Consider the following 230686-nt stretch of genomic DNA (forward strand, 5'->3'; position numbering starts at 1 on the left):
GTACCTTGACAACTACATGAAAACGTAAGAAAGACCTCTGAAAGAAAGAGAAAAACCTTAGAAGGAAAGTTAAGAAAGAAAGGGCGTACGGCGGATGCCTAGGCCATATCAGCCGAAGAAGGACGCGATAAGCTGCGAAAAGCTGCGGTAAGGTGCAAGTAACCGGAGAGCCGCAGATATCCGAATGGGGCAACCCGGCAGTAGAAGTACTGTCACCTCCGGTAATGGAGGGGGGCACCCGGTGAACTGAAACATCTAAGTAGCCGGAGGAAGAAGAATCAACAGAGATGCCCGTAGTAGCGGCGAGCGAAGAGGGCGGAGCCCAAACCGAAGCGGGAAACCGAGACGGGGTAGAGGACTACTAAGACATGAGCGGAGGAAGCCGAAGCAGGTGGGAACCTGAGCCGAAGACGGTGAGAGCCCGGTAGGCGCAACGAAGCGAGTGGGGTAGAATCCGGAGTACCACGGGGCACGAGGAACCTTGTGGGAAGCAGGGGGGACCACCCTCCAAGGCGAAATACTGATATGGACCGATAGCGAAGAGTACCGAGAGGGAACGGTGAAAAGAACCCCGGGAGGGGAATGAAAGAGAACCTGAAACCGTATGCCTACAAGCAGTCGGAGCACGATAAGGGTGTGACGGCGTGCCTATTGAAGAATGAACCGGCGAGTTAGTATATGCGGCGAGGTTAAGCGGAAGACGCGGAGCCGAAGCGAAAGCGAGTCTGAAGAGGGCGATAAGTCGGATATAGTAGACCCGAAACCACAGTGATCTATCCATGCCCAGGTTGAAGCACAGGTAACAATGTGTGGAGGACCGAACCAGTGAGCGTTGAAAAGCTTTTGGATGAGGTGTGGATAGGGGTGAAATGCCAATCGAACGTGGAGATAGCTGGTTCTCCCCGAAATAGCTTTAGGGCTAGCCTCATGGAGAGAGTAGTGGCGGTAGAGCACTGAACAGGGAAGGGGCCAGAAGGTTACCGAACCTAATCAAACTACGAATGGCAGTACTTATACATGGGAGTCAGACTGCGAGTGATAAGACCCGCAGTCAAGAGGGAAACAGCCCGGACCAACCGCTAAGGTCCCCAATGCCGTGCTAAGTGGAAAAGGAGGTGACGTTTCGAAAACAACCGGGATGTTGGCTCAGAAGCAGCCATCATTAAAAGAGTGCGTAATAGCTCACCGGTCGAGAGACGTCGCGCCGAAGATGACCGGGGCTCAAGCACGGAACCGAAGCGATGGCATGTATGGGAGACATACATGGGTAGGGGAGCGTTCCTATGGGGGAGAAGCCTGACCGGAAGGACAGGTGGACCGATAGGAAGTGAGAATGCCGGTATGAGTAGCGAAAAGAAAGGTGAGAATCCTTTCCACCGAAAGCCGAAGGGTTCCCGGGCAACGATCGTCGACCCGGGGTAAGTCGGGACCTAATCCGAGGCGAAGAAGCATAGGAGATGGAGAGCAGGTTGAAATTCCTGCACCGGCGCAGACCGATAGAGCGAGGGAGTGACACAAGAAGGAACGTTCGCATGCGAATGGAAGAGCATGTCCAAGCAGGTAGGGAGTGTGGTAGGCAAATCCGGCACACAAAAAGCCCGAGATGTGATGGGGAGGCTGTAGAGATACAGGCGAAGGAACGGGGACTCGATTGTCAAGAAAAGCTTCTAGCGAGGGCTGCGGCGCCCGTACCAAAACCGACACAGGTAGGCGGGAAGAGAATTCTAAGGTGCGCGGGAAAACCCTCGTTAAGGAACTCGGCAAAATGTATCCGTAACTTCGGGAAAAGGATAACCCCGAGTAGGTGAGGACCGGAAGCGGTAGGAGCTGAAAGGGGTGGCACAAGAGAGGCCCAAGCGACTGTTTAGCACAAACACAGGCGTCTGCAAAAGCGAAAGCTGACGTATAGATGCTGACACCTGCCCGGTGCCGGAAGGTTAAGAGGACGTGTAAGCCGAAAGGCGAAGCAGAGAATTGAAGCCCCGGTAAACGGCGGCCGTAACTATAACGGTCCTAAGGTAGCGAAATTCCTTGTCGGGTAAGTTCCGACCCGCACGAAAGGTGTAACGATTTGGGCACTGTCTCAACGAGGGACCCGGTGAAATTGAAGTACCTGTGAAGATGCAGGTTACCCGCGACTGGACAGAAAGACCCCATGGAGCTTTACTGTAACCTGAGATGGAGTTTCGGTAGAAGACGTACAGGATAGTTGGGAGACGTAGAGGCGTGAACGCCAGTTTGCGCGGAGTCGGCGGTGGGATACCAACCTTGTTTTATTGAAATTCTAACGAGAGCCGTAACGAGGCTTCGGACAGTCTCAGGCGGGCAGTTTGACTGGGGCGGTCGCCTCCGAAAGAGCAACGGAGGCGCCCAAAGGTTCCCTCAGCGCGGACGGAAACCGCGCGCAGAGTGCAAAGGCAGAAGGGAGCTTGACTGCGAGACGGACAGGTCGAGCAGGGACGAAAGTCGGGCTTAGTGATCCGGTGGTAGAGAGTGGAATTGCCATCGCACAACGGATAAAAGCTACCCTGGGGATAACAGGCTTATCTCTCCCAAGAGTCCATATCGACGGGGAGGTTTGGCACCTCGATGTCGGCTCATCACATCCTGGGGCTGAAGTAGGTCCCAAGGGTTGGGCTGTTCGCCCAATAAAGTGGTACGCGAGCTGGGTTCAGAACGTCGTGAGACAGTTCGGTCCCTATCCATCGCGGGCGTAAGAAACTTGAAAGGGGCTGCTCCCAGTACGAGAGGACCGGAGTGGACCGACCGATGGTGTACCGGTCATGGCGCCAGCCGTGCAGCCGGGTAGCTACGTCGGGGAGGGATAAACGCTGAAAGCATCTAAGCGTGAAACCGGCCTAAAGATGAGGTTTCTGAGTACGAAAGTAAGTAAGGCCCCATGGAGACGAGATGGTAGATAGGCCGGGAGTGGAAGTGCAGCGATGCATGGAGCGGACCGGTACTAATAGGCCGAGAGCTTAACTTACGAAGAGGGGAGGCTTACGTTTTCTGTAGTTGTGAGGGTACGGGGGAAGCGATTCAGTGGTGACAGCTGCAGGGATCCACCTGTTCCCATACCGAACACAGCCGTTAAGCCTGCATACGCCGACAGTACTTGGGCGGAGACGCCCCGGGAGCATAGGAAGCCGCTGATTACACGAAGAAGAGGGACGCATTCCGTTGCGTCCCTCTTTTGTGTGTTTAAGCAGGTTATTCTTTTGCTATATAACCGATGCCGCGAACAGTTGAAATATATTTTTGCGGCGTGTGCCGGCCAAGTTTGCCGCGGATATAGCGAATATAGACGTCAATTATATTGGTCGTACCGATAAAATCATAGCCCCATACTTTGTCTAAAATCTGCTCTCGCGACACGACGATATTTTTGTTGCGAATGAGATAGGTGAGGAGCGTAAATTCTTTTTTAGTCAGCTCGACCTGCTTGTTGTTTACAAATACTTCATGACTGTCCAAGTCGACAGTGATGTCCTTGAGATTTAAGGAACGGTGAAAATTATTCTTTACAGGTCTGCCGTTATATAAGAGCGCTCTGACGCGTACAAATAACTCCTTAACATTGAGAGGCTTGGTCATATAATCATTGGCACCGTAATCAAAGGCTTTTACTTTCGTAATAATATCGTCCAACTCGGAAATGATCATAATGGGGACGGATGACATATGGCGAATTTCTTTACAAAGCAGGAGTCCATTTATGTCGAGGAGTAAAATATCCAATATGATTAAATCGAATTGTTGTTCGCCTAAACGGTTCAACGCGGAGAACCCTAAGTGATCAAGCGTACAGGCGTAGGATTCCCGTTCAAGATGTTCCCGAATATACGTGCCGACATGGGAATTTGCTTCAACGACTAAAATCTGTTTGTCCATTTGCAGTATAACGCCTCCTGAAATCAAAATTTCCGGATCCGGCTGCTAAAACTATTGTACAGCACAATGTAAATAAAATAAAATAATAAGTTCTTATTAAATGATAAAATGAGATAATGAAAATTCAGAAAACACAATATTAAAGATGCTTATATTTTTTCTCATTAAAGCAGTATCCCATTTTGCCCTTTTGTAGCAGAATGAAATGACCTATGATATAATCGTAGTGGATTCACAGCGTAAGTCCTGCCTGTTGTCTTATTAGGGATACATAAGGAGATTGGATACGGATGGCATTTCACTTGAAGCCTAAAGAAGAAAAGTTCTTCACTTTGTTGGATCGGCATGCCGCACTCAGCTATGCGGCGGCGGATATTTTGAAAGAAGCTGTTAATGAAGAAATCTCCAAAGCTGAAGCAATGCGGAAAATTAACGGTCTGGAAGAAGAAGCGAATAAGCTTGTCCTGGAGACGATGAAGCGCTTGCAGAAGACTTTTATTACACCCATGGATCGGGAGGATATTCAGGAACTCATCGACAAGTTGGATAAAGCCCTCGACAACGTAACGGAAATTATGGATAAGATGTGCATTTATCAGGTCGGCGAAGCGACGGAAGGCACAAAGAGGATGGCCACGATCATGGCCAAGTCGATGAAAGAAATCCGGCGTTCCATCGAATACTTGCGCAATGTAAAAAAAGAATACTTAAAGCTCGAAGCGAGAACCAAGAAAATCATGAAGCTCGAGCAGGAATGTGACGACTTATATCACGAAGAAATGGGCAAGTTGTTTGCCGAATGCAGGGATCCTATCGAACTTATTAAATGGAAGGAAATTCTTCAGTCCATTGAAGACGTAACGGACGGTTGCGAATCCCTGGCGACCTTATTCAGAAGGATTGTGTTGAAATATGCCTGAGCATTGGTTGATTTGGACAGTCGTTTTTCTGGCTGTGCTCTTTGATTACATCAACGGCTTTCACGATACGGCAAATGCTATTGCCACGAGCGTGTCGACACGGGCTATATCTCCGAGCCGTGCGATTTTGATGGCTGCAGGCCTGAACTTTCTCGGGGCCATGGTCAGCACCGGTGTTGCCAAGACGATTGGCGGTGACCTGGTCATGGATCCGGCACAAGTCAGTTTGGAAGTAATTATAGCGGCGCTCATCGGTTCCATTATTTGGAATGTCCTGACTTGGTATTACCGCATTCCCAGCAGCTCATCCCATTCGCTCATCGGCGGCGTTATCGGTGCCGTTTCTGTCAGCGTCGGGCCTGCCGCCTTGTCGGGTGAAGGGATAGGCAAGATTATTCTGTCTCTCGTCATGTCGCCTGTTGTAGCTCTGGTTACGGGTTATTTCGTTATGATCGGCATCTTGTGGGTCGTGCGCAATTATTCGCCCGTTTCTCTGAACCGTCAGTTTCGCCGGATGCAAATCGCTTCCGCCAGTTTAATGGCCTTTTCTCACGGTTCCAATGATGCACAAAAAGCTATGGGTATCATCGCCTTGGCTCTTCTCAGCGGCGGTTACATTGAGACCATGGAAATCCCCGTTTGGGTTAAGCTGGCCTGCGCCACATCCATGGCCTTGGGGACGTCCGCCGGCGGCTGGCGTATCATTTCGACGATGGGCACGAAGATTTTCAAACTCGAAGCGATTAACGGTTTTGCGGCGGACCTCAACTCGTCCGTCGTTATCTTTACGGCCACGCTGCTGCATCTGCCTGTCAGCACGACCCATGTCGTGTCCGGCTCCATCATGGGTATAGGCTCGGCTAAACGCGTTCGCGCCGTACACTGGGATGTAGCACGCAGCATGCTTGTCGCTTGGGTAGTGACGATTCCTTTGAGTGCGGGCCTTTCGGCTCTTATCTTTTTTATCATCGATTTTATTGCGAAATTATAGAAATTTGTACAGTACAGTATAGGCAAGATATACTGTACTGTTTTTTTAAAATAAAACTACACTTTTTTGGTTATCTATTGTATAATGATGAGTATAAAGCAAGGAGGGAATGATATATGCGATTAAATCAGGCAACGGACTATGCATTCCGCATGGTTCTATACTTGGCCATATGCCCGGAAGGGACGAAAATAACGGGCGCCGCTTTAGCGGCGAAACAGAATATACCGGAACGTTTTTTGCTTAAGATTATGCGCAGTCTGACGGCAGCGGGTATTATGAAGTCCTATCGCGGCGTCGAAGGCGGATTTGCACTGCAGCGGGAACCGAAGGACATTACGCTCTACGACGTCATCAATGCAGTCGAAGGACAGACGGAATTGCAGCGCTGTCTTTCCGACACGGATGCATGTACGCGCGGCTGCGGCGGCATGTGCTCTCTCTATGAGGCCTTTGAAGGTGTACAGCGCGATTTGGTTACGCGCCTTCAGTCCATTAACTTTGCCGATTTGGCCGTACAGGAAAAGAAATTCACCGAAGAAAAATCAAAAATCGCTCAAAATGCGTAAAAAGAATAAGACCGCTTGCGAAGCAATTTCTCGTAAGCGGTCTTTTGTGTTCATGGAGGCGTGATTATTTTCAGCTTTAGAGAAAAATTTCCGGTTCGGCCCGGCGTGAATATACTTCTTCCAAGTCGCGTTTATGAAAGAGATAGCCTGCATCGTCGTAGTAGCGGGCCTGCCGCGGACAGCCCTTAATACAGGCACCGCATTTAATGCATATATTTATATAGTGCTCCGGGTCCGCCGCATCGAGGGATCCCATGGGACAGAGAGCGGCACAAATGCCGCAATATGTACAGGCGTCCGTGATTTTGGAAGTTACCTTGCGAATGTCGATGGGCGTGCCGTCTTTCAGGCGCGGCGTATAATACGGCCTGTAGGGGCTTTCGCCGCGGACGTGTATCGGATTTGGCGTATTGCCGCTGCGTATTTTTTCGGCAATAGAGGCTGCGAAACAGGCGGCCCTTGCCAAATCTTCTTTGTCCGGCCGGCCTTTAGCCAGGCTGCGTGAAAAGGAGTGCTCACCGATAAAGGCTGCCGCGGCGATAGTGTGCATGCCGCCGCCTTCCAGGGCATCGCGCAGTTCAATGAGGGCGTCGTCGTAGTTGCGGTTGCCGTAGAGGACGACGGGAACGGCAAGCGCTCCGGGACCGGAGACGGTGCGAATATACTTGATGATGACATTCGGTACCCGGCCGGCGTAGACGGGCGTGCCGAAGACGATTAATTCTTCAGGCGAGAAGACGAGCGGTGCCGTTCGCTTTTCGGGCAAGGTAAAATCACACGTTTCTATGGGAAGTGACAATTCTTTTGAGAGAGTAGCGGCGATTTTCGTTACGGTCTTTTGTGTTGTTCCCGTCGGGCTGAACCAGACGGCTTTGATTATCTTTACGGGCCACATGAATGTCCTCTCCTTTCTGTCGGAAAACGCCTCTTTTCAGTTTCAGTATAGCCGCATACGGGAGAAAGGTAAAGCAATTTCATTTTCGATATTGACGTAATGTCAGAACAATTATATAATACGATTTGCAATACGAAATGAATAGTTGCATGGAGAAGGAGAAAATTATGGAATTACAGAATATTACATCACCGGCCGATATAAAAGGTCTTTCTATTAACGAATTAAAGGACTTGACCGTACAGGCACGTAAGGCCTTACTGAGCAAGATGGCTGCCCATGGCGGTCACGTAGGGCCGCCGCTCGGTGCGGTAGAACTTATTACAGCTTTACATTATGTTTTTAATTCACCTGCAGATAAAATTGTTTATGACGTATCGCATCAAAGCTATATGCATAAAATACTTACAGGGCGTGTGCAGGCTTTTATTGATCCGGCCCATTACGATGATGTGACGGGATATACGGATCCTGCTGAAAGCGAACATGATTTTTTTAACATCGGTCATACATCCACGTCGGTAAGTTTAGCTTCCGGTCTTGCAAAAGGCCGCGATTTATGCGGCGGTACGGAAAATATTATTGCCCTTATCGGCGACGGCTCCCTGTCCGGCGGTGAAGCGTATGAAGGCTTGGATTATGCGGCGACCTTGGGCAGCAATATGATCATTGTCCTTAATGATAACGACCAGTCCATTGCCGAAACACACGGCGGTTTGTATACGGGGCTGCGGCAGCTGCGGGAAACGAACGGTCAAAGCCCGAATAACATATTCAAAGCCATGGGATTTGATTATCGGTTTCTTGCGGACGGCAATGATTTAGCCTCCCTTATTGACCTTTTCCGTTCTGTTAAGGATATTGACCATCCTGTTGTCCTTCATGCAGTTACGCAGAAGGGAAAGGGATTTGCCTTGGCGGAGAACGATAAGGAACGGTGGCATTATTCCCTTCCTTTTAATCAGGAGACGGGTGAATTGAAGGAGGCTTTTGGCGGGGCTTCATATGAAAGCATTACTGCCGATTATTTGATGAAACGGATTAAAGAAGACCCGACCGTCGTCGCTGTTAATGCGGCAACGCCTGCAGGCTTCGGCTTTACGCCCGAATGGCGCAGGGAGGCGGGCGCACAGTATATTGACGTAGGTATTGCGGAGGAACATGCCGTCGCCATGGCCTCCGGCATTGCCAAACGGGGCGGTAAACCTGTATTTAACGTATACAGTACATTTTTACAACGCACATACGATCAGGTTATACAGGACCTTTGTGTGAACGGCAACAGTGCGGTTATATTGGTATATATGGCGTCCGTCTACGGTATGAGCGATATTACGCATTTAGGGTATTTTGATATTCCCATGCTCGGAAATATTCCCGATCTCGTATATCTGGCGCCGACGGCAAAAGAAGAACATTTGGCCATGTTGGACTGGGCCGTAAATCAACAGGAACGGCCTGTGGCCATTCGCGTTCCCGTCGGTCCTCTCATTGCATCCGGAAAGCCGGATACGACCGATTATAGCCGGCTGAATCGATTTGACGTAACAGAAAAGGGCGAACGCGTTGCGCTCATCGGCCTCGGGAATTTCTACAGCCTTGCGGCCGAAGCGGCGGAAAAATTGCTGCAACAGGGCATTCACGCGACTCTAATCAATCCGAAATTTGCAAGCGGCATCGATACAAAAGTGCTGACGGATCTGCAGAAAAATCATTCTCTTGTGTTGACAATGGAAGACGGTGTTATTGAAGGCGGGTTCGGGCAAAAAATCGCCTCCTTCTACGGACCGACAGCAATGAAGGTGAAAAATTACGGTATTGCCAAGGCCTTCCACGATCGCTATGATGTGGCGGAATTGTTGAAAGAAAACGGAGTGACCGCAGACGACATCGTAGCCGATACGAAAGCTTTGTTGAAAAAATAATTACAAACAGGTAAGTTACCGAGGGCGGCCGTCACAGCGGTTGCCCTCTTTTATGCAGATGCGACTTTTGGCGGGGCGCCTTCATTTATCAATAAAATATGATATAATAGGCATGCATTATAAATTACGACCTTATACTAGCAGTTGGTTTTATATAAAATATATCGGAGGTATACATGGCCAGAGTAAAGATTACGGAAACGGTCCTGCGTGACGGTCACCAGTCCATTGCGGCAACGCGCATGCGTATAAATCAGATGATTCCCGTCTTGGAAGCAATGGACGAAGTAGGCTACCATGCCGTTGAATGTTGGGGCGGTGCGACTTTTGACTCGTGCATGCGGTTCTTGGACGAAGATCCGTGGGAGCGGCTGCGTACGTTGAAGCGGTATGTAAAGAAGACGCCCCTGCAGATGCTTTTTCGTGGTCAGAATATTCTGGGATACCGTCACTATGCGGACGACATGGTCTACGAATTTGTCAATCGTGCCGTCGACAACGGCATCGACATTATCCGTGTTTTTGACGCGCTCAACGATTCGCGCAACCTCGAATCGGCCGTTAAAGCGGCGAAGGAGACGAAATCCGTTCACATTCAGGGGGCCATGGTCTATACAATCAGTCCCATTCATACATTGGAGAGCTTTACGAAAGGGGCCGTCGAATTACAGGAGATGGGCGTCGATTCGCTGTGCATCAAAGACATGTCCGGCCTTCTGGCGCCGTACGATGCATATAATCTTATCCGCATGCTGAAAAAGCACCTGACCGTTCCCATTGAACTGCATACACACTGTACGTGCGGTTTCGGTGAAATGACCTATTTGAAAGCCGTTGAGGCGGGCGTCGACATCATCGACACGGCTTTATCGCCTTTCGGTTCCGTTACGAGCCAGCCGGCGACGGAAACAATGGTCATGGCTCTGCAGGGCAGTATTTATGATACGGACATCGATACGGAAAAGTTGTGGCCCATTGTCAATCATTTTAAAGACGTGCGCCGCCAAATAGCGAGCGAGTTCAATCTTACCTTGCCGAGCCAAATCAATCCGGCTGTGCGGAAGTATCAAATTCCCGGCGGTATGCTGACGAATCTGTACAATCAGCTTAAAAGCCAGGGAGCGGAAGACCGCTTTGACGAAGTCCTTGCGGAAATGCCCAATGTACGCCGCGATTTGGGCTATCCGCCCCTCGTAACACCGACGAGCCAAATTACGGGTTCCGCCGCCGCCCTGAACGTCCTCTTCGGCCGCTATAAGATGATTACGAACGAAGTGCGCGACATTGTGCGCGGTAAGTACGGCCGCGTGCCCGGTGAAATTACGGATGAATTCCGCAAGCTCTGCATCGGCGATGAACCGGTCATCGATCATCGGCCGGCAGACGACTTGGAACCTGAAGTGGAGAAGGCAAAGGCCGAACTGGCCGCTGCCGGATATCCCGACGCACCCATGGAAGATGTGCTCAGTTACGCCCTTTTTCCGGAAGTGGCTCTGCCGTTCTTTGCCAAACGAAATGAACGTCGAAAACAAGAGGTGACAGCCTGAACGTGGCATAAAAAAACAAGACATTGCTGCAGCAATGTCTTGTTTTTGTCTGGTCGGAACGGCGAGATTTGAACTCGCGACCTCTTCCACCCCAAGGAAGCGCGCTACCAAGCTGCGCCACGTCCCGTTAACAGTCATATTCTACAAGAATTGGCGGCACTTGTCAAATTTTAAAAGTTACGGGGAGCGGGAAATCATCGGGACGGTTCTATTTTATTTTTGAGAATTGAGAAATCAAAAAAAGATGAAATCACGGGTGAATGTGTCTTCTTAATGATAATGATTGCTTTGGGTTATTAGACGAAAACTGTAAAAATGAATGGGCTCATACAAAAAGACGGCTTCAGTTGTCGTGTAGAGAAACGCAAAATAAGCCATGACATAAAAATACGAAATAAATCACGATTTATGCTTATAAAAGCCCCTTTCTTGAAATGAATTATCAAGAAAGGAATATAGTAATAATGCCGTATACAGCTGATTTTGAGATTGACAAAAGTGCGCGGACGTGTAATAATTATGACAACGAGAGAAAAAAGTGGTCTCGTGTATTATTGTTGCGGAGGTGAAAATCATGCATGTAGTTTCCGATGAATGCGTAAAATGCGGTGCTTGCGCAGATACGTGCCCGACGAGCGCTATTACAGAAGGCGATACGAAATACATTGTAGGCGATGCTTGCATCGATTGCGGAGCTTGTGAATCCGTTTGTCCTACAGGCGCTATTGCAGCTGAATAAAGCAATTTCAGGAGAAACCGTCGTGCAAATGGCATGGCGGTTTTTTGCGCGTTCAGATTGTTTTTTCGGATGTTCTGTGGTAGGATAAAACCGTTCAAACTCAGCATAAGAGCCGGTTGCGGGAGGAACGGTTGTGACGGTTTTTTTGGCGGCAGTTGCCGTAATACTGACAGATCAGGCAAGCAAATATGTGATTGCGCAGCATATGGCGCTGCATGAATCCGTTCCGGTCATACCGGGATTTTTTCATATCACTTATATTCTGAATAAAGGCGCGGCCTTCGGCTTTTTGGAAAATAAACAATGGCTGTTTATTGCCGTGGCGGCAGCGCTTTTTTTGTTATACTTTATTTTTCGAAAGCACATACCGAAAAAGCGGATTGTCCGTTGCGGCATGGGTTTTCTCTTGGGCGGTGCCCTGGGAAACGCGGTGGACCGGTTTCTTTTCGGCGCCGTTACGGATTTCTTTGATTTTCGCGTTTGGCCCGTCTTTAACGTTGCCGACATAGGCATTGTCATCGGCGTCGGCCTCTTGGTTTTATATTGTTGGACTCACGATTCGGAGTAAGGCGGCTGTAAATGGAAGAGACTGCTGTACTGACTGCGGCGGAAGCGGATGCGGGACTGCGCGTAGACGTGTACATGAGCAAACAATTGGATATGTCCCGGTCCTTTGCGGGTTCCTTGGTAAAGGGCCGCAACGTGCAGGTAAACGGTGTCGTTGTCAAGGCAAACTACCGTATGAACGTCGGCGATACGACGAAAGTATTGCTGAGCGCGGCTGAAGAAGTTTCCGTCGGGCCCGAGGATATTCCTCTCGATATCGTCTATGAAGACGCCGATATTATTGTCATCAACAAACGACGCGGCATGGTTGTCCACCCGGCGGCGGGCAATCCGTCGGGGACACTCGTCAACGCACTCTTATACCACTGCCGCGGCGAGTTGTCCGGCATTAACGGCCTCATTCGCCCGGGTATCGTTCACCGCCTCGATAAGGATACGTCGGGCCTTATGGTGGCCGCCAAGACGGATGCGGCCCACCGGGGTTTGGCGGAACAGATAAAGAGTCACTCTGCGTGCCGCGTTTATACGGCCCTTGTACACGGCAATATTGTCGAATCGAAGGGGTGTGTCGACGCGCCCGTCGGCAGACATCCGAAGGACCGCATTAAGATGGCCGTCAATTTGAAAAACGGCAAGGAAGCGGTCACGCACTTTACTGTTCTTGAGCGCTACGGCGAGTATACACTTATAGAGTGCCGCCTGGAGACGGGGCGGACACATCAGATTCGCGTGCACATGGCTTATATTTCGCACCCCGTCGTAAACGATCCGCTCTACGGCTACAAGCGCGATGCCTTTCCCATCAGCGGTCAGACACTGCACTCGCGGGCCCTTGACCTCGTACATCCTCTTACAGGTCAAAGCATGCATTTTGAAGCACCGCTGCCGGATGATTTCGCCGCCGTCGTGGCTGCAGTGAAAAAAAGGGGGAGCCATGCTGAAATATAAGACCCTTTTACTTGATGAAAAAGCGATAGAACGGGCAATCAGGCGGATTGCACATGAAATTATAGAGCGCAACAAGGGCTTGGATGATACACTTCTCGTCGGTATCCGCACGCGCGGCGTTCCTTTGGCCCAACGCCTTGCGGCAGAGCTTGCGGCCATTGAAGATATTGCCGTTCCCGTATACAGTCTCGATATTTCCGCCTACCGCGATGACCACAAGCGGAAGAGTATCTGTGAAATCGGGCCGGCGGAAAATAAGCTTGCCGCCGATAATAAGACCATCGTCCTCGTCGACGACGTGCTCTTTACGGGGCGGACTGTCCGGTCCGCTTTGAACGCCGTCATGGAATTGGGGCGGCCGAAGTATATTGAGCTTGCCGTACTCATCGATCGGGGCCATCGGGAACTTCCCATACGGGCCGACTATGTCGGCAAAAACGTGCCCACTTCATTGCGGGAAACCGTATCGGTCCGGCTTTGCGAAACGGATGAAAAAAATCAAGTTGTCTTATGTGAGGAAGTGCGTACCTGAGGGGCGTGCTTCTTCTGTCTGTAAAGGAGAACCATGAAGAAACTGCGAAATTTGCTTTTGCTCCTCGCGGTTATTGCCGTTGTCTTCGGGTGTTATGTCGGTAATGTGGCGTATAACAAGTTCATGCACGCGCCGTGGGATCAAATTTTGGGCATTGAAAATCATAAAGGACGTGTCGCAACTGTCAGGGCACGTGAAAAAAATGAAAATTGGGAAGCCGTCAATATAAGCGGCAGAGACGGACTCAAGCTGCGGGGGACATATATTGCCAATCCCGACGGAACCGGGAAAAGCGTCATTCTCCTGCACGGCTTATATCAGAATCGCGCCATGTCCATTCCCTTTGTCGACATGTATTTGGCAGAGGGCCGTAATGTTCTTCTCATCGACCAACGCGGCCACGGTGAAAGTGAAGGCGAAGGTACGACGTGGGGACTGCGCGAGACCGATGATATAGACGGCTGGGTCCGGTGGCTGAGAAATCAAAAGAACCAGAGGAGTGTCGGCCTGCACGGCGTTTCCCTGGGGGCGGCCATGGCACTTCTCTATGCAGGAAACGAACGGAACGGGGATATTGCCTTTGTCATCGCCGACAGCTCGTACGGCAATATCATTGATTTGGGCAAAGAGAAAATAACCGCCTGGTCGGATAATCGCGATTTCCTCACGGGATATACCGTTTTGCTGCCCTTTTTTCGTGCCGCCATGTTCCTCCATACGCGCAAGACGATGGGGCAAATCGAACCGGCCCGGGCCGTGCAGTCCCTCACGGTGCCCGTCCTTTTTCTGCACGGAGCGAACGATGCGCTGATTCCCGTGCAGACTGCGGAAGCCCTTTATGAAGCCTGCGCAAGCCGGCAGAAATATATACATATCTTTGCCGATTCGGCCCATGCCGTCGGCATTGAAACGAACTATAACGAATACAGGCGAACGGTGGACAATTTTCTGCACCGCGTGGAGATACCTGCGGACTAGAGGCTTCGTACGTATTTTATTGGCCCGACCGTGCCGTTTCATGGTATAATAACTAAGTTATAATAAAGGAGGCGTCGCTTATGAGAGCAATGGGCATCGACCCGGGAACGGCCATTTGCGGTTTCGGCATTGTCGATTCCGACGGCAGCCGCCTGAAGCCGGTCACGTACGGAACGGTACAAACGACGGCGGACCGCAGCGATGCCGACCGGTTGGAGACGATTTACACGAGTCTTCACGAGCTGTATAGGAAATATACTCCCGATATAATCGGTGTGGAACAGCTCTTTTTCAACCGCAATGTAACGACGGCCATTACGGTCGGTCAGGCGCGCGGTATCATCCTGCTCACGGCGAAGCAGGCGGGCATTTCGCTCGTCGAGTTCAATCCGCTTCAAGTCAAGCAGGGTGTTACGGGCTACGGCAGAGCAACGAAGGAACAGGTTACGCAAATGACCATGCAGCTCTTGGGGATTCGTGAGAAAATAAAGCCCGACGACGCCGCCGATGCCCTGGCTATGGCCATATACACCGTGTATGCCGCTCATTCACGGCGGCTGCACAGAGAGGTGCAATTATGATCGGCTATGTAAAGGGAAAGGTAACACATATATTTTCGGGCTCCGCCTTCGTAGATGTCCACGGCGTGGGTTACCGCGTCTATGTGCCCGTATCGACACTTTCCCGATTAACACTCGGCGAAGAGGCGCTCCTTTTTACATATATGAATGTGCGCGAAGACGCCGTCGTGCTTTACGGTTTTTTGACGCAGGACGAATATGAGCTTTTTATGCTCCTCATAGGTGTCAACGGTGTGGGACCGAAGGTGGCAAACGGTATTTTGAGTGCCTCCGGGACGGATGCCTTCCGCCTGGCCGTGGCCAATAAGGACAGTCATATATTGACAAAGCTGCCCGGTATCGGTAAAAAGACGGCAGAACGCATTATTCTGGAATTGCAGGATAAAATCGGCGCCTCCGATGCGGCCGCCGGAGACACTGCAGCCGTGACTGCCGCAGGTACGGGAGCGACCGTAGAAGACGAGGTGACGGCGGCTCTCGTCGGCCTCGGCTACTCCGTTCACGAAACGGTACCGGTCGTTGAACGGCTGCGCGGTTCTCATGCAACGGTGGAAGATTTGCTGAAAGCCTGTTTGCGTGACTTGGGCACGGGGAGGTAGGACGTGGAGGAAAATCGTATTGTGGAAATGGACGATTTGCCCGGTGATTCGTGGCAATACAGTCTGCGGCCCCATTACTTAAAAGAATATATCGGTCAGGAAAAGGCCAAGAAAAACCTGGAGGTCTTCATTGCGGCCGCGAAGATGCGCCGTGAAGCACTGGATCACGTTCTCCTGTACGGGCCGCCGGGACTGGGCAAGACGACCTTGGCGGGCATTATTGCCAATGAACTGGGCGTGGGCTTTCGCATTACGTCCGGTCCGGCTATTGAACGGGCCGGTGATTTGGCGGCCCTCTTAACGAATCTGCAAGAGCGGGACGTCCTGTTTATCGACGAGATTCACCGCCTTTCGCACAGTGTGGAAGAAGTTCTCTATGCGGCTATGGAAGACTATGCCCTCGACATCGTCATCGGCAAAGGCCCCAGCGCCCGCTCCGTGCGCATCGACCTGCCGCCTTTTACACTTGTCGGTGCGACTACGCAGGTCGGACGCTTGGCTTCTCCTTTGCGCGACCGCTTCGGCGTCATCAGCCGCCTCGAGTTTTACGGCCCACGGGAGCTGGTTCTTATCATCAAGCGGACGGCGGAAATACTTGATATCCGTATTGATGATGAAGGCGCCCTGGAAATAGCCGGCCGCTCCCGCGGTACGCCGCGTATTGCCAACCGCCTCCTGAAGCGGGTACGCGATTTCGCGCAGGTTGCCGATGCGGCGAAGATTACGCGCGAACTGGCGTCCGCCGCTTTGGACCGACTGGAAGTGGATGCCTGCGGCCTCGACCGGACGGACCGCCGCGTCCTCCATGTCATCATTGAGAAATTTAACGGCGGCCCCGTCGGCCTCGACACGATTGCCGCAGCCATCAGTGAATCCGTCGACGCCGTTGAAGACGTGTACGAGCCTTTTTTGATGCAGCTCGGCTTTTTAAACCGCACGCCTCGCGGCCGGGTCGTTACGATCGCGGCATATCGCCATTTAGGTATAGCCGTGCCGGAAGAAGACACCGGAGGCGGTCAATCGCTTTTTTAACGAACCGGTACTTTATCTATAACGGGGAGGGATTATTGTGCCTTTATATAAAAGAATGTTTGCCGCATTGATGACGACGTTTTTTCTGTTTGCTTTATCCGGAGCGGCGTTTGCCGCGGCCGGCGGAGATATCGTCCGTATCGGTATTCGTGAAGGGCAGCGCAATGTTTCCGTAGCCGGCCCTTTCGGTGTCGGCGTGTATCGAAACGGCTCGTTATGGAAAAAATACCCCGCCAATCGAAACGTGAATTTGACGTACGGCAATAACGGCGTAACCGTTGACGGGACGGCTGCAGGAACAGGCGTTCTCCTGCGCTCCCTCAATCCTAAGGGTGCCCTTAAAATCAGCGACGGCTATTCCTACCGCGGCGATCTGGAAGTCATCAAGTCACCGCAGGCACAGGGCCTTACAATCGTCAATGTCGTGCCCGTGGAGAAATATCTCTACGGTGTCGTAGGCAAGGAAATGTCGCCGTCGTGGAGTATGGAGGCCTTGAAGGCCCAGGCCGTGGCGGCACGGACATATGCCTTTTCCCATAAGGGTTATTTCAAGAGCCGCGGCTTCGATATGACCGACGACACGAACAGCCAGACCTATGCCGGCGTAAACGGTGAGTCCCCATCCGTCTATAAGGCCGTCAAAGCGACGCACGGAGAAATTCTGACCTACGGCGGCAAGCCTATTGATGCCTTTTTCAGCGCCACTGCCGGCGGCTGGACGGAAAACAGTGAAAACGTATGGGGCAACAAGGTTCCTTACTTGCGCGGCGTTTCGGACAAAAGCGACAAAATGCCGGAGTACAGGTGGTCCGTTACGATAACTCCCGAACGGTTGGCGGCGAATTTGGCCGCAGCCGGAAAGAACGTGGGAAAAATACGCTCCATTACCTTGTCTCCTTTGGGTAAGCGGCCTATGGCCGTCTCCGACCGCGGTGTGTCGGGCCGCGTCCTCTCCATGGTCGTGAACGGTACGGCCGGGCAGGCGCAGGTGACGGGCAATGCCTTTCAGTCCATATTGGGGCTTAAGAGTACGCTCTTTGATTTCTATCAGGGAAACGGCAATCCGCCCGATCCCGATACGGGCAAGCCCCGGCGGGGCAATACGTTTACGGTGAAAGAAAAGGCTCCCCTCGTCGTTTACGGCTTCGGCTGGGGCCACGGTCTCGGTATGAGCCAGTACGGTGCCTATCAGATGGCGAAGGAACACGGTGAGGACAGTACGTTTTACCGCAAAATACTGGCCCATTACTATACGGGTACGCAATTGTCCAAACTATATTAAGGAGTATGAGCGGTGTTGAAGTTGTCCGATTTTTCATATGAGTTGCCTCAGGAGCTGATTGCCCAACATCCTGCCGAGCCGCGTGACGCGGCACGCCTCATGGTGTACGATCGTCGAAGCGGCGCCGTGGCACATGAACATTTCTATGACCTCGCCGATCACATACGGGCAGGAGACGTCCTCGTTTTTAACGACTCCAAGGTCATTCCCGCAAGATTGCGGGGAAACCGCGTGCCCACAGGAGGCAAGGTGGAAATTCTCCTCCTCACGCCTGTCGGTACGGACACGTGGGAGGTTCTCGTCAAACCGGGAAAAAAAGCGCTGCCCGGAACGGTTTTGCAGTTTTCGGAAGATCTCGGCGGCACTGTCTTGGCGCACACCGATTTCGGCGGCAGGGTTATCAAATTTTCTTACAAGGGTGTCTTTGACGACATTATCGACCGTATCGGTGAGATGCCCTTGCCGCCGTACATTCATGAGAAAATGAATGACCCGAATGAGTATCAGACCGTGTATGCCCGTGAAAAAGGCTCGGCCGCGGCACCGACGGCGGGGCTGCACTTTACGGATAAACTCTTGGCGAAAATACGGGAAAAAGGTGCGGAAACGGTGTTCGTTACCTTGCATGTCGGCTTGGGGACCTTTCGCCCCGTTACGGAAGAAAATATCGAGGCCCATAAGATGCACAGTGAGCTTTTCAGTATTACGCCTGCGGCGGCGGCTGCCGTAAACCGGGCTAAGGACGAAGGGCGGCGCGTCATTGCCGTCGGGACGACGTCCGTACGCACCTTGGAGAGCGCCGGCGCAGGCGGGCGCGTCAAAGCGGGCGCCGGACGGACGGATATTTTTATTTATCCGGGCTATACCTTTCGCATTGTCGACGCGTTGGTGACGAACTTCCATCTGCCCGAGTCGACGCTGCTCATGCTGATCAGCGCCATGTCGGAGCGGAAAAAAATATTACGGGCTTATGAAATTGCCGTAGAAGAGAAGTACCGCTTTTTCAGCTTCGGCGACGCCATGTTCATACATTAGGAGGATTACGTGGTTATCGAATACGAAGTGCAGGCCGAATGCGACGGCGCCAGGGCGGGACTTTTGCGTACGCCGCACGGCACGTTCAGGACGCCCATGTTCATGCCTGTCGGCACGCAGGCGACGGTAAAGACGCTGACGCCTGAAGAATTGTACGATATGGGCGCTCAGGTCATTTTGAGCAACACGTACCACCTCTTCCTGCGCCCCGGCGAAGACCTCATCAAAAAGGCGGGCGGGCTGCATCGGTTTATGAATTGGAAACAGGCCGTTCTTACGGACAGCGGCGGTTTTCAAGTATTCAGCCTCGGCGATATGCGCAGGATTACGGAAGAAGGCGTTACCTTCCGTTCACATATCGACGGTTCCGAAAAATTCCTTTCTCCCGAGGTATCCATGGATATTCAAACGGCTTTGAATTCGGATATTGCCATGGCCTTTGACGAATGCATACCCTATCCGTCCGATTATGAGTACACGCGGCTTTCCACGGAGCGGACGAGCCGGTGGGCACGGCGCTGTCTGGATCATCATCACAGTGAAACGCAGGGGCTCTTCGGCATCGTTCAGGGCGGCATGTACGGGGAATTACGGCGCCGGAGCTGTGCGGAACTGACGGACATGGACTTCGACGGCTACGGCATCGGCGGCTTGAGTGTTGGCGAATCGAAGGATATCATGTATGATATATTGGAAGGGACCGTGCCCTGTTTACCCGTAAACAAAGCGCGCTATCTTATGGGTGTCGGTACGCCGGACTGCCTCGTCGAGGCGGTTGCCCGCGGCGTCGATATGTTCGACTGCGTATTTCCGACGCGGGTCGCCCGCAACGGCATGGCCATGACCGGTACGGGCAGGCTGAATGTGCGCAATGCCCGCTATGCCGAAGACTTTACACCTCTTGAAGAAGGGTGCTCCTGCTATACGTGCCGTAACTTTACACGTGCCTATGTACGCCATTTGTTCAAGGCTGAAGAGCTTCTGGCATATCGGCTTGTAAGTATTCACAATCTGTATTTTCTTTTGCACTTTATGCGGCGTATGCGCGAATCTATAATAGACGGCACATTCCGCGAGTTTCGGCGCGATTTTTGGCATCGATATCGGGGCGGACAGCCCGCGGTATAGATATAAATACTTGCTTCGGGAGGTGAAAAAATGGACATGATGGAACAGTTGAACGCGTTTTGGCCGATTATACTGATGGTTGTTATTTTTTATTTCATGCTGTGGCGGCCTCAGAAAAAGCAGCAGAAACGTCGTCAGGAAATGCTTGAAAGTCTGAAAGCCGGTACCAAAGTCATTACGATGGGCGGCATTTACGGCACTATCGTTTCGCTGCATGACGATCACGCCGTTTTGCGCATTGCCGAAAAGACGGAAATCAAAGTGACCCGTCAGGCGATCAATCAGGTTTTGGGCAAGAAGGAAGAGGCGTAAAGGCGGACATGAAGGCGAAACAAGTTCTTCGTAAACAAATGACTGGCCTTTTACATACGTTGCCTGCCGCCGAACTGGCGGCAGGCAGTTCCGTTATTTGCAGGAATTTATTGAAAACGGTACAATACAAGACGGCACAACGTATTATGGCTTTTTTGAATATGGCTGATGAAGTATGTCTGGATCCGTTTATTGAGGCCGCCTTGGCGGCAGGCAAAGAAATATATGTGCCCCGTTGTCTGGAAAACAGACGGATGGCGGCAGTCCGGCTCTGCAATATAAAGGATACGGTCCCGGATATCTGCGGTATCCGCACGGCCCGTCCCGGTGCGCCCGTGTGTGCGCCGCAGGACTTGGATCTGATCATCGTCTCGGGCCTCGCCTTTGACCGTGCCGGGCATCGCCTCGGCAGGGGCGCCGGCTTTTATGACCGTTTTTTGACGGACCTCGGGAATGCGGCAATTATGGCCGTCGCTTTTTCCGGGCAAGTCCTGCCGCAGGTGCCTGCAGAAGGCCATGATATCGGCATACCCGTTATTTTGACGGAAAAAGAATATATTGAGTGTACGTAATTCGCGGAGAGGAGGAGCATTGTTGCGACTCAAAAATATGATTAAATTTTTCGGTGCCGTCATTTTTATAATCGGCTTTTTCCTTACTTTCATTCGGCCCCTTGCCGAATCGATTAAACAAGGTCTCGATTTGCAGGGCGGTACGCACATCGTCCTGGAAGCGGAGGACACGCCGGACGCACCCGTGACGGACGACTCCGTAAATCGGGCCGTAACCATTGTGGAACGGCGTATTAACGAAATGGGCCTGACCGAGCCGATCGTGCAGAAAGAAGGGGCCCGCCGCATTATTGTCGAACTGCCGGGTGAAAAAAATCCGGAAAAGGCCATTGAGACCATCGGCAAGACGGCGGTTATGGAATTTAAGGATGAAAGCGGCACGACCCGCATGACGGGCAGCGACTTGAAAAACGCGAAGGAACAGATCGACAACGGCAAGAAAAACGTCGTCGCCATAGATTTCACCGATGAAGGGGCGCAGAAATTTGCGGACCTTACGGCCGCCAATATCGGCCACCGCATTTCCATTACCCTCGACGGTGAAGTATTGACGTCGCCTGTCGTCAATGAAGCCATTACGGGCGGCAAGGCCGTCATTACGGGCAGTCAGTCCCTGGAAGAAGCGAAGAATCTCGCAATTCTCCTGCGCTCCGGCGCCCTGCCGGTCAAGCTGAAGGTCTTGGAAGTCCGCACTATCGGGCCGAGCCTCGGTCAGGACTCGAAGGAAAAAAGTGAACGGGCCTTTGCCATCGGCATCATATTGATCATGATTTTCCTCGTCGTCATTTACCGCATGTCCGGGATTGTCGCCAACGTGGCTCTTCTCGTGTACGTATTGATTTTATTGTCTGTTTTAAAATATCTCGACGCGACGCTGACCTTGCCCGGTATTGCCGGGATCATTCTCTCCATGGGCTTTGCCGTCGATGCGAACATCCTCATCTTTGAACGCTTTAAGGAAGAGGTCCTCGTCGGCAAAAGCCTGCGCACGTCCATGCAGGCCGGGTTTAAGCGGGCTTTCAACACCATTTTGGATGCGAATGTGTCCGTTATGATTGCCGCCGTCGTCCTCATTGTCATGGGTGCCGGCACGGTACGGGGCTTTGCCGTCAACTTGGCCCTCGGTATTGTCGTCAGCATGTTTACGGCCATCCTCGTCAGCCGTTCACTGCTCACGTGGTTCATCAATACGGGATTTTTGACCAATCCCTGGTTCTACGGCCTGAACGGGAAGATAGAAAAAAATGGTGATAAAAAGGGGGGATTGGCATGAGATTCAATATTGTAAAACATCGCAAATGGTGGTTTACGCTCTCGTCCGTTCTCGTCGCGGCGAGCTTGATTTCCATTTTTATGTACGGCTTTAATTTCGGCATCGACTATACGGGCGGCACGATTTTGGATTTACGCTTTTCCCGTCCCGTAACGGTTGCGGAAGTGCGTGACGTCGTCGATTCGTCGCAAATGAATTTGGAAAGCAGCGTCATTCAGCTGTCCGGCGTAACCGATCAGGAATCGTCGCAGGACGTCATGATTCGCATGCGCAATCTCTCCAGCGATGAAAGCGGCGCTCTCGCGGCGGCGTTGAATCAAAAACTGGGCGGTGCCGAAGTGAAGCGGACCGAATCGGTCGGTGCCGTCATCGGCGCGGAAGTGACGAAAAATGCCGTCATGAGCTTGGCCGTCGCCTTTCTCGCCTTGGCTGCATACATTTCCTTTCGGTTCGAGTATAAAATCGCCATTTCGGCCCTTGTGTCGATACTTCACGATTTGATCATGGTCCTCGGTGTATTTTCTTTCTTTCAGTTGGAAATCGACTCGTCCTTTTTGGCGGCCGTTTTGACGGTTGTCGGGTATTCCATGAACGAAGCCGTCGTCATCTTCGACAGGGTCCGTGAAAACACGCGCACCCACAGGCGAACCGATACGTACGAGCAGCTGGCCGCCGACAGCATTGCCCAGAGCATCCACCGCAGCCTGTACACGCTGACGACGGTCCTGCTCGCCTGCGGTTCCCTTCATTTCTTCGGCGGCGAGTCGACGAAGAACTTTTCCCTCGTCATGCTGATCGGCTTTATCAGCGGCGCCTATTCGTCCATTTGCGTGGACACGTCCTTATGGGTTGTTTGGAAAAATCATGCCGGTCGTGAGCGCGGTTCGCAAACACCGCAGGAAGCGACGGAAACGTAAAAGATATTATATTGCGTACAGCGACAAAAAGACGTCCCGCAGTTGTTGCGGGACTTTTTTTGTGCCCGGAGACGCTCCGGAGCGATTCGGTTCAGTCATAGATACATGTAATTTTATGCAAAACAGATATATAAATTTTATTGTTTTTGTCCGAACGGATTATTTTCGGTCCGAATGGAGTGGAAGAAGACAGGCTTATTCCGTATTATAAAAATAATAACATTTATAATCAATATTGAATATAAACAGTATGATCGGAATTATGTGTATGTATATTGATAATAGGAGGCGAACGGAAGTATGAAGTATCACGTCAACAGGAAAACGAAGTACCTTATTCTGAATTGTGCCGTCCTGACCTGGCTGGCTCTGCCCGTTTGTGCGGCAGACAGTCCACAGGGGGGGGACATCACATTGCGACGGGGGATATCGTAGTCGCCGCCGACGCGGCTAAGGAAGAAGCCAAGTACGAATCCCAGAGCACGACGATTATCACGAAGGAGGACATCGCCGCCAAGCAGGCGAAATCCGTCGAGGACATTATCTTCAATGAAACCGGCGTGACCCGGACGGTCGATGCCATGGGCCGTGTAGGCGTATCCATTCGCGGTGCCGAGCCGCGGCATACGCTGATTCTCATCGACGGCCAGCCCGTCATGGGGGATTTTGCCAAGTATACCGGCGCCGGTGACGAGCTGCAGCGCTTGGGAACGGAAAACGTGGAGCGCATCGAGATCATCCGCGGCGCGGCGTCCGCCAAATACGGAGCCGACGCCATCGGCGGCGTCGTCAACGTTATTACCCGCAAAGCCGCCAAGAATCCGGGCCTGCAGCTCAATGCCGAAGGGCGGCGCATCAAGGGGAACGGCGACATCTTCCCGTATTCCAACTTTTTCCTGCGGGCCGATTCGGGGCGAATCGGCAATTTCCGCTTTGCCCTCTACGGCAGTAAGCGGGATATCCCGCCGATCTACGGCATCAAGGGCTTTGCCGGCATCATTCCCGGCGGCGGTATTGACGACGGTTCTCTCGTGCACAACTCCCTCCGCTATTACGGGGACATCAAGAACATCGGCTTCTCCGCCGCCTATGACCTGGGCGCCCGGCAGCGGATCGAATTCAATGCGGACCGTACGAAGGAGGATATGGAGCGGTATGTGAAGCATTCGAATTCGGGTAGCGAACCGCACATTTTAAACGCGACTTGGCGCGCAACACGTACCGCCTGTCCTACACGGGCAATAACGGCGGCAGTACGGACTGGAAGATCGACGTGGATTACGCGAAGATGAACGAAGACGACATTACGCTGACGTCTTATTACGGAAAATCGCCGTATGAGGGGAAGAACACACTCGCCTACCTGGACGACGTCATCCACAAGCAGCTGGATATCAAGGCGTCGGCCAATACGCAGATCAATGACCGCCATTTGCTGACCTACGGGCTCGGCTATACGAGAGAGACGGGCAAAGGCAGCCGTCTGAAAAGTGCGCCGCAGACCTATACCCGGTATATCAACCCCTGGGATTATGATAAAAACCTGTACAGCAAGGGCGGGAAAGGAGAACCGGCCTCCAGGATCCACGATTATCTGCTGTTTACCAACAGCAAGGGGATCCCGTACTATGACGAAGCGTACGAGCTGTACGGGATACGCGACGAAGCGGGAAATTCCCTTAAGCCTCCTTACACGTGGGAAGACTATCTGGAATACGGCCCTTACGCTCAAGGCAGTAACGTTCCGGCCGAGGCCATGGCGCGGTGGAAGGAATTTACGCGGCTCCTGCGCGAGGAAAATACGCATGACGGAGGCGAGCGGACCCGTGTTCTTCATTATTACACGCAGAGCAGCATTTATACCAAGGAGCCGATCACCTATAAAGGGCACAGCTTTAAGGAAGAATACGCCAAGCGGAAAAACAGGCAGACTATCGGTGAAGCCGAAATAAAAAAGGAGCATTTCTTCGTACAGGATACGTGGCAGCTCAATCAAAACACGACGCTGACGCCCATACTGCGCCTCGATCACAGCAGCCTGTTCGGCACGACGCTGACCTTCAACCTGGGCATGACCCATATGCTGCGGGGGAAGCCGAGCTGGCGGCTCAAGGCCAATGTCGGCACGGGCTATGCGGAACCGGGCATGGGCGAGCTCTACTACAACTGGGAGATGTACGCCGGCATGCCCGTCGGCTTTGATTTGGGCAAGCTGGGCTATTACTGGGCCGGCAATCCGCGGCTGCGGCCGGAAAAATCCCTTAACCTTGATATAGGCGTAGAGCGGGAAACGGCTGCGACGATGACGCGGCTGAACCTTTTTCACAACCGCATCAGGGACTATATGACGACCTATTTCACAGGCTATCTGATGGATTTCAATCCCAGCATAAGCGATGAGTGGAAGTGGGTGGTTCCGCCCGATATGATCTACAGCTTCAAGAATATCGGCAAAGCCGAGATCACGGGGCTGGAGGCGCAGGTGGAGCATCGCTTCAATGATCATTGGTCCGGTAAGCTGGGCTATACGTATCTCCATGCCGTCAACAAGAGCGACCCCGATATGCCGCGGCAGCTGCTGGACAAGCCGCAGCATAAGGTGGACGTCGGCATTACGTATGAGAATAAAAAAGGCGGCTGGCGCGCTTCGTTATGGGGAAACTATTATATCCGCATGCTCGACAGCCGGACCGTTGCCAATAACGGCAATTACATCGACTATGACGGAACGAAGGCGGGATATCATTTTGCCGAAGGGGGAAAACAGACGTATGAAAAGAAGACCTTCGGTTTATGGAACATCCTGGTGCAAAAGGACCTGTCGAAGGACGCAATGGTGTATTTCGGCATTGACAACCTGTTCAATCATCACGACGACGACCGGGCGCTCCAGGAACGGGTATATAAGCTCGGCGTGAATATGAAGTTCGGCGGCGCCGAGGACGGCCGTAGCGGTGCGGCTCACGCAGGAACGAAGCACTCCGCCGCAGCGGAAGAACGCAGCCCGGCCGGCTGGTTCATTACGCCGCCCTTTGAGGAGCAGAAAGAACGGGGAATCCGCCTGCTCGGCTCGTACCGTGGCCGCTGGAACAGCCACGGCGGTGCCGACCGTGCGGCGGCCCGTGTAACTAGTGTTGCGGCCGTCGGCACGGCGGAAAAGAATATGTTCGACCGGCCGGCACACGGATTCGAGCAGCGGCTGCAGCTGGGGATCGACGCCCGCCTCGACGACCGTACGAACGTCACCGTCCTGGGCAGCGCGTCGGGAATGACAGGCGTCGATACGAGGCACGATATTTCCGATTCCAAGGGCCTGAATCATCAGGGTCTGGACAAGGCGGACATAACGCGGCATGTGAAGAAGTGGGACTTCTCCGTCGGCCGCCTGACGGAGCCTCTGGGTGTAACGGGCTACTGGTTCGGCAAGGAATACGACGGCGGCCGCGCCGTCTGGACGAGCGGAAAGAACCAGGTGCGCGTCGGCTACGGCGGTTTCGGCCGCAGCACGGGCATCAGCGACTCGGCTTACACCCACGCGACGCGGCAGCTCTTTTATCGGGCGCCGACCAAGGATGAATGGCTGTGGGATACTAACGTGGACGAATATATCAGTTTAAAGGAAAAAATGGATCAGGCCGGATCCCTGGAAGAACAATTGCAATTGGGCCGCCAGTATTTGGAGGTCATTAAGGCGCAGGATCGAAAGACCTATGAAAAACTGATTTCAACGGGAGGATGGAATCAGATCTTTCCGTGGGCGCCCGATGCCTGGTATCGGGCGCGGGTATTCGATGAAAAAACCGGCGCTTTCGTCGGCGAATATATTGTAAAACACAACACTATGTATTCGTATTTCGAAGCTCATAATTGGGACGAACTGTTCAATACGGACTTCCTTCGCCGGAACGGCGAGATCATGTGGAATCAGCTGTACCCATTTGCTGAAGGCCATCTCACGGACGGCTTTTCCCGTTCCGATGTCAGCGGCAGAGTGGAGCTGGATTTTCTCTTTTACGGCGAATACACAGGCAGTCAGGAGCCGGGCGGGTACTACGGCTCGTATCAAATCGGGTTCAGACCGGATCAATTGGATCTGACCCGTGACTTTACGCGGTTTACGCGGGAAGAAGAAGGCCGCCGTTCCCTTGATGCCCTCGTAAAATATTGGATGAAGGAAGGTTCTGAACAATTTTTAAGGTATCTATCTCAATGGCAGCCGGAAGATAACAATTCCATGCCTCTGCAGGAAATCCTGGGTAAGGCGCCGGTAGCCCTGGGCGGCGGCATTGTCATTCCCGTCCTCGGCACGGTCCTCGTGCAGGACTGTGTTCCCGCCATCGACCGGGCCGGCTTCATCCAGTTCAAGCACCAATTCGGCGACCGCTTCGGCGTCCAGGCCTGGTACCTGCGTTCCCTGGGTGATGACAGGGCGCATCTCGCCTATGCGCACGGCAACAACAACGATATCTATACGTACGACAAGCTGGCCAATGTCATCGGCCTCGGTGCGGCCTGGCGCATAGGCGACAAGCTGCGCGTCTCCTTCGACTGGGGACAGAATCGAACGGACTTCGGCCGTATGCTGAACGGGCACACGCTCTATACGAATAAGATCGGTACGTCGGACTTTACCATTGACGGCAGGGCGGCAGGCGGTACGCCCCGATTCTGGGTACTGCGCTTCGATGTCGGCCGTGTCGATACGGAGGTGCCGGGCAGCTGGAACGCCTTTGCGGACTACAAGTACTTCCAGCACGGCTCTTTCTTCGGCGGCAACGGCACGGAGGGTGTGCCGGACCGGTATCTGGACGGCATCAAGTCCTTCACCGTCGGTGCGGGCTACGTGCCGGCCAGGGATTTCCTCATCGAGGCCTTCTACACCTTCGACGCCAAGGGCATCGGCAAGCGCGACACGCTCTACGGCTCGGAAAGCTTCAAGCTCGGCGACTACACGCGCATTCAGGCGACGTATAAATTCTAAAACTCTTACTTGTATATAGGACAGCGCCTCCCCCATATAACGCTGTTAAAGCGAACAGGCACGCCATACCGGAAACGGCAGGCGTGCCTGTTCGCGCGGTTCGGCTTATTCGTGTACGCGCAGGTCGGAAATGTCCGGGTGAAAATTTATATTGCAGAAATACCGACTGCCTATGCCGAGTCCGCACCGGTTTGTGTTATAATAAGTAAAATCATAAAGGAGGATATATTGTGAGCGAATATGTGCCGTCTTTTCCTTCCCATGCCGTGACGGGCGAAACGGAAAGGGAGCGATACGATTACAGCCGCGAAGTGTCCCTGTATTTTGCAGGTCTTTTTCCCGAACGGGCGAGCCGCGTCTTCAAAGCGGATCGGCTTCAGCCTGTAGGCGTGGACGTGACCGTCCTGTATCCGACGGAAGAAGAACCCTTTTACTTTCTCTACACGACGGGCATGAGCGGTCTTTCCATGGCCGAATACCTGGGCGGAGCCGCAGATGATGCCTGCTTGGCGGAGCTTTACATGATGCTGCCGGGTGACTGGCCCTTTTCTGCGGCCCGGGACGTGTCGGCGGACACGGCTGATTATCCTTGGCCCGTGCGCTTTCTGGCCGATGTGGGGCGCTTTCCCCATGAAAACGGGATGTGGCTGTCCTACGGCTTTGTCCTGCCGACGAGCGAGCGGTACGTCGCCTTTTCCGATGCGGTTCTCCTGCAATTTGACGGTGAACTGGGCGCCGTAAGGACGGATGACGGTAAGGTCATACAGCTTTTTATGCCCATGCCGCTCTACGCGGAAGAAGCCGATTTGTACGGTAAAATCGGCCCCGATGAATTGACGGAACGGGTACTGCAGTGTAACAAAGGGTCTTTTTTCGTCAATCCGCAGCGGCCTAATGCGGCAAAGGCGTAACACATACAAAAAGATATAAACTGTGAGAGATGACGATAAGGAGGCTGAATATGGCGGAAGATAAACGGTGGCTGCGCTTTTTGCAGCCCGGAATTACGGCGATTGTCGGCGCCGGCGGCAAGACGACCGTCTTGGAACGATTGGTGACGTACGGACACGGAGCAAATTTGCCCATCGTCGTGACCAGTACGGTGACCGCCGATACGGAACGCCTGGGAAATGCGGAACAAATAGATATTATACGCACGGACGACAGGAACGAGTTGGAAGCCTTTTGCGCCGAAAAGATAGAAGCCCGGCGTGTTCCCGCCTGGATTCCGGGCGATGCGGGCCTGCCGGAAAGGAAGGCGTTTTTGGCGGAAACGCTTGACTATTTGCGCGGCCGTCATCCGGCCTGGTACAATCTTGCCGAAGCGGATGTGGCCCATCACAAGTGGCTGAAGGCGCCTCTTGCCGATGATATTCCCCTGCCGCAGCACTGTAATATGATCATCGGCGTCGTCAATCTGCAAATGCTCGGTTCACCGCTGACCGAAGAGCGGGTAGCAGGGGCGGAACAGGCGGCGCTTATCATGAACCGGCCTATGGGGGCCGTCGTTACACCGGCCCTGTTGGCCAAGCTTATTCGCCATCCGCGCGGTCTCTTTCGCAGTGAAACGGAGCGGCGCGTCCTCTTCTGCAGCGGTTATAATGCCGTGCAGCATCGCATGACCGAAGCTCTCCTCGACGACTTGGAGGATTTGGAGCTCGATGCCATCGTTCTGGCCGACGGCTATAGGGAAACCTGTACCATTCGCCAATATATCAGCCGCGGTACGGGATAAGACACATAAAGGCGCCCCTGCGAATCAGCGCAGGGGCGCCTTTATGTGTCTTTGTGCGTCTTAGTGCAAGGTCTGAAGAATCTTTTGCAGCATCGTTACTTCGATTTGGCCCGGTGCCGACGCCTGCTTGGCGGAGCCGAAGGTCAGGGCGGAGCCGAAAATTTCACCGCTGATGCGGCTGACCGCACCGAGCTTGCCCATGGACATGGTAATAAGCGGTTCATCCGGATACTGAGACTTTACGTTTTCCGTAGCGCTCAGCAGAGTGAGTACGTCCTTTGCCGATTGGGGCATGCAGGCGAGCTTGGCCACATGGGCGCCGAGCTTTTTCATGCCGATAAGGCGGGAGCAAATTTCGTCGAATGCCGGCGTCTTGTCGAAATCGTGGTTGCTCATGACGACGGTTACACCGGCCTCCTCGGCAGCCGCAACGGCTTCCCTGACGGAATCGTGATTGCGAAAATATTCCAGGTCCGCGGCATCGATCTTACCGCTCTTGACGGCGTATTGAATGAGCTCGAAGTAGTACGCTTCCGGAATTTCCGTTTCTCCCCCTTCTTCCTTCGTGCGGAATGTGAAGAGGAGCGCGCTCTGCGGCAATTCCCGGCGAACCGCGTCGAGGGCCGCGCCGACGGCGTCGAGAGACTTTACGTCCCTGAGAAAGTCGATACGCAGTTCGACGACGTCGTAAATCTTGTCCTGCAGGTACTTGCATTCCTGGACGAGCTCGTCTATGGTGCGGCCGACGATGGGCACGCAAATTTTGGGAATGCCGTTGTCCAAGGGGACCGTTCCGATTTTAATCATAGTCTGATATCCTCCTGAGTGTAATTATGCTGTGCGTCTTTCTTTCATGACGCTGTTATAGCGGACATAGATGATGCAGGCAATGACGAAGCCCGCCAGGGCGATAGCCGCGTCGAGGCCCATGATCGTGTTGATGCCGCTGTCGGCCATGTAGCCCGTAACGACGGGAATCGTAAAGGAAGCGATGGAGCCGGTCGTATAAAAAATACCGGTCATCGTGCCCTTACCTTTGGGGAACATTTCCGTCATCATGACGAGGCCGAGCTGCATAACGCCGCCTGCTGCGGAGAAGCCTACAACCGCCGAGAGAACCGGTGCGAGCGCTGCGGACGGATAGTAGTACAGACCGCCGATGGCCAAGGTGGAAATGAGAGTATACGCCACGAGGAGCGTAATGGGGCGAACGCCCTTCTTCGTAACGGCTGCCGTAAAGAAAACGCAGGCCAAGGAGCCGATGGAGTAGTAGCTCATGAGGGAACGCGCCGCCATATCGCCCATCTGCGCGACTGCGACGCCGTATTTGGTGAGCCACTGGCTGATCAGATAGAACGTGGCCTGGGAAATGTAGCCGTAAAGAACAAAGCAGATGCCTTCAATATACCATTTGGACTTCGGTGCTTCCTGCACGGCGCCTTCTTCCGTACCGGTGTCTTTCTTGACGGGATTCATGGACGGATAGGACATTTTCAGCATGATGAGGAAGTTCAAGGCCAAAATAACGGCGGCGGCGATGAAGGACCAGCCGTACCATGCGTTCATGACGACGAGCATGCCGATGAAAAGGGGCAGGAGGAACTGGCCGGCCGAGATGAAGGCCTTGAGGAGAACCGTAACGGTGCTGGCGCTTTCCGGATATGATTCAATCAGCGCCGGATAGGTGCCGGCGTCGAGGAAGGAGTTGGCAATACCGGCGAGAATGCCGAAAATGTACGCAACCGTCGTAGTCGGGCTGACGAGAATGCCGAGGAAAAAGGCGATGTACGTCACCATGCCGAGGAGTACGAAGGGCTTGCGGCCGTATTTATCGGATAATTTACCCGATACGAAGAGCACGATAAGGCGGCCGATGCCGAGCATGCCGATGACGCTCATGACATCTGCCAGACTGCCCCAACGGGCTGCGAGGGCATCCATATTTTGTGCGAGAATGAGTACGCCGATGCCGTGTACGAAGTAGTTCAGATACAGGCTGAGGCACAAGGGGCGGTACGAATGTGTTTGCTCCATTAGAATAATCTCCTTTTGTATCTGCATTAATTAGAATAATACGTCTTTAATGAAGTCGACGGGCATATCCTTGCCGGTCCAAAGCTTGAAGGCCGCAGCACCCTGATAGAGCATCATGCCGAGACCGTTAAACGTATGGCAGCCCGTTTCCCGGGCCCATTTCATGAGCTTCGTTTCGCGCGGCGCATATACCGTATCCATGACGACCAGCTCCTTGTGGAGGTACGACTTGTCGGGAATGGCGACGACGTCTTCCAACGGTTTCATGCCGCATGACGTGCCGTCAATGTAAATGTCGCTGCTGTCCAGTTCGCGCTTGAGGGCGGCGCGGTCCGCCAAATCATACAACGTAACCTTGCATTCTGTACGGCTCCGCAGTTCGCCGATGACACGTTCCGCCTTGGGGAAGAATTCGTCTTTCCGGTTGAAGACCGCGATTTCACGAACGCCGTCGAGGGCCGCCTGGACGAGGATGGCCGTAGCCGCGCCGCCGGCACCGACGATGGTCATTTTCCTGCCTTTGTATTCCACGCCTTCTTCAATGAGGGACTGCATTGCGCCCGTGCCGTCCGTAATCGTACCCGTGAGTACGCCGTTGTCGTTGACGACGGTGTTGCAGGCGCCGACGATCTGTGAAGCGGGAGAGAGCTTGTCAAGGTACTGCGTAATGGGTCCCTTGTTCGGCATGGAAACGTTCCAGCCGCGTACCTTCATGGCGCGCAGGCCTTTGACCGTATCTTCGAGTGTCGAGTTATCCACTTCAAAGCAAACATATACGTAGTCGAGGCCCAATTTTTTGAAGGCTTCGTTGTGCATGGTCGGCGACATGCTGTGGCGAATAGGATAAGCGATTAAGCCGATTAATTCCGTATGACCCGTAACTCGTTCAGTAACTGCGATTTTACCCATGATACTTCCTCCTAAATAAAAATACTGTATGTGTGTGAAATTTCACTTTAAACGACATGATGTATGCCGCACAAGCTATTTATCAAAGCCGCCGACGGAGTCGATGGTCTGAAGAATGTCGCGGCCCAATTCCGTGCCGTGCATGATTTGACCGGTCTTGCGGCTGTTGCCGAAGTTGCAGAAGGGGATACCTTTTTCGTCGGCATACGTTTCAAAGGGATTGTCCGACGGAATGTCCGGGACGAGGCCCATACAGATGAAGCCGTAGTCGAAGGGGTAGTCCGCCGCGACGCCGTCTTTTGCGGCGACGAATTTATCGGGGCAGGCTTTTTGCAGGGCCGTACCGAGATGCATGTCGACGGGATGGGTTTTCAGGAGCTCCTTAAACGTCGATTTCGAAACGACGTCCAAATCCTTGCCAAAGGACGGCATCATTTCGATGACCGTTACATGCGCCTTGCGCAGAGCGAAGAATTCCATGACATCCAGGCCGACGGCGCCGGCGCCGATGATGACGATTTTTTTGCCTTCCGCGTTTGCTTCGTAGTAGGGAATATTCGCCATGAAGCCTTCAATGGAACGGATGTTGGAGCCTTCCGCATCGGTCAGCTCGCGCAGCCCTTCAATGGGCGGCAGCATGGGAACGGAGCCCGTTGCGGCGTAGAGGATGTCCGGCTGCAGCTCTTCGAGGAGTTCCTTCGTCGCCGTCGTGTTCAGGCGGATTTCCAGATTCGGCAGAGCGGCGGCGCGTTTTTCCAGGTATGCCGGGCAGTCTTCAATGCGGCGTTTTTCCGGGAAGCGGGCAATACGGCGGGCCATGCCGCCCACTTCCCGGCGTTTTTCGATAACCGTTACGCGGCAGCCTACTTCCGCCGCCGTACAGGCCGCTTCCAAACCGCCCGTGCCGGCACCGATGACGACGACGTGGAGGGGGCGCGTAATGTGCAGGCGCTTGTATGCTTCGCCTTCAATAACCGCCGGGTTGACCGTGCAGCGAACGGGTTTGGATTTGGCAATACGGTGATCCGCACAGCCGATGTTGCAGCTGATGCACTTGCGGATACAGTCCGCCCGGCCGCGCCGTGATTTATTGACCCAGTCCGGATCGGCAATGAGACCGCGGCCGATGGCGAGAAAATCCGTCTTGCCGGCACCTAAAATGTCATCGGCAATCTTCGGGTCGCGAATGTTGCCGGACAGGATGACGGGCTTGCCGAATTTTTTCCTGACCGCTTCGGAGAGGTACGCTCTCCAGCCGTCAGGCAGGTCGCATTTATCAATCTGATATTGAATGGAATCGTTTACGGCTGCCGATACGTTGATGATATCCACTTCGGGAACGATATATTCGAGGAGTGCCAATGTATCTTCAATCGTATTGCCGCCTTCAATAAATTCATCAGCCGAAATACGGAAAGAAACGGGAACCCATTTGCCGACCTTGGCACGTACCGCTTCCGTGACGAGACGGGCGAAACGGGCTCTGTTTTCGTAGGAGCCGCCGAATTCGTCGGTTCGTTTATTGTAAAGAGGCGACAAGAACTGATCCAGGAGGTACGAGTGGCCGCCGTGGATTTCGACCATGTCGAAGCCGGCGCCGACAGCGCGTTCCGCCGCTTCGGCGTATTTGTCGACAATGTTGAGAATCTCCCGCTTCGTCAAGGGGCGCGGAGCCGGATTGCCTTCCTTGGACGGAACGGAAGAAGACGAAACGGACTGGAGGCCGCCGAGGCGTTCCGGATAAGCCGAGGCGCCGGCATGGTTTAACTGAATGGACGCAAGGGCGCCGTATTTATGGATCCGTTCGGTCAGCTCAAACAACCCCGGCATGAACTGCTTGCTGTCGATGCGCAGTTGCTTTGTTCCGTTTGTCGCCAAAGGATAGTCGATACAGGCGTTTTCTACGGTAATGAGCGCCGTGCCGCCGCGGGCGCGCAGGCCGTAATAGTCTTTCATTTCTTCCGAAACTTCACCGGAGAAGGTGGCATAGTTCGTCCCCATAGGCGGCATAATGACGCGGTTACGGAAAGTCGTGCGCTTTACCGTGAAGGGCTCGAAAATATGCGGAAATTGCGTGGTCATGAGAAAATCCTCCCTGCTGGTCGTACAAGAAATACAAGTGAAAAACAGAACTAATCGTTCTTTTCGTGACTATTATACGTTGTCCTTTCCGGGAGAACAATTTTTAGTTTTGCCCGTATCAGTTTAAAAAAGCTATTAAATATGATAAGCTTGGAGCATATTGGCGTGCCTGTTCAGCGTAAAACGGCGAAAATCTCATATACACTTCTCTTACATAAGTGCGGAAAACGACGGGGAAACAAGTGTTTAAGCCGTATTGAAGGAGCGCCGCCGTTACAAAAATTAATAGAGAAATGAACTGAAGATATTGCACATACTCTATTAATTGCTGCTGTATGCGTCTTTTGTATCAGGGGGGATCGGCCGTGAATTTGAAACAGCTCGAGTATTTTGTAACCTTGGCGGAAACGGAGCACTATCGCAAGGCGGCGGAAAGCTTATATATTACGGAGCCCAGCTTGAACCGGGCCGTACGGGACTTGGAAAAAGAAATGGGCGTCCCCCTTTTTGAAAAAAGGGGTCGCAACATTTTTCTCACGCAGTACGGGAAAATGTTTTACCCGTATGTCACCAAATCTCTTGAAGAACTGCGCCGCGGCCTGCAGATCATGAAGGCCTATACGCGGCCCGACCGCGGACTCATTAACCTGGGATTTGTCTATACCATGGGTTATACGGCGGTACCGAATATGATTACACAGTTTCACAACATCGAGGGGAATGAGGCAATCGAATTTGATTTCATTCAGGGAACGACACGGGAACTCATTAAGAAGCTGAAAGAAGAGACGGTGGATCTCGTCTTTTGTTCCGCCGTCGCCGATGAGCCGGACATTCTCTTTTATCCTGTCATTGAAGAGCGGCTCGTCCTCGTAGTGCCCAAAGGCCATCCCCTGGCCAATCGGGCGTCCGTCTCACTCAAAGAAATTGAGCCGTATCCCTTTATTGCCTTTCATAAGAGCAGCGGCATGCATTCCATGGTGGAAGATCTGCTGCAGCGGGCGGACTCTCATCCCGACGTGGTCTGTCATATCGAGGAGGATAACGCCATGGCCGGTTTTGTCGCTGCAGGCTACGGTATTGCCGTCATGCCGGACTTTTATTTATTGCGCCATTATGAGGTGGAACGCGTTCCCATTGCGGACAAGGCCGATCGGCGCTATCTTTTTATGGCTGTCCACAAGCGGCACAACATGCTTCCCGTAGTGGAGCGGTTCCGCAACTTCGTTCTTGCCGGCGGACCGCATACGTCCGTGTAGATAAAAATGCCCCTTACTGCGTACTGTTTCGGCGCAGTAAGGGGCGTCCGTATGAGCGGTGACCGAAGGGATATTAATCGAGGTTATTCCGGTCTATATTGTTGATGGTGCCGATAAAGCTGTTGTAGTCGCTGACAAGGGAATTAAAATCGTTGTGTGAACGGTTTGACGACAAATAGGTACGCATATCGCCGACCAGTTCGTTTGTTTCCTGTTTGAGATTGTTTATATCGGCGGCTTTCTCACCCTTCGCTTCCAACTTGTCGGCAGCCGCTTTTATTTGAGTCAGGCGCTGTTCCACTGCCGCCGCATCCACTTGCGCCGGATCGTCTTTCTGAAGCTCATCCATGGAGAGACGGAAATCACGGGTGATTTCCAGCATTGCCGCCGCGTTGGGGCGGCCTTTCTGTTTGAGTTCATCAATTTGCGCATCCTGGAGTTCCGCGTTATGGTCGGAAATAAGTTTATCCATTTGGTTGTATGCGTTTTCAAACTGAGCGTATAAGGATAAATATTTTGCCGTCAATTCACGGCCTTTTTGATGATTGTCCTTCATGAATTCTTTGGAATCGTAATAATTTTTCATTTCCATCGAGAGCGGTACGAGTTCATCCAGATTCTTCAGAACCGCCGCCGCGCTTGTGTCGATATCGTCAAAGCCGCTGCTTTCGACAGATACTTTCTTTAAATTATTCCGTAATCCGTCGAAATCGGGCAGGCTGACGGAATCGAGGTCTTCACCGGCCCGCATTGCCTGCAGCGACGGTGCGTGAGCAAAGTCGAAGGTGACATTGTTGGCGTTGAATCTGTTCGTTATCTCAACATACGGGCTCAACCCGGCAAGGGCGGAATTGTTCTTTTCCGTACCGGGAATGCTTGCCGTACTCGAGAAGCATCCTGTCAACACGAAAAGGGCCGCCAGTGCCGTAAAGGTGAAAATAATAAGCTTTCTAAAAAGATTCGGTTTTTTTGTCATAAAAAATTCATCCTAATATGAATTCCGTTTCATTATACTATAAGACATGACTTTCAGCTATATGTGTACAAGTTTTACATATAATTTCTTAATTCAGCCCGCCGCGGCCGGCAAAACGGCCCGACGGCACGCATAGAATGGCGAACCGTGGAGAATATGGAATACATGTTGACAGACAGGGCTTTTTTGGCTATAATTGGTTATGTTCTGTGAGAGGCCGACATAGCTCAGCTGGTAGAGCAACTGACTTGTAATCAGTAGGTCGTAGGTTCAAATCCTATTGTCGGCTCCAAACATGCGGTGGGATTCCCGAGTGGCTAAAGGGAGCAGACTGTAAATCTGCCGGCGGACGCCTTCGAAGGTTCGAATCCTTCTCCCACCACCATTAGCGTCGCGGGGTGGAGCAGTTGGTAGCTCGTCGGGCTCATAACCCGAAGGTCGTAGGTTCAAGTCCTGCCCCCGCTACCAAATTTTTTTTGTCCTGACGGACAACCAATTGCATAGCTTTGAACGGTATTTAAGCTGTTGTAGCTCAGTCGGTAGAGCGTATCCTTGGTAAGGATAAGGTCACCGGTTCAATCCCGGTCAATAGCTCCATACTTGGCGGCTTAGCTCAGTTGGCTAGAGCATGCGGTTCATACCCGCAGTGTCCAGAGTTCGAATCTCCGAGCCGCCACCATAAAATAACCTCGTTTAACGGGGTTATTTCTGTATGCGTAATGTCTTATTCCTAAAAAGGGGGACGCGTAAGATGGCAAAAGAAAAATATGAAAGAACCAAACCGCATGTCAATATCGGAACGATCGGTCACGTCGACCACGGTAAAACAACACTGACCGCGGCAATCACGAAAGTCTTGTCGGAAAAAGGCTATGCCGAATTCTCCGACTATGCCAATATCGATAAGGCGCCGGAAGAACGGGAACGCGGAATTACGATTAATACGGCACACGTGGAATATGAAACGGATAAGCGCCACTATGCACACGTAGACTGCCCGGGCCATGCGGACTATGTAAAGAACATGATCACCGGTGCCGCACAGATGGACGGAGCCATCCTGGTGGTAAGCGCAGCCGACGGCCCCATGCCGCAGACGCGTGAACATATCCTGCTGGCCCGTCAGGTAGGCGTACCGGCAATGGTCGTATACCTGAACAAGGCGGACCAGGTAGATGATCCGGAACTGATCGAACTGGTGGAAATGGAAGTACGGGAATTGTTGAGCTCCTATGATTTCCCGGGAGATGAAATCCCCATCATCGTAGGGTCGGCGTTGAAAGCGTTGGAAGGCGACGAAGAAGCGAAGAAGAGCATTCTGGATCTGATGGATGCCATAGACGACTACATTCCGACGCCGGACCGGCCGACGGACAAACCGTTCCTGATGCCGATAGAAGACGTCTTCACCATAACGGGGCGCGGCACGGTAGCGACGGGGCGCGTAGAACGGGGCACGGTGAAGGTCGGCGACACGGTAGAAATCGTGGGCATGTCGGAAGAAGCGAAGACGACGGTAGTAACGGGCGTAGAAATGTTCCGTAAGCTCCTTGACCTAGCAGAAGCGGGGGACAACATCGGTGCCCTGCTGCGGGGGATAGACCGCAAGGAAATCGAACGGGGACAGGTATTGGCAAAGCCGGGGTCGATACATCCGCATACGAAATTCAAGGCGCAGGTATATGTATTGACGAAGGATGAAGGGGGACGGCATACGCCGTTCTTCACGAACTACCGGCCGCAGTTCTACTTCAGAACGACGGACGTGACGGGAGTGATTCAGCTGCCGGAAGGGGTAGAGATGTGCATGCCCGGGGACAACGTAAAGATGGACGTGGAACTGATTACGCCGATTGCGGTGGAAGTGGGATTGCGGTTTGCAATACGCGAAGGCGGCAGAACGGTGGGAGCCGGCGTGGTATCGGAAATCGAAGCGTAAGGGATAACATATAGGGATAGTGAGAGGAGTCTCGCATTGTTTCGGCAGTGCGGGGCTCTTTGCATTTGCGGGAAGATGAATTTTTTCTTCTTCAGTGTTACAATAAAACACAACCGATATTGCAGTCATCTGTCTTGAGGAGACGTTATGAAATCGTTTGTTCATTTACATAATCATACGCAGTACAGTTTGTTTGACGGCCTGTCTCGTATTCCCGCTATGGTGCAGAAGGCTAAAGAACTGGGAATGCCGGCCGTGGCTATTACGGATCACGGCAATATGTACGGCGTTATCCACCTGTATAAGGCGGCGAAAGCGGCGGGCATCAAGCCTATTTTGGGCTGTGAAATATATATGACGCGGGGCAGCCGCTTTGAGCGGAAGACGAAGGAGCGCCTTTGTCATCTCGTCCTTCTCGCCAAAGATCTGAAGGGCTACCACAATCTCGTGAAGATCGTCTCCAAGGGCTTTGTAGACGGCGAAAATAATTATCATCGCCCGCGCGTGGACTTTGATCTGCTCGAACAATATCATGAAGGCCTCATCGCCTTGTCGGCCTGCATTGAAGGACAGATTCAGCAGGATATTCTCAATCATGACGAAGCCGGGGCGCGCCGTACGTTGGAAGCGTTTATCCGTATTTTCGGAAAAGACGATTTTTATTTGGAAGTGCAGAATCACGGCATGACCGAAGAACAGGAAGTACGCCGCGTCTTTAAGGAATGGGCGCCCGAGTACGGCCTGAAGCTCGCGGCGACGAACGATTTTCACTATCTTAATAAGGAAGATGCGCCGGCACAGGAAGTGAAGCTGTGCATTTCCACGGCAGGGACGCTCGACGACCCTGCGCATTTCAGCTTTTCCAACAGCGAGTTTTACATGAAGTCGCGCGAAGAAATGGAACGCCTCTTTCCGGACATGCCTGAGGCCCTCGATACGACGCTGGAAATAGCCGCCAAGTGCGACGTGGAAATCAGCTTTGACGAGCGGCATTTGCCGCAGTTTCCCGTGCCGGCAGGTGAGACGGACGCGACGTATCTGCGCAAAATTTGTGAGGCCGCCCTGCCAGGCCGGTACAATCCCGTAACCGATGAAGTGCGGCAGCGGCTGGATTACGAGCTGGGCGTCATTGAAGACATGGGCTTTCCGTCGTACTTTCTTATCGTTTGGGACTATGTCAAATACGCGCGGGATCATCGCATTCCCGTCGGTCCCGGCCGCGGTTCCGCAGCCGGCTCGGTCGTTGCCTATCTTCTCGGCATAACCGGCTTGGACCCGCTCAAGTACGATCTTCTCTTTGAACGGTTCTTAAACCCCGCCCGCATTACCATGCCCGATATAGATATGGATTTTTGCTATGAAAACCGCGGCAGGATCATCGACTACGTGACGCGAAAATACGGCAAGGATCATGTGGCGCAGATCATCACCTTCGGTACGCTGGCGGCGCGTGCCGTTCTGCGTGACGTTGGGCGCGTCTTGAGCATGCCGCTGAGTGAAGTGAACCGCATTATGAAGACCGTGCCCAACGAGCTGGGCATTACTCTTGATAAAGCGCTGCAAATCAGCAGGGATTTTAAAAAGGAATACGAAACCAAGGCGGAAGTACGGCGTCTTGTCGACTTCGGCAAGGCACTGGAAGGGCTTGTGCGCCATTCGTCGACACATGCCGCCGGCGTCGTCATATCGGCCGCTTCCGTCGATGACTACGTACCCATGCAGTATTCTAAGGAAGGGTATTTGACGACGCAGTACGACAAAGATTTGGTCGAAGAACTGGGCCTGCTCAAAATGGACTTTCTCGGCCTGCGTACACTTACGGTCATCGGGGATGCGGTCAAGATGATCAACCGCAACTACGGTATCGATCTCGATATCGAAGCGGTGCCCCTGGACGACGAAGCTACGTGCAAACTCCTGACGGACGGCGATACGGCAGGCATTTTCCAGATGGAATCGACGGGCATTACAAACCTTGTCAGAGAGCTGGCGCCGAAACATTTCGAAGACATGATCCCCCTCGTCGCCCTTTACCGGCCGGGCCCTCTCGGCAGCGGTATGGTGGAAGATTTTATTAAGGGCAGCCACGGCGAGAAAGAGGTTACGTATCTTCATCCCCTCCTGGAGCCCATTCTCAAGGACACGTACGGCGTCATTCTTTATCAGGAACAGGTTATGCAGATCGCCTCGGCCATGGGCGGCTTCAGCCTCGGTGAGGCCGACCTTTTGCGCCGCGCCATGGGCAAGAAAAAAGAATCCGTTCTGCTCGCACAGCGGGCCCACTTCCTGGAAGGGACTCGGAAAAAGGGCATTGACGACGAGATTGCCGAAAAGGTTTTCGACCTCATGGTTTACTTTGCCGGCTACGGTTTCAACAAATCCCACTCCGCCGCTTATGCGTACGTCGCCTGGCAAACGGCATATCTCAAGGCGCATTACTGCGCCGAATTTATGGCCGCCACCATGACGAGCATGATGAATGATGTCAGTAAAATCAGCTATTACGCAGCCGAATGCAAGCGCCGCAACGTGTCCGTCCTCTCGCCGGACGTGAACGAAAGTATGTCCGTCTTTTCCGTACAGAACGGCAATATTCGTTTCGGCCTGGCCGGTATTAAGAGCGTCGGTGAAAATGCCATCAATGCCATTCTGGAAGCGCGCGAGAAAGACGGGCCCTTTACATCTCTCAGCGATTTCTGCGGCCGTGTCGATTCGCGCGTCGTTAACCGTCGTGCCTTGGAAAGCCTTATTCACTGCGGCGCCATGGATTCGTTCGGCAAGAAACGCGCCCAGCTCATTGCGGTTCTCGACCGGGCCGTCTCTATGGGAGCCCTGCGTCAGCAGGACCGTGCGTCCGGGCAGATGGGACTCTTTGATATGGAAGACGATGCGAATGTGACCGAGCTGACCTACCCGGACGTACCGGAATTTCCCTTGGAGGCGCGCCTGGCTATGGAAAAGGAATACGACGGCTTCTACTTCAGCGGCCATCCTCTGGACGCTTACGAGGAGGCCATGAAGGGGCTCACGCCTCTGGCCGTTCTCTATGATGACGAGGCTGCACAATATGACGGCAAAGTCCTGCGCGCAGGCGGCCTTATTACGGCGTGCCGCCAGGTGATGACGAAGCGCAGCGACATGATGGCCATTTTGACTGTAGAAGATTTTACGCACACCGTCACGGTCGTCGTCTTTCCCAAGACCTTTGCCAAATGCCGTTCCCTCATGGCCGTCGATACGGTCGTCACCGTCAGGGGGCGGGCCGACATAACGGACGAGGAAGTACAGATCATAGCTGACGAAGTCTTGCCTTTGGACGAAGCGGCAGCGGCGGAATCGGAAAAGAGAAATTCCGTGTATATTGCACCCCGAGACCTGTGGCGGGCCGGGCAGGGCGAAAAACTCTTCATCAAGATTCCCGCCCGCTTCGAACACTCGTCCCTCGCTGCCGACGTCGCGGCCGTTTTGAAAAAATACCCCGGCCCGACAAAGGTCTACTTTCATTTGGCGGGCAGTCAAAAGACCTTTCTTGCGGAACGGCAGTACTGGATTACGGCAGGCCCCGAACTGCAGCAGGACCTGGCGGAACTTTTGGAAGCAGGTACGTTTATATTGCAATAAAGGCGCCTTTATGCTATAATCCTCAAGTATGGGTTTAGTATGCTTGGAGAAGAGGTGTGAATGGTGAAGGAAGGTATCCATCCGAATTATGGTAAGGCCGTAGTAACGTGTGCATGCGGCAATACTTTTGAAACAGGTTCCACAGTGCCGGAACTGCGTGTTGAAATTTGCTCTAAATGCCACCCGTTCTTTACAGGCCAGCAGCGTGCTCAGGCAGCCCGCGGCCGTATTGAGCAGTTTAATAAACGTTACGGTAAAAAAAGCTAAACAGCTGAATAACAGCAGCACAAGCGGTAGGCAGAGCAGGAATGCTCTGCTCTATTTGTTTGTATGGAAAAGGGAGGTTCTCTTGGATAAACCTGTATATGTCGGCGGCCAGGCGGTCATTGAAGGCGTCATGATGCGCGGCCCCGAGTATATTGCTACTGCCGTACGGACGCCGTCCGGCGATATAACCGTAAAAAAAGAAAAGGTTCATTCTTTGACGGAGCGCTTTCCTGTTTTGAAGAAGCCCTTCATTCGCGGCACAATTGCCTTGGGAGAGTCACTCGTATACGGCATGAAAAGCCTGTCCTATTCGGCCATGGCGGCAGGTGAAGAGGAGGAGCAAATGACGAATCGCCAAATCGCCGGGACAATGATCTTTTCCGTCGTTATGGCAATTATATTTTTCGTCGCCATCCCGACCTTTGCGGCCAAGTTTTTATTGGGCGCCGTTACGGATCCGGTTCTCCTCAATATTGCCGAAGGCGTATTGCGGCTCTGCATTTTTCTCCTCTACATTTGGGGTATTTCCCTGACGGCCGATATTCGCCGCGTTTTTGAATACCACGGCGCCGAGCACAAGACGATTTGGGCCTATGAAAAGGGACTGTCCCTGACGGTGGAAAATGTGCGCGCCCAAGTGCGGCTGCACCCGCGGTGCGGTACGAATTTTCTCTTGATCGTCATGGTCGTGGCCATCTTCGTCTTCGCTTTTTTAGGTTGGCCCGATTTGCTCATGCGCATACTGTCGCGTATCGTTTTAATGCCTGTCGTGGCGGGTATCAGTTATGAATTGATCCGCCTTGCGGGCAGGACGAAAAATCCCGTTGTCAGGGCATTGTTCAAACCGGGTTTGTGGCTTCAGTACTTGACGACACGTGAACCCCATGACGATCAGATTGAAGTCGCCATCAAAGCCCTTGACGCGGCGCGCCCTCATACGGAAGCGGAAATCGCGGCGGCCCGTGCCAAAGGGGATACACAGTAATCGAGGGAAAGAGAGGAATCAGCGTGTTTATAGATAAGGTACAAGCCGTGGAGAATAAGTTTATCGACTTGGAGCAGCGCATCAGCGATCCGTCCGTCATTGCCAGACAGGAAGAGTGGCAGAAATTGACGAAGGAACATGCCGCTCTTTCTCCGCTTATTGAAGTATTTCGAAAGTATAAGGACGTGACCGCCGCCATCAGGGACGATAAGGAAATCGTCGATGACGGCTCCGACGCGGAGCTTACGGCCATGGCCAGGGAAGAACTGGCGGAACTGGTCAAGGAACAGGCGGCTCTTGAAGAAGAGCTGCACATCCTCATGCTGCCGAAGGATCCGTATGACGATAAAAACGTGATTATGGAAATCCGCGGCGGTGCCGGCGGTGACGAGGCGGCTCTCTTTGCCGGCGACCTGTTTCGCATGTATATGAAGTATATTGAAAAGCAAAAGGGCTGGAAGGCGAGCATCATCAGCGCCAACGCGCCCGAATTGGGCGGCTATAAGGAAGTTATATTTTCCGTTGAAGGAAGCGGCGTCTACGGCAAGCTCAAGTATGAGTCCGGTGTGCACCGCGTGCAGCGCGTGCCCGTAACGGAAGCGGGCGGCCGTATTCATACCTCGACGGCAACGGTTGCCGTCCTGCCCGAAGCGGAAGACGTGGAAATAAATCTCAACATGGAAGACGTACGTGTCGACTACTACCGCGCCTCCGGTGCCGGCGGTCAGCACGTCAACAAGACGTCGTCGGCCGTACGTATGACTCACATTCCCTCGGGTATCGTCGTCGAATGCCAGGATGAACGGTCGCAGCTGGAAAACAGAGCCAAGGCCGTGCGTGTCCTGAAAGCACGCCTTCTGGCACAGGCCCAGGAAGAAGCGGAAGCGGAAGTGACCGAAGCGCGGCGCAGTCAGGTCGGCACGGGCGACCGGAGTGAACGTATCCGCACATACAACTATCCCCAAGGGCGCGTGACGGATCACCGCATCAACCTGACTCTGTACAAACTGGAAAGCGTCTTAAACGGCGACATTGACGAATTTATTCAGGCCCTTGCCGAAGCGCGGCGCGCCGAGCTCATGAAGGAAGCCGAAGAGAATAATGACTGATACGTGGACTATCGGCTCGCTTCTGCAGTGGACGGAGAAGTTTTTCGCCGGTAAGGGCATCGACACGCCCCGCTTGGATGCGGAAATCCTCCTGGCCTTTGTTCTCGGCAAGGAGCGAATTTACTTATATGCCCATTACGACGAGCCTCTTATGGCGGCGGAGCTTGCGGCGTATAAAGAAAAAATAAAATTGCGCGCCGAACGCTGTTCGGTGGCGCACATATTGGGCGTAAAACCCTTTATGGGCCATGATTTTATCGTTTCCGGCGACGTTCTCATACCGCGTCCCGAAACGGAGCTCCTCGTGGAGACGGTCATTGCAGCGGCACCGCAGGATGCGCCGCTGCACGTTCTCGACATGGGGACGGGCAGCGGCGCTGTCATTCTCAGTGTCCTGGCGTATTTTACTCATGCCGCCGGCACGGGTGTCGACATATCACCGGCCGCTTTGGCGGTAGCCCGGCAAAACGGCGAGAACTTGGGTATCGATCGCGTTACGTGGTGTGAGAGCGACGTTTATGAAAATTTGACCGTCGGGGAACACTACGACTGGATTCTTTCCAATCCGCCCTATCTGACGGCTGACGACATGAATCATTTGGAACCGGAAGTGCGCCGTGACCCGCAGACCGCCCTTTTCGGCGGCGATGACGGACTGGACATATACAGACGTATTGCCGCCGGTGCGGCCTTGTATCTGAAAACGGGGGGGAAGTGCGCTCTTGAGGTCGGCGCCGGGCAGGCCCCGGATGTAGCGGATATATTTACGAATACAGGCGAGTTCGGTCTCGCCGCCGTTCGCAGGGACTACGGCGGTATTGAGCGGGTTGTTCTCCTTGAAAAGAAGGGATGAGCCATGAAAGAGACAAAAATACGTTCTATAGACGGAACGGAAAAGGATATTCCCGTCTTGAAAGAAGCGGGACGGATTATCCGCGCCGGCGGCCTCGTCGTCTTTCCGACGGAAACGGTCTACGGCATCGGTGCCAACGGACTGGATGCCGACGCATGCCGCAGCATTTATACGGCCAAGGGGCGGCCGAGCGACAACCCCCTCATTCTGACCGTACCGGGCAAGGAAGAAGCCAAGGCCGCAGCGTCTTACGTGCCGGCCTTGGCGGAAAAACTGATGGATATCTTTTGGCCGGGGCCCTTGACACTCGTCCTGCCGCGCAAGGCCGTTGTGCCCGATGCGGCCACGGGCGGCCTTGATACGGTTGCCCTGCGCTGTCCGGCACATGCCGGCTGCCGTGCCTTTCTGCGTGCTGCCGCCGTGCCCGTCGCCGGACCGAGCGCCAACCTGTCCGGCAGGCCGAGTCCGACGACGGCGGCTGAAGCGGCCCGCGATATGGGAGGCCGCGTCGATATGATTCTTGACGGCGGCGCCTGTGACGTCGGCGTCGAATCGACCATTGTCGAAGTGCTGGAAGATGAAGTCGTCATCCTGCGTCCCGGTGCGGTAACCGAAGAAATGCTCGCCGCCGTGACGCCGCGCGTAACCGTAGATAAAACGCTTATTACGGGCACGGGCGTTCCCAAGGCGCCGGGCATGAAGTATCGTCACTATGCGCCGAACGCGCCCATGCAGGTCTTTGTGGGCCGGACGGAAGCCGTCGCCGCCGCCATAGAACGGGAAACGCTGCGGCTGCGAAAAGACGGCGGGCGCGTCGGTTATCTGGTGAGTACCGAAACGGCGAACCTGCTTCGGACGGTTGACGCGCCGACCTTTGTTTGGGGGCGTCACGGCGACAAAAAAGAATTGGCCAGAAATCTCTACACGGGCCTCCTGTTTTTTGACACGGCTCCTGCAGATTACATTCTTGCCGAAGGCGTTGCAGCCGGTGATATTGGCACGGCCGTCATGAACCGTATGAAAAAAGCGGCCGCCGGAGCGGTTGTCGATGTGTAAGCTTGGATGTATAATAAGGGACAAATACACGAAGCGGAGGAGGCGAGCCGGATGAAAATCGTATTGGGCAGCGATCACGGCGGATTCAGGTTAAAAGAAGAGATAAAGCAGTATCTCATAGAAAAGGGAATGAACGTTACGGACTACGGTTCGTTTACGCCGGAGCGGGTCGACTATCCCGTCGTGGCGGCCAAAGCGGCACATGCCGTGGCGGACGGTATCTTTGACCGGGGTATCCTCGTCTGCGGCACAGGTATCGGCATCGGTATTGCGGCCAACAAGGTACGCGGCATTCGCGCAGCCCTCTGTCATGATCCGTATTCGGCGGAGTTCAGCCGCCGCCACAACGACGCCAATATCCTCACCATGGGCGAACGCATTATCGGATCCGGCCTGGCCAAGGCCGTCGTCGACACCTTCCTGCAGACGGATTTCGACGGATCCTACCATACGGCACGCGTCGACATGATTAAAGAAATGGAAAAATAAACTACCCGAAAAGGAGCCGATTATGCACGTACAAGTAATGGATCATCCCCTCATTCAGCATAAAGTGACCTTAATGCGCATGAAAGAGACGGGATCGAAGGATTTTCGTGAATTATTGGAAGAAATAACCATGCTCATGGGCTATGAAATTACGCGCGATCTTTCCCTGGAAGACGTGGAAGTGGAAACGCCCGTTGCGAAGATGACGGGTAAACGCATCAGCGGCAAGAAGCTGGGCATCGTTCCCGTTCTGCGCGCCGGCCTCGGCATGGTGCAGGGTATGCTGAATCTCATCCCGACGGCAAAAGTAGGCCATATCGGTCTGTACAGGGATCCGCAGACCTTGGAGCCGGTCGAATATTACTGTAAACTGCCCGACGTGGACGATCGCGATTTTATCATCGTCGACCCCATGCTCGCCACGGGCGGCAGTGCGTCGGCGGCCATCGCGCTTCTCAAGGAACGGGGCATTCAGCACATTAAGCTCATGTGTCTCGTTGCCGCACCGGTCGGTGTACAGCGCATTAACAGCGACCATCCGGATGTAAAAATCTACGTAGCCGCCTTGGACGATGCCTTGAACGAGCACGGCTATATCGTGCCGGGTCTGGGTGATGCGGGAGACCGTATTTTCGGTACGAAATAAGACGAAAATTCAATATAAAGCAAAAAGGGAGAGAGACGGAGCAAGTCCGTTTCTCTCCCTTTTTGTGTATGCTGTGCGGAAATAAATATAAAGCATAGTACGTAATTAGATTATATAAATTAAGAATAACCATCAACTTTTTGTCCGATTGGATTATTTTCGGTCCGAATGGAGTAGAAAGGACAACAATCCTTAGATATTATAAAATAGTGATATTTATACTCAATATAAAATATAGAGAACCTATATCCGAAACAAAAAAACTGTGCCAAAAACATGAGGGAGGCGAACGAAAGTATGAAGTATCACGTCAACAGAAAGACGAAGTATCTTCTCCTGCAGTGTGCCGTCCTGACCTGGCTGGCCCTGCCCGTCTGTGCGGCGGACAGTCCTGTAGGGGGGACACCCACGTTACGACAGGGGACATAGTCGTAGCGGCCGATGCGGCTAAGGAAGCGGCAAAGTATGAGTCCCAGAGCACGACGATCATCACCAAGGAGGACATTGCCGCCAAGCAGGCAAAATCCGTCGAAGACATTATCTTCAACGAAACCGGCGTGACCCGGGCAGTTGACGCCATGGGGCGCGTAGGCGTATCCATTCGCGGGTCGGAGCCGCGGCACACGCTTATACTCGTAGACGGCCAGCCCGTCATGGGGGACTTTGCCAAGTATTACGGCGCTGCCGACGAATTACAACGCTTGGGGACGGAAAATGTGGAGCGCATCGAGATCATCCGCGGTGCGGCGTCCGCCAAATACGGAGCCGACGCCATCGGCGGTGTCATCAACGTCGTGACCCGGCAGCCGTCGAAGCGGGTAGGTCTGCAGGTCAATGCCGAAGGGCGGCGGGAAAAAGGAAACGGCGATCTTTTCCCGTATTCCAATTTCTTCCTGCGGGCCGATTCGGGGCAAATGGGAAAATTCCGTATCAGCGCCTACGGCACCAAACGGGATATCATGCCGATTTATGCATCTGAAGGAGTAAAGCATTCCATTGCCGGCGAAATATTTGACTGGCAGGGGATGGAAGGATCCAAAAACTCCCTCCGGTATTACGGCAATACGGCAGATACGGGCCTTCTGGCCGGCTATGATATTAATGATCATAATATGATAAATATAAGCGCGAACCGGTATACTGAAAAACTCGAGCGCTATATTAAGCATACCGATTCTCCCATGGAGCCGATACAGCATTTTAAGCGGAATGCCGATCGCAATAATTATAATCTTTCCTGGCAGGGGAACAACCGGGGCAGTACGGATTGGGATGTGGAAGTATATTATTCGCGGCTGCGTGAAGATGACATTACTCTGACCAGTGAGTATACAAAATCCGTATATGAAGGAAAAAATAAGCTGAATTATGTGGATGATATCGATCATCGCCAATACGGACTCAAGGCATCGGCCAACACGCAGGTCAATGACCGGCACCTGTTGACCTACGGTGTCGGCTATACCTATGAAAAAGGAAGCGGCAGCCGACTGAAAAGTGCGCCGCATACGTATACGCGGACCATCGATCCCTGGGACTATGACAAGAGCTTGGGAATTGATAAAAAGACGGGTCGTCCCGATTCTTCCGTTCATAATCATAAGTGGAGAACCAATGCCGACGGCGTATTGGAATGGAATTACAATTACGAAAAATACGGCTATGATGAAGAGAATGCGGCGACACATATGCCGAAATTCACCTATGAAGATTATTTGCAGGTCAGAGATGCGGCAAGCGGCGCGATTGACCTGAGCGCTTTGATGTCCAGACCGGATTTGCTGGACAAGTTCATGGAATTTGGCGATCAGCTGCAGCAGGAAGCAAAGAACAGCGATAACCCGGACATTGCGAATCCCTTCGCCGTGATCACGGCATATTATCGGGATAAAAATGTCTATCTCAATGGCAAAACATACGAAGAGGAATATGCGGCTCGCACGAATCAGCAGGTCGTCGGCGAAGCGAGCTTTCATAAGGAATATGTGTTCCTTCAGGATACATGGCAGGTCAATAAAAATACGATCCTTTCACCGATCGTACGCTTCGATCACAACAGTCTCTTCGGTTCTCATGTAACGGCCAATCTGGGCATGACGCATAATGTAAAGGGCAACGCCCACCGCCGCTTTAAAGCCAATATCGGTACGGGCTATACGGAGCCGGGCATGGGCGAACTGTACTATAACTGGGAGATGTACGGCAGCAATCCCATGGGATTTGATTATAAACAGGACAAGAACGGCAATCCTCTCGACAAGGACGGCAATATCATCAGCCCGTCGGATCCCGATTTTGCGAAGAAACTTGTCGGCGGCGGCAAAGCACGTATGGGCTGGTATTGGATGGGCAATCCCGACCTCAAGCCGGAAAAATCTCTCAATATTGATATTTCCATTGAAGGAGAAAATAAAAATACATATGCTAAAGCCGGGTTATTTTATAATCACATCCGTGATTATATGACGACCTATTTTACCGGTTCTTTTATGGATTTTTCTCCGCATATCAATGAATCTACTCCGGAGGGGCAATTTAAATGGCTGTCGGCACCCGATATGGTTTACAGCTTTAAAAATATCGGCCGTGTGGATATCGGCGGCGTAGAGCTGGATGTAGAACAAAAGCTGGGCCGCCATTGGAAAGCGAAACTGGGATATACGTATCTCCACGCAATCAACAGGAGCGATCCTGATATGCCGCGGCAGCTCCTCGACAAACCGCAGCATAAAATCGATATCGGCTTGACATATACGAATGAAAAGAGCGGTTGGAGCGCCTCTTTCTGGGGGGGATTACTATATTCGTATGCTGGACAGCAACAGCCTGGCAGGCGGCGGTAATTATGTATATTCGCGGCCCCATCCGACCGATCCCGGCAAGTCCGTTATCCACTATGCCTTTGCCGATAAGAAGAAGATAACCTATGAAAGGAAAACCTTTGCTCTTTGGAACTTTCTGTTGCAGAAAAGGGTGAATAAAGATTTTCTGGTCTATTTCGGTATCGACAATATCTTTAATCATCGCGATGACGACCGGGCTTTCGGCGGGCGCGTCTACCGCTTCGGCGTGAATATGAAATTCGGCTATCAGCCGCCGAAGGAAGGAGAACCGCAAAGCACCGTATCACCGTCAGCGGCAGGGACGGAAAAAACGACGGAGCCGCTCCGCAAAGACGGCAGCGGGCAGAAGCCTATGGCAGATACGGTGGCAAAGCAGGATGATTTCTTCATTACCAAACCCTTTGATACTGCTAAAAAACGGGGTGTCGAAGTGATCGGCGATTACCGGGCGCGCTGGAACAGTCACGGCGGTACGAACCGTCCGGCAGCGACGGCCTCGGCGACGACGGATATCAGTGATGCCGCAAAGAATATGTTGGATCGTTCCGAGCACGGGTTTGAACAGCGGCTGCGGCTGGGGATCAACGCCCGTATAGGCGACAACACGAATCTGACACTTATAGGCAGCGCCTCGGGTGCAGGCGGCGTGGATACGGCCCATGAAATTTCCTCTTCCAAGGGGCTGAATCATCAGCGGCTGGAACGGGTTGATATAACGCAGCATGTGAAGAAATGGGACTTTTCTATCGGCCGGCTTAAAGAGTTCATGGGCGTGACGGGGTACTGGTTCGGCAAGGAATTCGACGGCGCCCGTGCCGTCTGGACGAGCGGCCGCAGTCAGGTGCGTATCGGCTACGGTGATTTCGGTCATAGTACGGGGATTGTTGATTCACCGTATACGCGGGCCACGCGTGAGCTTTTCTACCGTGCTCCGACGGCAGCCGAATTTATCGGGTACCAGACAAACGAATTTAGCTTATTTGATAAAACTAAGGAAGAAATCGTCCCCAGTGCAGGTGAGAATATCAACTTCGCGCAGCAGATTGCCGCAGCTTCCACAAAGGCAGAAAAGTATGCTATCGTACGGCGGTTGATTGCCTTAATGAAAAAAGCCTATGGAGAGGATGCTTTTAAAAAAGACAAATACTATATAGACGTTCAATTTCCCGTTCAGTACTATAATGGGCCGAAGTATTTATATAAGGACAGTCAAGGCCATATCAATACGAGGGATATGGATAGCATCGTGCGGGCTAATTTAGATAAATTTCTGGCGATAGATAAAGAACATCCTCATTTTCTGAATTTGGCCTATGACGATCCTGCGCCGCTGGAAGGCGACGGTTCACAATTTGCGCTGCAGTTTTGGGATGTGCATAAAGCGGAATTAATGGAGGGTATTGAAAAAGATGTGCGTGCCAAGGTGCAAGCGGAAGGAGGTACATTTGTCGGCTGGGATGAAGCGGATATATCGGCGGCGATACAGGAGACGATCCGACGTACGAACACGGCTGAAGACGGTTGGTTAAACAGCGGTGGAAACACTGTTTTCAGGGCAGTCTTACACAACTTGGAGGAACTGGATCAGCGTTCAACGGTGCCGCGTGAGGCCTTAGGGAGGGCGACAGGTCTTTGCATACCCGTGGTCGGCACTGTTTTACGGCGCGATACGGTGCCAGCTATTGACCGGGCTTTCTTTATCCAGGCCAGACACGAGCTAACGCCGAACGTCGGCCTTGCCGTCTGGTATCTGCGCTCCGTCAATGACGATACGCATACCTATGCCGCCGCGCACGGGACGGGCAACGATATCGAGGAGTTCGATCATCTTGCCAATGTCATCGGCATCGGCGCGAAGTGGCGCTTCGGCCCGAACGCGTCCGTTTCCGTCGACTGGGGGCAGAACCGCACGGATCTCGGCCGCTATCTGAACGGCCATACGCGGTACAGCCACACGAGCGGCATGTCCGACTTCACCATGCTGGGCCGTGCCCGCGGCGGCACGCCCCGGTTCTGGACGATCCGCTTCGATATCGGCCATGCCGATACGGATAGGCCCGGCAGCTGGAACGCTTTTGCGGACTACAAGTACTTCCAGCACGGCTCCTTCTTCGGCGGCAACGGCACGGAGGGAGTACCCGACAGATACATGGACGGCATCAAGTCCTTCACCGTCGGGGCAGGCTACGTGCCGGCGAAGGATTTCCTCATCGAGGCGTTCTACACCTTCGACGCCAAAGGCATCGGCAAGCGCGATACGCTCTACGGGCCGGAAAGCTTCAAGCTCGGCGACTACACGCGCATCCAGGCGACGTATAAATTCTAAACTTTTCCTTGTATATAGGCGGCAACATTCCTCTGCCTGTAACATGTAAAGCCGCAAACGAAAGAACCGGGCATTCCGATGGGAGTGCCCGGTTCTTTCCGCTCCGGTATATAGGAAGCGGAGCAGAGGCGAGTTTAGATTTGTGCCAGTGCCTGTTCCGCGTCGGCCAGGAGATCGTCCGCGTTTTCCAGGCCCACGGAGACACGCACCGTACCGGCCGTAATACCGGCTGCCTTTTGTACCGCAGCGTCAAGCTGCTGGTGTGTCGTCGAAGCCGGGTGGACGAGGAGGGACTTAGAGTCGCCCACGTTGGCAAGGTCCGAAAAGATTTCCGTCCTGTCGATGAAGGCGCGCGCCGCGCGGAAGCCGTCCTTAAGCTCGAACGAGAAGATGGAGCCCGTTCCCTCGGGGAAGTATTTTTCCGCGAGCTTGTGATACGGCGAGGATGCCAGGAACGGATAATGAACGGCAGCCACCTTCGGGTGATTTTCGAGGTATACCGCCAATTTCTGTGCGTTGCTTACGTGGCGCTCCACGCGGAGCGATAAGGTTTCCGTACCCTGCAGGAGGAGCCATGCGTTAAAGGGGCTGATCGACGGGCCCAGGTCGCGCAGGCCCTTGGCGCGAATGCGGGTCACGAAGGCCGCGCCCGGCACGTCCTTGGCAAAGTTGATGCCGCCGTATGACGCATCCGGCGATGCGAGAGGAGCGAAGCGGCCGGAGCCGGCCCAGTTGAAAGTGCCGCTTTCCACGATGAGACCGCCCAAAGTCGTGCCGTGGCCGCCGATAAACTTTGTCGCCGAGTGAAGAACCACATCGCAGCCGTGTTCCAGGGGCCGGAAAAGGTAGGGCGTAGCGAAGGTATTGTCCACAAAGACCGGCAGGCCCGCCTTGTGCGCAATGTCCGCGATCACTTCAAAGTCGGGAATATTGATGGCCGGATTGCCCAGGCTTTCAATGAAGACGAGTTTCGTTTTATCCGCAATAACCGCTTTCAGCGTTTCGGGATCATCCGGGTTGAAGAACTTCGTCGTAATGCCGAGATGGCGGAAGGTCTCCGTAAAGAGCTCCACCGTACCGCCGTACAGTGTGGGGGCTGCCGCAATTTCATCACCTGCGCCGGCAAGGTTTAAGACGGACAGGGAAATGGCCGCTGCACCGCTGGCCGTCGCCAGGGCAGCCGTGCCGCCTTCGAGGGCGGCAATGCGTTTTTCTAGGACTTCCTGAGTCGGGTTGGCGAGGCGGGAGTAAATGTAGCCCGGCTGACGAAGGGCGAACTGGTCCTCGCCGTCCTGCGTGTCCTTAAATACGTACGATGTCGTCTGGTAAATAGGTACGGCCCGTGCTCCCGTTGCGGGGTCCGGCGTTTGGCCTGCGTGCTGCTGCAATGTTTCAAATTTGTAATTCTTCGTGTTTTTGCTCATTGTCTGTCCCTCCTGAAAATAAATAAATTAAACTCATCTTGATAGCGTCGTAATAAAAAAACTTCCGCCCCATATGGGACGGAAGTACCGTGTTACCACCCTGTTTCACGCCTGCCTCGCGGCCAGCGCCTCTTCAAGTACGCAGGCAATATGCCCTGAATACTCTAACACTGTAACGGGTGTGCCCGGGCAGCTTAATTATTTGGCTTACCGGCTCGGAGGCCATTTTTCATGAACACTCATGTGCTTCCTCGCACCGAAACGGAAGCTCTCTGGGACAATCCTTTTCATGTACTCTTCTCTTCATCGCCAACGTATCAAGTTATTGACGTAAGTCTAGCATGACTTTTTTTGCCTGTCAAATTTTTCTTCAGTCTAAAAAATCATTTCCTGTTACGCAGGACCGGGTGTTTTATTTTTTACCTGTTTGAGTGAAAGGCCGATGCGGTTACGCTCGGCATCTACGGAAATGATGACGGCTTCCACGATTTCGCCGACGTGCACGACATCCAGCGGATGACCGAAGGGATGGCTGCACAGTTCGGAGCGGTGAACGAGACCTGTCGTCTTCAATCCGAAATCGACGAAGGCCCCGAAGTCGACGACGTTCTGTACGGTTCCCTTGACGATTGTCCCCACTTGAAGTTCATCGAGAGAAAGCGGTTTCTTGCGCGTCAGCGGCTGCGGCATATCGTCGCGAATATCCTGCCCCGGCTTACGCAGCTCTTCAAGGATATCGCGAATTGTCGGCTCGCCGGCGGAGAGCGCTTTTGCCAGCTTGGGTGCCGCATTCATTTGCAGCTTGCCGCGCAGTTCTTCCAACTTGCTTTTAATTTTCATGTCTTTCAGTTTAAATCCGTAGGCCGCGATGATTTTTTCCGCCAATGAGTAGGATTCGGGGTGAACGGCCGTATTATCAAGCGGATTCGTGCCGTCTTTAATGCGCAGGAAGCCGGCGCACTGGGTATACGTTGCCGGTCCCAGACGATTGACGGCGCGCAGTTCTTCGCGGCTGTGGAAGGGGCCGTTGTCATTTCTGTAGGCGACGATATTGCCCGCCGTTGCTGCCGAGAGTCCCGCTATGTGCTGCAGCAGTGCCGGCGAAGCCGTATTCAGGTCGACACCGACTCGGTTTACGACAGATTCTATGACCGAGTCCAAGGCGGCGGAAAGATTTTTCTGATTCACGTCATGTTGGTACTGGCCGACGCCGATGGACTTCGGGTCGATTTTGACGGATTCCGCCAGAGGATCCTGTATACGCCGGGCAATGGAGACGGCGCCGCGGATTGTCACGTCCAAATCGGGCAGCTCCTCCCGCGCCAAGTCGGAGGCGGAATAGACGGATGCGCCCGATTCGTTGGCAATGATATAGGAGCATTTCAGCTTGTTGTCCGCAATGAGGGCGGCTGTAAACTGCTCCGTCTCATACGAGGCCGTACCGTTGCCGATGGAAATAAGGGTGACGCCGTATTTCCTGATAAGATTCGTAATCACCTTGGCAGCATCTTCCTTCTGCCTGGCCGAGCCCGTCAGGTGATAGGTCCCGTAGGCGAGGACTGCACCCGTCGTGTCGATGACCGCCGCCTTGCAACCCGTGCGGTAACCGGGGTCGAGGCCGAGTATGACGTGCTTCGGGAAGGGCGGCTGTAAGAGGAGACTGCGCAGATTTTCGGAGAAGACCGAAATGGCCTGCTTTTCCGCCTTCGCCGTAAGGTCATTGCGGATTTCCCGCTCCAGCTGCGGGAAGATGAGGCGCTTATAACTGTCCGCCGCCGCGTCAGTAAGGATTTGTTCGTATGGCGACGGTCCCGTGACGATCGTATTTGCCAGCATACGTATATACATATCGTGGTCGGCGCGGAGTGTGACCTTTAGAATTTTTTGAGCTTCGCCGCGGTTAACGGCCAAAATACGGTGGCTCGGCAAGGTGGCGATGCGCTCCTTAAAGTCGCCGTACGTCAAAAAGGGGCCGCTCTCTTTTTCATCCGCTGCAAGCGTGCATTCGAGGACTGCCGACTGCCATAATTTCTCGCGCAGCGATTTCCGATAACCGGCCGATTCGGAGAGGCGTTCCGCAATGATACAGGCTGCACCCCGGACGGCGTCGGGCGCAGTGGGCACGTCGTCGTTTACGTAGGCTGCCGCCGCCGTTTCCGGATTTTCGCCGCGTCCGTCCTGTGCCGTGAAAAGATCGGCCAAAGGTTCCAGACCGGCGTCGCGCGCAATAGAGGCCTTTGTCCGCTTCTTCGGCCTGTAAGGGAGATAAATGTCTTCCGCTTCCTGCAGGCGTGTCGTCTTTGCCAGTGCTGCCTCCAACTCGTCCGTCCAAAGGCCCTGTTCGCGAACGGACTGTTCTATGGCTTCTTTACGGGCCGAGAGCATTTGTTCGTACTCGAACCGCTCCTGAATATCTCGCAATTGTACTTCGTCGAGGCCGCCCGTCGCTTCTTTTCGGTAGCGTGCAATGAAGGGGATTGTGTTGCTTGTCTGCAGCAGGTCCAAGGCCGCCTGTACCTGCTTGGGGCGAATCTTCAAGTTTTCCGCTATGTACCGTATGATTTGTTCTTCTGTCATGACAATCTCCTTTCCGTAATCCTTATTATGCGTGGAAAGAGGCATTACGTCAATTGAAGGAAGCTTTCCGTTTATGTTGGTAAAAATTTTCAATAAACTATTGAAAAAATTATTAATAACGGTTACAATTTAAGAAGTGTTTTACTGCCCTAAGAAAAAATGCAGTAGAAAAACCATGAAACCAGAAGGGAGGGTGGCGATTATGGATATTGCTGAAGTCTTACGGCAGCACGGCTATAAGGTTACACCGCAGCGGCTTGCCGTCTATGCGGTAATCGAGCATAATCAGACCCATCCGAATGCGGAGGTTATTTACAGAGAGTTGCAGCCTCAGTATCCTTCCATGAGCTTGGCTACGGTGTACAAGACGATGGAAATCTTCGCGAAGATCGGTGTCGTCAAGATGCTGCAATGCGGTGAAGACGCGCATCGGTATGATTGCAACACGACACCGCACGCGCACATTCGCTGCACCGAATGTAATCGCGTAGCCGACGTGCCTCTCGATCAGGAAACACTGATTCGGGAAGCTGCCGACAAGACGGGATTTACGGTTGATTCCGTAGGCGTTGCCTTTACGGGCATTTGTCCCGACTGTCGCGAAAAGAAATTGCAAGCTTGATTGCGCCCCCGAAAGGAGCCGTGAGAGAATCGCCTCTTACGGCTCCTTTTGCCGCCCGGCCTATGTTATAATTTGTAGAGAAATACAATCGGCTTATGCGGCAGGAGAGAAGAGATACTATGCGAATTATACACACGGCGGACTGGCATTTGGGAAAGATGTTTTACGGAGACTACCTGACGGGCGATCAGAGGGCCGTTCTTGCAGAACAGTTTTTACCGCTTCTGGCGGAATATAAACCGGACGCGGTCGTTCTCGCCGGTGACGTCTATGACCGGAGCTTGCCGCCTGTTGAGGCGGTAGAACTCTTTGATGAAGTGGCGACAAAAATAGTCAAGGACTTGGGGTTGCCTTTTTTCGTCATTGCCGGAAACCACGACAGTGCGCAGCGACTGTCCTTCGGCAGCAGGCTTTTGGAAACGGAGAAATTCTATGTTGCCGGTGACTTGCGCAGCCTTGCGGGACCCGTTGAAATGAGCGACGCCTTCGGCCCCGTAGACATCGTTCTTCTGCCCTTTGCGGACCCGGCGAAGGTACGTCTTTACTATAATAATCCGGACGTGTGCGACCATGAAAGTGCCCTCATCGTCCTGCGCAATGCCCAATGCCCGGGTCTCTTGCCGGGCAGGCGCAGCATTGCCGTCGCTCATGCCTTCGTGGCCGGCGGTACGGGTTCCGATTCGGAGCGGCCACTTTCCGTAGGCGGTTCCGACAGCGTGAGTGCCCGAATATTTGCGCCTTTTACGTATGCGGCTTTGGGTCACCTGCACGGACCGCAGCAAATCGGCTGCCCTGAAGTGCGCTATTCGGGCAGTCTCATGAAGTATTCTTTCAGTGAAGCGGCGCAGAAAAAGGGCGTCGTCCTCGTCGATATGGACGGTGAAGGACAGGTGGAGACCACATTCTTGCCTCTCGCACCGAAGCGGGATGTACGCATCCTTACGGGATTTTTTGACGATCTCATGGCGGCGCCTGAAGACAATGCGGATGATTATATTCTCTTGCGGCTGGAAGATAAAGAGCCCGTTCTCGACGGCATGAATCGGGCCCGTAAAAAATACCCTCACGTCCTGGCCATGGAAATGCCGCGCCGTCAGGCGGCAGTAACGGACAGCGAACGGACGGCGCGGCTGCGCTCGCATACGGACGAAGAGCTCTTTGCCCGTTTTGCCGCCGCCATGCGCCCCGACGCGTCCCTGACAAAGGCTGAAGGCGATCTGGCCCGGGAGGTATGGACCGAAATGGAAAAAGAAGAGGGGGAAAGATAATGAGACCCTTATACTTGGAAATAAATTCTTTCGGTCCTTATGCAGGACGGGAAGCACTGGATTTCCGTTTGCTTGAGGACCGTTCGCTCTTTCTCATTTGCGGCCCTACGGGAGCGGGCAAGACGACCGTCCTCGACGCCATGTGCTACGCTCTCTACAACGATACGAGCGGTGTGCGCACGGGTGCCCACATGCGCAGTGAATACGCGTCGCCGCAGGAAGTGACGAGCGTGTCTTTCCGCTTTGCCGTCGGTGAAAAGTGCTACCGCGTCGAGCGGCAGCCCGAGCAGGAAGTGGCCAAAAAGCGCGGCGAAGGAATGCGCAGGATGCCGGCTGCGGCGGCTCTATATGAGACGGACGGTGACGGCAGGGATATTCGCGTCATTACTGCAAAGAACGTGACGCACGAAGTGGAGCGGCTTTTGGGCTTTGAGTCGAGACAGTTCCGACAGGTCGTCCTCTTGCCGCAAGGTGATTTCAGAAAGCTCCTCCTCGCCTCGTCAGCCGACCGGCAAAAGATCATGCAGACCCTCTTTCAAACGCAGAAATACGAGCGCTTTCAGGAGAAGCTGAGGCAGCGCCGCAACAACCTGGAGCAGGCTGACAGCGAACGAAAGGCGCGCGTTGCCCAGGCCTTGGCGGCGGCGGAGCTCGAAACGGAAGCTGCGGTCGCGCCGGAAAAGGAAAAAAGCCGCTGCGCGCGAAAGCGGCTGGAAGGTGAATTGAAGACGGCCGAAACGGAACGGGACGCTTACGAAAAGATCGTGCAGACCGCGCGGACCTTGGCGGAACATTTTGTCAATCTCGACGGGCACCGACAAACACTGCAGCAGTTAAAGGAAAAGGGCGACGAAATGGAACGTCGCCGCGTCTATATAGAACGGTTGCGGCAGGCCGCTTTGTTTGCGGAACCCTTTAAGACCTTGAAAGAACTGAAGCGGGAAGGGCAGGAAAAAAAAGGAGATCTCGACGCCTTGGCAAAGCACACTGCCGAAGCCAAGAGCGGACTGGAAAGGGATAAGGCCGCTCTGGCAAACCTTCGGGCACGGGAGGAAGAGCGAAACCGGCGGCACAGGGAACAAACGGAGCTGGACCTGCTTTTGCCGAAGATTCGGGATTTCAAGGTAAAGGCGGAGACTGTCCGAAAAGCGGAAATTCTTGCGGCAGCTGCCGAAAGGGAATATGAAAAAGAAAAGACCGCCTTCGACGCCGCCCGGGAAGATCTAGACAAGCTGCGCAAGGAAGCGGATACCTGCCGCAGCGCCGCGGCGGAAGCGGAAAAGGCGGCCAATTTGGCGGATACTCTTGCCGAACGGGTGAGAGGTGAAGAAGAAGCGGGCCGGCTGCAGCAGGAAATTGCCGAATGCACGGCAAGGTGCAGTCGGCTGGCCGCAGAGGTCGAGCCGGCGGCAGCGGCGGCTGCTGAAAAAGAACGGATTCATAAAAAAATGCGTATTGCCTTCCTGCAGGGCCAGGCGGCGCGGTTGGCGCAGGAATTGGAGGAAAACCTGCCCTGCCCGGTCTGCGGTTCGACGACACATCCCAAGCCGGCCTGCATGACGGACGACATACCGATGCAGGCGGATGTGGAAGGCGCCGAAAAAGAGGCCAAAGAGGCGGAGGCAAAGCGAAACGGCACCGTTATGGCATATACGGAGGCGCAGGCCGAATGCAGAGCGAAGGAAGACGCATACAAGGTACTGCGCGAGCGCCTGCCCGGAGACGGAACGGCGGAGGATTGGAAAAAGCGGCTTGATGCGGCTAAAAAAGACCATGCGGCGGCTCAAGAAAAGGCGGTCCGTTATGAAAAACTGCTGCAGCGTATAAGTGAGGCGGAAGCAGCCGTAAGGGAAGGCGAAAAACGGATTGACGCGCAAAAGGCGGCACGAGACGGGAAAAACCGGGACGTTGTTGCGGCGCGCAGCGTCGCAGCGCAGCTGCAGAAGGATATTCCTGCAGCCTATAGGGACGAAGTGGCGGCAAAAGAACGTCGGGCTTTTCTGCAGCAGGCCGTAAAGGACTATGACGAAGCCGTAAAGGCTTTGGAAGAAACCGTACGGCAGGGCGAAAAAACCGTTGCCGCCGATGAAGGCAAGTATAGGGAGCTCGAAGGGCACGTCGTTCAACTGCGTAAGCGGTACGGCGAAGATCAGACGGCCCTGAAAGAACGCGTCGTTGCCGCAGGGTTTGCGTCTCTGACGGAATGCCGGGGCTTTTGGCAGGAAGAAGACCGTATTGCGGCGGAGCAGGAAATTTATGACGCCTATAAGCGGGAACTGCACCGTCTGGAGGGGATGGTCGCCAATGAAGTCAAATTCACGGAAGGGCAGGTTCGGCCCGACATGACGGTCTGCGAAGGAGAGCTTAATGCACGCAATCTGCGCTGCAAGGTATTGACCGGTGAGGTGGAACGGGTCAAAGCGCGGGAAGACGATCTGGGCAAGCTGGAAAAACGTCTTGCCGCTTGGCAGGCGGAACAGGTCGAGCTGGCGGCCGCCTATAAGACGGTGGGCAACCTGTACGACCTCGTATCGGGCGAGCGGAGCGGCGTCAGTTTTGAGCGCTATGTACTCGGTGCCCTCTTAGATGAAGTCCTGCAGGCCGCCAACCTGCGCCTTGTAACGATGAGCCGCAACCGCTACTCTCTGCAGCGTTCGCACTCGTGGGACGATAAACGGGTACGGAAAATCGGCTTGGACATAGAAGTATTCGATCAGTATACGGGCTATGCCCGGCCGGCCAATACCTTGTCGGGCGGCGAAAGCTTTCTCGCGTCCATGGCTCTCGCCCTGGGCCTTGCCGACGTGGTACAGGCTTATTCCGGCGGCATTCATTTGGATACCATATTCATTGACGAAGGCTTCGGTACCCTGGACAGTGAAACACTGGATTTTGCCTTGAACGTTCTTGTGCAGCTCAAAGAGAGCGGACGCCTTGTAGGCATCATTTCGCACGTTCCCGAACTGAAGGAACGGATTACGACGCGCCTCGTCGTGACCAAGACGGAGCGCGGCAGCAAGGCGGCTTTTGAAATATTGTAATACTGAAATCTTGATGAGGAGTGACGGACATGCAGTTTACTTTTGCACATACGAATTTCAATGTTCTTGATTTACGGCGAAGTCTCGATTTTTACAGGGATGCCCTCGGTCTTAGGGAAGTGGACCGTATTGACGGCGGCGACGATTTTACCATTGTTTACTTGGGCGACGGTGTTACGGACTTCCGCTTGGAATTGACGTGGCTCAAAGAGAGGAAAGAACCGTATAATTTGGGAGAAAACGAGTTTCATACGGCCTTTGCCGTCGCCGACATGGAAGCGGCTCTGGCCAAGCACAAGGAAATGGGCTGCGTCGTCTATGAAAACGCGGCCATGGGCATTTATTTTATCATTGACCCTGACGGATACTGGCTCGAAGTCGTGCCGGCGGAGTAAGTGATGAATAAGGCATATACGGCGAGAACGGAGCTCTTGCTCGGCTCTGACGGCGTGCGGACACTGGAAAATTCGGCGGTTCTCGTCTTCGGCCTCGGCGGTGTCGGCTCCTTTACGGTAGAAGCCCTGGCACGCGTCGGTGTAGGACGGCTCATTCTCGTAGATGGCGATGCGTACGATACGTCCAACGTAAACCGGCAGCTCGGCGCTCTTGCCGACACGGTGGGACAAAAAAAGACGGACGTCATGGCCGAGCGGGTGCGCGCCATTAATCCGGACATTTGCGTAGAAACGCATTGCCGTTTTTATCTGCCCGGCACGGGAGACGATTTTATTGCCGCTTGCCGGCCGGATTACATCGTCGATGCCGTCGATACGGTGGCCGCCAAGGTGGGCATCATTGAAGAGGCCCGCAGGGCGGGCATTCCCGTCATCTCTTCCATGGGGGCGGGCAATAAACTGCATCCCGAATTATTTACGCTCGATTATATCGAAAATACGTCAGTCGATCCCTTGGCCCGTATTATGCGAAAGAGATTGCGCCGAAAAGGACTCGGCAGGATCAAGGTTGTCTATTCAACGGAAAAACCTGTAGTGCGGGAGAAAACGGAAGGAGCAGGTCATCCCTTGCCGGGCAGTGTGTCCTTTGTGCCGTCCGTTGCGGGCATGCTCATGGCCGGCGCCGTCGTGCGCGATATTCTTCATATTGATTGAAGTGAAGTCTATATGACAATTTTGTATACATGGACATTATATAGTAGATAACGGTTGACACGCACTACAAGTAGTAGTATCATACTCATATCCTCAGTTCGCAGGAAACGGCACATATGGTATAGATAACCATCGGCCTTCTATATAAACTACTATATTTTGTGTGGAGGAAGAACCATGTTGGAAGTAATCAAACGCGACGGTACGAAAGTTCCTTTTGATCGCTCGAAAATAGCCGGTGCTATTGAAAAAGCGATGAACAGCAGCAGCGGTGTTTATGAAGAAGGCCAGGCCGAGCGTATTGCCCGGGAAATTGAGGTATATGCTGCGGAAATGCATAAGGAAATGACGATTTACGCTATTGAAGATCAAGTGTATTATCGCCTTATTCAGGCCAATAACCCGGCTACGGCGAGAGCCTATGAAAACTATAAGACCATTCAGGCCTTTAAGCGGCAGACGAACACGACCGACTCGGACGTCTTCGGCCTCCTGGACAACACGAATTTTGACGTCCTCGACGAAAACTCCAATAAGAACGGCCACGTCGTTTCGACGCAGCGCGACCTCATTGCCGGCGAAATATCGAAGGATATTGCGCGCCGCAAATTAATTCCTGCGGACATCGTCCAGGCTCATGACAGCGGTGCCATCCATTTCCATGACATGGACTATATCATTCAGCCCATGTTCAACTGTTGCCTCATCAATTTGGAAGACATGCTCGCCAACGGGACCGTTATTAACGGTAAGAAAATCGACACACCCCGGTCCTTTCAGGTTGCCTGCACCGTGACGACGCAGATCATCGCTCAAGTCGCCAGCGGTCAGTACGGCGGCCAGTCCATTAACGGCATTGACCGTATTTTGGCGCCGTACGTGCGGAAATCCTTCGAGAAATACATAGAAGCCGTTGTAGAAGAACAGCGTGAAGTATACGGTATTGAGCCGGATATGGAAAAGGCCGAAGAAATTGCCTGGAAACGCGTCAAAAAGGAAATTAAAGACGGCATTCAGACCATTCAATATCAGATTAATACGCTTATGACGACGAACGGTCAGGCGCCTTTCGTTACGCTCTTCATGTATTTTAAGCCCGACTACGAATACGCCAGGGAAGCGGCTCTCATTGACGAGGAAATCCTGCGTCAACGCATTCAGGGCATTAAAAATGAAGCAAACGTATACGTGACGCCGGCCTTTCCGAAATTGATTTACGTCCTGGACGAACACAACGTTCACGAAGACTCGCCTTACTATTACTTGACGGAGCTTGCAGCGGAATGCACGTCCAAGCGCATGTATCCGGACTACATTTCAGCCAAGAAGATGCGCGAAAGCTATGAAGGCAACGTGTTCAGTCCCATGGGGTGCCGCTCCTTCCTGAGTCCTTGGAAGGACGAAAAAGGCAACTACAAGTTTGATGGCCGCTTCAACATGGGCGTCGTCTCTCTGAACTTGCCGCAAATCGGTATCCTTGCCGACGGGGACGAAGAAAAATTCTTCCAAATCCTGCACAAGCGGTTGGAGCTTTGCAAGAAAGCGCTCCTGCTGCGCGTTGAACTCTTAAAGAAAATCACGTCCGACGTATCGCCCATTCATTGGCAGTACGGCGCCATTACGCGTCTGAAGCCGGGCGAAACGGTGGAAAAATTCATGTACGGCGGCTATGCGACATTGTCCCTCGGCTATATCGGCATGTATGAAGCGACGCTTCTGACCAAGGGCGTATCGCATACGGCGCCTGAAGGAAAGCGTTTTGCCCACCGCGTCATGGACGACTTCAACGCACACATCAAGAAATGGCGCGAAGAAACGAATATCGGCTTCGCCCTCTACGGCACGCCTGCAGAAAGCCTGACACACCGTTTCTGCCAGAAAGACCGTGCCCGTTTCGGCGAAATCAAAGATGTAACGGACAAGGGGTATTACACGAACAGCTATCATGTCGACGTGCGCGAACACATTAACGTATTCGACAAATTTGCCTTTGAATCGGAATTTGAAGACAAGTCTACCGGCGGCTGCATCAGTTATGCCGAAATTCCGAATATGACGCATAACGTGCCGGCTATTTTGACGATGATTCAGTATATTTACGACCACATCAGCTATGCCGAATTTAACACGAAGCTCGATTATTGCCATGAATGCGGCTTTGACGGAGAAATCGTCCTGAACGATGCCAACGAATGGGAATGCCCCCGCTGCCGCAACAAAGACAAATCCAAGCTGACCGTTATTCGCCGCACCTGCGGTTACTTGGGAGAAAATTTCTGGAACGAAGGGCGCACGAAGGAAATTAAAGAACGGGTGCTGCATATTTAAGGAGTGTTTATATGAAATACGGACAGATTCGGAAAATGGATATAGCCAACGGTCCGGGAATCAGGACGTCCGTATTTGTAACAGGGTGTACGCACAACTGCTTCAACTGCTTCAACAAGGAGTATCAGAATCCGAACTTCGGCACGGACTGGACCGACGCGGAGACGGAACGGATTATAGGCTATTTAAAAGAACCGGCCATTACGGGCCTCACGCTCTTAGGCGGCGAACCCATGCAAAATACGGAAGGCCTCATCCCCGTAATCAAGGCCGTACGCAAGGCCGTAGAGACGAATATTTGGGTTTATTCGGGCTATGTCTATGAAGAGCTGGTTAAAGACGCAAGTCGTAAAAAACTCTTGTCCCTGTGTGATGTTCTCGTTGACGGGCCTTTTAAGGAAGACCTGAAAGATCCGGGCCTCTTTTTCAGAGGGTCCGCCAATCAGCGGGTCATTGCGATTCCTGCCACACTGGCTGCAGGAGAGGTTACCCTCCTTTGGCCCGACGGCAGATGAATATATATTATATATACATAAAAGCGGAGTCCTTTGTGAAAGGGACTCCGCTTTTACGTCGTAAACGGTACGTGTGATATAATGAAGAGCAATATAGTTCAGGAGGCAATACAGTGGTACCGATAAAACTGTTTATCTTTGATATGGACGGACTTCTCTTCGATACAGAACCGTTGTCGGCTGAAATATGGCGCCGTGTCGGGCAGGAACACGGCTATCATATTTCCGAGGCGGTACTGCAGGAGGTCATCGGCATGAACGATTACGGCGCACGAGCCGTCTTTGCGCAAAGCTTGGGTGAGGCTTTTCCCTATGACGAGTTACATGAGGAAAAATTGAATCGCCAAATAGAATATTATCGTACGCATGATATATCTCTTAAAAAAGGTGTTCATGAAATATTGGCCTATGCCGCGGCAGAAAACATTCCCTGCGTTGTCGCTTCGTCATCGTCGAAAGCGCAGGTGCGGCTCCTCTTGGAAAAGTCCGGTCTTGCGCCGTCTTTCGCTTACATGCAGAGCGGTGATGACGTGTACAGGGGAAAGCCCGCACCGGATATATTCCTCAGGGCGTGTAGCCGCATGGACGTTATACCGTCGGAAGCCCTCGTCTTCGAAGACTCGGCCAACGGATTGCGTGCCGCGGCGGCAGGATGCATGCGGGCCGTTTGGATTGCCGACATGGCTATAGTGCCGCCGGACGTTGCACAAACCGCTTGGCTTACATGCACGTCTTTAGAGGAAGTGCCGGAAGTATTGAAGCGGCAAAAATAAAGGTTGCGTTACTTTATTCTTCAATGCCCGGGCGGGCGGGAATATTTCTGTCAAAGGGATGCTTAATCTTTTTTATTTCCGACACGTAATCTGCCGCTTCTATAAGGGCGGCTGAAGGGTTGCGTCCGGTCAATACGACTTCCGTCCCGACCGGCTTATTTTGCAGAAATGAAAGAATTTCCGCTTCATCCAGAAGCTCCGTAGTGCAGGCGCCGAGGATTTCATCGAATACGAGAAGGTCCGGCTTTTCGTGAAGGCAAGTCTCGACGGCGCCGTGAAATAAGCTTTCCTGGCGTTTTTTCGCTTCTGCCAGTTCGGCTTCGCTCATTTGGAAGGTGAACTTTTTACTGCCTTTGCCGCGCCTTATTTCCACATTGGGCAAAGAGCTCAATATACGCAGCTCGCCGGTCTCACGTTCTTTGAGAAACTGAATGAAGAGAACGCGGCCGCCCCGGCCGGCACAGCGAACCGTAAGACCGACGGCGGCAGTTGTCTTGCCCTTGCCGTCGCCGCAGTATATATGTATTAAGCCCGTGTCCATACAGCATATCTCCTTAGGTTATGCGATTATAGTTATCAATAGTATAGCACAGCCCGCTTATGCATATAAGAACCGGTTTGGCCGAACGGTATCTTTACAAGTGAAATAAATAACAATTATGAGAGGGTGTTATTAATTATTCTGAAGATGCACATATATGTCATTAGTTATAAAGATTAATTACATATCGGATATGTAAATAAAAAATACCTTTACATTAGAAAAATTGATTGATATACTATGTATGAAAAGAGAAAATCGAAAGAGTTTTCTGTGTGAGAGAGCCGTGTGCCGCCGAAGAGGCAAAAGCAGTCGCCTATCTGAACTGCTCGAAACTTTCAGGCAAAAGGAGCACAGGAAAGTCAGCACTCTGAAAGTGAATTATAGAACGAAGTTCAAGGCAATTGCTGACAGGGAGCGACAAGAAGAACCGGATTATGCGGTGTTCTTGTCGCTCTTTTTATATCTGCGCAAAGGGCATTCGTATCGGAAAGGAGGGGGCGCATGGCGTCATTTCGGATCATTACCAATAATCCGTTGGTCAAAGAGAAGTTCGGTACAGTTTACGATGTCGAGTATGAAGATGTTTCTTATAAGGAAATACTCTTGCAGGTGCGTGCTTATATACAGAGCGGACATGCCCTGTTGACGCATCCGCTTTCAGGCAGCATCAAGCCGAATGAGACGCCTTATAAATCCGTTATGATAGCTGCGGCTGCCGGAACGGCCGCAGATGCCGAATCGGAGGTGTTGATCGAAAACAGTATTTTATCATACGAGACGTTTACTCATCCTGAACGCATCGTGCCGGCCGCGGTGGCGGCGGATTATCAATATGTCGATTTCACACTCATCGCCGGCGCCGTTGAGTCGGCTTCCCGGCTCGGTCACTGAGTACAGCAGCAGAGGAGGAATGATGATGAAGCTGGAAATGGGATATTTTCATATCAAAGATGTTGTCTTCGGCGAGGAATCTAAATTAGCCGGCAACATTGTAACGGTAGATAAACGTGCCGTCGAAAAATTGGTCTTGGAAGACAAAAATCTGGCAGCCGTTACCGTCGACATTGCCAGACCCGGTGAAAGCGTCCGGATAACACCGGTCAAAGACGTTATCGAGCCGCGTGTCAAAGCGGCAGGAAAGGGCGATATCTTTCCGGGGGTCATCTCCAAGGTGGATACGGTAGGCGCAGGCAAAACGTACGCGCTCAAGGGAATGGCCGTAGTCACGGCCGGGCCTATTGTGGGCTTCCAGGAAGGCATTATCGATATGACGGGACCCGGAGCGGAATATACGCCCTTTTCCCGATTAGTGAATCTCTGCCTCGTTTGCGAGCCTGTAGCCGGTACGGAACGGCATGAGTATGAAAAGGCCGTGCGCCTCGCCGGACTGCGGGTTGCCGTGTACATCGGGAATTTGGCTAAAGACCTGGTACCGGAGGAAACGGAGGAATTTGAAACGCTGCCGCTTATGGAGGGCGGAAAAGCCTATCCCGGCCTGCCGCGCGTGGCTTATGTGCAAATGCTGCAAAGTCAGGGGCTGCTGCATGATACGTACGTCTACGGCGTCGACGCCAAGCAGATCGTACCGACCGTCCTGTATCCGACGGAACTTATGGACGGCGCGATTATTTCGGGCAATTGTGTATCGGCCTGCGATAAGAATACGACATATCATCACTTGAACAATCCCGTCGTCCGCGATCTTTATGAAGCGCATGGAAAGACACTGAATTTCGTCGGCGTAATCGTTACGAATGAAAATGTTTATCTTGCCGATAAGCAGCGCTCTTCCGACTGGACAGCCAAGCTCTGCAGGATGCTCGATCTGGACGGGGCGCTGGTATCACAGGAAGGGTTTGGAAATCCCGATACGGATCTGATCATGAATTGCAGAAAAATCGAATCCGAAGGGATAAAAACGGTCATCATTACAGATGAATATGCCGGTCGTGACGGCAGATCCCAATCTCTGGCCGATGCGGATCCTGCGGCTGATGCCGTCGTAACGGGCGGCAATGCGAATCAGCTCATTACGGTACCCAAAATGAATAAGGTGATCGGAACGCTGGATTATGTGACGAAAATTGCCGGCGCCAGCGATAAGACATTACATGAAGACGGCAGCTTAACCGTCGAACTGCAGGTGTTCACCGGCGCTACCAATGAACTGGGCTTTAACACGCTGAGTGCACGTTAGGGAAGGAGGCGGATATAGGATGGAAAAATTAAGAGTCGTACATTATATAAATCAATTTTTCGCCAATATCGGCGGGGAAGAAATGGCGGATTTTGCGCCGGAGCTGAGAAACGGCGCCGTAGGACCGGGACTTGCTTTTTCGCAGGCTTTCGGTGACGCTGCGGAGATCGTAGGGACCGTTATTTGTGGGGATACATATTTTAATGAACACGCGGAAGAGGCTACTCAAAAAATAATACAAATGGTTCGGGAACAAAAAGCGGCCCTCTTTATTGCCGGACCCGCTTTCAATGCCGGCCGTTACGGCGTGGCCTGCGGCACTGTCTGCGATGCGGTGCGGCGGGAACTCGGCATTCCCGTTTTGACGGGGATGTATGAAGAAAATCCCGGAGCCGACATGTTTAAGACCAAAATATATATTTGCCCGACGAAAAATAATGCCTCCGGTATGCGCAAGGCCGTACAAATAATGGCACCACTGGCTTTGAAGCTGGGACGGCACGAGCCTGTCGGCGCTTCCGGTCAGGAAGGATATATGCCGAACGGGATCCGCGTTAATTTCTTTGAAAAAGAGCGCGGCTCCAAGCGTGCCGTCATCATGCTCATAAAAAAGCTTGCCGGGAAGGACTTTGAAACGGAATATCCTATGCCTGCCTTTGACAGGGTAGAACCGTTGCCTGCCGTAAAAAATATATCCGGGGCAACGATAGCGCTGGTAACGTCGGGAGGGATCGTTCCCAAGGGAAATCCCGATCACATTGAGGCTTCAAGCGCTTCTCATTACGGCGAATATGATATTACCGGCATTGTCGACCTTACTGCCGATACGTATGAAACGGCACATGGAGGCTATGATCCGACTTATGCCAATGCCGATTCGGATCGCGTATTGCCGGTGGATGTATTGCGTGATCTGGAAAAAGAAGGCCGTATCGGCAAGCTCTTTCCCACCTTTTATACGACGACAGGCAACGGGACGGCCGTCGCTTCGGCTAAAAAATTTGGTGCCGAAATAGGGGGAAAGCTCAAAAAAGCCGGTGTTGACGCGGTCATTTTGACCTCTACGTGAGGTACTTGTACTCGTTGCGGTGCAACGATGGTAAAAGAGATTGAACGTGCCGGTATTCCTGTCGTTCATATGTGCACGATCACGCCCATATCCCTTACCGTAGGGGCGAACAGGATAGTCCCGACCGTCGCCATCCCTCATCCTTTGGGAAATCCCGCCCTGTCGCGGGATGATGAAAAGAAGCTGCGCAGGGAATTGGTCGAAAAAGCGCTGCATGCCTTGGAAACGGAAGTGGACGGACAGACCGTTTTTGACAAATAAAGCCTGATTATCGGAAAGCGTATTTGTGAGCTTATAACTGAAAAGGAGTTGTTACGTATGTTGGATGTAGATAAGAAGACCTTTGAAGAAGAAGTGCTTCAGGCCGAAGGTACGGTATTCGTCGATTTTTATGGTGACGGCTGCGTGCCGTGCCAGGCTTTGATGCCTACTGTACACGAGCTTGCCGAAAAATACGGGGACAAGATCAAATTCTGCGCCCTCAATACGTCCAAGGCGCGCCGTCTGGCTATTTCGCAGAAGGTCTTGGGACTTCCCGTCATGGCCGTTTACCGGCAGGGGCAAAAGGTAGCCGAATGCGTGAAAGACGATGCGACGCCGGAGAATATCGAAAAAATGATTCTCAAGTACTATCAATAGAAATTTAAACAGGCTTTGTGATAGAAATATCTGCATATAAAGCAAAAATAAAAAGAGGAGGGTTCGCTTCATGAACATTCTTGAAGGAAAAAAAGCTGTCATTATCGGTGACCGTGACGGTATACCGGGGCCGGCTATAGCGGAATGCATACAGACGACAGGGGCAGAAATAGTCTTTGCTTCGACTGAATGCTTTGTCTGAACGAGCGCCGGTGCAATGGACTTGGAAAATCAGAAAAGAGTAAAGGATTTTGCCGATCAATACGGCCCGGAAAATGTGGTCGTTATTGTAGGGGCAGCCGAAGGTGAAGCGGCCGGATTGGCCGCGGAAACCGTGACGGCGGGAGATCCGACTTTTGCAGGCCCGTTGACAGGAGTCCAGTTGGGACTCTCGGTGTATCATATCTGTGAACCGGAAATAAAAGAATTGGTAGATCCGACTGTGTATGAAGAACAGATCAGTATGATGGAGATGGTATTGGATGTGGATGACATTATAGAAGAGATGTCCGCGATCCGTGAGCAGTATTGCAAATACCTTTAGCCTTACCGTCGGTACGGTCGGCATAAAATGATTGTAACAGGGCAGTATGGGGATGAAAGCATCAGTCAGTGATGTTTAGGCATCACGTACTGCCCTGCTTTATTTCCGAGAACGGCATAGCGCCTTTCCGGAAACAGAACGCTTGGAACTACTACGTGGCCTTTTACCGAAAACGGGTATACAGGTATTTCGTTCATATACAAACAAATCGGGGCCCCGTAGGGGGCAGACGGAGGAAAACAAGATGAATAGTGTGATCAGAGGCACCGGATATGTGTTGGTTCATACGCCGGAAATGGTACTGCAAAACGGCACGACCCAGACAACCGAACGGGTCGTTAATCCCGGTTCGGAATACTTAAAGGATTTGCCGCGGCATATCCGCTCCTATGAAGAAGCCGTTGCCTATTGGCCGAATCAGGTGTATATCGGCAACGGTCATCCCGAAGAATTGCGGAATGTGCCCTTTCCCTATTTTGAAACGCCGAAGGCGGGTGCGGAACGGTACGGCCGTTATGGTGAGGTCATGCCGCAGGATGAGTTCCTGCTCCTGGTACAGGCAGTTGACGTATTTGACGTCGTCAAACTGGAGGCGGCTTTTGTGACCGCGACCGGAAAGCGGTTCACAGCGGATCCGATCATTACTGCCGACATTGCCGCCCGCGTGTCTGACGGCGTTGCACTGTCGGAGATACAGGGTTATGTCGGCAATGAAGACGCCGAACCGCTGTTCAGCGGCGGTAAGCTTGTCGGCTGTGTAAAACGCGCTCATGATATTGATGTCAACCTGTCTTCCCATGTCATGCATGAAAATCTGATGAGCAAGGCTTCCAGCGTTTTGGCTCTCTTGTATGCCGTGCGGAATTCCGGCATCGACAAGGCGGAGATTGAATATGTCATCGACTGCGCCGAAGAGAGCTGCGGCGATATGAATCAGCGCGGCGGCGGCAACTTTGCCAAGGCGGCTGCCGAGATTGCCGGTCTCGGCAATGCTTCCGGTGCTGATGTCCGCGGTTTTTGTGCGGCTCCGGCACATGCACTGATTACGGCAGCATCCTTGGTCAAAGCCGGCGCATATAAAACGGTAGCCGTCACGGCCGGCGGCTGCACTGCAAAACTCGGTATGAACGGCAAGGACCATGTGAAAAAGGGCTGCCCTGTCCTGGAAGATTGTTTGGGCGGGTTTGCCGTTATCATTTCGGCAAATGACGGGGTCAGTCCGGAGATCAATCTTGATATCATCGGCCGCCACACTGTGGGAACCGGTTCATCACCGCAGGCCGTAATTACCTCTCTCGTTGCCGAACCGCTGGAACGCGGCGGCTTTAAGATACCGGATATTGACAAGTTTTCACCGGAAATGCAGAATGCCGACATTACTAAACCTGCCGGTGCCGGAGATGTGCCTATGGCCAATTACAAGATGATCGGCGCGTTAGCCGTAAAACGCGGAGAATTGGAACGCAAAGATCTGGCGGAATTTACAGAAAAGCATGGCCTCGTCGGCTGGGCTCCTACACAAGGGCATATTCCTTCAGGCGTTCCGGCCATCGGCTTTGCATGTGATGATATTTTGGCGGGTAAACTGAAGCGTATCATGATCATCGGTAAGGGCAGCCTCTTTCTTGGAAGAATGACGGATTTGTTTGACGGCGTTTCCTTTATTATCCAGCCCAACAGCGGTAAAGGAGAAAACGATGCCGTTTCGGAAGAGCAAGTACGCGCTTTGATTGCTAAAGCAATGAGGGATTTCGCCCGGAATCTCATGGCCGAAGAAACAGCGGAATAGGGGGGCACATATGGGAACGAACATAGAAACAACGATAGGCCGGACTTTTATGATGATAGCCGGTGGACTGGAGAAAGGAACACTCGGGCCGAAACCGAAAATTGCGTTGACCGGTATGGGCGGTGAACACGGCGAAGAAAATTCGCTGGCGGCAGCGCTCATGGCGGCTAAGGAAGATATAGATGTTTATTATATCGGCACGGCAGTTCATGAAGGAGTTACCACTATTCCCGTTACTGATGACGAAGCCGGCCATAAGAAAATGGAAGAGATGCTGGAAGCGCGGCAGATCGACGGTGCCGTTACGATGCACTTTCCCTTCCCTATCGGGGTCTCGACAGTGGGGCGTGTCATTACGCCTGCAAAAGGAAAAGAAATGTTCATTGCGACGACGACAGGGACGTCCAGTACGGATCGGGTCGACGGGATGATCCGTAATGCCGTTTACGGTATAATTACGGCAAAGGCCTGCGGCTTCAAGAAGCCGACGGTAGGAATCTTGAATGTAGACGGTGCCAGGCAGACGGAAAAGGCATTGAAAGAACTGGCTGAAAAAGGGTATGAGCTTCACTTTGCCGAATCGTCACGGGCTGACGGCGGCTGCATCCTGCGCGGCAACGATGTCTTGCAGGGCGCGGCGGACGTCTTGGTCACGGATCCGTTGACAGGAAATATCCTGGTCAAAATGCTGAGTTCTTATACGACCGGCGGCAGCTTCGAATACCTCGGCTACGGGTATGGACCCGGCATCGGAGAGGCGTATGAAAAGCTGGTGCTGATCGTCTCCCGCGCGTCGGGAGCACCGCTGATTGCCGGTGCTGTGCGTTATGCTGCTGAATTGGTGCGCGGAAATATTTTTGCCGTAAGCCGAGAAGAATTTGCAGCCGTCAAGAAAGCCGGCTTTAATACGGTGTTGGAGACATATAAGACCCGAGTTAAAGCCTCTTTGGAAGATGTGGCTGTACCGCCGGCGGAGGTCGTTACGGCACAGATTTTCGGCATCGAGATCATGGATTTGGAAGAAGCTGTCAAGGCGCTTTGGAAAAAGGAGATTTACGCCGAGAGCGGTATGGGGTGCACCGGTCCCGTAATTCGAGTATCCGAAGTAAAGCTGGCGGAAGCACAAACGGTTTTACGGGCGGCAGGATATATTGATTGACAATGCCGCGTTCGGATGGAACGGAACTTCATAAAAGACCTGCCCATCCATTTCCGACATTTGAATATTATTTCGAAGGAGCACATTACGATGAAAGATATCTATGAGGTTATCATTTTAGGAGCAGGACCGGCCGGCTTGTCGGCTGCAATATATGCAGGCAGAAGCCGTATCTCCACTCTTCTTATTGAAAAGGCCCAGGACGGCGGCCAGATTGCTATTACCGATGTCATTGAAAATTACCCCGGCCAGATGCCGGAAGGGGAGTCGGGACCGACTTTGATCGAGCGTATGAGCAAGCAAGTTGAAAAATTCGGTGCCGACCGTATATCCGACACGGTCAAGGAAGTGCATTTAACCGGAAGCATCAAGAAAATCGTTTGCGTAAACGGCACGTATAAAGCCAAGACCGTTATTCTTGCAACGGGAGCGTCGCACAAACCTATCGGATGTAAGGGCGAGAGCGAATACCAGGGCCGCGGCATTTCGTATTGCGCAACTTGCGATGCGGATTTTTTTGAAGATCTCGATGTATATGTAGTCGGCGGCGGCAACAGCGCCGTTCAGGAAGCACTGTATTTGACGAAATTTGCCCGCCACGTAACGATCATACATCGCCGCGATAAGCTGCGTGCCGTGCCGACGCTTCAGGAGAAAGCCTTCGCTAACGATAAAATCAATTTCTTCTGGGATTCCGTAGTCGAAGAAGTCGGAGGGGATGAAGTAGTCCAGTGGATGAAGGTGCGCAATAAGAAAACGGGCGGGATCACTACCGTCAAGGCAAATGAAGAAGACGGGCTCTTCGGCGTGTTCGGCTTTATCGGCTTAGTGCCGACGACGCGGCTCTTTGAGGGGCAAGTCGAAATGGAAGACGGATATATCATTACGGATGAAGACATGAAGACCAATATCCCGGGAGTTTTCGCCGTCGGGGATATGCGCAAAAAATTTTTGCGGCAAGTTGTCACCGCCGCCGCCGACGGAGCTATTGCGGCAATGCAGGTCGATAAATATCTGACTGAAGCAAATAACGAGACCTATTACGGCTAAGCTGAAAGAAAAGTCCCCTCCTTGCCGCCTTCGGGACAGTATTTCGGAGAAGGTGTGCCTTGTTGCGGCCACGTCTGAGGGGGGGGCGCTGATAGGAAAATAAAAAAACTTGACAATGACAGTGCGAGTCTATAGAATAGAAAAGTAAGCTTTTTACTTGGACTCCACAAGCCCCGGAGACAAAAGCCCAAAGCTTAGGAAAGATAGTTGAAACAGGAGGAATAAAACAGCATGAAAACTACATTTATGGCCAATTCCGCCAATGTGGAACGGAAGTGGTTTGTTGTTGACGCTGAAGGCCAAACATTAGGCCGTCTTGCTGCCGAAGTGGCCAAAGTTCTTCGGGGTAAACATAAATCTATTTTTACTCCGCACGTAGATACGGGCGACTTCGTAATTGTCGTTAATGCGGAAAAGGTCAAGTTGACAGGCAAGAAATTAGTGCAGAAAACGTATTTCCGTCATTCCGGATATCCCGGCGGATCCACTTTTACTCAAGCCGGCCATATGCTTGAAAAACGGCCTGAACGGGTCGTGGAAATGGCAGTGCGCGGCATGTTGCCCAAGAACAAATTGGGTGAACAGATGTATCGTAAACTCAATGTGTATGCAGGTGCGAAACATCCGCATCAGGCACAGAAACCTGAAGTTTTGAAGTTGGATATTCGTTAATACCGGGAGGAAAGCTTTCATGGCAGTAGCACAATACTACGGCACTGGCCGTAGAAAAACATCCGTTGCCAGAGTTCGTCTGGTTCCGGGTCAAGGAAAAGTCACAGTAAATAAAAAAGAATTGACTGAATATTTTGGCCGCAAGACGCTGGAATTGATTATTAAACAGCCCCTCGTGCTGACAGGTGTTACAGAACAATACGACGTCATCGCCGACGTAAAGGGCGGCGGTCCTTCCGGTCAGGCAGGCGCTATTCGTCACGGCATCAGCCGTGCTCTTTTGGAGTTGGACGGTGAATTCCGTCAATCCTTGAAGAAAGCGGGCTTCTTAACGCGTGATCCCCGTGAAAAAGAACGCCGTAAGTACGGCTTGAAGAAGGCTCGTAAAGCGTCTCAGTTCTCGAAACGGTAATCATTTGTCTGTTAAATCGGCACGGAAAATCCGTGCCGATTTTTATGTTGCGGGCATCGAAAATCACAATTTTTTTCTTGACAGGTATGAGGAGAGATGCTAGAATTTTTATTGTCGCAAGGAAAACATGCTGTGAACGGCATGGCCACCGCGATAAGGTTTTAAGAAGTTTCACGGCCTGTCTTGACAAAGCAAAAATGCTTTGGTAAGATAAGCAAGTCGCCGCAAGGCGAAAAGACCTTTGAAAACTGAACAATACAATACCAAAAAAACGCCAGAGTGCGAGGTCTTACGAAAGTAAGGCAAAAAACGGCAACAAAGAAATACATGAGTGGGAGACACTTTCTATGATGGAGAGTTTGATCCTGGCTCAGGACGAACGCTGGCGGCGTGCTTAACACATGCAAGTCGAACGAGAGACGGTGAAAAGCTTGCTTTTAATCGAATCGAGTGGCAAACGGGTGAGTAACGCGTAAACAACCTGCCCCTGGGATGGGGACAACAGCTGGAAACGGCTGCTAATACCGAATGAGCTCCACATGCCGCATGGCAGGTGGAGGAAAGGGTGGCCTCTGGAACAAGCTACCGCCGAGGGAGGGGTTTGCGTCTGATTAGCTGGTTGGTGAGGTAAGGGCTCACCAAGGCGACGATCAGTAGCCGGTCTGAGAGGATGAACGGCCACATTGGAACTGAGAGACGGTCCAGACTCCTACGGGAGGCAGCAGTGGGGAATCTTCCGCAATGGGCGAAAGCCTGACGGAGCAACGCCGCGTGAGTGAAGACGGCCTTCGGGTTGTAAAGCTCTGTTACACGGGACGAACGGGTTTTGTGCGAACAGCATAAGACCGTGACGGTACCGTAGAAGAAAGCCACGGCTAACTACGTGCCAGCAGCCGCGGTAATACGTAGGTGGCAAGCGTTGTCCGGAATGATTGGGCGTAAAGGGCGCGCAGGCGGCCGGCCAAGTCTGTCTAAAAAGTGCGGGGCTTAACCCCGTGAGGGGAGAGAAACTGGCCGGCTGAGAGTGTCGGAGAGGAAAGCGGAATTCCTAGTGTAGCGGTGAAATGCGTAGATATTAGGAGGAACACCGGTGGCGAAAGCGGCTTTCTGGACGACAACTGACGCTGAGGCGCGAAAGCCAGGGGAGCAAACGGGATTAGATACCCCGGTAGTCCTGGCCGTAAACGATGGGTACTAGGTGTGGGAGGTATCGACCCCTTCCGTGCCGGAGTTAACGCAATAAGTACCCCGCCTGGGGAGTACGGCCGCAAGGTTGAAACTCAAAGGAATTGACGGGGGCCCGCACAAGCGGTGGAGTATGTGGTTTAATTCGACGCAACGCGAAGAACCTTACCAAGCCTTGACATTGAGTGAAGGGCGTAGAGATATGCCGTTCTTCTTCGGAAGACACGAAAACAGGTGGTGCACGGCTGTCGTCAGCTCGTGTCGTGAGATGTTGGGTTAAGTCCCGCAACGAGCGCAACCCTTATCTTCAGTTACCAGCACGTAGAGGTGGGGACTCAGGAGAGACTGCCGCAGACAATGCGGAGGAAGGCGGGGATGACGTCAAGTCATCATGCCCCTAATGGCTTGGGCTACACACGTACTACAATGGCTCTAAATAGAGGGAAGCAAGGGAGCGATCCGGAGCAAACCCCAAAAACAGAGTCCCAGTTCGGATTGCAGGCTGCAACTCGCCTGCATGAAGGAGGAATCGCTAGTAATCGCAGGTCAGCATACTGCGGTGAATACGTTCCCGGGCCTTGTACACACCGCCCGTCACACCACGAAAGTCATTCACACCCGAAGCCGGTGAGGTAACCGCAAGGAGCCAGCCGTCGAAGGTGGGGGCGATGATTGGGGTGAAGTCGTAACAAGGTAGCCGTATCGGAAGGTGCGGCTGGATCACCTCCTTTCTAGGGACGCAATGCTGGCGAAGGGGATTGTATTGTTTAGTTTTGAGAGGTCACGGACCTTTCAATGCATATGGGCCTATAGCTCAGCCGGTTAGAGCGCACGCCTGATAAGCGTGAGGTCGGTGGTTCAAGTCCACCTAGGCCCACCACGGCAAATCGGTATACCCGAAGCTTGTATAAGTTGTACGGACAACCGAGGCGCTTTTTGTAATTGCCTTGACAGTACGCTCTTCACGGGTGGATGTCAGGTAATATGTGGGGGTGTAGCTCAGCTGGGAGAGCACCTGCCTTGCAAGCAGGGGGTCAGGAGTTCGATCCTCCTCATCTCCACCACTTTTTTTATTGAATCTTTGATTCAAACAGCCCGTACCTTGACAACTACATGAAAACGTAAGAAAGACCTCTGAAAGAAAGAGAAAAACCTTAGAAGGAAAGTTAAGAAAGAAAGGGCGTACGGCGGATGCCTAGGCCATATCAGCCGAAGAAGGACGCGATAAGCTGCGAAAAGCTGCGGTAAGGTGCAAGTAACCGGAGAGCCGCAGATATCCGAATGGGGCAACCCGGCAGTAGAAGTACTGTCACCTCCGGTAATGGAGGGGGGCACCCGGTGAACTGAAACATCTAAGTAGCCGGAGGAAGAAGAATCAACAGAGATGCCCGTAGTAGCGGCGAGCGAAGAGGGCGGAGCCCAAACCGAAGCGGGAAACCGAGACGGGGTAGAGGACTACTAAGACATGAGCGGAGGAAGCCGAAGCAGGTGGGAACCTGAGCCGAAGACGGTGAGAGCCCGGTAGGCGCAACGAAGCGAGTGGGGTAGAATCCGGAGTACCACGGGGCACGAGGAACCTTGTGGGAAGCAGGGGGGACCACCCTCCAAGGCGAAATACTGATATGGACCGATAGCGAAGAGTACCGAGAGGGAACGGTGAAAAGAACCCCGGGAGGGGAATGAAAGAGAACCTGAAACCGTATGCCTACAAGCAGTCGGAGCACGATAAGGGTGTGACGGCGTGCCTATTGAAGAATGAACCGGCGAGTTGGTATATGCGGCAAGGTTAAGCGGAAGACGCGGAGCCGAAGCGAAAGCGAGTCTGAAGAGGGCGATAAGTCGGATATAGTAGACCCGAAACCACAGTGATCTATCCATGCCCAGGTTGAAGCACAGGTAACAATGTGTGGAGGACCGAACCAGTGAGCGTTGAAAAGCTTTTGGATGAGGTGTGGATAGGGGTGAAATGCCAATCGAACGTGGAGATAGCTGGTTCTCCCCGAAATAGCTTTAGGGCTAGCCTCATGGAGAGAGTAGTGGCGGTAGAGCACTGAACAGGGAAGGGGCCAGAAGGTTACCGAACCTAATCAAACTACGAATGGCAGTACTTATACATGGGAGTCAGACTGCGAGTGATAAGACCCGCAGTCAAGAGGGAAACAGCCCGGACCAACCGCTAAGGTCCCCAATGCCGTGCTAAGTGGAAAAGGAGGTGACGTTTCGAAAACAACCGGGATGTTGGCTCAGAAGCAGCCATCATTAAAAGAGTGCGTAATAGCTCACCGGTCGAGAGACGTCGCGCCGAAGATGACCGGGGCTCAAGCACGGAACCGAAGCGATGGCATGTATGGGAGACATACATGGGTAGGGGAGCGTTCCTATGGGGGAGAAGCCTGACCGGAAGGACAGGTGGACCGATAGGAAGTGAGAATGCCGGTATGAGTAGCGAAAAGAAAGGTGAGAATCCTTTCCACCGAAAGCCGAAGGGTTCCCGGGCAACGATCGTCGACCCGGGGTAAGTCGGGACCTAATCCGAGGCGAAGAAGCATAGGAGATGGAGAGCAGGTTGAAATTCCTGCACCGGCGCAGACCGATAGAGCGAGGGAGTGACACAAGAAGGAACGTTCGCATGCGAATGGAAGAGCATGTCCAAGCAGGTAGGGAGTGTGGTAGGCAAATCCGGCACACAAAAAGCCCGAGATGTGATGGGGAGGCTGTAGAGATACAGGCGAAGGAACGGGGACTCGATTGTCAAGAAAAGCTTCTAGCGAGGGCTGCGGCGCCCGTACCAAAACCGACACAGGTAGGCGGGAAGAGAATTCTAAGGTGCGCGGGAAAACCCTCGTTAAGGAACTCGGCAAAATGTATCCGTAACTTCGGGAAAAGGATAACCCCGAGTAGGTGAGGACCGGAAGCGGTAGGAGCTGAAAGGGGTGGCACAAGAGAGGCCCAAGCGACTGTTTAGCACAAACACAGGCGTCTGCAAAAGCGAAAGCTGACGTATAGATGCTGACACCTGCCCGGTGCCGGAAGGTTAAGAGGACGTGTAAGCCGAAAGGCGAAGCAGAGAATTGAAGCCCCGGTAAACGGCGGCCGTAACTATAACGGTCCTAAGGTAGCGAAATTCCTTGTCGGGTAAGTTCCGACCCGCACGAAAGGTGTAACGATTTGGGCACTGTCTCAACGAGGGACCCGGTGAAATTGAAGTACCTGTGAAGATGCAGGTTACCCGCGACTGGACAGAAAGACCCCATGGAGCTTTACTGTAACCTGAGATGGAGTTTCGGTAGAAGACGTACAGGATAGTTGGGAGACGTAGAGGCGTGAACGCCAGTTTGCGCGGAGTCGGCGGTGGGATACCAACCTTGTTTTATTGAAATTCTAACGAGAGCCGTAACGAGGCTTCGGACAGTCTCAGGCGGGCAGTTTGACTGGGGCGGTCGCCTCCGAAAGAGCAACGGAGGCGCCCAAAGGTTCCCTCAGCGCGGACGGAAACCGCGCGCAGAGTGCAAAGGCAGAAGGGAGCTTGACTGCGAGACGGACAGGTCGAGCAGGGACGAAAGTCGGGCTTAGTGATCCGGTGGTAGAGAGTGGAATTGCCATCGCACAACGGATAAAAGCTACCCTGGGGATAACAGGCTTATCTCTCCCAAGAGTCCATATCGACGGGGAGGTTTGGCACCTCGATGTCGGCTCATCACATCCTGGGGCTGAAGTAGGTCCCAAGGGTTGGGCTGTTCGCCCAATAAAGTGGTACGCGAGCTGGGTTCAGAACGTCGTGAGACAGTTCGGTCCCTATCCATCGCGGGCGTAAGAAACTTGAAAGGGGCTGCTCCCAGTACGAGAGGACCGGAGTGGACCGACCGATGGTGTACCGGTCATGGCGCCAGCCGTGCAGCCGGGTAGCTACGTCGGGGAGGGATAAACGCTGAAAGCATCTAAGCGTGAAACCGGCCTAAAGATGAGGTTTCTGAGTACGAAAGTAAGTAAGGCCCCATGGAGACGAGATGGTAGATAGGCCGGGAGTGGAAGTGCAGCGATGCATGGAGCGGACCGGTACTAATAGGCCGAGAGCTTAACTTACGAAGAGGGGAGGCTTACGTTTTCTGTAGTTGTGAGGGTACGGGGGAGGCGATTCAGTGGTGACAGCTGCAGGGATCCACCTGTTCCCATACCGAACACAGCCGTTAAGCCTGCATACGCCGACAGTACTTGGGCGGAGACGCCCCGGGAGCATAGGAAGCCGCTGATTTAATGGAGAAGCCAAGATAACGTCTTGGCTTCTCAGTCATAGGGGTATAGCTCAACTGGTAGAGTAGCGGTCTCCAAAACCGTTGGTTGAGGGTTCGATTCCTTCTGCCCCTGCCAAAAACGGAGGGGTAGAAGTTCAGCAGGGCTTGTACTCCTCATCATGACTCGGTAGCTCAGCTGGATAGAGTGACTGACTACGAATCAGTAGGTCTAGGGTTCGAATCCCTACCGGGTCACCAACAGAGAAACTCATGCATTCTGTATGAGTTTCTTTTTTTATATTTATAAACTGTTTTTTCTCATGTATTTTGAATACATAGGAAGAGAGGAACATAAAATATTGAATCTCATGGCTGCTTATGATATAAATAATGTATAAGTATAAAAGGAGGATATGACTTATGGTAATGAGTGTTGCCGCTCCACAGGCGAGAGGAAAGTATTCGGAAGATAAAATTTTCGGTGCGAATAATCGTGCCAACGCGCTGGCGGATAAACTGGGGACGGATCGAGTTATTAACGGTACGGTAGGATCCATCCTGGATGAAGACGGCAACCTGGTCATGCTTGATGTTGTGCGGCAGGCGTTTAAAGAGCTGTCGCCGAAGGATATTATTTCGTATGCACCCATTCAAGGCTATCCGGAATACTTGGAGGCCGTCATCGACCAGTGCTTCGGCGCGTCGCGTCCGGACGGATATATTCGCGCCTGTGCCACGTCCGGCGGTTCCGGTGTCATACACCACGTTATTCACAACTATTCGGAAATCGGTGATGAAATTTTAACGAGCGACTGGCACTGGGGGGCTTACGGTTCCATGTGCATTGACAACGGCCGTAAGCTGCGGGAATTTGAGCTCCTCAAAGACCGGAAATTCAACTTCGAAGACTTTAAAGCCCACGTGACGGATCTCGTTGCAAAGCAGCTCAATACGGTTATTCTTATGAACTCGCCGGCCAACAACCCGACGGGCTTTGCTCTCTCCGGTGAAGACTGGGATAAGGTATTGGCGTTTTTGCAGGAAATCGTCACAAATAAGGAAAAAAATATTATTTTGGTTCCGGACGTAGCCTATCTTGACTACAGCGGTGAAAAGTCGGAATGCCGCCGGTTTTTCAAGAAATTCGGTAACTTGCCGGCCAATATTCTGGTCATCGTCGCGTACACACTGAGCAAGGGGTTCACTATGTACGGTCAGCGTATGGGGGCTATGATCGGTGTTACGTCCGATGCGGATGTGGCCGAGGAGTTCGTTGCTATTAATCAGTATTCGAACCGTGCTACCTGGTCCAACTCGAACAGCGCCGCCATGAAGGCGATGATTCATATTTGCGAAGATCCGGAGAAAATTAAACAACTCGACGCGGAGCGGGCCAACTATTTCGCCCTTATCAAAGAACGGGCAGAGCTGTTCATGCAGGAAGCCGACGCTTGCGGCTTAGTGTACCTGCCCTATTTGTCGGGTTTCTTCATTACCATACCGCTTCCCGGCTCGCAAGCGGTCTGCGATGAGTTGGAAAAAGAAAATATCTTCCTCGTTCCTTTGGGCAAAGGACTGCGCTTAGCAGTTTGCTCCGTTTCAAAGAAAAAGATTCACGGTCTGGCCGTTAAGATTAAAACTGTTACAGATAAGCTGGGAATTGACCGATAAGGTAAGTGAAAGAGCATAACGAAGCCTTTCGTTATGCTCTTTTCGCGTAGAATGAAAGGGTGTGCAATACATGTTTAAAACTATAGGAATTTGCGGTGTCGGTAATATGGGCTATGCTATAGGTAAAGGCATAGCCCAAGCGAGAAACGGCGAGAGGAAAAACTTGCTTCTTTATAATATTCATCCCGCCAAGGCACAGGCGGCGGCAAAAGATTTCGGCTCTTCCGCCGCGGCTACGGAAGATTTTACGGCTTTTATCGCCGCGGCGGACCTTCTCATCGTAGCAGTGAAACCTCATATCGTTGCGGATGTTTTACGAAAAGCGGCACCGTTCTTAAAACCGGAACAAGTTGTTTTGTCCGTGGCGGCCGGTGTCGATTTGGCTGCGCTGGCAACTTGCTTGCCGGCAAGGAGTAAAATCATACGCGCCATGCCGAACACGCCTGTCGTCGTGAATGCGGGAATGACTTCACTTACGCCGAATGAAGCCGTTACGGCTTCCGAATTGGAAGAAGTGCTGTGTGTATTTCGCTGCTTCGGCCGCGCTGAAGTTGTTGATGAAGCCCTTATTGATGCGGTTATCGGTATAAGCGGCAGCAGCCCGGCCTATGTATACATGTTTATTGAAGCCTTGGCCGACGGTGCCGTCCTGGAAGGTATGCCGCGGGATAAGGCCTATACCTTTGCGGCCCAAGCCGTTATGGGAGCGGCAAAAACCGTTTTGGAAACAGGGGTTCATCCGGGGAAATTGAAGGATAACGTGTGCTCTCCCGGCGGTACGACAATTGCGGCAGTACATACGTTGGAAGAGTATCGCTTTCGTGCGGCTATTATACATGCCGTACAGACGGCCGCTGAAAGAAATCGGAAGATGGGCAGTAAGAAATAAAATATAAATAAGTATGTATGCAAATATGATAAAAGGTCATTGCATAGGGGGTAAAACAGTGAAATAGTTATATAGTGAATACGAACAGGTAATTTACTTATTTATACTTAAAAGGTATAATAGTGCCGTAGGTGCAAGGAAGAAGCTATGGAGATTCCCTTTTCGTGACTGCATTTATGAATGTATTGCATGGATATTTTATTCGGTTTATCCTCTGCGCCGATTGTGACAGAGTGAGATACATTTATTAATTTAAATTGTTATTGGAGGTAAAGAGAATGGCAAAAGGTTTAGTTACACCGGAACTTATTGAAGAATTAAAGAAAATCGTCGGCGAAAAATACGTGTATACGGACAAAGACAAACTTGATCCGTACAGCCATGACGAAGTAACGGACCCCCATTATATGAAAGAAGCGCAGGTAGTAGTTTTACCGGCGACGACGGAAGAAGTTTCCAAGGTCGTAAAGCTCTGCTATGACAACGATATCGTTATGATTCCCCGTGCAGCCGGTACAGGACTTGCAGCCGGTGCAGTCGCCATTTTCGGCGGCGTTATCATCTCCATCGAACGGATGAACAAAATTATTGAAATCGACAAGGCGAACATGGTTGTCGTTGCCGAACCGGGTATTACGACGGCAGTCCTTCAGGAAGCCGTTAATAAAGAAGGCCTCTTTTATGCCGGCGACCCCTGCAGCGGGGATTCCTGCTTTATCGGCGGCAACGTAGCTACCAATGCCGGCGGCAACCGTGCGGTTAAATACGGTGTAACCCGTGATCAGGTTATGGGGATTGAAGTTGTTACCCCGTCCGGTGAAGTCGTTCAATTGGGCGGCAAATTCCGTAAGAACGCTACGGGTTATATGCTTATGCATTTGTATATCGGCTCTGAAGGCACGCTCGGCATTATTACGAAAGTATACTTGAAGCTCGTTTCATTGCCGAAATATGAAATGGACCTTCTCGCCGTATTCGACAATCTCGATGCGGCTATCGCTTTGACGCCGAAGGTTATGAATGCGGGTATTACGCCTGTGTGCGTTGAATTCATGGACAATGCTTCCATCAAGCAGGTTGAAGTATTCCTCAATGAAAAGCTACAGCACTCCGACGTAGGCAACTACATTATCATCCAGATCGCCGGCGACAGCGAAGACGTACTGGACGATCAGTGCATGGTTATTGACGAACTGGCTCGGGAAAACGGTGCTCTCGACGTACTGGTAGCCGATAAGGACAAGATTTGGAAGTCCCGTAAGGCATACTTGGAAGCGGATCGTCAGAGAAGCCTCGTATTCTCTATGGAAGACATCGTCGTGCCGATGACGGAAATTCCTGAAGCGGTACAGCAGATTTCCCGCCTTGCCGAAAAATATGACGTTGCAATGCACTGCGCAGGCCATTGCGGTGACGGCAACGTTCATATCGACATCCTGAAAGATGAGCGCACACAGGAAGAATGGGAAGAAATGCTGCCGAAGATTCAGAAAGAAATTTATGCCCTCGTTTACGAAAAGGGCGGCCGGCTCTCCGGTGAACACGGTATCGGCTATAAGCGTGCCAAACTGATGAAGGAATATATGGATCCCGTTGAAATGGGCCTCATGCGTTCTGTCAAGAAAGCACTCGACCCGAAAAATATCATGAACCCGGGCAAGGTCGTTGACGTAAGCGATGAAATTCCTGTTCAATAAGCAATAAAACCTTGATGCACACAGGGGCAAGGGTAGGCACATTGCCTGTCCCTTGCCCCTGTGTGCATCAAGGTTATGAATAAAAGATATATCATTATTATATTAAGTGAAAGGATGTGCAGGACATGAAAAAATTTGAACTCCCTTTTGCGAAGGAAAAAATTACGTTCGAACTGCCTGATGAACAGGTCGCAGGTGTTCTCGTATCGCGTGCTCACGAATACAAGGCGCCCAAATCGGAAGCGGATCTCGTAGCCGACGCGCTGGCAAATCCTATCGGCTCGCAAAAACTGAGCGAGTTGGCAAAAGGAAAGAAGACGTGTACCATTATTTCCAGCGACCATACGCGTCCCGTGCCCAGCCATGTTATTATGCCGCAGCTCTTGGCGGAACTGCGCAAGGGAAATCCGGATATTGAGATTACGATCCTCGTATCGACCGGTATGCACCGGCCGACAACTCATGATGAACTGGTTGCCAAATACGGTGAAGAAATCGTTGCGAAAGAACACATCGTTATCCACCGGAGCCGTGTCGACGAGGATATGATCAGCATCGGCACCCTGCCGTCGGGCGGCGAATGCTTGCTCAACAAATGGGCGATCAATACGGATTTGCTCGTTGCGGAAGGGTTTATCGAGCCTCACTTCTTTGCAGGCATGTCCGGCGGCAGAAAGTCGGTTCTCCCCGGTGTTGCCAGCAAGATTACGGTTCTTGCCAACCATTGCTCCGAATTCATTAACAGTCCCTACGCGCGTACGGGTGTCCTCGACGGCAATCCGATTCATCGCGATATGCTCTATGCCGCAAAGGTTGCCAAGCTCGCCTTTATTTGCAATGTCGTCATCGATGCGGATAAGAAGGTTATTGCCGCTTTTGCAGGCGACCGTGAAGAAGCCCATTACAAGGGCGTTGAGTTTGAAATGTCCTTGGCCGGCGTAAAGCCCGTTCCTGCAGACATCGTTGTTACGACGAACGGCGGTTATCCGCTCGACCAAAATATTTACCAGTCCGTTAAAGGCATGACCGCCGCTGAAGCAACTTGTAAAGAGGGCGGCGTCATTATCGACTGCACGGCCTGCAACGACGGCCACGGCGGCGATGATTTCTTCAACACCTTGAGAGATGCCACGGACTTACAGAAAGCAATGGACGAAATCCTGGCGCGCGACCGGAACGAGACAATTTTTGACCAGTGGGAATCACAAATTCTCCTGCGCCTCATGCTCCATTTCCATATCATTATGGTTACGCAGGCGCCGCGTGAAATGGTGGAAGCTATGCACCTGACGTACGCCGAGGACATCGGCGAAGCCTTCAAACTGGCTAAAGAGTACTTGGCAAAGAAAGGCATTACGGATCCGAAAGTTACGGTTATTCCCGACGGCGTCTCGGTTATCGTAAAATAAAAACACACCAAGCTTGCAGAAATAGAGGAGCCGTGCAGGTTCCTCTATTTTTGTCCCTGTGGTATAATAAGCACCTGTACGAATGGGAGAGGTGTTATATGGATTCGGAATTAATTCGGGATATATGGGTCATTACGCAGGTTGTCCTCCTGGATTTGGCTTTAGGCGGCGACAATTCTATTATTATCGGCATGGCCGCCAAAAATTTGCCTCATGATTTGCGCAGAAAAGCGATCCTCTACGGCACGGCCGGAGCTATTCTTTTTCGCTTTGTCATGGCTGCCGCCGTCGTCATATTACTGCAAATTCCCTACTTGAGGACAGTCGGCGGGCTGATTCTCGTTTTTATCGGCATGAAACTTATCGGTAAGCGGGAAGGGGAAGAAGCGCACGTGACGGCGCAGGAATCGCTTTCCGGCGCCGTAAAGACGATTATTATTGCCGATGCGCTCATGAGCTTGGATAATGTATTGGGGATTGTCGGTGCTACGGGCGGACATTTGGGATTATTGATCTTCGGCATGGTTATTTCCGTGCCTATTATTATCTTCGGCAGCACGATGGTCATAAAAATTATGCATAAGTTTCCGGTCCTCATCTACTTGGGCGGTCTTATCCTCGGCTGGGCTGCCGGATCCATGGTCGGGAGCGACACTTACTTGGGACTGACACGGGACGCGGAGCTGTATATTAAAATCGGTTTGACCGTGCTTACGCTCATAGGCGGAATTGTCTGGAAATATATGGGCACAAAGAGGGGATAAAGGGCGGAAAACCGCGATATATGCCCATATAAACGGCTTGACAAGGTATAGGAAAGTTGATACTATATATAAGTCAGGTAACGGGGCGTGGCGCAGTTTGGTAGCGCGCTTGGTTCGGGACTAAGAGGCCGCAGGTTCGAATCCTGTCGCCCCGACCATATTCATTTTGTATGTCATCCCGAGGCATGGAAAAACGAAATGGATTATCTGGAGAGTTGTCCGAGCGGCTTAAGGAGCATGATTGGAAATCATGTGTGCGGTGAACTCCGTACCCAGGGTTCAAATCCCTGACTCTCCGCCATAAAATGAGAAGAGACCTGTGAGGGGTCTCTTTTTTGTATACCTTGTGTGGAAAATGCAACGGCTTGGCCGTTATTATACGTAATCATCAAAAGTAACACCGCCGGCCGCGCAGTAAGCGTATAATAAATATGAATTTGCTGATTGACAGAGAGGATGCGCATATATCAATGAAACGAATGGATCCGCATGTATATATGTTTGCGTTGGGACATTTTTCCGTGGACTGGGCACAAAGCGCTATACCGGCACTCTTGCCGTATTTTATTTCGGTTTGCCATTTATCCTATCGGGATGCGACGATTCTGCTTCTCGGTAATGTGTTGATTGCCTCCGTATCGCAGCCCGTGTTCGGCTACTATTCCGATAAAGTGTCGAAACCGTGGTTCGTTCCTTTCGGTCCCGTATTAAGCGGTATATCTTTAAGTATGCTCGCTTTTACAACGAATTATTGGCTCATCTTTCTCTGCTCCATGATCAGCGGTCTCGGCTCCTCCATTTATCATCCCGAAGGAGCACGCATGGTTAATAAAATTGCGGTCGAACAGAAGGGACGCGCTTTGGGGATGTTCTCCGTCGGCGGCAGTACGGGCTTTGCAGTCGGCCCGATCATAGCGGGACTCTGCGCTTATGCTTTTGATATCCGCGGTCTTGTCGTTTTCGGCATTGTCAATATATTGATTGCGTCCGTTCTCTACGGGCGGATGCCGAGCGTATTGAAACAGGTTGCCGCCACGAATCGGGAAGAAGCGCGTCTGCACATAGCAGAAACGCGCAGCAACGACTGGCCGGCTTTCGGCAGGCTGACGGCGGTTATTTTTGCCCGTTCCATAGGCTTTGCCATTTGCAACGCCTTTATCCCGCTGTTTTGGATTCAAGTACTGGGCGCATCGCCGACGCAGGGGAGTTTGGCCTTATCCCTTCTCTTTGCGGTCGGCATTGTGGGTACCTATATCGGCGGGCTCATATCGGACCGCGTCGGCTTTGTCCGCGTCATGAGATTGGCTATTACGCTTATGGTGCCGGCTATGTTTTTCTTTGTCAACAGCACGAATATCATTTGGGCGACGATTCTTATCATCCCGGTGGGACTGACGCTCTTCTCACCGTACAGTGCCATTGTCGTACTCGGACAGACCTTCCTCGGCAAGAACGTCGGTTTTGCGTCGGGTGTTACCCTGGGCCTCAGCGTTACCGTCGGCGGTATGTTTGCTCCCTTTGTCGGCTGGGCTGCCGACCTTTGGGGCATTCCGACGGCACTCCAAGTACTGTGGATTTGTGCCGCCGTCGGAGCGGTATTCACGTATACCGTTAAAGAACCTGCATAAGATAAAAACTTTGCTTGCCGCTTTTTTATAGTATAATAGGGGAGAGTATTTTTCGGTGTACAAAAAAAGGGGAGTAATTATGACGATTGAATCGTATATCGATCACACGAACTTGCGGCCTGACGCCATGCCGGCGGACATCGTAAAGCTTTGTGCCGAAGCGCGGCAGTATCGTTTCGCTTCGGTTTGCGTCAATTCGGCATATGTAGAATTGGCCAAACGGGAACTTTCGGGTTCGTATATTCGTGTCGTTTCGGTCATAGGGTTTCCGCTCGGCGCCGCCGCGACGGCCGTAAAGGCGGCGGAGACGGCCTTTGCCGTGGAAAAAGGAGCCGATGAAGTAGATATGGTCATTGCCGTGGGGCAAGTAAAGGCCGGCAACTGGGGTTATGTGGAAAACGATATAAGCGGTGTCGTTCAGGCGGCAAAGGGGAAAATCGTCAAAGTCATCTTGGAGACGGGCCTCTTGACAGATGCGGAAAAAGAGGAAGCGTGCCGTGTTGCCGTCAAGGCGGGAGCTCGTTTTGTCAAGACATCTACGGGATTCGGGCCGGGCGGTGCGACAGCGGACGATATTAAACTGATGAAGAAAGTCGTCGGTCTGAACGCCATGATCAAAGCGTCCGGCGGCATTCGCGATTATAAGACGGCCCGCGTCATGATCACGGCCGGTGCCGATCGCATCGGCGCCAGCGCCGGCATTGCCATCGTCGAAGGAGAAGCACATGAACGAGTGTGATGCAATGTTGGACGCCTATGCCCGTTCCATTCGGCAGCGGCGGCAAGTACGTGAGGCGGCGGAGCAAGACGCTGCGGAGGACGTCGCGACGATCGGAGAGATACTTGTCGCCGCTGCAGGTGATGCTTGCGGCGCCTGTACGGTCAGTGTTCTCGCCAGCAGCAGCAACGGTAATGCAACCTATATCCGCTGCGGCAAAACGAAGATCCTCATCGATGCAGGCATCAGCTACAGCCGCATTGTACAGGGGTTGGCCGAGAGAAACTGCAGTATAAATGATATTGATGCCCTTTTTATTACACATGAACATATGGATCATATAAAGGGGCTGCCTGTCTTATTGAAGCATACGGATATGCCCGTTTACACGACGGAAGAAACGTGGCGGGCCATAAGAAAATACGCGGCTGCCGGGGACAATCGGTTTGTATCGCTGACAAAACGGGTAGGTGTCGGCGCAGTCCGTGTCGTTCCCTTTGAAATTCCGCATGATGCGGCGCGGCCCGTCGGGTATGCCGTCTATTACGGCGATACGAAGATTACATATGCCACGGATTTGGGCACGGTTACACCTGCCGTTGAAGGAGCTGCAGCCCATGCGGATATACTTATTTTGGAAGCGAACCATGATGAGAGCATGGTTCGCAGCGGACCGTATCCGTATCACTTGCAGCAACGCATTCTCGGACACCGGGGCCATTTATCCAATCGGGCCGCGGCGGAGCTTTTGTCCGACTTGCCGCAAAAGAAAATGATGAAAGTGTTTTTAGCGCATCGGAGTGAGAAGAACAACGAGCCGGCGCAGATTATAAAGACTATGAAGGACGTGTTCGGACGGAGCGGCAAGAGCCTCGGCCGGGATGTACTCGTGCGTTTGGCATGCCGGCAGAGTGCCGTTCGATTCGACGAAAAGGGGGAGAACCATGTCTCGTAAATATGTTGCCGCTCTTGTTGCGGCTGTGGTTTTGGCAGGTGTAGGTGCTTTCGGCGGCTATTATGTACATGATAATTTCGGTACTAAAAATGTGTATTCCGGCACGCAGCAACTGCAGACGCCGGACGGGAAGGCGTCGACTTTATCGGGATCCCGCAACACGGCGGTTGTACAGGCCGTTAAAAAGGTAAGTCCCGCCGTCGTCGGTATTACGACTAAAGTCTATAACCGCGACATTTTTAACCGCAAAGTCCTTGTCGGTGAAGGCGTGGGCTCAGGCATTATTTTTGATAAGGACGGCTATATTGCTACGAATAATCACGTAGTCGGCAATAACAAGACGGTCATCGTCTCCTTGGCGGACGGGCGGACCGCGGACGGCACGGTCGTCGGTACGGATGCGCGCACGGACTTGGCCGTAGTCAAAATAAACTTGTCCGATATTACGGTCGCCGATTTCGGCGACAGCGACAGCCTGCAAGTCGGAGAACCGGCCATTGCCATCGGCAATCCGCTGGGACTCGAGTTTCAGGGGACCGTTACGGCCGGAGTCATCAGCTCGTTGAACAGAACGATCGCCGGCGAAGGGCAGTCGATGGAACTGATTCAGACCGATGCGGCTATCAATCCGGGCAATTCCGGCGGTGCCCTCGTCGACGCGGACGGTGAGGTCATCGGTATTAACAGTGCCAAAATTTCCAAAGAAGGTGTAGAAGGCCTGGGTTTTGCCATTCCTATCAATACGGCCCGTCCTATTTTAGAAGACCTTATTAAAAACGGTCGCGTCGTTCGCCCCTACTTGGGCCTCTACGGCCTGGATAAAAAGATGGCCGCCCGTTTCGGCATGGATTTTGACGGCAGCGGCGTATACGTCTATCGCATTGTTGCCGGCGGTCCCTTGGACGGCTCGGGCATCCGACACGGCGATATTCTTACGAAAATTGACGACAAGGCCATTGAAGACTACCTGTCCCTGCAGAAAATCGTCGAATCATATCGTGTCGGCGATACGGTGACCATTACGTACATACGGGACGGTTCCGAGCATACGGCGAAGATTATGCTCCAGGAACTGTCGCCTCAAATGGACAGCGATAATTGATGAAATACCATATTATCGGCAGCGGGAAAATAAAAGAAGCTTATTTGACCGCCGCTATTGCCGAATACGTCAGGCGCCTGAAGCCGTATGGACAGGTGGAAATCACGGAAATCACCGAAGTGCGGATGCCCGACAGACCGTCGGCAGGGCAGAAGCGGCAGGTTCTCGAGAAAGAAGGGGAACAACTCCTGAAGTACGTGCGCAGCGGCTCGTACCTCTTCGTTCTCGACGTGGCGGGAAGTCTCGTATCGTCGGAGGATTTGGCCGGCTCCTTTGCGAATCTTGCCCTCAACGGTTACAGTGAGCTCACCTTTCTCATCGGCGGTCCCTTCGGTCTGTCCGAATCCGTGCGGCGCCGGGCGGACAAGCGCATTTCCTTCGGCCGCATTACGTTGACGCACCAAATGATTCGCCTGATTCTTGTGGAACAACTTTATCGTGCCGTAAAAATTCAGCGGCACGAGCCCTATCATTTATAAGCGGAAAAAGGATTTTTTCGATTTTTGTCAAATATACTATATAAAAGCAGAATTTGACCGGCCGGTCATATTTCAAAGGGGTGGATACTATGAGCGAACGCACGGCAGCGGATATTATGGAAAAAGTATTTGTAACGGCTAATTTGGATACGCCCGTTTTCGACTTGGTGCAAATGTTCATTAAGAACAGGGTCACGTCGATTCCCATCGTCAACGACGACAATCAGTTGGCCGGTATCGTTACGGACGCGGACTTACTCTATAAGAAAATCAAGCCCCACGTACCTCACTACGTAAATCTCTTGGGTGCGAGCATTTACTACAACGGTATCAGCGAGTACGACAAGAGCTTTAAGAAGCTTCTTGCCTGCAGTGCCAAGGATTTGATGACGAAGGACGTCATCATGGCTGCACCTGACGCCGATGTGGAACAGCTTGCGGGAGTCATGGTGGCGGAACATTTGAAAGTCATTCCTATCGTCGACAACAAGCGCGTCCTCGGTCTCGTAACGCGGCACAGTATTTTGGATGAGCTCTATCGCGAGTATGCGGAAGAAAATAAATAAATGCAGTCGGGGCAGCCCTTAGAGGCTGCCCTTTTTGCGTCTTTCGGGCAAACTGGTAGGAAGCGGATTTTATGATATAATAAATAGGAAAATTGCACGAGAGGCAGGGCTATGGATGGATACGAAGGAACTCATTATTGTCGTTGATTTCGGCGGCCAGTACAATCAGCTGATTGCGCGCCGCGTCAGAGAGAATCACGTATACTGCGAGGTATATCCTTACGGGAAGGCGCTTGAAAAGATTAAAGAATTGAAACCGTGCGGCATTATTTTTACGGGCGGGCCGAACAGCGTGTATGAAGACAATGCGCCGAAGATCGATGCCGCCGTCTTTGAACAGGGGGTTCCCGTTCTGGGGCTTTGTTACGGTATGCAGCTCATGGCGCAGATGTTGGGCGGTACGGTTCGGCAGGCGCAGGCTCGTGAGTTCGGCAAGACGGTCATGTCCGTCAACACGGAATCTCTTCTCTTTAAAGGGCTGAACGCGGAAGAAACGGTTTGGATGAGCCATGCCGATTATGTTTCCGCCATTCCCGCAGGCTTTGAAATCGCAGCCCGTACGGAAAATTGCCCCGTTGCGGCTATGGAAAATAAGGAGCGCAGGCTCTATGCCATGCAGTATCACCCGGAAGTATTGCACACGGAACACGGCAAAGAAATGCTGCGCAACTTCCTCTTTGAAGCATGTTGCTGCAGCGGCGAATGGACCATGGCGAACTATGCCAAGACGGCCGTAGAGGAAGTGCGGCGAACCGTCGGTGACGGTAAGGTCGTACTGGCTCTCTCAGGCGGTGTGGACAGCTCCGTTGCGGCGGCCCTTATCTCCAAGGCTGTCGGCGGACAGCTCACATGTATCTTCGTCGACCACGGCCTCATGCGCAAGAACGAAGGCGACGAGGTGGAAGCGGCCTTCAAGGATTCGGGCATGAACTTTATTCGTGTCGATGCGGCGAAGCGGTTTTTGGACAAGCTTGCCGGTGTGACGGATCCGGAAAAGAAGCGCAAAATTATAGGTGAAGAATTTATTCGCGTCTTTGAAGAAGAAGGACGGAAAATCGGCACCGTCGACTTATTGGCGCAAGGTACAATTTATCCGGATGTCATCGAATCCGGTGCCGGCGATGCGGCCGTTATCAAGAGCCACCATAACGTAGGCGGCCTGCCGGCAGTTGTCGATTTCAAGGGACTCATCGAGCCTCTGCGCAGCCTTTTTAAAGATGAAGTGCGTGAACTTGGTGAAGAATTGGGCCTGCCGGACTACCTTGTGTGGCGTCAGCCCTTCCCGGGACCGGGCCTTGCCATCCGCGTCATGGGCGAGATTACGGACGAAAAGCTGGCTATCCTCCGCGATGCGGATGCCATATTCCGTGAAGAAATCGCCGCCGCCGGCCTGAATCGCTCCATAAACCAATACTTTGCGGTCTTGACAGACAACCGTTCCGTCGGCGTCATGGGTGATTTCCGCACATATGACTACACCTTGGCCCTGCGCGGCGTTACGACGACGGACTTCATGACCGCCGACTGGGCGCGCATCCCTTATGACGTACTCGATAAAATCTCCGTTCGCATCGTCAACGAAGTGAACCATATCAACCGTATCGTCTACGATATTACGAGCAAACCGCCGGCTACGATTGAGTGGGAATAGAGCAAAAAATCACAGAAATGGCTTAAAATAGAGCTTTTGAGCCTGTGGAAATAAGCAACTGGGACAAAATTGGGTAAAGTTTTAAAAAAGAATAATCTTAATAATTGTTCAAAGTGGCTTGCAATAGAATAAAAAAATTAGACCGTAGCTTAATCGTTACGGTCTTTTTGTGCTAATTATATTTACTTTTCAAGTAACGAGCTTGATTATCTAGTTCTGGAAATAATGTAGCTTCATTAATGCCTAATGTATCTAACTCTTTAAGTATTAGTTTTTTATCATCTTTGCTAATTGTGAAGTCTATTTTTTCCTTAGAAGAATTGACAATCCAGTCTGTTGGAACCGTAGCTGGATTCTTTTTTTCAATATTAATTCCGAATATCAAAAAAGCACCACTTTGCTTGATTATTCGATTATTACTCTGTTTCACTTTTACTGCAACAACTTTTTCAAGATCTTCAGGATTAATGATTGGTTGAAAATAAGATTTTTCTTCTCTTATTTCATGTAGCAAATATTGAATATTCTCATCACTATTAAATTCAGCAATCTTTAAGTTAGTTATATTTTTAATATTAAAATTTTCAGGTCTTTTTGATATGTTCGATAGAATACTGACAGTATCACTATCATAATATTTTATATATGCATTTGGTATTCTAAAGCTTATAACTTTTCCATCCTTCTTTGTATTGCCGCTACATGCAAAATATAGAGCAACAAGAGGATTAGAAGTAATATCTAATAAACGTGTTGGTAGACCGTAATGTTGCATTTTTACTAGTTTTTCCAAAGCGCTTTTTTCATTAAGAAAGTCAGTGGGCGTTCTTAAAATAAATTCTTTAAATAAAATATGTTCATTTGAAATCAGATTAGTATTTCTATAAATACCTGGTTTTAATTCATAATCTATATCTGAATGTCCTCTAAAGAAAAGTTCTGTTTTTCTTGGAGCAGGTATTTTTTTGAGTTCATTTATAAAATCCGAAATATTTTTTATAGACAAAAGAATCACCTCTTTTTCAAAAATCTCGATTTCTTAGGGAACGACAGCTTCCAGTCTTCTAATTCTTCATCAGAAATTTCACCGTTATAGTGTTTCTTTCTCATTTCATCCCATTCTACTAAAAAGTCATTAAAGTGAGGATTATGAGATAAAAGGGCAGTTGGTTCACCTTGCCCTGCAAGTGGTCTAAATTTCATTTCCTTTTCAAAGTCAAAAATAATATGCATTATCTCAAAAATAGAATTAGGCTCATGGTCAATTAAAGCAGATATATCACACTCAAGGGCATCTGCAATTTTTCTTAGTTGTTCTATATTTGGGGATCTATTTCCTAATTCGTAGTTACGGATTGCTGCATCAGTTAGTCCAGACATGATAGCAAGTTCTTTCTGTGTTAGTTTTCTGAACAAGCGAATTTGTTTTAATTTCTTACCAGAAATCATTTCAGGACACCTCTCTTTTTTAAATATTCTATTATATTTTACCATATTTCACAATTAAACACAACAGAAGTGTTCTGTATATATTTTAAAGGACTGTTGTAATAAAGCCTGATATTAAAGAATAAATTTTATAACCACTATTGACAGAACGAAAATGAACTACTATAATACGGATATACAGTTCAAACATGAACTGTTAAAACGCAAGATATTTAGATTGACGCTCGTCCTATCTCAAGACATGGATGCAGAACCTTGCAAAAACTATGAATTGGAAAGGTGAAAAATTATTTAAGAAGAAGCGGGGCTTTTCTACTAAGAAAGAAGCTTTAAATTGGGAAAAAGAATTTTTAAATGAGCAAGCCGGAACTGTTGAAATGACTTTTAGAGAATTCTTTAAACTTTACAAGAGGGATAAGAAACCACGCATAAGAGAAAATACATGGAGAACGAAAGAAGCCATTGTTAAAACAAAAATCATGCCTTATATGGGGGATTTATTGTTAAACGATATTACAAATGTAACGATAATTCAGTGGCAAAATGAGTTGATGAAAATTAAAGATGACAAAGGACAAAACTATTCTCCGACTTACCTTAGAACAATTCATGCTCAGCTTAGCAGCGTTTTAAATCATGCATGCAGATATTACAGTCTAAAAACCAATGTAGCCAGAGATGTAGGGACAATGGGAGAAAAAGAAGCCGAAGAAATGTCATTCTGGACACAAGAGGAATATGAAAGATTTATTGAAGCGGTTAAGGATAAGCCTCAATCCTTCTATGCCTTTGAAATACTGTATTGGTGTGGACTTAGAATGGGAGAATTATTAGCTTTAACGAAGGATAAGTTTGATTTTAATACCAATACTATTAGGGTTGATGAATCTTTGCAAAGAATTGATGGAGAGAATGTTATTACACCGCCGAAAACAAAAAAGAGTATTCGTAAAATAGCAATGCCGGATTTCTTAGCGGAAGAAGTAAGAACATATTTGGACGGCTTTTATAAATTGAAACCAAAAGATTTGATATTTACTTTTTCAGAAAGCTATCTGCACCATGAAATGGATAGAGGAGCAAAAAAAGCAGATGTTAAAAGGATTAGAGTGCACGATTTGAGGCATTCCCACGTATCTCTTCTAATTGAACTTGGTTTTTCTGCAACAGCTATCGCTGATAGAGTCGGGCATGAGTCAATTGATATTACCTACAGATATGCACATCTTTTTCCTAGTAAGCAGAAAGAAATGGCAGATTCGCTAACACAGGTGAGAGTAAAAACACAAAATGATTGGGAAGATTTATTGAAAGAGGATGAAGAAAATGTTTAGACCGGAATCTCTACAAAAAAGGACAAAGCAGATTAAAGAAAAGAAGATAAAGAACGAGAAAAACAGAAAGCGTAATCGCATCTTGAATTTCAGAGTTTCTCAGGAAGAATATGATTTGATAAATAAGCAAGTCGAAATAAGCGGACTGTCAAAACAGGACTACTTTATACAACTTCTTGGTGAACACAAGATAAATATTACAGCTGATTATAGAGTTTTAGATGCCATAGCAAAAGAGATATTTCAGTTGGCAAGAGTAATTAAAAAGTTCGGAAAATTAGATGAAGAAGCACAGGACATTTTGCTGTATGTTTTGGAGATTTATGAAGAGATTAAACAAGAAAAAAGCCTTTAGCCAAAAGACCAAAGGCAAGATGAAAGTACAACTTGGTATTTCATCCCTGACAAGATTATTTTATCAGGTTGTACTTTTGTCATCAACTATAGATTGGAGGACAACATGATAAAAGCGGAACAGTATAAACAAAATATTCCGATGGAATTAAGACAGTATAAACAATGGTTATGGTTTAAGAGAATCAGAAAAATAGATTTGAAAGGGAAGGAAAAAATACTCAAGCTTCCTGTGAGTCCAATTACTTTCAAATCTGATGACTGGAATAATAAAGAACAATGGGCAGATTTTGAAACAGCTGTTAATAATATAGAGGGTAGTGGCTCAGATGGATTGTCTTTTGTACTAAGCATGGATGATCCATTTCTTTGTATTGACTTGGATAATGTATCTTGTGATATGAGAGAAAGGTTTTTCAGAGATTTTCATGACACTTATATTGAAATTTCTCAATCCGGTAAAGGACTTCATATTTTTGCAAAAGGGGAAATTGCTGACAATTTCAATAACCAAATTGAGAAAGTGGAAATGTATCAAAACAACAGATGTATCGCTATGACTGGAAATAGCATTGATGGAATATCAAATAACATCATAGATAAGCAGAGTGAGATTGATAGATACTATGAGTGTTTTGCGCCTAAAAAGAGCGTTAGAGAGCAAATAAGAGCATCTCAATCAGATAATGATACACTGCCTGATATACCTAAAATCATAGAAACGATGTGTAAGCATAATAGAAAAGCTAAAGGTTTATTTGAAGGAACAATAGCAAGCGGAGATGCCAGCAAAGATGATTTTTTGCTGTTGCTATTATTAAATAGCTATACACATGGTGATGAAGCTTTGATAAAAGAGATATTTTTAATGTCTGCTTTAAATCGGAGCGATGACAGAAGTAAAAGAAAAAATGAAGCGGCTTATATCAAATATTTGGAAGATAGTATTAAAAAAGCGACTCAATATGGAAATCAGAGATACTGGGATTATAACTATCACAGAAAAAGTGTAGGTGATAACCGTGAATGACTGGCTAAAATTTAGTGATGATGAATTATCAGATTACCTAAATAGAGAACTTGAATATACCGATAAGGGACAATTAAAAAGTAATACTACTAATCTTATTACTGTGCTTGTAAATCCGTTGTTCTGTAAAGAAGAGAAGATAATAGACGGAACAATTTTCTTTGATACATGCAGCATGACAGTCAGGCTTTTTGGAATGCTTAAGGGAGAAAAACAGAAAGAAAATGAGATCAGAAAATGGAATGACCATTTAACAAATTTTTTAGGGGCGGAAATAGAAAGGGAATTTGGAATTAAGTATTCTAAAAACCGAATGGACGATGCTATAACCTTTATTGCTCATAAAAGAGCAGTAAATCTTCCAGCTATGTATATGAAGTCGCTTACGTATGATGGTGAAAGTTATATATCTAAATTGCTTCCAAAATACCTTGGAGCAGAAGATACAAAATTAAATTCCTGGATTATGCAACATATCTTGGTCGGCATGGTAAAAAGAGCGTTTAATCCCGGATGTAAGTTTGATGAACTGATGGTTCTTACGGGGGTGCAGGGTGTTGGAAAAACTTCATTTATTGAAAAACTGGCACTGTTTCCCGAATGGTATTGCTCGCTAAACAATATAAAAGGGAAAGATGCCGTCAGCAATTTGGTAGGAAAGATTGTTGTTGAGCTTGAAGAATTTGTCGCTCTTAGAAATGCAAAAAGTGCTGATGAAGCTAAGCTGTTTATATCTGCAAGAACAAGCACAGTAAGACTTCCATATGAACGATTTTCAACAGATGTAAAACGAACCTGCATACTGATTGCGACTACAAATGATGCAACATTTTTAGGAGATTTTTCCGGTGAAAGAAGATATTTACCTGTAAAGGTTAATGCTGAAAATATACAAATTCCGTTAATGTATGATCCTGAAAAATATCCGGTATTGGAAACTATCACAAGAAAAGAACATGAGGAAATCATAAAACAGGATTTTGAAGGAGCTATTGCAGAAGCTGTCTATCTTTATGAAAATAAACTTCATGATTTCTATTTGCCGAAAGAGTTGCGTTCGGATTTGGATTTTGTTATTCAAACACATAAGAGTGAGAACAGACACGTTTAAAACTTCTTAGACTTTATGGAATGGAAATCTACAAAATCAGACACTCCAGATTTGTTATGCTCTGCTGAATTTACAAGTAGATACCCTGAAACCAATGAAAAAGTATTTTCGGAATTAATGGCAAACGAAATGTCAGATGAATGGAAACTTGAACCCTCTGTAAAAAGTAAGAAGGTAAGAATTGACGGTGTGGTTCGGGTTAGCAAGAAGTTTTATAAACGAAATATTAATACAGATTTTGTGGAGGTTAATGCTGAAGATATACCATTCTAAGAGTTTTGAAAAAGTCCGCTACCGCTACTTTGCTACCCGTATTACAAGGTAGTGAGGTAGTGGTAGCGACAATTTTTAACTTTTATAGAATTTACCTAAACGAAGCATGGGGTATTTCTGCGATAGTTAAGAGCATGAAGAAGCTTGATAAATGGAATGAAACATTAACTTTAATAGCAAGCACAGTAAGTGTGTGTACACTTACGGAAAAATAACTTCAGAAATCAAATCGAAGATTTAATTTCGAGCAACATTTTTAGCTTGTTAGGGAGAACCCTAAGACCCCAAAACTTAATAGAAGGAGGATATTTAAGATGGAAAATAGAAAAAGAAATATAAGGTTGAGATTTAATTTAACAGATAAAGAAAAAGAATTATTTGAAAGGAAAAAAGAAGAAAGTGGAGCGAGAAGTATGAGCCACTTTATACGAAAAACAGTTTTAGAAAAGGAAATTTATGAAGTTGACATGAAGCCTTTGAGAGATTTATACGGAACATTATTCGCTGCCACAAATAAATTAAATCAGATTGCCAAGAGAGTAAATCAAACAGGAGTAATTTATAAAAGCGATATTGATGATATGAAGGAATCTATTAAGAAATTCTCAAAAGAGTTATGGGATATTCATTTGCTGTTGCTGAAGAGGACGAAATGATTTACAACGAATGAAGCACTAATAACTTTTTACAGCTGTATATTTTAACAGTTGTAAGAAGTTATTAGATGTGGTATAATATTTTAAAATATAGGAGGTATAAGTGGTGAGTAATGAAATTATATTTTTGATAGATGATGTGCTTAGTGAAAAGAATTTAAGTAAAAATTGGTTGGAAGAAAATGCAAAGTTGCAAAGACGTCAGTTAAACTCCTATGCAAATAACAAAGTGAAAAGAATAGACCTTGATGTATTAGCAAGGATATGCGTTGCGTTGAATGTTGAGGTTGGAGATATTATGAAAATTCAACATAAAATCGGAGGAAGATAAATGGAAACGAAAGTGATAATTATTCCAGATGGTAAAATCTGTGATTATATTGATGGTAAATTTAGAAATGATACGCCAGAAGAATATGTAAGACAAACTGTTGAAAAAAGACTTGTCAATGAACATAAATACTCAAGAGATAGAATATGTGTTGAATATACTGTACAAATAGGTTCTGGGAAGAAAAGAGCTGACATTGTAATTTTTCCTGATGAAGAAACAGATAAAAAACAAGAAAATATTAAGATAATAATTGAATGCAAAAGTGAAAAAATAGAAGCTAATAATGCTAAGGATGGTGTGGCTCAATTAAAATCATATATGTCCGCTTGCCCTAATGCTGAATGGGGGATGTGGACAAATAGTAAAGAAAAGTTTGTCTTTAAAAAATTTACTGATGATAAAGGTGTAATTCAGTTTATGGATTACAATGATATACCATCTGCAGATGGCAATATTGATGATATCAATCGTCCGAAGAGAGCTTCACTTAAGAATGCATCAGATGACAATCTTTTATTTACATTTAAGACTTGCCACAATCACATTTATGTAAATGAAGGTATGCAAAAACAGCCGGCATTTTTTGAGTTGCTTAAAGTTATTTTTTGCAAAATTGAAGATGAAAGAAATATCCCAAAGGCTCTTGAATTTTACGCAACGAGCGAAGAACGCTCTAATTCAGATGGACAATTAACGGTTAAAAATAGAATTGAAAAAATATTTGACCGCGTAAAAAAAGAAAAAAAGAATGCAAAAATTTTTGATCCTAATGACACTATAAAACTTAACCCCAGAACATTATCATATATTGTTAGTGAGATTCAAAAATACAGTTTACTTAATACAAGAATTGATATTAAGGGAAAAGCTTACGAGGAAATTGTTGGTGCAAATTTGCGTGGCGATAGGGGAGAGTTTTTTACACCAAGAAATGTTATGGCGATGGTAGTAGAAATGATAAATCCGACTATCGATGAAAAGGTATTGGATTCTTCTTGCGGTACAGGTGGATTTTTGGTAACTGCAATGACCTATGCGATGAAGCAACTGAGGATAGAATTTGAAAAAGAAACTGGCAAGTTAAAATCTGAATGGGATGATTTTGAAAAGAAAGCCTTTCAAGACAAAATTTCAGATATGGCTATGAATAATTATTTTGGATTTGATATAAATCCTGATTTGGTTAAAGCCACAAAAATGAATATGGTAATGAATAATGATGGTAGTGGTAATATTTTGCAAAACAATTCTTTACTTCAACCACATGAATGGACAGATGATTTTAAAACAAGATTGTCAGCAGCTTTGCAGATAGATAAGAAAACACTTATCAATAAAGATAGCATAGGATATTTTGATGTTATTGTTACAAATCCACCATTCGGAAGTAAGATACCAATTAAAGATCATGCCATATTAAGCCAATTTGATTTGGCGAGAATTTGGAAACAAGATAAGAAAACTGGTCGTTGGACTATTACTGATAAGTATCAGAGTTCGGTATCTCCAGAAATACTGTTTATAGAGCGTTGTTGGCAATTTTTGAAACCTGGTGGAAGAATGGGGATTGTACTACCTGATGCCTTACTTGGTTCACCTGGAACAGGCTATATTAGAGAATGGCTGATTAAGTATACTAAAATTATTGCTAGTATAGATCTTCATGAAGACACATTTCAACCGAGAAACGGAACTCAAACATCTGTGTTAATTTTACAAAAGAAAAAAGCTGATGAAATATTAAAAGAAGAGAAAAATGGTTTGATGGCAGACTATAACATTTATATGGCTATAGTCGATAAAATTGGTCATGATAAACGTGGAAACACACTTTTTAAGCGTGATGAAGAGGGGAATGAGATATTAATTCCAGAAAAACAGAACATTCTGAAACTTGATGAAATATCGACAGGAGAAAAAACTGCTCAAGTTGAAAGTAAAGAAAAAATAGTAGATGATCAAACTCTTCTTGTACCAAGTATTTTTGAAAACTGGAAAAGAAGTGAGGGGATATCATGGTAGCGTTAGCGAGTAGAATAACAGAAAAAGCAGATTATTCAAATCCTCAGATTTCTAAGGATGAGTTAAGTTGGTCAATAGTAAGCTTAAGTGACATATTAAGTAATGGAAAAAGATTGGAAGCTTCAGTTTTTGATATTGAAGCTAAACATGCACGAGAAATTGTGAAAAAAACTAGATATAATTATAAATATTTGAGTTTAGAAGAGGATTTTGCTGAATGTTTCACATGTCCAAGATTTAAAAGGCTTTGGTTAGAAAAATCAGATTATCCGATATATCAACCAAGTTCAATATTAGATGTGTACCCAACTATAGATGGGTATATTTCAAAATTGACAAAAACGAATATTGATAAATTAAGAGTAAAAAAAGGGCAAGTATTAATTACTTGTAGCGGCACAATTGGAAATGTTAGTATGGTAAATAAAACTACTGATAACCAGATTTTTTCTCATGATTTATTAAGAGTTAGATTTAAAGAAGAGGTAGACAATGGGTTTTTCTATACTTTTCTAAAAACAAGTATAGGTAGAGCGATACTTATTTCTAATAAATATGGTTCTGTAATTAGTCACATTGAAGCTTCACACATGGATGAATTGATTATTCCGAACCCACCATATCTTTTGAAAAAGAAAATTCATGATTTAGTTATAGATTCATATAGTAAAAGAGATGAATCAAATGATTTGATTGATGAAGCTACAAGACTATTAATAGATGCGTTAGAACTTCCGACTATTGATGATTTAAAGAAAGAAGCTTTTTCATACAGTAGGGGAATCAACTCTTTTTCAACTAAATTAAGTGATTTAGACGGAAGATTAGAGGGAAGTTACCATATTCCTTTAATCGAAGTTATTGAAAGATATATAAGTAAAAAAGCAATTGTAAAAAATTTGAATAGTGAAGATATTACAGAAAAAATAATATTACCAGGAAGGTTCAAACGAATTTATGTGGAAAAAGGAAACGGAAAAGTATTTTTAGGAGGGAAAGAAATAAATCAGCTTGATCCGAGTAGTAAAAAATTTTTATCTATAAAACATTATTCAGATAAATTGATTAGAAATATTGCAATAGAAAAAAATGATGTTTTAGTAACGAGAAGCGGATCTGTTGGTAGAGTTATGCTTGCACCAGAACATTGGCAAAATTGGATTTCTAGCGATCATGTTATTAGAATTTCGTCCAAAAAATCATATCATGGGCTGATTTTTACATGGTTGGCATCTGAATATGGAAAAGAGTTAATGAAAAGGCAAATATACGGTTCTGTTGTAGATGAAATTACGGATAAACAATTAGGGGATGTGGTTATTCCTGTTTTTAAAGAGGATACTATAAATAATTCAATTTTAAGCTTAATCAATAAGGCAAATGAATTAAGATATCATGCTTATAAGCAAGAGCAAAAAGCGATTGAAATAATGAACAGAGAAGTTTTAGGCTTGTAATGAAGTTGGAGGGTTTAAGATGGGTAGATCAATAACTAATGCGTTGCTTGATAAATCAAAAGAAGCAATGGTATCTGCTGTACAAATTTATAACAACCCTTTAATTAAATTTAAGTCCGAGATGTTTATAATCACTGCAATTATTTCTTGGACATATCTTATGCATGCTTATTATAGCAAGGAAGGTATAGACTATAGATATTTTCATATGAAAGGGAAACGGAAAAGATATGACAGGACAAAAAATGGTGCATATAAACATTGGGAGTTAGAAAGGTGTATCAATGAACAAACTTCTCCATTAGATAAAGGTACAGCAAATAATCTCAGGTTTTTAATTGGAATAAGACATGAAATTGAACACCAGAAAACGGATAGCATTGATGAATATATTGGAGCTAAATTACAAGCATGTGCATTAAACTATAATAGAGAGATAATCAAAATGTTTGGGGATAAGCATAGTATAAAAGATAATTTGAGCTTAGCAATTCAATTTTCTCCAATATCACCCGAACAGGAACAGTTATTAAGAAAAGAATCAACAAATGAAATACCGACTAATGTAAGGAATTTTATTGCAACATTTGAATCTGAGTTGGATGATGAAGAATTGAAATCATTATACTATGCTTACAGGATTGTATATATTCCAATACAAGTAAATCGAGCTAATCAAGCAGATAAAGCAATAGAATTTATTTCTCCAGATAGTGATAAAGCAAAAGATGTAGAACGTGTGTTAGTTAAGGCTGTTGAGAAAGCAAAATTTTTGCCTAGTGATATCGTGAAAATGATGAATGATGAAGGTTATTCTACATTTAGTATGCATTACCATACTCAATTATGGAAGGTAAAAGATGCTAAAAATAAAAAATACAATTATGGAGTAAAAGTTTCTAAACAGTGGTATTGGTATGAAAATTGGCTTGATGTAGTTAGAGATTATTGCCAAAAGAATAACTTTTAGCTTAATTATGGATATATCTTATTCTGGAGCTGGAACTGGGACTGGAACGGGTAAAACAATTTCAAAACAAGCTAAAATGAAACGAATTTCACGGCATTAAATAAACCAAAATCTTTTATTTTGAACGGTTTTGAATGTAGTGAACAGTAGAAAAAGAAGAGTGGGAGTAGTTAAAAGCAGGCTGTAAATAACCTTTTTCGGCTCTTTTGTGTTTAAAAGTGTTTTCTGCTTCGATATACTTTTGCTTTGTTATATAACTCTCTTTAATATTAAAGAATTTTTCAGTATAATTAATCACAGGCATAGGTTCAACTCCTTACTGTTTTGGTTTTGTCGCTTAAATGGTAACTACTGTTGAGTTATATGCCTATTTTTCTGCAATAAATGTTGGTGTACTACAGATTTCTGTATTACCTAACATTTATTATAGAATCTTAATAAACTTATAGATGAGAGGTAATTATATGAAAGTTAGCTATAATGGATTGTGGAAAATTTTAATAGATAAGAATATGAATAAAAAAGAGCTGACCGAAGCTTGTGGATTATCTCCTGCAACGGTATCTAAAATGGGCAGAGGAGAGTTTGTAAGTATGGATGTTTTGTATCGCATAGGAACAAAACTGAATGCTGATTTTGGAGATATGGTTTCAATTATAAGAGAATCTAAAGATGAATAATAAACTTGAGGTCGCAAATTGTGATCTCAAGTTAGATAAAAATTAATCGGTCGTAAATTGTGGAGGTATCTACGGCAGAAGATAACAATATCGTAATAGTTGATAATATAGAAATACAGAACCTGATTTTCTCTGTTAGAGGAAATCAGGTAATGGTTGATAGTGATCTTGCGAAGTTATATCAAGTTACCACTGGTAATTTAAACAAAACAGTTAAAAGAAATTTATCAAGATTTCCTGAACATTTTTGTTTTCAATTAACAGAACATGAATATAAAAACTTGAGATTCCAAAATGGAAGCTCAAGTTCAAATAATTATGGTGGTAGACGATATATGCCATATGTTTTTACTGAACAAGGAATCGCTATGCTTTCAGCTGTGCTTAAAAGTGATATTGCAGTAGATGTTAGTATAAAAATTATGGATGCCTTTGTTCAAATGCGTAATTTCTTACTTTCGAATAATGAAATATTTGCCAGGCTTGATAGAGTAGAGATAAAACAATTAGAAATAGATAAGAAGCTAGAAGAAGTATTTAACTATATCGGAGCAAATACCGAAGTAAAACAAAACATCTTCTTTAACGGTCAAATCTATGATGCCTTCAGCTTTATTATCGGGCTTATTCAAAAGGCTAAGAAAGAAATAATCTTGATTGATAACTATGTTGACATCAACACACTTAATATTTTATGTAAGAAAAACAAAGGTGTAGACGTTGTTATCACAACTGCCGGTAAAGGGAATTTATCAACAAAAGATATCAATAAATTTAATGCTCAATATCCGAATTTATCAGTAAAAAATACTACAGATTTTCACGATAGGTTTTTAATTATAGACAAAATTGAAGTCTATCACATTGGAGCGTCAATTAAGGATGCAGGGAAAAAGAGTTTTGGAATTACTAAGATAGAAGACAAAGACTTAATTCAAAGTCTTGTAAATAAGGTGAGGTAGGAGTATGGCAAATTTATCTAAAATTAAGCGTGAAAAATGTAGGAATGTCAATGATGTGAGACCAAAAATTTAAAAAGGTCAGGAAGCGACACCATTGATAAAAGCCATAATATTGGTAGGAAGGGCAGGCGGTTTAGACATAGGTTTATCAGTAAGCAGTTGTTTACGTTTTTGGGAGGGAGAGAGCCGGCCGAGCGAGCACCTTTGTGGGAATATTGTTGGAGCGAAAGAGATAGCGCTTCATCTGAATCTGTAGGTCATCAAGAGAGTAAAATTTGAGTGTGTTGTAAAAGCGTTTCTGGTCATTGCGATGAGAGCGTTCTACCTTGCCATTGTGCCGTGGGGTTCTAGGCCGAATACGTTGGTGCTTTATGCCAAGCTTATGGCAGAGAGCATCCATGGGATGAACGCGGTTGGTTTTAGCAAGGTGAGTGAACTCAGCGCCGTTATCGGTTTGAATAATTTTCGGCAGATACCCGAAGTGAGCGATCGCCCGGCGGATGAAGTCGCATGTAGAATAGCTCGATTGCTCCTCATAGGCGTAGATAAAGCGCTCCCTTGCAGCTTCGTCCAGAACCGTGTATTGGAAGAAGTGTCTATCCTCGTCTGCCGTGTAACAAGCAGCAGGCACACGCTTAACATCCATTTGCCATTTCTCACCGAGGTTCGAGGGTGTGTCATAATGCTGCGGGGTATAAGGCGGTTTGGAGGAAGAGGCCTTTTTACGAAAGCCAAGACGCTGAAATACGCGAAAGAGAGGGCCCGGATGGCGTGAATAGCCTTTTTGTGTCTTGAGCTTACCGTACATCTCCCCGACAGAGATAGTGGGATTGCGTCGATGAAGGTTCTTAATCCAAGTAAGCTCCTGTTGTGTATGAGCGGTTGGATGAGGCGTAAGAGGGCGATGAGATTTGTCGGCAAGAGATTCCGGGGTACCGTCATAGCGTTTATTCCACCGCATGAGAGAGGCTTTAGAGACGTGATAGCGGCGCAGGACAAAGCCTGGATCACCTGTGTTTCGATAGAGTTTGACTGCATGGATACGGGTGTAAAGTTCGTGTGGCAAATACCGCTTTGTGTGTGTTATACTAGCCTGGCGACCGATCTCCTTTGTAATGAGTTTGTGTTAAATGCATTCTAAGGGATTTGGTCGCTTCTGTATACCTCCTTGGTCTCACATCTATTGTAACCCAACAACCTTATGCAACTGAAACTTTTGATTATTAGTTGCGTATTTAAAAATTGTTTTATAATGGTACGTTAAATGTCAAAAAAAATATCACCCACTTTCTCCCCCTACTTATGATATAATAAATATGGGTAATAAAGTGGGGGATAGAATTATGAATAAGTATCTTGAAATCATTAAAAATTTAATAAGCCATCAAACAGAAGAAGAGTGGTTTGAATTCAAAGAAAATTGGTACGAAGCGCATGGAATAGGAGAATATATATCTGCATTATCAAACGCAGCTGCAATTTGCAGACGGGAATATGCATATCTTATTTGGGGTATAAATGATGAAACCCATGAAGTTTTAGGAACTAAATTTAATTATAGAGTAGATGTTAAAGGTGAGCCATTAGAACATTATTTAGCAAGGCAGTTGAAACCGGATATTGTCTTTTCTTTCCATGAAGTGGATTTTGATAATAAGAGAGTAGTCCTATTAGAAATTCCTGTGGCTAAAAACATTCCAACTTCATTTGATGGAATAAGGTATATTAGAATAGGTTCAAGTAAAGTTAATATTGCTAAATATCCTGATAGAGAAATTAATTTATTTGAAGTACTAAGCAACAAAGAAAAAACAATAGAGAGTATTGAATCTGAATATCAAGATTTAACTTTTGAGAGATTATTTACTTATTATGCAGGTAGAGGCATTTCTTTAAAATTCGAAACTTTTAAGAAAAATCTTGGACTTTTAACTAAAGATGGTAGGTATAATTTGATGGCTCAATTATTGTCAGATGATAGCCATGTACCTGTAAGAGTGTCAGTGTTTAGTGGAGAAACTAAAGCAAGTCCTCTATACTCTGTAAAAGAGTTCGGTAACACGTGCATTTTATTAAGCTTAGATAAGGTCTTAGAATATGCAGATGTAATAAATATAATCCAAGCGGATGAAAGCAGAAGAATTACTACAAGAAAAGATGTTGCTTTGTTTGACATGAGTGCTTTTAGAGAAGCAGTCATAAATGCCTTTGTTCATAATAAGTGGATTGATGGAAATGCACCGATGATTACGGTATATAGTAACCGTGTAGAGATTCTCTCAAGAGGCACACTTGATCCGAAGCAAACTATGGAAGGGTTTTATAGGGGAGAGTCTGTTCCTGTAAATCAAAAGTTATCAGATATATTTTTACAGCTCCATATTAGCGAGCGTTCCGGAAGAGGTGTGCCTAAAATCATAGATACCTATGGCAAAGATGTGTTTGATTTTAGAGAAAATTCAATCGTCGTTAATATTCCTTTTAACTGGATAAACAAGTTGGGGGATAATGTGGGTAATAAAGTGGGGTATAAAAACCTTTTAAACTCAAGGCGAAAGCAGATTTTAGAAGAAATAAGAAACAACCCTAATGTAACTCAAGCACAATTATCCAAAATTGTAGGTATAGGACTAACCGCTATCGAAAATAACATTAGATTTTTGAAAGAAAATGGATATATAGAACGAGTAGGATCTAACAAGACGGGTTATTGGAAAGTTAAGGAATAGTTTCGTGCTTGCAATATGCTTGCAAAAAAAACAGATAGACAGAAATAAATGGATAATAAGGCTAAATCTGATAACAAAAACATTGATTTTATGCCGTTTATATAAAACAAAATCAATGGACATATTGAGTGGGAGTAGTTAAAAACAGGCTTATAAATGACCTTTTTCGGTTCTTTTGCGTTTAAAATAAGAATACGGACTCTAAATCGTTCAAAATTACGAAGGCCAAAACTAATTATTAGTTCCTTTGCTGTCTGTAGTAAGCGACTACTTTTGTACAGCCTTGGTGTCCCAATAAGACGTTTCGCATACGGTAATCTCTAGGGTATGTCGTCTCAGATCCACAAACAGGGCACCGGTGTGTCTCAACCGGGAGTGTCAGGTGAAAGATAGAAGGTGTTTTCTGCTTTGATATACTCTTGCATTGTTATATAATTCTCTTTAAATATTAAAAATTTTTTCAGTATAATTAATACTAGGCATAGGCTCAATTCCTTACTGTTTTGGTTTTGTCGCTTGAACGGTAACTACTGTTGAGTCATATGCCTATTTTTTTGCAATAAATAAATGTTGGCGTACTACAAATTTCTGGAGTACGCCAACATTTATTATAGGACCAAAATTTTAACAGGTTTCATTTGCGTTTCCCCTATGACAATATCATTTGTGTTTCATAGCGTAAGACTATTTTGTCGGATAAGTTTGATATTACAAAGCATAAAAATTACAAGCTGCTTGAGGATTATGATAAGAAGAATTTGTTTGATATTGAAGAATATATTAAGGGAAAAGGCAAAGCCTAACTTAATAAAAATACTGTGATTACAAGATTGTAATATCTTCTGTTATGGCTTTATAGGGTTATGGATATATTAGTATAATAGAACAAACAAATTTGAATTTTTAGAGGTGAAAAACTATGTGGTTTTTTAAGAAAAAAACAGTACAACAAGAAGAACCAAAGATAAAAAAAGAGAAAGAATTAAACAAAGAAATTTACATAGAAATTTCAAAATTGATTACAGATGATAATAGTATTCTGCCAAATTTAAGTCTATGCTTTCAAAATCCAAAACTATATTTCGAAAAAAATATAGAACGACACAGTTATTGAATAGAAAGCGAAGAAAACACTGATCAAATGGCATGGTTTGCTATTGTCGATGAGCTAATTGATGGTGGGAATGCTGTTGAACTGGATTGGAAAGAGGCATTGAACGAGTTTGTCTCTCGGATGAAAGAGTTGGCAGATAATAACAATTTGCATATCGAAGCTGCATGGTTCGATGAAAATGAAGATATTCCTGTATGGTGTAAAGTCATAGATGAAAAATGGGAAAGACAAGGCTTTTGTGTTGGGGCAATTGATATCGACAGTGATAGCTATGTAATGTTTATTTGTAAAATTGAAATCTTAAAAAAACTTGTAATGTTAAGTAAAGAAATCAATCATCGTTTTGATTTTGCTAAGAATATGTAGTTTGTAAAATCCCGGTTTGTCGAACTGAAAATTAAATATTAACCATATAAGACGATAGAAAAGTTAAAAATCTATCGTTTTTATATATCCGAAAACCACGCTACTGTCACGTGGTTCAAAAGCGCGTAAGCGATGAGGAAAACAAAAAAACTCCTCATGTAATAGGATAAAGGCGTAACCTGTCCATTTGAAAAAAAACTGCAGTTGACAATTTGAACAACAGAAATGTCGGTAAAAATGTCGGTATTAATAAAACTGAAAAGAACGTAATAGAGTTATTAATATAATTTGGATTGTGATTAAATAAAAAACAGTATAAACGTTCTCATTTTTATCACCCGGCTTTGACTTTTTGCCTTTTATGATATATGATAAACATATCGTATCGGCACTTGCATGCGGGAGTGCGAAGGAGAAGGGAGTTAAGAAGATGGCTAAAGAAAGACATGAGTTTCAAGCGGAAACGAAGCAGTTACTGGATTTGATGATCCATTCCATTTATACGAATCGGGAAATTTTCTTGCGCGAGTTGATTTCGAACGCGTCCGACGCGATTGACAAACTTCATTACGAGTCCCTGACGAATCGGGATCTGCTGGAAGGAAACGACTCGTTTTCCATTCACCTCGCCGTGGACGGAAATAAACTTACCATCGCCGATAACGGTATCGGCATGGACAAGCAGGATATTGTGAATGACCTAGGCACCATCGCCCGGTCGGGGACGAAAGCCTTTCTCGAACGCCTCCGTGAGGCGAAGGAAAGCGGTTCGGATTTGTCCGACAAGGAACTTATCGGCCAGTTCGGCGTCGGGTTTTACTCGGCCTTCATGGTAGCCGACTCGGTTACGGTGGAAACGCGTAAAGCCGGTACATCTCAGGGTTTTGTCTGGGAATCGACGGGTGACGGCGCTTATACGCTGGACGAAGCGGATGTCACAGCTCACGGCACGACGATTACACTCACGCTGAAACCGGAATTTGCCGGTTCGGGCGAAGAAAATTTTGCCGACAGCGACCGCCTTTCCGCCCTCGTCAAAAAGTATTCCGACTATATTCGTTATCCTATTACGATGAACGTTACTGTAGAAGAACCGGTTAAAGATAAAGACGGTAAGGTCGTAGAAGGGGCCGAACCGATTAAGAAAGACGAACTGAAAACGCTCAATTCCATGCAGCCCTTGTGGACGCGTAACAAGTCGGACATCACGACGGACGAATACAAGGACTTCTTCCGGCATCAATTTTATGAATGGGAAGATCCCTTGGAAATTTTCCACACAAAGGCTGAAGGAACCGTTGAGTATACGGCTCTCCTCTTCATTCCCGGCAGTGCGCCCTATAACCTGTACTATACGGATTTTGAACCGGGCGTACAGCTTTATTCGCGTCACGTCTTTATTATGGACAAGTGCAAAGACCTCTTGCCCGATTATTTGCGATTTGTCAAGGGGCTTGTCGATTCTCCCGATTTATCCCTCAACATTTCGCGTGAAATCTTACAACAGAGCCGTAATGTAAAGCTTATCGGCAAGAACCTGGAAAAAAACATTCTCAAGACGTTGGCGCGGAAGCTCGAAAAGAACAGGGAAGAATACGAAAGGTTCTGGAACGAATACGGAAAATCTCTGAAAATCGGCATTTACAGCAGTATGATGAGCGGCGAAAACAACGTGGATAAACTGAAGAATCTCGTCCTCTTCTATTCATCCAAAGAAGGGAAGCTTGTTTCGCTGAAAGAATATAGGGAACGCATGAAAGACGGGCAGGAAAAGATTTACTACGCTACGGGCAAGGACAAAGAAACGATTGACGCCATGCCGCAGACGGAGCTTCTCCGCGATCGTGATTTGGAAGTGCTTTACCTCCTCGATCCGGTAGATGAATTTGCCGTTGAGGCCATTCGTGAATACGACGGCAAGACCTTCCACTCCGTCAGCCGCGGGGACTTGGACCTGGAAGATGAAGCTTTTAAGGAAGAGAAGAAGAAAAACGAAGATATTGCCAAGACCAATGAAGGTCTTTTGAAAGCTGTGAAAGAGGCTCTCGGCACGAAGGTTACGGACGTGCGCCTTTCGAACCGCCTCAAATCCGGTGCCGTCTGCCTCGTCGCCGATGCGGCAGGTCCGTCGCTGGCTATGGAACAGGCCTTTGCCGGCGCGGATAACCCCTTTATGAAGGCGCGTCGCATTTTGGAAATCAATCCGCACCACGATTTATTCGGACGGCTGCAAAAAATCTACGCCGCCGATGCGGCCTCGGACGAATTGAAAGAATACAGCGGCCTCCTGTATGACCAGGCCCTTTTATTGGAAGGCATTCTGCCGGATGATCCGGTGGCCTTCGCCAACAAAGTAGCCCGAATGATGGCAAAGGAATAAGTGTTTGCAGCTGCGGTGCCTAACAGTACTGCAGCTGTTTTTTACTCTTTCTGCAGGTGTACATATGTTCGCTCTTGTGATATGATACAACTGCTATTATGAGTTAAGTGAACAGAGGTTGTTATGAATGTGGAAGAACGTAATAAAGATTATGATACATCCCGGCCTTTCCGCGTAGAAGCGCCTTACGGAATGACGGGCGATCAGCCGGCGGCCGTAGCGTCCCTGACGAAGGGCATAGAAAACGGTCAGTGGGCGCAGGTCCTCTTGGGTGCGACCGGTACGGGTAAGACTTTTACGATGGCCAAGCTTATTGAAGCCGTCCAGAAGCCGACCCTCGTCATTGCCCACAACAAGACTCTTGCCGCCCAGCTGTGCAGTGAGTTTAAGGCTTTTTTTCCGGACAATGAAGTGGGTTATTTTGTCAGTTATTACGACTACTATCAGCCGGAGGCCTATATTCCGTCGACGGACACGTACATCGAAAAGGATTCGGCCATTAACGATGAAATAGATAAACTGCGCCATTCGGCGACAATGAGCCTCTTCGAACGGCGCGACGTAATCATCGTCGCTTCCGTTTCCTGCATTTACGGCTTGGGCGACCCGGAAGACTACAGCGATCTCGTCGTCTCTCTGCGCCTGGGGCAGGAGAAGTCGCAGACCGAAATTTTGCGTCGCCTCGTCGACATTCAGTATACGCGCAACGACATGGAACTGCAGCGCGGTACCTTCCGCGTCCACGGCGACACGATAGAGGTCTTTCCTGCCGCCTTCGACAGCTCGGTTATACGCATTGAAATGTTCGGTGATGAAATCGACAGAATGACGGAAATCGATGTTCTCACAGGCGAAGTCCTGGCCGAACGCAAGCATGTGGCTATCTACCCGGCCAGTCACTATGTGACGACGAAGGAGAAGATGCGGCGTGCTTTGGGCACCATTCAGGACGAATTGCGCGAACGCCTGCATATCCTCAGAGGGCAGGAACGTCTCCTTGAAGCGCAGCGCCTGGAGCAGCGTACGAAATACGACATGGAAATGATGGAAGAAATGGGGTACTGTTCGGGCATTGAAAATTATTCGCGTCATTTGTCGGGCCGCCGTGCCGGCGAGGCGCCGTATACGCTGCTTGATTATTTCCCGGACGACTTCCTCATCCTCGTCGACGAGTCGCATGTAACACTGCCCCAGCTGAGGGCCATGTATGCCGGCGACCGGTCGCGCAAGGAATCCCTCGTCGAATACGGCTTTCGCCTGCCGTCGGCCCTTGACAACAGGCCGCTCAACTTCGACGAATTTGTACAACGCATCAATCAGATCGTCTACGTCAGCGCCACGCCGGGCGACTACGAAATGGAGGTGCAGACCAATCTGGCTCAGCAGATCATTCGCCCGACAGGTCTTCTCGATCCGCGTGTGGAAATTCATCCCGTTACGGGACAGATGGATGACCTGCTCGGTGAAATCCGCAAACGTATCGAAAGGAAAGAGCGCGTACTCGTGACGACATTGACTAAGAAAATGGCCGAAGACCTGACGGAATATTTGAAGGAAATGGGTGTTCTCGTGCGCTATCTCCATTCGGATATCGCGACCATCGAGCGAGCCGAAATCATTCGCGATCTGCGCGCAGGTGTTTTCGACGTTCTCGTCGGTATCAATCTTCTGCGCGAAGGCCTCGACATGCCCGAAGTATCCCTTGTCGCCATCCTGGATGCCGATAAGGAAGGCTTTCTGCGCTCCGATACGTCCCTCATTCAGACTATGGGCCGGGCGGCACGCAACGAAAACGGCACGGTCATCATGTATGCCGATACGGTGACGGGATCCATGCAGCGGGCCGTCGGTGAAACGGAGCGACGCCGCGCCGTGCAGGAAGCGTATAACAAAGCGCACGGCATTACACCGAAGTCCGTCCGCAAGGAAGTGGTCAACCTTATTGAGCTGACCAAGGTGTCCGAGGAAGAAACGGCCTACAGGTCCGGTACGGAAGGACTGACAAAGGATGCCCTTCACAAGGTTATTCACACGCTGACGCAGCAAATGAAGGCTTTCTCCAAGAGCCTGGAATTTGAAAAGGCCGCGGCCCTGCGTGACCGCTTGGGCGAGCTGCGGCAGCAGTTGGCGGACATGAGTTATGACGACACGCTGCCGAAAGACGCGGCCGGTGAAGACATGCCGGCAACGCGTTTCGTCCGCAAAGTACGCCATCCGTCGCGGCGGCGCAAAAAATCGGCTGCCGTACGGGCGAAGGATACACATAAAGGGAGTAAAAAATAATTTATGGCAGAATCACAAATTATCATTAAAGGTGCGCGGCAGCACAACTTAAAGAATATAGATGTCACCATTCCGCGGGACAAGCTCGTCGTTTTTACGGGTCTGTCCGGATCGGGAAAATCGTCTCTCGCCTTCGACACGATTTATGCCGAGGGACAGCGGCGTTACATTGAATCTCTCTCCGCCTATGCGCGGCAGTTTTTGGGGCAAATGGACAAGCCAGACGTCGATTATATAGAAGGCCTGTCGCCTGCCATTTCCATCGATCAGAAGACGACGAGCCGCAATCCGCGTTCCACAGTGGGGACGGTTACGGAAATTTACGACTACCTGCGCCTTCTCTATGCCCGCATAGGTGACGCTTTTTGCCCGTCCTGCGGCAAACCTATTCGCCAGCAGACGATTGAGCAAATGACCGATGCGGTTTTTACCCTGGGAGACGGGCAGAAGATCATGGTTATGGCACCTGTCGTTGACGGACGCAAGGGAACACATCGGAAGATCTTGACAGGACTTGTCAAAGACGGCTATGTGCGCGTGCGCGTAGACGGCGAAATCTACCTTCTTGCCGATGACATTTCCTTGGAAAAGAATAAAAAACACACTATAGAGGTCATTATCGACCGGCTGGTCGTAAAAGAAAATATTATGACGCGCCTTACCGACTCCCTGGAAACGGCGGCCAAATTAAGCGGCGGTATTGTACGTATTCTCCGCGTCGATACGGGTGAAGTGCTGACGTTCAGCCAAAATTTTGCCTGCCCGGACTGCCATATCAGTCTGCCCGAAATTGAACCGCACCTCTTTTCCTTCAACAGTCCCTTCGGCGCCTGCCCGGACTGCTCCGGCATCGGCAGTACTATGGAAGTGGAGCAAAGGTTGGTGCTTCCGGATGCGCACAAGTCCTTTGCGGACGGTGCCGTGGCGGCGCTCAGCAGTAATCCCAACTCGTGGTTCATGCGCCAGCTTGGCGGTCTTTTGAAACCCAAGGGCTACACGCTCGACAACAGCTTTGCCGACTTGGATAAAGAAACGCAGGAAAAGCTCCTCCGGGGCTCCGATGACGAATGTACATTCGAATATGAAAACCTGCGCGGTGAAGTGAAAACTTTTACCACTCCCTTTGAGGGCGTCATGCCCATGGTGCGTCGCCGCTATCGGGAAGCGTCGACGGATATGATGCAGGCCCAGTTTGAAGAATTTATGAGTGTCAAGCCCTGTTCGACGTGTCACGGTTCGCGCCTGCGGCCCGAAGCCTTGGCAATTAAAGTGGGCGGTCTCAATATTTACGAGTTGACGGAATTGACGATTACGAAGATGGTCGAATTTTTCCAAAATTTGAAGCTCACGGAAAAGCAGGCCTTTATCGGCAGACAGGTTCTCAAAGAAATCAATGCGCGACTCCTTTTTTTGCAGACTGTAGGTCTCGAATACCTGACACTGTCGCGAACGGCAGGAACTCTGTCCGGCGGCGAAGCGCAGCGCATCCGCCTGGCGACGCAAATCGGTTCGGGCCTTGTCGGCGTCCTCTACATCCTCGATGAACCGTCTATCGGCCTGCATCAGCGGGACAACGATAAACTCTTAGCCGCCTTGAAACGGCTTCGTGATGCGGGAAATACGCTTATTGTCGTCGAACATGATGAAGATACGATGCGCGCGGCCGACTGCATTCTCGATGTGGGTCCTGCTGCCGGTGAAGAGGGCGGACACATTGTGGCCCAAGGGTCGGCTGAAGAAATCATGGCCTGCGAAAAATCTTTGACAGGACAGTACTTGTCGGGGAAAAAGTATATTCCCCTGCCGCAAAAACGGCGTAAAGGGAACGGTACGTTTATCGAAATCGTCGGCGCCAGGGAGCATAACCTGAAGAATATTTCCGTTTCCGTCCCCATCGGCACGCTCACCGTTGTAACGGGCGTGTCCGGTTCGGGTAAGTCGACGCTGATCAATGAAATACTCTACAAAGGTATGGCCGAAGCCGTATACGGCACGCCTCACCGGCCCGGTGAGTTCAAGGAAATTCGCGGTACCGAATACATCGACAAGATCATCAATATCGACCAGGCCCCTATCGGCAGGACGCCTCGGTCCAATCCGGCTACATATACGGGCGTCTTCGATTTCATACGGCAGCTTTACAGCCAGACGGCGGAAGCAAAAATTCGCGGTTACAAGGCGGGACGCTTCAGCTTTAACGTCAAAGGCGGCCGCTGCGAGGCCTGCCGCGGCGACGGTATTATTCGCATCGAAATGAACTTTCTTCCTGACGTGTATGTGCCCTGCGAAGTGTGCCGCGGCGCCCGTTACAATCGGGAGACGTTGGAAGTGAAGTATAAGGGAAAGACCATTGCGGAAGTTCTCGACATGACCGTCAGCGAAGGCTGCGAATTTTTTGCCAACGTGCCGCGCATTTTGAATAAACTCCAATCCCTTCACGACGTGGGTCTCGGTTATATACGCCTCGGTCAGCCTGCGACAACTTTATCCGGAGGTGAAGCGCAGCGCGTCAAGTTGGCGACGGAACTGTCCAAACGCAGCACGGGCAGGACCCTTTATATCCTGGATGAACCTACGACGGGCCTGCACAGCGAGGATATTAACAAGCTCATGAATGTTCTGCAGCTCCTCGTCGACGGCGGCGATACGGTTGTCGTTATTGAGCACAACTTGGACGTCATCAAGACGGCGGACTACCTCATCGACCTCGGTCCCGAAGGGGGCAGCGGCGGCGGTACCGTCGTCGCTACGGGAACGCCTGAGAGAATATGTACCGTGCCGGCCTCATACACGGGCAAGTTCCTCAAGCCCGTGCTGGAACGGACGAAGAAATTGATGAAGCAGAGGTAAGTCATGGCAGTCGGAGAAGTCGTACTGGATAAAATTAAAAACTTAACAACCGAGCCGGGCGTCTATCTCTGGAAGGATGAAAAGGGACGGATTATTTACGTCGGCAAGGCTATAAACTTGCGTAACCGCGTCAAGAGTTATGTACGTAAAGATTCGAACCGCGCCGTCAAAGTGGCGGCCATGATGAATCATGCTGCCGACTTGGAGACCATTGTCGTAGCCAACGAAATGGAAGCGCTTATCCTGGAAAATACGCTCATTAAAGAGAATCGGCCGCGCTACAACATTCGCCTCCGTGATGACAAGACGTATCCTTATATTAAGGTGACCGTTCAGGAGGACTACCCGCGCATTTTCATGACTCGCCGTGTCCTTCGCGACGGTGCCCGTTACTTCGGGCCCTTTGCCGATGCCGGAGCAGTCCACCGTGTTCTCAAGCTTATGCAGGCCGCTTTACGGTTGCGTACGTGCCGTTCCATGAAAGTGGAGCGCCCGTGCTTGCAGTATCACCTGCATCACTGCGATGCGCCGTGTGTGAACTATATTACGAGGTGCGAGTACCGCCGGCAGGCGGAAGCGGCCATTGACGTCCTCGAAGGGCGTAATCCGGATTTTGTGAGAGAACTCAGGGAAAAAATGGAGACTGCCGCAGAGAATTTGGAGTTTGAAAAGGCTGCCATGTATCGCGATCGGCTGGAGGCTCTCAAAGTTATTCAGGAACAGCAGGATATCGTTACGACCGGAGCCGGTGATATGGACGTCATCGGTATTGCCGCCGAAGCGGGGCAGACGTGCGTGCAAATCTATAAGATTCGCGGCGGCAAGGTTATGGACAGGGAAGTGTTCAGCCTGGAAAACGGTGCCGACGAAACAAGCGGTGCCATGATCAGCGCCGTTCTCGACCAGTATTATGTAAACGGCGTTTTCGTACCGAAGGAGATCATCGTTTCCGCCGTGGAAATGCGGGATGAATACGAGCGGCGCCTGTCCGCACAGAAGGGTCAAAACGTGGCCCTTATCGTGCCGCAGCGAGGTATTAAGAGGCGGCTCCTCGAAATGGCCGAAAACAACGCCGGCGTCCTTCTCGAACAACGGCGCCTTCAGTGGCGTCATGACGCCGATAAATCAAGCGGCGCCGTCGAAGCGTTGGCCCGCGTCCTTGATCTTCCTTGTCTGCCCGAGCGGATGGAATGCTTCGATATATCTCACACGCAGGGCATCGAGACCGTCGCATCCATGGTCGTCTTTGAGCATGGACGGCCGGCAAAATCCGAATATCGCCGCTTTAAGCTGAAAACCGTTCAGGGAAAGCCTGACGACTTCGCTTCTATGGCGGAAATCATGGAGCGGCGTTACGGCGAAAAGGATTGGCCCGAACCGGATCTGATTATCATAGACGGCGGCAAAGGACAGTTACACGCGGCCCTGCCGGTCATTCGCAGGGCCGGAGCGGACGCACCCGTCATCAGTTTGGCAAAGCGCATAGAAGAAGTCTTTGTCGAAGGACGGAGCGATTCAATAATACTCAGCCATCACACGCCGGAGCTGCAGCTTCTCCAATCCATTCGTGACGAAGCGCATCGCTTCGCCATTACGTATCACCGCAAGCTGCGCGGTAAGCGCAGCCTCGTCTCCGTCCTCGACCATATTGAAGGCGTCGGACCGAAGCGGCGCAAAGCCATTTGGCAGGCCTTTAAGACCCTTGCCGACATCAAGGCGGCGACCATTGACGAACTGGCTGCCGTCGACGGCATGAACAGGGCTGCGGCAGAGAACGTATACTACTTTTTCCGCCTTCGGACGGATGAAAAACGAAATATGGCGAAACACACATAAAATGCCCGTTTTTACGGGTATTTTATTTGTCAATGGGCCTATAATACGATATAATTAGTCAGTGTGTGAAATATGTCTGTAAGAAAACAGGGAAGGAGGCGTATTTCCATGTCCGATATGATGCAAACGACACTGTGCAAATCCGTGAGTTATGACGGGATCGGCCTCCATGCGGGTTTGCCCGTGCACATGATCTTACATCCGGCGGCCGCGAATACGGGTATTCAATTCGTGCGCGCCGATCTGGCGGGAACGCCGGCCGTACCGGCCCTGCTGCCGTACGTGACCAATACGATGCGGGCCACGACGTTGGAAAAAGGGGAAGCAAAGGTCTTCACGGTAGAACATGTTCTTTCCGCCCTGCAGGGGTTGTGCGTCGACAACTGCATTGTTGAAATGAATTCGCCTGAACCGCCCGTTGCCGACGGCAGCAGCGCCGTTTTTGTCGATATGATTAAAGAAGCGGGTATTCGCGAACTTGACGCGGTGCGCAACGTGCATGCCGTACAGGAACAGCATCTCATACAGGAAGATGATAAATTTATTGCTATCTTGCCGTATGACGGTTTTCGTATTACCTTTACGTCCATCAATCCGCACCCCCTCCTGGGCGTGCAGTTTTTTGACGCCGTTGTGACGGAAGCGTCTTATGTTAAAGAAATAGCCTTTGCCAGAACCATCGCCTTTACGGAAGAATTGGAAATGATGCGTAAGCTCGGTCTCGGCAAGGGCGGTTCCGTAGAAAATGCCGTCGTCTACGACAGGGAAACGTGTCTTTCCCAATTGCGTATTGACGATGAACTGGTGCGCCACAAGGTACTCGACATTATCGGCGACCTGTCCTTGACGGGAAAACAGCTGAAAGGGCATGTTATAGCCGTCAAATCGAGCCATAAATTGAACAACCTGTTGGCCCGGCAGATTTATGAAGAAATGAATTAGGAGGAATCGACATGACCTTGGAAGTAACGGATATTATGGAAATTTTGCCGCATCGCTACCCCATGCTGCTCGTAGACCGCATTATAGAACTTGAGCCCATGAAGTATGCCGTAGGAGTTAAAAACGCGACCTTTAACGAACTTTTTTTCCAGGGACACTTTCCGGGTAAACCGGTTATGCCCGGTGTCCTGCTCGCTGAAGCGATGGCACAGGTTGGCGGCGTTGCCCTCTTGTATCCCGAAGAGAACAGAGGTCTCATACCTTTTTTTACAGGCATTGACAAGCTTCGTTTTCGTCATCCCGTCCGTCCGGGCGATCAGGTCATTATGCGGGCCGATATTATTAAAATAAAAGGTCATATGGGTAAGGTCAGGGCGCAGTGCAAAGTGGGCGAAACCGTATGTGCCGAAGGAGAATATCTTTTTGCGTTAATGCCCGGTCAGGGAAAGACAAAGTCATAAAAAGCTAAAGAGACAAGAAAAGTAAAGAAATAAGAAGAAATACATTGATAATACTGTGTAAAAGGACTGTTGTTGCTGTTATATTCCGGTCTCTGCACGGTGATTATCTGTAATAGGTATTTCTGTATATTTACGGTCCCCTCGGGGGAGGGGAATTGAGGAGTGACTTTAATGACCGAGGAAAAAGATAAGATTCCTGCAGGCCTTATTCATCCGACTGCAATTATAGATCCGCGCGCTGAAATCGGCGCAGGCGTTAAAATAGGACCGTATGCCGTCATCGGACCGAACGTAAAAATCGGCGACGGAACGGAAATTATGTCGCACGTTGTCATTGACGGCTGGACGACAATCGGCAAAGACTGCCGCTTTTTTCCGAGCGCGTCCGTCGGCTCGGAACCGCAGGACTTGAAGTTTAACGGCGAAAAGAGCTACGTTATTATCGGCGACAGGTCGGTTTTTCGTGAATTTGTTACGGTCAGCCGCGCTACGGGTGAAGGCGAAGAAACGCGTATCGGCAGCGACTGCCTCTTCCAGGCGTGTACGCACATTGCGCACAACTGTGTTGTGGGTAATTTTGTCATCATGAGCAACTGCGCCGGTTTAGCCGGGCACGTGACCATTGAAGACCGCGTCGTCATCGGCGGCATTGCCGGTATTCACCAGTTCGTAAAAGTCGGCCGCAACGCTATGATCGGCGGCTTGGCCAAAGTCGTCCAGGACGTACCGCCTTTTGTTATTGCCGACGGGCAACCGGCCCGCATTATCGGTCTGAACAGCGTCGGCCTGTCGCGTGCAGGTATTCCGGAAAACGTGCGGCGTGAACTCAAAAAAGGTTTCCGCATTTTATATCGGTCCGGTCTCAACTTGGGACAGGCTATTGCGGAAATGGAGCAGGAACTTGACAGCAGTGAAGCTGTAGAACACCTTATGCGCTTTCTCCGCAACGCGGAGCGCGGCATTTGCAGAGGATCCAAAGAATAAACGAAAGGGCAGGTAAGCGTTGCTTGCCTACCCTTTTTTTGCGTGCTTTGCCTATACTGACAGGGAACGGCCTTTTTTGGTATAATAAACGCTGTATAAGATGATGTGAGGATGATATTCATGGGAAAAGTAGGTCTCTTGGCAGGTGTCGGAAATTTGCCCGTCGAATTTATGCGGGCCGCACAGGCGACGGGACATGATGTTGTCGTCATCGCCGTCGTCGATGACGTGGCAGCCGCCTTGAAAACGGAAAGCGACGCATATTACGAAATAAACGTGGCAAAGCTGGACAAGATCATTAAAACCTTACGCAGTGAAGCTGTGACGGAAGTGACCATGATCGGCAAAGTGACGAAGGAAATCCTTTTCAAAGGGTTGAAATTTCCTGATTTGAGAGCTGTTCGTCTTCTGACCAAGCTGCATAACCGCAAGGACGACACGATTATGCTTGCCCTCGTCGCCGAGCTGGCCAAAGAGGGAATTGCCGTCATCGATCAGACGGCGTACTTGAAGCCGCTCATGCCGTCTGCAGGTGTGCTGACAAGACGGCGGCCGACGACGGAAGAATGGGAAGACATTCGTTTCGGCTTCGAGACGGCGAAAGTTATGGGCAGTATGGATATCGGCCAGACTGTCGTAGTCAAACGGAAAGCAGTCATGGCCGTTGAAGCCATTGAAGGAACGGACGCCTGCATTCGTCGCGGCGGCGAGCTCGGCAGAGGCAATGCGGTCGTCGTAAAAACGGCCAAGCCCGGGCAGGACACGCGCTTTGACGTTCCCGCCGTAGGCCTTGCAACATTGCGGTCCATGCTGGACAGCGGCTGCAGTATCCTGGCTATGGAAGCGGAACGAACCCTGTTTGTCGAACAGAAAGAGGTTCTCGCCTTGGCCGATGCAAAGGGGATCTGCATTTGCGCCGTCGACGAAATCCGGGAATGAGGGATACATGAAAATTTTATTTTCTGCCGGCGAAGCATCAGGCGATCTGCACGGCGCAAACTTGGCGAAGGCCCTGCGCAGGCTGCAGCCCGATATAGAACTGATCGGCATGGGCGGTGAGCTCATGAGTGATGCCGGTGTTCGCATTATATATGATATTAAAAATTTGGGCGTCATCGGCGTCGGCGAAATCATTAAAAAGATTCCTTTCTTTTTTAAACTGCGTTCGTATCTTGTGGACGTAATGGAAAGGGAAAAACCGGATGCCCTGGTCTGTATCGATTATCCCGGCTTCAACATGCGTCTTATCAAGAAGGCCAAAGCTGCAGGGATTACCGTCGTTTACTACATTTTGCCGACCATTTGGGCTTGGCATAAGAGCCGCGGCAAGATCATAGCCGCATATACGGATCTGGCGGTCTCTCTTTTTCCCTTTGAGGCGGATATGTACAGGGACATGGGAACAAATGTCGTCTACGGCGGTCACCCCCTTCTGGACACGGTAAAACCGACTATGTCCAAAGCTGAAGCGTATGCGCACTTCGGACTTGATACGGGCAAACGGACGGTTCTCCTTATGCCGGGCAGCCGCATGCAGGAAGTGAGCGGCCTTTTTCCGCCCATGTTGGCCGCGGGGAAGCGCATTGCCGCAGCCGTTGATGATGTGCAGTTTATCGTGCCCCGCGCTTCGACCGTCGACAAGGCGGCTTTGGAGGCCTATACGGCTGAAGCGGGTCTTGACGTACATATCGGCGACGATCACGTATACGATATGATGCACATAGCCGACGCGGCTGTTGCCGCATCCGGGACGGCAACGCTTGAAACGGCTCTTATGGGTCTGCCGACGCTCCTCATTTATCGCGTCAACAGGTTGACCTACTTGCTGTCGAAGGTGCTCGTCCACGTGGACAGCATAGGGTTGCCCAATATTATTGCCGGCCGGCGCATTATGCCCGAACTCTGGCAGGACGACGTGACGCCCGAGAACATTGCGGCCTGCATCATCCCGCTCCTTACGAAGCCGCAGGAGCATGCTGCGGCCGGGGCGGCCATGCTTGCCGTGCGCGACGAAATGGGAGAGCCCGGCGCCGTATGTCGAACGAGTGAAATCGTCCTCAACTTTATAAAGGAGAAACACCTCCATGAAGCAATATAACAGTTGGCACAGTTATAAGCGGCTGCTCCGTTTTGTCGTGCCCTATAAGAAGAAACTTGCCGTCGCCGTCTTCTGTATGGCCGTTTCGGGTCTCAGCAATGTCGTCGTGCCCTGGTTGATTAAGGACGTTATCGACAAGGTACTGGCCAATAAGGATACGCAGACGCTGAACTTCATTTGTATCGGCATATTGGTTCTCTTTGTTATTCGCGGTTTCTTCTACTTCTGGCAAAAGTACCTCATGAGCTACATCGGCCAGCGCATAGTCAACGATATTCGCGAAACCTTGTATCGCCACATTCAGAGCATGTCTCTGTCATACTTTGATAAACGCAAGACCGGCAATATTATGAGCAATCTGACCAATGACGTAACGGCCTTGCAGACGGCCATTGCGGACAACTTGATCTCCTTTGTCCAGGAAGCGGTTATTCTCATCGGTTCGTTGGTTTCCATGTTCTACCTTTACTGGAAACTGACCTTCCTGACGTTGGGCATCGTGCCTCTCGTCATCTTTACGATCAACTATTTCGGCAAGCGTCTGCGCATGGCCGGCCACCGCGTGCAGGGAAAACTCGCCGATATTACGTCCCTTATTGAAGAGGCCGTCTCGGGTATTCGTATTATTCGTTCCTTTAACAGGGAAGAATATGAAATCGCCCGCTTTGTCGACCAAAACGACAAGAACTTCTGGGCCCTCATGGCAACGACGCGCCTTACGGCATTACTCACACCGTTCATTCAGTTCTTTGCGGCCATTGCCGTCGTCGGTATCATCTGGTACGGCGGTATGAGCGTCATCGACGGCAAGATGACGGCAGGTGCCTTAATCGCTTTTCTTATTTATGCCGTCAACCTGTCCAATCCGGTACGCCGTATCAGCGAAATTTATGGTGAAATCCAGCGTTCGCTGGCAGCGGCGGATCGCGTTTTTGAGACGCTTGATACGAAAGCGGATGTCGAAGAAAAGAAATATGCCCGTGACTTGGACGTCGTCCGCGGCAAGGTCGAATTCGATCATGTGTATTTCTCCTATGATGAAGCTCATGCAGCCCTGACCGATTTCAACCTGACCGTCAACCCCGGGCAGGTCGTGGCCCTTGTCGGTCCGAGCGGTGCCGGCAAGTCGACTATTGCCAACCTGGTGCCGCGTTTTTACGATGTAACGGCAGGTTCTCTTAAAATCGACGGCATCGACGTTCGTGATGTGACTTTTTCGTCCCTGCGTCAGCAGGTCGGCCTGGTACCGCAGGAAACGATGCTCTTCAACGCGACGATTATGGACAACATCCTCTATGGACGCCTCGACGCGACGGAAGCGGAAGTGGTGGCGGCGGCGAAAGCGGCCAATGCTCACGAGTTCATTAAGGAACTGTCCGACGGATACGCCACCGTTGTCGGCGACAGGGGCAGCGCCCTCTCCGGCGGACAGCGGCAGCGTATTGCTATAGCACGTGCCATCTTGAAGGACCCGCGCATCCTCATACTCGACGAAGCGACGTCGGCTCTTGACACGGAAAGCGAAAAAATCGTTCAGGCCGCTTTGGAACGACTCATGCAGGGGCGTACGTCCCTTGTCATCGCCCACCGCCTCAGTACAGTGCGCAATGCCGACAAGATTATCGTCATCAACCACGGATCTATCGTCGAAGCCGGTACACATGACGAGCTTCTTGCTGCCGACGGATTGTATGCGAGCCTCTATGCCGTTCAATTTAACCCCTCTGCCGTAACGGAAGGATAGAATACACTTGAAGGTGAATATTAAGGCGCACTGCCTCTACTGGCTGTATAATATACTGCTGCTTCTTTATTGGGCGACGCTCATACCCATGCTCGTTTATCGCCTTGTCCGCGAAGAAGGATTTTTTCAGCGTATTAAGCAGAGTATCGGCTGGCTGCCGGAAGACTTGAAACACAAAATATCGGACCGTAACGCCATTTGGATTCATGCCGCTTCAGTCGGTGAAATCGTGGCGGCCAGCCCGATTGTTCGGGAAATGCGGCAGGAACATCCGGACGAAATTATTATCGTCTCCGTCGTTACGGCTACGGGCTTTCGCATGGCCCATCAGATCATTGACGGTGCTGACGGCATCTTGTACTTTCCCTTGGATCTGCCTTACTTTACGAACCGTATTTTGAGCATTATTAACCCGAAAGTGATCGTCCTTGTAGAGACGGAAATTTGGCCGAACTTTCTGCGCATAGCCGAGAGCAAGGAGATTCCCGTCATGATGATGAACGGACGCATCAGCAATCGCAGCGCTTCGCGCTATCGCCTCATTACCTTTTTCACGCGTCATGTTCTTTCGTCCATTCGTATTTTTTGTATGCAGAGCCGCATTGACGCGCAATACATCATCAGCATCGGCGCCGACCCGAACAAGGTTATCGTCACGGGCAACACGAAGTACGATCAGACGTACGGCAAGGTAACGGAAGAAGAGAAGTGTCGCCTCCTCAAGGAGCTCGGCTTTGCGGCCGGTACATACCCCATCATGATCGCCGGCAGTACGCACAAAGGCGAAAACGTGCCCGTTTACAAGGCTTTTGCCAAGGTAAAGGGGAAGTTTCCGCAGGCTCGTTTGATTATTGCGCCGCGTTACACATACCAGGCCGACCTCATCATTAATGAAGGAACGACCTTGGGTATTACTATGGTCAAGCGCAGCGATATGGCTGCCGGAAAGACCGTGACCGAGCCGTATGACGGCGTCATCTTGGATACGATCGGCGAACTCGGACGCGTTTACAGCATCGGCGATTTGATCTTTGTCGGCGGCAGTTTAGCCCGTATCGGCGGCCATAACATATTGGAACCTGCGGCTCACGGCAAGCCCATTGTTGTCGGCCCGAACATGTTTAACTTTGTGGAAATTTTCGAACTCCTCAGCAGCCGCGGTGCCTGCGTTATGGTTCGAAACGAAGACGAGTTCATTCAGACGTGCCTTGATATCCTCCTCGATCCCGAGCGGGCCGCGCACATGCGTGCAAGCTGTTTGGAAATCGTCCATGAGAATCAGGGTGCGACGAAACGTAATTTGGATGAGTTAAAGCGATTATTGGATACATTGCAATTGTGGAGATGAGATAATGTCTTTGCGAGAGATCGTGATCAAGCGGTTTTTAAATTTAGTGGAAGACGGACCGAAGAATAAGCGCGATGAGCTCGTCTTGTCTTTTTTGGAAGTCCTTGAAGGGATTTACGAAAAGGGCGCCGTGCGTCGTGCCGAGGCCTATGCGGCGGGAATGAAAAAGGCCGCCTCCTTTGATGCCGTCGTTATCAGCCTCGGCAATATCACTGTCGGCGGCACGGGCAAGACGCCCATGACTGTGTATTTGGCCAAAGAAATAAAGAAGATGGGCTATTCTGTCGCCGTTCTCAGCCGCGGCTACCGTTCGGCGAGCGAGAGGGGGTGTGCCGTCGTCTCCGACGGTACGCGCGTCCTCATGTCAACTGCCGAAGCAGGCGACGAAGCGGCGCTCCTGGCGCGCTCCCTGCCGGGGATACCCGTGTTGGCAGGTAAAAAGCGGGCCGTCACGGGACGAACGGCCATGAGCGAATTTCGGCCGGACGTCATCCTGTTGGACGACGGTTTTCAGCACTTGCAGGTCAAGCGGGACCTGGACATAGTTCTTCTCAACGCAGTCAATCCCGTCGGCAACGGACATCTTTTGCCGCGCGGCATTTTGCGCGAGCCCCTGGACCGGTTGGAGGATGCGGGTCTTTTTGTTATTACCAAGGCCGATCAGGCCGACCGGGATGAAGTGGAAAAACTCTACTCTCTTCTGCGCTATTACAACGAGTCCGCTCCCATTGTCGAAGCCGTTCACCGGGCCAAGTGGTGCATTCCGTATCGTTCCTGGCAGGGCGGTGACGGGAGCGTCGAAAGCCTTGACGACGAGCGCAATATCGTGGCCCTTTCAGCTCTGGGAGATCCGGCGGCCTTTGAAAAAACGCTGGACGACCTGGGCTTTACAGTCGTTCACTCCATTCGTTTCGACGATCACCACAAGTACACGGCAAAAGAATTGAATGAAGCGGCTGCCGTTGCGGCGGCCAAGCGGGCCGTCATCGTGACGACGGAAAAAGACGCGGTCAAATTGCCGGCGGACATTGTCGGCAGCGAGTCCGTTCCCCTATATGTATTGGGTATAGAAATAGAAATCACGGCAGGTGAAGAAGAAGTGAAACGCGTCCTGAAGCGCGTATTGGGAGGTTAGTCATGAAATTTATCTGTATTATTCCGTCCCGTTTCGCGTCGACGCGCTTACCGGGCAAGCCTCTCATCGACATAGCGGGCAAGCCGATGGTGCAGCGCGTTTACGAGCAGGCGGCAAAAGCGAAGAAGCCGGTCGTAACGACAGTGGCCACAGATGATCCCCGCATTTATGATGTCGTTACGTCTTTCGGCGGTCAGGCCGTCATGACGCGGGCCGATCACAAGAACGGTACGGATCGTCTGGCTGAAGCCATGGGCCATTACGCCGACGCGGACGTCATCGTCAACGTTCAGGGTGACGAGCCGCTCATTGCGCCTGACGTCATTGACGCTTTGTGCGAATCCTTCGAGGCGGATTCGGAACTGCAGATGGCAACTGTTGCCGTACCGCTCAACGAAGAGGAGTACGACGACAAGGGGGCTGTCAAGGTCGTTATGAACTGCCGCGACGAAGCACTTTACTTTTCGCGTTCTCTCATTCCCTTCCCGCGCCATGCTTTTACGGAAAAAAGCCGGCCGTATAAACACATCGGCATATATGCGTATAAGCGGGATTTTCTTGCCGAGTACGCGGCTATGGCCGCGTCACCCTTGGAAGAGACGGAGTCCCTTGAACAGTTGCGTGTTCTTGAAAATGGTTATAAGATTAAAGTTATTAAAACAAATCATACCTTTATCGGTATCGACACGGCAGAAGACGTCGTTCGCATACGAGCTTATTTTGCTAAGGAGAATGAGTGATGAAACCTATTCACGTCGGTTCACGCATATTCGATAATAAGAAGCTGTTTGTCATGGCCGGTCCCTGCGTTATTGAAGAGCCCGAACGGACTCTCAATATAGGCAGGGAAATGAAGCGCATTTGCGAAGATCTGGGATTGCCTTATATCTTTAAGGCGTCTTTCGATAAGGCGAATCGCTCGTCCTATAGATCCTATCGCGGCCCCGGCCTTATGGAAGGGCTCCGTATTTTACAGCACATTAAAGAAGAACTGCAAGTGCCTGTCGTCAGTGATATTCATGAAGTTTCTCAGGCGGAAAAAGCTGCGGAAGTGTTGGATGTGCTGCAAATACCGGCCTTCCTCTGCAGGCAGACGGACCTCATCGAAGCGGCAGCGGCGACAGGGAAGTGTGTAAACGTGAAAAAAGGACAGTTCCTTGCGCCGGAAGATATGAAGAACATTGTCGATAAAATAGTCCATCAGGGCAATGAGAATATTATGCTCACCGAACGGGGCGTAACGTTAGGCTATCACAATCTTGTCGTCGACATGCGCAGTTTCCCCGTTATGCGCTCCTTCGGCTATCCCGTAGTCTTTGACGCGACGCACAGCGTGCAGCTTCCCGGCGGCGGCGGTACGAAATCTTCCGGTCAGCGTCAGTTTATCGGCAGCCTCGCTCGTGCAGCTGCCGGAGCGGGAATTGACGGTGTCTTTATGGAAGTCCACGATAATCCGGCCGAAGCTCTGAGCGACGGTCCGAATATGCTCTACTTATCACAGGCAAAAGGCGTATTGCGCGATATGGCGGCAATACATGCTGTTGCGGCGGCGGGCACGGAAACGGTCATGCCTTAGTTTGAATATATGCGTTGAGGTGTATGAGTAATGAATATACTGGAAGAAGCAAAAGATGTATTGCATCAGGAAGCACAGGCCATAGAAAAATTGATGCCCACGTTGGATCAACGGTTTGTCAACGCCGTTACGATGATTGTCGAATCGCCGGGGCGGGTTATTGTCACGGGTATGGGCAAGTCCGGACACATAGCACGAAAGGTGTCGGCCACCTTGTCCAGTACGGGCACGCCGTCCATCTTCCTCCATCCGGCCGAAGCCATTCACGGTGATTTGGGTATGGTCACGGTGAACGATATTATCCTCGCCTTTTCCAACAGCGGTGAAACCGTAGAAATTTTAAATATCCTCCCGTCGCTCAAGCGAATCGGTGCCAAGCTCATTGCCGTTGTCGGCAATATGAATTCCACCTTGGCCAAGACTGCCGACATCGTTCTCGATGCGACCGTAGAAAAAGAAGCGTGTCCTCTGGGGCTGGCGCCGACGACGAGCACGACAGTAGCCCTCGCCTTGGGAGACGCACTGGCTGTCGTTCTCTTGTCGGTCCATCATTTCACAAAGGATCAATTTGCCGTTTTTCATCCCGGCGGCGCTTTGGGGCGTAAACTTCTCCTGACTGTTGCCAATGTCATGCACAAGGGTATTGACAATCCCGTCATCGGCGAAGACAGTACGGTCCAGGACGCTCTCTTTATGATGACTGAAAAGGGACTCGGCGCCGTAGCCGTTACGGCTGAAGACGGTACGCTTGCGGGACTTGTGACGGACGGCGACGTTCGCCGCGGCCTGGAAACGGGATCGAACTTCCTTCAGTGGCCTGTAGACGCCATGATGACCAAGAATCCGCGCCGCATTTCGTCGGATAAATTAGCTGCCGAAGCACTGCATATTATGGAAAAGAATCAACCTCGTCCCATTACGGTCCTGCCTGTCGTCGACGGCGACAATAAGGTCGTCGGTATGATTCACTTGACGGACCTTCTGCGTCAGGGAGTGGTCTGATGGACGGAGCGGATCGCATAAAGGTCGTCGCTTTTGATGTGGACGGTGTCCTCACGGACGGTACCCTTTTCTACGGTACGGACGGTGACTGCCTCAAAGGATTTTACGCCAGAGACGGCATGGGCATATCCCTCCTTCATGCGGCAGGTATACGAACTGCCGTCATTACGGGCCGACTGTCGCCCATGGTGGCGTGCCGTGTGGAAGATCTGCATATTTCTTATGTATATCAGGGAATTGCCCGCAAGGCGGACGTCTTGCCAGACTTGTGCGTTCGTGCGGATACGGCTCTTGATGAAATCGCTTACATGGGCGACGACGTCAACGATCTGCCGGTACTGAAACGGGTAGGCCTGGGTGCGGCTCCCGCCGATGCGTGCGCCGAAGCGAAGGAAGCGGCACACCTTGTAACCGTTGCCGCCGGCGGCCACGGCGCGCTGCGTGAATTTTGTGAGTATATCTTGAAGGCCCGCCGCCAATGGGACGCTGTACTGCAGCAGTATGAAAGCGGTACGGGCGAGCTGAAACAATAATGAAGGGAGCGTCCGGGAACAGTGTTTAAAAGTTGGCAGTATCATGTCGTTCGGGCGGTGGGAAAATTCATTTGCCTCTTCTCCTATGATACGGTTGTTGCCTGGGGGCGCAAGTTGGGCCCTGTTATCGGGCGGCTCATGAAAAAACAGCGTGATCGCGGTATACGCCATGTCATGCGCGGTATGGCCTGTGATGAAAAGGCGGCTAATGACATTATTGACGGTGTTTTCGCCAATTTGGGACAATCTCTTATGGAGATTTTATACACGCCGAAGTTGATGCGGGGAAATATCGGCCGCTATGTGACCTTGGAAGACCGGGAACGTCTTGACGCGGCTCTGGCTGAAGACAAGGGTGTCATCGTCCTGACCGGCCATATCGGCAACTGGGAATGGATGGGCGCGTCTCTCGCGCTCTACGGGTATCCGACGACGACGATTGTCAAAAATCAGCCGAACGATTCGGTCACACGCTTTCTCAATGAAAACCGGGAACGCATGGGACTGGAAGTATTTGCTCGCGGCGGCAATGAAATGGTAATAGCCGCACGAGCCCTGAAACGCAAGAAAATACTGGGTTTTTTGGCCGATCAGGACGGCGGTTTTGACGGCGTGCCCCAAATATTTTTGGGAAAGCTGGCCTCGACGCCGCGCGGACCGGCTCTCTTTGCCCGGAAATTTCGCTCTCCCGTACTGCCCATGTTTTCCTATCACGACGAAGATCACCGTCAGCGTGTATATATAGGTGAGCCCATATATTATGAAGACACGGGCAATAAGGAGGCGGATATTGCGGCCTTGACGCGCAGGACCGCCATTATAACGGAGAAATTTATTAAAGACCACCCGACGGAATGGCTTTGGTTCCAACATCGGTGGAGTACGCTGCCCGAAGAAATGACGGCGCTGCAGGAAGGAAAGGTCATAACCGCCTATGATGCAACGGATTCGAAACAATAAACTGTCACTGATTATTGCGGCAGTTGTCCTGGCCTTTGTCGTTGCTCTCGTTCTGCTCCTGCAGGACAGCGATAAGCCCCAGGAGGCACTGACGGAAAAACTCGTCGAGTTTAACGGCTCCGAATTGGAAGAACGGCAGGACGGGAAGCTGGTCTGGCATCTGACGGCACAGAAAATTCTCGTCGACCCCGAAACGGGCAAAACCTATTTTATTAAGCCGAAAGGCACTTTCGTGTCCGACGATACGGAACTGACCGTCATGGCGGATCAGGGCATTGTGGACCGCAAGGCCAGAACCATTGAAATCAAGGCTCCCTTAGAAGCGACGACGAACAAAGGCGATTCGTTGCAGACCGACGGGAGTGTGTATTATAATATGGATACTCACGGCATAAAAGGCGGCAAGGTGACCATTAAACGAGCCGATACGACGGAACTCGGCGCCGATACGTTTGAAACGAATGCGGCCCTCGACAAGGTAAACCTGACCGGACATGCACGCGTGACCAAGGGGGAAGAATAAGCGATGAAAAAGACTATATCTTATACATATGCGGCCCTCCTGGCCGTTGCCGTTTTAGGCGGTATTGCCGGTGCAGCGGCGGCAGCATCGCAACCGGCCGTGTCCGTCATGGCCGATGCCATGCAGTATGACGGTAAAACGCAAATTGCCACGGCGACGGGCAATGTCGTCATCGTTCGCGATCAAGCGACCATGACCGGTGATAAAGCCGTTTATAACTTGAAGACGGCCGAAGCGGATATGGACGGCAATGTAACGGTACAGCAGCCGGATATGCATTTGACGGCGGCAAAACTGCACTCGACCAATAAGAATTATGTCATCGCAACGGGCGATGTGCGCGGCATATACGGCGATAAGAAGCTGAACGGCGATCAGGTGGAATACTATCTTGATCAGGACTACGGCATCGTCACGGGAAACGGCTACCTGGAAGCGGACGGCTCGCAAATGTGGGCCGACCACGTTGATGCGTGGACAAAGAAAATCCTTGCTGTCGGTACGGGCAACGTGCATATTGAGTCGCCTGCGGATAATCTCACGGCATATTCGGACAAGGCCGAATACACGCAGACACCCGGCAATGACGACGGCGTCATCAACCTCTTCGGCAACGTACAGGCCAATCAGAACGGTAACAGCCTGACAGGCGATAACGTACAGATTCGGATGGCCGACAACTCGGCTCAGGCCATGAGCCGCTCGACACTCGTCATCGTGCCGACGGATAACGGCTAATCGGCAGGAGCATTCATGTTCATAAAGACGAATAACCTGATCAAAACATATAACGGCCGCAACGTAGTCAACGGCGTGTCCGTTCGCGTCGACAGAGGACAGGTTGTAGGCCTTCTCGGACCCAACGGCGCCGGCAAGACGACGACCTTTTACATGATTGTCGGCATTGAAAAGCCCACGTCCGGTACCATCTATATTGACAATGCCGACGTGACACATCTGCCAATACACAAGCGCGGTGCTCACGGTATCGGTTACTTGCCGCAGGAAGCCTCTATCTTCCGCACCCTTACGGTAGAAGAAAATTTGCTCGCCATGCTGCAGACTGCCGGCATTTCCAAGGAAGAACAGCAGCAAAAGGCTGAATCTCTGATGGACGAGTTTTCCGTCAGCGCCTTGCGAGACCGTCCGGGCATTCAGCTTTCCGGCGGCGAGCGGCGGCGCGTCGAAATCGCCCGTTGCCTTTGCATGGATCCGTCCTTTATCTTGTTGGATGAACCCTTTGCAGGCATTGATCCCTTGGCGGTTAACGACATTATGGGTGTTATTACACATCTCAAAAAACGCGGCATGGGCGTCCTCATTACGGATCACAATGTGCGCGAAACATTACGCATCGTCGACAAAGCCTATCTGTTGGCCGAAGGGAAGGTCTTCCTCGAAGGTGATCCCGAATCTATCGCCCGTAATGAGTTGGCGAAGAGAAACTACTTAGGCGAAGACTTTACGATGTAATCGGTCAGGAGAATTCAATGCGAATACTGGACAAGTATATATTAAAAGAATTTATAGGGCCGTTTCTCTTCGGCGTCTGCGCCTTTACAAGTATTTTTGTCGGCACGGGCACCTTATATAGAATTGCCAATTTGATCAATCAATACGGCGCTTCTTTGTGGGCGGCTTTGCGTATATTAATCCTTGCTCTGCCGTCTATTATCGTTATTACTTTTCCCATGTCCGTCCTCTTGGGTTCCCTCATGGCCTTCGGACGTATGTCCGCAGCCAGTGAAATTATCGTCATGCGTTCGGGGGGACAGAACTTTTTGCGCCTTGCCATGCCTATTTTTATTACGGCTTTTTGTATTTCTCTCGGTACGACCGCCTTTAACGAGTTTGTCGTGCCCAAGGCGAATAATGCGTACAACCGCATTATTAATGAAGAAGTCAAGAACAACGCCCAACCGACAACACAGGATCACATTATACTGAAAGATGTGAAGGGGGCGGACATATCAAGTCTTCTCTATGCCCGCCAGTATGACGACTCTGAAAAACGGCTGAAAGAGCTGACTGTTCAGGAATTCGAAGATGACATGCTCATGCGTGTGGAAAAGGCGGAATACGCCGAATGGGAAGACGGAAAATGGGTCATGCACAACGGCATCATTTACGATCTCTCCGGCAGTAATCAGCAAGTGACGCGGACCATGACCTTTGATCATCAAATACTGCCCATTTCGCAGCGACCCGGCAGAATCGCCCAGTCTCAGAAAAAGCCGGATGAAATGACCATTCGCGAACTGCGTGAACAGATTAAGATCTTGGATAACAATGCCGTCGATACGAATAAGATGAAGGTGGAAATGTATAACCGTTTTGCTATGCCCCTGGCCAGCCTCGTCTGCGCCCTCGTCGGCGCGCCCCTGGGCCTGCAAAAGCAGCGCGGCAGCTCGTCCATCGGCTTCGGCATCAGCGTCGTGGTCATTTTCATTTACTACGCGATTATGACACTGTCCAACGCTATGGGAAGCGGCGGCAGGATTCCGCCTTATGTGGCCGCGTTCTTGCCGGACATCATTACGGGTTTTGCCGGCGTCTGTCTCATTTATAAAAAATCCGGTTAAACGACCGTCTTGTGTTGTCCTTGTAAGCGGTAAGGGCAACACAATTTTTGTATATGGCCCCAAATTGATTGGATAAGTATGATATAATATTACATATTACATGCCTCGCAGGTCGGATGGCGGGCGGAAAGGAGGGATACGTATGGAATCGGGTTGGTTTATGCTCGTCGTTCTCGCCGTAATGGGCGGGATCATTGCCTATTTGGGCGACAAGATCGGCTCCAAAGTGGGGAAGCGCAAAATTAAGATCTTAGGCCTGCGGCCTAAATACACGTCCATTCTCGTCACGATAATGACGGGCATCAGCATTGCCGCTGTCACCTTGGGCGTTATGTCGGTTCTCTCGGAAAACGCACGTGTCGCTCTTTTCGGTATGGCCCAGCTGCGCCGGCAACAGGCGGAGCTTGAAACACAGCGCGATAAGCTCCTGCAGGAAGCGGACCGCCTGGCCGGGGAAATGCAGGAAAAGAATAATCTTCTCACCGAAAACGGGAAGCTCCTCGCCTCGCAGGAAGAACAGCTTGACGATGCCAACGAGCAGCTGCACCTGACTATGCTCGACTTGGATCAGGTTCAGGCGGCGCGTGACGATGCGGCCAGCCAGCTCGATATTGTCCAAGCCGCCTATGACGAAGCAAATGCCAACCTTGCAACCGCTCAAGGGGAAATAGAAGAACTGGAACAGACGAAGTCGCGCCTTACGAAGACTGTCGCCGCCTTGGACGAACGAAATCGGCTCCTGAATAAAACGATGACCACCGTGCGGGAGGGAACCGTTCTTTTCCGTGTCGGCGAGGTCCTCTCCAGTGCCGTTCTCAACTCCGGTGAGAGCGAAGACGAAACGCGTACCCGGTTGAGCAGTATTATGGCGCGTATTAACACGATGATTCGCCTGCGCCTCGGCATTGAAGATGAAAAGGCGATTCTTCTTTATATCACTCCCGATGAATTTGATGCCACCGTGCAGCAGCTCAGTCAAGCACCGAAGGGAAATAAGCTTGTCCGCGTCACGGCGGCAGGCAACATCATAGTCGGTGAACCGGCATTGGTACACGTTCTCATCTACGATAACAACCTCATTTATCGCAGAGGGCAGGAAGTATACTCCGAACACTTTACGAGTGATCAGGTAGCGGCCGGTGCGGAACTGCAGCTTCTGCATTTTCTCCACAACGTCAACCGCAATGCTCAAGCCGGCGGCATTCTGCCGGATCCCTTGAGCGGCAATGTGGGTTCTCTTACGGCGGTGGAAATGTTTGAATCCATATCGAAGCTCAAGTCGTACAGTTCGACGGGCGTGACGCTGCGCGCCTTTGCAACGGAAAATGTCTATACGGCAGGCCCTCTTAAAATCGACGTACGCGTTGAACCGGATCGGCGCTGAGGGGAGACAATCATGATTCTTGCCGTTGACCCGGGGTCGGTCAAAACGGGGATTGCCGTCTTGACCGAGAACGGGGATTTAGCGGAAAAGCATATTATTTCGACGGAAGACCTCTTGTCATATGTCCAAACTTACTATGATAAGGGGCTCTTCCGACTTATTGTCATGGGCGACGGTACGAATCATCACCGCCTGGGCAAGATTCTTACGGACTGGATTGCCGAAGGTCACGGCGACGTGACCTTCACGCTTGTGAACGAAAAATTCACGACTGTCGAAGGGCGCGCCCTCTACTGGCGACACACGCCGAGAAGAGGCTGGCGTCGTTTTATTCCGGCGGCATGGCAATACCCGCCCGAACCGGTGGATGATTTTGTCGCCTGGATTATAGGCCTGCGTTATTTACGGAAAAAGGAGAAAACTTGATGTCATCGGTGTCCATGTATTTATTACGGGCCGTCGGCTTGGCTTTCGGTTCCCTCATATACACGTTGGGCCTTGATGTCTTCCTCACGCCGAACAGCGTCATTGACGGCGGCGTCGTCGGTATATCCCTTATGGCGGCCCACATAACGGGCATCAGCTTCAGCGTATTTATTGTCCTGTTGAATCTGCCTTTTCTTGTTATGGGCTATAAAAAAATCGGCATTCATTTTACAGTGGCATCGCTCTATTCCATCCTATGGCTCTCCATTTGGAGCAAACTCATCCACTTGGAACCCGTTACGAAGGATCCCTTTCTGTCGACCATCTTCGGCGGCATTATTATCGGTATCGGTGTCGGCCTCATTATCCGCTGGGGCGGATCCCTTGACGGTACGGAAATGCTCGCCATCATTTGGGACCGGAAACTGCCCTTCTCCGTGGGCGAGATTATTATGTTCTTCAATCTCTTTATTCTCGGCGTGTCCGGTTTCGTCTTTAACTGGAACAGCGCCATGTATTCTCTCATTGCGTATTTTATTGCTTACAAGGTTATCGACATCGTCTCCAACGGTCTCGACGAAATGAAAGGAATCCTCATTGTCACCTCAAAGGATGAAGAAGTATCGCGTTGCATTACACAGGACCTGCACCGCGGCGTCACTATGCTGCACGGCGAAGGCGCCTATGCGCGGCAGCATACATGGGTTCTTTACTGCGTCGTTTCCCGTCTGGAAATTATGCAGCTCCGCGATGCCGTTACGGCAATCGATCCCAATGCGTTTATCTCGATTTTTGATATTCAGGAAGCGCACGGCGGACTTTTCAAAAAAAGAAAGATGAGCCATTGAATAAGAGGCGATACATTGACATTAATACGAGATTTGGTATTATTATGTATAGTTATTTTGGCGTAAAAGAATTTTATTTATCGGCACAACGGCCGCTTAAAGGGGAGATACAATATGGTACAGCTCAATTTTAACATTGAAGACATTTGCGGCACCTTATCGGAAAATAAAGACGGCTGGCGTAAGGAATTGACCTATATCAGCTGGAACAACAGAGCCGCAAAATTTGATTTGCGTTCATGGGACCCCGATTATCAGGCCATGACCAAGGGGATTACAATGACTAAAGACGAGCTGATTAAACTCAAAGACATCCTCAACAACATGGATTTCGACAAGTACTAAGGCGCATAAAAGATACGCACACATGCATCGCCCGTATATTGCAGTAATAATGGGCGATGCATACTTTTTTCTTGCAAAAGAAGAGAAAACAATATATAATTTTTTCGTAGTAGGTACTATTAATACTTGGTCATAAACTATGGTGGCAATATGAAAAAAGTCAGTCGGGATGAGCGGCATAAGCTGCTGAAAAAGCGAATAGAAGAAAATCCTTTTATTAACGATGAAGAATTGGCGGAAGCCTTTTCCGTCAGCATCGCCACGATTCGTCTCGATCGATTGGCTCTGGCCATACCGGAACTGCGCATTCGCATTAAACAGCGCGCCGTTGCGGCAGGGTCGGGCACCAAGTCTGTCGGCGTTGTAGGTGAGCTCATTGAGCGTATTCCCGGCGAAAGCGGTATTTCCGTCATGACGGCGATGGCCGACATGGTTGACGACGCTCATATTGTAAAGTCTCAGTACTTATACGCTCAAGCGAGTTCTTTGGCAAAATCCGTCTTGGATATTCCCGTTTGTATTATGACCGTAGGCAATGTAAAATATAAGCAGCCCGTTACGGTCGGTGACAAGCTGGTCGCCCAGGCCGAAGTCATCCGGAAACGGGAGGGCAAACGCTATGTATGGGTGAAAATCCGTAAGAACGCGAAAGAAGTATTTCGGGCTAAATTTATTATTGAATCTTTGGAATAAGAGGCGGTAACGCATGAAAATAGCTGTAGACGCTATGGGCGGAGATTATGCGCCGGAAGAAATCGTTTTAGGCGCCATTGAAGCCGTGCAGTCGGATAAATACGATGTAGTTCTCGTAGGGCAGGAAGATAAAATACGGGCCGTCATGAAGCGGCACGGTGTAAGCGAGTCAAAGCGTCTCTCCATAGTCCATGCAGGCGAAGTGATTGAAATGGATGAGCATCCCGCTCAGGTCATTCGCAAGAAGAAAGATGCCTCCATTGTGGTTGCTACGAATCTTGTAAAAGAAGGCGAATGCGATGCCGTTGTTGCCGCAGGCAGCACGGGTGCGGCAGTTACGGCCGCTCTTTTGGGTCTCGGCCGCATCAAGGGCATTGAGCGTCCCTGTATTGCTACGCCCCTGCCTACGAAAAAGGGGGTCAGCGTTCTTCTCGATTCGGGAGCCAACTCGGACAGTAAGCCGAAACACCTCGTTCAGGCCGCCATTATGGGTTCGCACTATGCAAAGTATATTTTCGGTATCACGACGCCGAAGATCGGCCTTCTCAACATCGGTGCCGAAGCGACGAAAGGGAATGAACTTTCCCAGGCGGCGTACGGACTGCTTGAGCAGACGAAGACTATTTCCTTCTACGGTAATGTTGAAGGGCGTGACATTCCCGACGGCATCGTCGATGTCGTTGTCTGTGACGGCTTTGTAGGCAATGTTATTCTTAAATTTGGCGAGGGCATAGCGTTATTTATTATGCAGCTCGTGAAGGATTCTATACGCACCGGCGGTATTTTGGCTAAAATCGGCGCTATGGCGGTTATGCCGGCTTTCAAGAAATTGAAAAGGCGCTTTGATTTTACGGAATACGGAGGAGCGCCGCTGCTCGGTATTGACGGCAGTTTCATTATCTGTCACGGCAGTTCCAAGGCGAAGACTATTCGCCATGCCGTGCGTGTAGCCGGTGAACTGGCGGAACAGGATGTGGTCGGCCACATTCGCGTCAGCATTGAAGAAGAAGAGGAAAAGGAAAAGCGTGATGAATCTGAAAGCTAAGGCGGCAGGCATTTTAGGTACGGGCCATGCCGTACCTGACAAGATAGTAACGAATGACGACATGGCGAAAATCGTCGATACGTCGGATGAGTGGATCAGTACTCGAACGGGCATAAAAGAACGCCGCTTCGCTCCGGAAGGGGTAAATACATCCGATCTTTGTACGGAAGCGGCGCGGCAGGCGCTGGAGCAGTCCGGCACAAAGCCGGAAGATCTTGATTTAATCATCGTCTGCACGCTTACGCCGGATATGACGATTCCGTCGACGGCGTGTATCGTCCAGGCCAATCTGGGTGCCGTCAACGCGGCCGTCTTCGACTTGTATGCCGCCTGCTCGGGTTTTGCGTACGGCGTCATTACGGGTACGCAGTATATCGAATCGGGCATGTATAACCGGATCCTTGTCATCGGTGCGGAAATCCTCAGCCGTTTTATGGACTTCAAAGACCGTAATACGTGCGTTCTTTTCGGAGATGGCGCAGGAGCTGCCGTTCTCGGTCCCGTTCCGGAAGGCTACGGCATCTTGGGGATGGATATGGGTGCTGACGGCAACGGCGGCAAATTCCTCAATATCCCTGCCAGCGGCACTGCGATTCTGCCGACAGATGATGCTCGTAAAAAAGGATTGACGTATATTCACATGGACGGGAAGGAAGTATATAAGTTTGCCGTCAGGGTCATGGGCAAAACGGCGGAAAAAGCCTTGGAAAAATCCGGCTTGACCAAAGCGGATATCGATTTACTCGTGCCGCACCAGGCCAATATACGCATTATTCAGTCTGCAGCCAAGCGGCTCAGCTTACCGATGGAAAAAGTCTTTGTCAACATTGATAAATATGCCAACACGTCGGGCGCGTCCATCCCTATTGCGCTTGATGAAGCGCACCGGGAAGGCCGCATCAAACGCGGCGACGTCGTCGTCCTCGCCGGATTCGGCGCGGGCCTGACCTGGGCCGGCATGGTCATGAAGTGGTATTAAAGAGAGAGGTGGAGGCGTGAAAAAAGCATTTGTATTTCCCGGACAGGGCGCACAGAAAGTAGGCATGATTAAAGACCTGTACGACACGTACGCCGTCGTGCGGCAAGTTTTTGAAGAAGCGGACGACTCGTTGGGCTTTTCTCTGACGAAGCTGTGCTTCGAAGGTCCCGATGAGGAACTGATGAAAACCTATAATACACAGCCCGCCATCCTGACGGCCAGCACGGCATGCTGTAGAATTCTTGCGGCGGAAGGCCTGCAGCCGGACATCGTTGCCGGCCACAGTTTGGGTGAATACTCGGCTCTCGTAGCGGCAGGAGCGCTCTCCTTCGCCGACGCGGTTCGCACGGTTCGTAAGCGCGGCCAATGCATGCAGGAAGCCGTTCCTCTCGGTGAAGGCGCCATGGCGGCTATCCTCGGCCTGGATGAAGAAAAGATTAAAGACATATGCGCCGCCGTTTCGGCCCGCAGCGGTGTCGTCGAAGCGGTCAACTTCAACTGCCCCGGCCAAATCGTCATTGCCGGCAGCACGAAGGCCGTCGAACAGGCCGTAGAAGACATGAAGGGGGCCGGTGCGAAACGGGCCGTCATGCTTCATGTAAGTGCCCCCTTCCACAGCAGCCTCATGAAACCGGCTGCCGAACGATTGGCGGAAGTGTTGGACACGATTACGATTAATGATGCGGTTGTGCCCGTCGTGGCCAACGTGGACGGGCAAATTGAAACGTCCGCCGCAGCTGTCAAAACGGCCCTTGTCAAACAGGCCGCCAGCCCCGTCTTGTGGGTGGACTGCACGAAGCAAATCATCGCCTTCGGCGCAACGAACTTCGTCGAAGTCGGTCCGGGCAAAACGCTGAGCGGCTTTAACCGGAAGATAGATAAAGCTGTTCATAGTGAAAATGTGGAAGATATTCCGTCTTTACAAAAAACACTCGAATATCTTCAAGGAGGCAACTGATATGTTGTTACAGGATAAAACGGCTGTCGTCACGGGCGGATCCCGCGGTATCGGCCGCGCCGTTGCCGTCGCCTTGGCGGCAGAAGGTGCGAAAGTTGCCGTCATTTATGCCGGAAATACGGCGGCGGCGGGAGAAACGGTCGGTATCATTGAAAAAGCCGGCGGCACGGCTGCGGCCATGCAGTGCGACGTGGCTGATGAGGGGGCCGTTACGGCCATGATTGCGGCGGTACAGGAGAAATTCGGCACTGTAGACATCCTCGTAAACAATGCGGGCATTACGCGCGACGGTCTTCTCATGCGTATGAAGACCGCCGATTGGCAGTCCGTCATCGATACGAACCTGACAGGTATGTACTATTGTACTAAGGGTGTGACGAAAATCATGATGAAGCGGCGTTGCGGCGTTATCATCAATATGACGTCCGTCGTCGGTCAGACCGGAAATGCCGGTCAGGCGAATTATGCCGCTGCGAAAGCAGGCGTTATCGGCTTTACCAAGTCCGTCGCCAAAGAACTGGCCTCCCGCGGCATTCGGGCCAATGCGGTGGCGCCCGGCTGTATTGATACGGACATGACGGCGGTCCTCAGTGATGAGGTCAAAAAAGAAATGATCAAGGCTATTCCTCTCGGCCGGACTGCGGCGCCGGAAGAAGTTGCCCAGGCAGTTGTCTTTCTCGCTTCCGACAAGGCCGGATACATTACGGGCCAGGTCCTCAATGTTGACGGCGGCATGGTAATGTAATACTATAAATTGGGTTATGCTGTTATGATTCATACTACATCGAAAGGGGGTGAAGCAAGATGAGCGAACAAGCGACTTTTGAGAAAGTTAAAAGTATCGTTGTAGAACAGCTCGGCGTTGACGAAAAAGAAGTTAAGCTGGAAGCTGCTTACATCGATGATTTAGGCGCTGATTCCTTGGACATCGTTGAATTGATCATGGCTTTCGAGGAAGAATTTAATATTGAAATCCCTGACGATGTTGCAGAAAAAATCAAAACCGTCCAAGATACGGTTGATTATATCGAAAAGGAAAAGAAAGCGTAAGCAAGCAATAAGACCCGTTTCGGGGAAGGGCACGGGCTCGTCCCCGTTCGGGATCTTGACTGGAGGAAAGTAAAGTGAAGCTGCCTGAATTGAAGATCGGTAAGCTTACTGCAAAGGCGCCTATTGTGCAGGGCGGCATGGCAATTCGTTTGTCTACGGCAAGATTGGCATCTGCCGTTGCCAATGAGGGCGGTATAGGATTGATTGCGGCATCCGGTATGCCCTTTGAAGAATTACGATCGGAAATAAAACTGGCGAGAAAATTATCGCCCACCGGAATAATAGGAATTAACGTGATGGTTGCAGCCCGCGAATTTAAAGGCCTTGTGACCACCGCTATTAATGAAGAAATCGATCTGATTGTTGCAGGAGCGGGCTTTTCCCGAGATATGTTCGCATGGGGAAAAGAATCGGGTACTCCTATTGTGCCCATCGTCTCTTCTGCAAAATTAGCTAAAATAGCCAAATCTCTCGGTGCCGCGGCAATCGTCGTGGAAGGTGCCGAAGCGGGCGGCCATTTGGGAACAAACCGCTCAAGTCGTGAAATCGTGCCGGAAGTGCGGGCTGCCGTGGACCTGCCGGTCATCGGCGCCGGCGGTGTCCTGCACGGTGAAGATATTGCCGACATGCTGCGTCTCGGCGCGAACGGCGTGCAAATGGGCAGTCGTTTTGCCGCCAGCGTGGAAGCGAACGGATCGGACGAATTGAAGAAGGTCTATCTTCGCGCCAACAAGCCTGAAGATTTCGTCGTCGTGCATAGCCCGGTAGGCTTGCCGGGACAGGCTATCCGTACGCCGTTCGCGGAAAAAATTCTCCTGGAAAAAGCGCCGCGTCCGGATGTGTGTGACACGTGTCTTAAAAAATGCAGTCACAAGTACTGTATTATTCGTGCCTTGACACGCGCTCAGCAGGGAGATGTTGAAACGGGGCTGGTCTTTTCGGGACGACGGATGCAGGAAATACACGATATTTTATCGGTGAAAGAAATTTTTGCTTATCTTAAACGCGAGATGGAAGCCATTCCCGAATAAGGTACTGATTTTTGAATGATGAGGTGAACATTTTGGAAAAACGTGTAGTAGTTACCGGGTTGGGGGTTATTTCGCCTGTCGGTAACGGTAAAGACGCTTTTTGGGAGGCACTGTTGGCAGGTAAAAGCGGTATCGGCCCGATTACCCGTTTTGATGCGTCCGAGTATACGGCACGCATTGCCGGCGAAGTCAAGGATTTTAATGTTTCCGATTACAGTATTGACCGCAAAGAAGCGCGGCACATGGATCCGTCCACACAATATGCCGTAGCGGCGACGAAACTGGCTTTGGACGATTCTGGCATGGATCTGGAGAAGGAAGACCGCGACCGTATCGGCACGATTATCGGTACGGGTATCGGCGGCATGGAAACACTCCACAACTTATACAAAGGCCTCTTCGACAAGGGCCCGGCCCGTGTCAATCCCTTCGTCGTTCCCAAGATGATTGCCAACATGGCGTCCGGTCAGGTTTCCATTACCTTCGGCCTGCAAGGGCACTGTGCCAGTGTCGTCACGGCCTGTGCGACCGGAACGAACTCGATTGGCGACGCTTTCCGCATGATTCAGCGCGGTGAGCTCGATGCCGCCGTTGCAGGCGGGACGGAGGCCGCCGTTTCTCCCGGTGCCGTAGCGGGCTTTGCCGCTATGAAAGCCTTGAGCACGCGTAACGACGACCCGGAGCACGCATCCCGTCCTTTCGATAAAGACCGCGACGGTTTTGTCATGGGTGAAGGTGCCGGTGTCGTCGTTCTCGAAGAATTGGAACACGCCCGTAAACGGGGTGCTCACATTTATTGCGAACTTGCCGGTTACGGCAGCAACGCCGATGCCTATCATATTACGGCGCCTGCGCCTGAAGGATTGCAGCAGTCTAAGTGCATGCAGCTTGCCGTCGACGATGCGCATATCGACACGCGCGAAGTGGACTACGTCAATGCTCACGGTACATCGACACACCTTAACGATTTGAATGAATCGGTCGCCATCTCCCGCGTATTCGGCGAGCACGCGAAAGATATGCTTATCAGTTCGACCAAGTCCATGACGGGCCATCTCCTCGGTGCAGGCGGTGCCGTTGAAGCTATTGCCTGCGCCCTGACCGTTTACACGGGTAAGGTGCACCCGACGATCAACCTCGTCGAGGTGGATGACGAATTGAAAAAATACGGTTTGAACTACGTGCCCAATACGGCCGTAGAAGCAGATGTAAAGGTGGCCATTTCCAATTCCTTCGGATTCGGCGGCCACAATGCGACATTGTTATTTAAAAAATATACAGAGGCGTAAGTGAAGTGTTTATAAATGAATAAGGCAAGAAAAGAGCAGCTTGAACGGTTTACAGAACTATTACATTTACATCCTTTTTCGGACTGGAGACTGCTCGATCAGGCATTGACCCATTCGTCGTATACGAATGAAGATAAGACTCATCACAGTCTGCACAATGAACGGTTAGAGTTCTTAGGTGATGCCGTGTTGGACATGGTCGTCGGCGAATACTTGTACCGCCGCTATCCCGACATGCCCGAAGGAAAGTTGACCAGGGCCCGTGCCAGTGTCGTCAGCGAAGAACCGCTGGCTTGTGCGTGCGCGGCTTTTCACATGGGTGACTATTTGCTTCTCGGCAGAGGTGAAGTGCGTACGGGCGGCCGGACGCGTAACAGCATTATGGCCGACGCTTTTGAAGCCGTCGTCGGAGCGATTTATATGGACGCTTCATACAGTGCGGCGCGCGAATTTATCCTGACTCAATTGGACAAGTACTTGCAGCTTGTCGATAAGGGTGTGTACGGTAAAGATTATAAAACCTATTTCCAGGAATTATTGCAGCGGGACGGCACGCAGGATATTCATTATCATCTCTGTCATGAAGAAGGGCCGGATCATAACAAGACCTTTTTCATGGAAGTTGTCGTCAACGGCGTAACCATGGGAACGGGGTCGGGCAAGACGAAAAAATCCGCCGAGCAGCATGCCGCTTATGCGGCACTGGAAAAAATGGACGCCTTGTCGTTCTGATAACAGGAAAAGTAAAAGGCTGATGCGACAGCATCGGCCTTTTTTCACAGGAGTCTCTATGAAAAAATCGGTCATTCCCGTATTTATTCCGCACTTAGGGTGTCCGTATCGGTGCGTCTTTTGTGACCAGCATAAGATTACGGGGCGGCAGTCCGTACCGACCGGGGCTGATGTGGCCGCCAAGATTGAAGCTTATATACGCGGCGTAAAGCGCCATTGGGAAGTCGCCTTTTACGGCGGCAGCTTTACGGCTGTTGACGTGCGCCTGCAGGAGGAACTGCTTGCGCCCGCCTATGCGGCCTTGGCGTCCGGAACGATTGGAGGCCTGCGCTGCTCGACGCGTCCCGACTGCATTACGCCCGAAATCTTGCGGCGGCTGCAGTGCTACGGCCTGACAACGGTAGAGCTCGGTGTCCAGTCCATGGATGATACTGTCCTCGCCGCAGCTAAACGGGGCCACACGGCGGCGGACGTCGAGACGGCGACGGCTCTCTTACGGGATTTCGGCTTCACTGTCGGACATCAGCTCATGCCCGGCCTGCCCGGTGAAGACTGGGCGAGCCTTGCCGAGACGACGGCCCGTGTCTGCAGACTGAAGCCCGACATGGTGCGCATATACCCGGTCGTCGTAATTGCCGGTACGGAACTTGCCGACCTTTACGGCAGCGGTGATTACACGCCCCTTTCGGTGGATGAAGGAGTACGCCGCGCCGCCTATATGAAGGAACACTTCCTGCAGCAGGGTATTGGCTGCATTCGTACGGGCCTGCAGGCGACGGAAGAGCTGGACGGGACCGTTGCGGTTATAGGCGGTGCCTACGCGCCGGCCATGGGAGATATGGTTGATTCCCTGCGCTACGGCAGACAGATTCGGTTCTTGCTGGAAGCGTTGGAGAGGCCTTGCCGTGTGATGATTTCTTACAATCGACGCGATACGTCGCGGACACGGGGCTACAAGAATGAGAATGTGCGGCTCGTGGCGGACATGGGTATATCAGCGGCGTGGCAAGAAATAAATGAAGTGCCGTTGCATACGATTCTTGTCGAGACGGCTGCCGGGAAATGGTATTTGCGGCCTGATACGGGGGAACGGCCTCTCGTTGCTCACTGCTTGCACTGTGGTATAATGGGGCCGTAAGCCGGTGTTTTATGAAGGGGGAGTTTGTATGCAGGAGATTTTGTTGCGTGTGCGGGTTTCGCAGTATGCGTCGTGTCGTCAGTTGGTGGATGCCTTGGAACTTGGAGCCGACGATTTACTGCTCACGAACCGCTATATTTACGACTCGTATTTTGCCGGATTCGAGATGCCGTGCCAAGTTGTTTTTCAAGAGAAATATGGTGCCGGTGAGCCGTCCGATGATATGGCCGAGGCGATTTATGCGGATATAAAAGGGGAACCGAAGCGGATTGTTGCTGTCGGCGGCGGTACGATTATTGATTTGGCCAAATTTTTTACGTTAAAGCAGGTCAGCCCGATTCTCGATTTATATGACGGCAAGGTTCTGCCCGAAAAAGGACGGGAGCTCGTGATTGTGCCGACGACGTGCGGTACGGGCAGCGAGGTGACGAATGTCGCTGTCCTTGCACTCAACAGCCGGCACACGAAGAAAGGCCTCGCCGTAGATGCGTTTTATGCGGACGAGGCGATACTCGTGCCGGAACTGCTGAAAACTTTGCCGTGGCACAGTTTCGCCGCCAGTTCCATTGATGCACTCGTTCATGCCGTCGAGTCGGCCCTTTCACCGAAAGCGTCGGAAACGACGAAGCTTTTCGGTTATAAGGCCATGGAAAAGATTCTCGGCGGCTACATGCAGATTAGGGAACACGGGCAGGAGGCGCGGTTTCCCTTGCATGGCGACTTCCTCCTGGCCTCCACGTATGCGGGCATCGCCTTCGGCAATGCCGGATGCGCTGCCGTCCACGCCCTGTCCTATCCTTTGGGCACCGCATATCACGTGGCCCACGGAGAATCGAATTATGCCATGTTTACAGGCGTTATGAATGCTTATATGGAGCGGAAACGGGATGGGGAAATCGCCGTCCTCAACGCGTTTCTGGCAGATATGTTGGGTACGGAAACGCATAGGGTCTATGAAGAATTGGAGAATCTTCTCAACGTCATCTTACCGAAAAAAGCGCTTCACGAATACGGTGTAACGAAAGGAGACTTGAAGGATTTTGCACATTCCGTTGCGATTAACCAAAAACGGCTGACCGACAATAATTTCGTCCCTCTCACGGAGGCGGATTATTACGAAATCTATAAGAAGCTGTATTAAAAGCGTATAAAAGCGGCATCTCCCGACAGGAGCGGTGCCGCTTTTATTGTTGCCGAAATCGTCTGCCGAACTGATGAAATGGCGGTAAATACAGCGGTATTGACTGTGTTCCGCCGACCATATTTTACAAATAGTTTCCGTGATTCCTACAGTATAGTTTTAATATGCGTCGGGTACTTGAAAAGGAAGACGAGTTTTCATATAATCCGAGTATCAACAAAAAAGTTGATGAAAGGAGTGTGACTGATATGTTATGCTTGTCCAAAAAGATGAAAATGATGATGGTAGCGGCTTCGTTTATGACATTTACCGGAGGTACGGCTATGGTTTATGCCGCTCCGCCGCCGCCGAATGACCGGCCGGCACATCATGAAGCACCGCCGCCCAAGCCTAAGAAACACCGTCACGAGTCGTCCGGTCATGGAAATGAAGCGGCCGCCTTTGTCATCGGCGCAGTGGTAGGTGCGGTCGTTGCCGATAATACGTAAATCCGTATCGGCAAAGCACAGGAGAACGAAAGCAAGAATAATAATTACATAGATTGGCCTAGAAGCAGCCCCGTTACCGAATCGATAACAGAGCTGCTTTTCTAGTTTTTTTCTCAATGCCTGCAGTGTGGTACAATATAGGCACTGCTCTCGGCAGGAGGTGTTTATATGTTACATAAGCAATCAGAGGAGGAGAATACAATGAAAACAGGATACGATATCTTAAATGATCCCTTTTTAAATAAAGGCACGGCCTTTACACAAGCCGAGCGGAAGAATCTCGGCCTCGTCGGTCTCCTGCCGCCGCACGTGCAGACCATAGAAGAGCAGGCACGGCAGGTATATGAGCGCTATTCCGGTAAGCCGACGGGATTGGAAAAAAGACGGTTTCTCATGCAAATATTCGATACCAACAGGACCCTGTTTTACTATGTTTGCAGCAATCATATTGCGGAAATCATGCCTATTATCTACGATCCGGTCATTGCGGAAAACATCGAGCAGTACAGCGAACTCTTCGTGAATCCGCAGAATGCGGTCTATCTGTCTATCGACGCTCGGGATAATGTGGAAGAAGCATTGAAGAACGGTGCCGCCGGCCGGGATATTCGCCTCATCGTCGTTTCCGACGCCGAAGAAATCCTCGGTATCGGCGACTGGGGCACGAACGGTGTCGATATATCCGTCGGCAAGCTCATGGTCTATACGGCTGCTGCCGGTATAGATCCGCAGTCGGTACTACCCGTTGTCCTCGACTGCGGCACAAACCGCAAGGAGCTGTTGGCAGACCCTCTTTACTTGGGCAATCGCCACGAACGCGTCGGCGGTGACGCATACTACGCCTTTATCGACAAGTTCGTGCAAACGGCGGAAACTCTTTTTCCGAAGCTCTACCTTCACTTTGAAGACTTCGGCCGCAACAATGCGGCAAATATACTGAACAAATACAATACGATCTATCCCGTCTTTAATGACGATATTCAGGGGACGGGTATCATTACACTTGCCGGCATCCTGGGCGGTCTGCGCATTTCCGGCGAGAAACTGACCGATCAGATCTACATGTGTTTCGGCGCCGGCACGGCAGGCGCAGGGATTGCCAAGCGGATTTACATGGAAATGACGGGGCAGGGCCTTACACCGGAAGAAGCGAAAAAACACTTTTACCTGGTCGATAAACAAGGACTCCTCTTTGAAGATACGCCGGGCCTTACACCGGAGCAGGCATTTTTTGTGCGTAAGCGAAGCGAGTTCGACCGTGCCGATAAACTGACTGACTTGGAAGCTGCCGTGAGGGCTGTAAAACCGACGATTCTCGTCGGGACGTCCACCGTTCCGGGCGCCTTCACGGAGGCAATTGTCCGCTGCATGGCGTCGTACGCGAAGCGGCCCTTTATTTTCCCTCTCAGTAATCCGACGAAGCTGGCCGAGGCGAAGGCGGCCGATCTTATTGAGTGGACGGACGGCCGCGGCCTCATTGCGACGGGGATACCCGCCGCCCCCGTGACTTATAAGGGCGTGACGTACGAAATCGGGCAGGCCAACAACGCCTTGGTCTATCCGGGCCTCGGCCTCGGCGTCATGGCGGCGGAAGCGAAACTTTTGACGACCGAAATGATCTCCGCCGCCGCCCATTCCTTGGGCGGCATTGTCGATACGAAGCAGCCCGGAGCGGCGGTCCTGCCGCCGGTGACAAAATTGGCCGAATTCTCCCATACTGTCGCCGTCGCCGTAGTGAAATGCGCCGTCGAGACCGGCATGGCCGGCAAGAACGTCACAGATGCCGATGCCGTCGTAAACGACTTGAAGTGGTACCCTGCGTATGAACAGAATAGTATAGAAGAATAGAAAATCGCAAAAAACCGGAGCTTCCAAAGCCCCGGCTTTTTATGCGTCTATAAGAGATAAATGTATTTTTTAAACACATAGAAAAGTATCTTTTATGCAAAAAACGCATTGAATTTCTCATAATTTTTGTCCGATTGGATTATTTTCGGTCCGAATGGAGTGGAAAGGACAATAGGTCTCAGATATTATAAAAATAATGATATTTATACTCAATATAATATATAAATAGCGTATGTTCGGAATGGAATAAGTATATCAAAGACATGAGGGAGGCGAACGAAAGTATGAAGTATCACGCCAACAGGAAGACGAAGTATCTTCTCCTGCAGTGTGCCGTCCTGACCTGGCTGGCCCTGCCCGTCTGTGCGGCGGACAGTCCTGTAGGGGGGACACCCACGTTACGACAGGGGACATAGTCGTAGCGGCCGATGCGGCTAAGGAAGCGGCAAAGTATGAGTCCCAGAGCACGACGATCATCACCAAGGAGGACATTGCCGCCAAGCAGGCCAAATCCGTCGAAGACATCATTTTCAACGAAGTCGGCGTGACCCGGACGGTCGACGCCATGGGGCGCGTAGGCGTATCCGTTCGCGGTGCGGAGCCGCGGCACACGCTGATTCTCGTCGACGGTCAGCCCGTCATGGGTGATTTTGCCAAATATTACGGTGCTGCCGACGAATTACAGCGGCTGGGGACGGAAAATGTGGAGCGCATCGAGATCATCCGTGGTGCGGCGTCCGCCAAATACGGAGCCGACGCCATCGGCGGCGTTATCAACGTCGTGACCCGGCAGCCGTCGAAGCGGGCGGGGTTGCAGGTCAATGCCGAAGGGCGGCGGGAAAAAGGAAACGGCGATCTTTTCCCGTATTCCAATTTCTTCCTGCGGGCCGATTCGGGGCAAATGGGAAAATTCCGTATCAGCGCCTACGGCACCAAACGGGATATCATGCCTATTTACGCGTCGGAAAAAATGACTCATTCCGCCTCCTCCGAGATCTTTTACGGCGGTACGGCGGCGACTATCAAAAATTCGCTCCGGTATTACGGTGATACGTCCGACATCGGTCTGTCCGCAAGCTACAATGTAGACGATCACAACACGATAAATCTCAGGGCGAACCGCTATACGGAAGACCTGGAGCGCTATGTCAAGCATACGGATTCTGTATTTGAACCGCTGCAGTACTTCAAACGGAAGCTGGACCGCAATACGTACAATGTGTCCTGGCAGGGGAACAACCGGGGCGGTACGGATTGGGATGTGGAATTCAACTATTCACGCATGAACGAGGATGACGTTGCCTTGAGCAGTGATTATGCGAAATCCGTTTATGAAGGAAAGAACACCTTGGAATACGTGGATGATATCGATCATCGCCAATATGATTTCAAGGCGACGGCCAACACGCAGGTCAATGACCGGCATCTGTTGACCTACGGTGTCGGCTATACCTATGAAAAAGGAAGCGGCAGCCGCCTGAAAAATGCGCCGCATACCTATATGCGCCACATCGATCCGTGGGATTACGACAAGAGTCTGCAGATCGACGAAAAGACGGGAAAACCCGGTTCCAACATACATTATTATAAATGGAAGCGCAATGCGGCCGGTCAACTCGAATGGGACTATAACTATGAAAAATACGGCAGCAGCACGAACACGCCGGAACTCACCGAGGAAGAATTTGATCTCATCAGGGATCCGAACACCAATTAACTTTCCTATACAAAACTGGGAGAGCACATGGAGTTGTTCCCCAAAGTGCAGGCCTTCGGCAATCGACTGATGGCAGAAGCCGAGAACCAGGGGAATCCGAATGTCGGTAATATGTTCAACGCCGTCGAAAATTACTATACCACGAAGACCGTCTATTTCAACGGCAAGACCTTTGAGCAGGGATATCGGGAGCGCACGAATCAACAAATCATCGGCGAGGCATCCATCCGCAAGGAGCATATATTCATCCAAGACACATGGCAGGTGAACAAGGATACGCTTTTCATGCCGATCGTGCGCCTTGATCACAGCAGTCTTTTCGGTTCTCATGTAACGGCCAATCTGGGCATGACGCGTAATGTGAAGGGCAACGTCCACCGCCGCTTGAAGGCCAATATCGGCACGGGCTATACGGAGCCGGGCATGGGTGAGCTTTACTATAACTGGGAGATGTACGGCGGCAATCCGGTCGGCTACGGGATTTTGGATATGAATACCAAGGCTTACGGCGGCCTGGCACGGCTGGGCTGGTATTGGGAGGGGAATCCCGATCTTAAGCCGGAGAAATCGGTCAACTTCGATATTTCCCTTGAAGGGGAAAACAAGAATACCTATGCCAAGGCCGGTCTTTTTTATAACCGCATCAACAATTATATGACGACCTATTTTACAGGAACCCTTATGGATTTTTCTCCTTATATCAACGAGTCTACTCCGGCAGGGCAGGACAAATGGATGTATGCGCCCGATATGATCTACAGCTTTAAGAATATCGGCCGTGCGGAGATAGGCGGCATAGAACTGGAAGCGGAGCAAAAGCTGGGCCGCCGCTGGAAGGCAAAGCTCGGGTATACGTACCTCCATGCAATCAACAAGAGCGATCCCGATATGCCGCGGCAGCTCCTCGACAAACCGCAGCATAAAATCGATATCGGCTTGACGTATACGGACGAGAAGAGCGGCTGGAGCGGCTCGATTTGGGGCAATTACTATATCCATATGCTGGACAGCAACAGCCTGGCAGGCAGCGGCAATTATATGTATTCCCGCATTGATCCCAATGATGCGGGGAAATCGATTATCGGCTACCGGTTTGCCGATAAGAAAAAACAGCGCTATGAAAAAAAGACCTTCAGCCTCTGGAATATTATGCTTCAAAAGAAATTCGATAAAGATTCCTTTGTCTATTTCGGTATCGACAATATCTTCAATCACTGCGATGACGACCGGGCTTTCGGCGGGCGCGTCTACCGCTTCGGCGTAAATATGAAATTCGGCTATCAGCCGCCGAAGGAAGGAGAACCGCAAAGCACCGTATCACCGTCAGCGGCAGGGACGGAAAAAACGACGGAGCCGCTCCGCAAAGACGGCAGCGGGCAGAAGCCTATGGCAGATACGGTGGCAAAGCAGGATGATTTCTTCATTACCAAACCCTTTGATACTGCTAAAAAACGGGGTGTCGAAGTGATCGGCGATTACCGGGCGCGCTGGAACAGTCACGGCGGTACGAACCGTCCGGCAGCGACGGCCTCGGCGACGACGGATATCAGTGATGCCGCAAAGAATATGTTGGATCGTTCCGAGCACGGGTTTGAACAGCGGCTGCGGCTGGGGATCAACGCCCGTATAGGCGACAACACGAATCTGACACTTATAGGCAGCGCCTCGGGTGCAGGCGGCGTGGATACGGCCCATGAAATTTCCTCTTCCAAGGGGCTGAATCATCAGCGGCTGGAACGGGTTGATATAACGCAGCATGTGAAGAAATGGGACTTTTCTATCGGCCGGCTTAAAGAGTTCATGGGCGTGACGGGGTACTGGTTCGGCAAGGAATTCGACGGCGCCCGTGCCGTCTGGACGAGCGGCCGCAGTCAGGTGCGTATCGGCTACGGTGATTTCGGTCATAGCACGGGGATTGTTGATTCACCGTATACGCGGGCCACGCGTGAGCTTTTCTACCGTGCTCCGACCGTGGACGAGTTCCTCGGGCTGAAGAGCGACGCAGGGAACAATCCCGCGGGCGAAGAAATCGTGCCGAATGCGGGCAATATGGTCAATTTCTACTAGCAGCTGAAGAATGCCGCGACGGTAGAGGAACAGTACGCCATCATCCGTCGGATGCTCAGTCTCGCCAAGGCTTCCTACGGAGAGAAGTTTATCTATGATATGTTCACTCAAACACCGGGCGGACGGGAAAGTTACGACGCCTATTCTCCCAGCATTCCCGGCGTATCAAGTCTTTCGTATTCGTATAAAGATGCGCACGGCACGGTGCACCACCGTACCATCGGCAATGTTCCGTCGGAGCAGATGGAGGGGCTTCTGACGAAAGAGGAAAAAACGTCATGGAACGATGCCACACCGCTTGAGTGTGACGGCACGGCCTATCGGAACACGTGGTGGAACAAGAACGGCGGCACATTGGCCGACAGACTTGCGCGCCTCGCACAGTCAAAACTCGGTGCGGGCGAAACGTTCCAAGGTTTTGACCAAGACCTCAAGACAGAGTTTATGAAGCAAAATGATACACGTACACAAAGACCCCAGATAGCGACAGACGGCGGCAATGGTGTCATTCCGCTTCCGCAAAGGGCAAAGGTTCCGTATCCCGTGGCACGATATTTTGAGAAAATCGCCAATGCGTTGCGCTTGGAAACGGAGGACGGCAGCCGTTTGCCGCGTAAGGGATTGGAAGCCGTATTGGGCAAGATCGTGCCTGTAAACGGCACTGTTTTGCGGCGCGATACGGTGCCGTCTATTGACCGGGCTTTCTTTATCCAGGCCAGACACGAGCTAACGCCGAACGTCGGCCTTGCCGTCTGGTATCTGCGCTCCGTCAATGACGATACGCATACCTATGCCGCCGCGCACGGGACGGGCAACGATATCGAGGAGTTCGATCATCTTGCCAATGTCATCGGCATCGGCGCGAAGTGGCGCTTCGGCCCGAATGCGTCCGTTTCCGTCGACTGGGGTCAGAACCGCACGGATCTCGGCCGCTATCTGAACGGCCACACGCGGTACAGCCACACGAACGGCATGTCCGACTTCACCATGCTGGGCCGCGCCCGCGGCGGTACGCCCCGGTTCTGGACGATCCGCTTCGATATCGGCCATGCCGATACGGATAGGCCCGGCAGCTGGAATGCCTTTGCGGACTATAAGTACTTCCAGCACGGTTCCTTCTTCGGCGGCAACGGCACGGAGGGCGTACCGGACAGATACATGGACGGCATCAAGTCCTTCACCGTCGGGGCAGGCTACGTGCCGGCGAAGGATTTCCTCATCAAGGCGTTCTACACCTTCGACGCCAAAGGCATCGGCAAGCGCGATACCCTCTACGGGCCGGAAAGCTTCAAGATCGGCGACTACACGCGCATCCAGGCGACGTATAAATTTTAAAATTCTTACTTGTATATAGGGCAGCGTATTTCTCCCCCATATAACGCTGTCAGTCAAAGCGGGCAGGTACGCCATACCGAAACAGGCAGGCGTGCCTGCCTGTGTTGACGTTCAATATATATTTGAAAAAGTTTACAATCTGTTTAGAAAATCGTTAACTTTTCTTTTTATACTTACGCAGAGTAAATATAAAAGGGGAGTTAAGGATGGCAGCAGAACGACAAAAAGAACATACGGGTTTTTCGGAACGGCGGATACTTTTCGGCTTGGCTCTGTTTTGTGCAATCTTGTATTTCAGCGGTATCGGGCAAATGGCCGTAACCGATCCGGTCGAGGTCAATTATACGGAAACGGCCAAGGAAATGTTGGCCGCCGGAGATTGGCTGTCACCGCGCATATACGGGCAGTACTGGTATGATAAGCCCGTGTTCTTCTACTGGGAACTGATGGCGGCTTTTAAGCTTTTCGGCATTACGGACTTTGCGGCCCGCTTCTTTCCGGCTCTTTTTGCAACAATCGGCGTGTATATGACGTACTTTTTCGGCAAGTATCTCTATAATGCCGAAACAGGTGCGACGGCGGCAGTTATTTTGGGGACGTCTCTCGAATATTGGTATATCGGTCATGCGGTCATTACGGACATGACCCTGGCAGTTTGCATGTCTGCAAGTATTATGCTCTTTTATGTGGCCTATGCCGAAGACAAGCCGCTGTTGTTATACGGTGCCTTTGCCACGGCCGGGATAGCCGTTTTGACGAAAGGCCCTGTCGGCTTTCTCTTGCCGGGATTAATTCTTTTTGTATTTCTTTTTCTGCAGCGGCGGCTGAAGTTTCTCATAAATCCGCACATATGCGGCGGCTTTGCTTTATTTCTTCTTATCGTCTCCTTCTGGTATGTGCCTATGTATCAATTGCACGGACAGGCGTTTATCGACACCTTTCTCGGGACGCACAACCTGCTGCGAGCGACCGTTGCGGAGCATCCGAAGAATAATGTATTCTATTATTATTTGCTCATTTGGGCGGCGGGATTTTTCCCGTGGAGTCTCTTCTGTTTACCCGGGGCGGTACATTGCCTGCGGCAAAAAAGACTTTCCTTGCCGACAGGAGACGCGGAACGGCTCCTTGTTCTTTGGGGTGCCGTCGTAGTTCTCGTTTTCCAGTGTATGGCATCTAAATACCTGACTTATACATTCCCTTATATGATGCCGCTTGCCGTCGGAGCGGCACCGTACGTGCGCCGTCATCTGCGGCCTTACGGCAAAGCGGTTTTGGTCGGTATGAGCGTTTTTTACATCGGTGCGGCGTTTATGATAGCACCCCGGGAGACGAAATGTGCTTCCGGAAAAGAGGCGGTGCCGCTGCTGCAGTCCTTGTGTGATGAAAACACGGATATTGTCAGTTACGGTATCCGCTATCCGGCGACACTCGTATATTATGCGGATTTACCGGTCAGACGGCTGGAAACGCGGAAAGACATAGAAAAATGCAAGCCCCGCAGTATGACCTGGACGGATACGAACGCCATGCCCTTTATGGCCGTTGAAGACTTGCGGCCCGACAGGAATGTCCTGGTCATTACGGATATACAGCACCCGGAGCAGGTGCAGCGCGGCTTGCCGGGAATGTGGCGAGAGGTAGGTGCCGCAGGCCGCTTCGCTTTTTATAAGAGAATAGAACCGTAATAAAAGGACACCTATGATACACATAGGTGTCCTTTTATTACGAGCTGTTATTTTTACCGGAAGCGATAGCCGGCGCCCCAAACCGTTTCAATGTAAATCGGCTTGGACGGCTCCGGTTCTATCTTTTCACGGAGCCGGTTAATATGTACCATGACGGTTGCCGTATCGCCGACGGCATCAAAGCCCCAGACCCGTTCGAACAATGTATCCTTGCTGAAAACGATGCCCCTGTTCTTGGCCAGAAAGAGAAGCAGTTCGAATTCTTTATTTGCCAATGTAATTTCCCTTTCTGCGACGAAGACGCGATGCTCTTCCGGCCGGATCTCCAGATCACCGCTGCGGAGGGAGGTCGTCTTCGTGCCGCCGTTCTTCCCGGTCAGGCGCTCATACCGTGTGAGATGTGCCTTGACGCGGGCTACGAGCTCGCCGGGACTGAAAGGCTTGATAATATAGTCATCGGCACCGAGGCCGAGGCCCCGAATTTTGTCGACGTCTTCACGCCGTGCCGATACCATGAGAATGGGGATATCCTTTTCTTTGCGTACTTCACGGACGATTTGAAAACCGTCCGCGCCGGGCAGCATGACATCGAGGAGAAGCAGGTCATAGGCTTCTTTTTGCGCCAACTCCAGTCCCTTTGTGCCGTCTGCGGCAATATGAGCCGCAAAGCCGTCAGCTTCCAAATAATCCCGTTCCAATTCGGCGATCGCCGTATCGTCTTCTACAATCAATATCTTTTTCATCTTAGTGCTCCTTATCAAGCGGTAAATCAATGATAATGGTCAGACCGCCGCCGGCAGCGGATTCGGCGCGGATCGTGCCGTTCATGGCAAGGATAATCTGTCTGACAATGGCCAGTCCCAGGCCGCTTCCTTTTCGGACGTTGCTCCGTGCCGGATCGGTACGGTAAAAGCTGTCGAAGAGTTTCGGCAAATCGGTTTCATTGACGCCGGGGCCGTTATCGGCAAAGGAAATAAAAAGCCGCTCTCCCCGGGAATACAGGCTGATCTCCATAGTACCCCGGTTTTTGTCCATATATTTGACGGCATTGCCGAAAATATTATCAATAACACGCTGAAACTGCATTCTGTCGATCTGTATAAATGTATCTTTTTTCAAACCGCTCGTATTCAAGGTCAGGTCCAGGCCTTTTTCGGCATAGAAAGGGCGTTGTTCAGTCGTAAAATCAATGAAATAGTCACGAATGTTCACTCTTTCAAGATGGAAGGGAACGCGTCCCCAATCGAGCTTGGAAAAGAGGAAAAGGCTGTCCACCAGGGATTCCAGAATATCGGCACTCTGGTAGATTTGTTCCGTGTAATGACGTTGTTTTTCGGGAGTATTGGCGATGCCGTCAAGGATACCGCCGGCATATCCTTTCAGTGCAGTGAGCGGTGTTGACAGATCGTGGGATATCCCGGCAATCAGTTCCTTGCGGTTTTTTTCGTATTTTTCCCGTTCATCCTGCGACCGTTTCAATTCCTGCCGCATCAGCTCAAAGTCTTGGCAGGCCCTGCCGAATTCATCGCGCGCTTCAATTTCTACGGGTACGTCCAGGTTACCCTTGCGGACTTCGGCTGCCGCCTTTTGCAGCGACGAGAGCGGTTCCAGGATCTGTCGTGACAGGAGCCGGGACAGATAACGTCCCAGCGCGACGATCAAGATGACGGCTATGGCCAGGAGAGCATATAAAGCCGTTTCCCAAAGCTCTTTCATATCATTGCCGGGGATCATGTCCTTGGCCAGGAAAGGGACGGCTCCCGAAGCCATGACGACGGTGCGGCTTCGAGGTGACATGTAAGAGAAGGTAAAACCTTCGTCGTCCCAGACCATAACGGACGGGTTGGAGCCGTATTTGTGAAGGATACGTTCCGCAACGGCGGTGCTGTTTGCATTGGGAGAAGCGTAATAGATTTTGTCGTCCTGAGTGACGACGACGTCGATTCCCAGCGCTTCCAGGAGGCGGCATGCTTCTATAAAATTTTTTATTTTGGGAGGCCCCTTGCGTTCCGCCTTGACGCGAAGTGAGCTGACGGCATATTGAACCGTCAGGGCCGAGCCTTTTTCCGGCCATAGAGCCGTAAGTATATCCTGTTGTGCCGTACCGGAGAAGCGAAGCGCCGCCAGGAGAAGGCCGCCGATCAGCATGAGTAAGCATACGGGCACGGCGACCATCATAAAGTTGGCTAAAAAGAGGCGCTTCCGTACGGAAAAATCACGTAATCGTATGTTCATACTGCACCTTCTTTCACTTTTATTTCTTGTATTTATTATATAATACAACCTTTATAGATACCCGCACAGAGACAAATGAAATTATTATGAATTATTTTATTTCCCGTTTATTTTTTGTTTAATCCTTTTGAATATACTGAGACCATCAAAAGTTTACAAATGTAGCCCGAAGGGCTGAAGGAGGTAATATCATGAATAATGAAAAAATGGTAAATACGGTGAAAGAAAAGGCTGATAAAATTTTTACAAAACGAAATTTTAAACGGCTTGCCGCAGTGTTGGTCGTCTGCGCCATACCCCTGAGCGGCGGTGCATGGTACCAGTATCAACAGGAAGAAGCGTTAAAACAGGAAGTACGGCAGGCCAAAGCACAGATGGTCGCCAACCAGGCACAGCAGCGGGGCATGACCTTGATCAGCGAGGATCAGGTGAAGGAGATCACCGCTAAAACTGTCGGCGCGGACGGGAGCGGGATTGATTTCCGCAAGATTGCTTTGAGCGATAAGAGCGGACATGGTGATAAAGAGAAGGATCACAAGAAAGAACATAAGGATAAAAAAGACAGATCACATGAAGAAAGGGAAAGAGACGGCCGACATAAGGATAAGGTATTGCAGAATGAGCAAAGCGGTTCCGGACAAGGAATGCCCGCTTCACAGAATGCAGATACCCAAGCCGGACAGCTGCAGCCGCCGACACCGCCGCAGCCGGCAGACGGTCAGGCCGGACAACCGCAGCAAATGCCGGCAGGAGGTGTGCAATCTGCACCGGTTATTCAGGATTTCCTGCCGATCTATAAGGTCGACTGCAGAGTCGGCAACGTAAAATATGAACTCGCTATCGATGCCGTAACGGGCAATGTGCTTCGCTGCGAAGTGGATGACTAGCGGCGAAGAAGCCGATACTACTCAAAAAGACAGGGGCACTCTTATCAGGTAATTGATGAGAGTGCCCCTGTCTTTTTGTCCTATAACCCTATCCTGCCAAGTGCGGGTATGGGCGATGCATGTTATTCGTTCTCTGCGGCACGGCCTGATGTTCACGTATAAAACGCATCGCCTGTTGGGGGAACCGTTCAGGCAGGTTTGTGCCTAACTGTTCCGGCGATTATAAATTAAATTTTGCAATGACTGTAAAATTGTGTATAATACAAAAAGAGACAGCAAGCGTTTCGTACCGCCAAGCTCGTCTCCAAAATTTAGAGATTTGAAAAAACGGCCCGGCGTTACGTTAATGTCGGGCCCGTTTTCATGGGCTCGCTGTTAACGAGCTGCCATGATTATAGTGGCAACCAAGACACCGAAAGCTATCATCAAAGATAGTACTTTATAGATATCCATAGCTATCACCGCCAATCCTTGGAGGATTGATGAGCCTGACACGCTTGCTATCTTATTGCAAGTATAGCATAGATCGGTTTTACCGAGTGGGATTTTAGCTGTTTCTAATCTGATTTTAATATATGCTGTTTTAAAATTGTTGCGTTTATGATTATACCGATGAGGCCGAGTGACTTGTCGGTATTTTTTATCCTGTCAAGTGCGTGTATGGGCGATGCATGTTATTCGGTCTCTGCAACACGGTCTGATATTCACGTATAAAACGCATCGCCCGTCAGGGAAACCGTTCCGAAGACGGCGTGCTGAACGTAAGAGCTGTCGTATTTTAATAGATTTTGATTATAAAACAAAAGCCGGGCTACATTACTGTAACCCGGTTTCCTGTCAAGAATTTGGTAGGATGACATTCCTACATCTCCTAATTGGGTATAAACCCTCCGGCGACGGCTGCCTGTTCCGTCCTCAAATTCTTTTTACAGTTATAGTATACGAGTGTTAGAATTGTTTGTCAAACCTTTTTTAATGTACCTTTGGCAATGAAGTTTTGTACTCTGTTGCTGTTAAGTGTATAAATAGAGCGTGCAAAATATACGTTGCTTTTTGATTTCCGGACAGCAATCTTTACGAATTTTTCAGTGACAGGATCTTTTTTTTACATACTCAATAGAATTGTCTTTAGAATCTAAACGTACATAGTCCGGTTTCTCCAAAATCTCCGGGATGAATTTAGAATATGTAGCATAATCCTTAGGATGGCGGCTATTCATGTGAGCAGTATTTGTATCACCCAATAAAATGGGGGTATCAACAGGGCAAGAAAGGCCTAATACCTTAATTACCAATATGGAGATGCTACCGATTTGTTCAGTTGGCAAAACTATCTCCTTTCTTACCGAGTATATTATTTTTGTCTCGACATGACTGCTTTGGACTATTTTATTTTTTATTATACTATATGTAAAGGTATTTAGAGGAACAAATTTATGTAGTCGTGGTGTTCTGCCAAGTGCGGGTATGGGAGACGCATTTTATTCGTTCTCTGCGGCACGGCCTGATGTTCACGTATAAAACGCGTCGCCCGTCAGGAGAACCGTTCATTCGCTTTGACTATCCTAAGAGCCCGCTTATTTGCTATAATGTCCATGTATATACTATGAGGAGGGATTGGATGAAAAAGAGATTGCTTACGGCAGTGACGGTGTTTTCCGTTTGCGCATTTGCGGCCGGTGCGGGTACGCAGGTGCAGGCTTTCAGCCTCGGCAGCGTCATTAAAGGCGGCGCCATCGGCGTTGTCGTCGACAAATACGGTGATTCGATCAACAGCTTTTTGAATAAATTGTTAAAGCAAAATAATTTGGACACATCTTACGCGACCAAGGTCGTTCCCATTGTCAGCCTCGGCAAGGGCAGCCGCGTCGGCGCCGCTCAGGTGACGGGGCCTACGGCCGAGGTGGAACGGGTCAAGGCCGTCGCCCAGGTGGAGGGCAGCTTCAACAACATTGCCCGCGTCAAGGGCCTCGTCCCCGTAGACAGCGCGAATCCGAGCGGTGCGTCCCGTATTCAGGGAGTCGGCGTATCGGCCATTATCGATTTAAAAATTTAAGTATCGCCCTTGCGGCGGACAATGAGGTGTGCAAGTTGGCAAAGAAATACTATGAACTTCACGTGGCGGGCTGCGTGCGGCAGCTTCCCATTCTCAACGTAACAGATACGCTCGCCATTGCGGGCTTCGTCATCTTGGGCGATACGGAACTTACGCAAAAGACGGCACGGGAGCTGGTCAAAAAAATCCCGGCGCATACGGAAATTCTCATGACGGCGGAGACCAAGGGTATTCCTTTGGCGGCCGAGATGGCACGCCTTTTGGGAATGGACCGATACGTTGTGGCACGCAAGGATATTAAGGCGTACATGGAAAATCCCCTCATCGTCGAAGACAAGTCCATTACGACAAAGGGCAAGCAGATTCTCTGTCTGACCGATACGGACGTGGCTCTTATTAAAGAAAAGAAGACCCTTCTCGTGGATGATGTAATCAGCACGGGCGGCTCCATGAAGGCCCTGGCGGAACTGGCCGGCAAGGCGGGTGCTGAGATCATAGGCCGGGCGGCCATCCTCGCCGAGGGAAATGCCTGTGAGAGAAACGATATTGTTTATTTGGAAACGTTGCCGCTTTTTAATGCGGAATAACGGCACGGAGAGGAAAAAGATGAAATCATACAAAGCAAGACGTATCATCAGCGCCTTGGCGCTGAGCATGGTCATTACGGCCTGTGTGCAGGCTGAAGAAGGAGCAACGGCCTACGGCAGCGTACACAGAGAGATTTCTACGGTCTCGACGGAAACTTCAACCACGTCATATGAGACTCGTGAAAGTCATTCGGGGAAAGAAGCGCGCGTTTTTACAGGCGTCGGCGTAGGGGACGTGATCCTGCCGAACATGAAGTCCCACCGCATGCCCCGAGGCCTGACAAAGACTGTGCGCAGTTTTTACGGTAATTATAATGCCGGCATTTTGGCGAAGGTCAAAGACGGAGGCAAGTGGGGACTCGTCGGAACGGACGGCTCCGTGCTGATCGCTCCGAAGTACAAGGAACTCGACTCCGCCGGAGTGCCCGGCATGTTTTGGGCGACGGAAAAGAAAACTCCCGTTCTCATCGACAAGAACGGCAATCCCTTGCCTGCAGGTACTTCTGCGCCGGCCGTACATGCAGACGGTGAAGATGATCTGACGCCTTTCAAAGAAAAAGGAAAGTACGGTTTTAAAGATAGTGCGGGCAATGTGAAGATAGGTCCCGTTTATAAAGAAGTCCTTGCCCCCTTCAGCGAAGGAATTGCCTTTGTGAAGAATGGTGACGGCAAGAAAGTTGCCGTCGATACGACAGGAAAGGAACTGTTTGCCGCCCCGTACGACGAGCTCTTCGCCTATCACGACGGCTTGGCCGAGTATCGCCGGAATGTACATAAACTTAACTGGGGCGGCCTTGTCGGAATCGTTCTCGGCAATGTCGTAGGAGGCGGCGGTTACTACGGCATATATGACGATTATTACGGCATATATAACGGTTTTACACTTTCTTATGACGGCGTTAAGCGCGGTTACATCGACCGGAGCGGCACTGTCGTCATCGACAGCAAGAATGATGAAGTATGGCCGATTACGGCATACGGCACTTTCGTCAAAAATAAAGGTAAACTCGGCTTTATGAATCGCAAGGGGGCATATATCATTGAGCCGGGGAATTATGATATTGCTCCCGGGGTTTGGGATGATGCGGGAGGCCTTATCGCTATAAAAGACAAAGGAAAGGGGAAATATGCCGTCTTCAATCTTATCGACGGGATGCAGATGTCCCCGTTCGCCTATGACAACATTACGTTCCACGGCTCGAACCGAATCGTTTTGACGAAAAACAAGAGAAAACTTTTTGTTGATGAAGAGACGGGGACGATTATTGCGGAATATCCGGAAAAGTCGGAGATAGGTCTTTTCGGTGTCGAAAAGTATGCGTGGCTGGTTGATGAAAAAGGAATTTATCACATTATCGATACGGAAGGTACTGTCCTTTACAGCGCGCAGCCGGGCAGTCTGACGGCGGCAATGCCGTTCCTGAACGGTGTAACTGTCGTTAAGTCGAAGGGCGTTTACGGTATTATGGACAGTAAGGGTAATTGGATCGTCAAACCGGCGTATAAAGAAATAAAATTTCTGTAAAGAAGTGATACGATGAAAGCACTGTCCATGGATGATATAGAACGGCTGACACGTCTTTCCCGCGGTGAACGGGAAGGACTTGATCTTGCCGAGTCGCGCCTTGTCGATCTCGATCTGTCGGGACGGGATTTGTCGGGCCTCAAGCTGGACTGGTCCGATTTGGAGCGGGTGTGCTTCGACGGCGCCGACTGCACGGCCATGAGTCTTGCCAATACACGCTGTGTCGACTGCACCTTTGTCGGTGCCGACCTGCGCGATGCCGACCTCAAAGGCGCCGCCTTGCGCGGCTGCGATTTGCACGACGCTCATATCGAGGGTGCCGACTTATATGAAGCCAACTTGGAAGGAGCGCGCCTCGACGGTATCACGGATGATGAAAATACAAAATTCTTTCGCCTTTACTGCCCGGAAAAGGGTGCCTTTATAGGCTATAAGAAGTGCTTCAACGACCTCCTCGTGCAGATCCTTATCCCCGCCGATGCGAAGCGTACGTCCGCGACGGCCCGATCGTGCCGCTGCAACAAGGCCAAGGTGCTCAGTATCAAGAGCTTTGACGGCAAGACGGCTTATAAAGATGCCATGTCTCTCGTCGACCCGCACTTTATTTATCGTGTCGGCCGGTGGGTGGAAGTGAAGAATTTTAATGAAGACCGTTGGCACGATTCGACGACGGGCATTCATTACTGGCTGACGCCGGAAGAAGCGATGGCGTACTAGAGAGACGGCAGGAGGAAAAACGGATGCATATTATAGCGGCAGTAGATGACAGGATGGGCATGCTCTTTAACGGCCGCCGGCAGAGCCGGGACCGGGTTATGAATGAGCGGATTGCAGTCGTGTGCGGCGGTGAACTGTGGATCGCCCCTTGTTCGGCGGAGCTCTTCGACGGCTGTGATATTATGCTGCACGAGGAAGAAAATTTTTTGGTCGAAGCCAACCGGGGCGCCTATTGCTTCGTCGAGGCGGCGTCGCTGCTCCCCTTGGCGGATGCCGTCGACTCGGTCACGCTCTACAAGTGGAACCGCACTTATCCGGGCGATTTTTACTTCGACCTGCCTGTCGGCGAAGCGCCGTGGTACCTGGCGGAAAGCTGCGACTTCGTCGGCTCTTCGCACGATAAGATTACGGAAGAGGTGTATAAGCGATGAGTGCGATGTGCAAACGGCTTGCCCTCGTTATTGTCGCAATTTGCGCCCTTGCAGTGTCGGCTTGCGGCAAGCCTGCCGATACGGCATCTGCGCCGGCACTTCAAAGTGCACGGACCGAGCGGGGACGAAACGTCGTCGACCTTGCATCCGTACCGGCCTTTAACGGCAGGCCGTACGTCGTCATTAACAACAATGAGCCGTCCTTTACGAAAGAAGACATGACGACGACGTCCGTCGAGCGCTACAGTGACCTCGATCCCCTCGGACGCTGCGGTCCGGCCTTTGCCGACATCGGCACGGATCTCATGCCCACTAAGAAGCGCGGCCCTATCGGCTCCGTCAAGCCGTCGGGCTGGCAGACCGTCAAGTACGACAACGTCGACGGCAAGTACCTTTACAACCGCTGCCATCTTATCGGTTACCAGCTGACGGCGGAAAACGCCAATCCGAAAAACTTAATCACCGGTACACGTTATCTCAACGTGGAGGGCATGCTGCCCTTTGAGAATATGGTCGCCGACTATATCAAGGAAACGCACCGTCACGTACTCTATCGTGTGACGCCCGTCTTTGAAGGGAAAAACCTCGTCGCTTCGGGCGTTCAGATGGAAGCTCTGTCCGTTGAAGACGACGGCGCCGGTATAAAATTTAATGTATATGTTTACAATCATCAACCGGGTATCGAAATTGATTATGCCACCGGTAAAAGTCATCGAATATCCGTATAGCGATTGTTTTGCAAGCCATTCTTATTCTCTGTATAATAAAAGACAGAAAATGTATACTTGCTTATAGGTTCAGCAACGTTTTAAGAATGGAGTGATGTACAGATGAATAAGAAAGCCGAAGCTTTTCAAGCGTATCTGGAAAAAGCCGGGATAGAAGCTTTTGAAATGGAAGATATGCATGACGACGAGCTGCATACCGTTATTTTCCGGACGTTTATCGAGGCGGAAGGAGCCAAGCTGCCGATGATTTTCGTCCTTGACGATACGATATACGGAAGTATTCGCGTTCTCGTAGCACCCAAAGTGCTGAAGGAGACCAACGAGAAGGCCCTGTACCAACTGATTAACGAATACAACCGCATGTACAAATCCTTCAAGTATTGTATTGACGAAGAAGGGGCTCTCCTCCTGGACGTGTGCTATATCAGCGACGAAGAAGTGAACGGTGAAATAGTATCGGCTCTCTTCGATGTCATTATCCAGCACATGGAAGAAGCGTATAAAAAAATCATGCAGACCGTTTGGGACTAAGCGTTGTCCGGAGAGAGTTGCGAGCCTTGCCCGCAGCTCTTTTTACATGAACGAAGCCTTGTCGGAAATATGAAGCGATATTTGTTTGAAAAAAGCTCATTGTAAAGAAGCGTAATCGAGCGAGTTATAGACATGTATAAGTAAAGCGCCGGAGTATTCTGTTTGTTCTCGGAGATCCTTTCGGATCAATGTTTGCGTACAGGATCTGCCGGCGCTTTGTGTTTTTTGCAATCCTAATTTTTCCTGTAATCTATCTATGATGAAACAATGCCGGTTTCACACAAAATAATTTATATTGTTAGAAAAGTTAACTTAAAGAACAAAAATCAGGATAATAAGTGTAATATATCTCACTTAATTTACGGGTAATAGGAGGAAATCCGGCATGAAACACAAAGAGAAGGTTAAGCTGAAGTTAATTGTACTGGGGCTCTGCAGTCTGGTGGCGCTGGCAGGAGAAGGACGGCCCGTCTTTGCAGACTATGATCCTGTTACGAACACGGATACCTTGACAAATCAAATGGTCAGCAGCAGCCGCGGTGACACGTCAAAGGGTGATTTTCAGTCTTATGATCATCCGGACCGAAATTTGGTCATCAACTGGACGGATGATTCCCGGGGAGACGGGGCTGCCATCAGGGATGCCGATGTAAATGCCAAAAACATTACGATCAATACGGATTTTGCGGGCAATCAATGGACAGATAAGGGAATCATCAGCGAGGGTACGACACGCATTAAGGCGACCGGTGATATCAGCGTCACGTCACATGATGATGCCGTGTTTACGGAAGGAAACGGGACAGCCGCCATTGAAGGTTTTAAAAATCTGACGATCGGCTCCACTGCTGCAGGATACGGTATTGTGGATAACGGCGGCGGTGTTACCGTTAAAGGCGGTGAAGGCAGTACCGTTACTATTGCTACTGACGGCAGCAGGCCTGCTGTAGGCAATTCTATCATGACCATTTTGGGAGGGGCAGGTGTAGGAAAGGGTGTCTCCATCAGTGCCGACAAAATCAAAATAGCCTCTTCCGGAGATTCCATTTTTGCAGGCAAAGGAATGGCGGGGGAAACCTTTACGGTTACTCTGAATGCAAAAGAGGTGGACGTGACAGGTACTGTTGACGGGGATGGAGGAAATATTGACATTAATCCCGATACGGACGGCACGGTGAAGATCGCGGCGGTGGAAGGAGATACAGAGCCTGCCGTTCGTTTAGGGCACTTTACCGGCACCGGCAAAATGACTGTCAACAAAGGGGCTTCCGGTGTGGTGCAGATAGACGGCGGCATAGCTCTTAGCGGTACGGGAACGTCTTTCCTTGCAAATATGACGGGAGACGGTTCGTACCTTAATACGAGGGCCGACGGTATGGGCGGCGGCGTGTTTACGAAAGATGCAATCAAAATTGAAAGCGGCGGTGAAGCCGTGTTGAATATGAGCGGCCATGATTCCTATATTCGCGGCGACGTACTGAATGAAGCCGGGAAAATTACAATTAATGCTGCGGGAAATAATTTTTCCTTGCGCCGGTCCTATTTAGATACGGAGGCCGCAGTAAAAGCCGGCAAAAAAGGAACCACCGATATTCTCATCTCCGGCGACAACGGCACGGTGGAAGGCGGTCTTGAGTCAATGCAGGGCGGCGCGATTCGGCTGGCTATGTCCGGAAAAAATGCAATCGTCAAGGGGGATATGAAGACTGTCATAAATAATACGGATTCTTCCGGATTCCCTGAGGACAATGCCGCGATTACTGCCGACTTTTCCGGTAAAAACGCCGAAATGACGGGGAATATCGCCGCACAAACAGGTGCCAGCACGATTGACGTCAATTTTACCGGTGCCGACGGAACACTCACGGGAGATGTAAGCTCTACGGGAACCGAAATCGGCATCAGTTCCGGTTCGAGTCCGTGGGTATGGACCGTTTACGACAAAAATGTCGTCAACTTGAACTTGACCGGTGAGCATACGGCACATGTCGGGAATATAAAGACCGAAGGGGACAACACGCTCAATGCGAATTATACGGGAAGAGGATCGTCCCTTACGGGAAATGTGATCAACAACGGCATCCTGAACCTTACCGTAGATAACGGGTCCGTCATGACCGGTAATATGAGCAACGGCACGACGGTATATCACAACAGTCTCGCTTTTGACGGTAAAATGAAGGCCAGTTTTGCCGGCGGCTCCACGTGGAACGGTAATTTGACCGTAACGGCGGGAACTGCTGATATAAGGCTCACGGGCGGCAGCGTTTGGACCGGCGCGGCGACCGGGCGCGGCGATATTACCGTCGCCGATGCGTCCCGCTGGAATGTTGCGGCCGACAGTGAGGCCGGCAGCCTGAACTTAGGTTCTGCAGATGCCGTCGTATCCCTGGCCGGCGCGGCGGAAAAGCTCCGCGTGAACAATCTGAACGGCACGGGCACTTTCCTGATGGATCTGATATATCAGGATAACGCGGTGGATACGTACCGTTCGGGCTCGGGCAGCGACTACCTTATCGCCGCAGGCGGCAACGGCGGTACTCACCGGATAACGCTGACTTCCGACAGCAGCGTAAACGGCATGACGACGGACAGCAAGCTTTACTTCGCCACGACGGCTCAAGGCAGCTCCCTCTTTAACGTGAACCAATCCGTGCAGGTTCAAAACTTCAAGAAAATTTACAATAAGAACCTCATTGTCAAAAAGGAAACCGATTCGTCCGGACCGTACGCAGGATACGATAACTGGCTGCTCACCGCAGACGGCACCAATGACAAGCCCGTCAACCCGAACGGAGAGGTACCGGGCACGGCCTATCATGCGGCTGCAGCCTTATGGCGTAGCGACGATACCCTGCTGAAGCGGCTGGGCGAACTGCGTTACAATGAGCAGAATGAAGGAATGTGGGTACGCTTTCATAACATGGGTCTTAACGAGAGCGGCCGTCATGTTTTCAGGGGTAACTATAAGATGATGCAGCTCGGCGTTGACCTTCGGAAGGAAACAAAGGACTCTGGCTACTGGTACTACGGCGGGGCTGTAGAGCATCTTTGGGGCCATACGGACTACACCGCCGGCAGCGGCTCGGAAAAGATGACCGACTTTTCCTTCTACGGTACGAACATCCGCAAACACGGTCATTATCTGGATTTAGTTGCCAAGGTCGGCCGCATTGATTCGGATTACACTACCGTGTACGGTGACAGCGGCCGGTTCCGCAACTGGGGTACCTCTATCAGCGCCGAATACGGCCGGAAGAAGGTCTTTGCCGGAAATTGGGCTGTTGAACCTCAGGTGCAGCTTACGTACAGCTATTTATGGGGAGATGATTATACCACCCGTAACGGCGCAAAGGTCGGACAAGATAATACGGACAGCCTCGTCGGCCGCTTAGGCTTTGTTCTCAGCAAGAAAATCCATACGGGCAGCAAGGACCTGAGCCGTTTCTACGTCAAGGCCTCGATCCTTCACGATTTCCTGGGAGATACGGGAAGCCGTATTTCCGACGACATTGTCTTTACGGATAACCATTCCCTGGGCGGTACGTGGTATGTCATCGGCCTCGGCACGAATATACACCTTGAAGATAATAAGCTGTTCTACTTTGATGCGGAACGCAGCTTCGGCGGCGATATAAAGATGAAATATCGCTTTAACACGGGCCTGCGCTTTGAATTTTAAGTAAGCGCTCAGGTTTTGGACTACGGATCCGGTATTACTGCTATATGTGATACCGGGTTCTTTTTTTGCGGGAAAAAGCTTGACGTACGTGAAAACGTACCCATATAATAAATATAAAAAATAATAAAGGAGGATCGGTAACATGGCTGAAGGAACGACCATAAACGCTACGACAGTGAGGAAAGAACTGTATAGATTGATTACGGAAGTAAATGGATATAATATACCTATTACGATTACTCATACAAAAGGGAAAAATGCCGTTTTGTTGTCGGAAGATGATTGGCGTACAATTAAGGAAACGCTGTATTTGCAGTCTGTTCCGGGCATGGTGAAAAGCATATTGGAAGGCGATAAGGAGGCTATAGAAAATATGCAGGCATATAATCCTGATGAGGCGTGGTAATGTATTACGTTGTATTTACCAAGGCGGCTCAAAAAGACAAACTTCATTTGAAAGCGGCCAAACTTGAAGAAAAGGCAAGGCAATTATTAAATACAATTCGAGTGAACCCCTTTCAAACGCCGCCTCCTTATGAAAAATTAATAGGGAGCTTGTCGGGGAAGTATTTGCGGCGGATTAATGTCAAACACCGTCTTGTATATTCAATAACGGGAGTACCGTATAAAGGATCGGACAAAACTATATATGAGGGCACTGTTATTGTTTATCGCATGTGGACCCATTATGAATAATAATATAAAGACAGTTGAAGATAGCGGAGGAGGAACGGGGCATGACACAAGAGGAACGCCTGGACAAGCTTATTGCGTATTTCATGAATGAAGAAGGGTATTTGCAGCACGGCCTGGAAGGGGAAGGGGAAAGTGAGGACGAAAAGAAGAATCGCCTGCGTGCTCTGATGAATGTGCGGCCGCCCCGCTTAGCCGACAAAGCCGTTTTGGCCATACAGGACGAATATTTACGGGAAGAAAACCGGAAAAAGGGCATTCTGTCGCCGGCGGATTTGCGCCCTGTTGCGGACGAGTTCGGCAGAAAAGAGGACTGGGCCCGGCAAGTTTACCTTTGGCAGGGTGATATTACACGCCTTGCCGTAGGCGCTGTTGTCAATGCGGCCAATTCGCGTATGCTCGGCTGCTTCGTGCCGCTCCACAACTGCATTGACAATTGCATCCATTCGGCTGCGGGCGTGCAGCTGCGTGCGGAATGCGCCGAAAAAGCGGGTGAACTCTTCAGTCATAATGAATACAACTCGCCGACGGCCGTGCCCATGCTGACCAAGGGTTACAATTTACCGGCAAAGTACGTCATTCACGTAGTCGGCCCCATTGTGGGCGGTCATGTGCCGACGGAAGCGAGCCGCAAGGACTTGCAGGACTGTTACGTGAATGTGCTCAATCTCTGCAAAAAAGAGAAGATCGGCAGTGTTGCTTTCTGCTGTATCTCAACGGGCGTCTTCGGGTATCCGTCGGAAGAAGCGGCGCACATTGCCGTACGCACCGTAACGGACTGGCTTGTCAAAGAACGGACGTCGCTGCAGGTTCTCTTCAACGTCTTTACGGATACGGACTGCCGCACGTATACGCATATCTTTGAAGGCAGGGCGAACCTTTAAGTGAGGTAAAATCAGGAAAATCTGCTTACATCAGCATTTTTTCATAAGATTGACAGCCATTATCACCCGTGATACTCTTGAAGAAAAATAATGCGGATGATTCGCATTTGCTAAAGGAGAGGGTAATGTGAATAAATGGATGACGGGAGCACTCGGTGCCGTATTGGCAGTAACACTGCTGGCCGGCTGCGGTACGACGGGAAAGGATCAGGCTGCGGCTAAAGAAGAAAAGAAGCTCAAGGTCGTTGCCAGCTTTGACGCTATGGCGGAATTTGCCAAGGCTGTCGGCAAGGACAAGATCGACGTAGTGACGCTCATTCCGGCCGGTACGGAGCCGCACGGATTTGAGCCGTCGACAGAGGTCATGAAGGAGCTGACAAAGGCGGATGTCTTTATTTATAACGGTCTCGGCATGGAGCCGTGGCAGGAAAAGGCGACGGCTGCAGCTAAGAACGACAAGCTTGTCAAGGTGGAAGCGGCCAAGGACGTAGACGCCATTAAAAATACGGATCCTGAAGAAGTGGAAGAGCACGGTGAATTCGATCCCCATACGTGGCTCAGCCCGGCATGCGCGGAAAAAGAAATCAACACCATCGCCGCCGCCCTGGCCCAAGCGGATCCGGACAACAAAGACTATTATATGAATAACGCCAAAGAATACACGGCACAGCTCAAGCAATTGCAGAGCGACTACGCGGAAAAGTTTAAAAACGTGCATCGCCGCGATTTTGTGACGGGGCATGCCGCATTTGCTTATCTCTGCCGTGACTTTGACCTGATGCAAAAAAGCGTGGAAGATGTCTTTGCCGAAGGCGAACCGAGTCCGAAGAAATTGGCCGAATTGACGGAATATTGCAGAGAAAACAAGATTACCACCATCTTCGCAGAAGAAATGGTAAGCCCTGCCGTATCGCGCGCCTTGGCCAATGAAGTGGGCGCCAAAGTGGAAATTATCGACACGATGGAAAGCAATAAAGACGGCGCCACCTATATGGACCGGATGAAAGACAACCTGGAAAAAATTTATGCAAGCATGATGTAGTCGGAAAATCGCAACCTGATGAACATGATCCCATCATGAAAGACGCCCTGAAGAGAGTGTTGATACCTCTTTGGGCGTCTTTTCGTTTTTTTTCTTTTATGATACAATAGCTGTTAGCAATTATGCTGATAACGGTAACTTTTCGGAAAGCACTTTCATGATAATTGAAATACGTGAGTATCACATTGCTGGGAGGCAAGGTAGTTGGAGAAACTGATTGTTCGCGGCGGTAAGCCGCTTAGCGGTACGGTTCGCGTAAGCGGCGCGAAGAATGCCGTATTGCCGATTATTGTGGCATCCATGTTGGCGCCGTCAAAGAGCACATTGACGGAAATTCCCAAACTCGACGATGTTCATACGGTGTGCGATGTCATTCACTCCTTGGGTGTTACCATAGAAAATCCGTGTAAGGGAACCCTCGTGTTGGACGGCGGCAACCTCACTTCTTCCGTTGCGCCTTACGACCTGGTGCGCCGCATGCGCGCTTCTTTTTTAGTTATGGGGCCTTTATTGGCGCGCCTCGGCAGGGCGAAGATTTCCCTGCCCGGCGGCTGTTCCATCGGCGCCCGTCCTATTGATTTGCATTTAAAGGCCTTTGAAGCCATGGGCGCGGAAATCGATCTTACCAACGGCGACATTGAAGCGAAGGCGCCGAACGGCTTGAAGGGCGCCCGCATCTATTTGGATTTCCCCAGTGTCGGCGCGACGGAAAACGTTCTTATGGCAGCGTCTCTGGCGGAAGGCCGCACGGTTTTGGAAAACGCGGCGGAAGAACCGGAAATCGTCGATTTGGCGACGTACTTGAACAGTATGGGCGCCAACATTCGCGGGGCCGGCACGAACACGGTACGCATTGAAGGCGTGGAAGAACTGCACGGTGCGGATCACTCCGTCATTCCCGACCGCATCGAAGCGGGGACCTTTATGGTCGGCGCGGCTATGACGGAAGGCAACGTGTATGTGGAAAATGCACTGTCGGAGCATTTGAAACCGCTCATTGCCAAGCTCAAGGAAGCGGGTGCCATGGTGGAAGAGGATATTGACGGCATTCGCGTCATCGGCCGTAAGCCCCTGCGCCCGGTTGATATTAAGACTCTGCCCTATCCGGGTTTTCCGACGGATATGCAGGCGCAGTTTATGGCTCTTGCCACGATTTGTACCGGCAACAGCGTCATTACGGAAACGGTGTTTGAAAACCGTTTTATGCATGTAGAAGAGTTTAAACGGATGGGCGCAAAAATTCGCATCGAAGGGCGCAGCGCTTTTGTGGAAGGTATGCCCTTTCTGGCAGGCGGCCGTGTAAATGCTACGGATCTGCGTGCCGGTGCGGCTCTTGTTCTGGCGGGTCTCGTTGCCAAGGGGCAGACGGAAATCGGCTCGCTATATCATATTGACAGAGGCTATGACAATTTTGTAGCAAAATTACAAAGGCTGGGTGCAGACATTGTCCGAATCCGGGTTGACGAAGAGAACTAGGAAAAGACGCATGTCGCCGCTGCGGTACCTGTCGCCGGCTCGTTGGCTGGGCACGGACATGGCCGTAGACTTGGGGACATCGAATATTATTATATACGTAAAGAATCGCGGCATAGTCATTGACGAGCCGGCGGTCATTGCCGTCGACATTAAGGAAAATCGGATCATTGCCGTCGGCAAAGCGGCGAAGGCCATGCTCGGCAGGGCGCCGCGGAATATACATACCTATCATCCTCTGCAATACGGGGTTATTGCCGACTATGACGCAACGGAATATATATTGCGCCATTATATTCAGAAAGCCGTCGGCACGTATTCGTTGTGTAAGCCGCGGGTTATCGTGTCCGTGCCGTCAGGTGTAACCAACGTGGAGCGGCGCGCCGTCATGGAAGCGGTTTTGCAGGCGGGAGCCCGCAAGATTGTCGTTATGGAAGAACCTTTGGCCGCCGCTATCGGCGCGGGCCTCGACGTAGCCGCTTCGAACGGTTCCATGGTCATCGACATGGGCGGCGGTACGACAAATGTCGCCATTTTGAGCTTGAGCGGCGTAGTCATCAGCGAATCTCTGCGCATCGGCAGCCGCACCTTCGACGAGGCGGTCATACGTTATCTTGAGCGCAGCAAGTCCATTGCCGTGGGTTTTCATACGGCGGAAGAGCTGAAGATGCTTATCGGCACGGCCATTGCGGACGGGCGCAACCTCATGGCCGACGTGCGCGGCAGAAGTACGGAGACGGGACTGCCCGTACAGGCGGACATTGATTCTCAGGAAATTCGCCGGGCCATTAAAGAGCCGTTGGAGCGCATTGTACGTACCGTCGTCTCCATCTTGGAAAAGACACCGCCCGAGCTGGCGGCGGATATTGCCGACCACGGCATCGTCCTCACGGGCGGCGGTGTCCTTTTGGACGGCTTTGACCGCCTTATTGCCAGAGCGACGGGCATGGCCGCATATTTGTGTGACGACCCGCTTTACTCCGTCGTTAACGGTGCCGGCAAGGCGTTGTCCGAAATGGACAGGCTTCAGGACAGTTTTTATGATTCTTAAAGAGGTGAGCAGCATGAAAATGATGAGAAGATTTTTAACCGCTTTAGGACTCACGGGCTTGATGGCAATGCCCGTGAGTGCTGCGGAAGTTGCATATACATCCGTCTTGAGCGGTACGGTTACATCCGTTGCCGCCGTAGGGCAGACCGTGCAGGAAGGGGACGTCCTTCTTACGGTCAATACGCTGACCGGCCCCATGGCCGCAGCGAGAGCGCAGTCGGCAGGCGTCGTCAAATCCGTTGCCGTCAGTGCGGGCAGCACTGTCAATGCCGGTGAAACGGCCCTTGTTGTAGAAACGGAATAGAGAATGAAAAAATTAGGATATCTCCGCCGCCTGGCGGTGACGGCAATCCTCTGCAGTATGGCGACGGCTTCGGCTATGGCCGAGACCTTCATGCAGGTCGGCGAGATCCGGCCGGGCATGACGGGATATGCAAAAACCGTTGTTCACGGCAGACAAATAGAGACGTTTCCCGTAGAGGTACTGGGAATTATGAAAAACGGCGGCCCGTCGGGCGACTTGATTTTGGCCAAATTTTCCGGGCCGCTTATGGAAGAGACCGGCGGCATTGCACAGGGCATGTCGGGCAGTCCCGTCTACATTGACGGCAAGCTCGTCGGTGCCATTGCCTACGGCTGGTCCTTTACCAACTCGCGCATGGGCATGATTACGCCTATTGCGGATATGGTGAAGCTTTGGAACGACCCGACGAAGGAAGAAATTCCGGCGTTCAATGCGCGCGAAACGTCGCTCATTCCCATTGCAACGCCCATCATGGCGTCGGGCTTTGAGCCCGTCTCCATGGACTGGATGAAGGAAAAGCTCAAGGCTTATAACTTCGAGCCCGTTGACACGGCTGCAGCCGGTGACGACGGCACCGTTTTTCCGCTGGAGGCGGGCAGCTCCGTGGCGGCGGCCTTTGTGGACGGCGACATGCGGCTTGGCGCCATCGGCACGGTCACGTACGTGGACGACAAGAACATCGTCGCTTTCGGACATCCCTTCCTAAAGAAGGGCAGCATCAATTACTTCATGCATAACGCCTACATTTTCGCCATTGTCAATAACTTGAAGAGCTCCTTCAAACTCGGCTCCATCGGCGCCGAAGTGGGCAAGGTCGATCAGGACCGCGGTGCCGGCATTGCCGGCGAGTTCGGCGCAGTTTCGCCGGGCATTCCCGTAACGGTTACCGTGAATGACAAGGATACGGGACGGTCGGCGACAAAGCACGTTAAGATCATTGAAGACAACGAGCTGACGCCGGTTCTTGCTTCGACGAGCGTTTACAATACGGTCAACAAGACGATTGACCGTACAGGCGGCGGCACGGCGACGCTGAATTACATTATTCGCTCGGCCGACGGCAGGGAAAAAGATATTACACGGCACAACATGTACTATTCGGAAGATAATATTAACGAGAAATCGATTGACGAATTGTACAATGTCCTTGACATATTAAAGCATAACGAATTTATCGACTATCCCATTTTGTCCGTCGCCATGGACGTGTCTCTGACACAGGCCAAGCAGTCGGCGCGCATTGTCGACGCGACGGCGGCGCCTGTCGTGGTCAGCCCGGGAGACACGATTTACTTCAAAGTGAAGCTGCATCCCTACCGAGGTGAAGATGAAGTGCGGGATATGACCTTTACCGTGCCGAAAGATCAGCCCTTAGGCGATATGATTCTTGAAGTGCGCGGCGGCGGGATCACGCCCCTGCCGTACCTCATTGAAAAGCAGCGCTACAACCTGACCGATGAAATCATTGAGCGTCTGCGGACATATAAGGATTTCACCGATTTGAAGAAAAAAATCGAGGCGGAAGACGCAAATGATCAAATTGTCATCGAGATTTTGGAGCAAAACGTCAGCATGGTCAACGACGGCAAGACGAAGTCGTCCAAGGTGAAACTGGAAGGGAAAGAGCCGGTCGAGCCTAATGAGGACCTCGTAAAGCCGAAGAAAGACTTCCTCAAAGACGGTGACGATGAGGGTAATGTCAAATCCGTCCTTGACACGCCTTATATTATTAAGGGCGACGGGCAGATTACAATTAAAGTCATGACGCCGGCCAAGCGGGATGCGGAAATAGAAAAACGCAAGAAAAACAGTGAAGGAAAGGTAAGCCTCACGGAGTCTTCCGACGAAGAGAAGGACGGCTTGGCAAAAAAATAGTTTTATGAAGAGAGGAGGCAAATTTTCCTTCTCTCTTTTTCTTTTGTACAAATCCATGGAAAAGGGCGGTAAAATGGGAAAAATATTTGAAAAATGCCGGTGTTCATGGTATGATTATTGCCATGAAAACTGGAGGATAAAGAAAAGTTTTCCGCTTTCTGTGCATAAACGCAAGCCTGCAGCGCACAGGCGGACAGGATGATAGAGGAGGTCGCTTTGCAGCAAGCATTGGCGTGTATCGGTCGCTTTACACTGCATATTTTTGAGGAAGTCGGTGTTATTGCCGTGCTCTTCGGGCAAACTATACGCCAATTGCCGCGTATTCGCCGCAACCTGGTTATTCCGCAGATGGCCCGTCTCGGCGTCGATTCTCTGCCCATTGTAGGCCTGACCATGCTCTTTGCAGGTATGGTTATGACACTGCAAATCGTCGATATCCTCATGCGCTACGGCGCCCAGTCGACGTTGGGCGGTATCATGTCCGTCGCCATGGGCCGTGAATTGGGGCCTATACTGACGGGTGTTGTCGTCGCCGGCCGCGTCGGCGCGGCCATGACGGCCGAGATCGGGACCATGAAAGTGACGGAGCAGATAGATGCCCTGCGCTGTATGGCGACGAATCCCGTCGCCTACCTCGTCGTGCCGCGCTTTGCGGCGTGCGTCTTTATGGTGCCGCTTCTCACGTTTTACGGCTACCTCATCGGCACGGGCGGCGGCTATGCCGTTGCCATTTACAGCGCAGGACTGACCCATTTTACGTATATGCACTCTATCGAGTTTTTTACGGAAGTCAGTGACGTTCTCTACGGCCTTATCAAGGCAATGGTCTTCGGCGGCATCATTTCTCTTGTGGCCTGCTATGAAGGCATGCATGCCAAAAGCGGTGCTGAAGGGGTAGGGCAGGCGACGACAAAGTCGGTTGTTACATCCATTATTTTCATTTTTATAACGAATTATATTTTATCGGTCATTTTGTACTAGGAGCGATAATGATCAGCTTGCGTGACATAACCGTCGCTTATGACGACAGGGTTATTTTGAATCACCTCAGCCTGGATATTTATGACAGTGAGACCTTGGTCATCCTCGGTACGAGCGGTTCCGGGAAGAGCACAATATTGCGCCTCATCATCGGCCTGCAAAAGCCGACGGCCGGACAGGTTCTAATTGACGGCAGGGATATTACGAACTGTTCGGAAGAAGAAATGGACGGCGTCCGCCGCAATATGGGCATGGTCTTTCAGTACTCGGCCCTCTTCGATTCCATGACGGTCGGTGAAAACGTCGCCTTCGGTCTGCGCCAGCACGGGCATCTTTCGGAAGAAGAGATTATACATATTGTGGCCGAGAAGTTACACGCCGTCGGTCTTGACGGTATTGAGGCGATGATGCCGAACGACTTGTCGGGAGGTATGAAAAAACGTGTCAGCCTGGCCAGGGCCATCGCACTTGACCCTAAGGTCATCCTCTACGACGAACCGACGGCAGGCCTCGATCCGCTGCGCAGCACGGACATCAACAAGCTCATTGTGACCATGCAGACGCGGTTGAAGCCGACGTCCGTCGTTGTAACACACGATATGAACTCGGCCTTTTACGTAGCCGACAGAATGGCGCTTCTCTTGGACGGGAATTTCGTCATGGTCGGCACGAAAGAAGAGTTTGAGCGAACGGCAAATAAAGAAGTGCGCCGCTTTATTACAGGCGGCGCGGAAGATATGGAAAGGGGGGGGAAGTTGCATGAATAAATGGTCTGCCGAAGCACGAGTCGGCTTGATGACGATCATCGGCATTCTCCTGCTCTTTTTCGTCGTTGTCAGCTTGGCACACACGGATGTGTTCAAATCGTCGGGAATTACGGCCCATGTCACTTTCAATGATGCCAACGGCCTGCAGGCGGGCAATTCCGTCCGCTACGTAGGCGTCAACGTGGGCAAGGTCGAATCGGTTGCCGCCGGCAAGGACGGCGTACAGGTAACGCTGAAGCTGAAAGAGGGAACGGAAATCCCGAAAGATTCGAAGGCGGTTATTACAACGGACGGCCTCTTGGGTGAAAAACTCGTCTCCATTACGCCCGGTCAGGACACGGCTCACTTGTTGACGGACGGCGGCACCCTGACAGGGGATACGGCCAAGTCCGTCGATGATGTTATGGATAACGCCAATAAACTCTTGAACAATGTTAACGACATGATGAAGAACGTCAACTCCGTCATCGGCGACGAAAAAACACAATCGGCCATGCGCGGTTCCATTCGCAATGTGGAAGCCCTGACGGGAAATGCCAACGACATACTGGCGGCCAATGCGGGCAATGTACAGCAAATGACGGCCAACATGGTCGCCGTTACGGGGCAGCTCAACGAGACGGTGCAGCGCATGGACGGCGACGGTGCCGTAAGTTCGCGTATGCGCGATTCGCTGGAAAATATAAAGAACATAACGGATCGCTTTACGGTCGTTGCCGAGAAAATGGAAACGATTGCCACGGATCCGCAAAGCAGCGAGGATATTCGTCAAACACTTCACAATACGGCGCAAATTACGAGTAAAGTAAACCATATACTGGGCGGGAAGGTGGAAGGCGAAGCCGGCATATTGTATAATGATACGAAGAATAAGGCAGGTGGCCAGGCAAATTTTAAGGTGTACCGCCGCGACAGCTTCGCTCTCATCGGGGCGGAAAGCATCGGCGACGGTACGAAACTGAACTTGCAGTACGGTCACACGGGGAAGCTGTTTGATGCCAGACTCGGCCTCATACGCGGCAAATTCGGCGCCGGTGTGGATTTATTTTCACACCGCGATTTCCGCGTTTCCGTAGAAGGCTATGACCCCAATGATTGGCGGTATCGCCTGAAAGCACAGTATCGCCTTTTCCCGAATATTTTCCTTGTCGGCCAGTTCACACGGCCCATGAAAAGAAATGACGGCGGCAATTATTACGGTATCAATTATATTTTCTAGCATATATGAAATAATGAAAGCATATAACGGAGGTTTCCACAATGAATAAAAAGGTATATAAACAGGTTCTTACGGCTCTCGTCATTTCGTCGCTCAGCACGCTTGCCTTTGCGGCCGACAGCACTGTCCGTCCCGTATCCATGGAGAGCACGGATGCGACCGTGGGGACCGTGGCGTCGGCAAAAATTGCGACTGCCCGGGAATCCGATGTGCCGCCGGCTTTGCGGGAAACATTATCTCAGAAAATCAGAAAAGATACGGCTAAGCGTACGGAAAAAGCGGCTAAAAAGAACGGTGCCGACCCGGTCATCGTTGTCGGGCGCGTAGCGCCGAATCAGGCCGTCCAGCTGACCTTGCCCAAGACCGTACGCATGGCGCTTGATTATAATCGTGATATTAAAATGGCGCATTATGACTTGAAATCGGCTGAATATGCCATCAATGAAGCCCGTGCCGGCAAGATGCCGACGCTTGCTTATGAATTTCAGGCCGGCCGCTCGAAGAGCTATACAACTGATACTATCGGAAGCAATTTTACAAACGGTCTTTCCGTCAATATTCCTTTGTACACGGGCGGACGCGTGGAAGGCCAGATTGATATCGCAAAAATCGGCAAGACAAACGCACAGGAAGAGATTCTGCGCGTCGAACAAGCGACGAAGCTGAATGCCATTTCAGGCTATTACGCCTTATTGGCGTATGAGCAGTTAAAAGACGTATACGACGAATCGGTAACGAATTTGGAAGGACATGTTAAAAACGTAACGGCCCAGTATAATGTGGGAACTGTCGCTAAATTGGATGTTCTCACGTCGGATGTTTCTTTGGCGAATTCCAAAACCGATGCCGTGACGGCTGCCAATAACGTTGCCAATGCGGAAGCATCCCTTGACAACATCCTCGGTCTGCCCGTCAATACGCGCCTCGAATTGGCTGATCACCGCCTGCCCTTTGATGAATACAATATGTCCCTGACCGATGCCATGGACTACGCCATGAAGTATCGTCCTGAAGTATTGCAGGCATCCCTGAGCGTACAGAGTGCGGAAGACAGTATCGGTGTCGCTAAAGCGGGTTATCGTCCGACTGTCGGCATTTCCGCCGGCCGCGGTTGGGGCGATACGGATTTCCCCGGCACGAAAAACAGAAATTGGACTATTGCCGGCACGGTAACGTATTCAATTTTTGACGGCGGCTCAACGCACGCGAAGGTGCGCGAAGCTGAGGAAAGCCTTTTGAAGGCACGTGAAAGTGAACAGAAAGTACGCGAAGCCGTGCAGCTTGAAGTAAAAAAGGCATACCTTGCTATCCGTAGCGCCGCTCAAAAGGTGGAAGCTACGAAGACGGCCGTCACGCAGGCGGAAGAAAGCTTTAAAATCGCGACCGTCCGCTATCAGGCCGGCGTAGGTATCAACTTGGACGTTCTTGATGCGCAGCTCAATTTGAATAAAGCGAAGATCAATAATATTCAGGCCCTTTATGATTATAATGTCGGCATTGCTACCCTGGAACAGGCTATGGGTCTTGATGTCCGCACGGGCGTTGTAATACCGGAAACAGTATAAGAACCGAATGGATCAGCATGCATAAGAGAGGATTGTAATTTACAATTCTCTTTTTGTCTGTAGTATATATGCCGGAGAAGCAATGTAATGAAAAGACACAGGGTGTTTGCCTGTGCGGTTCTGTTTTTTCTGATGGCATTCGGTGCGGCTCTTTTGTGGGCGCGCTTCACCTTGCTGCCGAAAGCGGAAGACTTGATCAGGACCGGGGCGAATGAAAAAATTAACGGAACTTTTTCGTTTGCATATATGGACATGTCCCTGACGGGAGAACTCATTCTTACGGATGTTGCCGTTAAAGATGAGACCGGACGGGAAGTGTTGGAAACTGAAGAGGCGCGCATTTCCGTAAGTCCGGTGCGCGCTTTTTCGGCATGGAAGGATGATGCCGATATTACGGCGGCCGTCAACTCCATTAACGTGGAAAGGCCTGTGGTTCATGTGTGGCAGGACGGGCGGACGCAGGCTTGGAATGTAACAAAAATTCTGAAAAAACAGGCCGACAGTAAATCTTTATCGCTGCGTTCTTTGATTTTTGTGCATGACGGGATCGTGCAGGCCGCCTTGGCTGAGTCGAAGATGCTCATTCTGGACGGCGTGAACGGTTCCGTTTCACTGCAGGACTATCCGACAACCAAGGCGGATTTTGACGGTACCGTCGACGGCAAACCCGTGTCCGCCCATGTTTCCTATACATCGCAGCGGCAGTATGACGTAAAAGTACGCGGTGAAGAAGTCGATATAACATACGGTGCGCCTTTTGCAGCTTCTGTCAGCGGTCTGCAGCTCACAGGCGGTAAGGTGAAGGATATCCTTTTGCATGTGACTCAGTCGCACCGGGGGTTTACGGCGGAAGGACGATTGGATGTGGCGGACGGCAGTCTGGTATATGAAGGGTATACCGTTGACAGTCTTAACGGGCATATCGGTATAGGTGATGACACCGTAAAACCGGAGAATGTGACGGGACATCTCAACGGTCAGCCTTTCAGTCTGAGCGGGACCGTAAAGACCGATACGGGCAATCCCGTTTTTAACCTGGACGTAAAGATTAAAGACGCGGACCTCGGCGCCCTTGCGCAGGGGAAGGATTTTTCCCTTGCAGGCAGGGCCGGCTACGACGGCAAGGTTTGGGGCACGGCGGATGACATAAATCTGAACGGGAAGGTTACCGTTTCGGACCTCGACTATGACGGGTGGCATATTGACTCGGCCAAGGCCGACGTCGTATATGCGCATCACATGGGGACCGTTACGGGCGGACAGGCGTCTTTCTGCGGCGGCACGATTACGGCTGTCGGTACGTGGAACACAGATTCGGGAGCCTTTACGGGCAAGGCCGATGTAGAAGACGTACGCCTGGAAGAGGTACCGCAGGTTCCGGCCGGTTTGTCGGGTTTTGTGTCGGGCGAGCTTTTTTTTGCCGGCACGTCGGCGGATATGAGCTCCGTTACGGCCCGCGGGAGGATCGGCGGCGCAGCTCTTTCGTATGACGGCATCGCCCTGGAGCGGGCGAGTGCCGACTTCCTCTGCGGCGGCGACATAATGACCCTTACGGATATTCGCGGCGACGTGCGCGGCGGTACCGTAACGGGTGCCGTTACGTATAACGGGGAGACGGGCGAAAAGGACGGCAGTCTGATTATGACGGACATACCCCTTGACCTGTTTAACCGTTTTGCCGATCTTTCTCTGGACGGTACAGCTTCGGCAGTCATCTTCTTTAACGGCGTTGAGCCGCAGTGGACGGCCGAATTTGACGGCCGCGACGGCAACGTGAACGGCATGGGGTTTGATAATATTTATGGCAGTCTGCACGGTACCGGACGGGCCTTTACAGTGAACTCGCTGACATATCGCTATAAGGACGGCACCCATTCCGTTCGAGGCACGGCGGATCTTGATTCACGGGCCGTCGACCTCACCGTGGATACGAAGCATTGCCGCCTGGAGCAGATCCTCATCGCTGCCGGTCGGACTGACGCCGGTCTGACCGGTTGGGCAGATAATAGCGCCCGCATATCCGGGACCATTGATAACCCCGTTGTTACGGGAACGGCAACCTTGACGAACGGTTCCGCCAAGGGCTACCTCTATAAACGGGCGTACGTCAATTATCTTTATCATGATGCTGCAGTGTGTATGACGGACGGCACGATTGAAGCGTATGACGCGCTCCTGCATTTTTCGGGCTCCGCCGGCGAGCACCTTGATTTGGACGTGGAAGGGACGAATTTGGAAACGGACCGAATCGTTCGCAGTGAAGACAACGCAGTGAGCGGCGCCCTCAACGTAAAAGCCCACATCGGCGGTACGCCGCAGTCGCCTGCTGTAGGCGGTTCCTTACGGGCCGCGTCGCTTACGGTCAACAAGATTCTCCTTACGGATGCAACCGGCGATTTTAGTTACGGCGACGGTATTTTACGCCTTCATCGCTTCGGCTTTAAGCAGGGAGACGGCACGTACGAGGCGGAACTCATGCACAATGCGAAAAACGGCCGCATTATCGGCCGTGCAGCCGTGCACGCCGGTGATTTGGCAAATGTTATTACCCTCGCGAAGTTGCCTCTCAAAAATATAACGGGCCAACTGGACGGCAGTATTGCCGTAGACGGGACGACGGAAAATCCGAGCCTGCGCGTAACCGGGAAGATTACGTCCGGTACGGTGGGCGGCCGTGTCATGGAACCGTCCGACGTGGACGTGGCCGTAGAAGACGGCGTCATCAAGGTGAATTCCCTGGCTCTTACGGTGGACGGAGGCCTCCTGGCGGCACAAGGAACCTACGCGCTGCACGGTCCGGTCAACATTCAGGTAGCGGCAAAGAATTTCTCGACCGCCATCTTGCAGAATGTATCGGGAGCGGACAGTGTGCCCGTCGATTCGCGCGCCGACTTCGCTCTGAACCTCAGCGGCAGCGGCGATGATCCTGTTGCCGAAGGATCCGTTCAGCTGAACGGCGGCACATTGAACGGAGTGTCCTTTACGGAAGCATTCGCCCTCTTTACGGTTAAAGAAGGTATTATTACGCTCAATCAGGCTACACTCTCGCGCGACCCCTATAAGGCGACGGCAGCCGGCACGATTCCCTTGGCGGCCTTGCGGGACGATATGCGTGACGGCGCTGTCAATGTACGCGTAAAATTGGATAAGGCCGGTCTGGACGGGCTGACTTTTATCACTCCGGTCGTCGAAAAGGCGGACGGTGCCATGGCGGGGAACATCGTCATCACCGGCACCGTGCAAAATCCGCGCCTTGACGGCAGCGTGACTGTGCGCAACGGCTATATTAAATTGCGTGACGTGGCCAATCCCTTGGCCAACGTGAACGGTGATCTTCTCTTTAAAGGCAATGAAGCGGTCTTGAGCAGCCACGGCACGATGGATAAGACCGGCAAAGACGACAAGGGATTCTACGACCTTCAAGGCTCGGCCGCCTGGACGGGCACGACGCTTGATGCTTATACGGCGACCTTGACGGCGCATGATCTGAATGTGGACTGCGAGTACTACAAGGGTCCCGTAAACGGCAGCTTTACCGTCGCAAAGAACGGAAATTTGCCGAAGGTGAGCGGCAGCCTGGATATTAATAATGCCACAGTCAGTATCCCTCTGACACTCGCCTTGGCGGAATCCGATTTTGATTGTGACCTAGATGTAGCTGTGCGGGCAGGCAATAAGGTGCGTTTCTATGATTCCGGCCTTTATGACGTGTGGATTACGGGTGAGGCCGCCTTTGCGGGCAGTCTTTCCGCTCCCGATGCGACGGGACATTTTGAGGTGACGCGCGGCAATATTCGCTACTTTGATACGCGTTTCAACATCAACAGGGGCCGCGCCGACTTTAAGGGAAATTCGTTCCTGCCTCAGGTCGACATGGATGCGGATACACGCATCGGTCAGTACACGGTCATGCTCAATTTGACGGGCCGTGCCGATAATATGGATATGACTCTTCGTTCGGATCCGCCCTTGACGAAGGCGCAAATCGTCTCGCTCATTACGCTGCGCAACAGCAATAAGCGTGACAGCTCGCTCAACCGCGAGGATGTGAACTCCCTCATCGGCAGCGGGATCCGTTTTACCCTGAACAGTCTGGGGTTGACGCAGAAACTGGAAGACGTCCTTTCCCTCGATATGCTGACTATTACGACGGGTGACCTCGATTTGACTGCTCATACGACAAGTGAAAGTAAAAATTATTATAATATTGAAATGGGCAAGTATTTATTTAACAATTTCATGTTAACTGCCGCCTTCGGGCTGAATCACAATGACAATCGTGTCGGTATGCAGTATAATCTGGGAAGCAGGTTCAGCGTGGATACATGGAAATCTCCCGACAATGTATACATAGGCGGGAGTTACAGATATACATTTTAGAAAAAGCCGAGGAGGCCGACGTGCTTCAATCGTATTTGGCGGAATTGCGAAAAATTGAATTACTGAAACCGGAAGCGGAACGGGCTCTTTGGATCGCCTATAAAGACGAGGGATCGTCCGAGAGCAGGGCAAAGCTCATCGAACAGTATCAGCCGTTGGTCTTTAAGGAAGTTTTGCGACGGCAAATACGGCCGGACCATATAGCCGACGCGCTGCAGGAAGGAACATTGGGACTGATTGAAGCCGTAGAGCGATATGATTACACGAGAAATGTCGCTTTTTCCGTTTTTGCCATTCACCGGATTCGCGGTGAAATTACGGATTACTTGCAGCGCGAAGGGGCACATGCCGGAATTTCTATGGACGAACCCGATGAAAACGGCCTGACCCTTTGTGATATGTTGTCGGATGAATCGGAAGATCCTGCCGATATGGCCGGGCGCAGCCTCTTGGTGGAGCAAATAGGAAAGCTTATGGCGCGCCTGCCCGAAAAGGAACAATTCATTATGGAGGCCGTTTATTTGCAGGATAAGCAGCCCAAGACAGTGGCCGAGTCTCTCGACGTGAGCCTGCCCTATGTGTATCGCCTGCAGAAACGGGGTATTCGGCGCATTCGCGGTATGGTCAGCCGGTTCATGCATAAAAATGATTAATATAAATTAGTTGTAAAGATATAAAAAACGGCGTTATTTATAGAAAAATGCATATAACACCGAAAATTTCCATTAATATATGAGTACTAAAAAAACGTCGCTGCGGCGATAATTATAGTATATTGAAAGGAGGGATGCCGTATGGGAAAGACCGAGCACGACAAGGCGGAACAAGTTCATTCCGCAAGAGTTTGGCTTGATAAAGCGGAACGGTCCTTTCGCAGCAGGTCGGAAATACAGGGGGAATTAAACCTTCTTCTGGCTGAAGCGGAAATGAAGAATTTGCGTAAAAACCACGGTATCGGGCAGCGAGTCGTGCGCTTCGGCGCGGCTACAACGGCACTGGTCATCGCGGCGGCTCTGTGGGTTCTCTTGAGTCCTCTCGTGCGGCATCAACCGGCAGTACAACCGGAAACATCGGCAGCAGTACCGGCGGCGTATGAAGAAAGCCGTTGGATCAAAGCCGAGCCGCTGCGGTTCGACGCGAAGGCGGCCGAAGCGGCGGTACCTGCAGGAAAGGCGGCAGAGCAGGCCGGAGTTGAAGTCGGGCAAACAGAACCGGCCGAACCGGAGAGCGTTCCGGCAGAAACGGTGAGTCAATCCGCATCGGCACAGCGACAGGCAGTAATGTCATCAGTACAGATGCAGGAAACCGTACAGGCCGCAAGACACAGTCTGCGCAGTACGGAATCAATACACAAGTAACGGAGGTTTTTTAATGAAAATGCGTAATAAGAAGCTTTTAGCGGTGATGATTACGAGTACTCTTATGACCTGCCCCGTTTTGGGGAATGAGACCGTAACGACTCGGGACGTTACGCTTACAGGCTATGAATCGGCAGAAGAATTGGCCGCTATAGAACGCGGTGAACGGCCTGCAACGACAACGCAGACCGCCGTATCGGCGGAAACTTCGGAAACGACGACGAGTCCTGAAAACGCATCCGGGACGGAAGCGGCGCAGACGGCGATGAGCGGCCCTACGGGCTATGAACCGTCCGATGAAACGGCAGCGGCGACGGCCGTACCGGCTGCACAGCCTGCCGCGGCAAATGAGCCGGAAGAACCGGCCGAGGCGGCGCGGCCCGAAGCCTCCATGCCTGCAGATGTAATGGAAAGCAACGTTTCCTATATAGGTGGTCTCGGTGATTTCAAAGTGGATGAAAGCATCCCGGCGTATCCCATTGCCATCCTTTCGCAGGAACAGGAAACGGCGCTTCCTTACGGCAATGCTTTGACGGATGAAGAGGCCGCGGCCTATGCCGGAAAAGTCGTTACGGCCGTGACGGTAAGCCCCTTGCCGGAAGCCTTGCCGGAAGAAAAATTCTTGTCCCGCTTTGCCATGCGTACAGGGGACACGGTGGAGGCGAGTTATGTTCGCCATGACCTCAACGTTCTCGGTGCGTCCGGGCTTTTTGCCTCTGTAAAGCCCGTGTTTACGCCTGTCCCCGAAGGGGTAATGCTCAACTATGAAGTACAGCTGAATCCCGTCGTCAAGGGCGTCGAAGTGAGCGGCAACGAATCGATCAAATCGGACGATCTCATTAAAAGCCTTCATATTACGTCGGGCAGTATTCTCAATTCGACAATTGTCAGCAAAGATATTTATGAATTAAACCGATACTATGCGAATCAGGGATATTTGCTCAGCCGTGTTACGGCAATTAACATGGACGAAAACGGCATCCTCCACATCGGTATCAGTGAAGGACACGTAGAAAAGATCGTAATTCAAGGCAACAAGAAGACAAAAGATCGCGTTATTCGCCGCGAATTACGCATGAAGCAGGGTGACGTATTCAATAAAACCTTGGCGAGCCGCAGTGTTGAACGCGTCTATAATACAGGCTATTTTGAAGATGTTAACGTTCGCCTCCTGCAGGGCGAAAAAAACCGGAATGACGTTATTATGGAAATTGACGTTATTGAGCAAAAGACCGGTTCCGTTACTATCGGTGCCGGTTATTCCCAGTCCGACGGCCTTGTCGGTATTTTGGGACTCAGTGAAACGAACTTCCGCGGCACCGGCGACAAGGTGGGGATTAACTGGGAGTTCGGCGGCAAGACGCATTCCAACAAAAATTATACCTTTTCTTATACTCATCCGTGGCTTAATAGTCACGGCGATTCCATCGGCATGAGTATCTTTGACAGAGAAGCGGAATATGACGATTATAACGAAAAAGGTGATACCGTTTCGGAATACCGCAAGAAGACAACCGGCGGCAATATCACATACGGCCGTGTCCGCAGCGAGTATGTCAGCGATTATATTACATTGGAAACAAAGAAGACGAAATATCTCGGTCATGAAGGCGGTCCTTATAACTATGCAAGCTGGGCTTCTTCTTCGATTCCGGTCTATAAGAATTATATCAAGAACAACTTCGGTCAGACGAACAGCCTGACGTGGTCGCATGTATTCGATAATCGTGATAATATTTACGATCCGACACGAGGCAAGCGCCTTTCCTTTACGGGCGTTTGGGCCGGTCACGGTTTGGGCGGCGACTTCGATTACTACAAATTTATCGTTGAAAACCGCCTTTACTATAAAGTCGGTGTCAAACACGTCATTGCCGTTCGCCTTATGGGCGGTGTCGCGACAGGTGACATGCCGTACAATGATCTCTTTACTCTCGGCGGAGCGGACAATCTCCGCGGTTATGAAGACGACGAGTTCCGAGGCAATAAGATGTATCAGGCTACTATCGAGTACCGGTTCCCCATTGCCAAGAAAGTACAGGGGGTCGTGTTCGGCGATCTGGGTGCAGCTTGGGGCGGAACCGATAAGATTCCCTGGTATCATGAAAGCAAGGGGATTCACTACTCTGCCGGTGTCGGTTTGCGCGTAACGACGCCTATCGGACCGATTCGCCTCGATTATGCCGAAGGGCAGCATGGCGGTAAATTCCACTTCAGCTTCGGCGGTAAATTCTAATTATCGCGTAACGGCGGAGGGTCTATGAGAGGAAAACTGTTCGTAACGGCCGCCCTTTGGGCGGTATGCTGTTCCGCCGTGTCGGCCGCCGCGATTGAACATGTTGACGTTCATTTGACATCGACGGGTCTGCCCGTGCCGCCGCTTGCAGGTAAGCGGATTTCCGCGAGCATTGAAACTGTCGGCAGGCGTATTCTCCTGGAGCGCGATGACAGTGAAGTGGCGCAAAATCAGGATGTTTATAAAAAGACGATGAATGATATCATCGACCGTGTTTTGATCGGCTACACGGTAGAAGATATTCGCATTGACCCGGCACAGAATACGGATGTATACGTGACCATTCGTCCTTGGGGCGATACAATCGAGCAGGTACGGCTGGATGCGGACTTCGGCTCCTTGCCGCCTATGGCGACGGACTTGGCGAAAGAGGATATTCAAGGTGCGCAGGTACTTGTGGAAAATGTCCTCGTCGGTTTGCCGACAGACGCCTTGGACTGGGCAAGCGGCGCCGTGAAAGACGTGCTGGAGAGTGAGCTTGAGCAGAAGATTCCCGAGTTTTACCCGCACGTTGTTATTGAGCCGGCCAAGACGGCGACGGTGCACGTATACTTTTTGCCGAAGTTGCCGGTCGTTCGCAATGTCAATGCGGCGGTTAAGTCGGAAAATATACCGAAAATCATCTTTTACAAGATGAGAGAGAATGTAGAATCGCGCTATGCCGGCCTCGAAGGCCTGCCCGTCGCTTTTGTGCGGCGCCATGAGCGGGATATCCGGGAAGACTTGCAGAAGACCGTCACCGACCAGTGGGTTGTTAAAGAGTATAAACTTCATGTCGAATCGGAATTGACGGTTGATGAGAATATGAAGATTAGCCTGACGTCGGTCACCGACTTTTACGACATTCAGGCATCGGCGTATATCGACATGCGCCGCAACGGCGACAGGCATCACGACGACAGGGAAGATACGGTCGTGAAGGTACATGTCGGCCGCAAATTGGACAAACACCATGAATTTTACGGTGAAGCCGAGTTTAAGCCGAGTACTTTAAAGTGGAACTTCATTCCCGGTTATTTTTACAGATGGCATGACGACAACTTCCTGGGGTATCAGTTTGAAACGGAGGACAAGAGCCACCACCTGTGGCTTCGCCGTCGTCTGACCGACAAGTGGAGCATCCGTTTTGATTGGGATATGACCAATCACGATGAAGAATTCGGCATTAACTATAGACTTCACGAATACGTCGGCTTAGAATATATTATATCGGAGCACGACCAGTGGCTTCGCATCATCGGGTATTTGTAATGATAAAGGAGTAATGCAATATGATGGCAGAAATGGGTAAGAAAAAGAACGTTAAAATTTTTTCGGCGGCAGTAGCGCTTGTTTTTGTCCTTTCCGTCGCGGCTATGGCCGTAATGCAGACGGGTAATCCGGCCAGCGCGGCGCCGTCCAGCAATATAGGCGTAGTTGATACGAGCAAGGTTTTTGCACCCGATAACGAAGCGATTGTCAATGCTCAGAAAGAACTGCAGACCGCGTCGCAGGATATGCAGAAGCAGTTTGAAGAACAGTCGGCCAACATGTCGGACGAAGAAAAGGCGCAGCTCTTCCAGAAGATGCAGGGTGATATGGCGGATAAACAGGAACAAATTCAGAAAGGGCTGAAAGACAAGCTGGAAGAAGCCGTAGGCAGCGTCGCTTCCACAAAGGGGCTCAGTCTCGTAGTGGACAAGAACGTCGTCCTCTATGGCGGCCAGGATATTACGGAACAGGTGGCAAAACAGTTGTCCGGCTCTAAATAAAAATTATGGTGAACGCTCATCGTGCGACATATTTAGGTTGTCTCATCATATGCATTCTCGTCGCTGCGGGTATTTGGCATTTTCTAACGAAGCCTGCGCCGCTTCCTGCGGCAAACGGCCCCGTCTATGCTTATGCCGACGTGGAACACATTATGATGAGTCATCCCGGTTATGCCGCGTATCACCGCCTGGAATTGGAGCGCAATGCCATGGTGGCGCAGTATCAGTTCGAGCAATGGAATTACTCTCGTCAGGCAAGTCGGGACAATGAGGTCCTGCAAACCTTGGGAAAGACCGATATTGTGGGCGCGGCAGCGGCGGAAGAAGAACTGAAAGCAAAGGTTGCTTTAAAGGAAGCGGATTTGAATGCTTCACTGCAACAAAAGTATGAAGCCATACTGAAAGAAAAAGAAAAACAACTGCCCGCTTTATCCGAAACTGAGCGATTAAAAGCCCTGAACTTACAGCTTCAGCTCAATACGCTGGTCATGTCGGCAGCGCAGCGGGAAGCGGCGCGAAACGAGCTTATCGCCCTTCTGCGCAAGAACGGCGGTACCGACTCCGAAGCGGCCGTAGAAGCGGCGGAAGCGGAAATGGAGCCTTATAAGAAAAAGGCTGAAAAAGAGCTGGAAGACTACATAGCCGCGACAAAGGCGGACTTGCAGAGCCGTCAGGACGGCACGGCGGAGCTTTTGCAGAAGCAATTGGCAAGCATGCGGAACATGCCCGATCCGGTCGGTTGGAATGATGAATGGAAGAAAAAGCTGGCCGACAAGGAACAGGAAATGAACGATGCCAAAGAAGTTATTATGGCGGATATTCGCGCTCGTGCAGCTGATGTGGCCCTGGAACAGGGAATCGACATGATTTTCAGCGACTATGCCGGTATCGGAACGGCATTGGACGTGACGGACGATATTATCGCCAAGCTGGCATAATAGGGAGGCCTTTATTTTATGAAAGCAATAAAAAAGAAATTTACAGCCCTTGTGTTGACGGTGTTGGCCGCAGGCGTTTTGGCCGGCTGCGGCAGTGAGGACAATGTGGGCGTAGTCGATACGGTGCGCGTACAAAAAGAAGCACCTCTGGCAAAACGGTATATAGAAAAACGGGAAGCAAAACGGGAAGAAATTCAAAAGAAACTGGAACAGGACAAGCTGTCTATGAGTGAAGAAGACTTTCAGAAAGAACAGCAAAAGCAGGGGCAGGAGCTGGAAATATACAGTGCCGGCATTCAGCGCCAGTTTAAGGCGGACGTTGACGGAAAGTTGGCGGAAATCGCTAAAAAGAAAGATGTCGGCATCATTGTCGACCAGAGAGTCGTACCGAAGGGCGGTATTGATGTAACGGACGAATTAATAGCCGAATTACAATAAAGAGGTGTGTTTACGGTGAAAAGGACGGTAAAAGAGTTAGCGGAATTTCTGGGAGGACGCGTTATCGGTGACGGAACCCGTATTATTGAAGATGTAAAAGGGTTGGCCGAAGCCGAAGCCGGCGACATCACTTTTGCCGTCGACCCGTATACGGAGTATTTGCCTAAGATCCATGCCGGTGCGGTTATTGTGGAAAAAGAAGTGCCTGCCGGCGACAATACTCTCATCCTCGTAGATACACCCCGCCTTTCCTTTTCGAAACTGCTTGAACTCTTTCATCCGCGCCAAAGCGTAGAGAAGGGAGTTCACGCTACGGCCGTTATCGATAAAACGGCCGTACTGGGGGACAATACGGCCGTCATGGCCTATGCCGTTATAGGCAAAGAAGTATATATCGGCGCAAACAGCGTTATTTACCCGTATGTTTTCATCGGCGACCGCGTGCGCATTGACGAAGGTGCCGTCATTTATCCGGGTGTCGTCATCTTTGAAAACACGGTCATCGGTAAAAACGCCGTCATCCGCTCACATGCCGTCATCGGCGGCGAAGGCTTCGGTTTTGCCACGAAAGACGGTGTGCATACGCGTATTCCCCAGATCGGGAATGTCGTTATCGGTGATGACGTGGAAATCGGTGCCGGCACAGCTATCGACAACGGTACCTTAGGGAGCACGAAGGTCGGCAGAGGTACAAAAATCGACAACCTTGTCCACTTGGGTCACAACGTGGAAATCGGTGAAGACTGCTTTGTCATTGCCCAAACGGGTATTGCCGGCAGTACGAAGACGGGGCATCACGTTACCTTTGCGGGACAGACCGGCTGCACCGGTCATATTACAATCGGTGACAACGTTACTTTTGCGGGCAAGTCCGGCATCATCGGTAACGTACCCAGCAATACGATTAACGCCGGCTTTCCGGCGCAACCGCATATGGAATGGAGCCGCACACAAGTGTATCTGCGGCGTCTGCCCGATCTGGCCAAGACGGTAAAGCGGCTGGAAAAGCGTCTTGCCGCCTTGGAAGGTAAAGAATAAAGAGGCGTTTATGTACAGGCTTATGAAAATTCTCAGCTTTATTATCTGCAACGTGCCGAAAAGTTGGCGGGAAAGACTGGGAAAGGAGCTGGGCGCTTTCTTTTGGGCCTTCGTGCCGCGGAAGCGGAAGAGCCTGGCGCAGCGGCAAATACTGGACTGTAAACTGACCGATTCACCCGATGAGGCCATGGCCATCGCCAAAGCGAGCAGTCTTCGCTTCGGCCCCATGATCGTCGAGGTGTTATCCTATCCGCGCCTGGTAAAACAGGGATTTTTCAATAAATTTACGGTACTGGGGAAGGAATATCTCGATACATTGAAGGCAAGCGGCGAAGGAGCCGTGTTTATGGCATCTCATGCGGGGAATTGGGAACTTTTGGGTGCCTGGCTGGCTATGAGCGGCTATCCCCTCATTTCCGTAGCGCAGCAGCAAAACGGCGGCTCCGACGTCTTTATTAACGAGTATCGGGAAATGATGCATCAACACGTGACGTACAAGACGGGGATTCGTGATATGGTGCGCTTTCTCGGCGAAGGCAAATACATCGGCCTGCTCATGGATCAGGATCCGGGTTATGCGGGGATTATGGTGAAACTCTTCGGCAAACCTACCTTAACTGCCGACGGGCCGGCCAAGCTGGCGGCCATAAAAAATTACCATATTGTGCCCATTTTTATTCATGAAGATCGTCCTTATCATCATATAATCGAAGTACAGCAGCCCTTTCGCATTTTTGCCGACAGTGAAGAGCTGACGAAAGACGAAAAAAAAGAACGCATTTACGAAGTAACGCAGAAATTGAACGATATTTTGGAAGCGCATATCCGCAAGTACCCGGCAGACTGGTTTTGGCTTCATAACCGCTGGAAATGGACGAAGAGGCGGCAAGAAAAAGAGCGGATTTAAGGAATTGTTTACCTTGCTTGCGCCGGTTGCGGTAAACCGTGCGGAATTGACAAAACAGCGCTTTTTGAGTATAATTTTTATGTGTGCACAAGAGCACTCCCTAACGATACTTTTGGAGGGAGGGATAGAGAAATGGCAGAAATCAGAGTCGGTAAAAACGAAACCTTGGACAGCGCTTTGCGCCGTTTTAAGCGTTCTTGCCAAAAAGCAGGCGTCCTTTCGGAGGTCCGGAAACGCGAGCACTATGAAAAACCGAGCGTTCGGAGGAAGAAAAAATCCGAAGCGGCGCGGAAACGCAAGTTTAAAGCATAATTCAAGAAGGTTGGTAGCATGTCGTTAAAGGAAACATTGCTGCAGGATATGAAGGCCGCAATGAAAGAAAAAGAATCCGGTAAGACGAAGCTGGCAGTCATCCGTATGGTTCGGTCTTCCATTCGCAATGCGGAAATCGACGGAAAATGTGAACTCGACGATGTCGGCATCGGAACGGTTATTGCGAAAGAAATGAAGCAGCGGAAAGAATCGCTTGAAGATTTCGTAAAAGCCGGTCGTGCGGATTTGGCCGAACAGATTAAAGCGGAAATGGCCGTCCTTGAACGGTATATGCCCGGACAGCTTTCCAAAGAAGAAGTGGAAGCGGTTGTGCGCGGTGTCATGGAAGGTATGGCGACTGCAGACCTGAACATGGGTACCGTCATGAAAGCCGTAATGCCGCACGTGCAGGGAAAGGCCGACGGCAAGGTTATTTCACAGACTGTAAGAGAACTATTGCAGAACCGACAGCTTCGGAATTCTATTGACAAACGGATGAATCGATTGTAAGATAAAACCGTAATTTTGGACAATACCATATAATCGAGTCAACGGGGACTCCACACCGGGCAGGTGCGGAGTCTTTTTTTGTAGATGAAGGAGGAGCAGTATGAATACGGATAATTTGCTTTACGTAATTCCTGCAGGACAATATGGTAAAGAAGGCGTTTTGGCCCTTTTAGAACAGCACAGGGAAATTAAATTCGTTTCACTTGTCGGTGTCGACTTGGCAGGAAACGATACGGATGAAAAAATTCCCATCTCTCTGTTCTTCAAAGAGTATGAAAGCTTTTTTGACGGTTCCGCTTTTCAGACGGACGGTTCTTCCGTTGTCCTGCCCGGTATTGCCACATTGTCGAACGCCCGCGTCGATATCAAGGCCGATCCCGACGTTAACTGGTTTGTCGACTATAACTGCGGCAATATTGATGAAGAAACGGGCAAGCCTGTCGGTACCTTGCGCATTCCGAGCTTTCTCGAGCACGCGACGGGCTTCATCGATTCCCGCTCCATCCTGCGCAATACGACAAATTACGTCGGCGAAGAAGTGCTGAAGCTGATCAAAGAAAACGGTATTCAAGGTTTGACGATACATCCCGACGATATCGAGAAAATCGTTTTCACGACGGCAACGGAATTGGAATTCTGGGTCAAGTCGCCCAGCCAAGAAGTAGCTTCCCGTCTGCTTTCAACATCGCAGAAGCTGCAGGAACAGTATTGGCAGCGCACACACGGCGATGTCCGTACTGCTTTGGAACAAGCTGTGGAACGGCTGGCCCAATACGGCCTGGAACCGGAAATGGGTCATAAGGAGGTGGGCGGTATTAAGGCCCACATTGACGATTCGGGAAAACTCATCTTTGTCCTGGAACAGCTGGAAGTGGATTGGAAATTCTCGTCCGACCCCGTACAGACGGCGGATAATGAAATTCAGGCGCGTATTATTATTCGCGAAGCCTTTCGTGAAAACGGCCTGGACGTTACCTTCCAGGCAAAGCCCATCCACGGCGTGGCCGGTAACGGCGAGCATACGCATATCGGTATGGGAGCCGTCCTGAAAAACGGTAAATACGTGAATCTCTTTACGCCGGACGATATGCAGAAGGATTTCCTCTCGTCTCTCGGCTATGGAGCAATCATGGGGATTTTGAAGCACTACGAGGTTATTAATCCCTTTATTTCCGCTACAACGGATTCGCTTAACCGCTTGCAGCCGGGCTTTGAAGCGCCTGTGTGCATCGTCGCCGCCCTGGGCGGGGAAACGCCGGACGTGCCGACGCGAAACCGATCCATCCTGGCCGGCCTCATCCGTAACGCCGTCAGCCCGAAGGCGACGCGCATTGAAATGCGTTCGCCAAACCCCTTTACAAATACGTACATCGCCATTGCCCTCTTCTATCTGGCCGCCTTGGACGGCATCCGCTATGCCCTGATAAAGCACAAGTCGACGGGCGAACTCTTGGCGGAGCTCTCCAAAAAGCCCGGTGACGCGGCGGAATACTTGGAAGCGGCACGGGCATACCGTTCCGAGGTGGACGTTTTTGAAAACTATACGGAAGAAGAACGAAATACTATGTTCGGCAAGGCGCCGGCGACGGTCTGGGAGAACTTCAAGGCCTTGAGCCTTTACCCAGAAAAAATCGATAATTTGGCATGTTCCGTCTTCGCCAAACGGGTTATGGAGTCCTTTAAGGAGGGAGCTTTGAAGCGGTGGGTCTTGGAGCTGCAGTACCGCATTGTGCCGGACAATCTGGAAAAGGTCATTGCCGCCAAAATACTGCACACCGGCACCGACACGAATCCTCTGGAGGTAGAACGGTGGCAGGTAATCAATGCGCTGCGCACCGAGTTGGGGCGCGATACGGATAAGCAGCTGTCCATTTTCACACAGATTAAGAAAGCCCTGGCCGTAAAAGACTACGACACGGCTTCGGATCTGCAGATACTCATGGCGAAGAAGATGAATGAATTGAACGAACTTTATTATGAATATTCGCATAACGCATTTTAAAAAAATGAGTTGTAGTCAGAAAAAGGGCGGGTTCCTGCGCATGGGAATCCGCTCTTTTGCTCTTTGTCGTGTGAGAGTGTGTAAAAGACGGAAAAACGATTTTGACTTTTTGACTAAAAATGCTGTTTTTGGCTTAAAATCTATTGACAAACGATTTTAATCATGATATCTTGTATACAGTCGTTAGCACTCTGATATTTTGAGTGCTAACGGTTTGAATAGGGGCGAGCATGCGGGAACTGGATGAAAGAAAACAAAAAATATTACAAGCCATTGTTCAGGATTATATAACATCCGCCGAACCCGTAGGGTCGCGCACAGTGGCACGTAAATATAATTTAGGCATCAGCGCCGCAACCATACGGAATGAAATGTTCGATTTAGAAATGATGGGCTACTTGGAGCAGCCTCATACATCGGCAGGTCGGACACCGTCGGCAAAGGGATATCGTTTTTATGTCGACTGCCTGTTGCAGCCGGCAAAGATTCGGGAAGACGAAAAACGCCTTGTTCAATCGTGGTTTGCAGATAAGCTCGAAGACGTGGATCAAATTTTTCAATCTACGGCAAAAGTGCTGGCCAAGATAACTCATAACGTGACTCTTGTCGTCGCGCCGCGGCAAATCGGGGCAAAACTGAAGTACATACGCTTCGTGCCCCTTGATGACCGGCGTGCCATTATGCTGGTAGTTACGGACTCGGGTGAAGTGGAAAACAGCATTTATGCCAAGCCCGCCGATGTAGATATGGACGAGCTCAATCTGTTGGCCGAAAAGTTGACCAACCGTCTGACCGGTATGCGGCTCGATAAGATTACGGCCGAACTGCTGGATAGTTTTCGCGGTGACATCGTCGGCGATTTGGACTTGTACCGTACGGCTTTTCGTTCGCTGCACCAATCGTTCCGCAAACAGGAATTGTACCGCGGCGGTACGATGGAGCTGCTCAACGCACCGGAGTTTCGGGATGTCGATAAAGCTCTTTCCCTCTTCGGCATGTTGGAAGAACGGGAGAAAATTGTCGATTTATTGAATGAAGGACGACAGGAAGGGGATTCATCCGTCGTCGTTCGCATCGGTGATGACCGTTCGCCTGTGCCGCTCAATGATTGCAGCATTATTGAAGCGACTTTTCGCGGTGATGATGAAGTCCTCGGCAAGATCGCCGTACTCGGGCCGACGCGCATGGAATATGCCAAGATTATCGGTTTGCTTGAGTTTATGAAGGAACATGTAACGCAAATCCTGACACACTATCGCGACGACAAGTAGGAGGGGTATTGGAAGAATGAGTGAAAACGGGAAAAAAGAGATAGAAGAACAAGAAAACCGGACGGCTGTGCCGGCAAGAGAAACGGTTGAGGACGATGCAGCCGTCTGCAGCCGAACGGAGACGGAAGAAGTTCCGGAAGAAGCGGCCGGAGAGCAGGAAGAAAAGAAAGAAGCTGCCGCTGCCGTAAAGGAAGTGCAGGAAAAGTACATGCGTTTGCAGGCTGATTTTGCCAACTTCAAAAAACGCTCCGCCGCAGAACGGCTGCAAGTGGCTGATACCGTAAAAAGCGAACTGATTGCGGAAATCCTGCCGGTCATCGACAATTTTGAACGGGCCCTGCAAGTACCGGCAGAAGAGCAAAGTGCGGAAGTCAAGGCCTTTATGGAAGGCTGCAAAATGATTTACAAGCAGCTCACGGACGTTTTGGAAAAAGCCGGCGTCAGAAAGATGGAAGCCTTGGGCAAGCCTTTCGACCCGGTTTATCATCAAGCAGTTATGCGTGCTCCCGTTGAGGGATACGCTGACGATACAGTAGCGGAGGTCTTGCAGGAAGGCTATCTGCTCGGGGACACGACTATTCGTCCCGCCATGGTAAAAGTAGCATTTAACGGTTAATTCAATCGTGTCATAATTAGAGGAGGAATTTAGAATGGCAAAAGTAATAGGTATTGATTTAGGAACGACAAACTCCGTAGTCGCAGTCATGGAAGGCGGCGAACCTACGGTCATTACAAACACGGAAGGCTCGAGGCTGACTCCGTCGGTTGTCGGTTTTTCCAAGACGGGTGAACGTCTCGTCGGACAGCTTGCTAAGCGCCAGGCCGTTTCCAACCCGGAAAATACGGTTTCGTCCATTAAGCGGCATATGGGTGAAAACTACACTGTAAAAGTGGAAGGCAAGGACTACACGCCGCAAGAAATTTCCGCCATGATTTTGCAGAAATTGAAGGAAGATGCCGAATCGTATCTGGGTGAAAAAGTAACACAGGCGGTCATTACCGTACCGGCGTACTTCTCCGACAGCCAGCGCCAGGCAACGAAGGATGCCGGTAAAATCGCCGGTCTCGACGTACTGCGTATCGTCAATGAACCGACGGCGGCAGCTTTGGCATACGGCCTTGACAAAGGCGGCGACGGCAAGATCCTTGTCTTCGACTTGGGCGGCGGTACTTTCGATGTGTCTATTCTCGAATTGGGGGACGGCGTATTTGAAGTAAAGGCGACGAACGGCAATACTCATCTCGGCGGCGACGACTTCGACAATGCCGTTATGAACTGGATGGTTTCCGAATTTAAGTCCCAGACGGGAATCGACCTTTCACAGGATAAAATGGCGGAACAGCGCCTGAAAGAAGCGGCCGAAAAGGCAAAAATCGAATTGTCCACCGTCTTGTCGACGAATATCAACCTGCCTTTTATTACGGCCGACGCAAGCGGGCCGAAGCACTTGGATCTCACCTTGACGCGTGCTAAATTCAACGAATTGACGGCAGACCTCGTTCAGGAGACAATGGAACCGACACGTAAGGCAATCGCCGATTCCGGCCTGTCAATCAATGAAATCGATAAGATTATTCTCGTCGGCGGCTCCAGCCGTATTCCGGCAGTCCAGGAAGCGATCAAATCCGTTCTCGGCAAGGAACCGGACAAGGGTATCAATCCGGATGAATGTGTTGCTATCGGCGCGGCTATTCAGGCAGGTGTTCTCGTCGGCGATGTCAAAGACGTACTGCTTCTCGACGTAACGCCGCTGTCCCTCGGTATTGAAACGCTGGGCGGCGTATTTACGAAGATTATTGAACGCAACACGACCATTCCTACGGAAGGCAAGCAGATATTCTCTACAGCTGCCGACAATCAGCCGTCTGTTGACGTGCATGTTCTGCAAGGAGAACGTGAAATGGCGGCGGACAACAAAACGCTCGGCCGCTTTGAACTCTCGGGCATTCCGTCGGCACCGCGCGGCGTACCTCGTATTGAGGTTGCCTTCAATATTGATGCCAACGGCATTGTAAACGTTTCCGCCAAGGATCTTGGTACAGGAAAGGAACAGAAGATCACCATTACGTCTTCGTCCGGTCTCGACCAGAGCGAAATCGACCGCATGGTCAAGGAAGCGGCGGCTCATGAAGTGGAAGACAAGAAGCGCAAAGAAAAGATTGAAGTAAAGAACAACGCCGATACACTCGTATACCAGGCGGAAAAGACCTTGCAGGAAGTAGGCGACAAGGGAGATCAGACTAAGGTTGCCGACGTGAAAGACAAGATTGCGGCCTTGAAGGAAGCTATCGCGTCGGATGATACGGAACGCATTAAGAGTGCAACGGAAGCCTTGACCAAGCCTTTGTATGAATTGACCGGCGACATGTACAAACAGGCCGAAGCTCAGCAGGCGGCGCAACAACAGGCCGAACAGCCGCAGGGCAATGCGGCGCAAGGACAGGACGACAACGTAGTTGATGCGGATTATAAGGTGGTCGACGACGATCAGAAATAAGATGTAACAGAAGGGGCTGCCTATAATGAGTAAAAAAGATTATTATGAAGTCCTCGGCGTCTCCAAGAATGCGAGTGAAGCCGATATAAAGAAGGCTTTTCGCAAACTTGCCATTAAGTATCATCCCGACAAGAACCGGGATAATCCGAAAGAGGCGGAAGAAAAATTTAAAGAAGTCAATGAAGCGTACAGCGTGTTGTCAGATGAGACGAAACGTGCGCAGTATGACCAATTCGGTCCTGAAGCCTTCCAAAACGGCGGCACCGGTGCCGCCGGCTTCGGCGGTTTCGGCGGTTTCAGTCAAGGCGGTTTCAGCGACTTCGGCGATATATTCGAATCCTTTTTCGGCGGCGGCGGTCGTTCCGGACAAGCGAACGGACCGCAGCGCGGGGCGGACTTGCGCTATGACATAGATATCTCCTTTAAGCAGGCCGCCTTCGGCGCGGAAATGGAAATTCAGGTGCCGAAGGAAGATACATGCGGCCGATGCCGCGGCAACGGAGCGGAACCGGGCAGCCGGGTGGACACCTGCCCGGTTTGTCACGGCACGGGGCAGCAGCGGGTTGTACAAAATACGCCTTTCGGCCAGATGGTCAATGTCCGTACGTGTTCCCATTGCGGCGGTTCAGGTAAGATCATCGAAAAGAAATGCAATGCCTGCCATGGAACGGGAACCGTCAAGGTTCGCAAAAAACTGCAAATCAAGATTCCGGCCGGTGTCGACGACGGTGCTCGTCTGCGTGTTGCCGGTGAAGGAGAACCGGGAACGCACGGCGGCGGTCACGGTGACTTGTATGTTTACATCTTTGTGCGCAAAGACGGACAGTTTACACGACGCGGCAATGACGTCATTTCCAAGCAGTCCGTATCCTTCACGCAGGCCGCTTTGGGGGCGACCATTCGCGTGGAAACACTGGACGGAAAAATTGACCTGAAAATTCCTGCAGGCACGCAGACGGGAACACTTTTCCGTATTAAAGGGAAGGGTGTGCCCGTACTGGGGTCCAGAGACAGACGGGGCGATCATCATGTACAGATCAACATCGCCACGCCGAAGCGGCTAAGTGCCAAGCAAAAGGAACTGCTCAGAGAATTTGGCAGGGAAAGCGGCGAAGACTGGCTTCTTGACGATGAGGGTGAAAATAAAAAAAAAACTAAAAAAGGAAGATTTTGGAATAAGTTGATTGAGTATGTTCGCAGCCGCTTTGCAGCGGGATACCGTCAATTTACGGCCGAAATATAACGATACAGCTGCGGGCAACCGATAAATGTCCGCAGCTTTTTTGATAGAGGAGACGGCTCCATGCAGTGGAAAAAAATAGAACTTGTTGTTCCGGAAAAAGCGGTCGATATAGTTTCTCTCCTTTTATGGGAATGCGGGACCGGCGGCTTCGTTATTCACGATGAAGTAACCGGCGGAACCGTTTCGCTTGATGTATATATTCCTCATGAAAAGGCGGAAACGTCCCTCGCCGGCATATACCGCCGCCTTGACGCCTTATGGCGGGACAATCCCGGTTGGCCCTTATATCAATTGACTTGTAACGGCCCCGTAGATGACGATTGGCTGTACGAATGGCAGAAATTTTTTCATGCTGCCGATGTGACCGAACGTTTTACAGTCGTCCCGGCGTGGGAAGAAATAAAAGAGAAAGCAGATAAAATTGTGTTGCGCATCGATCCGGGGACTTCCTTCGGCAGCGGCCTGCACGCGACGACGTGCATGTGTCTTGGCGCCGTGGAGAAGCATGTGCGTCCCGGCGACACCGTCATCGATATCGGCACGGGTACGGGCATTCTCGCTATAGGTGCCGCGAAATGCGGTGCGGCAGTCGTCCGAGCCGTCGACCTTGATGAGGCGGCAGTCGGCCGGGCGGTGATCAACACAAAGCTCAATGATGTCGGAGAGACGGTAATAGCGGCGCAGAGCGACTTGCTTAGCAACGTGGACGACTCCGCGCAGCAGGCCGACGTCATCGTCGGCAACTTGGTGACCGAGGCGATTTTAAAAGTATTGTCCGTAGTATGCGACTATTTAAAGGCGGGTGGAATATTTATCGGCAGCGGTATTATTGATGAACGCATTGACGAAGTGCGCCTTGCCGCAAAAGAGCGGGGACTGACTATGATTGAGGAAGAATTAAGGGACGGCTGGTATGCCGTCACTATGAGGAGAGACTGATGCGTACCTTATTTACGAATTTTCCCATTGCAGAAGAATTTAGCCTCAGCACCGACGACACGTATCATGTCATGCGTGTTTTGCGCGCTTCCGTCGGCGATATGCTGTACGTGACGGACAGCAGGGGCGCCGAGTTTACATGTGAAATTATTCGCGTTGACGGAGACAGGGCGCTCCTGCGTCCTATAGAGCAGACGAAGGAAGCACCGGAAAAAGGAGCGGATCTTGTCCTGGCGGCGGCGCTCCTTAAAAACGACAAATTTGAATGGGCCGTACAGAAGGCCGCGGAATTGGGCGTGAACCGCATCGTTCCTATACAAATGGAACACTGTGTAGTAAAATTAAATGACGATCGCCGTGCCGAACGGCGCAGGAGATGGCAAAAAATTGCTTTGGAAGCGGCAAAGCAATGCGGCCGCTTCGATGTACCTGCCGTAGAAGCGGTAAAGACTCTTCCCGAGCTGATAGAATCTTTCAAGTCCCACTTTTTTCTCGTCCCCTACGAGTTTGAAACGGCGCCCGTTACGGACGCGGCCCGAAAAGGAGCGAGCCGCGACACGGTCATTTGCATCGGTCCTGAAGGGGGGTATGCGCCGCAGGAGATTGATTTGCTTCGCAGCGCCGCAGACTGCGTGACCGTATCGTTGGGGCCGCGTATTTTGCGGGCCGAAACGGCAGCCGTTGCGGCAGTGTCCATCATTATGTACGAAAGAGGATTCGTGTAAATGCCGACGATTGCTTTTACGACACTCGGTTGTCGCGTAAATCAATATGACACGGACAGCATGCGCAGTCTGTTTTTTGCGGAAGGCTTTACGGAGACGGACTTTAACGGCCGTGCCGACGTGTATGTCATCAATACGTGCTCCGTCACGCACATGGGTGAAAAGAAGTCGCGCCAAATCATCAGGCGGGCGAAGAAAAACAACGAAGGGGCACTTGTCGTCGTGACGGGTTGTTATGCCCAACTGAGTCCTGACGTGTTGGCGGCCATTCCCGATGTGGATGCCGTTATAGGCACGAATGAGCGCAAGAATATCGTCACCATTGTTCGGAGCCTCTTGGGCAGGGCAAAGGCCGAAGCGGTTCTTGCCGTCCATGACGTCATGGGGCGCGATACCTTTGAAGAAATTCCTCTCTATCCGTCGGCAGTGGAGCATACGCGGGCGGATTTGAAAATACAGGAAGGATGCAATAATTTTTGCTCCTACTGTATTATTCCGTATACGCGGGGCAGTCTTAAATCGCGCCGGCCCGATGCGGTTATTGCCGAGGCGAAGCGGCTTGTCTCCTTCGGGTTTAGAGAAATCGTTCTCACGGGCATTCACCTCGGAGCGTACGGCATTGATCTTCCCGAACGGCCTACATTGGCACTCATTTTGAGGCGTCTTTTGGCGGAGACGGACGTTGCCCGCATTCGCATGGGGTCCATTGAATCCGTTGAAATCAGTGACGATCTCATTGACGCCATCAATTCGTCGCCCCGTGTCTGTCCGCATCTGCATTTGCCCATACAGTCCGGGTCCGATGCGATTTTAAGCGCCATGCACCGCCGCTATACGACTGAAGAGTATATTAATCTGGTTCGCAGGCTTCACGAAAAAGTACACGGTCTCACAGTCTCGACGGACCTTATCCTCGGCTTTCCCGGCGAGACGGACGAGCGTTTTGCGGAAACCGTGAAAGCCTTGGAGCAGTTGAATTTTTCCCACATTCACGCTTTTCCCTATTCACCGCGCCAAGGTACGCCGGCGGCAGTCATGGCGGGACAAGTGAGCGGTGACGTCAAGAAGAAGCGTGTCGAACAGATAAACGCCATGTCGGTCAGGCAAAAGGAAGCTATTTTAGACGGCATGATCGGGCAGGAAGTGCAGGTTCTTTTGGAGTCGGTGGAGAATGCTATGGGCGAAGGCTTTTCGGAGCACTACGAACGGGTGCGTGCAGAGGTTCCGGCCGATTATGAATGCGGCCGTATTATAAATGTTCTGCTGACGGGCCGTGACGGTTCCGTATTGACAGGCAATATAAAGGAGGTTTCTTAAAATGGAAGACTGCATTTTTTGCAAAATCATCAACGGCGAAATACCGAGCAGGAAAGTTTATGAAGACGATACTTTTTATGCTTTTGAAGACATTGCGCCTGTGGCACCCGTACATGTACTGGTTATTCCGAAAAAACACGTAAAAAGTATTGCGGCTTTGACGGAAGCGGACGGCGACGTGGCGGGAAAGATGCTCTTTGCCCTCCGGACGGTCGCTGAGAAATTGGGCTTGGCCGAAGACGGTTACCGTGTCGTCTTTAATACAGGCGAAAAGGCGGGACAGACGGTTCATCATATGCACGCGCATATTTTAGGCGGCAAAGAAATGGCTTGGCCGGGAGTATAAGATGGCTGCCCGGAAAGAACGGCCCTTACTCGCGACAATTCGCGTCGTCGCTCTTATCGCCTTGGTCGGCATAATAGCTTTTTTGGCGATTAAAGGGTTATAAGAGAATGAAGAGGAGACGCATAAACAGGTGATCCTTGAAAAATAATACATAACGGCAAGCTTTGGATATTCCCCTGACAGGACCGGCAATTATGTGTCAGGGGAACTTTTTTTCCTGCTCTGTAGATTTTAATCTTTCTTTTAAGCAAATACTCAGAACCGTCCTATATAGTAAAAGCCGTAAGAGGAGGCGCGCGATGTGGACAGGGACAAAATCTTCGGCTTTGTAGGTGAAAAAAAGGCGACGGAACTTTTACAGGCCAAGGGCTATACCGTTTGCTGCGTTAATTACCGCACGGCTGTCGGCGAAATAGATATTGTTGCCAAAGACGGAGATACACTTGTCTTTGTGGAAGTAAAATCGCGGCACTCTCTGGAATACGGTTTGCCTTCCGAGGCGGTTGCTTTTTATAAGCGGCGGAAAATTGTCAGAATTGCCCAAGTGTATTTGGCACAGCACGGTCTTTGGCAATCACCGTGCCGTTTTGATGTGGTGGAAATCTTAAAAAGGGCGGGACGGCCTGTTGCCGTTCGTCATATTATACATGCTTTTACGGCGGAGTGACCTATGTTTGCGCGTATTTTCGGAGCATCCGTTTTGGGGCTGCACGGCCATTTAATTACGGTAGAATCGGATATAGCTAACGGCTTGCCGGCTTTTGATATTGTGGGTCTTGCGACGGTAGCCGTAAAAGAATCGAAGGAGCGTGTTCGCGCAGCCGTGAAAAACAGCGGCTTCGAGTTTCCTATGCGGCGGATTACAGTGAACCTGGCGCCGGCGGACATGAAAAAGGAAGGCGCCGGTCTGGATCTGGCCATAGGCGTCGCCCTCATGGTGTCGAGCGGGCAAATAAGCGGGGAGACCTGTGAAAAGGCGCTGTTTATAGGTGAGCTTTCCCTGGACGGCGGCGTCAGACCGGTAGCAGGTGTCCTCTCCATGGTCCTGGCCGCGGCGGAGCGGGGATTTACGCACGTCTTCGTCAGTCCGGACAATGTGGGTGAAGCTCTCTTGTGCGAAAATATAACTGTATATGAAACGCCCGATTTTTCGGCCCTCATAGAACACTTGCGGGGCGTACGGAAAATTAAGGCCGCCGCCGGCCGCGACAGTACGGCCGATATACCGCAATACAGTGTGGACTACAGCGAAGTTCAGGGACAGGTCATTGCCAAAAGAGCCTTGGAAATCGCTGCCGCCGGCGGGCACAACCTGCTTATGGTCGGTCCGCCGGGTGCGGGAAAATCCATGCTTGCCAAGCGAATTCCGACGATTTTACCGCCCATGAATATAAAAGAGTCCTTGGAAGTGACACAAATTTACAGTGTTGCCGGACTCTTTCACAAGGAAGGGCGCCTTTTGGAACGCCCTTTCCGCAGTCCGCATCACACCATTTCGGCAGCAGGCCTCATTGGCGGCGGTTCCGTACCGAAACCGGGGGAAGTGACGCTCAGCCATAAGGGCGTCCTCTTTCTCGACGAGCTGCCCGAATTTTCCCGCTCCGTCCTGGAAGTACTGCGTCAGCCCTTGGAAGACAGGGTGGTTCACTTGGTACGTGTCAACGCGGCCCTGTCCTATCCGGCCCAATTTATGTTGATCGCCGCCATGAATCCCTGCCCGTGCGGCTATCTGCACGACAAGGACAAGCCTTGTGCCTGCACGTCCGGAGAAATTAGGCGTTATGTGAGAAAAATATCAGGTCCTCTTCTGGACAGAATCGACCTGCATGTAACCGTCGAACGGCCCAAGTATGAAGAGCTTACGTCGCCTGCTCGTCAGGAAGCGTCGAGCACTGTCAGAGACCGTGTACTGGCTGCGGGAGAGCGGCAGGAAAGGCGGCTATACCCGTACGGTATACGCAATAACGGCATGATGGGACATCGCGAAATCAGAGAAACGTGCCGCATTACGGCAGGCGGCGAGAAGCTGCTGCACGATGTTTTTCATAAGCTTAAACTGAGTCCGCGCAGTTATGACCGCCTCATTAAGGTGGCCCGTACGGTTGCGGATTTGGCCGGTGCCGAAGAAATCGGCGAAGAACATATTGCCGAGACCGTCAGCTACAGAGATACGCTGCAGAGGATGTGATGCCGTGAAAGAAGTGGTAAATGGCAATCGGCCGGTATCGCAGGAAGAACGAATATATTTGGCAGCGCTTGCGTCCGTGCACGGCTGGGGGCCGGCGACGATTCGCAAACTTCTGGCCCGTTTCGGCACGGCCGAAGACATTTGGCTGGGGCCGGCGGAGCGCCTGACACTTTCCCCAACCGCCTTGGAAGCGTTCTCGGCGCAGCGCCGTATTTTTGACGGTGAAAAGCTGCTGAGAAATTTAGAAACATACGGTGTAACACTTATTACATGGTACGATGCGGACTATCCCGCTTTGCTGCGGGAGACGTGCAATCCGCCGCCTGTTCTTTACTGGCGCGGGCCGGCACTGCAAAGCGAGAGAACCGTTGCCGTCGTCGGCTCACGCAGGGCCGGACCGTACGGTCTCAATGCAGCCCAACTCATCGGTACGGAGCTTGTACAATTTGAGGCAGTCATTGTCAGCGGCGGTGCCAGAGGCATCGACACGAAAGCTCATGAAGGAGCCCTGCGCGGCGGCGGCAGGACAATTGTCGTCACAGGCTGCGGACAGGACCGGATATATCCGCATGAGAACAGGAAGCTCTTTGAGCGTATTATCGACGGCGGCGGTGCCGTGTGCTCGGAGTTTCCCTTCGGCATAGAGCCGTTGGCACAAAATTTTCCGCGCCGTAATTGCGTTATTGCCGGCTTGTCGCGCTGTACTGTCGTCGTCGAAGCGGATATACGCAGCGGTGCTTTGATTACGGCTGATTTTGCTCTTGAAGAGGGGCGCGACGTCTTTGCCGTTCCGGGCAGTATATTTTCCCGAACTTCGCGCGGTACGAACGGTCTTCTGAGAAACGGTGCCCAAGCTTATACGGCTGCAAGCGACGTGGCTGGCGAATACGGCTGGATAGAGGCGATTGCGCAAGAATCGGGCAGCGCCGCAGCGGCTGTTTCCCTGAGTGACGAGGAAACACGATTATGGGAGATCTTGCGGACTGACGAGGCCGTATCGGCAGAAGAATTGGCAATGCGGACGAATATGGCCGCAGACGCCGTGGCACGACTTCTCCTTTCCCTGCAGCTGAAGGACATTGTGGATATGAAGGGCGGCATGTACATGCGTTCCGCAAAGTCCTGTTTAAAATAGTTATGGCCGGACCGCATAGCCGTATCCCTCGTTGCGGAAATATTTGAAAATAAATAAGAACGGCGTAAACTCCGCATTCCTGCGGTATTATCCGCTTGCAATCTTTTGTTTTTTGCAGTACACTGTATATATCTATATTGCCGTTGACGGCAATTGAAAGATAGGCGGTTAATAAAAGAGGTGCCAAGACAGCACCTCTTTTATTCTAGGTAAAAGGGAACGGATATAAAGAACGTTTGTAGCAGCTATAGTATTACAGTAAAGAGGGATACATATGAAAACTAAACTGTTCGTCTGCCTGTTGGCGGCACTCATGGTTGCGACGTTTCCCGTCGCGGCGAAGGACAAAAATAAAGGTACCGGGACGGTTCTCGAAAACTGGGGCACCGTCTCCGTACCGAACGACCTTTATATGGAAGCGGGGACACAGCCCGTTTTGATTGCGGATACGGCTGATAACGACATGGTCACGGCTCTTGCCCGCGTCTTGCCGGGCAATACGCCGCAGACATATCAGCTCGTAAAGGCCGATCAGGGAGCTTTCCAGTACGGCTATATGCTGCACTACAGATTAAATGCCTACGAAGTACAGACACTTGTCGGCACGAGCAGTAAAGGCACGTCGCTTGCGAGCTCAATTAACGCGGCCCTGCAGGCAAAACTGCCTCGTCAGTACTATCTGACGGAGCCCGTAAAGGCGCAGACCGTGAACGGTACGACCTTCTATACAGGCGCCGTGGAAAAGCGGATTTTCATCAATCAGGCAGACTTCACCGAAACAATCCGTATCATTGTCCGGCAAGGCGATTCCCTTGCGGACGTAGTTCTCGTTTTGGGGCATGACGGTGAAAATGCGGATTTGTTGCCGGCAGTAACACAAATGCTGATACAGGCTAAGAGAGCGAAGAAGTAAAGGAACTTAATTGTTGATTATGCCGAAAGAACGGAGGCGGAGCGTATGATACGATTTGAATGCGATTATTTGGAAGGTGCGGCGCCGCAGATTTTAGCAGCCGTAGAAAAGGCAAACTTTGAACAGAATCCCGGCTATGGTGCGGATCGGCATTGTGAGAATGCGCGTAAGCTGATTAAAGAAGCATGCCGGACTGAAAAAAGCGATGTTCACTTTGTTGTCGGCGGGACGCAGGCGAACCTGACGATTATCGGCGCAGCTCTCAAGAATTACCAAGGCGTGTTGGCACCGGTCACATCCCACATTAACACTCATGAAGCAGGCGCTATTGAGCTTACGGGCCATAAGGTTATGAGTATACACACGCCTGACGGCAAGCTGCGGCCCGAAGACATTGAAAAGCAGTGCCGCATTTACGCGGACGATACCCATCAAACGCACATTGTCCAACCGGGCATGGTCTACATTTCCCAGACGACGGAAGTGGGTACCCTTTATTCCAGGGCGGAAGTGGGCGAGCTTTACAAGGCCTGCAAGAAGTACGGGATCCTTCTCTTCATCGACGGAGCCCGTCTGGGCTATGCCGTTACGGCACCCGGCAATGACCTTATGCTGGAAGACGTGGCGCAGTACTGCGACGTTTTTACCGTCGGCGGTACGAAACAGGGTGCTCTTTTCGGCGAAGCCGTCGTTATACAGGACGAAACATTAAAACGGGAATTTCCGTATCATGTCAAACAGCGCGGCGCCCTCCTCGCCAAGGGGTGGCTCTTGGGCATACAGTATGAGACGCTTTTTACGGACGGCCTCTATTTGAAGCTCGCAAAACACGCTGCCGACCTTGCGGTTAAACTTCATCAGGGATTCAAAGACGCAGGCTTTGCCTTCCTCTATGACCATGAGACAAATCAGCAGCTGCCCGTTTTTACAAAAGAGCAGTTTAAAAAATTGAGCGAAACGTATAGTTTCGACCACTTTGCCGACGTGGAAGACGGAAAGATTGCGACGCGCTTCTGCACGTCCTGGGCGACAAAAGAAGAAGATGTGGAACAGCTTTTGGCTGCTGTCCGTGAACTGTAAATATTATCGTAAGGGCACTCGACGAGGGTGCTCTTTTTCTTTTTATCGAATATTTTATGGCAATCAAGAGATACATGATGAAGAAAAAATGCAGCTTATATAACCGGACATAGTGGGACTGTTCCGAGGTTTCCGATTGCTGTGACTGACCGGAAATCAGTAATAGGGGCTATTTATTTTTACAATGTTTGTATGTTATAATTGATTTATAAACTTTATAACGTATTATGGAGGTGAAGATATGTTGACAGAACGAATTCAGGCGGCAAAGGACAATTATATAAACAGTAAGCCTCATATTTCGTATGAACGGGCGAGGATCTGGACGGAGGCGTATAAAAAGACGGAAGGGGAATCTCCGATCATACGCAGGGCCAAGGCTTTTAAATCCGTTTGCGAGCAGTTGGTTGTCACGATCTTTCCCGGCGAACTGATCGTTGGTGCTGTAGGTGAATTCCGCAAATGCGGCATTCTGACGCCCGAGTTTTCCTGGACATGGGTAGATGAGGAAATGGATACCTTTTCCGAACGTGTACAAGATCCTTATGAGATGACGGAAGAACAGCGGCGATTCGTACGGAAGCATATCTTTCCGTATTGGAAAGGACGCTCTCTGGAAGAGGCATACTTGGCACAGCTGCCTAAAGAGATTGCCAAAGTCGCCGTAGATACCGGAATTATCGACATTGACTCAAAGTGGCGGCAGTCTGTCGGTGAAATTACGCCGGATTATGAAGACGGCCTGTTTCCTAAAGGATTCCGGGGTATTATTGAGGAATGTAAAGCAAAAAAACGTATGCTGCATCTTTCTCGGCCGGGAGATCGGGAGAAAACGGAATTTTATGATTCGGTCATTTCAGTAAGTGAAGGATTAATCATATTGGCCCGCCGCTATGCCGACAAGGCGGACTCACTGGCGAGAAGTGAAAAGGACACGATTCGCAAGGGTGAATTAAAGGAAATTGCCCGTACTTGCCGTCATGTTCCCGAATTTCCTCCGAAGTCGTTCCGGGAAGCGTTGCAGATGATCTGGTTTTACCAGCTTGGCGGTATTTTGATGGAAAATCCGTTATCCTTAAATCCCGGACGGTTTGATCAGTATATGTATCCGTATTATCAGTATGATATAAAACATAAGCTTCATGATGACGAGGGAATCCTGGAACTGATCGAATGTTATTGGTTGAAATTATCTGAATGGGTCTGGACTATTTCCGCCAATACGGCAGATTTTTTCGCCGGGTACAACCAGTTTCAGAATCTCACTGTCGGAGGCAGCGACCGGAACGGGAAGGATGCTACGAATGAGCTCAGCTACTTGGCCTTAAAGGCAACATCGGAAGTAAAGACGCATCAGCCGGGGCTTTCCGTACGAATTTCAGGGGACAGCCCGCGCAAGTTCATTGACGCCGTCATGGAATTGGTTGCGCAGGGAACCGGATTTCCTGCCATTCACAGTGACAAAACCGGTTATCGCATGCTGAAGAATTTGGGCTATGAAACGGCAGACGCCCGTGACTGGAATAATTGCGGCTGTGTTGTACCTCATTTTCGTAAGACCTTTGAATGGACCAGTACGGTCAACGTCAATTTCAGCAGTGCGTTGGAATATGCAACTAACGGCGGTAAAAGCCGTCTTACAGGGAAACGGATGGGCCTGGCTTTGAAACGCACGCGTAAATTTAAAAACTATGAAGAAATTGAGGATACATTTTTCAAACAATTCGATAATTTGATTGCCATCTCCGTTGCCGGTACCCTGGTTGCTCAAAAATTACAGAAAATGATGATTCCGCGGCCTCTTTTTTCGGCTTTATTCGGTGAGTGTCTGGAAAGCGGCAGGGACTTGGTAGATGGAGGAGCAAAATATAATATAGGACCGGTGCTTACCGGAATCGGTTTGGCGGAAACGGCGAACAGCCTGGCTGCAATCAAACAGCTTGTCTATGTTGATAAGGTTTGCACTGCAGATGAATTGTTGAACGCCCTGGATCAAAATTGGGCAGGGTATGAAAAGCTGCGGGCTTTAGCTATCAAAGCTCCTAAATACGGTAACGACGATAATTTTGTTGATGATATTGCACGCAAGATTGCCAATCATTTTTATGAAGAGACCCGGAAATATACGGATATTTACGGCAGTCGATTTACAAGTGCCTTTATGGGAATTTCCAATTTCATTCCTACAGGCCGGGTTATCGGTGCTACCGCCTGCGGCAGAAAGGCGGGAGAGCCGATTTCGGAAGGTGTTTCTCCCGTTGCGGGGACAGATATTTCTACGCCTTTGGCTGCCATGAGATCGGCGGCAAAAATGAATCAGGATATTCATTCCGGCGGTACTTTGCTGAATATTCGCCTTGGTCATGAACTGGTCGGCACTAAACGGGGACGCAGTAATCTTGCCGCTGCCGTCCTGGCGTTCTTCGATATGGGAGCTTTTCATGTCCAGTTCAACACGTTATCTACGGAAACGCTCCTGGACGCACAGGTACATCCCGAAAACTACAGAGATTTGTTGGTCCGGGTAGCCGGTTACAGTACACAGTTTGTACACCTGTCTAAAATTCTGCAGGATTCAATCATCCGCAGGAGTGTACATGATGGACTCTAAAGGGAAAATCCTTCAGCTGCAGCATTATTCCGTGAATGACGGGGACGGTATCCGTACAGTCATTTTTTTTGCCGGATGCCCGCTTCGCTGTAAATGGTGTGCGAATCCGGAAGGGTACAGTCTGAAAAACCGGATCCTGTACGATTCTTCGAGGTGTCTTGCCTGTAATGCGTGCAGTGCCGTTTGTCCTGACCGTCTCTCCTATGATCTGGATAAAGAACAAGCCGGAAGGGACTGCAGCGGATGCGGTATGTGTGTGACAGCCTGTCCGACAGGGGCTCGAAGAAACAGTCTGTACGAGGTGACTGTTGAAGAAACAATATCTTTCTTGGAATCGCAAGTCATATTTTTTGAACAATCCGGCGGCGGCGTGACTTATTCCGGCGGCGAGTGTACCTTCCAGACGGAATTTCTTTGTGCATTGTCACGGAAACTGTACGATATGGGCATAAGCCAGGTAATGGAGACAAGCGGATATTTTGACTTGGATACGGTTCGGCCCGTATTGGAACGGATGGACCTGCTGTTCATAGATATCAAGTTGATGGACAGGGAAAAACACAAGTATTATACGGGCGTAGATAATGCTTCTATTTTGGAAAATATCAAACTGCTCGGTGCGGCAGGAAAACGGATCGTCATCCGTATTCCCTTGATTATGGGAGTGAACGGGGACGATTCCAATATCAGGAAAAGTGCGGCTTTTGTCAGGCAACATCTTCCGAATCCCCAAATAGAATTGTTGCCGTACCATGAATATGGAGCAGATAAATACCGGCAATTAGGGATCCTATATAAAAATGACGGGTTTCGCTCTCCCACACCGGAAGAGGTGAAAAAAGCAGAGGATATAATACATTCGGAAGATGTAAAAATAGTGTCATATAAATGAAAAAAGAGAGCAGTTTCGTGTTAACGGACGAGACTGCTCTCTTTTTGCTTTCAGTATTTCATGAGATTGTGGAAAATGACGTCTTCCTCCGTTTCGTTGGCATAAGCATGTCGGATGTTACAGGGGAAATTTATTTTCGCCGGCGCCGCGAGTTTGAAAACCTTATTTTCTAAGGTCAATGTCAATACACCCTTTGTTACTACAATATATTCTTCCACCGTTTCGCGATGCGGTTCCGAATGATGCGTTGTATTAGGCTTAAGGATAATATAAAAGTATTCAAAACCGCGAATCGGAGAAAAAGGAAAAATATTGTACAGCAGCATTGAGCGGTTTTCATTATACACAGGCTGTATATCCGTCGTAATATGCGCCGGTTCATAGTCGTGTTCCGGCTCGTTAAGAAGGGTAGAAAAAGATAACTGCAGCCCTTTGGCGATTTTCCAAAGAACCGAAATAGTCGGAACCGAAACGCCCCGTTCGATTTGACCGAGCATCGTTTTGCTTACGCCGGTCAGTTCAGCAGTATTATCCAAGGTTAAAGCACGTTCGCGGCGTATTTTCTTTAATACTTTGCCTATTTCAGTAATAGGATCATATGTATCTTTATCATACTTCATCGTGATCTCTTCTCGTCTCCTCTTCCGGCTGCGGTATGGCTCCGCGGGGTGTCCGGTTTCTTTCCGACGCCATCTTATATGGACGAATTATAACATATTGTTTCAGAAACCGCAAAAATAAGCAATTTCTCTTTTTAGGCATAGAAAAAAGGATATTCCTGCCGGAATCGATGCTCAATGGCCCCGATCATACGTCCGAATGCAGCGGCGGTGATATATCCTTTCTGCCGTTCAGTATGCGCAAGAACACAGCTCTTTGCAAGAGAAATACGGATAGTTTTTAAACGGATTCTGGGGTATAATCAAAATATACAGGCTTTAAACCTTAAAGGAACGGGAATACAGATGAATCTTGATGCATGCCGCAATGAAATCGACAAAATAGATGAGAAAATAACAGCCCTTCTCGAAGCACGGCTGCAGGTCGTCGCAGCCGTGGCCGCTTATAAGGAAACAAACCACCTGGCCGTTCATGACGGCGTGCGGGAAGCGGCGATCCTCGCAAAGGTGGCCGAACGGGCTGCCGACAAGGAAACGGTGCCGTTTATCCGGCATATATACGAGGCTATTATGGATGAGAGCAAGGCGTACGAGCGCGTGAAAATGAAGAGGGATTGATATGGCGGAGACGGAACAACTGGAAGGCATAGTGGAGCGCATTCTCTTTGAGTCGCCCGATTCGGATTACGTCGTCTTTCGCATAAAGAGGGATGACGGCGGGATGACGCTTACCGTTACGGGAAACGGTGTCAAGCCTTTTGTGGGTGATCGCCTCGCAGTAAACGGCCGCACGGTTACGCATAAGAAATACGGCCGCCAGTTTGCGGCGGAACGGTGGCGGCGCCGCCTTCCGGATACGCTCGAAGGAATGGAACACTTCCTCGGCTCCGGAGCAATCGACGGGGTGGGGCCCGCCTTGGCCCATCGCCTGGTACGCGCCTTCGGTACGGATACCATGCACATTTTGACGGAAGAACCGCAGCGCCTCCTCGAGGTGGACGGAATCGGTGAGAAGAAGCTGGCCACCATTACGGCCTCCGTGCAATCGGAGCGGCAAGTAAATGAATTGGCACTTTTACTGGAGACTCACCACATCTCCGGCCGCTATGCAAAGCGCCTTCTTGCCAAGTATGAAAGCGACGCGGCCTACGTTTTGGAGCAGGAGCCGTATCGGCTTATCGGTGAAATTGATGGTATCGGCTTTAAGACGGCCGATCAGATTGCCCTTGCTTTCGGCACGGAGCCTTTGGCGGCGGAACGGCTGGCCGCCGGTTTGCAATATGTCCTGCGCGATATGACCGCAAACGGCCACGTCTGCATTCCCGAAGATGAGCTCATCGGCCGTGCTGCTGCCATGCTGCACGTCGAGACACTCACCCTGCGGGAAGTCCTGGCGGAGAGTGTTGTGACGGGACAGCTCGTGGCCGAAGACTACGGCAGTCTTACGTACGTCTATACGGCAGACGCCTATGAGGCGGAACTGCGCGTTGCCGGACGGATACGTGATATGGCCCGTATGGCGCCGCTGAAACTGCGCTCCCACGTGGAACTCTTTCTCAGCCGCCAGGAGGGGACACATCGCATCAAGTTGGCGGACAGGCAGCGTGAAGCCGTGGAACAGTCGCTGCAGTCGGGATTTTCCGTCATTACGGGCGGGCCGGGCACGGGGAAGACAACGGTTGTGCGCACCGTTATTCGCCTGGCCGAGCAGGAAGGGCTGCGCATTATCCTCTGCGCACCGACGGGACGGGCGGCCAAACGCCTGGCGGAAACGACGGAGCGGGATGCGAAGACCATTCATCGCCTTCTCGTGCCTGCAGGCTACGTCGGTACGAAACAGGTTTTTGAGTATACGGAAGAAAATCCGCTCAAAGCGGATCTTATCATTGTGGACGAAGTGTCCATGCTCGATCTGGAATTGACGGACAGCCTTTTACAGGCCCTCGACTCAAAGTGCCGCTGCGTCTTTGTAGGCGATGCGGACCAGCTTGCCTCCGTCGGTGCCGGTGCCGTCTTACACGACATTATTGCCTCCGGGGCGGTGCCGGTCGTGCGGCTCGACACCATATTTCGGCAGGAAGAGGGCGGCGTCATCGTTACCAATGCCCATCGTATCAACTGCGGCGCCATGCCCGTTGTCAGCACGGACGGTGAGTTTCGCTTCATTGAAATCGGTGACGACGAAGAAGGCGCGCAGCGCATTGCCGACGTGTACAAAAAGGAACAGGAACGGGCACGGGGCAATATGTTCGCCGTCCAGGTCCTGTCTCCCATGTATCGTCAGATTTGCGGTGTCGATTCTTTAAATGAAATCATACAGGCACAAATGAATCCGCCTGTCCCCGGCAAGAGCGAGTATACGAGCGGTGACCTTCATTTTCGTGTGGGCGATAAGGTCATGCAGAAGCAAAATAACTATGAGAAAGGCGTCTTTAACGGTGATTTGGGCGAGATATTCGCCGTAGGAGAAGATTTCGTCTTCGTTCGTTATGCCGAGCAGGACGTAAAATACGAGGGTGCCGATATAAAAGAAATAACCTTGGCCTATGCCGTAACGGTGCACAAGAGCCAGGGCAGCGAATACGAAACGGTCATTATCGTCCTCGTCGACGGACATGCCGTCATGCTGCAGCGCAATTTACTGTATACTGCCGTGACGCGCGCCAAAAAGCAGGTCATTCTCATGGGCACAAAACGGGCTTTGCGCCTTGCCGTGGAGAACAGGCGCGCCGCTGTAAGGCATACGCTCTTGACACAGCGGCTGAGAGGGGAAGAAATATGTTGAAGCGGTTGGGGGAACTGTGGAAAAATATTATATATCCGCCCCGCTGTCCCGGCTGCGGATCGTCCGTTGCGGTGCACGGAGAATGGTGCAGTCCCTGTGCTGCAAAGCTCTTTCATTTTCGTATGCTGAACGGCAGTCGTAAGCGGCTCGGCCTTGACGGCTGTTACGCCCTCGCCGATTACGACGGCGCCGTGCGTCGTGCCGTCAGCCGCTTGAAATATCACGGCAAACTGCATTACGGTGACGCTTTTTTCTATATGCTCGAATGTTTCCCGTGGCCCGAACGGTTGACGGCGTGTGATGTGATCGTTCCCGTGCCCCTCTATCCGGCAAAGGAAAAGAAGCGCGGCTTCAATCAAAATGACATCATCTTTAAGCCTTGGGCCGAGTCGCACGGACTCGTATGGATGCCTGCACTGCAGCGCGTCCGTCCGACGGCATCCCAATGGAGTCTGCAAAAGGCGGAGCGGCAGGAAAATATAAAGCGGGCCTTTGCCTGCCAACACTCCTTCGGGCGTATGGCCGAGCATATACTTCTCGTCGACGATATTTACACGACCGGCGTGACAATGCAAACCTGTGCGGCCATCCTGAAGCGAAAAGGGGCCCAAACCGTGACGGGCCTCGTCATCGCCAGCTCGGCGCCATAGGGGAAAAGGCCGGCCTTTCGTTCAAAAGATGTTTAGCAGAAATACATGGAAGGGAAGCGAAGATGGGAAAAGAGGCATTTCGGTGGAATGGGAATTTATACGCTGCGGCCAATAAGGTACAAGCTGAAGTGGGAGAACGACTGATAAGCAGGACCCCTTTTAGTGAGGCTGCTCTTGTTTTGGATGTCGGCTGCGGAAGCGGAAATCTGACGTTTAAAATCGGAGCAAAGGTACCGAAGGGAAGGGTCACGGCTATCGACCTTTCAGAGTCAATGATCCGAAAGTGTAAGTCGGAACTTGCAGTATATCATATGCAAAATGTTGAATTTGAAGTACGCGGAATCCATGAAATTACTGATGAAGATATTTTTGATATAGTTTTTTCCAATTCGGTCCTTCATTGGATAACGGATATACAGGATGCAATCGACAGATTCTATAGAGCCTTGAAAAGCAAGGGCGTTCTCAGTGTTCAATTTCCGCTGCTCAATGCCGGTCATCCCCTTATTGCCTATGCAGAGCGTGCAATCAAAGAGTTAGGTGTACAGGAGTATTACAAAAATTGGCGGTTCCCATGGTATGTTCCGAAAAGTGCGGCTTCTTTTTCTCGTGTATTGACACAAGCCGGATTTATGGATGTCCGTGTTATACCGGAATCAAACCGGTGTGTATTTGATTCGCCTGAAGAGGTATACCGGCATTTTATTTCGGTTGGATTGGAATTATATGCCGCCCGGTTTCCCGGTGAAATGAGGGATATGTTTATGGACTCGGTGAAGCAAAACATCCAACGTGATTTTCCGCAAGCCGTTACGTTAAAATATGAGCGGTTGTTTGCTTCAGGAAAAAAATGACACAGTGCTTCAATTTCAATAAATAATGACAGATCTCTGAATAGACAACACAGAGGGGCTGTAACAGAATAACTGAAAAACGTCATTCTGTTACAGCCCCCATCGGGAGTTACCCCAACATTTGCAAAAGAGCTTAAAAAAAGACCCGACGCATCGAGTCTTTTTAGGGCTTAGTCCGAAGACACGAGCCACTTTCTCCAATATTATTGTAGCAAATCAGCCAAAAGAAAGCAAGAAAATTATAGTCATGATTTTGTGAGGAATACTTTTAATGATTCCATATTCTGTCGTGTCCCTGAGCCAAGAATTTGATTCCAAACAGAGACCGAAATTTGTTGTCGTAACAGCTCTTTACTGGTATTATATCTGGATATCAGTTGTTTACATTCCGTCTTTGTTACCTGCATTTTTCTTAATACATAGAGAATAAGAATGATATAGGCATCAATATATTGAAAATCTATTTGCTGAACGGAGGTTTCTCTTTGCAAGAGATTGATAAGACGCGGGCTTATTCGATTAGAACGAAAACGGGCATCAAAGATTACATTATTATGGGCGATGGCATTTCGGAGATCCTTGATAGTAAAAATAATATCTTTAGTCAGCTTACCATCCGCATCCAAATTTGACGGTAGACCTAATAATTTGGATGTATATAGCTTAACATCTTTGTTGCAACACCAAAAAAAGGTACCAAAATCTCCAAGTGTCATGGACTCGAATATAGCCCAGATAGGAATTTCCCGGTCTTTATTAAAGAAGTGATTAACAATTTGATTACGTTGATTATAGTCACGCTTCAGTGTGCTGTTAATAGAGCCGCGTAACGATATTCGTTTAGTGAAAAAACGTTTATATTCCTGACTGCCTGCTGCAAATGTTTTATAATAGGTCAACGAATGATTAAAGATATCATTGATATTTTCAGATTTGCTGTCGGCAAGGATGGCCTCAATTACGTAGCTTTTGAGTGCTGTCTCAATAAACATGACCTTTGAATACAGTAATGATTTCAAATGCATATCAAAATTGTTTATAGCAAGGAGTTCATCAAAAGTTCGAAATGGTATCTTGTTTTGTGGGGTACGGATGAAACGATATCCTTTGTATCCATGATAGTAGCCAAGATTTCGTAGAGCATGAACCTGACTGCTTTTTATGGATATTTTATGAGTATTGCGCAAGTAGCGCATCATTTGTCTTATGGTTAACATCGGTATAAATCCTCTCGGTTTTCTTTTATTATAGCATTTGAGATAGGGGATGAATAGAATAATAAAGGATATAGCACAAATGGCGGTGGGATAAAATCTCTGCTTCCCTTTTGCCTGTGACCACCGCCCCCTCAAATGTGAAAAATGCGAAATTCATAAAGGGAGATATCACGCAGATTTTGAATTGAATACTCCATAGCTCCAGGCATCATACCCGGGGCTTATTTTTTCGCCTGAGAGAAGGAAATATTTTTATGAATGATTGCGGAGACAGCAGATAAAAACTGGGTTGTAGGATCCGAAAATCATAACCACCAGTAGAACTGGTGGTTTGCTCTGACCCTATAAGGGTCTATCTCTTGTGGTAGCACCAAATGGTGCACTGAATAAAATCCGGCAATCACATCACTGTTACTGGCAGCCCCCTACTCGGGGGCTCTTTCTTTGCCTACTTATGTACTCTTCTTACCCGTAAACGGGTCTACATACTCTTTGAAATCCAACGTGTCCTGTGCTATATCTTCCTGTAGTTGTTGTCGGATATAGGTTTTTATCGCACCTTCGTATTTTCCTACCGTGTCCACATAGTACCCCCGACACCAGAAATGTCTATTGCCATACTTATATTTTAAGTTTGCATGTTTATCAAATATCATTAAACTGCTCTTACTTTTTAGATATCCCATGAAACCGGATACACTTAGATGTGGTGGTATTGTCACCAGCATGTGGATATGATCCGGACAACATTCTGCTTCCAGTATTTCTACGTGCTTCCGGGTGCACAACTCCCGCAATATTTTTCCTATATCCACCTTTATGGTCCCATATATAGCTTGTCTTCTATATTTGGGCGCAAATACGATATGGTATTTGCATCTCCATTTACTGTGTGATAAGCTTTGTACGTCATTCATTGACAGTGAACCTCCTATCCGTTATGTGATGTGGTTGCCAGACCATCATCATTCTAACACAGGAGGTTCCTTCTTTTTCTATAAGTATTTTTTTGCTCCCCCAGTAAACTGGGGGTTTAGTCATGCCTGTTCGGCGCCAAACACAAAGACCGCATTTCACTTGGGAAACGCGGTCTTTAATCATTAAGAGCAGTCATCACTTCAGCGACGGAATCATATGTGCGGCTGAGGTTGCGATGGTGATTTATATCATCCAAGATACGAAGTGTTTCTTCATTATTTGTATACAATCGCATATCAAAAGGAAGTCCGCCATGACGTACTACCGTTTTTAAAAATATAGTAATAGCTGTAGATGTAGGTAGGCCTAATTCAGAGAAAATGTGTTCTGCCTGTGTTTTTAAATCTGCGTCGACACGAAGATTCAGATTTTTTGTTGTAGCCATATGAATCAACTCCTTTAAGATTATTATAAGGCAAAGCAACGTAAGTATAAAGGAGTTTTCGTTACAAAGCCTATTTTCCCAATGTGTCGATAAAGGCTTTGATTATTTCCGGGTCGAAGAGGAGGCCCGAGGCGCTGAAGAGCTCGCGAACGGCCTGTTGCTTCGTTTTTGCCCAGAAATCGGCGGACGGATTGATAATGGCGTCATAGTAATCGGCAACGGCGATGATACGTGCACCGAAGGGAATATTGGCGCCGCGCAGATGTTTCGGATAGCCCGAGCCGTCCCACCGTTCGTGGTGATGAACGATGTAAGGGATGATGTCGTGACAGCAGGGGATATTTTCCAGCATGTTGCCGCCCGCTTCGGCATGGCGGCGGTAGGCGGCTTTTTCCGTACGGTTCAAATAAGGAGCTTTCGCAAGAAGTGTGCCTGAAAGGGTCACTTTGCCGATATCATGTAAGAGCGAGGCGTATTTTATGAGTTCTATTTCGCTTTTCGGCAAGCCCAGCTTGGCTGCAATGCTGACGCTGTAATTGGTAACCTGCAGGGAATGTCTGTATAAGCGTTGGCTCTTCATTTGTAAAAACGAGACAAGCCACGCCGTTATAGATTCTAGCGATTCTTTTTCATCAAAGCCCATGCCGGCCGCTTGTTTTAACGATAACATGTACATAAGGGGCAAAACCTTTCTGCTTTTTAACGAAATTACTGATTCGGCGGCCGTTTCGGGTGCCGCAGGATGTTGATCATTTTGGCGCTCGTCCGCTTGATGCGGGCGCCCGTGTTCTTCATACGCCGTACGGTCGTAATCTTGGATTTTCTCTTCGGACGCATGTCGCGGATAGAGCCGAAGTCGCCGCGGCGTACGCTGGTCGCCTTAATGCGATCGGATTTGAAGGCTGTTTTAAAAATACCCATAATGCGGCTTAAATGAAGATCCGCCGAGAAACTGTAAATATCTACGGCCGCATAAGACAAAACGGGGTAGTAATGTATGCAAATATGTGTATTGCCCGTAAAGGCGAGGCCCGTCATTTCATCGGGTGATTGAAAAAAATTGATTTCTTCTATAGCAATGCCTATACAGGCAAAGGCATTTTCCAAGGACGGCCGCAGGTCTTCCGGCATGGTGACGGCAAGGCGACAGTTATAAAAATCAATGAGCAAATGCTTTCCTAAGGTATTATTCATAAACTCCCACCGGCTGATATATTTGCAACCCATTATATAATGTTTCCTTTTCCTTGTAAACGCGAACGAGTGTACGCCTCGGGCCGGTTAAACGAGAATAAAGAGGCCGGTCTTACAGTGAATACGCGAAAAGGCCTCTTCCCGTTTTGAGAAGAGGCCGGTATATAAAAATTGAATAGGTCTATTCGTAATATGCCGAATATGGAAAATTACGCCGACACGGGTGTGAAGGTAAAGTCCGTGCCCGAGTAATCAATACGGACGGTTTGGCCTTCCCGCACGGCGCCGCTGATAATGTCGCGGCTCAAGGCTGTTTCTACAGTGTGTGTAATAAGGCGGCGCAGAGGACGGGCACCGAACTGCGGTTCGTATCCCTTTTCCGCCAGGGCATGCAGGGCTTCGTCCGACCAGGTCAGGCTGATATTCATCTGCTTTTGCAGGCGCGCGCCGAGGTTTTTGAGGAGAATCCCGGCAATTTCCAGCACCTGTTCCCGCTGCAGCGCCTTGAAGACGACAATATCGTCAATACGGTTGAGAAATTCCGGGCGGAAGTAGTCTTTAAGGATGCGGCGTACCGCTTTTTCCGCTTCGCCGAAGTCCGTCGTTTCAAGGATTTCATGGGAGCCCAGGTTGCTCGTCATGATGATGACCGTGTTCTTGAAGTTGACGACGCGGCCCTTGCCGTCCGTCAGGCGGCCGTCATCGAGGATCTGCAGAAGCACGTTGAAAATATCGGGATGGGCCTTTTCGATTTCATCGAGGAGAATGACGCTGTACGGTCTGCGCCGTACGGCTTCGGTGAGCTGACCGCCTTCATCGTAGCCGACGTATCCCGGAGGCGCCCCGATAAGGCGGGAGACCGTGTGCTTTTCCATATATTCGCTCATGTCGATGCGGATGATGTTCCGTTCATCGTCAAAAAGCGATTCGGCGAGGGCTTTGGCCAGTTCCGTCTTGCCGACGCCTGTCGGGCCGAGGAAGATGAACGAGCCGATCGGGCGGTTCGGATCTTTTATGCCCGCGCGGGCGCGGATGACCGCGTCGCTGACGACCTGTACCGCTTCATCCTGACCGATGACCCGTTCATGAAGCGTATCGTCCAGGTGGAGAAGCTTTTCCCGTTCACCGGTCATCATCTTTGTCACGGGAATGCCCGTCCAACGGCTGACGACTTGGGCAATGTCTTCTTCGCTCACTTCCTCCTTGAGAAGGTGGCTGTCGCTTTCCTTGGAAAGCGCTTCTTCCTGTTCGGCCAACTGCTGCTGTAATTGCGGCAGCTTGCCGTATTTCAATTCCGATGCCTTGGCCAAATCATACTCCCGTTCGGCTTTTTCCATTTGGTGGCGCACATCATCCAGTTCCTTCTTCAAGGCCTGAGTCCGCAAGATGGCCTGCTTTTCCTTATCCCAACGGGCTTTTAGCGTTTCCTCTTCGCCTTGAAGCTCCCTCTTGGCATCGACGATTTTTGCCAGCCGTTCCTTGGAGGCATCGTCCGTTTCCTTATTGAGGGATTGTTCTTCTATTTCAAGCTGCATGATCTTATGGCGTACTTCATCAAGCGGTGCCGGCATAGATTCGATTTCCGTGCGGAGCTTTGCGGCCGCTTCGTCGACAAGGTCGATTGCCTTGTCCGGCAGGAACCGGTCCGAAATATAGCGATCCGAAAGAACGGCGGCCGCTACCATGGCGTTGTCGCGAATACGGACGCCGTGGTGCACTTCATAGCGTTCCTTGAGGCCGCGAAGAATGGTAATCGTATCTTCCACGGACGGCTGGTTGACCATGACCGGCTGGAAGCGGCGTTCCAAGGCGGCGTCTTTTTCAATGTACTTCTGATATTCATTCAGCGTCGTCGCACCGATACAACGCAGTTCGCCGCGGGCAAGCATGGGTTTTAACAGATTGCCCGCATCCATGGAGCCTTCAGATGCGCCGGCGCCGACAACCGTATGGATTTCGTCGATAAAGAGGAGAATTTGCCCCTCCGACTTGGCGATTTCATTTAAAACCGACTTCAGCCGTTCTTCAAATTCACCGCGGTACTTGGCACCGGCAATAAGGGAACCCATGTCGAGAGAGTAGAGCGTCTTGTTTTTTAACGATTCCGGTACGTCGCCGGCAATGATGCGGCTTGCCAGTCCTTCGACGATGGCCGTCTTGCCGACACCCGGTTCGCCGATGAGGACCGGGTTGTTTTTGGTGCGGCGCGAGAGAATTTCTACGGTACGGCGAATTTCGTCATCTCTGCCGATGACGGGGTCGAGCTTGCCTTTGCGGGCCGCCGCCGTCAGGTCGCGGCCATATTTTTCCAGGGCCTTGTAATTGCCTTCCGGGTCGTCCGACGAAACGGACTGCTTGCGGTTGGCCTTAACCGCGCTGAGGATTTTGTCGGCGTGGAGGCCGAATTGGCTGCACACGTCCTGAATTTCTTTGTCGCCTCCTTCGACGATGCCCAAGAGCAGGTGTTCCGTGCTGATGTAGTCATCGCCCATGGCTTCAGCGCGCTGCTGAGCTTTGCCGATAATGCGCACCGCTTCCGTCGACATGGCGAGACGGCTTTGTCCCTGAACGGAAGGAATTTTTTTCAAAAGCTGTTCCAGCTTAGCCCGCAGCAAGGGCAGGTCGGTTTTGCAATCGTCAAAGACCGTGGCAAGAAGCCCTTCCGGCTCCTTCGTTAGACCGAGAAGCAAGTGGACTGCCGTAATTTCCTGATGATAATGAAGGGCAGCCAATTGCTGCGCTTCCTGGAATACTTCCATAACCTTTTGCGTATATTTTTCATTTTCCATTGTCATGACCTCCTTTATCTGTCAGTGTAAAGGAAAATATCATAGTCAGTCGTATTTCTTATAACTACAGCTTTTATTATACACGCAAAGGTCAAAAAGTCAAATAAGGAGAAAGGAAATAGTTAATGTTTTTACTTAACAGCAGTGGATAAACAGTTTTGTCAGTTTATCAGGTAAACAAAAGATTATGGGTAAATAAAACTTTTACTGATATACCTAAAACTCATGAGACTTAAATAATTATTGAAGTGTATATAAGTAGTTATTGCTTAAAATGGGGAATGTTTAAATTAATAAGAATAAAGCGTAATATAAATTCTAAATCTAATAGTGGATATATATAATTTATTAAAAAATATATTATTCAAAATAGCATATCTTTCTATATTGATAATCTCAATAGATATGATATAATCGTCATAATTGTGGCAAAATAATGATTTAAAAATATTTTATGGACAATAATTCGTGTTTTAAAAGAAGATTACAGAAAAGGAGTGTTAATGTATGAATCAAATTTATAAGGTTGTGTGGAGCAAAGTGAAGGGTTGTTATGTTGTCGTGTCGGAATTGACAAAGCGGTCCGGCAAAAAAT

General features: G+C 50.6%; 198 protein-coding genes, 12 tRNA genes, 5 rRNA genes, 1 pseudogene, 1 riboswitch and 1 other annotated feature (1 of these 218 cut by a window edge). Of the genes and pseudogenes, 191 read left to right on the forward strand and 25 right to left on the reverse strand.

Going from position 1 to position 230686, the window contains the following annotated elements; genetic code table 11:
* The first annotated feature begins 67 nt into the window (after positions 1–67).
* Positions 68–2986: ribosomal RNA gene (locus BQ2674_RS00435) — 23S ribosomal RNA — on the forward strand.
* Positions 2987–3038: 52 nt separating this feature from the next.
* Positions 3039–3155: ribosomal RNA gene (gene rrf / locus BQ2674_RS00440) — 5S ribosomal RNA — on the forward strand.
* A gap of 55 nt (positions 3156–3210) precedes the next feature.
* Here the strand turns inward: rrf (BQ2674_RS00440) and BQ2674_RS00445 are convergent.
* Positions 3211–3891, reverse strand: coding sequence for a response regulator transcription factor (locus BQ2674_RS00445; RefSeq protein ID WP_075571934.1), 681 nt, complete (start codon positions 3889–3891; stop codon positions 3211–3213).
* Between the two features lie 290 nt (positions 3892–4181).
* Here BQ2674_RS00445 and BQ2674_RS00450 point away from each other — a divergent pair, with 290 nt between their 5' ends.
* The 3 genes from BQ2674_RS00450 to BQ2674_RS00460 all read left to right on the forward strand — a co-directional run bounded on the left by BQ2674_RS00450 (position 4182) and on the right by BQ2674_RS00460 (position 6371).
* Positions 4182–4811 carry a DUF47 domain-containing protein gene (locus tag BQ2674_RS00450; RefSeq protein ID WP_075571935.1) on the forward strand — a complete coding sequence of 210 codons (630 nt, stop codon included), beginning with the start codon at positions 4182–4184 and terminating at the stop codon, positions 4809–4811.
* Positions 4804–5802 carry an inorganic phosphate transporter gene (locus BQ2674_RS00455; protein WP_075571936.1) on the forward strand — a complete coding sequence of 333 codons (999 nt, stop codon included), beginning with the start codon at positions 4804–4806 and terminating at the stop codon, positions 5800–5802. The genes BQ2674_RS00450 and BQ2674_RS00455 overlap by 8 nt, the downstream gene beginning before the upstream one ends.
* 116 nt (positions 5803–5918) lie before the next feature.
* Positions 5919–6371: an RrF2 family transcriptional regulator gene (locus tag BQ2674_RS00460; RefSeq protein ID WP_075571937.1), complete on the forward strand. Its 453-nt coding sequence runs from the start codon at positions 5919–5921 to the stop codon at positions 6369–6371.
* A gap of 76 nt (positions 6372–6447) precedes the next feature.
* Here the strand turns inward: BQ2674_RS00460 and BQ2674_RS00465 are convergent, their stop codons facing one another.
* A complete protein-coding gene (locus BQ2674_RS00465; RefSeq protein WP_075571938.1) occupies positions 6448–7266 on the reverse strand; it encodes an EFR1 family ferrodoxin in 819 nt (272 codons plus the stop codon).
* Positions 7267–7433: 167 nt separating this feature from the next.
* On the opposite strand from BQ2674_RS00465, the gene BQ2674_RS00470 reads away from it, so the two are divergent.
* Complete coding sequence (locus tag BQ2674_RS00470; protein ID WP_075571939.1) at positions 7434–9191, forward strand: 1-deoxy-D-xylulose-5-phosphate synthase; 1758 nt, start codon at positions 7434–7436, stop codon at positions 9189–9191.
* A 176-nt stretch (positions 9192–9367) separates the two neighbouring features.
* Complete coding sequence (locus tag BQ2674_RS00475) at positions 9368–10738, forward strand: pyruvate carboxylase subunit B (protein ID WP_075571940.1); 1371 nt, start codon at positions 9368–9370, stop codon at positions 10736–10738.
* A 50-nt stretch (positions 10739–10788) separates the two neighbouring features.
* On the opposite strand, the gene BQ2674_RS00480 is transcribed toward BQ2674_RS00475, so the two are convergent.
* A tRNA-Pro gene (locus BQ2674_RS00480) sits at positions 10789–10865 on the reverse strand.
* A gap of 447 nt (positions 10866–11312) precedes the next feature.
* On the opposite strand from BQ2674_RS00480, the gene BQ2674_RS00485 reads away from it, so the two are divergent.
* From BQ2674_RS00485 to yqeC, 19 genes are all read left to right on the forward strand, one after another.
* The gene (locus BQ2674_RS00485) at positions 11313–11477 is read left to right on the forward strand and encodes a DUF362 domain-containing protein (RefSeq protein ID WP_075571941.1); all 165 of its coding nucleotides are present in this window, start codon (positions 11313–11315) and stop codon (positions 11475–11477) included.
* 133 nt (positions 11478–11610) lie between these two features.
* Positions 11611–12045 (forward strand): signal peptidase II, encoded by a 435-nt coding sequence (gene lspA / locus BQ2674_RS00490; protein ID WP_075571942.1) that lies wholly within the window; start codon positions 11611–11613, stop codon positions 12043–12045.
* Between the two features lie 11 nt (positions 12046–12056).
* Positions 12057–12992 carry an RluA family pseudouridine synthase gene (locus BQ2674_RS00495; RefSeq protein ID WP_075571943.1) on the forward strand — a complete coding sequence of 312 codons (936 nt, stop codon included), beginning with the start codon at positions 12057–12059 and terminating at the stop codon, positions 12990–12992.
* Positions 12979–13524 carry a bifunctional pyr operon transcriptional regulator/uracil phosphoribosyltransferase PyrR gene (gene pyrR, locus BQ2674_RS00500; protein ID WP_075571944.1) on the forward strand — a complete coding sequence of 182 codons (546 nt, stop codon included), beginning with the start codon at positions 12979–12981 and terminating at the stop codon, positions 13522–13524. Before BQ2674_RS00495 ends, pyrR begins: the two co-directional genes overlap by 14 nt.
* A 33-nt stretch (positions 13525–13557) precedes the next feature.
* Positions 13558–14502 (forward strand): alpha/beta hydrolase, encoded by a 945-nt coding sequence (locus BQ2674_RS00505; RefSeq protein WP_075571945.1) that lies wholly within the window; start codon positions 13558–13560, stop codon positions 14500–14502.
* 80 nt (positions 14503–14582) lie between these two features.
* Positions 14583–15083, forward strand: a complete 501-nt coding sequence (gene ruvC / locus BQ2674_RS00510; RefSeq protein ID WP_075571946.1) for a crossover junction endodeoxyribonuclease RuvC — start codon at positions 14583–14585, stop codon at positions 15081–15083.
* Positions 15080–15682, forward strand: a complete 603-nt coding sequence (gene ruvA, locus BQ2674_RS00515) for a Holliday junction branch migration protein RuvA (RefSeq protein WP_075571947.1) — start codon at positions 15080–15082, stop codon at positions 15680–15682. The genes ruvC and ruvA overlap by 4 nt, the downstream gene beginning before the upstream one ends.
* 3 nt (positions 15683–15685) lie before the next feature.
* Complete coding sequence (gene ruvB, locus BQ2674_RS00520) at positions 15686–16714, forward strand: Holliday junction branch migration DNA helicase RuvB (protein ID WP_075571948.1); 1029 nt, start codon at positions 15686–15688, stop codon at positions 16712–16714.
* Positions 16715–16751: 37 nt separating this feature from the next.
* Positions 16752–17996, forward strand: coding sequence for a SpoIID/LytB domain-containing protein (locus tag BQ2674_RS00525; RefSeq protein ID WP_143696384.1), 1245 nt, complete (start codon positions 16752–16754; stop codon positions 17994–17996).
* Between the two features lie 15 nt (positions 17997–18011).
* Entirely contained in the window at positions 18012–19031 is a 1020-nt protein-coding gene (gene queA / locus BQ2674_RS00530; RefSeq protein WP_075573308.1) for a tRNA preQ1(34) S-adenosylmethionine ribosyltransferase-isomerase QueA, read from the forward strand.
* Positions 19032–19040: 9 nt separating this feature from the next.
* Positions 19041–20159: a tRNA guanosine(34) transglycosylase Tgt gene (tgt, locus tag BQ2674_RS00535; protein WP_075571950.1), complete on the forward strand. Its 1119-nt coding sequence runs from the start codon at positions 19041–19043 to the stop codon at positions 20157–20159.
* Between the two features lie 30 nt (positions 20160–20189).
* Positions 20190–20471: a preprotein translocase subunit YajC gene (yajC, locus tag BQ2674_RS00540; protein ID WP_075571951.1), complete on the forward strand. Its 282-nt coding sequence runs from the start codon at positions 20190–20192 to the stop codon at positions 20469–20471.
* An 8-nt stretch (positions 20472–20479) separates the two neighbouring features.
* Entirely contained in the window at positions 20480–21043 is a 564-nt protein-coding gene (locus BQ2674_RS00545) for a 5-formyltetrahydrofolate cyclo-ligase (RefSeq protein WP_075571952.1), read from the forward strand.
* Positions 21044–21080: 37 nt separating this feature from the next.
* Positions 21081–22316, forward strand: coding sequence for a protein translocase subunit SecD (secD, locus tag BQ2674_RS00550; protein ID WP_075573309.1), 1236 nt, complete (start codon positions 21081–21083; stop codon positions 22314–22316).
* On the forward strand, positions 22313–23233 hold the full coding sequence (secF, locus tag BQ2674_RS00555; protein WP_075571953.1) for a protein translocase subunit SecF: 921 nt from the start codon (positions 22313–22315) through the stop codon (positions 23231–23233). Before secD ends, secF begins: the two co-directional genes overlap by 4 nt.
* A 275-nt stretch (positions 23234–23508) precedes the next feature.
* Positions 23509–24525 carry a TonB-dependent receptor plug domain-containing protein gene (locus tag BQ2674_RS08675; protein WP_316244725.1) on the forward strand — a complete coding sequence of 339 codons (1017 nt, stop codon included), beginning with the start codon at positions 23509–23511 and terminating at the stop codon, positions 24523–24525.
* Complete coding sequence (locus tag BQ2674_RS08710) at positions 24438–28214, forward strand: TonB-dependent receptor domain-containing protein (protein WP_159427193.1); 3777 nt, start codon at positions 24438–24440, stop codon at positions 28212–28214. The genes BQ2674_RS08675 and BQ2674_RS08710 overlap by 88 nt, the downstream gene beginning before the upstream one ends.
* A gap of 230 nt (positions 28215–28444) precedes the next feature.
* A complete protein-coding gene (locus BQ2674_RS00565) occupies positions 28445–29125 on the forward strand; it encodes a suppressor of fused domain protein (protein ID WP_159427194.1) in 681 nt (226 codons plus the stop codon).
* Between the two features lie 50 nt (positions 29126–29175).
* Positions 29176–29949 (forward strand): selenium cofactor biosynthesis protein YqeC, encoded by a 774-nt coding sequence (yqeC, locus tag BQ2674_RS00570; protein WP_075571955.1) that lies wholly within the window; start codon positions 29176–29178, stop codon positions 29947–29949.
* 60 nt (positions 29950–30009) lie between these two features.
* Here the strand turns inward: yqeC and aroD are convergent, their stop codons facing one another.
* From aroD to BQ2674_RS00590, 4 genes are all read right to left on the reverse strand, one after another.
* Entirely contained in the window at positions 30010–30756 is a 747-nt protein-coding gene (gene aroD / locus BQ2674_RS00575) for a type I 3-dehydroquinate dehydratase (protein ID WP_075571956.1), read from the reverse strand.
* A 24-nt stretch (positions 30757–30780) separates the two neighbouring features.
* Complete coding sequence (locus tag BQ2674_RS00580) at positions 30781–31983, reverse strand: MFS transporter (protein ID WP_075571957.1); 1203 nt, start codon at positions 31981–31983, stop codon at positions 30781–30783.
* Positions 31984–32013: 30 nt separating this feature from the next.
* Positions 32014–32892: a shikimate dehydrogenase gene (locus tag BQ2674_RS00585; RefSeq protein ID WP_075571958.1), complete on the reverse strand. Its 879-nt coding sequence runs from the start codon at positions 32890–32892 to the stop codon at positions 32014–32016.
* 75 nt (positions 32893–32967) lie between these two features.
* The gene (locus BQ2674_RS00590; RefSeq protein ID WP_075571959.1) at positions 32968–34974 is read right to left on the reverse strand and encodes an oxidoreductase; all 2007 of its coding nucleotides are present in this window, start codon (positions 34972–34974) and stop codon (positions 32968–32970) included.
* Between the two features lie 365 nt (positions 34975–35339).
* Here BQ2674_RS00590 and BQ2674_RS00595 point away from each other — a divergent pair, with 365 nt between their 5' ends.
* Positions 35340–36233, forward strand: coding sequence for a LysR family transcriptional regulator (locus tag BQ2674_RS00595; RefSeq protein ID WP_075571960.1), 894 nt, complete (start codon positions 35340–35342; stop codon positions 36231–36233).
* Positions 36234–36306: 73 nt separating this feature from the next.
* Here the strand turns inward: BQ2674_RS00595 and BQ2674_RS00600 are convergent, their stop codons facing one another.
* Positions 36307–37209, reverse strand: coding sequence for a DUF3829 domain-containing protein (locus BQ2674_RS00600; protein ID WP_075571961.1), 903 nt, complete (start codon positions 37207–37209; stop codon positions 36307–36309).
* Between the two features lie 216 nt (positions 37210–37425).
* Between BQ2674_RS00600 and BQ2674_RS00605 the strand changes: the two genes are divergently transcribed.
* The 15 genes and pseudogenes from BQ2674_RS00605 to BQ2674_RS08715 all read left to right on the forward strand — a co-directional run bounded on the left by BQ2674_RS00605 (position 37426) and on the right by BQ2674_RS08715 (position 53343).
* Positions 37426–37501, forward strand: a tRNA-Thr gene (locus tag BQ2674_RS00605).
* Between the two features lie 7 nt (positions 37502–37508).
* A tRNA-Tyr gene (locus BQ2674_RS00610) sits at positions 37509–37594 on the forward strand.
* A gap of 7 nt (positions 37595–37601) precedes the next feature.
* Positions 37602–37677, forward strand: a tRNA-Met gene (locus tag BQ2674_RS00615).
* A gap of 53 nt (positions 37678–37730) precedes the next feature.
* Positions 37731–37806: transfer RNA gene (locus BQ2674_RS00620), tRNA-Thr, on the forward strand.
* Positions 37807–37811: 5 nt separating this feature from the next.
* Positions 37812–37888, forward strand: a tRNA-Met gene (locus BQ2674_RS00625).
* Positions 37889–37960: 72 nt separating this feature from the next.
* Complete coding sequence (gene tuf, locus BQ2674_RS00630) at positions 37961–39148, forward strand: elongation factor Tu (protein ID WP_075571962.1); 1188 nt, start codon at positions 37961–37963, stop codon at positions 39146–39148.
* A gap of 147 nt (positions 39149–39295) precedes the next feature.
* A complete protein-coding gene (locus BQ2674_RS00635; protein ID WP_075571963.1) occupies positions 39296–42769 on the forward strand; it encodes a DNA polymerase III subunit alpha in 3474 nt (1157 codons plus the stop codon).
* A gap of 63 nt (positions 42770–42832) precedes the next feature.
* Positions 42833–43036 (forward strand): 50S ribosomal protein L31, encoded by a 204-nt coding sequence (gene rpmE / locus BQ2674_RS00640; RefSeq protein ID WP_075573310.1) that lies wholly within the window; start codon positions 42833–42835, stop codon positions 43034–43036.
* A gap of 82 nt (positions 43037–43118) precedes the next feature.
* Complete coding sequence (locus BQ2674_RS00645) at positions 43119–44021, forward strand: DUF1385 domain-containing protein (RefSeq protein ID WP_075571964.1); 903 nt, start codon at positions 43119–43121, stop codon at positions 44019–44021.
* A gap of 23 nt (positions 44022–44044) precedes the next feature.
* Complete coding sequence (gene prfA, locus BQ2674_RS00650; protein WP_075571965.1) at positions 44045–45130, forward strand: peptide chain release factor 1; 1086 nt, start codon at positions 44045–44047, stop codon at positions 45128–45130.
* Complete coding sequence (gene prmC, locus BQ2674_RS00655) at positions 45123–45983, forward strand: peptide chain release factor N(5)-glutamine methyltransferase (protein WP_075571966.1); 861 nt, start codon at positions 45123–45125, stop codon at positions 45981–45983. Before prfA ends, prmC begins: the two co-directional genes overlap by 8 nt.
* A 3-nt stretch (positions 45984–45986) precedes the next feature.
* Entirely contained in the window at positions 45987–47039 is a 1053-nt protein-coding gene (locus BQ2674_RS00660; protein ID WP_075571967.1) for an L-threonylcarbamoyladenylate synthase, read from the forward strand.
* 51 nt (positions 47040–47090) lie between these two features.
* Positions 47091–47528: a ribose 5-phosphate isomerase B gene (gene rpiB, locus BQ2674_RS00665; protein WP_075571968.1), complete on the forward strand. Its 438-nt coding sequence runs from the start codon at positions 47091–47093 to the stop codon at positions 47526–47528.
* Between the two features lie 22 nt (positions 47529–47550).
* Positions 47551–48174 carry a uracil phosphoribosyltransferase gene (gene upp / locus BQ2674_RS00670; RefSeq protein WP_075571969.1) on the forward strand — a complete coding sequence of 208 codons (624 nt, stop codon included), beginning with the start codon at positions 47551–47553 and terminating at the stop codon, positions 48172–48174.
* A gap of 425 nt (positions 48175–48599) precedes the next feature.
* A pseudogene (locus BQ2674_RS08715) lies at positions 48600–53343 on the forward strand (TonB-dependent receptor domain-containing protein).
* Between the two features lie 134 nt (positions 53344–53477).
* Here BQ2674_RS08715 and BQ2674_RS00680 read toward each other — a convergent pair.
* Both BQ2674_RS00680 and BQ2674_RS00685 read right to left on the reverse strand, forming a co-directional pair.
* A complete protein-coding gene (locus tag BQ2674_RS00680; RefSeq protein WP_075571970.1) occupies positions 53478–54767 on the reverse strand; it encodes an O-acetylhomoserine aminocarboxypropyltransferase/cysteine synthase family protein in 1290 nt (429 codons plus the stop codon).
* Positions 54768–54838: 71 nt separating this feature from the next.
* Positions 54839–55083: a binding site (T-box leader), on the reverse strand.
* 77 nt (positions 55084–55160) lie between these two features.
* Positions 55161–57344 (reverse strand): Tex family protein, encoded by a 2184-nt coding sequence (locus BQ2674_RS00685; protein ID WP_075571971.1) that lies wholly within the window; start codon positions 57342–57344, stop codon positions 55161–55163.
* Between the two features lie 202 nt (positions 57345–57546).
* On the opposite strand from BQ2674_RS00685, the gene BQ2674_RS00690 reads away from it, so the two are divergent.
* From BQ2674_RS00690 to BQ2674_RS00725, 8 genes are all read left to right on the forward strand, one after another.
* Positions 57547–57966, forward strand: coding sequence for a Fur family transcriptional regulator (locus tag BQ2674_RS00690; protein ID WP_075571972.1), 420 nt, complete (start codon positions 57547–57549; stop codon positions 57964–57966).
* A gap of 119 nt (positions 57967–58085) precedes the next feature.
* Entirely contained in the window at positions 58086–59234 is a 1149-nt protein-coding gene (locus tag BQ2674_RS00695; protein WP_075571973.1) for an exonuclease SbcCD subunit D, read from the forward strand.
* Complete coding sequence (locus BQ2674_RS00700) at positions 59234–62275, forward strand: AAA family ATPase (RefSeq protein WP_075571974.1); 3042 nt, start codon at positions 59234–59236, stop codon at positions 62273–62275. The genes BQ2674_RS00695 and BQ2674_RS00700 overlap by 1 nt, the downstream gene beginning before the upstream one ends.
* Before the next feature lie 29 nt (positions 62276–62304).
* Positions 62305–62670: a VOC family protein gene (locus BQ2674_RS00705; RefSeq protein ID WP_075571975.1), complete on the forward strand. Its 366-nt coding sequence runs from the start codon at positions 62305–62307 to the stop codon at positions 62668–62670.
* A 3-nt stretch (positions 62671–62673) separates the two neighbouring features.
* Entirely contained in the window at positions 62674–63384 is a 711-nt protein-coding gene (locus BQ2674_RS00710; RefSeq protein ID WP_075571976.1) for a tRNA threonylcarbamoyladenosine dehydratase, read from the forward strand.
* A 177-nt stretch (positions 63385–63561) separates the two neighbouring features.
* Positions 63562–65712 (forward strand): anaerobic ribonucleoside-triphosphate reductase, encoded by a 2151-nt coding sequence (nrdD, locus tag BQ2674_RS00715; protein WP_075571977.1) that lies wholly within the window; start codon positions 63562–63564, stop codon positions 65710–65712.
* 11 nt (positions 65713–65723) lie between these two features.
* Complete coding sequence (gene nrdG / locus BQ2674_RS00720) at positions 65724–66227, forward strand: anaerobic ribonucleoside-triphosphate reductase activating protein (protein WP_075571978.1); 504 nt, start codon at positions 65724–65726, stop codon at positions 66225–66227.
* 113 nt (positions 66228–66340) lie between these two features.
* On the forward strand, positions 66341–67000 hold the full coding sequence (locus BQ2674_RS00725) for an HAD family hydrolase (protein ID WP_083222276.1): 660 nt from the start codon (positions 66341–66343) through the stop codon (positions 66998–67000).
* Between the two features lie 13 nt (positions 67001–67013).
* Here the strand turns inward: BQ2674_RS00725 and BQ2674_RS00730 are convergent, their stop codons facing one another.
* A complete protein-coding gene (locus tag BQ2674_RS00730; protein WP_075571979.1) occupies positions 67014–67541 on the reverse strand; it encodes a cob(I)yrinic acid a,c-diamide adenosyltransferase in 528 nt (175 codons plus the stop codon).
* Between the two features lie 264 nt (positions 67542–67805).
* A riboswitch (glycine riboswitch) is annotated at positions 67806–67905 on the forward strand.
* Positions 67906–68045: 140 nt separating this feature from the next.
* On the opposite strand from BQ2674_RS00730, the gene BQ2674_RS00735 reads away from it, so the two are divergent.
* The 31 genes from BQ2674_RS00735 to guaA all read left to right on the forward strand — a co-directional run bounded on the left by BQ2674_RS00735 (position 68046) and on the right by guaA (position 96021).
* Entirely contained in the window at positions 68046–68435 is a 390-nt protein-coding gene (locus tag BQ2674_RS00735; protein WP_075571980.1) for a GrdX family protein, read from the forward strand.
* Positions 68436–68454: 19 nt separating this feature from the next.
* On the forward strand, positions 68455–69741 hold the full coding sequence (locus BQ2674_RS00740) for a glycine/sarcosine/betaine reductase component B subunit (RefSeq protein WP_205407598.1): 1287 nt from the start codon (positions 68455–68457) through the stop codon (positions 69739–69741).
* A gap of 19 nt (positions 69742–69760) precedes the next feature.
* Complete coding sequence (gene grdB / locus BQ2674_RS00745; RefSeq protein WP_083222277.1) at positions 69761–71071, forward strand: glycine reductase complex selenoprotein B; 1311 nt, start codon at positions 69761–69763, stop codon at positions 71069–71071.
* Between the two features lie 57 nt (positions 71072–71128).
* Positions 71129–71449, forward strand: a complete 321-nt coding sequence (gene trxA, locus BQ2674_RS00755; protein WP_075571984.1) for a thioredoxin TrxA — start codon at positions 71129–71131, stop codon at positions 71447–71449.
* Between the two features lie 70 nt (positions 71450–71519).
* A complete protein-coding gene (gene grdA / locus BQ2674_RS00765) occupies positions 71520–71993 on the forward strand; it encodes a glycine/sarcosine/betaine reductase complex selenoprotein A (protein WP_083222278.1) in 474 nt (157 codons plus the stop codon).
* Positions 71994–72237: 244 nt separating this feature from the next.
* A complete protein-coding gene (grdC, locus tag BQ2674_RS00770) occupies positions 72238–73782 on the forward strand; it encodes a glycine/sarcosine/betaine reductase complex component C subunit beta (protein WP_075571987.1) in 1545 nt (514 codons plus the stop codon).
* 10 nt (positions 73783–73792) lie between these two features.
* Complete coding sequence (grdD, locus tag BQ2674_RS00775; protein WP_075571988.1) at positions 73793–74941, forward strand: glycine/sarcosine/betaine reductase complex component C subunit alpha; 1149 nt, start codon at positions 73793–73795, stop codon at positions 74939–74941.
* A 90-nt stretch (positions 74942–75031) separates the two neighbouring features.
* Entirely contained in the window at positions 75032–75991 is a 960-nt protein-coding gene (gene trxB / locus BQ2674_RS00780) for a thioredoxin-disulfide reductase (protein ID WP_075573312.1), read from the forward strand.
* A 231-nt stretch (positions 75992–76222) separates the two neighbouring features.
* Positions 76223–76663, forward strand: coding sequence for a 50S ribosomal protein L13 (rplM, locus tag BQ2674_RS00785; RefSeq protein ID WP_075571989.1), 441 nt, complete (start codon positions 76223–76225; stop codon positions 76661–76663).
* Positions 76664–76682: 19 nt separating this feature from the next.
* The gene (gene rpsI / locus BQ2674_RS00790; RefSeq protein WP_075571990.1) at positions 76683–77075 is read left to right on the forward strand and encodes a 30S ribosomal protein S9; all 393 of its coding nucleotides are present in this window, start codon (positions 76683–76685) and stop codon (positions 77073–77075) included.
* A 347-nt stretch (positions 77076–77422) separates the two neighbouring features.
* Positions 77423–78991: ribosomal RNA gene (locus tag BQ2674_RS00795) — 16S ribosomal RNA — on the forward strand.
* Between the two features lie 72 nt (positions 78992–79063).
* Positions 79064–79140 (forward strand) — tRNA-Ile (locus BQ2674_RS00800).
* A gap of 108 nt (positions 79141–79248) precedes the next feature.
* A tRNA-Ala gene (locus BQ2674_RS00805) sits at positions 79249–79324 on the forward strand.
* A gap of 100 nt (positions 79325–79424) precedes the next feature.
* Positions 79425–82343: ribosomal RNA gene (locus tag BQ2674_RS00810) — 23S ribosomal RNA — on the forward strand.
* A gap of 52 nt (positions 82344–82395) precedes the next feature.
* Positions 82396–82512 (forward strand): 5S ribosomal RNA (gene rrf, locus BQ2674_RS00815).
* The 16S, 23S and 5S rRNA genes sit together here with 4 tRNA genes alongside, the layout of an rRNA operon.
* A 40-nt stretch (positions 82513–82552) precedes the next feature.
* Positions 82553–82628: transfer RNA gene (locus tag BQ2674_RS00820), tRNA-Trp, on the forward strand.
* 45 nt (positions 82629–82673) lie between these two features.
* A tRNA-Arg gene (locus BQ2674_RS00825) sits at positions 82674–82750 on the forward strand.
* A 162-nt stretch (positions 82751–82912) separates the two neighbouring features.
* On the forward strand, positions 82913–84163 hold the full coding sequence (locus BQ2674_RS00830; protein ID WP_075571991.1) for a pyridoxal phosphate-dependent aminotransferase: 1251 nt from the start codon (positions 82913–82915) through the stop codon (positions 84161–84163).
* A 70-nt stretch (positions 84164–84233) separates the two neighbouring features.
* On the forward strand, positions 84234–85052 hold the full coding sequence (gene proC, locus BQ2674_RS00835) for a pyrroline-5-carboxylate reductase (protein WP_075571992.1): 819 nt from the start codon (positions 84234–84236) through the stop codon (positions 85050–85052).
* A 278-nt stretch (positions 85053–85330) separates the two neighbouring features.
* Positions 85331–86749, forward strand: a complete 1419-nt coding sequence (locus BQ2674_RS00840; protein ID WP_075571993.1) for an FAD-binding oxidoreductase — start codon at positions 85331–85333, stop codon at positions 86747–86749.
* Between the two features lie 125 nt (positions 86750–86874).
* Entirely contained in the window at positions 86875–88158 is a 1284-nt protein-coding gene (larA, locus tag BQ2674_RS00845) for a nickel-dependent lactate racemase (protein ID WP_075571994.1), read from the forward strand.
* Between the two features lie 98 nt (positions 88159–88256).
* Entirely contained in the window at positions 88257–88922 is a 666-nt protein-coding gene (locus tag BQ2674_RS00850) for a TerC family protein (RefSeq protein WP_075571995.1), read from the forward strand.
* A gap of 81 nt (positions 88923–89003) precedes the next feature.
* Positions 89004–89080: transfer RNA gene (locus BQ2674_RS00855), tRNA-Pro, on the forward strand.
* Between the two features lie 51 nt (positions 89081–89131).
* Positions 89132–89223 (forward strand) — tRNA-Ser (locus BQ2674_RS00860).
* A gap of 130 nt (positions 89224–89353) precedes the next feature.
* Entirely contained in the window at positions 89354–90550 is a 1197-nt protein-coding gene (locus BQ2674_RS00865; protein ID WP_235828777.1) for an MFS transporter, read from the forward strand.
* A 79-nt stretch (positions 90551–90629) separates the two neighbouring features.
* Complete coding sequence (deoC, locus tag BQ2674_RS00870) at positions 90630–91289, forward strand: deoxyribose-phosphate aldolase (protein ID WP_075571997.1); 660 nt, start codon at positions 90630–90632, stop codon at positions 91287–91289.
* Entirely contained in the window at positions 91276–92223 is a 948-nt protein-coding gene (locus tag BQ2674_RS00875; protein WP_075571998.1) for an MBL fold metallo-hydrolase, read from the forward strand. The genes deoC and BQ2674_RS00875 overlap by 14 nt, the downstream gene beginning before the upstream one ends.
* On the forward strand, positions 92213–93325 hold the full coding sequence (locus BQ2674_RS00880; protein ID WP_075571999.1) for a S1C family serine protease: 1113 nt from the start codon (positions 92213–92215) through the stop codon (positions 93323–93325). The genes BQ2674_RS00875 and BQ2674_RS00880 overlap by 11 nt, the downstream gene beginning before the upstream one ends.
* Positions 93325–93804 (forward strand): 23S rRNA (pseudouridine(1915)-N(3))-methyltransferase RlmH, encoded by a 480-nt coding sequence (rlmH, locus tag BQ2674_RS00885; protein WP_075572000.1) that lies wholly within the window; start codon positions 93325–93327, stop codon positions 93802–93804. Before BQ2674_RS00880 ends, rlmH begins: the two co-directional genes overlap by 1 nt.
* A gap of 89 nt (positions 93805–93893) precedes the next feature.
* Positions 93894–94370 carry a CBS domain-containing protein gene (locus BQ2674_RS00890; RefSeq protein ID WP_075572001.1) on the forward strand — a complete coding sequence of 159 codons (477 nt, stop codon included), beginning with the start codon at positions 93894–93896 and terminating at the stop codon, positions 94368–94370.
* 115 nt (positions 94371–94485) lie between these two features.
* Entirely contained in the window at positions 94486–96021 is a 1536-nt protein-coding gene (guaA, locus tag BQ2674_RS00895; protein ID WP_075572002.1) for a glutamine-hydrolyzing GMP synthase, read from the forward strand.
* A 172-nt stretch (positions 96022–96193) separates the two neighbouring features.
* Here guaA and BQ2674_RS00900 read toward each other — a convergent pair whose 3' ends face one another.
* Together BQ2674_RS00900 and BQ2674_RS00905 are read right to left on the reverse strand one after the other, a co-directional pair.
* Positions 96194–97027: an FRG domain-containing protein gene (locus BQ2674_RS00900; protein WP_075572003.1), complete on the reverse strand. Its 834-nt coding sequence runs from the start codon at positions 97025–97027 to the stop codon at positions 96194–96196.
* A 5-nt stretch (positions 97028–97032) separates the two neighbouring features.
* Positions 97033–97515, reverse strand: a complete 483-nt coding sequence (locus BQ2674_RS00905; protein ID WP_235828778.1) for a helix-turn-helix domain-containing protein — start codon at positions 97513–97515, stop codon at positions 97033–97035.
* A 221-nt stretch (positions 97516–97736) separates the two neighbouring features.
* Between BQ2674_RS00905 and BQ2674_RS00910 the strand changes: the two genes are divergently transcribed.
* From BQ2674_RS00910 to BQ2674_RS00950, 10 genes are all read left to right on the forward strand, one after another.
* Positions 97737–98804, forward strand: a complete 1068-nt coding sequence (locus BQ2674_RS00910; protein WP_235828779.1) for a site-specific integrase — start codon at positions 97737–97739, stop codon at positions 98802–98804.
* Positions 98797–99159, forward strand: coding sequence for a plasmid mobilization protein (locus BQ2674_RS00915; protein ID WP_040461086.1), 363 nt, complete (start codon positions 98797–98799; stop codon positions 99157–99159). Before BQ2674_RS00910 ends, BQ2674_RS00915 begins: the two co-directional genes overlap by 8 nt.
* Before the next feature lie 105 nt (positions 99160–99264).
* On the forward strand, positions 99265–100188 hold the full coding sequence (locus tag BQ2674_RS00920) for a DNA primase (RefSeq protein WP_075572006.1): 924 nt from the start codon (positions 99265–99267) through the stop codon (positions 100186–100188).
* Complete coding sequence (locus BQ2674_RS00925) at positions 100181–101299, forward strand: VapE domain-containing protein (RefSeq protein ID WP_205407599.1); 1119 nt, start codon at positions 100181–100183, stop codon at positions 101297–101299. The genes BQ2674_RS00920 and BQ2674_RS00925 overlap by 8 nt, the downstream gene beginning before the upstream one ends.
* A 15-nt stretch (positions 101300–101314) precedes the next feature.
* A complete protein-coding gene (locus tag BQ2674_RS08450; protein ID WP_205407600.1) occupies positions 101315–101572 on the forward strand; it encodes a hypothetical protein in 258 nt (85 codons plus the stop codon).
* 314 nt (positions 101573–101886) lie between these two features.
* Positions 101887–102228, forward strand: coding sequence for a plasmid mobilization protein (locus tag BQ2674_RS00930; protein WP_075572007.1), 342 nt, complete (start codon positions 101887–101889; stop codon positions 102226–102228).
* 106 nt (positions 102229–102334) lie between these two features.
* On the forward strand, positions 102335–102559 hold the full coding sequence (locus BQ2674_RS00935; RefSeq protein WP_075572008.1) for a helix-turn-helix domain-containing protein: 225 nt from the start codon (positions 102335–102337) through the stop codon (positions 102557–102559).
* Positions 102560–104584, forward strand: a complete 2025-nt coding sequence (locus BQ2674_RS00940; RefSeq protein ID WP_075572009.1) for an N-6 DNA methylase — start codon at positions 102560–102562, stop codon at positions 104582–104584.
* On the forward strand, positions 104578–106041 hold the full coding sequence (locus tag BQ2674_RS00945) for a restriction endonuclease subunit S (RefSeq protein ID WP_075572010.1): 1464 nt from the start codon (positions 104578–104580) through the stop codon (positions 106039–106041). The genes BQ2674_RS00940 and BQ2674_RS00945 overlap by 7 nt, the downstream gene beginning before the upstream one ends.
* 19 nt (positions 106042–106060) lie before the next feature.
* The gene (locus BQ2674_RS00950; protein WP_075572011.1) at positions 106061–107011 is read left to right on the forward strand and encodes a DUF3644 domain-containing protein; all 951 of its coding nucleotides are present in this window, start codon (positions 106061–106063) and stop codon (positions 107009–107011) included.
* 115 nt (positions 107012–107126) lie between these two features.
* Here the strand turns inward: BQ2674_RS00950 and BQ2674_RS00955 are convergent, their stop codons facing one another.
* Positions 107127–107315 carry a hypothetical protein gene (locus BQ2674_RS00955; protein ID WP_075572012.1) on the reverse strand — a complete coding sequence of 63 codons (189 nt, stop codon included), beginning with the start codon at positions 107313–107315 and terminating at the stop codon, positions 107127–107129.
* A gap of 160 nt (positions 107316–107475) precedes the next feature.
* Here BQ2674_RS00955 and BQ2674_RS00960 point away from each other — a divergent pair, with 160 nt between their 5' ends.
* On the forward strand, positions 107476–107691 hold the full coding sequence (locus BQ2674_RS00960) for a helix-turn-helix domain-containing protein (RefSeq protein ID WP_075572013.1): 216 nt from the start codon (positions 107476–107478) through the stop codon (positions 107689–107691).
* Positions 107692–107750: 59 nt separating this feature from the next.
* Positions 107751–108653 (forward strand): ORF6N domain-containing protein, encoded by a 903-nt coding sequence (locus BQ2674_RS00965; protein ID WP_075572014.1) that lies wholly within the window; start codon positions 107751–107753, stop codon positions 108651–108653.
* 163 nt (positions 108654–108816) lie between these two features.
* On the opposite strand, the gene BQ2674_RS08350 is transcribed toward BQ2674_RS00965, so the two are convergent.
* Positions 108817–109758 (reverse strand): DDE-type integrase/transposase/recombinase, encoded by a 942-nt coding sequence (locus BQ2674_RS08350; RefSeq protein ID WP_143696386.1) that lies wholly within the window; start codon positions 109756–109758, stop codon positions 108817–108819.
* A 238-nt stretch (positions 109759–109996) separates the two neighbouring features.
* On the opposite strand from BQ2674_RS08350, the gene BQ2674_RS00980 reads away from it, so the two are divergent.
* From BQ2674_RS00980 to BQ2674_RS01190, 44 genes are all read left to right on the forward strand, one after another.
* The gene (locus tag BQ2674_RS00980; RefSeq protein WP_075572016.1) at positions 109997–111382 is read left to right on the forward strand and encodes an RNA-binding domain-containing protein; all 1386 of its coding nucleotides are present in this window, start codon (positions 109997–109999) and stop codon (positions 111380–111382) included.
* 1114 nt (positions 111383–112496) lie between these two features.
* The gene (locus tag BQ2674_RS08455) at positions 112497–112862 is read left to right on the forward strand and encodes a DUF6630 family protein (protein WP_316244728.1); all 366 of its coding nucleotides are present in this window, start codon (positions 112497–112499) and stop codon (positions 112860–112862) included.
* A 430-nt stretch (positions 112863–113292) separates the two neighbouring features.
* Positions 113293–115242, forward strand: coding sequence for a molecular chaperone HtpG (htpG, locus tag BQ2674_RS00995; protein WP_075572017.1), 1950 nt, complete (start codon positions 113293–113295; stop codon positions 115240–115242).
* Between the two features lie 123 nt (positions 115243–115365).
* Positions 115366–117525, forward strand: a complete 2160-nt coding sequence (gene uvrB, locus BQ2674_RS01000) for an excinuclease ABC subunit UvrB (protein ID WP_075572018.1) — start codon at positions 115366–115368, stop codon at positions 117523–117525.
* 3 nt (positions 117526–117528) lie between these two features.
* Entirely contained in the window at positions 117529–120375 is a 2847-nt protein-coding gene (uvrA, locus tag BQ2674_RS01005) for an excinuclease ABC subunit UvrA (RefSeq protein WP_075572019.1), read from the forward strand.
* 3 nt (positions 120376–120378) lie between these two features.
* On the forward strand, positions 120379–122211 hold the full coding sequence (gene uvrC / locus BQ2674_RS01010) for an excinuclease ABC subunit UvrC (protein WP_075572020.1): 1833 nt from the start codon (positions 120379–120381) through the stop codon (positions 122209–122211).
* 108 nt (positions 122212–122319) lie between these two features.
* Positions 122320–123153 carry a UDP-3-O-acyl-N-acetylglucosamine deacetylase gene (gene lpxC, locus BQ2674_RS01015; protein WP_075572021.1) on the forward strand — a complete coding sequence of 278 codons (834 nt, stop codon included), beginning with the start codon at positions 122320–122322 and terminating at the stop codon, positions 123151–123153.
* 11 nt (positions 123154–123164) lie between these two features.
* Positions 123165–123614: a 3-hydroxyacyl-ACP dehydratase FabZ gene (fabZ, locus tag BQ2674_RS01020; RefSeq protein WP_075572022.1), complete on the forward strand. Its 450-nt coding sequence runs from the start codon at positions 123165–123167 to the stop codon at positions 123612–123614.
* Between the two features lie 171 nt (positions 123615–123785).
* Positions 123786–124598, forward strand: a complete 813-nt coding sequence (gene lpxA, locus BQ2674_RS01025) for an acyl-ACP--UDP-N-acetylglucosamine O-acyltransferase (protein ID WP_075572023.1) — start codon at positions 123786–123788, stop codon at positions 124596–124598.
* A gap of 120 nt (positions 124599–124718) precedes the next feature.
* Positions 124719–125537, forward strand: a complete 819-nt coding sequence (locus BQ2674_RS01030; protein WP_075572024.1) for an LpxI family protein — start codon at positions 124719–124721, stop codon at positions 125535–125537.
* A 7-nt stretch (positions 125538–125544) separates the two neighbouring features.
* On the forward strand, positions 125545–126696 hold the full coding sequence (gene lpxB / locus BQ2674_RS01035) for a lipid-A-disaccharide synthase (protein ID WP_075572025.1): 1152 nt from the start codon (positions 125545–125547) through the stop codon (positions 126694–126696).
* Positions 126683–128440, forward strand: coding sequence for an ABC transporter ATP-binding protein (locus BQ2674_RS01040; protein ID WP_075572026.1), 1758 nt, complete (start codon positions 126683–126685; stop codon positions 128438–128440). The genes lpxB and BQ2674_RS01040 overlap by 14 nt, the downstream gene beginning before the upstream one ends.
* Before the next feature lie 88 nt (positions 128441–128528).
* Positions 128529–129788 carry a 3-deoxy-D-manno-octulosonic acid transferase gene (locus BQ2674_RS01045; RefSeq protein WP_392397676.1) on the forward strand — a complete coding sequence of 420 codons (1260 nt, stop codon included), beginning with the start codon at positions 128529–128531 and terminating at the stop codon, positions 129786–129788.
* 4 nt (positions 129789–129792) lie between these two features.
* Positions 129793–130923, forward strand: coding sequence for a tetraacyldisaccharide 4'-kinase (gene lpxK, locus BQ2674_RS01050; protein WP_075572028.1), 1131 nt, complete (start codon positions 129793–129795; stop codon positions 130921–130923).
* Positions 130924–130925: 2 nt separating this feature from the next.
* Positions 130926–131663 carry a 3-deoxy-manno-octulosonate cytidylyltransferase gene (gene kdsB / locus BQ2674_RS01055; RefSeq protein WP_075572029.1) on the forward strand — a complete coding sequence of 246 codons (738 nt, stop codon included), beginning with the start codon at positions 130926–130928 and terminating at the stop codon, positions 131661–131663.
* Positions 131663–132499, forward strand: a complete 837-nt coding sequence (kdsA, locus tag BQ2674_RS01060) for a 3-deoxy-8-phosphooctulonate synthase (RefSeq protein WP_075572030.1) — start codon at positions 131663–131665, stop codon at positions 132497–132499. Before kdsB ends, kdsA begins: the two co-directional genes overlap by 1 nt.
* A 30-nt stretch (positions 132500–132529) precedes the next feature.
* Positions 132530–133501, forward strand: a complete 972-nt coding sequence (locus BQ2674_RS01065) for a KpsF/GutQ family sugar-phosphate isomerase (protein WP_075572031.1) — start codon at positions 132530–132532, stop codon at positions 133499–133501.
* Positions 133501–134034 carry a KdsC family phosphatase gene (locus BQ2674_RS01070; RefSeq protein ID WP_075572032.1) on the forward strand — a complete coding sequence of 178 codons (534 nt, stop codon included), beginning with the start codon at positions 133501–133503 and terminating at the stop codon, positions 134032–134034. Before BQ2674_RS01065 ends, BQ2674_RS01070 begins: the two co-directional genes overlap by 1 nt.
* 21 nt (positions 134035–134055) lie before the next feature.
* Positions 134056–134994, forward strand: coding sequence for a lysophospholipid acyltransferase family protein (locus BQ2674_RS01075; RefSeq protein WP_075572033.1), 939 nt, complete (start codon positions 134056–134058; stop codon positions 134992–134994).
* The gene (gene lptC / locus BQ2674_RS01080) at positions 134969–135517 is read left to right on the forward strand and encodes an LPS export ABC transporter periplasmic protein LptC (RefSeq protein ID WP_075572034.1); all 549 of its coding nucleotides are present in this window, start codon (positions 134969–134971) and stop codon (positions 135515–135517) included. The genes BQ2674_RS01075 and lptC overlap by 26 nt, the downstream gene beginning before the upstream one ends.
* A gap of 3 nt (positions 135518–135520) precedes the next feature.
* Positions 135521–136255: an LptA/OstA family protein gene (locus BQ2674_RS01085; protein WP_075572035.1), complete on the forward strand. Its 735-nt coding sequence runs from the start codon at positions 135521–135523 to the stop codon at positions 136253–136255.
* A 15-nt stretch (positions 136256–136270) separates the two neighbouring features.
* The gene (lptB, locus tag BQ2674_RS01090) at positions 136271–136990 is read left to right on the forward strand and encodes an LPS export ABC transporter ATP-binding protein (protein WP_075572036.1); all 720 of its coding nucleotides are present in this window, start codon (positions 136271–136273) and stop codon (positions 136988–136990) included.
* A 17-nt stretch (positions 136991–137007) separates the two neighbouring features.
* Complete coding sequence (locus BQ2674_RS01095) at positions 137008–138099, forward strand: LptF/LptG family permease (protein ID WP_075572037.1); 1092 nt, start codon at positions 137008–137010, stop codon at positions 138097–138099.
* 142 nt (positions 138100–138241) lie between these two features.
* Positions 138242–139483, forward strand: a complete 1242-nt coding sequence (locus BQ2674_RS01100) for a DUF3084 domain-containing protein (protein WP_075572038.1) — start codon at positions 138242–138244, stop codon at positions 139481–139483.
* Between the two features lie 12 nt (positions 139484–139495).
* Complete coding sequence (locus BQ2674_RS01105) at positions 139496–139909, forward strand: RuvC family protein (RefSeq protein ID WP_075572039.1); 414 nt, start codon at positions 139496–139498, stop codon at positions 139907–139909.
* On the forward strand, positions 139909–140757 hold the full coding sequence (locus tag BQ2674_RS01110; protein ID WP_143696387.1) for a YitT family protein: 849 nt from the start codon (positions 139909–139911) through the stop codon (positions 140755–140757). The genes BQ2674_RS01105 and BQ2674_RS01110 overlap by 1 nt, the downstream gene beginning before the upstream one ends.
* Before the next feature lie 114 nt (positions 140758–140871).
* A complete protein-coding gene (locus tag BQ2674_RS01115; protein ID WP_075572040.1) occupies positions 140872–141102 on the forward strand; it encodes a YdbC family protein in 231 nt (76 codons plus the stop codon).
* 150 nt (positions 141103–141252) lie between these two features.
* Complete coding sequence (fapR, locus tag BQ2674_RS01120; RefSeq protein ID WP_075572041.1) at positions 141253–141795, forward strand: transcription factor FapR; 543 nt, start codon at positions 141253–141255, stop codon at positions 141793–141795.
* A gap of 13 nt (positions 141796–141808) precedes the next feature.
* Entirely contained in the window at positions 141809–142840 is a 1032-nt protein-coding gene (plsX, locus tag BQ2674_RS01125) for a phosphate acyltransferase PlsX (RefSeq protein WP_075572042.1), read from the forward strand.
* Positions 142824–143819: a beta-ketoacyl-ACP synthase III gene (locus tag BQ2674_RS01130; RefSeq protein ID WP_075572043.1), complete on the forward strand. Its 996-nt coding sequence runs from the start codon at positions 142824–142826 to the stop codon at positions 143817–143819. Before plsX ends, BQ2674_RS01130 begins: the two co-directional genes overlap by 17 nt.
* A 16-nt stretch (positions 143820–143835) precedes the next feature.
* Complete coding sequence (gene fabD, locus BQ2674_RS01135) at positions 143836–144777, forward strand: ACP S-malonyltransferase (protein ID WP_075572044.1); 942 nt, start codon at positions 143836–143838, stop codon at positions 144775–144777.
* A gap of 1 nt (position 144778) precedes the next feature.
* Positions 144779–145522: a 3-oxoacyl-[acyl-carrier-protein] reductase gene (fabG, locus tag BQ2674_RS01140; protein ID WP_075572045.1), complete on the forward strand. Its 744-nt coding sequence runs from the start codon at positions 144779–144781 to the stop codon at positions 145520–145522.
* Between the two features lie 59 nt (positions 145523–145581).
* Positions 145582–145827: an acyl carrier protein gene (locus BQ2674_RS01145; RefSeq protein WP_075572046.1), complete on the forward strand. Its 246-nt coding sequence runs from the start codon at positions 145582–145584 to the stop codon at positions 145825–145827.
* Positions 145828–145901: 74 nt separating this feature from the next.
* Positions 145902–146858 carry an NAD(P)H-dependent flavin oxidoreductase gene (locus BQ2674_RS01150; protein WP_187364796.1) on the forward strand — a complete coding sequence of 319 codons (957 nt, stop codon included), beginning with the start codon at positions 145902–145904 and terminating at the stop codon, positions 146856–146858.
* A 32-nt stretch (positions 146859–146890) separates the two neighbouring features.
* Positions 146891–148147 carry a beta-ketoacyl-ACP synthase II gene (fabF, locus tag BQ2674_RS01155; RefSeq protein WP_075572048.1) on the forward strand — a complete coding sequence of 419 codons (1257 nt, stop codon included), beginning with the start codon at positions 146891–146893 and terminating at the stop codon, positions 148145–148147.
* Between the two features lie 15 nt (positions 148148–148162).
* Positions 148163–148879 (forward strand): ribonuclease III, encoded by a 717-nt coding sequence (gene rnc, locus BQ2674_RS01160; RefSeq protein ID WP_075572049.1) that lies wholly within the window; start codon positions 148163–148165, stop codon positions 148877–148879.
* Between the two features lie 58 nt (positions 148880–148937).
* Positions 148938–150017, forward strand: coding sequence for an elongator complex protein 3 (locus BQ2674_RS01165; RefSeq protein ID WP_075572050.1), 1080 nt, complete (start codon positions 148938–148940; stop codon positions 150015–150017).
* Positions 150018–150045: 28 nt separating this feature from the next.
* Positions 150046–151158, forward strand: coding sequence for a 4-hydroxybutyrate dehydrogenase (locus BQ2674_RS01170; RefSeq protein ID WP_075572051.1), 1113 nt, complete (start codon positions 150046–150048; stop codon positions 151156–151158).
* 248 nt (positions 151159–151406) lie between these two features.
* The gene (locus tag BQ2674_RS01175) at positions 151407–151646 is read left to right on the forward strand and encodes a hypothetical protein (protein ID WP_075572052.1); all 240 of its coding nucleotides are present in this window, start codon (positions 151407–151409) and stop codon (positions 151644–151646) included.
* Between the two features lie 168 nt (positions 151647–151814).
* The gene (locus BQ2674_RS01180; protein ID WP_075572053.1) at positions 151815–153494 is read left to right on the forward strand and encodes a malolactic enzyme; all 1680 of its coding nucleotides are present in this window, start codon (positions 151815–151817) and stop codon (positions 153492–153494) included.
* Between the two features lie 328 nt (positions 153495–153822).
* Complete coding sequence (locus BQ2674_RS08765) at positions 153823–155211, forward strand: TonB-dependent receptor plug domain-containing protein (RefSeq protein ID WP_235828781.1); 1389 nt, start codon at positions 153823–153825, stop codon at positions 155209–155211.
* Between the two features lie 27 nt (positions 155212–155238).
* The gene (locus BQ2674_RS08770) at positions 155239–157278 is read left to right on the forward strand and encodes a TonB-dependent receptor plug domain-containing protein (protein WP_235828782.1); all 2040 of its coding nucleotides are present in this window, start codon (positions 155239–155241) and stop codon (positions 157276–157278) included.
* Positions 157279–157329: 51 nt separating this feature from the next.
* The gene (locus BQ2674_RS08775; protein WP_235828783.1) at positions 157330–158613 is read left to right on the forward strand and encodes a putative porin; all 1284 of its coding nucleotides are present in this window, start codon (positions 157330–157332) and stop codon (positions 158611–158613) included.
* Between the two features lie 206 nt (positions 158614–158819).
* Positions 158820–160298 carry an ArnT family glycosyltransferase gene (locus tag BQ2674_RS01190; RefSeq protein WP_075572054.1) on the forward strand — a complete coding sequence of 493 codons (1479 nt, stop codon included), beginning with the start codon at positions 158820–158822 and terminating at the stop codon, positions 160296–160298.
* Positions 160299–160351: 53 nt separating this feature from the next.
* Here BQ2674_RS01190 and BQ2674_RS01195 read toward each other — a convergent pair whose 3' ends face one another.
* Both BQ2674_RS01195 and BQ2674_RS01200 read right to left on the reverse strand, forming a co-directional pair.
* The gene (locus BQ2674_RS01195) at positions 160352–161041 is read right to left on the reverse strand and encodes a response regulator transcription factor (protein WP_075572055.1); all 690 of its coding nucleotides are present in this window, start codon (positions 161039–161041) and stop codon (positions 160352–160354) included.
* 1 nt (position 161042) lies between these two features.
* Complete coding sequence (locus BQ2674_RS01200; protein ID WP_075572056.1) at positions 161043–162533, reverse strand: sensor histidine kinase; 1491 nt, start codon at positions 162531–162533, stop codon at positions 161043–161045.
* Positions 162534–162724: 191 nt separating this feature from the next.
* On the opposite strand from BQ2674_RS01200, the gene BQ2674_RS01205 reads away from it, so the two are divergent.
* On the forward strand, positions 162725–163420 hold the full coding sequence (locus BQ2674_RS01205) for a hypothetical protein (protein WP_075572057.1): 696 nt from the start codon (positions 162725–162727) through the stop codon (positions 163418–163420).
* Positions 163421–164505: 1085 nt separating this feature from the next.
* Here BQ2674_RS01205 and BQ2674_RS08545 read toward each other — a convergent pair.
* Positions 164506–164748 carry a PBECR3 domain-containing polyvalent protein gene (locus tag BQ2674_RS08545; protein ID WP_316244726.1) on the reverse strand — a complete coding sequence of 81 codons (243 nt, stop codon included), beginning with the start codon at positions 164746–164748 and terminating at the stop codon, positions 164506–164508.
* Between the two features lie 293 nt (positions 164749–165041).
* Here BQ2674_RS08545 and BQ2674_RS01215 point away from each other — a divergent pair, with 293 nt between their 5' ends.
* From BQ2674_RS01215 to BQ2674_RS01455, 48 genes are all read left to right on the forward strand, one after another.
* Entirely contained in the window at positions 165042–165476 is a 435-nt protein-coding gene (locus BQ2674_RS01215) for a hypothetical protein (RefSeq protein ID WP_075572058.1), read from the forward strand.
* A gap of 35 nt (positions 165477–165511) precedes the next feature.
* Positions 165512–166063: a phosphoribosyltransferase family protein gene (locus tag BQ2674_RS01220; protein ID WP_075572059.1), complete on the forward strand. Its 552-nt coding sequence runs from the start codon at positions 165512–165514 to the stop codon at positions 166061–166063.
* A gap of 19 nt (positions 166064–166082) precedes the next feature.
* Complete coding sequence (locus BQ2674_RS01225) at positions 166083–167588, forward strand: WG repeat-containing protein (RefSeq protein WP_075572060.1); 1506 nt, start codon at positions 166083–166085, stop codon at positions 167586–167588.
* Between the two features lie 12 nt (positions 167589–167600).
* Positions 167601–168305: a pentapeptide repeat-containing protein gene (locus BQ2674_RS08685; protein ID WP_075572061.1), complete on the forward strand. Its 705-nt coding sequence runs from the start codon at positions 167601–167603 to the stop codon at positions 168303–168305.
* A 23-nt stretch (positions 168306–168328) separates the two neighbouring features.
* Positions 168329–168736, forward strand: a complete 408-nt coding sequence (locus tag BQ2674_RS01235) for a hypothetical protein (protein WP_075572062.1) — start codon at positions 168329–168331, stop codon at positions 168734–168736.
* The gene (locus BQ2674_RS01240; protein ID WP_075572063.1) at positions 168733–169464 is read left to right on the forward strand and encodes a DNA/RNA non-specific endonuclease; all 732 of its coding nucleotides are present in this window, start codon (positions 168733–168735) and stop codon (positions 169462–169464) included. Before BQ2674_RS01235 ends, BQ2674_RS01240 begins: the two co-directional genes overlap by 4 nt.
* A 102-nt stretch (positions 169465–169566) precedes the next feature.
* Positions 169567–169995: a YbjN domain-containing protein gene (locus tag BQ2674_RS01245; protein WP_075572064.1), complete on the forward strand. Its 429-nt coding sequence runs from the start codon at positions 169567–169569 to the stop codon at positions 169993–169995.
* Positions 169996–170380: 385 nt separating this feature from the next.
* Positions 170381–173677 carry an autotransporter outer membrane beta-barrel domain-containing protein gene (locus tag BQ2674_RS08460; RefSeq protein ID WP_205407602.1) on the forward strand — a complete coding sequence of 1099 codons (3297 nt, stop codon included), beginning with the start codon at positions 170381–170383 and terminating at the stop codon, positions 173675–173677.
* A 142-nt stretch (positions 173678–173819) separates the two neighbouring features.
* On the forward strand, positions 173820–174083 hold the full coding sequence (locus tag BQ2674_RS01255; RefSeq protein WP_075572065.1) for a type II toxin-antitoxin system Phd/YefM family antitoxin: 264 nt from the start codon (positions 173820–173822) through the stop codon (positions 174081–174083).
* Entirely contained in the window at positions 174083–174373 is a 291-nt protein-coding gene (locus BQ2674_RS08725; protein WP_075572066.1) for a Txe/YoeB family addiction module toxin, read from the forward strand. Before BQ2674_RS01255 ends, BQ2674_RS08725 begins: the two co-directional genes overlap by 1 nt.
* Before the next feature lie 41 nt (positions 174374–174414).
* Entirely contained in the window at positions 174415–175254 is an 840-nt protein-coding gene (locus tag BQ2674_RS01265; protein ID WP_075572067.1) for a protein-ADP-ribose hydrolase, read from the forward strand.
* A gap of 139 nt (positions 175255–175393) precedes the next feature.
* Positions 175394–176296, forward strand: a complete 903-nt coding sequence (locus BQ2674_RS01270; protein ID WP_075573316.1) for a metal ABC transporter substrate-binding protein — start codon at positions 175394–175396, stop codon at positions 176294–176296.
* 204 nt (positions 176297–176500) lie between these two features.
* Positions 176501–177772, forward strand: coding sequence for a UDP-N-acetylglucosamine 1-carboxyvinyltransferase (gene murA, locus BQ2674_RS01275; protein ID WP_075572068.1), 1272 nt, complete (start codon positions 176501–176503; stop codon positions 177770–177772).
* A gap of 10 nt (positions 177773–177782) precedes the next feature.
* Positions 177783–178820, forward strand: coding sequence for a rod shape-determining protein (mreB, locus tag BQ2674_RS01280; protein WP_075572069.1), 1038 nt, complete (start codon positions 177783–177785; stop codon positions 178818–178820).
* Between the two features lie 13 nt (positions 178821–178833).
* A complete protein-coding gene (locus tag BQ2674_RS01285) occupies positions 178834–179124 on the forward strand; it encodes a biotin/lipoyl-containing protein (RefSeq protein WP_075572070.1) in 291 nt (96 codons plus the stop codon).
* Between the two features lie 3 nt (positions 179125–179127).
* Positions 179128–180999 carry a SpoIVB peptidase S55 domain-containing protein gene (locus BQ2674_RS01290; RefSeq protein WP_083222281.1) on the forward strand — a complete coding sequence of 624 codons (1872 nt, stop codon included), beginning with the start codon at positions 179128–179130 and terminating at the stop codon, positions 180997–180999.
* 198 nt (positions 181000–181197) lie between these two features.
* Complete coding sequence (locus tag BQ2674_RS01300) at positions 181198–181980, forward strand: MlaE family ABC transporter permease (protein WP_205407603.1); 783 nt, start codon at positions 181198–181200, stop codon at positions 181978–181980.
* 8 nt (positions 181981–181988) lie between these two features.
* Positions 181989–182747 carry an ABC transporter ATP-binding protein gene (locus BQ2674_RS01305; RefSeq protein ID WP_075572072.1) on the forward strand — a complete coding sequence of 253 codons (759 nt, stop codon included), beginning with the start codon at positions 181989–181991 and terminating at the stop codon, positions 182745–182747.
* The gene (locus BQ2674_RS01310; protein WP_075572073.1) at positions 182740–183966 is read left to right on the forward strand and encodes an MlaD family protein; all 1227 of its coding nucleotides are present in this window, start codon (positions 182740–182742) and stop codon (positions 183964–183966) included. The genes BQ2674_RS01305 and BQ2674_RS01310 overlap by 8 nt, the downstream gene beginning before the upstream one ends.
* A 41-nt stretch (positions 183967–184007) precedes the next feature.
* On the forward strand, positions 184008–185531 hold the full coding sequence (locus tag BQ2674_RS01315) for a TolC family protein (protein WP_083222282.1): 1524 nt from the start codon (positions 184008–184010) through the stop codon (positions 185529–185531).
* An 87-nt stretch (positions 185532–185618) separates the two neighbouring features.
* On the forward strand, positions 185619–189911 hold the full coding sequence (locus tag BQ2674_RS01320) for a translocation/assembly module TamB domain-containing protein (protein WP_075572074.1): 4293 nt from the start codon (positions 185619–185621) through the stop codon (positions 189909–189911).
* Between the two features lie 20 nt (positions 189912–189931).
* Positions 189932–190564, forward strand: coding sequence for a sigma-70 family RNA polymerase sigma factor (locus BQ2674_RS01325; protein WP_075572075.1), 633 nt, complete (start codon positions 189932–189934; stop codon positions 190562–190564).
* A gap of 141 nt (positions 190565–190705) precedes the next feature.
* The gene (locus BQ2674_RS01330; protein WP_075572076.1) at positions 190706–191269 is read left to right on the forward strand and encodes a hypothetical protein; all 564 of its coding nucleotides are present in this window, start codon (positions 190706–190708) and stop codon (positions 191267–191269) included.
* A 13-nt stretch (positions 191270–191282) separates the two neighbouring features.
* Positions 191283–193505, forward strand: a complete 2223-nt coding sequence (locus tag BQ2674_RS01335; RefSeq protein WP_075572077.1) for a BamA/OMP85 family outer membrane protein — start codon at positions 191283–191285, stop codon at positions 193503–193505.
* A 24-nt stretch (positions 193506–193529) separates the two neighbouring features.
* Entirely contained in the window at positions 193530–194816 is a 1287-nt protein-coding gene (locus BQ2674_RS01340) for a hypothetical protein (protein ID WP_075572078.1), read from the forward strand.
* Between the two features lie 20 nt (positions 194817–194836).
* Positions 194837–195316: an OmpH family outer membrane protein gene (locus tag BQ2674_RS01345; RefSeq protein WP_075572079.1), complete on the forward strand. Its 480-nt coding sequence runs from the start codon at positions 194837–194839 to the stop codon at positions 195314–195316.
* A 5-nt stretch (positions 195317–195321) separates the two neighbouring features.
* Positions 195322–196254 carry an OmpH family outer membrane protein gene (locus BQ2674_RS01350; protein WP_075572080.1) on the forward strand — a complete coding sequence of 311 codons (933 nt, stop codon included), beginning with the start codon at positions 195322–195324 and terminating at the stop codon, positions 196252–196254.
* A gap of 18 nt (positions 196255–196272) precedes the next feature.
* The gene (locus BQ2674_RS01355) at positions 196273–196692 is read left to right on the forward strand and encodes an OmpH family outer membrane protein (RefSeq protein WP_075572081.1); all 420 of its coding nucleotides are present in this window, start codon (positions 196273–196275) and stop codon (positions 196690–196692) included.
* Between the two features lie 15 nt (positions 196693–196707).
* Positions 196708–197730 carry a UDP-3-O-(3-hydroxymyristoyl)glucosamine N-acyltransferase gene (lpxD, locus tag BQ2674_RS01360; protein WP_075572082.1) on the forward strand — a complete coding sequence of 341 codons (1023 nt, stop codon included), beginning with the start codon at positions 196708–196710 and terminating at the stop codon, positions 197728–197730.
* A 10-nt stretch (positions 197731–197740) separates the two neighbouring features.
* Entirely contained in the window at positions 197741–198637 is an 897-nt protein-coding gene (locus BQ2674_RS01365; protein ID WP_075572083.1) for a lysophospholipid acyltransferase family protein, read from the forward strand.
* A 132-nt stretch (positions 198638–198769) separates the two neighbouring features.
* Positions 198770–198949 carry a 30S ribosomal protein S21 gene (gene rpsU, locus BQ2674_RS01370; protein WP_006789398.1) on the forward strand — a complete coding sequence of 60 codons (180 nt, stop codon included), beginning with the start codon at positions 198770–198772 and terminating at the stop codon, positions 198947–198949.
* 18 nt (positions 198950–198967) lie between these two features.
* A complete protein-coding gene (locus tag BQ2674_RS01375; RefSeq protein ID WP_075572084.1) occupies positions 198968–199459 on the forward strand; it encodes a GatB/YqeY domain-containing protein in 492 nt (163 codons plus the stop codon).
* A 100-nt stretch (positions 199460–199559) separates the two neighbouring features.
* Positions 199560–201461, forward strand: coding sequence for a type I glutamate--ammonia ligase (locus BQ2674_RS01380; protein ID WP_075572085.1), 1902 nt, complete (start codon positions 199560–199562; stop codon positions 201459–201461).
* A gap of 230 nt (positions 201462–201691) precedes the next feature.
* Positions 201692–202732 (forward strand): heat-inducible transcriptional repressor HrcA, encoded by a 1041-nt coding sequence (hrcA, locus tag BQ2674_RS01385; RefSeq protein WP_075572086.1) that lies wholly within the window; start codon positions 201692–201694, stop codon positions 202730–202732.
* 16 nt (positions 202733–202748) lie between these two features.
* Positions 202749–203348: a nucleotide exchange factor GrpE gene (grpE, locus tag BQ2674_RS01390; protein ID WP_075572087.1), complete on the forward strand. Its 600-nt coding sequence runs from the start codon at positions 202749–202751 to the stop codon at positions 203346–203348.
* Positions 203349–203382: 34 nt separating this feature from the next.
* The gene (dnaK, locus tag BQ2674_RS01395) at positions 203383–205230 is read left to right on the forward strand and encodes a molecular chaperone DnaK (RefSeq protein ID WP_075572088.1); all 1848 of its coding nucleotides are present in this window, start codon (positions 203383–203385) and stop codon (positions 205228–205230) included.
* 25 nt (positions 205231–205255) lie between these two features.
* Positions 205256–206473 carry a molecular chaperone DnaJ gene (gene dnaJ / locus BQ2674_RS01400; protein WP_075572089.1) on the forward strand — a complete coding sequence of 406 codons (1218 nt, stop codon included), beginning with the start codon at positions 205256–205258 and terminating at the stop codon, positions 206471–206473.
* A gap of 60 nt (positions 206474–206533) precedes the next feature.
* A complete protein-coding gene (locus BQ2674_RS01405) occupies positions 206534–207412 on the forward strand; it encodes a 50S ribosomal protein L11 methyltransferase (protein ID WP_075572090.1) in 879 nt (292 codons plus the stop codon).
* Positions 207412–208137, forward strand: a complete 726-nt coding sequence (locus BQ2674_RS01410; RefSeq protein WP_075572091.1) for an RsmE family RNA methyltransferase — start codon at positions 207412–207414, stop codon at positions 208135–208137. Before BQ2674_RS01405 ends, BQ2674_RS01410 begins: the two co-directional genes overlap by 1 nt.
* Positions 208138–209454, forward strand: coding sequence for a tRNA (N(6)-L-threonylcarbamoyladenosine(37)-C(2))-methylthiotransferase MtaB (mtaB, locus tag BQ2674_RS01415; RefSeq protein ID WP_075572092.1), 1317 nt, complete (start codon positions 208138–208140; stop codon positions 209452–209454). It begins immediately after the preceding gene.
* A gap of 1 nt (position 209455) precedes the next feature.
* Positions 209456–209800, forward strand: a complete 345-nt coding sequence (locus tag BQ2674_RS01420) for a histidine triad nucleotide-binding protein (RefSeq protein ID WP_075572093.1) — start codon at positions 209456–209458, stop codon at positions 209798–209800.
* A gap of 301 nt (positions 209801–210101) precedes the next feature.
* Positions 210102–210467 (forward strand): YraN family protein, encoded by a 366-nt coding sequence (locus BQ2674_RS01425; protein ID WP_075572094.1) that lies wholly within the window; start codon positions 210102–210104, stop codon positions 210465–210467.
* Between the two features lie 3 nt (positions 210468–210470).
* Positions 210471–211988 (forward strand): YifB family Mg chelatase-like AAA ATPase, encoded by a 1518-nt coding sequence (locus BQ2674_RS01430; RefSeq protein WP_075572095.1) that lies wholly within the window; start codon positions 210471–210473, stop codon positions 211986–211988.
* Between the two features lie 4 nt (positions 211989–211992).
* Positions 211993–213123: a DNA-processing protein DprA gene (gene dprA, locus BQ2674_RS01435; RefSeq protein ID WP_159427195.1), complete on the forward strand. Its 1131-nt coding sequence runs from the start codon at positions 211993–211995 to the stop codon at positions 213121–213123.
* A gap of 274 nt (positions 213124–213397) precedes the next feature.
* Positions 213398–214036: a hypothetical protein gene (locus BQ2674_RS01440; protein WP_075572096.1), complete on the forward strand. Its 639-nt coding sequence runs from the start codon at positions 213398–213400 to the stop codon at positions 214034–214036.
* 45 nt (positions 214037–214081) lie between these two features.
* A complete protein-coding gene (locus BQ2674_RS01445; protein WP_075572097.1) occupies positions 214082–215116 on the forward strand; it encodes a threonine aldolase family protein in 1035 nt (344 codons plus the stop codon).
* Between the two features lie 241 nt (positions 215117–215357).
* On the forward strand, positions 215358–217727 hold the full coding sequence (locus BQ2674_RS01450) for a glycyl radical protein (protein ID WP_075572098.1): 2370 nt from the start codon (positions 215358–215360) through the stop codon (positions 217725–217727).
* The gene (locus tag BQ2674_RS01455; protein ID WP_083222284.1) at positions 217714–218619 is read left to right on the forward strand and encodes a glycyl-radical enzyme activating protein; all 906 of its coding nucleotides are present in this window, start codon (positions 217714–217716) and stop codon (positions 218617–218619) included. Before BQ2674_RS01450 ends, BQ2674_RS01455 begins: the two co-directional genes overlap by 14 nt.
* Positions 218620–218669: 50 nt before the next feature.
* Here BQ2674_RS01455 and BQ2674_RS01460 read toward each other — a convergent pair whose 3' ends face one another.
* Positions 218670–219239, reverse strand: a complete 570-nt coding sequence (locus BQ2674_RS01460; RefSeq protein ID WP_075572100.1) for a helix-turn-helix domain-containing protein — start codon at positions 219237–219239, stop codon at positions 218670–218672.
* Between the two features lie 345 nt (positions 219240–219584).
* On the opposite strand from BQ2674_RS01460, the gene BQ2674_RS01470 reads away from it, so the two are divergent.
* The 4 genes from BQ2674_RS01470 (at position 219585) to BQ2674_RS01485 (ending at position 223528) form a co-directional block, all read left to right on the forward strand.
* The gene (locus BQ2674_RS01470; protein WP_075572102.1) at positions 219585–219857 is read left to right on the forward strand and encodes a chorismate mutase; all 273 of its coding nucleotides are present in this window, start codon (positions 219585–219587) and stop codon (positions 219855–219857) included.
* A gap of 1 nt (position 219858) precedes the next feature.
* A complete protein-coding gene (gene recD2 / locus BQ2674_RS01475; protein ID WP_075572103.1) occupies positions 219859–222024 on the forward strand; it encodes an SF1B family DNA helicase RecD2 in 2166 nt (721 codons plus the stop codon).
* A complete protein-coding gene (locus tag BQ2674_RS01480; RefSeq protein ID WP_075572104.1) occupies positions 222018–222674 on the forward strand; it encodes a ComF family protein in 657 nt (218 codons plus the stop codon). The genes recD2 and BQ2674_RS01480 overlap by 7 nt, the downstream gene beginning before the upstream one ends.
* A gap of 62 nt (positions 222675–222736) precedes the next feature.
* Positions 222737–223528 (forward strand): class I SAM-dependent methyltransferase, encoded by a 792-nt coding sequence (locus BQ2674_RS01485; protein ID WP_075572105.1) that lies wholly within the window; start codon positions 222737–222739, stop codon positions 223526–223528.
* Positions 223529–223773: 245 nt separating this feature from the next.
* Here the strand turns inward: BQ2674_RS01485 and BQ2674_RS01490 are convergent, their stop codons facing one another.
* The 6 genes from BQ2674_RS01490 to clpB all read right to left on the reverse strand — a co-directional run bounded on the left by BQ2674_RS01490 (position 223774) and on the right by clpB (position 230091).
* Positions 223774–224745, reverse strand: coding sequence for an Abi family protein (locus tag BQ2674_RS01490; protein ID WP_075572106.1), 972 nt, complete (start codon positions 224743–224745; stop codon positions 223774–223776).
* 452 nt (positions 224746–225197) lie between these two features.
* On the reverse strand, positions 225198–225662 hold the full coding sequence (gene tnpA / locus BQ2674_RS01495; protein ID WP_075572107.1) for an IS200/IS605 family transposase: 465 nt from the start codon (positions 225660–225662) through the stop codon (positions 225198–225200).
* A gap of 176 nt (positions 225663–225838) precedes the next feature.
* On the reverse strand, positions 225839–226108 hold the full coding sequence (locus BQ2674_RS01500; RefSeq protein WP_075572108.1) for a type II toxin-antitoxin system RelB/DinJ family antitoxin: 270 nt from the start codon (positions 226106–226108) through the stop codon (positions 225839–225841).
* Positions 226109–226178: 70 nt separating this feature from the next.
* Positions 226179–226784, reverse strand: coding sequence for an HD-GYP domain-containing protein (locus BQ2674_RS01505; protein WP_075572109.1), 606 nt, complete (start codon positions 226782–226784; stop codon positions 226179–226181).
* Between the two features lie 32 nt (positions 226785–226816).
* The gene (locus tag BQ2674_RS01510) at positions 226817–227302 is read right to left on the reverse strand and encodes an S-adenosylmethionine decarboxylase family protein (protein WP_075573320.1); all 486 of its coding nucleotides are present in this window, start codon (positions 227300–227302) and stop codon (positions 226817–226819) included.
* A gap of 209 nt (positions 227303–227511) precedes the next feature.
* Positions 227512–230091, reverse strand: a complete 2580-nt coding sequence (clpB, locus tag BQ2674_RS01515; protein WP_075572110.1) for an ATP-dependent chaperone ClpB — start codon at positions 230089–230091, stop codon at positions 227512–227514.
* Positions 230092–230598: 507 nt separating this feature from the next.
* On the opposite strand from clpB, the gene BQ2674_RS01520 reads away from it, so the two are divergent.
* On the forward strand, positions 230599–230686 hold the beginning of the coding sequence (locus BQ2674_RS01520) for an ESPR-type extended signal peptide-containing protein (RefSeq protein WP_075572111.1). Its footprint extends 4307 nt past the window's final position; only the first 88 of its 4395 coding nucleotides appear in the window; the start codon lies at positions 230599–230601; the stop codon falls past the right edge of the window.

This window comes from Megasphaera coli (assembly GCF_900095855.1).
In the GTDB taxonomy this organism is placed as follows: domain Bacteria; phylum Bacillota; class Negativicutes; order Veillonellales; family Megasphaeraceae; genus Megasphaera; species Megasphaera massiliensis_A.

Excerpts from the sequence above, each read along its gene's own strand:
- BQ2674_RS00955 (WP_075572012.1), bottom strand. The coding sequence starts at position 107,315 with ATGCCTGTGATTAATTATACTGAAAAATTCTTTAATATTAAAGAGAGT.
- rplM (WP_075571989.1), top strand. The coding sequence starts at position 76,223 with ATGAAAACTACATTTATGGCCAATTCCGCCAATGTGGAACGGAAGTGG.
- BQ2674_RS01115 (WP_075572040.1), top strand. The coding sequence starts at position 140,872 with ATGGTACAGCTCAATTTTAACATTGAAGACATTTGCGGCACCTTATCG.
- lpxB (WP_075572025.1), top strand. The coding sequence starts at position 125,545 with ATGAAAATTTTATTTTCTGCCGGCGAAGCATCAGGCGATCTGCACGGC.
- BQ2674_RS00730 (WP_075571979.1), bottom strand. The coding sequence starts at position 67,541 with ATGGACACGGGCTTAATACATATATACTGCGGCGACGGCAAGGGCAAG.
- tuf (WP_075571962.1), top strand. The coding sequence starts at position 37,961 with ATGGCAAAAGAAAAATATGAAAGAACCAAACCGCATGTCAATATCGGA.
- proC (WP_075571992.1), top strand. The coding sequence starts at position 84,234 with ATGTTTAAAACTATAGGAATTTGCGGTGTCGGTAATATGGGCTATGCT.
- BQ2674_RS00590 (WP_075571959.1), bottom strand. The coding sequence starts at position 34,974 with ATGACCACGCAATTTCCGCATATTTTCGAGCCCTTCACGGTAAAGCGC.
- guaA (WP_075572002.1), top strand. The coding sequence starts at position 94,486 with ATGGATACGAAGGAACTCATTATTGTCGTTGATTTCGGCGGCCAGTAC.
- BQ2674_RS00475 (WP_075571940.1), top strand. The coding sequence starts at position 9,368 with ATGGCCAGAGTAAAGATTACGGAAACGGTCCTGCGTGACGGTCACCAG.
- BQ2674_RS01365 (WP_075572083.1), top strand. The coding sequence starts at position 197,741 with ATGTACAGGCTTATGAAAATTCTCAGCTTTATTATCTGCAACGTGCCG.
- BQ2674_RS01070 (WP_075572032.1), top strand. The coding sequence starts at position 133,501 with ATGGACGGAGCGGATCGCATAAAGGTCGTCGCTTTTGATGTGGACGGT.
- BQ2674_RS01510 (WP_075573320.1), bottom strand. The coding sequence starts at position 227,302 with ATGAATAATACCTTAGGAAAGCATTTGCTCATTGATTTTTATAACTGT.
- BQ2674_RS08460 (WP_205407602.1), top strand. The coding sequence starts at position 170,381 with ATGAAACACAAAGAGAAGGTTAAGCTGAAGTTAATTGTACTGGGGCTC.
- BQ2674_RS00545 (WP_075571952.1), top strand. The coding sequence starts at position 20,480 with ATGAAGGCGAAACAAGTTCTTCGTAAACAAATGACTGGCCTTTTACAT.
- BQ2674_RS01355 (WP_075572081.1), top strand. The coding sequence starts at position 196,273 with ATGAAAGCAATAAAAAAGAAATTTACAGCCCTTGTGTTGACGGTGTTG.
- BQ2674_RS01460 (WP_075572100.1), bottom strand. The coding sequence starts at position 219,239 with ATGAAGTATGATAAAGATACATATGATCCTATTACTGAAATAGGCAAA.
- lpxC (WP_075572021.1), top strand. The coding sequence starts at position 122,320 with ATGTCCGATATGATGCAAACGACACTGTGCAAATCCGTGAGTTATGAC.
- BQ2674_RS00635 (WP_075571963.1), top strand. The coding sequence starts at position 39,296 with ATGAAATCGTTTGTTCATTTACATAATCATACGCAGTACAGTTTGTTT.
- BQ2674_RS00850 (WP_075571995.1), top strand. The coding sequence starts at position 88,257 with ATGGATTCGGAATTAATTCGGGATATATGGGTCATTACGCAGGTTGTC.
- BQ2674_RS01410 (WP_075572091.1), top strand. The coding sequence starts at position 207,412 with ATGCGTACCTTATTTACGAATTTTCCCATTGCAGAAGAATTTAGCCTC.
- BQ2674_RS01335 (WP_075572077.1), top strand. The coding sequence starts at position 191,283 with ATGAAAATGCGTAATAAGAAGCTTTTAGCGGTGATGATTACGAGTACT.
- plsX (WP_075572042.1), top strand. The coding sequence starts at position 141,809 with ATGAAAATAGCTGTAGACGCTATGGGCGGAGATTATGCGCCGGAAGAA.
- BQ2674_RS01045 (WP_392397676.1), top strand. The coding sequence starts at position 128,529 with ATGCTCGTTTATCGCCTTGTCCGCGAAGAAGGATTTTTTCAGCGTATT.
- rlmH (WP_075572000.1), top strand. The coding sequence starts at position 93,325 with ATGAAATACCATATTATCGGCAGCGGGAAAATAAAAGAAGCTTATTTG.
- htpG (WP_075572017.1), top strand. The coding sequence starts at position 113,293 with ATGGCTAAAGAAAGACATGAGTTTCAAGCGGAAACGAAGCAGTTACTG.
- BQ2674_RS00585 (WP_075571958.1), bottom strand. The coding sequence starts at position 32,892 with ATGGGTAAAATCGCAGTTACTGAACGAGTTACGGGTCATACGGAATTA.
- kdsA (WP_075572030.1), top strand. The coding sequence starts at position 131,663 with ATGAAACCTATTCACGTCGGTTCACGCATATTCGATAATAAGAAGCTG.
- rpsU (WP_006789398.1), top strand. The coding sequence starts at position 198,770 with ATGGCAGAAATCAGAGTCGGTAAAAACGAAACCTTGGACAGCGCTTTG.
- dnaK (WP_075572088.1), top strand. The coding sequence starts at position 203,383 with ATGGCAAAAGTAATAGGTATTGATTTAGGAACGACAAACTCCGTAGTC.
- kdsB (WP_075572029.1), top strand. The coding sequence starts at position 130,926 with ATGAAATTTATCTGTATTATTCCGTCCCGTTTCGCGTCGACGCGCTTA.
- upp (WP_075571969.1), top strand. The coding sequence starts at position 47,551 with ATGCACGTACAAGTAATGGATCATCCCCTCATTCAGCATAAAGTGACC.
- BQ2674_RS08450 (WP_205407600.1), top strand. The coding sequence starts at position 101,315 with ATGGAATGGAAATCTACAAAATCAGACACTCCAGATTTGTTATGCTCT.
- BQ2674_RS00495 (WP_075571943.1), top strand. The coding sequence starts at position 12,057 with ATGGAAGAGACTGCTGTACTGACTGCGGCGGAAGCGGATGCGGGACTG.
- BQ2674_RS00910 (WP_235828779.1), top strand. The coding sequence starts at position 97,737 with ATGAATTGGAAAGGTGAAAAATTATTTAAGAAGAAGCGGGGCTTTTCT.
- BQ2674_RS01255 (WP_075572065.1), top strand. The coding sequence starts at position 173,820 with ATGGCTGAAGGAACGACCATAAACGCTACGACAGTGAGGAAAGAACTG.
- BQ2674_RS01225 (WP_075572060.1), top strand. The coding sequence starts at position 166,083 with ATGAAATCATACAAAGCAAGACGTATCATCAGCGCCTTGGCGCTGAGC.
- BQ2674_RS01065 (WP_075572031.1), top strand. The coding sequence starts at position 132,530 with ATGAATATACTGGAAGAAGCAAAAGATGTATTGCATCAGGAAGCACAG.
- trxB (WP_075573312.1), top strand. The coding sequence starts at position 75,032 with ATGAAAGATATCTATGAGGTTATCATTTTAGGAGCAGGACCGGCCGGC.
- BQ2674_RS01145 (WP_075572046.1), top strand. The coding sequence starts at position 145,582 with ATGAGCGAACAAGCGACTTTTGAGAAAGTTAAAAGTATCGTTGTAGAA.
- BQ2674_RS01265 (WP_075572067.1), top strand. The coding sequence starts at position 174,415 with ATGACACAAGAGGAACGCCTGGACAAGCTTATTGCGTATTTCATGAAT.
- BQ2674_RS01100 (WP_075572038.1), top strand. The coding sequence starts at position 138,242 with ATGGAATCGGGTTGGTTTATGCTCGTCGTTCTCGCCGTAATGGGCGGG.
- BQ2674_RS01110 (WP_143696387.1), top strand. The coding sequence starts at position 139,909 with ATGTCATCGGTGTCCATGTATTTATTACGGGCCGTCGGCTTGGCTTTC.
- uvrA (WP_075572019.1), top strand. The coding sequence starts at position 117,529 with ATGGCAGAATCACAAATTATCATTAAAGGTGCGCGGCAGCACAACTTA.
- fabG (WP_075572045.1), top strand. The coding sequence starts at position 144,779 with ATGTTGTTACAGGATAAAACGGCTGTCGTCACGGGCGGATCCCGCGGT.
- BQ2674_RS00600 (WP_075571961.1), bottom strand. The coding sequence starts at position 37,209 with ATGACAAAAAAACCGAATCTTTTTAGAAAGCTTATTATTTTCACCTTT.
- ruvC (WP_075571946.1), top strand. The coding sequence starts at position 14,583 with ATGAGAGCAATGGGCATCGACCCGGGAACGGCCATTTGCGGTTTCGGC.
- fapR (WP_075572041.1), top strand. The coding sequence starts at position 141,253 with ATGAAAAAAGTCAGTCGGGATGAGCGGCATAAGCTGCTGAAAAAGCGA.
- BQ2674_RS00735 (WP_075571980.1), top strand. The coding sequence starts at position 68,046 with ATGGCGTCATTTCGGATCATTACCAATAATCCGTTGGTCAAAGAGAAG.
- BQ2674_RS01205 (WP_075572057.1), top strand. The coding sequence starts at position 162,725 with ATGAATAATGAAAAAATGGTAAATACGGTGAAAGAAAAGGCTGATAAA.
- BQ2674_RS00710 (WP_075571976.1), top strand. The coding sequence starts at position 62,674 with ATGAATAAGGCATATACGGCGAGAACGGAGCTCTTGCTCGGCTCTGAC.
- BQ2674_RS01500 (WP_075572108.1), bottom strand. The coding sequence starts at position 226,108 with ATGGCTACAACAAAAAATCTGAATCTTCGTGTCGACGCAGATTTAAAA.
- BQ2674_RS00580 (WP_075571957.1), bottom strand. The coding sequence starts at position 31,983 with ATGGAGCAAACACATTCGTACCGCCCCTTGTGCCTCAGCCTGTATCTG.
- BQ2674_RS01455 (WP_083222284.1), top strand. The coding sequence starts at position 217,714 with ATGATGGACTCTAAAGGGAAAATCCTTCAGCTGCAGCATTATTCCGTG.
- BQ2674_RS08770 (WP_235828782.1), top strand. The coding sequence starts at position 155,239 with ATGGAGTTGTTCCCCAAAGTGCAGGCCTTCGGCAATCGACTGATGGCA.
- prmC (WP_075571966.1), top strand. The coding sequence starts at position 45,123 with ATGACTGATACGTGGACTATCGGCTCGCTTCTGCAGTGGACGGAGAAG.
- BQ2674_RS08775 (WP_235828783.1), top strand. The coding sequence starts at position 157,330 with ATGCTCAGTCTCGCCAAGGCTTCCTACGGAGAGAAGTTTATCTATGAT.
- uvrB (WP_075572018.1), top strand. The coding sequence starts at position 115,366 with ATGAATGTGGAAGAACGTAATAAAGATTATGATACATCCCGGCCTTTC.
- secF (WP_075571953.1), top strand. The coding sequence starts at position 22,313 with ATGAGATTCAATATTGTAAAACATCGCAAATGGTGGTTTACGCTCTCG.
- BQ2674_RS00865 (WP_235828777.1), top strand. The coding sequence starts at position 89,354 with ATGAATTTGCTGATTGACAGAGAGGATGCGCATATATCAATGAAACGA.
- BQ2674_RS00695 (WP_075571973.1), top strand. The coding sequence starts at position 58,086 with ATGCGAATTATACACACGGCGGACTGGCATTTGGGAAAGATGTTTTAC.
- BQ2674_RS01310 (WP_075572073.1), top strand. The coding sequence starts at position 182,740 with ATGAATAAATGGTCTGCCGAAGCACGAGTCGGCTTGATGACGATCATC.
- hrcA (WP_075572086.1), top strand. The coding sequence starts at position 201,692 with ATGCGGGAACTGGATGAAAGAAAACAAAAAATATTACAAGCCATTGTT.
- aroD (WP_075571956.1), bottom strand. The coding sequence starts at position 30,756 with ATGATTAAAATCGGAACGGTCCCCTTGGACAACGGCATTCCCAAAATT.
- grdC (WP_075571987.1), top strand. The coding sequence starts at position 72,238 with ATGAATAGTGTGATCAGAGGCACCGGATATGTGTTGGTTCATACGCCG.
- BQ2674_RS00830 (WP_075571991.1), top strand. The coding sequence starts at position 82,913 with ATGGTAATGAGTGTTGCCGCTCCACAGGCGAGAGGAAAGTATTCGGAA.
- BQ2674_RS01505 (WP_075572109.1), bottom strand. The coding sequence starts at position 226,784 with ATGTACATGTTATCGTTAAAACAAGCGGCCGGCATGGGCTTTGATGAA.
- BQ2674_RS01180 (WP_075572053.1), top strand. The coding sequence starts at position 151,815 with ATGTTACATAAGCAATCAGAGGAGGAGAATACAATGAAAACAGGATAC.
- grdD (WP_075571988.1), top strand. The coding sequence starts at position 73,793 with ATGGGAACGAACATAGAAACAACGATAGGCCGGACTTTTATGATGATA.
- BQ2674_RS01320 (WP_075572074.1), top strand. The coding sequence starts at position 185,619 with ATGAAAAGACACAGGGTGTTTGCCTGTGCGGTTCTGTTTTTTCTGATG.
- BQ2674_RS01170 (WP_075572051.1), top strand. The coding sequence starts at position 150,046 with ATGCAGGAGATTTTGTTGCGTGTGCGGGTTTCGCAGTATGCGTCGTGT.
- nrdG (WP_075571978.1), top strand. The coding sequence starts at position 65,724 with ATGAAATACGGACAGATTCGGAAAATGGATATAGCCAACGGTCCGGGA.
- rpsI (WP_075571990.1), top strand. The coding sequence starts at position 76,683 with ATGGCAGTAGCACAATACTACGGCACTGGCCGTAGAAAAACATCCGTT.
- clpB (WP_075572110.1), bottom strand. The coding sequence starts at position 230,091 with ATGGAAAATGAAAAATATACGCAAAAGGTTATGGAAGTATTCCAGGAA.
- BQ2674_RS01375 (WP_075572084.1), top strand. The coding sequence starts at position 198,968 with ATGTCGTTAAAGGAAACATTGCTGCAGGATATGAAGGCCGCAATGAAA.
- BQ2674_RS01195 (WP_075572055.1), bottom strand. The coding sequence starts at position 161,041 with ATGAAAAAGATATTGATTGTAGAAGACGATACGGCGATCGCCGAATTG.
- mtaB (WP_075572092.1), top strand. The coding sequence starts at position 208,138 with ATGCCGACGATTGCTTTTACGACACTCGGTTGTCGCGTAAATCAATAT.
- BQ2674_RS01330 (WP_075572076.1), top strand. The coding sequence starts at position 190,706 with ATGGGAAAGACCGAGCACGACAAGGCGGAACAAGTTCATTCCGCAAGA.
- BQ2674_RS01445 (WP_075572097.1), top strand. The coding sequence starts at position 214,082 with ATGATACGATTTGAATGCGATTATTTGGAAGGTGCGGCGCCGCAGATT.
- lpxK (WP_075572028.1), top strand. The coding sequence starts at position 129,793 with ATGTCTTTGCGAGAGATCGTGATCAAGCGGTTTTTAAATTTAGTGGAA.
- BQ2674_RS00680 (WP_075571970.1), bottom strand. The coding sequence starts at position 54,767 with ATGAGCAAAAACACGAAGAATTACAAATTTGAAACATTGCAGCAGCAC.
- BQ2674_RS01305 (WP_075572072.1), top strand. The coding sequence starts at position 181,989 with ATGATCAGCTTGCGTGACATAACCGTCGCTTATGACGACAGGGTTATT.
- BQ2674_RS01105 (WP_075572039.1), top strand. The coding sequence starts at position 139,496 with ATGATTCTTGCCGTTGACCCGGGGTCGGTCAAAACGGGGATTGCCGTC.
- BQ2674_RS01470 (WP_075572102.1), top strand. The coding sequence starts at position 219,585 with ATGAATCTTGATGCATGCCGCAATGAAATCGACAAAATAGATGAGAAA.
- lpxA (WP_075572023.1), top strand. The coding sequence starts at position 123,786 with ATGACCGAGGAAAAAGATAAGATTCCTGCAGGCCTTATTCATCCGACT.
- BQ2674_RS01270 (WP_075573316.1), top strand. The coding sequence starts at position 175,394 with ATGACGGGAGCACTCGGTGCCGTATTGGCAGTAACACTGCTGGCCGGC.
- BQ2674_RS01405 (WP_075572090.1), top strand. The coding sequence starts at position 206,534 with ATGCAGTGGAAAAAAATAGAACTTGTTGTTCCGGAAAAAGCGGTCGAT.
- grpE (WP_075572087.1), top strand. The coding sequence starts at position 202,749 with ATGAGTGAAAACGGGAAAAAAGAGATAGAAGAACAAGAAAACCGGACG.
- BQ2674_RS01380 (WP_075572085.1), top strand. The coding sequence starts at position 199,560 with ATGAATACGGATAATTTGCTTTACGTAATTCCTGCAGGACAATATGGT.
- mreB (WP_075572069.1), top strand. The coding sequence starts at position 177,783 with ATGTCGCCGCTGCGGTACCTGTCGCCGGCTCGTTGGCTGGGCACGGAC.
- lptC (WP_075572034.1), top strand. The coding sequence starts at position 134,969 with ATGATGCAACGGATTCGAAACAATAAACTGTCACTGATTATTGCGGCA.
- ruvA (WP_075571947.1), top strand. The coding sequence starts at position 15,080 with ATGATCGGCTATGTAAAGGGAAAGGTAACACATATATTTTCGGGCTCC.
- BQ2674_RS08725 (WP_075572066.1), top strand. The coding sequence starts at position 174,083 with ATGTATTACGTTGTATTTACCAAGGCGGCTCAAAAAGACAAACTTCAT.
- BQ2674_RS00470 (WP_075571939.1), top strand. The coding sequence starts at position 7,434 with ATGGAATTACAGAATATTACATCACCGGCCGATATAAAAGGTCTTTCT.
- deoC (WP_075571997.1), top strand. The coding sequence starts at position 90,630 with ATGACGATTGAATCGTATATCGATCACACGAACTTGCGGCCTGACGCC.
- BQ2674_RS01215 (WP_075572058.1), top strand. The coding sequence starts at position 165,042 with ATGAAAAAGAGATTGCTTACGGCAGTGACGGTGTTTTCCGTTTGCGCA.
- tnpA (WP_075572107.1), bottom strand. The coding sequence starts at position 225,662 with ATGAATGACGTACAAAGCTTATCACACAGTAAATGGAGATGCAAATAC.
- BQ2674_RS00485 (WP_075571941.1), top strand. The coding sequence starts at position 11,313 with ATGCATGTAGTTTCCGATGAATGCGTAAAATGCGGTGCTTGCGCAGAT.
- pyrR (WP_075571944.1), top strand. The coding sequence starts at position 12,979 with ATGCTGAAATATAAGACCCTTTTACTTGATGAAAAAGCGATAGAACGG.
- BQ2674_RS00960 (WP_075572013.1), top strand. The coding sequence starts at position 107,476 with ATGAAAGTTAGCTATAATGGATTGTGGAAAATTTTAATAGATAAGAAT.
- yajC (WP_075571951.1), top strand. The coding sequence starts at position 20,190 with ATGGACATGATGGAACAGTTGAACGCGTTTTGGCCGATTATACTGATG.
- nrdD (WP_075571977.1), top strand. The coding sequence starts at position 63,562 with ATGTTGGAAGTAATCAAACGCGACGGTACGAAAGTTCCTTTTGATCGC.
- BQ2674_RS01420 (WP_075572093.1), top strand. The coding sequence starts at position 209,456 with ATGGAAGACTGCATTTTTTGCAAAATCATCAACGGCGAAATACCGAGC.
- BQ2674_RS01085 (WP_075572035.1), top strand. The coding sequence starts at position 135,521 with ATGAAAAAGACTATATCTTATACATATGCGGCCCTCCTGGCCGTTGCC.
- BQ2674_RS01235 (WP_075572062.1), top strand. The coding sequence starts at position 168,329 with ATGCATATTATAGCGGCAGTAGATGACAGGATGGGCATGCTCTTTAAC.
- recD2 (WP_075572103.1), top strand. The coding sequence starts at position 219,859 with ATGGCGGAGACGGAACAACTGGAAGGCATAGTGGAGCGCATTCTCTTT.
- BQ2674_RS01245 (WP_075572064.1), top strand. The coding sequence starts at position 169,567 with ATGAATAAGAAAGCCGAAGCTTTTCAAGCGTATCTGGAAAAAGCCGGG.
- fabZ (WP_075572022.1), top strand. The coding sequence starts at position 123,165 with ATGACCTTGGAAGTAACGGATATTATGGAAATTTTGCCGCATCGCTAC.
- BQ2674_RS00445 (WP_075571934.1), bottom strand. The coding sequence starts at position 3,891 with ATGGACAAACAGATTTTAGTCGTTGAAGCAAATTCCCATGTCGGCACG.
- BQ2674_RS01350 (WP_075572080.1), top strand. The coding sequence starts at position 195,322 with ATGGTGAACGCTCATCGTGCGACATATTTAGGTTGTCTCATCATATGC.
- BQ2674_RS01485 (WP_075572105.1), top strand. The coding sequence starts at position 222,737 with ATGGGAAAAGAGGCATTTCGGTGGAATGGGAATTTATACGCTGCGGCC.
- larA (WP_075571994.1), top strand. The coding sequence starts at position 86,875 with ATGAAAAAATTTGAACTCCCTTTTGCGAAGGAAAAAATTACGTTCGAA.
- BQ2674_RS01095 (WP_075572037.1), top strand. The coding sequence starts at position 137,008 with ATGCGAATACTGGACAAGTATATATTAAAAGAATTTATAGGGCCGTTT.
- BQ2674_RS01030 (WP_075572024.1), top strand. The coding sequence starts at position 124,719 with ATGGGAAAAGTAGGTCTCTTGGCAGGTGTCGGAAATTTGCCCGTCGAA.
- BQ2674_RS00505 (WP_075571945.1), top strand. The coding sequence starts at position 13,558 with ATGAAGAAACTGCGAAATTTGCTTTTGCTCCTCGCGGTTATTGCCGTT.
- BQ2674_RS00450 (WP_075571935.1), top strand. The coding sequence starts at position 4,182 with ATGGCATTTCACTTGAAGCCTAAAGAAGAAAAGTTCTTCACTTTGTTG.
- BQ2674_RS01165 (WP_075572050.1), top strand. The coding sequence starts at position 148,938 with ATGAAAAAATCGGTCATTCCCGTATTTATTCCGCACTTAGGGTGTCCG.
- BQ2674_RS00945 (WP_075572010.1), top strand. The coding sequence starts at position 104,578 with ATGGTAGCGTTAGCGAGTAGAATAACAGAAAAAGCAGATTATTCAAAT.
- BQ2674_RS01430 (WP_075572095.1), top strand. The coding sequence starts at position 210,471 with ATGTTTGCGCGTATTTTCGGAGCATCCGTTTTGGGGCTGCACGGCCAT.
- uvrC (WP_075572020.1), top strand. The coding sequence starts at position 120,379 with ATGGCAGTCGGAGAAGTCGTACTGGATAAAATTAAAAACTTAACAACC.
- BQ2674_RS00460 (WP_075571937.1), top strand. The coding sequence starts at position 5,919 with ATGCGATTAAATCAGGCAACGGACTATGCATTCCGCATGGTTCTATAC.
- BQ2674_RS01130 (WP_075572043.1), top strand. The coding sequence starts at position 142,824 with ATGAATCTGAAAGCTAAGGCGGCAGGCATTTTAGGTACGGGCCATGCC.
- BQ2674_RS00690 (WP_075571972.1), top strand. The coding sequence starts at position 57,547 with ATGGATATTGCTGAAGTCTTACGGCAGCACGGCTATAAGGTTACACCG.
- BQ2674_RS01300 (WP_205407603.1), top strand. The coding sequence starts at position 181,198 with ATGATAGAGGAGGTCGCTTTGCAGCAAGCATTGGCGTGTATCGGTCGC.
- BQ2674_RS01285 (WP_075572070.1), top strand. The coding sequence starts at position 178,834 with ATGAAAATGATGAGAAGATTTTTAACCGCTTTAGGACTCACGGGCTTG.
- BQ2674_RS00455 (WP_075571936.1), top strand. The coding sequence starts at position 4,804 with ATGCCTGAGCATTGGTTGATTTGGACAGTCGTTTTTCTGGCTGTGCTC.
- BQ2674_RS00465 (WP_075571938.1), bottom strand. The coding sequence starts at position 7,266 with ATGTGGCCCGTAAAGATAATCAAAGCCGTCTGGTTCAGCCCGACGGGA.
- BQ2674_RS01240 (WP_075572063.1), top strand. The coding sequence starts at position 168,733 with ATGAGTGCGATGTGCAAACGGCTTGCCCTCGTTATTGTCGCAATTTGC.
- yqeC (WP_075571955.1), top strand. The coding sequence starts at position 29,176 with ATGGCGGAAGATAAACGGTGGCTGCGCTTTTTGCAGCCCGGAATTACG.
- BQ2674_RS01290 (WP_083222281.1), top strand. The coding sequence starts at position 179,128 with ATGAAAAAATTAGGATATCTCCGCCGCCTGGCGGTGACGGCAATCCTC.
- BQ2674_RS00890 (WP_075572001.1), top strand. The coding sequence starts at position 93,894 with ATGAGCGAACGCACGGCAGCGGATATTATGGAAAAAGTATTTGTAACG.
- lptB (WP_075572036.1), top strand. The coding sequence starts at position 136,271 with ATGTTCATAAAGACGAATAACCTGATCAAAACATATAACGGCCGCAAC.
- BQ2674_RS00700 (WP_075571974.1), top strand. The coding sequence starts at position 59,234 with ATGAGACCCTTATACTTGGAAATAAATTCTTTCGGTCCTTATGCAGGA.
- BQ2674_RS00880 (WP_075571999.1), top strand. The coding sequence starts at position 92,213 with ATGTCTCGTAAATATGTTGCCGCTCTTGTTGCGGCTGTGGTTTTGGCA.
- BQ2674_RS01190 (WP_075572054.1), top strand. The coding sequence starts at position 158,820 with ATGGCAGCAGAACGACAAAAAGAACATACGGGTTTTTCGGAACGGCGG.
- BQ2674_RS00950 (WP_075572011.1), top strand. The coding sequence starts at position 106,061 with ATGGGTAGATCAATAACTAATGCGTTGCTTGATAAATCAAAAGAAGCA.
- BQ2674_RS01200 (WP_075572056.1), bottom strand. The coding sequence starts at position 162,533 with ATGAACATACGATTACGTGATTTTTCCGTACGGAAGCGCCTCTTTTTA.
- BQ2674_RS00920 (WP_075572006.1), top strand. The coding sequence starts at position 99,265 with ATGATAAAAGCGGAACAGTATAAACAAAATATTCCGATGGAATTAAGA.
- BQ2674_RS01440 (WP_075572096.1), top strand. The coding sequence starts at position 213,398 with ATGAAAACTAAACTGTTCGTCTGCCTGTTGGCGGCACTCATGGTTGCG.
- secD (WP_075573309.1), top strand. The coding sequence starts at position 21,081 with ATGATTAAATTTTTCGGTGCCGTCATTTTTATAATCGGCTTTTTCCTT.
- BQ2674_RS00705 (WP_075571975.1), top strand. The coding sequence starts at position 62,305 with ATGCAGTTTACTTTTGCACATACGAATTTCAATGTTCTTGATTTACGG.
- BQ2674_RS00685 (WP_075571971.1), bottom strand. The coding sequence starts at position 57,344 with ATGACAGAAGAACAAATCATACGGTACATAGCGGAAAACTTGAAGATT.
- BQ2674_RS00660 (WP_075571967.1), top strand. The coding sequence starts at position 45,987 with ATGAAAGAGACAAAAATACGTTCTATAGACGGAACGGAAAAGGATATT.
- BQ2674_RS00915 (WP_040461086.1), top strand. The coding sequence starts at position 98,797 with ATGTTTAGACCGGAATCTCTACAAAAAAGGACAAAGCAGATTAAAGAA.
- BQ2674_RS00930 (WP_075572007.1), top strand. The coding sequence starts at position 101,887 with ATGGAAAATAGAAAAAGAAATATAAGGTTGAGATTTAATTTAACAGAT.
- rpiB (WP_075571968.1), top strand. The coding sequence starts at position 47,091 with ATGAAAATCGTATTGGGCAGCGATCACGGCGGATTCAGGTTAAAAGAA.
- BQ2674_RS01490 (WP_075572106.1), bottom strand. The coding sequence starts at position 224,745 with ATGTTAACCATAAGACAAATGATGCGCTACTTGCGCAATACTCATAAA.
- BQ2674_RS00840 (WP_075571993.1), top strand. The coding sequence starts at position 85,331 with ATGGCAAAAGGTTTAGTTACACCGGAACTTATTGAAGAATTAAAGAAA.
- BQ2674_RS00740 (WP_205407598.1), top strand. The coding sequence starts at position 68,455 with ATGATGATGAAGCTGGAAATGGGATATTTTCATATCAAAGATGTTGTC.
- dnaJ (WP_075572089.1), top strand. The coding sequence starts at position 205,256 with ATGAGTAAAAAAGATTATTATGAAGTCCTCGGCGTCTCCAAGAATGCG.
- trxA (WP_075571984.1), top strand. The coding sequence starts at position 71,129 with ATGTTGGATGTAGATAAGAAGACCTTTGAAGAAGAAGTGCTTCAGGCC.
- BQ2674_RS01040 (WP_075572026.1), top strand. The coding sequence starts at position 126,683 with ATGAAGCAATATAACAGTTGGCACAGTTATAAGCGGCTGCTCCGTTTT.
- BQ2674_RS01450 (WP_075572098.1), top strand. The coding sequence starts at position 215,358 with ATGTTGACAGAACGAATTCAGGCGGCAAAGGACAATTATATAAACAGT.
- BQ2674_RS00905 (WP_235828778.1), bottom strand. The coding sequence starts at position 97,515 with ATGGTAAAATATAATAGAATATTTAAAAAAGAGAGGTGTCCTGAAATG.
- BQ2674_RS08685 (WP_075572061.1), top strand. The coding sequence starts at position 167,601 with ATGAAAGCACTGTCCATGGATGATATAGAACGGCTGACACGTCTTTCC.
- BQ2674_RS00940 (WP_075572009.1), top strand. The coding sequence starts at position 102,560 with ATGGAAACGAAAGTGATAATTATTCCAGATGGTAAAATCTGTGATTAT.
- BQ2674_RS00875 (WP_075571998.1), top strand. The coding sequence starts at position 91,276 with ATGAACGAGTGTGATGCAATGTTGGACGCCTATGCCCGTTCCATTCGG.
- BQ2674_RS01315 (WP_083222282.1), top strand. The coding sequence starts at position 184,008 with ATGAATAAAAAGGTATATAAACAGGTTCTTACGGCTCTCGTCATTTCG.
- BQ2674_RS01345 (WP_075572079.1), top strand. The coding sequence starts at position 194,837 with ATGATGGCAGAAATGGGTAAGAAAAAGAACGTTAAAATTTTTTCGGCG.
- BQ2674_RS01175 (WP_075572052.1), top strand. The coding sequence starts at position 151,407 with ATGTTATGCTTGTCCAAAAAGATGAAAATGATGATGGTAGCGGCTTCG.
- BQ2674_RS01480 (WP_075572104.1), top strand. The coding sequence starts at position 222,018 with ATGTTGAAGCGGTTGGGGGAACTGTGGAAAAATATTATATATCCGCCC.
- BQ2674_RS00980 (WP_075572016.1), top strand. The coding sequence starts at position 109,997 with ATGAATAAGTATCTTGAAATCATTAAAAATTTAATAAGCCATCAAACA.
- rnc (WP_075572049.1), top strand. The coding sequence starts at position 148,163 with ATGAATAAGGCAAGAAAAGAGCAGCTTGAACGGTTTACAGAACTATTA.
- BQ2674_RS01340 (WP_075572078.1), top strand. The coding sequence starts at position 193,530 with ATGAGAGGAAAACTGTTCGTAACGGCCGCCCTTTGGGCGGTATGCTGT.